Here is a 226,998-nt window from a genome sequence, read left to right on the forward strand (position 1 = left end):
ACCTGTCGAAGCGGGATGCCAAGGCGCGGGCCGCCGAACTGCTGGAGCAGTTCGAGCTGGTCGAGGCGGCCGACCGTTCGATCAGTACCTTCTCCGGGGGGATGCGCCGCAGGCTGGACCTGGCCGCGAGCCTGGTCGGCAGGCCGCAGGTGCTGTATCTGGACGAGCCGACCACCGGGCTGGACCCCCACGCCCGCCAGGAGGTCTGGCAGGTGGTCCGGCGACTGGTGGCGGACGGTTCCACGGTGCTCCTCACTACGCAGTACCTGGAGGAGGCCGACCAGCTCGCCGACCGGATCACCGTGTTCGACCACGGCCAGGTGGTCGCCGAGGGACGGCCCGACGAGCTCAAGCGGCGGATCGGCGGCCAGACGCTCCAGGTGCGCCCGACCGTGCCCGCCGATCTGCACGAGGTCGGCCGGATCCTGGCGGAACTGACCGGCGCCACCCCCGCGCACGATCTGAACACCGGCCTGCTCACCGCGCCCGTATCCGACCCGATGCTGATATCCGCACTGGTCAGAAGGCTCGACGGGGCCGGGATCACCGCCGACGAGCTGGGCATGCGCCTGCCCAGCCTGGACGAAGTCTTCCTGGCGCTGACCGGACAGCCCGCCCAGGAGTCCCCGCAGGACACCCTTGCCGAGAGGAACGTGGCATGAGCACGATCGCCAGCCCCCGCACCGTCGAGTCCCCCCGCACGGACGAGTCCCCCCGCACCGTCGAGTCCCCGCTGCGCATCGGCCCCGCCAAAGCCACCCGGCACGGGCTCTCCCTGGCCTGGCGGGGCATCATCAAGCTCCGCAAGTCTCCCGCCCAGCTCGTCGATGTCATCCTGACGCCGATCGTGTTCCTGCTGATGTTCGTCTACCTCTTCGGCGGCGCCATCGGCGGCGGGGACGTCGACGGCTACCTCCAGACCATCACGCCCGGAATCATGGTCATGACCATCTTCCAGGCCAGCATCGTCGTCGGCGTCTCCCTCAACGCCGACGCCGGCACGGGCGTCTTCGACCGGTTCCGCAGTATGCCCATCGCCCGGTCCGCACCGCTGGTCGGCGCGGTCCTCGCCGATGTCGTGCGGTATCTGGTCTGCCTCACCGTGCTGCTGGTGGTCGCCACGGTCATGGGCTACCGGGTGGAGACCAACCCCGCCGCCGCCCTGGCCGCGATCGCCCTGCTCATCGCGTTCGGACTGAGCTTCTGCTGGATGTCCGTCTACGTCGGCATGCTCGCCAAAACCCCCGGCTCGGTGCAGGGCCTGATGACGGTCCTGGTCATCCCGCTCACCTTCGCCAGCGACGTATTCGTCCCCTCCGGCACCATGCCCGGCTGGCTCCAGGCCTGGTCCGACGTCAACCCGGTCAGCCTGATGGCCAACACCCTGCGCGGCCTGATGAACGGCGGCGAAGTCGCCGGACCGCTGCTCGGCAGCCTTGCCTGGATGGCCGGTGTGGTCGCGGTGTTCTTCCCCCTGGCCATGCGCGCCTACCGCAAGCGCGCCGCCTGAGCCACCGTGCTCCGTGCCCGTGCCCCATGTCCCATGCCCCTTACGACGCCACCGGCTGGCCGGACTCCTCGGTCAGCCGGTTCAGCGCGTCCTCCCTCGGCAGCTCGGCGCCCAGGCGGTACGCCTCCTGGTAACCGGCCTCGCCGAGACGCCCGGTGAGCTCGGCGACCAGCTCGCGCAGCTGCGGGTCGCCCTTGTCGAACACGCCGCGGATGACCTGGCTCATCCCCAGCGCGGTGGCCGCGCCGCCCGGATCGCCCTCCAGCAGGAGCAGCCTGGCCAGCAGCTCCGCGCCCTGCGAGATATCCGCGATGTCGCCCAGGGCGAACAAGCAGCCAAGGGCCCTCGGCAGCAACGCGCGCGCCTGTGCCGCCGACCCGTCCGAGAGCCGGTTCGCCAACCGGGCGCTCGTGATCAGGTCCCGGGCAGTCTCCTCGGGATCCTCGGGATGGGGCAGCCGGTGAACGAGAGTTTCCAGCCGGTCCAGGGTCCGGTCGGCCTCCGCCAGGTCACCCGACCGACGGTGCAGGTCGGCGAGGCTCAACAGCGTTTCGGCCTCCATGCGCCGAAAGCCCCGCTCCTTGGCCTGCCGCTGCGCGGCGTGGATGTCCCGCAAGGCACCGTCCAGGTCGCCGCCGCGCATCCGCTCCGCCGCGAGCCTGGCCCGGCTGTGGAGGATGTCGTCCTCCGCGCCGAGCTCGGAACTGATCGCGACTCCCCGTTCGAAGACCGCGATGGCCTGGTCGTGCTCTCCTCGCCAGGAATGGTCCCGGCCGACGGCCAGCAGGGCCATCCCCAGGCCCCAGCGGTCGCCCACCGCCTCGAAGCCGCGCAACGCCTGAAGGCGTGAGTCGGCGCCGGCCGACTGTTCGCCCCTCCCGGTGAGGATGAAGTCCCGTACCGAGTGCGCACTGGCCCGTACCCAGGGATCCGGCCAGTTCAACGACCGCTGGAGCGCGCGTTCCCCCAGGTCGGAGTTGCCCGAGGAGAATGCCAGCAGCGGGATCCACAGCAACAGCGACGGGTGGAACTCCAACGCGCCGGCCGAGTCGCAGTCCTCGATCAGCGAACGCACCGGGCCGCCTTCGGGGACCGAGTTGCCCGCCATCAGCCGCACCACACTGAAGGCGGCTCGCACCTGGTCGGGCAGGGCGTCGCCGAACTGGAGCACGTCGGCCATGAACGTCTCGAACTGGGTGCTCATCCCCCGGATCCCCCAGTACCAGAACATCGCGCCGAGGAGCCGGGACGCCAGGACCGCCTCCCCCGCGTCCACGGCCGCCCGCAGCGCGGAGACCAGGTTGTCGTGCTCGGCATCGAAGAGCGCGAGCGCCCGCAGCTGCTCACCGGTACGCAACAACGGCTCGTGCTCCTCGGCCAGAGCGAGGAAGTACTCCGCGAAACGCGCCGATACGCCGTCACCGGCCCGTACGAGCCGCGAGGCCGCGTAAGCACGTACGGTCTCCAGCATCCGGTACCGCGGTTCGCCGTCGCCGGAAGCCGCCACCAGGGACTTCTCGACCAGGGAACCGAGGACGTACACCACGTCCTCGGCCGGCAGCGACTCGTCCGGACAGACCGACTCCAGAGCCGCGAGGGTCGCCCCGCCGGGGAACACCGACAGCCTGCGAGCCAGTACCCGCTCGGGCTCGTCCAGCAGATCCCAGCTCCACTCGACCACCGCGAGCAGCGTGCGCTGGCGCGGCAGCGCGGTTCTGCTCCCCGAGGTCAGCAACCGGAACCGGTCATCCAGCCGCTGCGCGATCTGGTCGACGCTCATCGAGCGCAGCTTGGCCGCGGCCAGCTCCAGGGCGAGCGGCATCCCGTCCAGCCGGCGGCAGATCTCCACCACCGCGCCGACCGTGGAATCGTCGAGTGCGAAGCCCGGCCGGACACCGGCGGCCCGGTCGATGAACAGGCGCACCGCGGCCGACTCGGCCGCCTCGGCGAAATCCGGTGTTCCCGTGGGCACGTCGAGCGGGCCGAGATGGCACAGTGCCTCCCCGGTGATCGCCAGCGGTTCCCTGCTGGTGGCGAGGACCCTCACCTGCGGCAGACGCTCCAGCAGCTGGTGCGTGAGCTCGGCGGCAGCTTCGACGAGATGCTCGCAGTTGTCCAGCACCAGCACCGCCTCGCCGGCGTCGAGCACTTCGGCCATCCGGTCGACCGGCGTGGCCTTGTGCGTCGCTCCTCCGCCGGAAAGCCGCAAGTCCCAGGAGGTGAGCGCGCCGAGCACCGCGTCGGCCAGCTGATCCGCCGCGCCCACTGAGGCCAGCGGTACGAACCACACCCGGCCGCGCCGGTACGCCTGATGCCGGGTCACCGCTTCGAGAGACAGCCTGGTCTTGCCCGCGCCTCCGGGCCCCACGAGGGTGACCAGCCGCGAAACGGCCATGAGCCCGGCGAGCTTGTCCAGCTCACCGTCCCGGCCGACGAAACTGGTCAGCCGCGCCGGAAGCCGGCTCGGTGCGGGCTCGGACCGCGCCGCCGGCCGGTCCAGCTCACCGCGGAGCAGAGCGAGATGGGTCTCCCGCAGCTCGGCCGAGGGATCGACGCCGAGCTCCTCGCCCAGTCTGCCGCGCATCTCCTCGTACACGGCCAGCGCGTCGGACTGGCGTCCCGCCGCGGACAGCGCGCGCATCCGCAGTACGGCCAACCGCTCGCTCAGCGGGCGTTCAGCACCCGCCGTATCGATATCGGCCAGCACGTCGGCGTGCCGGCCCAGTCGCAGCTCCGCGTCGAAGCGGTCCTCGGCGGCGGCGGCCCGTACCTCGTCCAGCCTCGCGGCCACGGCACGGGCGAACGGAGCCTCCAGCACATCGGCCAGCGCCGCGCCCTGCCACAGCCCGAGGGCCGTACCGAGCACCGAGGCCGCCTCTTCGAGCTGCCCCGCCGCCAGCGCGCGCCTGCCCTGGCCGGCCAGTTCCTCGAACCGATGCGCGTCCACGTCCTCGGCACGCACCGACAGCTGGTAGCCCCCCGCCACGGAGTCCAGCGTTCCCGCGCCGCGCAGGGCCTTGCGCAGCCGGGACACCAATGCCTGCAGCGCGTTGGCCGCTTCGGACGGCGGTTCTGCGCCCCATAGACCGTCGATGAGCGAGTCGACGGACACCGGGCGGCCCGCTTCGAGGGCGAGCCTGGCCAGCAGCATGCGCAGCCGGACACCGCCGATACTGACCGGCGTCGCGTCATCAGTGCAGGCCCGAACCGGACCGAGTACGCCAATTCTCACGACACCAGCCTCCCCCGGGCCACACCTCCCCGGTGGGGCCCACCGTGACGCCGCTTCGGCGGCCCGCACCGAGTATGACCGCTGCGCCGCACGCCGGTTCAGGTGACGCCTGCTTCCGCGCCTACTTCGCCGGGTCCACCTTGCCAGTCCGCCGACCCCGGGGCGGACCCGGTGTCCGACTGCTTCACCAAGTCGGTGGGCGGCACAACTGTCTATCTCACGCTGGAGAGCCCGGCCGAGGGAACCCTCCAGGTGGAGATCGTCGCCGACCACGCCGGTTCGGAGTGGTGCTGACCAACAACATGGCGCCCGGGCGGCGGCGAGACCGGGCACATACGCCAGACCGCTGCCCGAGCGGCGGGTACGGGGACGCCCCGGCAGCCGGGCGGACTGAGATCGGCCCGGAGGTCAGGCGCCCGCCTCGCCGCCCGTCCTGCGGGCGGTGAGCAGCAGGTACTCCCAGTCCATGGCCGTGGATCCGGTCCCGTGATCAAATCGCCGGGCGAGCTCGGCGAGGTCCCGGTCCAGGGCGGCTGTCCGGGCGGGGTCGTCGGAGATGGCCCGGTAGACGGCGATGGTGGGGCCGTAGCGCTCCTTGAAATACTCGCGGAACGCCTCGGGGGTCTTGAAGTAGTCGACCCGCACCGTCTGTTTGCGGGCCACAATGTCCGTCACCCGGTCGCCGAGCAGGGCTCGGACGTGGTCCTCGTCTCCCCACAGAGGCGGCGGCTGAGCTCCGGGCGGGGGCGGCGGCGCGTACGGCTTCATCGTGGCGAACATCTGGCCGATGAAACCCTCGGGCGTCCAGCTGAGCAGGCCGATCGTGCCACCCGGGCGGCAGACCCGGACCAGCTCGTCGGCACTGGCCTGGTGATGCGGGGCGAACATGACGCCGACGCAGGACAGCACCGTGTCGAACTCGCCGTCGGCGAACGGCAGGGCCTCGGCGTCCGCCTGTCTCCACTCCACCTCGGCGCCGCGCTGCGCGGCCAGCTGCCGCCCGGCCTCGAACAGCTCCGGAGTCAGGTCGCAGGCCACGACACTCGCCCCGGCCAGCGCCGCCGGAATCGCGGCGTTACCCGAACCGGCCGCGACATCCAGCACCCGCGCCTCGCCTGGTACGCCACGCCCCACCCCGCACGCCTCGACCAGGACCGTGCCCAAGTCGGAGATGATCTCGGCGGCCACGGCAGGGTAATCGCCCTGCGCCCACATGGCCCGGTGTCTGGCCTTCAGCGCGCGGTCGGCCTCGGCCGCGTCGATCGATTCGCTCATGACAACACTCCTTGGGCCCGGCTGGGATTCTGCTGTGATTCTCCGGACCGAGCGTAGGAACGGGTCTGCTCTCTTCCTAGTGCAGGATCTGTACCGGAGAGCGGCCGGGACCTACCCTGCACGGCATGGGGTCCTCGTACCGCCAGTTCTGCCCTGTCGCCAAGGCGATGGAGCTGCTCGACGAGCGCTGGACGCTGCTCATCATTCGCGAGCTCATCGTCGGCAGTCGCCATTTTAATGAGCTGCGCCGCGGTGTGCCGCGGATGTCTCCCACGCTGCTGTCCAAGCGGCTGCACCAGCTGACACGCGCCGGCGTTGTTGAAAAACGGACCGACGGCAAAGACGTGCGGTACGCCCTGACGGCGGCCGGACAGGAGCTGCGTCCGGTGGTCGAAGCACTCGGCGTCTGGGGCACCCGCTGGATCGGACAGATCGGCGACGAGGATCTCGACCCGAAGCTGTTGTTGTGGGACATCCACCGCAACATTGACCGTGCTGCCGTCCCGGACGGGCGGACGGTAGTCCGGTTCAGCTTCCCGGACGTGCCCGCGGATGTCGCCCGGGAGTGGTGGCTGATGATCACGCCCGACGGCGCGGACGTCTGCGACGCGGACCCCGGCTTCGCGGTGACGGTAACGGTGACCGCCAATCTGCGCCGCCTGATCGAAATCTGGCGAGGTGATGTGGCCTGGTCCGACGCCCTGCGTATCGGCACACTCAGGGTGGACGGCCCGGAGGCGGCGCGCAGAGCGGTGCCGTGGTGGTTCACGCTGTCGCCGTTCGCCTCGGTGCCCCGGCCTGTATAGGCCGGGGGTAGCGTCAGGACCGAGCAAGGGCAGCGGCACCCCTGAGGGCGTCCTCCGCATCCCGTACGGTCCTGCGGACGATCTCGCCCGCCGGCAGGATCTCGTGGCCGAGGGCCGTCGACTGTCCGGTGAAGGGCAGGTACTCGTCACCGGATCGCGAAGGGCCGGTCCGTCCGCCGCCGCAACTCGGCCCACTGCTCCCTGAGCTCGGGCACGGCCCGGGTGGCCGTGCCAAGACTCCCGAGGCCCCCCGCCTCACACACCGCTGCCGCGAGCGCCACCTCTTCCCAGGGGCCGAAGGCGGCGCAGAGGATGGGCACCTCGATGGAGAGCAGTTCGCAGACGGGCGTTGAAAGCATGTGCGCCTCCGGCAGCCTCGCGGAGCCGGTGGGGCTCTGCCATCATTTCCCGGGTGGCGGGAAACCGCACCCGGCTCGCTGGACGCGAGGCCGCCGAGCTGGTGCGACGGCACGGCTGGAACGTGAAGCCGGACAACCTGAGTCGGGCCAGAGCTACGTCTCGGGAGACGCACGCCATATTCGTTCATGTCACATCTTGCCGAGCTGCTCCGTCAGAGATGTGTAACCACCAACAACGACAAGGAGTGCACCATGGATGCTCGCTTGAACCTCTTCGGCAACCCGGTCGCAGCCAAGTTGCTGAGGCACATCAACTCGGCGAGCAAGGTGGTCTCGGACTCGACGCTGCCTGCCGCGACGCAGGAGCTGGTGAAGATCCGCGCCAGTCAGATCAACGGCTGCGGCTTCTGCACCGACATGCACACCAAAGACGCCACGCACGCCGGGGAGACCTCCACCCGCCTCAACCTGGTCGCGGCCTGGCGGGAGGCCAAGGTGTTCACGGATGCCGAGCGCGCTGCGCTGGAGCTGACGGAACAGGGCACCCGCATCGCCGACGCGGCCGGTGGCGTCACGGACGAGGCTTGGGCGAATGCCGCCAAGCACTATGACGAGGACCAGCTCGCCGCCCTGGTGTCCCTCATCGCCCTCATCAACGCCTACAACCGCGCGAACGTCATCGTCCAGCAGCCCGCCGGCGACTACCAGCCCGGCCAGTTCGGATGACGACAGCAGCACACTCCCCGGGCCCCTCGCGGGGGCCCGGGGCCGACCGGCTAGGGCTGTGGTGGCTCGTGGTTGCAGGGGCACGGTCCGTGTCTCCCGCCGAACATCCTGGCGGCGAGGCAGCGCTCGCAGGGCAGAAGGCCAGGCTGGGGGCCGATCAGAGCGTCGATCGCCGCCGCGAGCGCGGTGTGCAGCGGCTTGGGATCGGTGAGGTAGCAGGTGCGCGTGAGCGGCACGATCCAGCGCAGGCGGTGATACGTCTCCGTGCTCCACACGGGCGGCACCGCCACGTACGACGTCTTCCCGCGGATCTCCACGCACGGCTTCGGCAGCTCCCACGCGGCGGCGGCTCCGGGACGGATGAGCCAGTAGAGAAGCCCTCCCCACGTGTCCTCGATGACGGCGCCACTGTCGTCGCCCAGGCGGGCGAGGGCGGACAGGCCGATACCGGACGGCACGCGTACGGCATCCCACAATCGACCGGCCGCCATGAGCTCGACGTTGCCGCTGCTCGGCGGTAACCAGGCCTCGAAGTCGCGCATCATCGCGGCACCTCCAGGCTCTCCAGATGGTCCAGAAGCGCGTTCACGGAGCGGGCGAGGTGCTGCGCGTGCGCGATCTGAGCGGGCAGGCCCGCACCGGGGCGGAGGCCGAGGCGGATACGTCCCTCGCCGATGCACGCCATCGCGCAGGCGTGGGGCGCGTCGTCCTTGGAGAGCCCTTGGGCGGCCTTCTCGACTTCCGGGATCAGGAGCATGATGTTGCCCCGGTAGAGGAGCCTCAGTGTCTCCAGCTCGTCGTACGAAGGCGGCTCCGCGTCCGGAGCGAGCAACCGCGCGGTGGCAGTGCGCATCGTTTCCCGGTCGAGGGGGAGCGAGTCCGCATCTCCCCCGTCGCTCGCCTGGACGTCGAACTGCATGTGCCCAGCCATGCCGTTCGGTACGGCGGATTTGACGCGCGCGAGGCTAGGTGTGGTCTCCGGCCCCTGGGTCTCGGTCATCGGAGCACCTCCGGCGCAGCACCCGCAGGCAGGCACAGGGCCTGTTCGCGCTCGTCCTGCGAGAGGACGTAGAGGGGCACCAGTGTTCTCAGGTCACCCAGCCGCGCGGGCGGCTCGGTGGCCCTTGCCCATGCCGCCTGGCGAGCTCGGCCGAGCCGGCGACACGCCCCGCCCACCTCAGGCGAGGGCCGGTGCTGCGGGCGTTCGTCGGGAGCGGAAGGTACCGGGCAGGCAGGGCTCTGCCCGTCGGGCGTAGGCGGCCCGAGCAGCACCGCTTTAACCCATTCGAGTGCTCGTGATAGATAGTGCATGTCGGTCTGCTCCAGTCGGATCGGCCATTCCCCGGGGCCGTGACAGCGGTCGCCGGGGTCCTGGGTTGTGCTGGTCTCCATGCGCTGCCAGCGCTCAGCGGTCCGGGCCTCGCTGCGCGACTGCTATGCCCAGCGCTTCGGTCAAGTGCTCGTGCAGGTCCCTGCCGTGGAGCAGCGGGACCGGCTGGTGCGTCTGCTCGTGCCACGGCGGCGTGTCCCACCGGGTGCCGTGCGAGGGCGGCAGAGCCACCCACTGCCCTGGCCGTGAGCGCACCTCAACGTTCGTGCAGCCATCGCCCGGTAGCGCGTACCGGCCCGTCGCGGGTAGCACGAACAGCACCGCGTGGGATTCCTGGACGAGGCAGGGGACGACCGCGAAACGGTCAAGAGAGACCATCGCGGCCATGGCCTCCCATCGAGGCAGAACGATGGCGTCGAAGGGGAGCGTCTCCGCGATCAGCGCGGCACCGGGCGCCGCGTTCAGCTCTGCGGTCAGCCCTTCGGCGGGGCTCGGGTTGAGCGGTCCGGGCAGCGGGTGGGCACCGGGGGCGGGGCAGGTGCCGGGATCCCCGCAGGTGCACCCGCCGCGCGGCCGGTAGCGGCGGCCAGGGGCAATCGGCCACCTCAGGATGCCGGTGTACGCGGCGCCGCAGGACACGGCGTCTTGGGTATTGATCGGCCGAGACATTAGGTCCCTCGTTGTGATCTCTCGTTCACGGACGGTGAGAAATCAACCGTGGACCCCGGAACCGGGCGCGCCCCCTAGGTTTTCTAGGGGGCGCTCACAACGAGGGCTTACACGCTGGAACTTGACGGTCAGTGGACCAGTTCCATGTTGCGGATCAGTGAGGACAAGGCAGCTGCCTGCGACGGCACGCCGACCCGTGCCAAGTCGGACACCAGGGCCCTGGCCATCGGGTCCGCGTGGACGTAGTACGGAGCATCGGACGCCGCCTCCTTCAACGTGGACACGGCGGACGGCAGCCGGTTCATGCGCCGCAGAGCACGGGCTTTGTCGATCCGGTAGTGGGTGCGCCGCTCCTTGCTGGGCACGTCGTTGACCGACACGTTCCTCACCGTGGACAGCCCGGTGTCCGGCTCGCCCACTTCGACGCCGACCTCTGCGGCGTGAACGGCGACAGTGCCCCGGCCGAAGACCGTGTGGGCACCGAGGTCGTAGAAGGTCGGCCCGAGGCGGTCGGCATCTTCGAGCGCCGCGTTGATGCGTGACCAGGCGTCCGGCCCCTGGCTACCACGGGCGTGAGCGACAGCACACCGCAGATGCAGCGCCCCGCGCAGCGACAAGGCGTCCTCCGTCGGCCGACGGGCGGCGGCAAGGGGTTCAAGGTCGCGCAGTGCGGCTTCGGCTACCGCAATGGTCTCCGGCAGCGATGCCTGATGCAGAAGAGCACCGCAGCGGTCCCAGGCGACGGCGGCTTTCACGATCGGGTCGTCCAGTTGGGTGGCGGCCCCGGCGGCGACCTCGGCAGCCACCCAGGCGAGATCGGGGTAGCCGAGCTGGTTCAGGCACATCCTGGCCGTACGTGCGGCGTCGACCATGAATCTCAGGGCCCCGTCACGGGCTGCGCCCTCGTTGCCGAGAATCGCCGTGTTCAGATCTTCGATCATCGCGGGCAGCAGGGTGGCGACCTTGGGGAGGTTGGCCGACTGCCGTGCCTGGTTGGCCCTGGTGGAATTGATACGCATCGTCTGCGGGTCAACAGCCAGGCCTTGAGGTGCGAGGCCCGGGTGGCCGGAAAGGATAAGTCCGGCCCTGCGCAGGCCGGTGCGGAGGGCCGGGATGTGGGCGTGGGCGAGATTCCCGCCGTTGCGCTGGAGGCGGTAGGGCTGGCCAAGGAGCCACACCACGTCGACATCGCACCGCTCGGCGATGGCGGTGATCAGTGAGTAGCGGTCGAGGGGCATTCTCCCGGCCTCGACGTTGGCCATCCAGGATTCGGTGTGCGCGAGGAAATCAGCAAGTTCCTGCTGGGTGAGTCCCGCCGCGTTCCGGGCGATCTTCACTCGCGTACCGATGTGGTTGTCAGTGCTGCCGGGCATACGAACTCCGTTCTGACTCAACACCAGAACCGTACCGCCGGTCGCACCGCTGGGGATGTGAACCGTTGACCCCGCCGCTCTCAGGTGGGGCAGGACGCACGAACCGTGCCCCGTCGGTGCCGTGATGCAGGCCCCAGTGGTATGCGTGCGCCCGCGTCAGCGGCTCGGCCCCGTACGGCGACAGCTTGGCGAGCACCGCGCGCCCCGAGGTCCTGGAGAAGGCTGCCACGGCCTGACCCCGGGCTGTCACTCGGCGGGACTGGGCTGCGTGTAGTCGGTCACCCATCGCTGGAACTCATCCGACCGGGCCACGATCGCAGTCGCCGAGATCTCTGGGGTCTTCCACGGGTGGCGCTCCAGAAGGTGCGCCTCAAGCTGTGCGTACAGGTCCGCTCGGGTCTTCATGAGGATCTTCCACTCCTCTCCGGTCCCGAACTCGGAATCATGCCAGAAGGCCGAGATCACGGGGCCGATGATCTGAGCGCCGGCCGCCAAGTGGCTCTCCACCACTGACCGGGCCAGCGCTACCGCCTGCTCGCGGGTCGCCGTTGCTGTCGACACGTCAAGGAAGTCAGCCATGCGAGCGAGCCTATCCCGGGGGCGCCGGACGAACCCTCTGCCGCGAGTTCGGCTATGGGGCGGAGCGTGACGCCAACGGTCCGGATCGTCGGGTAGGTGCCCGCGGGCCCGGGTAGAGATCCGCTGCATGACACGCGGCTCTACAACTCCATGCCGTGATGGAGGCCAAGTGACTGGGCGCACGCGCCGCATCGACTACTGGCAGGATCCCAACGCGCCGGTGCCAACCAGCCGGAAGACCTCGGCATCGGTGTTCGTACGCGACGACCGGGGGCGTCTGCTGCTCCTCAAGTGTGTGGACAACAACCTCTGGACAATCCCGACGGGCGGGGTGAAGAAAGGGGAAACCGTCGGGCAGGCCGGGGCCCGGGAGTGCCAGGAGGAGACCGGCCTTGAGGTCAAAGTCTTCGGTCTCGTGGGGGTGTTAGCCACTCCGGACCATGTGATCGTCTACATGCACGGCGACAGGATTGATGAGGTACGCCAACCCATCAACATCTGCCTGCGGGCACGCGTAATCCGGCTAGCATCACGGGCTCGAGTTGGGCCAAAAAACTGGTGGAAGTGGGTTGTGATGCGTCCGCGTGTGGGTGTGGCTGTGCTGACGATGGGCAACCGGCCCGCCGAGCTGCTGGCGCTGCTGGAGTCGGTGGCCAAACAGGACGAGAGCGCGGTGCGGGTCGTCGTGGTCGGGAACGGGACAGGCTCGCTGCCGGTGCTGCCCGCAGGGGTGGACGGGGTGGAACTCGCACAGAACCGGGGGGTGTCCGGTGGGCGCAACGTCGCCTGGCACCGGCTGCGGGAGTGTGGCGATGTCGATGTCCTGGTCGATTTGGACGACGACGGACTGCTGGTCGACACCGATGTGATCCGGCGGGTCGCGGACCTGTACGCAGCCGATCCCCGGCTGGGGATCGTGTCGTTCCGGATCGCGGACGAACAGGGGCAGACGCAGCGCCGTCACGTGCCACGGCTGCGCGCCAAGGACCCGATGCGGGGCGGGGAGGTCACCACCTTCCTCGGCGGCGGGCACGGCCTGTCGATGCTGATGCTGGAAGAAATTGGCGGGTGGCCGGAGGAGTTCTTCTTCACGCACGAGGAGACCGACCTGGCCTGGCGTGCGCTCGACGGCGGGTGGACAGTGTGGTACGAGCCGCAGCTGCTGTTGCAGCACCCGAAGACCAGCCCGGCGAGGCACGCGGTGTACTACCGGATGACCGCCCGCAACCGGGTCTGGCTGGCGAAGCGGCATCTTCCTGCTCCTCTCGTCCCGGTCTACCTCGGGGTGTGGACCGTGCTCACAATCGCCCGCACCCGCTCCGTGACCGGACTGCGGGCGTGGTCGGGCGGGTTCATCGAGGGGGTACGCCGGCCGTGCGGACAGCGGCGGCCGATGCGCTGGTCGACGGTGTGGCGCATGACCCGCCTCGGCCGCCCCCCGGTCATCTGACCCTGCGCCGCGCCGACCGGGGGCCGAGGCAGCCGGTCGCCGGGCCTATGCGGTGCTGGTGGGGGCGGTCTGCGCGAACACCTGGTGTTACTCGGCTGGAGCTGCGAACAGCTGACTCGCGGGAGCCGCGGCTGATTGAACTGAAACGTCCGGCAATCCGTACAGATGGCGGACAACGGTGGCCACGCCACCACCGGGTTTTGCACGGAAGGACCTTCGGGTGCCGCTCTTCACGCGCTCTCGTCAGCTGCCGGATACGGAACAGGCCGCGGAGGAGAACCCGACGCCTGACGGTTCCCCCGACGACGCCACGGATGACGTCTCGGACGACACCGCGGGCAGCGGCCGGCGAGGCTGGCGGGCCAAGTACCCTGCCGCCGCCCAGGGCGTGGCCTGGGCAACCACCGGGCTGGCCGCCCTCCTGGTCCTCTTCGTCCTCCTCCTGCCGAACAAGCTCGTCCTCCTCACCCCCGACGCCTTCGCCCGCATCCCGGTAGAGGCCATCTTCGGCGTCGCCCTGCTGCTCGTCCTGAAGCCGAAGCCCCGGCTGGTGGCAGCGGTGGCAGCCGGAGTGGGTCTCGGCCTGCTGGCCCTCCTGAAACTCCTCGACATGGGCTTCTACTCCGCCTACGTCCGGCCCTTCGACCTGCGGCTCGACTGGATCCTGCTCGACGACGCCGTGTCGTTCTTCAGCGACTCGGCCGGCAGGAACGCCGCGATCGCTGTCGTGATCGGCGTCGTGGTCCTCGCCATCGCGCTGCCCCTCCTCACCACGCTGGCGGTCGTCCGGCTGAGCCGCCTCATGGCCCGGTACAGCGCCGAGGCGGCCCCTGCCACCCTGGTCGTCGGCACCGTCTGGGTCGCCTGCTCGGCGCTCGGTGTGCAGTCCCTCGGCACACAACCGGTCGCTTCCACGGACGCGGCCGACCTCGTCCACAACCGTGCGATCCAGGTGAGGGCGGGCATCAAGGAAGACCGCGCGCTCGCCAAGGAGGCCGCCGTCGACGCATTCGGTGACACCCCGGCCGACCAGCTGCTGACGGGGCTGCGCGGCAAGGACGTCATCTTCGCCTTCGTCGAGAGCTACGGCCGCACCGCGCTCGAATCCCCGGAGATGGGGCCGCAGGTCGGCGCCATGCTCGCGTCCGGGAACGACCGGCTGGAAGCGGCCGGGTTCTCCTCCCGGAGCGCCTTCCTCACCTCACCGACGGTCGGCGGCGGCAGCTGGCTGGCGCACTCCACCCTCGCGTCGGGCCTGTGGCTCAAGAACCAGCAGCGCTACGAAAACGTCACCGCGAGCGACCGCCTGTCCCTCACCGGCGCCTTCCAGCGCGCCGACGCATGGCGGACGGTCGGCATCATGCCGGGTGTGACGCGCGCCTGGCCGGAGGGAAAGTTCTACGGCTTCGACAAGATCTACAACTCCAAGCAACTCGGCTACCAAGGCCCCAAGTTCGCCTGGTCACCCGTGCCCGACCAGTACAGCATGGCCGCCTTCGAGCGCCTGGAGAACAGTAAGCCGGGCCGTGGGCCGCTGATGGCAGAGATCATCCTCGTCACCAGCCACAACCCCTGGGCGCCCCTCCCCAAGACCATCGGCTGGGACGAGATCGGCGACGGCTCCGTCTACGACTCCATCATCGAGGAGGGCGAGAGCACCGCAGAGGTCTGGAAGGACCCCGCCAAGGTGCGCAACGAATACCGGCGTTCCATCGAATACAGCGTGGGCACGCTGATCGATTACGTCGAGAAGTACGGCAACGACGACACGGTCCTCGTCTTCCTCGGCGACCACGAGCCCGTCCCGCTCGTCACCGAGAACAGCCCCAGCCGGGATGTACCGATCTCGATCGTCGCCCACGACCCGGCCGTGCTCGACCAGATCAAGGGCTGGAAGTGGGAGGAGGGTCTGAAGCCCAGTCCCACGGCCCCGGTCTTGCGGATGGACAAGTTCCGTGACCGCTTCCTCACCGCCTACGGTCCCCAGTCCGGGCCCGCCCCGGCTATCAAGCCCTGACGCGCCACAGCCACCCGATGTCACGGCCGAACGACCAGACCAGCAGCGCCAGCGCACCCAGAACCGCTGCCAACGCGGCCACCGACGGGACGATCCCGGCGGCCACCACCAGCAGGATGATCCCCTGCAGCGCGGCCACCGTCTTACGGGCCATGCTCGGCGGCAGCGACCCGTTCAGCCACGGCAGCGCGCGGGCCGCCGCCACGAACACGTAGCGCATCGCGCCGATCAGCAGCACCCACGGGCCGAGCCACATGGCGACGTACACGCTCAGCACCAGGATGAGGAAGGCGTCGACCTCCATGTCGAAGCGCGCCCCCAAGTCGGACACCGACCCGGTGCGCCGGGCGACCTGTCCGTCCACCGCGTCCAGCACCAGCGCGACCGCGGTGAGCGCGGCCAGGACCGCGACCGGCGGCCGGCTCGCGAAAGAGTCCGCGACCAGCGCGGTCACGCCGCCGACCAGCGTCGTACGCACCAGGGTCACGGCATTGGCCGGGCCGAAGGGCCTCGGCGGCCACGACCGGGACAGGGCCCGGGTGAGTACCGCCCAGGTGCCGATCGTGAACGTCAGACCCGTCAGCCAGCCCGCGGTGCCCAGGCCCGTCACCGTGTCGAGGAGGACCAGCAGGAGTACCTGTGCGCCCGCCCCCGCCGCCGTCTCCGGGCGGAGCAGCCTCGAATGGTAAAGATCGTTGTAAACGTTGTTGTACAGGTCGTCGTATAGGTCGCTCAGGGCCACCGTGCACTCTCCGGCTGTGTGACAGAGTCGATGAGTGCCGCGTACCGTGTGCGCGGCCTCGTGATTATCAGAACGTGAACCATCAGCCCAGCGTTCAGAAGGAGCTCGCCGATGCAGCGCGCCGCACGCGCCTTCTGGCTTCAGTCGCCAGGTCACGGCGAGATACGGAACGTACCGCTCCGCGAGCCAGGTCCCGACGATGTCGTGGTGCGCGCGCTCTGTTCCGGTGTCAGCCGCGGGACGGAGAGTCTCGTCTTCCGCGGCGGCGTACCGGAGAGCCAGCACACCGCGATGCGGGCGCCGTTCCAGGACGGCGACTTCCCCGGACCCGTCAAGTACGGCTATCTCAATGTCGGTCTGGTCGAGGAAGGACCTGCCCACCTCCTCGGCCGTACGGTCTTCTGCCTCTACCCGCACCAGAGCCGGTACGTCGTCCCCGCGAGCGCCGTGACGCCGGTGCCGGACTCCGTCCCCGCCGGGCGTGCCGTGCTGGCCGGGTCCGTCGAGACCGCGGTGAACGCCCTGTGGGACGCCGCGCCGCTGATCGGCGACCGGATCGCCGTCGTCGGAGCGGGCATGATCGGCTGCTCGGTCGCCGCTCTGCTCGCCCGCTACCCCGCCGTCCGCGTCCAGCTGGTCGACGCGGAGCCCGCCCGCGCCACCGTCGCCAAGGCGCTGGGCGTCGACTTCGCGCTCCCCAAGGACGCGCTGGGCGGCTGTGACCTCGTCGTACACGCCAGCGCCACGGAGGCGGGGCTCGCCCGCTCGCTGGAGCTGCTCGGACCGGAGGGCACCGTCCTGGAGCTGAGCTGGTACGGCGACCGGCAGATCCGCCTGCCGCTGGGCGAGGCTTTCCACTCCGGCCGGCTGGTCCTGCGCGGAAGCCAGGTGGGGGCGGTGTCGCCGGCCCGGCGCTCCAGCCGGACCTTCGCCGACCGGCTCGCGCTCTCGCTCGACCTGCTCGCCGACCCCGCCTTCGACGCGCTGATCACCGGCGAATGCGCCTTCGAGGAGCTGCCGTCGGTGCTGGGCCGCATCGCGGCCGGGGAACTTCCCGGGCTGTGCCACCGTGTGCTGTACGACGACCGTCCGATCGACCCGACCGGCGCTTGAACGAGCGGCACTTTCCGGCCGTACTGAAGGACGTGGCGGCCCGGCCGTGGGCCGACAGAGGCCAGGGGCCTCGGATCTGGAGGCATCCGTTGTTCAGCGTCACCGTCCGCGAGCACATCATGATCGCTCACAGCTTCCGCGGGGAGGTCTTCGGACCCGCGCAGCGGCTGCACGGAGCGACGTTCCTTGTGGACGCCACCTTCCGCCGTACCGACCTGGACGCCGACAACATCGTCGTGGACATGGGGCTTGCCTCCACTGAGCTCGGACAGGTGGTCGCCGAGTTCAGCTACCGCAATCTCGACGACGAACCCGAATTCGCCGGCGTCAACACGTCGACGGAGTTCCTGGCCAAGGTCATCGCCGACCGGCTGGCCGACCGGGTGCACGCCGGGAAGCTGGGCGAGGGCGCGCGCGGACTGACGGGTATCTCCGTCACCCTGCACGAATCGCATATCGCGTGGGCCAGTTACGAGCGGACCCTGTGAGCGACGTGAGCCAGGCCAGCCCGCGGTCGGTACGTGTGATCATGCCCGGTGGCGTCGACAACCCGGCAACGCCCAGCGGCGGCAACACCTACGACCGGCGCGTATGCCTGGACCTGCCCCGCCTCGGCTGGCAGGTCCACGAGCTCGCCGTCCCTGGGACCTGGCCGCAGCCCGACTCCGCCGCGCGCGCGGAACTGGCCCGGATACTGCGCGAGTCGGCGGACGGCTCCCTCGTACTCCTCGACGGAATCGTCGCCTGCGCCGTCCCCGACATCATCGTGCCCGAGGCCGAACGGCTGCGTCTGGCCGTCCTCGTACACCTGCCGCTGGGCGACGAGACCGGGCTCCCCTCAAGCCGGGCGGCGGTGCTGGACGCCATGGAGCGCACGACGCTGCGGGCCGTGTCCGCGGTCGTCGCGACCAGCGGCTGGGCGGCCGACCGGCTCGTGGACCACCACGGGCTCGTACCGGGGCGGGTCCATGTCGCCGCGCCCGGTGCCGACATCGCGCCCCTGGCCACCGGCACCACCAGCACCACCGGTGTACCGCGGTTGCTGTGCGTCGCCACCGTGACTCCGCGCAAAGGGCAGCGCCGGCTGGTGGAGTCCCTCGCGGCGGTCGCCGACCTGCCGTGGAGCCTGGTCTGCGCGGGCGGCCTCGACCAGGCCCCCGAGTACGTCGCCCGCCTCCGCAAGCTGATCGCCCAGCTCGGACTCACCGACCGCGTCCACCTCGCAGGACCGCGGACCGGGCCCGAGCTGGACGCCACCTACGCCGCCGCCGACCTCCTCGTCCTCACCTCGTACGCCGAGACGTACGGCATGGCCGTGACCGAGGCGCTCGCGCGCGGCGTTCCCGTCCTGGCGACGGCCGTCGGCGGACTCCCGGAGGCGGTCGGGCACGCGCCCGACGGCAGTGTGCCGGGGGTCCTCGTACCGCCGGACGACCCGGCGGCGCTGATCGCCGCGCTGCGCGGCTGGCTCGGCGAACCCGGCGTACGCGGTCGGCTGGCGGCAGCCGCGCGCGGGCGGCGCACCGCGCTGGCCGGGTGGGACACGACAACACGGAATCTGGCCGGTGCGCTGGAACAGCTCCGGCAGGAACAGCCACAGGTACAACCACAGCAACAACCACAGGTACAGCCGCAGGTACAGGTACAGGCGCAGGCACAGGAACCCCGGAGGACCGCGTGAGCATGACCGACGACGTGACTCGTTACTCGCCGGAGTGGCTGAAGCTGCGTGAGGGCGCCGACGCCGCCGCCCGCGCGACCGAACTCCTCGATCCGCTGCGGGCGTTCCTGTCGACGGTCACCGGGACGGTGGTGATCCGCGACCTCGGCTGCGGCACCGGCTCCATGGGGCGCTGGCTCGCCCCCCGGCTGGACGGTCCCCAGTACTGGGTCCTGCACGACCACGACCCCAATCTGCTCCACTGGGCCGTCGCGGGGACCCCCCGCGCTGCCGCCGACGGCAGCCGCGTCGCGGTCACGACGGAACGCGGTGACATCGCCCGCCTGACAATGGACGGCCTCTCCGGCACCTCGCTGGTGACGGCCTCCGCGCTGCTGGACCTCCTCACGCGCGAGGAGCTGGACGGGCTCGCGGCGGCCTGTGCCTGGGCCGGTTGCCCGGCGCTGCTGGCGCTGTCGGTGGCGGGGCGGGTCGAGCTCACCCCCGCCGATCCGCTGGACGCGGAGATCGCCGCCGCGTTCAACGCCCACCAGCGGCGGGTGGAGCACGACGGCCGGGCACTGCTCGGGCCCGACGCGGTCGCGGTGGCCTCGGAGGCCTTCGTACGCCATGGCCTGACCGTACGGGTGGAGTCCAGCCCGTGGCGGCTCGGACCGGACGAGTCCGCGCTGACGGCACAGTGGCTACGGGGCTGGGTCCACGCCGCCTGTGAGCAGCGGCCGGAGCTCGCGGCACGGGCGGAGGCGTATCTGGCGCGGCGGCTGGCGGAGTGCGAGGCGGGAGAGCTGCGGGTGGTGGTGCACCACAGCGATCTGCTGGCCCTGCCACCCATGGCGGGCATGTCGTGATCCGAGAGGCGGTCCAGCAGACGGTCCGGCGGGCGGTGCGGCAGGCGGTGCAGGCGGTGCGGGTGAGGCGGGCGTCCCTCGGGATGCTCGCCGGGGCCGCCATCCTCGCGGTGCTGCTGTGGCGGCTGGGCACCGGGCCCTTCCTGGACGGGGTGCGCCGGATCGACGGCGCCACCCTGCTGGCCGCTCTCGCCCTCGGCCTGCTCACCACCGTATGCAGCGCGTGGCGCTGGTGCCTGGTGGCCCGGGGCCTGGGCATCCGGCTGCCGCTGGGCCGGGCCGTCGCCGACTACTACCGCTCGCTGTTCCTGAACGCGGCGCTGCCGGGGGGCGTCCTCGGCGATGTGCACCGCGCGGTACGGCACGGGCAGAGCGCCGGTGACGTGGGCCGGGGCGTACGGGCGGTCGTCCTCGAACGGGTCGCGGGCCAGGTGGTCCTGGGCGCGCTCGGCGTCACGCTGCTGCTCGCCTATCCCTCCCTTCCCTCCCTCGTGACGCCGGGTGCCATGACTGCCCTCGCCGTCGTATGCGCGCTGGTGATCGCGGCGGCGGTCGCGGTCGCCGGCTGGCTCCGCGGGAAGCCGGGCGCCTCGCGCTCGCAGCGCGCGGTCCGCGCCACGCTCGCCGAAGCGCGCCGGGGACTGCTCGCCCGCGCGAGCTGGCCGGGCGTGCTCTTCTCGTCCGTGGTGGTGCTGGCCGGGCACCTCGGCGTGTTTCTGCTCGCCGCCCGCGCCGCCGGAGCCACGGCTCCGGCGGCCGAGCTGCTGCCGCTGATGGTGCTGGCGCTGCTGGCCATGGCGCTACCGCTGAACGTCGGCGGCTGGGGCCCCCGGGAGGGAGCCACCGCGTGGGCCTTCGGCGCCGCGGGCCTGGGCGCTGCCCAGGGACTGACCGTCGCCGTGGTGTACGGAGTGCTCACCTTCGCCGCGAGCCTGCCCGGCGTCGGCGTACTCCTCACCCAGTGGTACGCCGGGCTGCGGCACCGGCGTCCGCAGGTCGAGTTCGAAGAGGGTGTCCTCGCCGAGGGCGGCACAGCGCGTCGGCGGCCGGAGCGCGTCCCGCAGCAGGTCCGGGCCGGCGAAGCCGATCCCCGGGACGCCGTCGCCGATGAGGAGCGGCGCGACGGTGACGTAGAGCCGGTGCAGTACGCGCGCGTGGAGGAAGCGGGACACGGTGACGCCGCCGCCCTCGACGAGTACGCGGCCGAGTCCGCGGCGCGCGAGCTCGTGCACCAGGCGCCCGGGGGCGAACGCGGCACTGTCCGGCAGGATCAGCACATCGACTCCCGCGACTCCGTTGTACGCCGTGGAGTCCCCGGGCTCGTGCCGGCTGTCCGCCCCCACCACCCACAGGGTCGGCGCCGCCCCGTCGCTGAACACCCGGCTCCGCGGCGGTACGCGGCGGCGCGGATCGAGGACGACGCGCACCGGGTTGGCCCCCGGGCAGGCGCGGACCGTCAGCTGGGGATCGTCCGAAACGGCGGTACCGGCTCCGACGAGCACCGCGTCGGCGAGGGCCCGCAGCCGGTGCAGATGCTCGCGGTCCTCCTCGCCGGTGACGTAGTCGGCGTCGCCGGTACGGCTCGCGATGAACCCGTCGAGGCTCTGCCCCAGTTGCGCGAAGGTGACGTGCGGGCCGCCCAGGCAGAGCGGCAGATAACGGTCGGCGAGGAGCTGTGCGCCGGGCGTGGCGTCGGGCCACCGGAGGTGGCCGTCCGGGCCCGGGAGCAGCCCGGCGGCCTCGGCGTCCGCGTCGGATCGGATGCGCAGTAGCCGCTCCCAGGCTGCCGTTGCGTCGATCATGCCGACACTTCCTTGTCCGGTGCCAGGAGGGAGAAGTATTCGGCGAAGGAATCGACGAGGCCCGCCAGCAATTCCTTTCCCTTCTCTGCGGATGCCTTTGACGGGGAGCCGATCACGCCGGACTCCGTGTAGGCCCGCATACCGAGAGTGAGCAAATGCTCGCGGTCGTCGGCGAGGAAATCGGAGGCGTCATAACCGGGGCGGACCAGTTCGGGATTCTCGTGCAGCAGGATGGACGTCTCCAGTTCGCCCGCGTGCATATCGCTGCGCGACGACGTCCGTACACCGGCCTTGTCCCGGGCCGCGTCCCAGTCGGCGGGGCCGGGGAATAGCGCCATGCGCGTACCGCTTCCGGCGGACTCCTGAACCACGTTGCGCAGTACGTAATTTCCGCCGTGCGCGTTGATCAGAACGAGGTTGCGGATACCGGAGCGGCGGAGCGATTCGGCGATGTCACCTACGACGGCGTAGAGGGTCGCGGCGGAAATGCTGACGGTCCCCGGCCAGTCGGCGTGCTCGTGCGAGCAGGAAATCGTCACTGGTGGGAGGAGGTGCACCGGGTATGCGGCGGCGACCTCCCGGGCTATGGCGCAGGCTATGACCGTATCGGTAACCAGCGGGAGAAATGGCCCGTGTTGCTCAAAACTGCCGATGGGAAGGACGGCGACAGCGGCGCGCCGATCCCGCACCTCTTCTGTCGTGTCCAGCGGCAACAGATCACTCATATTTGTCCGGCCCTTTCTCTCTGCGTTCGGCTGGGTACAGGCTACGCGCAGCCGGTCGAACCGGTTGAAGGGACAGACTCGTTGAGACCTGAGCCCTTGATGGCTCTCGTCACTTTTGGGTACAACTCCGATGGTTAGCCGATATGATTCGGCCATGACAGATAGCGATGGCGTATACCGCGTCAGTGTTCCTTCATCGGGCGTCGAGCGCGTGGCGACTGTCCAACTGTCCACCCAGTACGGCGTCTTTCTCGCTGTCGGCTACCTGGACCGCAATCGCGGTGATGAACAAGTGGCTCTGGTTTACGGCGATATCGAGGGAGACGGTGCGCTTACCCGCGTGCATTCGGAGTGTCTGACCGGAGACGCCTTCGGGTCCAGGCACTGCGAGTGCGGCGACCAGCTGTCCGCCGCGCTGCGCGCCATCGTGAGCGAAGGACGCGGCGTCCTGATCTACCTCAGGGGCCACGAGGGCCGTGGCATAGGCCTGTTGGCCAAACTCCAGGCGATGCAGCTCCAGGCGGAGGGCCTGGACACGGTCGAGGCGAACCTCGCGCTCGGACTCCCGGCCGACGCCCGCGACTACCAGGTGGCGGCGGACATCCTGCACGACCTCGGCGCCCGGTCCGTACGCCTGCTGTCGAACAACCCGCTCAAGCGCGCGGCGCTGCTGCGGCACGGCATCAAGGTCGCCGAAGAGGTTCCGCTGCTGATACCGCCGAGCGAGGAGAACATCTCGTACCTGCGCACCAAGCGGGAACGCTTCGGCCACCATCTCCCGCATCTGGACCTGGAATTGGAGCTGGGGGTGGGCCGCACGGCCGAGCAGTCCTGAAGCCCTGAAACTGGCTGTCCGTGCTCAAACCGTTGACGGGCCCTCATGCGGCATCTACCTTCTGGTCGGATCACCGAACCTTGTTCGGAATATCGAACGTTCGACTTCGTGAAGGACCGGAACCGCACCGCCAGGAATGAGGCACCGCACCCATGGCACTGTCCTCCAACAGACGAGCCTTCCTCCGTATCGCAACGCTGGTCGCGGCGGCCCCCGCCGTCTCCTCGCTCGCCACCGGCCGGGCCACCGCCGCGCACCGGACCTTGGCCGGCGCCAGTGCCAATGCCAGTGCCACCGCCGCCGTCCCGCCCGCCCCCGCCGCGTGGGCGCTACGCCCCTTCGCCCTGAAGGACGTAGCCCTCGGCAAGGGCGTCTTCGCCGCCAAGCGCGACCTGATGCTCGACTACGGCCGCGGCTACGACGTCGACCGGCTGCTTCAGGTCTTCCGCGCCAACGCCGGGCTCTCCACCCGCGGCGCCGTCGCCCCCGGCGGCTGGGAAGGTCTCGACGGCGAGGCCAACGGAAACCTCCGCGGCCACTACACCGGCCACTTCCTCAGCATGCTCGCCCAGGCCTACGGCTCCACCGGCGAGCAGGCGTACGCCGACAAGATCCGCTACATGGTCGGGGCCCTGGCCGAGGTCCGTGACGCGCTGCGCAAGGACCCGGCCGTGCTGTCCACGGCGGGCAGGTTCTCCACCGCCGTGGAGAACCCGCGCGGCTCCAGCCAGTACGTCGACCTCCCCGCCACCGTCCTCGGCGGCGCGCCGGCCATCACCCTCTCCGCCTGGGTGAAGCCCACGCACGGTGCGAACTGGGCCCGCGTCTTCGACTTCGGCAACGACACCACCCGCTACCTCTACCTCGCGACCCGCAACGCCGACGGCGTCCCGCGCTTCGCCATCACCACCGGCGGACCCGGCCGCGAACAGGCCGTCAACGGCACCGCGCAGCTGCCGCTCAACCAGTGGAGCCACCTCGCGGTGACCATTGAGGGCACCACCGGCACCCTCTACGTCAACGGCACGGCGGTCGGCGCGAACACCGCGATGAACCTCAACCCCGCCGCCCTCGGCGCATTGAAGAACCACTGGCTCGGCCGGTCGAACTTCCCCGACCCCACCTACGCCGGCGCCTTCGACGAGGTCAACATCTGGTCCCGCGCCCTGACCGCCGCCGAGGTCGCGGCGCTGCGCGACACCCCCGCGTCCCAGACGCCCGCCGGCAACGGCGACCTCGCCTCGTACGCCTTCAACGAGACGACCGGCTCCGCCTTCGCCGACGCGTCGGGCCGCGCCCTGACCGCCACCCTGCGCCGCACCTGGGGAGCGCCGAGCCACCCCGGCTTCCTCGCCGCGTATCCCGAGACGCAGTTCATCACCCTGGAGTCGATGACCAGCGGCAACTACACGGTGGTGTGGGCGCCGTACTACACCGCGCACAAGATCCTGCGCGGCCTCCTCGACGCCTACCTCAACACCGATGACGAGCGGGCGCTGGACCTCGCCGCCGGGATGTGCGACTGGATGTACTTCCGGCTGTCCGCACTGCCCCAGGCCACCCGGCAGCGGATGTGGGGAATCTTCTCCAGCGGCGAGTTCGGTGGCATCGTGGAGGCGATCTGTGATCTGCACCAGATCACCGGCAAGGCCGAACACCTCGCGCTGGCCCGCCTCTTCGACCTCGACAAGCTCATCGACGCCTGCGCCGCGGGCACCGACATCCTCGACGGTCTGCACGCCAACCAGCACATACCGATCTTCACCGGTCTGGTCCGGCTGTACGACGCGACCGGCGAGGAGCGCTATCTCACCGCGGCCAAGAACTTCTGGGGCATGGTCGTCCCCACCCGTATGTACTCCATCGGCGGCACATCCACGCTGGAGTTCTGGAAGGCCCGCGGGGTGATCGCCGGCACCCTCAGCGACACCACCGCCGAGACCTGCTGCGCGCACAACATGCTCAAGCTCAGCCGGATGCTGTTCTTCCACGAGCAGGACCCGAAGTACATGGACTACTACGAGCGCGCCCTCTACAACCAGATCCTCGGCTCGAAGCAGGACAAGCCCGACGCGGAGAAGCCGCTCGTCACGTACTTCATCGGCCTGCTCCCCGGCAGTGTCCGCGACTACACGCCCAAGGCGGGGACGACGTGCTGCGAGGGCACGGGCATGGAGAGCGCCACCAAGTACCAGGACTCGGTGTACTTCAAGAAGGCCGACTCCACCGCCCTGTACGTCAACCTCTACAGCCCGTCCACCCTCACCTGGGCCGAGAAGGGCGTCACCGTCACCCAGACGACGGCCTACCCGGTCGAGCAGGGCTCCACGATCACCGTCAGGGGCAAGAAGGCCACCTTCGAGCTGCGCCTGCGGGTTCCGGCGTGGGCGGCGCGGGACGGCTTCAAGGTGACCGTCAACGGCAGGGCGGTGAGGGGAACCCCGGTCCCGGGAAGCTACTTCGCCGTCTCTCGGACCTGGTGCGACGGGGACACGGTCCGCGTCTCCATCCCGTTCCGGGTGCGGGTCGAGAAGGCACTCGACGCCCCGGCGACGCAGACCCTGTTCTACGGACCGGTCAACCTGGTGGCGCGCGACGCCCGGCGTACGTATCTGGAGTTCGGGCTGTACGGCAACGCCGCGCTCTCCGGCGATCTGCTGCCCGCACTGACTCCCGTGGCGGGCAAACCGCTCCACTTCACGCTCGGCGGTGTCGAACTGGCACCGTTCGCGGAGGGGACCGAGGACCCGACGCACGCCTACTTCCACCGGGTCGAGCCCGGGGTGGTCTTCGGGAACACCGACTCCGGGGTCGCCAACCCGGCCAGGGCCGCAGACGGCACGACGCTCCTCGATGAGGTCTGGGCCGCCGCTCCGTTCAAGAACAAGAGCGAGCTGGTGAAGAAGGCCGGGTCGGTGGTGGACGCCTGGGTGGCCGCGGGTCTGCTGAGCAGGGCGGACGGCCAGAAGGTGCTGACCACGGCGAAGAGCGCGTCGTACGTGTCCTGAGGGACACCAACTGATTGGCCGTCAGCCGTGCGGCCGGCGGCCAATCAGCGCGATTCAGCGATTCAGCGGAAGTTCACGTCGCTGCAGAAGAAGAACGTCTGGTCCATGTGCGAGGCCTGCCAGATCGTGTAGACGACATGGTGTCCGGTCAGCCCCGAGGTGGACAGGTTGACCTTGTACGTGTCGCCCGGGGCGTACCTGCCGGTCTTGGTGAGCAGTTGCATATCGCTCCAGCGCAGCGGCTGAGTGACGGGGTTGACACCCTGGCGGGAGACATAGACCAGCAGATAGTCAGCGCCGTGGCGCGCCTGGTCGTTCAGGTTCAGCGTGAAGTTGCTGCTGACGTCCTTCGTCTTCCAGGCGCCCACGGTGTCCATGGAGTTGTACCGGCCGCTCTCGGTCCGGCCGGCGCTGCACAGCTGCCCGTCCGGGACGACCGCCTGGAAGTTGCCCGCGGCGCCGTTGCGGTACAGCCCGTTCCAGTTCCACATGGCGTTCGGGTTGTGCTGCCACGCCTGCCAGCACATGGGGTCCTGCTGCTGCATGGCGGGATTCTGGAAGTCGCTCCCCCACCGCTGCCAGCAGCCGTAGTTACGGGACGCGGGGTCCACGACCGAGCCGTGGGCGGAGGCGGTTCCGGTCCAGGGGCTCAGGCAGAGCAGCGTCACGGCCAGCAGGCCCAGGCGCACCACCCAGCGGGGGAATTTCGAGCGGTTCTCGACGCGGTCATTGGCGTGATCATGCCAAGTCATTTTGCGGCTCCAGCCTTGGAGAGTGGGGGATTTCGGCGGCGTGGGAGCGCTCCCGCACCGCCGTCCGAGCCGTTCCCGGCGACACACGGCTGAAACATTTAACGCGTCGCTCCGACGCGACTGTTGGCGCATTCCGTTCCCCGCACCCGGGCTGCGTTCCTACCAGCGGCCCCGGAGGGACGCTGCGGCCGGATTCCGCTTGGGCTCAATTCAGCCTCACGCTCAAAGATTGAGCCTCAGGCAAGGTCCGTCTGCGCCGGGAGATCGCGGGCGCCGAGCCGCAAGTGCTCGATGTGGTAGACGGCCTCGTCCAGGAGCTGGGCGACATGGTTGTCGTACAGGCTGTAGACAATCCGCCGCCCCTGGCGCGCGCCGGTGACCAGCCCGAGCGCCCGCAACAGGCGCAGCTGATGGGAGACGGCGGACTGCTCCATCGCGACGGCCTCGGCCAGTTCCGTCACTCCGCAGGGCCCCTGCCTGAGCCGGGTGAGGATCATCAGCCGCGAGGGCGTGGCCAGAGCCTGAAGGGTCGCGGCGATGGTGGCCGCGGATTCCGGGTCGAGGCGCGCCGCGGGGGTGGTCCGTCCATCGGCTTCATCGACTCCATGTCCCATGCGGCCATCTTATCTGGGCAGACAATTGAAGAGCTCTTCATGTGTTCCGCTATGGTGAGCTTCGCACGTTCCCGCCGACCAAGCCGACCAAGCCGACCAAAAGGTGCGCCCCGATGACATCCGCGACATCCGCGACTTCCCTACCGGTGGACAACCGGCCGGCCCCCGCCGCCGGCCCACCCCCACCGGTACGGCCCCGCCGGACCCGGCTGTCGGCCCTGCCCGAAGTCCGCTGGGCGGCCCTGTCCACCGTCGCCTTCCTGCTCGCGTTCCCGCTGGACCTGGCCGGCGCCCCGGCGTGGGTGTGGGGTCCGCTCTACGTGCTCTGTTACGCGGCCGGGGGCTGGGAGCCCGGCTGGGCGGGGCTCCAGGAGCTGAAGGAGAGGAAGCTCGACGTCGACCTGCTGATGGTGGTCGCGGCGATCGGCGCGGCGGCCATCGGACAGTTCCTCGACGGCGGGCTGCTGATCGTCATCTTCGCCGTGTCCGGCGCGCTGGAGGCCCTCGCCACCAAGCGCACCGCCGACTCGGTCCTCGGCCTGCTCGATCTCGCGCCCGCCACCGCCGTACGTCTACTCCCCGGGGGCGGCGGAGGCGAGGAACAGGTCGCCGTGGCCGACCTGCGGGTCGGCGACACCGTCTTCGTACGGCCCGGTGAGCGGTTGCCCGCCGACGGCGCGGTGCTGGAGGGAACCAGCGACGTCGACCAGGCCACCATCACCGGCGAACCGCTGCCCGTGACCAAGGAGCCCGGCGACGAGGTGTTCGCGGGAACCCTCAACGGCACCGGCGCGCTGCGCGTACGAGTCGACCGCCACGCCTCGGCGTCCGTGATCGCCCGGATCGTGGCCATGGTCGAGGAGGCCAGCGAGACGAAGGCACCGACGCAGCTGTTCATCGAGAAGGTGGAGCAGCGCTACTCGGTCGGCGTGGTGGTCGCCACACTCGCGCTCTTCGCCGTCCCGCTCGCGTTCGGCGCGAACTTCACCGAGACCCTGCTGCGGGCCATGACGTTCATGATCGTGGCATCGCCGTGCGCGGTCGTGCTGGCCACGATGCCGCCGCTGCTGTCCGCGATCGCCAACGCCGGACGGCACGGCGTACTCGTCAAGTCGGCCGTGGTCATGGAGCGGCTGGGCGCGGTGAGCCTGGTCGCCCTGGACAAAACCGGCACCCTCACCGAGGGCTCGCCCCGGGTCGCGGCCGTACGGGCGCTGGCCGGCGCCGACGAGAGCGAGGCGCTTGCCCTGGCCGCGGCGGCGGAGCACCCGAGCGAGCACCCGCTCGGCCGGGCCGTGGTGGCGGCGGCGCGGGAGCGCGGGCTGCCGGTGGGGACGGCGCGGGAGTTCACCTCCGCGCCCGGACACGGCGTGCGCGCGCTCGTCGGGGGGCGGGCAGTCCAGGTGGGCAGCCCGTCCTATCTGCTCGGCGGCACGCCCGGATCCGTACGCGCTACGGCGGAAGCCCGTACGGCGGTGAGCGAGGCGGAGGAAGAGGGCCACACCGCCGTCGTGGTCCTGGCCGACGGGACACCGGTCACGGTCCTGGCCATCACGGACCGGCTGCGCGCCGGTGCCGCGGCGGCCGTCACCGCCCTCGCCGGGCTCACCGGCACCACCCCGGCGCTCCTGACCGGCGACAACAAGCGCTCCGCCGCGCGGCTGGCGGAGGAGGCGGGCATCACGGACGTACGGGCCGGGCTGCTGCCGCAGGACAAGGTCGCGGCCGTACGGGCCTGGGAGCGGGAGGGGCACAGGGTCCTCGTCGTCGGCGACGGCGTCAACGACGCCCCGGCGCTGGCCGCCGCCCACACCGGCATCGCCATGGGCCGCGCCGGATCGGATCTGGCGCTGGAGACGGCGGACGCCGTTGTCGTACGGGACGAGCTGGCCACCGTGCCCGCCGTCGTCGCGCTCTCCCGCCGGGCCAGGCGGCTGGTGGTGCAGAACCTCGTCATCGCGGGCGCGTGCATCAGCGCACTGGTGGTCTGGGACCTGGCGGGCCATCTGCCGCTGCCGCTCGGAGTCGCGGGCCACGAGGGCTCCACCGTCCTGGTCGGCCTCAATGGCCTGCGCCTGCTGCGCGAATCCGCGTGGCGGCGGGCGGCCGGACTTCCGTCCGCTACGGGGTGATACATCCCGATTGCTGGGGGCAGGGATGGAACCATGCCCCTGCTCGTCGGAACTTCAGGCTGGCAGTACAAGGACTGGCGCGGTGTGTTCTATCCGCCCGAGCTGCCGCAGCGGCTGTGGCTGGAGGAGTACGCCCGCCACTTCGCCACCGTCGAGAACAACAACGCCTTCTACCGGCTGCCCACCACGGAGGTCTTCGCCTCCTGGCGGGAGCGGACGCCGGAGGGGTTCGTCATGGCGGTCAAGGCCAGCCGCTATCTGACCCATCTGAAGCGGCTGCGCGACCCCGAGGAGCCGGTGGCCCGGCTGATGGACCGCGCCAAGGGCCTCGGCGACCGGCTGGGGCCCGTCCTGCTCCAGCTGCCTCCCCACTTCCGGGCGGACATCGGGGCCCTGGACGCCTGTCTGCGGTGTTTTCCGCGCACGGTCCGGGTGGCCGTCGAGTTCCGCGACCCGTCGTGGTGGGCGGCGGAACGGGAACTGCGGGCGGTGCTGGAGCGGCATGGCTCCGCGCTGTGCTGGGCGGACCGGGGGTCGCGGCCGGTGACACCGCTGTGGCGTACGGCGTCATGGGGGTACGTACGGTTCCACGGCGGGCTCGCCGCGCCGCCGCCGCGCTACGGCCGGCGCGCGCTGAAGGCCTGGGCCCGGCGCATCTGCGACGCCTGGCCGGCCGAGGAAGACGTATACGTGTACTTCAACAACGACCTGGGCGGCGCGGCCGTCGTGGACGCCGTCAATTTCGCGCGGGCGGCGGGGCTGCTGGGCCGGACGGTGAGCCGTACACAGCCGTGACACCTTCCGGATCACGCTCCGGAAGGTGTCACGGCCACCGTCTACTGCTTACTTCAGGGCCTCACGGCTTCAGGCCGAGGTCTTCGCAGGCTTCCTTGTAGTCCGGGGTGCAGATTTCCGTGGCGGTGTAAATGCCGTCCGCGATGACCGTTTCCTTGATGTTGTCCTTGGTCACCGCGATGACGGGGACGAGCACCGAGGGGATGGCCTTGGTGGTCGGGCTGTCGACGTCCGCCTGCGCCATCGAGTCGAGCGACAGGCCCCTCGCCAGCAGGATGGCCATCTCGGCCGCCGCGTTGGCCTCCGGCACGTTCGGCTTGTAGACGGTCATGAACTGCTCGCCCGCGACGATCCGCTGGATACCCGCCAGCTCGGCATCCTGGCCGGTGACCGGCGGCAGTGGGTCGATGTTGGCGTCCTTCAGGGCCTTGATGATGCCGCCCGCCATGCCGTCGTTGGCGGAGTAGACGCCGACGATCTCGTCCTCACCGAGGTCCGCCATCGCCGCCTTCATGTTGGCGGCGGCGTTCTCCGGCTTCCACGCCTTGGTGTCGTACTCCTTGCCGACGGTCGCCTTGCCGTCGAGCTCGGCGTGCGCGCCCGTCTTGAACTGCGCGGCGTTCGGGTCGGTGGAGGCGCCGTTCATCATCACGATCTTGCCGGTCTTGGCCTTGTTGCCAAGGGCGGCGATCAGTGCCTTGCCCTGCACATGGCCGACCTCTTCGTTGTCGAAGGAGGTGTACGCGTCGACTGGGCCCTGGGCCAGGCGGTCGAAGGCGACGACCGGTATACCGGCGTCCTTGGCCTTCTTGACCGCGTCCGCGATGAGCTTGGCGTCCACCGCGTCAATGATCAGGACGTCCACCTTGCTGTCGATCATGGTGTTGACCTGCTGCGCCTGGACAGTGGGGTCGGCCTTGGCGTTGGCGTAGAGGACCTTGCCCTTGTCGTTCGTCAGCTGAGCGATCTTCCGCTCGATGACAGGCTTGTCGAACTTCTCGTAACGAGCGGCCTCGGTCTCCGGAAGAAGCAGTCCGACCGTGATGTCGTCGCCCGTCCTTACGCCGGATCCCTGGTCGCTGACACAGGCAGCGAGCGAGACGGCCATCGCGGAAACGGCGACAGCAATGGTGGCGCGGCGCAGTTGTGCGTTCATCGGCAGTAATCAACTCCATGACAGGCCACGTGTTTGCGGCCGAGGTGGCTGGAAGTCAACCCCGCCTTCACAAAAGCGTCAAGAAGTACAAGGTAAACGAGATCACAACGGTGCGTACACGGATTGGTCGAATGAGTATCAATGACCCTTGCCCGCGGCGGACGGTGAGGCTGCCGCCGCGGGTGGGGTCGAGGACAAGGAGAGAGTACGCCCTGCGTCGAGCCGATCCCACAGGGTGAGCAAAGGCGTGGTCATTACGGTCGTCACCAGGGCCACCAGAACCAGGACGGTGAACATGGGCGCCGATACGATGCCCGCCGCGAGCCCGATGTTGATCGCGATGAGCTGCATGAGCCCGCGCGCGTTCATCAGCGTCCCCACCCGGATCGCGACCGCGGGGTCCTCACCGACGAGCCGCGCCGCCACCCAGCAGGCCCCGAGTTTGCCGATGACGGCGGCGACCACACAGCCGACGGCGAAGAACAGCAGCGGCCCGTCCGACAGCAGGCCGAAGTCGGTGTTGAGGCCGGAGTAGGTGAAGAACAGCGGCAGCAGGACGATCCGGCTGAAGGGCGTGATCCGTTCGACGGTGTGGTCCAGGGAAGCCGAGCGCGGCAGGCAGACACCCAGCGCGAAGGCCCCGAAGACCGCGTACAGGCCGATCCTGTCGGTGTACCAGGCGGCCAGGAACAGCAGGCCCGCCATGGCCAGCAGCAGATGGTCGGCGGAGAGCCGGTCGGCCAGGGCGGCGACGCGCTCACGGGCCCGGGCGAGGAAGGTCAGGACCACCGCGAGACCCACCGCGCCGCCGAGCGCGAGCACGAAGGGCCCAGCGCCGCCGCCCGCCAGGCTGAGCACGCCGGCGAGGAGCACCCAGGCCAGCGCGTCGTCGAGCGCGCCGGAGGCCAGCGAGATGGACCCGAAGCGGCTGCCGGTCAGGCCGCGTTCGGTGATGATGCGGGCCATCATCGGGAACGCCGTGACCGACAGGGTCACCCCGACGAAGAGCACGGTCACCGTGGGCGAGATGTCCTCGGGGAAGATGTCGATCGTGCCGTGCACAGCCCAGGCGAGCCCGGCGCCCAGCGCGAACGGCGCCAGAATCCCGGCGCCCGAGATCACCGCGGCCGGTCTGGCCACCTCCCGTATGCGGTCGGTACGGAACTCGTTCCCCGCCTGGAACATGAACACCACCAGGCCGATCTGACCCACGACGTACAGCACCGGCCGCAGCTCCGGCGGGAAAACGGTGTCCTCCATCCAGGGCGAGAGCGCGCCGAGCACGGACGGGCCGAGTACCACCCCGGCGACCATCTCGCCCACCACGGGCGGCTGGCCGAAGACCCGCAGGACCATGCCGGTGAGGCGGCAGACGATCAGGATGACGACGGCGGCGAGGAAGAAGGCAGGGCCGAGCTCAGTGGCGGTCATGGCGGAGCCTTTCGGGAAGGCGGGCAGCTCGGGTGGGGGCCGGGCCTTGTTCGTCAGCCATTCGTCAGCCGCCGTACGGACAGCCCTTGGCGCCCTCCGTACTGTTCGTACTCGCGGACAGCGGGCGGCCCTCGGTGTCGTGGACTGCGAAGTAGCGCGCGGCCGGCCGCCGACGGCGGGCGTCCAGCACCATCCAGGTGGAGAGCGCCAGTTGGACGGGGGCACGCCACACGTCCTCCCACCGGTCGCGGATCCGCAGGAAGGCGCGGACGGCGGCCACCCGGTACGCGGGCAGCGGGTGGTTCCTGCGTACGAGCAGACAGGGCCCGCGATTCGGCAGCGACCGGGTGTGCGCGACCGCCGAGTCCAGGGTGAAGCGGCGCAGCACCTCACGGGTGGCCGCGCGCATGACCAGCGGGGCCAGCCGCCAGGCGGGGCAGGGGCGGTTGGCGGCCATGCCGAACGGGATGTGGTGCGCGTCCCGGGCATGGACGCGGTCCCAGCGCCCCGGGTCGAAGACCGTCGGGTCGTCGTATCCGGTGGCGTGGTAGTCGGGGTAGCTGAAGAGCAGCACGGAGCCTCTCGGCAGCACCGTCCCGTCGTCCAGCGGGATTTCGTCGGTGGCGATCCGGTGCGCCACGCCGAACAGCGGGTACAGGCGCAGGGTTTCGTTCAGGACGTTGGAGAAGTAGCGGTCGTCGTCGGCGGCGGCGTCCGGGCCGACGGCCAGTCGGCGCTGTACGTCACGGTGTTCGGCGAGCGTCAGCAACAGGTGCGCCATGCCCTCGGACATCTGCACCACGGCGGTGTTGAAGAACGCGCCCTGGAGGTAGTACGCCTGCTCCTGGAGCGAGAGCCGGCCGGGGAGCTCGTGCGGTACGTGCCCGGCGGCGATCCGGCGGCGGAGGTAGCGGGTCAGCCGGTCGCGGCGGGCCATATGGCGCAGGCGGGTGCCCTTGAGGGCGCTGACCACGTCGTCGGCGTTGCCGGTGATGAGGCGGCGGGCGTGCTTGGGGCACTTCTCGCGGAAGACGAGTTCGTAGAAGAACTCGGCCCAGACGGGCATCATCAGATCGCGCAGTCTGACCAGGCTGACCGTGCGTCCGGCGAGGAGTTCGTCAAGGACCGCCGCGGTACAGCGGGCGGCGGCGGCCGAGAGGTCCTGGCTGGTCCCGGCGAGGATCGCCAGGGTCGTACGGGCGACTTCGTCGTAGCGCGGGCCGGGCTCCAGGTGCTCCTGGTGGACCTCGGGTCCGGGTGCGAGCCAGTACCAGAACAGGTCGGAGAGGGCGGCGCCGCGGCTGCGGCCGTTGGCGGCCGGGTGCGCGTACACCTTCTCGAAGCGTTCGGCATCCACGGCGTCGTCGGGAAAAGAGACGCCCTCGTCGCCGTTGATCCGGGCGAAGACGCGCCTGCGCAGGGCGACGATGGACGAGGGCAGCCAGTACGGCGTGGAGAGCACCACGCAGACGGCGGCGACGCGCTTGGCTCTTCCGGCTGTCGCCGCGCTCAGCATGGCGCACCTCCCGCCAACCCCAACCCTCTGGCCACCACCTGGTCCCGGCTCAGGTCGCCCGGCCGCCGGGCGCCGCACAGGGCCAGTGCGTGGTCCAGTTCCGCGCCGAGCGCGTCCAGCACCTGCCGTACGCCCGTCTCGCCCTCGGCGGCCAGACCCCAGACCACCGGCCTGCCGACCCCGACGGCGGCGGCCCCGAGGGCGAGCGCCAAGGCGGCGTCGGAACCCCGCCGTACTCCGCCGTCCAGCAGGACGGGCACGCGCCCGGCGACCGCCTCGACGATGCCGGGCAGCGCGTCGATGGTGGCGGGCGCGGCGTCGAGCTGTCGGCCGCCGTGGTTGGACACCATCACCGCGTCCGCTCCCTCCGCGACGGCGAGCCGGGCGTCGGCCGGGTGCAGGATGCCCTTGAGGACGAGGGGCAGAGCTGTGGCCTCGCGCAGCCGCCGTATGTCCTGCCAGGTCAGGGCCGTGGACATGGCGATGTCCAGGGTGTCTCCTGGTGGCGAGCCCGGCAGGTCGCGCATGTTCTCGGCGGCGAGCCCGGGCGGCAGATCGAGGAAGCCGTTGCGTTCGTCGCGCTCGCGGCGGCCGAAGACCGGCGAGTCCACGGTGACCACGAGCGCGGTGCAGCCGGCCTTCTCGGCCCGGTGGACGAGTTCGGTGGTGACGGCGTGGTCGGGCTGTAGGTAGAGCTGGAACCAGACCACCGCGTCGGGGCGCACGTCCCGCGCGGCGGCGGTGATCTCCGCGATCGGCATGGTCGAGGCCATGCTGGCGATGAGGACCGTGCCGGCCGCCGCGGTGGCGCGGGCGGTGGCGCGTTCGCCGACGGGGTGGGCGAGCCGGTGGAAGGCGGTGGGCGAGACGATCACCGGGCCGGCGGCACGATCGCCGAGCAGTGTGACGGCGGTGTCGCGGGTGTCGTTGCCGCACAACACCCGGGGCAGCAGGGCCAGTCGGCGGAAGGCGCGCTCGTTCTCGCCCATCGCGACCTCGTCGCCCGCGCCGCCGGCGAAGTAGTCGTAGTGGACGGGGTCCAGGAGCTGCCGGGCCCTGTCGTGAAGCAATGACAGGGCGGAGGTCATGGCTGGAGGTGACCGCTCAGGAATCGCAGGAGTGGCGAGCGGTGTACGTCCTCGCTGTCCCACTCGTTTTCGAGGTTCTCGGTGATGTGGTGTTCGCCGGCGGGTGCGCCGTCCTGGAACCGGCGTACGACGGGGTGGAGATAGCGGCTGTCGAGGCCGGTGGTGTCGTGCTGGGCGAGCCGGTCGACGGTGATGTCGAAGGGGTTGACCTGGTCGTGGTCGGCGCCGTATTCCAGCGTGACGGTGAAATAGCTGTCGGCCTTGCCGAAGGAGCCGTCCTCGATGGCCCGGTGCAGATGCGCGACCGGGACCTCCTCGTAGTAGCGGACGCTGCCGTCCTCGCCGACGACGACGGCGTCGCCGAGAAAGCCGAACTGCTGCCAGAGCGCGGAACTGCGGTTGACGCGCCCGATGACGGCGTCAGCGACAGCATCCCCGGCTTTCGGCAGCTCACGCGCCGGCCAGGACCGCTCGTGGTAACGCTGCTCAAGAATGCGATGCAATGCCCGTACGCCGTACCGGAAGCCGTGAATGAATCCGCTGGTGGACTTCTTGAAGTCGCGCACCTGGCTGAGAGTGCCCGCGAAGTACAGATCGGGGACATTGATCGATTCCCAGGTTTCGGTCTGTGCCGGAAATCTGTCGTTGATGGTCAGTTCCGGGCGGCATTCCTCGGCAAACACGGTGGCGTCGAAACGGAATCCGGTGGCCAGGATGACCCGGTCGTACCGTATTTCCTTGACGATGTCGTCCGCCCGGGAGAAGCTCACCGCGACCAGGTAGGAGGAGTCTTCCTGCCTGCGCACCGAGGCAATATGGCCGTCGAGGAGCGCATTCTGCGACTTCAGCTGGTAGGTGTCCAGGAAGTTGTTGTTGACCGCGCGGAGATGGCCGACGAAATGCGTCTGCCAGGCCATGCGCAGCGAGCCGGGGCCCGCGACATGGATGACCGAGGCGGTCTCGATGAGGTTGTCCGCGGTTTCGAACGCGGAATTGCCGCGGCCGATGATCAGCACCCGCTGCCCGGTGAAGTCGGCGGGGTCGACGGAGACGGTGCCGTAGGGCTCCGCCGTCTCGATGCCCTCGATGTCGGGGACGTACGGCTTGGACACCCCGGTCGCCATGATCACCCGCTTGGCCCGGAAGGCGTTGCCGTGCTGGTCACGGGCTACGAAGTCGCCGCCGTCGGGGCGGGTGATCTCGGCGATCGTGGTGTCGTGGCGCACGTTCAGCCGGTGGGCGGCGGCGAAGTCCGCCAGGTAGCGGACGAGGTCGTCGGCGTCCGGGAAGTAGCGCGGGGTGTAGCTGGTGAAGAGGGGCGCGCCCTCGTCGGACAGCAGGGAGTTCCAGTCGGTGCGCAGTTTGAGCTCGGGATCGTCCCAGCCGGTGTGCACCTTGTTGATGGATATGAGTTTGCGGTGTCTCGGGAATCGCGAGAAGAACGTTCCGGGGGTGTTTCCCGATTCCACGACGAGATAACTGCGACCGGTCTGCTCAAGAAAATACGCGGCCTGGAGCCCGGCAGGCCCGGCCCCTACCACAAGGTATTCGACCGAAAAATCATCCGAAACGTCACCGTGCATTTTACTCTCCCGCCTCTGACGAGTGGAGACATTCACGCTGATGGACGCTGCGAACACGCTACTTGACGCTTCAAGCGCCACAACAGCCCGCTCGTATGTGACGTGCGTCACAGGCGTTGAGGTCATCGGAAGCAAATCGGAAACATCATGATGCCGATAAACTCGCACAAGCGTCAGTCTTCCCGCTTCCCGCGCGACGTGCGGCCTGAATTCAACCCGCGGCGCTCCGGGACAACTCACCGAGAGTGGAGACGAAATGGGAAAATCGGCCGAGTCGCCTTTTCCGCATCCGCTGCTCAGCACGTTCCGTGACAACCCGGACGCCCCGGCCTTCGAATTCCGGTCACAGCCCGTCTCGCGCGGCGAGGTCCTGGACCTGACCGGCCGGTTCGCCGAAGGCCTGCGGGCGGCAGGCCTGGGCCCCGGCTCGTCGGTCGCGATGACCACCGCCGTCACCCCGGAGGGCTTCGCGGCGCAGCTGGCCGCCCATGTGCTGGGGTGCCGGGTGACGGGCCTGCGCCCGGGGCTGTCTGCGGCCCAGCTGCTCCACGTACTGTCGCGGGGCGTGGACGCGGTACTGGCCGACGAGTCCACCGCCGGCCCTGACCTCCTCGCCGCCGCGGGCGACACTCCGGTGCTCCACCTCCGTACGGACCTGCTGGAACCGCATCCGAAACCCGGCGAGCTGACGGTCTGCTCCCGCCCGGACGACATCGCCCTGATCCAACTGACCAGCGGCAGCACGGGCCACCCGAAGGGTTGCGTCCAGACGTACGGGGCGCTCAACGCGCACTGGGCCTGGCAGCCGGGCCACTGGACCGGCCAGACCAGCCGCCTCGCGCCCGCGTTCGGGCGCTATCTGCTGTTCGGGACGCTGACGAGCGCGGCGATCTTCGATCACCTCGGGCTGTGCCTGGCCGGCGGCGGCACGGCGGTCATCCCGGATCTCCCGCTGGAGTTCCCGCAGGTCTTCGAGAAGTACGGCATCACCGCCTGCCTGATGACGGTCCCGCGCCTGCACCAGGTGCTCGACCTGCTGCGCACGAGCGAGGTCGACGTCAGCAGCCTGCGGGCACTCACGGTGGCGGGTTCGCCTCTGGCGCCGCACCGGCTGGCGGAGGCGCGGGAGCGGTTCGGGCCGGTGGTGTACCAGGCGTACGGCCAGACCGAGACGGGCATCCTCACCAGGCTCAACCCCGACGAACCACTCGGCTCGGTGGGCCGCCCCTGCGAGGGCGTACGCATCGAAATCCGCGACACCGGGGACGCCCGGGACGCCCAGGACCCGCGGGACGCCCGGGACACCCGGAACGACCCGCTGCCCGCCGGGCGCAGGGGCGAGATCTGGGCCCGCACGGACTCCGCCTTCACGGGCTACTGGCAGGACGAGGACCAGACCCGGGAGATAGTCCGCGGCGGCTGGGTCCGCACCCAGGACCTCGGCCACCTGGACGCGGACGGCTACCTCCACCTCACAGGACGCGCGAGGGACATCATCATCGTCAACGCGATCGTCCACTACGCGGGCCCGATCGAACACGCCCTGTCCACACACCCCGAGGTCGACCAGGCATATGTGGTGGGCACCCCGGACGACGACACGGGCGAATCAGCCCACGCTTTCATCGTGCCCCGCACCCCCGGCCACGCCCCGGACCTGGACGCGCTGCGCGCCCGGGTGACGGCGGAACTGGGGGAGGCGGCGGTCCCCGCGACGATCACGGCCATCGACAGCATTCCCAGCGCCCCCAGCGGCAAGCCGGACAAACGCGCGCTCATCCCGCTCATCCCCCGCGACTGACGCCGAGCACCGACGCTGCCAGGAGCGTCCGAACTGCTGGGAGAACACGGACAGTTCGAGCCGGGAGACACCGTACCGAGTACGTTGCACTTCCGCTCCTGAACAGCCCACACAGATCCCGGCGAGGCCCCTCGATGGACATACCGCCCGACAGCACATCGGCTCAACAGCCCGTCTGGCGACTGCTGCTCCGCTACGCGCGCCCCTACCGCTGGGCACTGCGACGGTGGTGGACGACGTGGCGACCGGTGCGTACATCCGGGTTGGGTTCCAGCGTGGCGACATAACCAACTGCAGCGTGATGGTCACTATGAGCGAACAAGGATGGGAGAAACGGCAGTTCGGGCATCGCGCCCGACTGGCACTTTCCTCCGCCTGCTCGCTCAAGGCCGATGATCAGGCGCACGCCGCCCGCACGATGTGGAATCTTCTCCACGCGTGGTGGCAGATCATGCCGAAGGAGAAGCAAACGCTCCCAAATGCGGACGCCGCGATCCGCCAGGCGCGTAAGGACATCGACTTCCTTGCCGTGCTGTCCGCCCAGGCCGCGCGGGCCGTACTCAAGACGTACTTCCAGGCATGGAAGAACTGCTGGGGGGCCGGGCCGGCGCCCCGAACTTCAAGGGCCGGTTCCGCACGGTGATGTCCGTGGGCATCCCGCAGGGCCGGGACCTGAATATCACCCGCGTGCACCGCCGCTGGGGCAGGGCCAACATCCCCAAGGTGGGCCGCGTCCGCTTCCGATGGACCAAAGACCTCCCCGGCGACAACCGGATCACCGGGCACGGCTGGTCAAAAACCCGCTGGGCTGGCACATCGCCTTCCGCCTCCGGACCCTCGAAACCACACCCGAACCGCACACCAGTCCCCAGACCGGCATCGACATGGGCGTCACCGTGCCCATCGCCCTCTCCGACGGCGCAACGTACGACCACGGCGAGTGGCTGACCAAGCAGGAGCAGGCCGGCTCACTCCGCGACAACCTGCTCCTCGGCAACCCTGAAGCGGCCGACGACGAGGTGCGCAGGGTGCTCAGAACCACCCGTCCTGGACGGCATGGTCGCCGGACTCCCCAAGGGACTGGACACCCTCGTCGGCCACCGCGGCACGAAACTCTCCGGCGGCGAACGCCAGCGCGTCGCCATCGCCCGCGCACTGCTGCGCCGCCCCCGGCTGCTCCTCCTCGACGAGGCCACGAGCCGGCTCGACGCCGTCAACGAAGCGGCCCTGCGCGACACCGCCGATGTCGCCCGCACCACCACTGTGCTCGTTGTCGCCCACCGGCTGTCCACGGTCACCACGGCCGACCGCATCAGGTCGACGCCCAACTGGCGGCGCGGGACTGGTCAGCCCAGAAACCTCGACAGTGATCCTGGTGTACGCCTCACCGCGACACCCGAAAGGCACCGAGTAGCTTCCGTCGCTCCAAGTGGCTGCAAGGCGGGGTGCGGGCCGCACCCGCTGTCTCATGGGCGTCATGGCACTGTGTACCAGCGGGGTGGAGCTCGTGCAGGCCGAGGTCAACGGCGGACCGGCACTGCGGGGGATCGTCGGCGGCCTGCCGGCGGGAGTGCTGGAGGCGGCGGCGGACGGGCGGATCACCGCGCTGCGGATCATGTGCAACCTTGCGGAGGGAACAGAACATGGACTCGACAATCCTGGTCACCGGGGCCACCGGAACTCTCGGCCGCCGTGTCGTGGAGCGGTTGCTCGCCGACGGAGCGCGGGTACGGGTGATGAGCCGCCGCCCGCGTCCCGAAGGCGACGACCGGCCATACGAATGGGCGCCCTGCGATCTCGCCAAGGAGAAGGGACTGGACGCGGCCGTCCAGAGCGTCTCCACCATCGTGCACTGCGCCACGGACGGGCGGAACGACGTGGAGGGGACTCGGCGGCTGGTCAAGGCGGCGCGGGGGGCGGGCAATCCGCATCTGGTCTACATCTCGATCGTTGGTATCGAGAAGGTGCCGTTCTTCTACTACAACGCCAAGCTCGCGGCGGAGCGGCTCGTCATGGACTCCGGCCTGCCCTGGACGATCCTGCGGGCCACCCAGTTCCACGATCTGATGGCCACGATGACCACAGCACAGCGTCGACTGCCGGTGGTGCTGGTGCCCAGCGGCCTTCGCTTCCAGCCCATCGAGGTGACGGAGGTCGCCGAGCGGCTGGCCGAGCTCGCCCAGGGCGCCCCGGCCGGCCGCGTCCCGGACCTGGCCGGCCCCGAGGTGCGCCATGCCCGCGCCCTCGCCGACGCCACGCTGCGCGCGGCGGGCCGACACCGTCTCCTCGTCCCGCTGCGCTTGCCGGGCAAGACATTCCGGGGCTTTCGCTCCGGCGGCCACCTGGCCCCCGACCGGGCCGTCGGCAAAGTCACGTACGAGCAGTATCTCGCCGCACGGGCGCGAGCGGGGCGGCTGTAGCCATGCGCCTTGTCTGGCTCCGCACGGGCCTGATCCTCCTCACCGCCGTACAGGGCGGGCTGGGCCTTTGGACGCAGTTCTTCCCGCGCTCCTTCTACGACGACGTCCCGACCGTGGACGCCTATCCGCCGTTCAGTGAGCATGTGCTCCGCGACTTCGGCGGCGCGACGTTGGGGATCGCGGTGGCGCTCGGCGCGGCCGCGATCTACCTGGAGCGCAGGCTGGTCGTCACGGCGCTGCTCGGCTATCTCGCCTTCGCCGTGCCGCATTTGGTCTTCCATCTCGGGCATCTGGACCATATGCCAACGGGTGACGCGCTCTTCCTTGCTGTCTCACTCGTCGTCATGACCGTGCTCCCGCTCCCTCTGTTGCTTCTCGCGCGGCGTAGCACCGCGCACGGGAAGAGAAATCCCGTCGGCGGGCAAGCCCACGGCGCACCGTGATGGCGACGGCTGCCGGCGTGCCGCCTCGTCAGCGCGCCGCGTCGTAGAGGACGACGAACGGGCCGCGGCTCTCCTCGCCGTCCGGTGAGCGCCAGCCGGCGGTGACGCATCCCCGGGCCCCGCTGGTCCGGCCCGGCCGGAGGACACGCACCACGTTCATGGTCAGGCGTCCCGACGACTCGCTGGGTGGCTCGGCCTCTGCCGTGGTTTCCACCACAACATCGGTGCCGTGCTGCCCGCTGTCCACCGCCGTCGACGCGACCACGGTCGAGAAGCCGGCTCCGGTGAAGTAACTGGTGACGGAGGGGTCGGGCATGTTGGTCTCACTCTGGGCCTGCGGTTCGGCGCGGCCCTGGAGGAGCGCGAGCAGTTGCGCGACAACAACCGGGTCGCGCGTCCCGTCGTACATCCACCGCCGTCCCAGCACCCCGTGCTCGGACGTGCCGATGAGTGCCTGTTCGGCTCCGTCGAGCGGTTCCCCGCGGTAACTGACTGGTACGCGGTACGAGATCGGCCGGTCGCCGGACCCGTCCGTGACCACCATGAACTCGATTCCTACCTCACCCTGCGGGTCATCGAGCCGGAAGCCGCCGGCCTTGGTCAGTTCCGGCACACCCGCCGTGCCGATGTACCACGACCGCGTGGGAAGCCAGGCGGCGAGAAGCTCCAGCTTGCCGGGCGTCATGGTGGTTCTGTGGATGACAGCCATACCTCGTGAACCTCTTCCCTCGGCGTGTGGTTCCCCTGCTGCCGTCCATCCGGCGCAGGGCTGGACGAATGAGTCCAACGTCAGAGACTCAGCAGCGGTCGTTACCTTGCCTTGCCGGCCACGGTGCCTCACACATGGCAGTGCACGTTGACGAGCAGGGTGTCGACGGCCAGCCCCGTCAGGTAGGCGTCGACGGCGGCCTGGCCTTTGCCGACGCCCGGCTCGTGCGGGCACTGGGCGGGACTGTGGCATGCGCCGTGCAGGAGCGCCCATCCGACCTCGTGCCACCAGCCGCCGAGGGTGAGCACATTGCGCCCGTCCAGCACCGCCGCGGGGAAGTCGAGCAGCTCCCGCGGCCCGCCCGCACACATCCCGGTCCGGCCGGGCTCCGGGGTGCCGTCGTGCCGCGGTCGTGGAGGATCCGCGGGTCGGCCTCGTGGTCCGGCAGCACCGGGAAGCCCGAGCCATGGGCCCCGCCGGAGATGCGGGCATAGTCCCAGATGTCTAGTTCCTCGCCCTGGGTGTGGTCCAGTTCGAACGGGGCCATCGCTTCTGCGACTGCCTCGTCCACCCGCCCGGCCGCCGTGCCGGGCAGGCACACAGTGATCGACATTCCCGCCATGCCGCGATCATGTCGTACGACAACCCCGAGAGACAGGGAATTACGGCGTAGCCACCTGCGATGTCCATGGGTCAGGCTGAAGCGCCTGGCGTATCCGAGACGGGTGTCGTCGGCAGGATCCCGGCCGCGAACGCCGCCAGATGTTCTCTCATCCGCTCTCGGGACATGCCCTCCTGACCGGCCAGGTGTTCTACGAGGTCGGCCCGGGTCGCGGCCAGCAGCGCGTGCGCGGTGAAGCCGCTGTCGGCCGCCCCAGGCAGCTGTTGCAGCGTGTGCTCAAGAGTGGTGTGCCACCACGTGTAGTGGCCCGCCTGGTAAGGGCTGCCGCTACCGGCTTCCTCCAGGGCCAGGGCCAGATGGCGGTTGTCGAGCTTGAACAGCAGGACCGCGTCGAGCAGGGCCAGTACTCGTTCGCGCGGCTCAGCAGTGGGGCCGAGCGGCGCCGGTCCCGCCTCGACCGCCTGGCGCAGCGGTTCGATCCTGCTCTCGACCAGGGCGCGAATCAGGCCCGTACGGTCGCCGAAACGGCGGAACAGGGTGCCTTTACCGACACCGGCCGCCGCCGCGACGTCGTCCATGGACACACTTCGCGGGCTCTCGCTGCGGGCGAAGAGGTCGTCGGCTGCGGTCAGGACGGCTTCGCGGTTGCGTGCCGCGTCCGCTCGCTCCTTGCGGGGGGTCATGGCCTCTCCATTTGCATAATCGGACCGTCAGTCCGTATTCTAAGTGGACTCACGGTCCGATTGTAAAGGATGGAGAACCCGGGATGACTGCCGCCAAGACACCCACGGCTCCCATGGCACCTGCGGATTTGTACCGCCACAGCCTGCGCCTGTTGCTCGACAAGGACATCGACGGCTGGGTGGCGCTGTGCGACGAGAACGTCGTCTTCGAGTTTCCCTTCGCCCCGGAAGGCTTTCCCGCGAGGCTGGAGGGCCGGGCGGCCGTCGCCGAGTACATGCGGGGCTACCCCGACCACGTCGACTTCCGCGAGATCCTTTCCATGGAGATCCACCAGACCACCAACCCGGAAACGATCGTGGCCGAGTGGCGTGGCGCCGGTCGCATCGTGGCCATCGACGCGCCCTACGACATGCCCTACGTCGCCGTGGTAACGGTCAGCAACGGCCGTATCACCCATTACCGCGACTACTGGAACCCGGCCGCCATCCCGGGCTCCGCGGACAATGCCAAGTTCTTCCCCGACGCGCGATGAAGGAGACAGAGATGTCTGACCGCACCATCCTGGTCACCGGAGCCACTGGCAATACCGGCAGGCGCGTCGTGTCCCAGCTCGCCGCACTCGGCCACCTGGTCACCGCGGCCAATCGCAGCCCCGCCGCACGGGACAGCGCCGCCGGCGGGTCCGCGGCCGTGCGCTTCGACTGGTACGACCCCGCCACCTACGCGGACGCTCTGCGCGACGCCGATCGGGTATATCTCGTTCCTCCCATCGGCGAACCACACCCGGCCGCCGTCATGCTCCCCTTCCTCCAGCAGGCCCGTGCGGCCGGAGTCCAGCGGGCGGTGCTGCTCAGCTCCTCAGGCATCCCGGCAGGGGGGCCAGGGGTCGGCCAGGTGCACGGCATGCTCGCCGAGCTGTTCGGTGAGTGGGCGGTACTGCGGCCGTCCTGGTTCATGCAGAACTTCACGGATCAGCACCTGCACGCGGACAGCATCCGCGACGACGGCGTCATCATGTCCGCGACCGGCAACGGCCGGGTCGGTTTCGTCGACGCCGACGACATCGCGGCGGTCGCCGTCCGCGCTCTGCTCGACGATCCCGCGCCCAACACCGACCTGATCATCACTGGGCCCCAGGCGCTGAGTTACGAGGACATCGCGGCCGTTATCACCGAAGTCGGCGGCAGGCCGGTCTCCCATCGGCCTGTCACCTATGAGCAGCTGCGCGATCGCCTGGCCACCGACATACCCGAGGAGTTCGCCGCGCTGCTGGCGGGCCTGGACCACGCCATCTCCCAAGGGGCAGAAGACCGCGTTACGGATACCGTCGAACGCCTCACAGGTCGCCCGGCCCGCAGCTTCCGCGCGTACTGCGAAGAGGTGACGCGTCTTCAGGTTGCTGAGTAGCGGCGCCATGCGGAGGCGAAGACCGTCACCAGTGCTGGCGACGGCCTTCGCCCGGGAGCCCCGTAGGCGAGCGCCGTGTGGTTGTCAGGGCCGCATCGCGCTCACTGGGCGCTGGAGTCCACCCCGCGAGTGAGAAACCACGGCGAGGGCGCGCGAAACACACGGGGAGGACGTATTGGGCCCCCGGTACGCCCCCGGCACCAGGCCCACGGAGTCCCTCGCTCAAAGGCCAGACACCCACTCCGTTGTGATGCCGTTGGTCGGCGGTTGTACGCAACAGTCCCCGCGGCCACCCGTCACGATGGGCGCTATCCACCGGTTTATAGGCCCGCTTTGTACGGCCAGTCGCACAACACACCTCGCCTATTGACGCTGTGCCACGCACCGGCCGACACTCTCGAAACCCGACGCCACAGCGCCGTAACACCAGCCGTAACATCAGAGGAAAAGCCGATGCCGAGCCGCTTTGCCATGCCCAGAAGACGCCCGCGCCCAAGACGCCGGGCACGCCCGCTCGCCGCCCTGGTCCTCGCCTCGTTGAGCCTGACCCTGCTGTCACCACGAGCAGACGCGGCGGAAGCGGTGGCCGACATCACCGAGGGGCTGGCCCTCCAGTACAAGCTGGACGCGGCCTCCGGACAGGTCGCGGTCGACTCCTCCGGGCAAGGCAACAACGGTACGGTGCACGGCGCGGCGTCCTGGAGCGGAGAGGCGGGCCAGGGGCTCGGCTTCAACGGGGCCGACACCTACATCAAGGTGCCGGACAACATCATGCGCGGGATGAGCGCGATCACCGTCTCGATGGACGTGCTGATCGACTCCGCCCAGGCCGACCCGTACTTCATCTACGGCTTCGGCAACACCAGCGGAACCAGCGGCAACGGCTACCTGTTCACCACCGGCAACCACTTCCGGACCACCCTCGCCACCGGGAACTGGTCGACCGAGCAGACCACCCGCACCCCCACCTCGCGCAACCTCCAGCGCTCGGTGTGGAAGCACGTCTCCTACACCCAGTCGGGCACCACCGGCATCCTCTACGAGGACGGGGTGGAGGTGGGCCGGAACACAGCGGTCACCATCACCCCCGGTGCCATCGGCGCCGGCACCACCACCGCCAACCACATCGGCAAGTCCGTCTACCCGGGCGACAAACTGTTCAAGGGCAAGATCCGCGACTTCCGCGTGTACAACCGCGCATTGGCCGGTGAAGAGGTCGGGCAACTGGCCCTGCCCGTCGCCCGCGAAGGGCTCGCCAAGGACCTGGCCGCCCTCACCCTCGGCGACACCAGTGCCGTTCTCTCCGACCTGACCCTGCCGGCCACCGGCACCGCGGGCGGTTCCACGATCAGCTGGGCCAGCGACGCGCCCTCCGTGGTGTCGGCCACCGGCAAGGTCACCCGCCCCGCAGCCGGCGAACCCGACGGCCACGCCACACTCACGGCGACGCTGAAGAAGGGAACGGTGACCGACACCAGGACCTTCGACATCACCGTCCTCGCCGAATTCGACGACGCGAAGACGGCGCAGCAGGCCGCCGCCGCCCTGGTGGTCCACAACATCGACGACGTACGCGGCAACCTCACCCTGCCGAAGACCGGTGCCGACGGAACCACCGTCAGCTGGTCCTCCGCGAAGCCGGCTGTCATCTCCGCCGGCGGTGTGGTGCACCGCCCCGCCACGGGCGACGGCTCCACCACGGTAGAGCTGACCGCGACCGTCACCCGTAACGCCGCAACCGCGACCCGCGTCTTCACCGCCAAGGTGCCGGAACTGCCCGTCCAGGAAGCCCTCAAGGGCTATATGTTCAGCTACTTCACCGGCGAGGGCACCTCGGACGGTGAGCAGCTCTACGCGGCCCTCAGCCAGGGCAACGACCCGCTGAACTGGCGCGAGCTGAACGACGGCAAGCCCGTCCTCACCTCCACGCTCGGTGAGAAGGGCCTGCGCGACCCGTTCATCATCCGCTCCCCCGAGGGCGACAAGTTCTACCAGATAGCCACTGACCTGCGGATCTACGGCAACGGCAACTGGGACGCCTCGCAGCGCACCGGCTCCAAGTCGATCATGGTGTGGGAGTCCACCGACCTGGTGAACTGGACAGACCAGCGCCTGGTCAAGGTCTCGCCCGACGCGGCCGGCAACACCTGGGCTCCCGAGGCGTACTACGACGAGACCCTCGGCGAGTACGTCGTCTTCTGGGCCTCCAAGCTGTACGACAACCCCGCGCACACCGGCGACACGTACAACCGCATGATGTACGCCACCACCCGTGACTTCCGCACCTTCAGCGAGCCCAAGGTCTGGATCGACCGCGGCTACTCGGTCATCGACTCCACGATGATCAAGCACGACGGCACGTACCACCGCCTGTCCAAGGACGAGCGGAACAACACCTCCTCCACCCCCAACAGCAAGTTCATCTTCCACGAGAAGAGCGACTCGATCCTCGACCTCTCCTACGACGCCGTCGCCGAGGGCATCGGCAAGGGCGTGATGAGCGCCGCCGAGGGGCCGCTGGTCTTCAAGTCCAACACCGAGGAGAAGTGGTACGCGTTCCTCGACGAGTTCGGAGGCCGCGGCTACATCCCCTTCGAGACGACAGACCTCGCCTCCGGCGCCTGGACCCCGTCCACCGGCTACAGCCTGCCCGCCAAGCCCCGCCACGGCACGGTCCTCCCGGTCACCCAGGCCGAGTACGACCGGCTGCTGCGCACCTACAACCAGAACCAGCTGGTGGAGAGCGTCGAGGACGTGTCGGTGACCACCGGCATCGGCAAGGCCCCGGTCCTGCCTGCCACTGTCATCGCCGACTACGCCGACGGCACCACCCGCCCCGTCTCCGTCGCCTGGGACGCCGTCCCCGCCTCGGCGTACGCACAGGCCGGCACCTTCACCGTGACGGGCAGCCTGCCCGACGGAGCCGGGCTCAAGGCCCACGCCCAGGTCACCGTCTCGGCCGACGGCGGCTCACAGGTGCCCGCCGATCTGGTGGTGCGCTACGACTTCGACGAGACCGGCGGCAGCATCGCCCGTGACTCCAGCGGTCGCGGCAACCACGGCACCTACGTTCGCACCCCCGCGTTCTCCACCGGTGTGAAGGGCGGCTCGTTCGCGATGTCCGGCGGCCCGAGTACCTCCACCACCGCGCCGTACGTCAAGATCCCCAACGGCGTCCTGAAGGACACCGACAGCGTCACCGTCTCCACGTACGCCAAGTGGAACGCCTCGACGCCGAACAACCAGTGGCTCTTCGGTCTGGGCCCCGACAGCAACAAGTACCTCTTCGCCTCACCGTCCAACGGCGGCTCCAAGCTGTTCTCGGCGGTCACCACCGGCAGCTGGCAGGGCGAGTCGCAGATGACGGCGGGCTCCCAGCTCGCCACCGGCGAGTGGAAACACATCACGGTCACCCTGAATGGCGCGACCGGCACCGCCGTGCTCTACCTGGACGGTGCGGAGGCGGCGCGCGCGACCGGCGTCACCGTCAAACCGGGCGACCTCTACAACGCCTCGAAGGACTACTCCGGCTACATCGGCAAGTCCCTCTACGCCCCCGACCCGTACTTCGGTGGCCAGGTCGACGACTTCCGCGTCTACGACCGGGCGCTGTCGGCGAACGAGGTTCTGGAGCTCAGCGGGAACACCACCGGCATCGCCGGGGCGACGCTCCCCGAGCTGAAGGTCGACGCGATCGTCAGCGACGCCTCCAGCAAGATCACCCTGCCGGTGAAGGCGGGCAGCGACCTCACCGCCCTCGCCCCCGAATTCACCCTGGCGAACGGCGCGGCCATCAGCCCCGCATCCGGCACCACCCGCGACTTCACCGGCCCCGTCACGTACAAAGTCACCGGCTCGGACGGCAAGACCCGCACCTGGACCGTGCAGGCCATGGAGCTGAAGAGCCCGGTGCTCCCGGGGCTGAACGCGGACCCGGACATCGCGGTCTTCGGCGACACCTTCTACATCTATCCGACCACCGACGGCTTCCCGGGCTGGAGCGGTACGCAGTTCAAGGCCTACTCCTCCACCGACCTGGTGCACTGGAAGGACCACGGCGTCATCCTCGATCTCGGCCCGGACGTGTCCTGGGCCCAGAGCCGGGCCTGGGCCCCGGCGATCGCGGAGCGCAACGGCAAGTACTACTTCTACTTCTGCGCGGAAGCGCAGATCGGCGTCGCAGTCTCCGACTCGCCCACCGGCCCGTTCAAGGACGCGCTGGGCAAGCCACTGATCCCCAACGGCCAGTTCAGGGGCCAGATGATCGACCCGGCGGTCTTCACCGACGACGACGGCAAGCAGTATCTGTACTTCGGCAACGGCGGCGCGTACGTGGTGCCGCTGAATGACGACATGGTCTCCTTCGACGCGTCGAAGGTCGCCACCATCACCCCCGCCGGCTACAACGAGGGCTCGTTCGTCATCAAGCGCAACGGCACCTACTACTTCATGTGGTCGGAGAACGACACCCGCGACGAGAACTACCGCGTGGCCTACGCCACCGGCTCCTCGCCGCTGGGCCCCTGGACCAAGCGGGGCGTGATCCTGGAGAAGAACCTGGAGCTGGGCATCAAGGGCCCCGGCCACCACTCGGTGGTCCAGGTGCCGAACAGCGACGACTGGTACATCGCCTACCACCGCTTCGCCATCCCCGGCGGCGACGGCACCCACCGCGAAACCACCATCGACAAGATGGAGTTCGACTCCGCCGGTCTGATCAAGCCCGTCGTTCCCACCCTGACGAGCATCGCCCCGGTCACCGTCGTCCGCGCCGGAGCGGACGCCTCGGGCACGGAAGGTGCGCGCATCCCGCTCAAGGGCACGCTCTCCGGAGCGGGCGGGCCGAACTGGACAGTGGCCTCCGGCGCTCCTTGCGCGGTGTCCGCCGCCGACACCCTCACCCCCGAGGTCACCTGCACCGACAACGGTACGTACGAGGTGACCCTGACCGGTGGCCGCAGCAGCGACACCGTCAAGGTGACCGTCGACAACGCGCCCCCGGTGATCACGGCCGCCACCGGGCCGGCCACCGCCGTATCGGCCGGTACGCCGCTCACCCTCACCGTCCGCTTCGCCGACCCGGGCGCCAAGGACACCCACACCTGCACCGTGGACTGGGACGACTCCACCGCCCCGGTCGCGTGCTCGGTGGCCCACGCCTACACCGCCGCGGGCATCCACCACCCGACGGTCACGGTCACCGACGACGACGGCGGTACGGCCTCGCGGACCCTCTCGGACCTGGTGGTCTACGACCGTAAGGCCGGCTCGACCGCCGGCGGGGGCATCGTCACCTCCCCGCCCGGTGCGTACGCCGCGAACCCGGCCCTGACCGGAAAGGCGACGTTCGCCTTCGCCGCCACGTACCTGAAGGGCGCCACGAAGCCCACCGGCACCGCCGCCTTCGACTTCAAGGCGGCCAACCTGAAGTTCCGCGCCTCGGCGTCCGACTGGCTGGTGGTCTCGGGCGCGCAAGCCGACTACCAGGGCAGCGGCACGGTGAACGGCACGAAGGGCTTCGCCTTCCGGATCACTGCCACCGACCACCCGGACAGCTTCCGGATCAAGATCTGGAACACGGCCACCGGCCAGACCGTCTACGAGAGCGGCCAGATCAAGGTGCTCCTCGGAATCACCGTCGGCTGAGGCATATGGGTGAATTACCGCGGCCCGGCCCCTTTCTCCCGGGGCCGGGCCGTAAGTATGGGGGCCGGAAAACCGCGTAGGGAGACGCAATGAGCAAGGCATACACGGAAGTTGTCGACATTCTGGTGGACAAGTTCCAGTTCACCGAGGACGAGCTGTCGCCCGGCGCCACACTGGAAGACGTGGATCTGGACTCCCTCGGCCGGGTCGAGTTCGTCCTCACCCTGCGGGACCGGACCGGGGTGCCGTTCAGCGAGGACGAGGTCACCCTGGACACCACGCTGGGCGAGATCGCCACCGCCATCGAGACCTCGTGGGACACCGGTACGGCGGTGGCCTCCCGGTGACCCGCGCCGGTATCGCCGATATCGCCGTCACCGGACTGGGCGCGGTCACCCCCGCCGGAATCGGCGTCGAGGAGACCTGGCGGCGCGTCTGCCGCGGTGACTCCACGGCCTCCCGCGACGCCGGTCTCGCGGGCCTGGCCGTCGACTTCAGCTGCCGCGTCCCCGCGTTCGACATCACCGACCGCGCGCGCCGGCGGCAGCTGTGGCGGCAGGACCGCTTCACACAGATCGCGCTGGTGGCGGCCGGTGAAGCCCTGAAAGACGCGTGCCTCGACCCGAAGAACCCGATGGCATGGGACGGTGCGCGGGTCGGGGTCGCCATCGGCTGCGGGCTCGGCGGCAGCCACACCTGGGAGGCCGGGTGTGAGCGGCTGCGCCAGGAGGGACCCGACGCCGTGTCCCCCGCGGTCATCCCGATGCTGCTGCCCAACATGGCGGCGGGCGAGGTCGCGCTCGCCTTCGGCGCGCGCGGGCCGAGTCTGGCCCCCTCCACCGCCTGCGCCTCGGGCGCCAGCGCGCTGGCCGTCGCCCGGGACTGGCTGGTGTCGGGCCAGTGCGATGTGGTGATCGCGGGCGGTACGGACGCGGCGATCACGCCCCTGGTGGTGACCGCGTTCCAGCGGCTGGGGGCGCTGTCCGGACGTACGGACGAACCGGAGGCCGCCTCACGCCCCTTCGCCGACGACAACGACGGCTTCGTCATGGCCGAGGCCGCCGGGATCCTCGTACTCGAACGGGCGCGTGACGCCGAGGCGCGTGGCGTCCGCCGGCGCGCCCTGCTCGCGGGGTGCGGGGCGAGCACCGACGCGCTGCACCCCACCGCGCCGCATCCCGAGGGCCGGATCGCCGAGGCGGCGGTGTCCGCGGCGCTGGCCGACGCGGGCATCGGCGCCCGCGACATCGACCATGTCAACGCCCATGCCACCTCCACCCCACTGGGTGATGCCGCCGAAGCGAGCCTCATCAGCCGGGTGTTCGAACACGGGCCGAGCGTGACCTCCGCCAAGGGTGCTCTGGGGCACTCGCTCGGCGCGGCGGGCGCGGTCGAGGCCGTGCTCACGGTGCTGAGCATCGAGCGGTCCGCCGTACCGCCGACGGCCAACGTCGACGCGCCCTCGACACGCTTCGACATCGACCTCGTCACCAAGATCGTGCGGGAGCAGCGGGTACGCGCCGCCCTGAGCAACTCCTTCGGGTTCGGCGGCCACAACGTATCCCTGGTCTTCCGCGGCGCCCAGTAACTCCTACGTGGGGCGCAGGGCGTCGGTGAGACCCGTGGGCCAGACGACCGCGGCGGTGAAGCCCAGCTCGCGCGCCGCCTGTTCGGTGGTGCACGTCCAGGCGGCGCGGCAGAGCTCGCGGATCTTGTCCCTGGCGAACATGGACGGCCGGTCCCGTACCCGCGCCGCGAGCTCCGCGCTCCACGCCGCCGCCATCATCGCCCCGCGCGGCACCGGGACGATGCGCGGCGGCCTGCGGCCCACCCACGCCGCCACAGCCGCCCCGATGTCCTCGTAACGGTGATGGACGCCGTCACTGACGTGGTAGACCCCGCGCGGCGAAGGGGAACGCTGGACCGTGGCCCCGCGTTCGGCGGCGGCGAGCAGCGCGTGGCAGAGGTCGTCCACATGGATCAGCGAGTACTGGCGCGGCCCGGTGCCGCAGGTGAGCAGCGCGCCGCCGCGGACCATAGCGAGCACGGTGGGCAGGAACTGCGTATCCCCGGGGCCGTAGACGATCGGCGGGCGGACGATGACGCCGGGCACCCGGTCGGCCATGGCGTGCAGCGCCCGCTCACCGGCGAGTTTGCTGCGTCCGTACGCCGACACGGGCCTCGGCGGGTCGGTCTCGCGGCGGGGTCTGCCGGGCAGCGACGGTCCGGCGGCGGCCAGGGAGGAGCAGTACACCAGGCGGGGCGGTGTCTCCAGCTCCGCCAGGGCCTCGCACAGCAGACGGGTGCCATGCGCGTTGACCGGGGCGTAGCCGTCCGGGCGGGTGGCCATGACCGTTCCGGCCAGATGGAGCACGCAGTCGGTGCCGGACGCCTCGTCGACGGCCGCGCGCAGACCGTGTCCGGTGGCGAGGTCGCCGTACAGCACGCGGACGGCGGGCGGGGTTCGTGCCGGTCCCTGTTGGTCCCGTACGAGCGCGGCGACCGTGTGGCCGCGCTCCAGCAGATGGCGTACGAGATGGAGTCCGACGAACCCGGTGGCGCCGGTGACGAGGTACTTCATCGGCGGGCCGCGGGCACACGCGCGGGGTCGAGTGCGCGCTCGTAGAGGCGGTGGGTACGGAAGTGGACGCCGCCGAAGGCCTGGACGTAGCGGTTGGCGTCGTGGTTGTCCTCCAGGATCCACGAGAACTCGGTCTCGGTGTGGCCGAGGCGCAGAGCGGCCCGCTGGCCCTCGGTGACCAGTGCCGCGCCAAGACCGGTCGAGCGGTACGCCTTCTTGATGCCGGAGGCAATAGCGCGGGTGCGGTTGATGCGCCGGGCGGCCCTGGCGATGCGCAGCTGGCCGATGGGCAGCCCGAGGGTCGTGAGGCGGCCGTCGGCGGCGCGCAGCGCCTGGTTGGCGTCCGGCAGCCAGAGGGTGAAGGCGACGGGCTCGCCGTGCACCTCGGCGAAGTGGAGCAACTCGGGCTGGATGAGCGGCTTCAGCCTGGCGATCGTATGGCTGAATTCACGGTCGGTCATGGGTACGGAGGCGTAGTTCTCGGCCCACGCGTCGGTGTAGATGTCCTTGAGCGCGGCCAGGTCGGCGTCGAAGCGGGCGGGGTCGAGCGGGCGTACCCGTACGCCGGGCGCGTTCAGGGCGCGCTCGGCCACGCGGCGGAAGGCGGCCGGGGGTTCGCCGTCCGGTGGCATCGGGACCCGCCAGGAGTACAGGTCCTTCGCCTTGGTGAAGCCGCACGCGGTGTACAGGGCCGGGTAGTACGCGGGGTTGTGCGGCATCAGCAGGGTGGGCGGGGAGTCGAAGCCGTCGACGAGCACCCCGCACTCGTCGTTGGTGGAGAAGTTGAGCGGGCCGAGCATCGCGCGCAGGCCGCGCTCGCGGAGCCAGGCGGCGGCGGTGTCGAAGAGGGCGGTCGCCACGGCGGGGTCGTCCACGCACTCGAAGAGCCCGAACTGACCGCAGCGCGCGTCGTGCCGCGCCTGGTAGCGGGGGTCGATGACGGCGGCGATGCGGCCCACCGCCCGCCGGCCCCGGCGGGCGAGGAACAGTTCGGCCGTGCCGGTCTCGAAGAAGGGGTTGCGCCGCCGGTCGATCAGGGCGCGCTGCTCACCGATCAGGGGGGCGACCCAGTGGGGGTCGTCTCGGTAGAGGGAGCGCGGCAGGGTGACGAAGGCGGTGGTCTCGGCACGGCTGCGTACGCGGCTGACGGTGACGGGGGCTGTGGCGGGGACTGGGGGCATTGTGGCCGGGAGGGTCATTCGCTCACCGCCCCCACCGCTACGGGCTGCCGGAGCCGGAGGTCGGCTGTCAGGCCGAGTCGGCGGCCCACCGCGGCGAACGCGTCGAGGATCCGGGTGATGTGCTCGTCGGTGTGCACGGCCTGCGGGGTCACCCGGATCAGCGCCCGGTTCCTCGGTACGGCCGGGGTCATCACGGCGTTGGTGAACACCCCCGCGTCGAGCAGCTCCTGCCACACCCGTACGCACAGCGCCGTATCACCGATGTACACCGGCACGACGGGGGTGGTCGAGCGGCCCGTGTCGTACCCCAGGGACCGCAGGCCGCGCAGCAGCCGCTGGGCGTGGCCGTGCACCCGCGCCCGGCGCTCGGGCTCGGCCTCGATGATGTCGAGGGAGGCCAGCGCGGCGGCGGCCGAGGCCGGTGGCATCGCCGCGGAGAAGAGGACCGACCGGGCGCTGTAGCGCAGATGCTCGATGACGGCGGCGGGGCCGACGAGCATGCCGCCGACCGAGCCGAAGCACTTCGAGAGCGTTCCGGTGAACAGGTCGACGTCACCCAGCAGACCGAAGTGCTCGGCCACACCGCGGCCGTGGGCCCCGAGCAGGCCGATGTCGTGGGCTCCGTCGACCACCAGCCGGGCGCCGTGGCGGCGGGCGAGGTCCACGATCCCGGGGAGCCGGCACAGGTCGCCCTCCATCGAGAACAGGCCGTCGGTGACGATGAGCCGCGCGGACGCGGGGTCGGAGGCGGCCAGCAGCCGTTCGAGGTGGCCGAGGTCGGAGTGCCGGTACCGGCAGTGGGTGGCGGCGGCGCTCAGTCCGACGGCGTCCACCAGCGAGGCGTGGTTGGACATGTCCGCGAAGACGACGGTGTCCCGGCCCAGCAGCGCCGCGAGCGCGAGGTTGGCCTGGAAGCCGGTGGTGGTCACGAGCGCCGCCTCACCGCCCATGAACGCGGCGAGCCTGCTCTCCAGCTCCTCGTGCAGGGTGAGCGTGCCGTTGAGTACGCGCGCGCCCGAGCAGGAGGCGCCGAAGCGGCGCAGCGCCTGGGCGGCGGCCTCGATCACGCGAGGGTCGGTCGAAAGACCGAGGTAGTCATTGCACCCTGCCATGACGACCGTACGGCCGTCGACCTCGCATTCGACCTCCGCTCCACGCGCCGCGAAAGTCCGATAATAGGGTCGGAATGCGCTGTCCGTCGCCGCTCGATGCAGCTCCGATGGATATGTGTCAAAGACATCCGCCATGCCATTCCCCGGGCTTTCTGTCGACTGTCTCCACACAGAATCGGAAAAAGCGTGGATCCGCAACTCGCGTACGATTCAGCGGACTCTGTCGCACGGAAAGCGATTATATAAATGGAAAATAGTATTGTCTTGACACCCCTGGCACCGGTTGATGAGTTTCTCTCAGGCATGCGCGGAGTTCCCGAGACCATTGGAATGGCGGCGCTGTTCACCGGAGAACCGCCGCCGCTCGGCGCGCTGCGCGAGAGGGTCGCCGAGCGCTGGGGTGAGCTGCCCCGGCTGCGCCAGGTGCTCTGCCCGCCCGCTCCTTCTCCGTGGCTGCGACGCCGCCACCGGTGGCAGGTGCTCGACCGCTTCGATGCCCGCCACCATGTCTTCGCGGCCGACGACGGTACGGAGCTGTCCGACCTGCTCGGCCGGCTCGTGGCCCGGCCCCTGCCCGCCAAGGCTCCGCCCTGGCAGCTGCGGACCGTACGTACGGGCGAGGGGTTCGCCATCGTGCTGACCGCCCATCACGCGCTGCTGGACGGACGGTCCCTGGAGCGCCTGCTGACCCGGCTCTTCGACGGCGACCCGGGGCGCGGCTCCGGGACGAGCAGCGGCGTATCGGCCGTACGGACGCTCCGCGCCCGCACCGCGGTACCGGCGCCCCGGCTGCGCTCCGCGATGGGCCCCGGCCGGGGTCTCCCGGTGCCGGTGCCCCGGCCGTCGCGGCCCCAGCAGCCTCAGCGGCTGGACCTCGCCTGGACGGAGGTGGACGCGCGCGCCATGAAAGCCGCCCGCAGGTCCCTGCCCGGGATGGGCGCGAGCCTCAATGAACTGCTGCTGGCCGGGGCGGCGGGCGCCCTGCGTACCGTCCACGGCGAACCCGCCCGGTGGCCCGGCGCACCGCGCCCGCTGTACGCCGCGTTCGCGGTGGACCTGCGTACCCCACAGGAGAACGAGGTGCTCGGCAACCGCATCTCGGTGGTGCGGGTACCGCTCCCGGTGACCGCCGGCGATGCCGGCGAGCGGCTGGCGGCCTGCCAGGGCCTGCTGGCCGCCTACGGACCCGTAGCTGGCCCCGACATGGCCGGCGGCATCGTCAACACAGCCGCGCGGCTGGGCCCTTGGGCGCTGCGGGCGCTGACCGCGCGGGTCACCTCGCCCCGGTACGTGGCGGTGGCCGGAGCGGTCATGAAGTGGCCGCGCGGTACGTGGTCCCTGGACGGCAGGCCGCTGGAGCGGGTGGTTCCGCTGCCTCCCGTACCGGTGGCGGGGACGGTCGGTCTCGCCCTGACCGACTGCGGGGGCGCCTTCACCCTCTGCGCGGTCAGCCACACCTTTCCGGGCCACGCCCGGCTGCTGGCCGACGCCTTCATCCGCGAACTGCCGGCCCTCGGCCTCACGGCCCGTCCGGCGGCAGGTCGGTCGTAAGGTCCGCCCACACCTGCTTGCCGCCGCTGAGCGGCACGGAGCCGCACGACGCCGACACCGACTCCACGAGCAGGATGCCCCGGCCGCCCGTCGCCTCCCAGTTCACGATCGTCGGTTTGACCGGTGTACGCGGCGAGGAGTCGCTCACCGCGACGCGCAGCCGCTCCCCGGCGAGTGTGAGGTCGAGGCGCACCGGCCCCTGGGTGTGCACCAGGGCATTGGTGACCAGTTCGGAGACGATGAGCAGAGTCTCGTCGGACTGCTCGGTCACGCGCCACGCGCGTAGCGTGCGGGAAGTGAACCGGCGGGCGTGCGCGACGGCGTCGGGCAGCCGCCACACCGTCCACCCCGCCCGCTGCGGCAGGACGCCTATCCCGTCGTAACGGAGCAGCAGCAGCGCCACATCGTCGTCGCGCCGGTTGGCCCCGCCGAGCAGCTGGTCCGCCATCCGCCCGGCATCGGACGGGTCGGCGGTGGACAGTACGTCGCACACGCGGCGCAGGCCCTCCTCCAGGTGCAGGGTCGACGATTCGACCAGGCCGTCCGTCAGCAGGGTAAGGACCGCGCCGGGGGCCAGAGCGGCCGAGGACATCGGATACTCCGCCTCGGCGAGCACGCCCAGCGGAGGGCCGCCCTCGATCGTCACCTCCCGGGTGGTGCCGTCCGGGTCGCGCAGCAGCGGCGGCAGATGGCCCGCCCGTACGCACCAGGCGGTGCCCTCCTCCATGTCGATGGCGACATAACAGCAGGTGGCGAAGAGGTCGGTCTCCATTCCGACGAGCAGGCGGTTGGCGCGGGAGACGACCACGTCGGGCGGGTGGCCCTCCACGGCGTACGCCCTGATCGCGGTACGCATCTGGCCCATGATGGTCGCGGCCGCGGCGCTGTGGCCCTGTACGTCGCCGACGACCAGCGCGACATGGTTCTCGGAGAGCGGGATCACGTCGTACCAGTCGCCGCCCACTTCCAGTCCCACCGTCGCGGGCAGATAGCGGGCGACGGCCACCCCGCCGGGCAGCTTCGGAAGATGGCGCGGCAGCAGGCTGCGCTGGAGCATCGTGGCGAGCTCGTGCTCGGCGTCGAAGGCGTGGGCGCGCACCAGGGCTTGGCCGACCAGCCCGGCGGTCGCGGTGAGCAGAGACCTTTCCTCGGGGCCGAAATCGTGGGGCCCGTCCCAGCCGACCAGGCACGCGCCGGCGAAGGTTCCCGCGGCGGGGAGCGGCAGGACCGCGAGACCGCCGGGGCCGACGCCCGCGAGGCCTGGTTCAAGGGTGGAGCCCGCCGTCCACAGGCTCGTACGGCCCTCGCGCAGGGCGGATTCCAGGGTCGGCAGGGCGTCGGCTGGCGGGTCGGGCCACTCGGAGCGCCATTCGGAGCGCCAGAGGTCCGGCCAGGCTTCGGGTTCCGGCGGGTCGAGGACGGTGACCACCAGCCGGTCGCCCTCGCGTTCCATGAGCGCCACCCGGTCGGCTCCCAGCGGGGCGCGCAGGGCGGCGACAACCGTCCTGCTGACGTCGTGGACGGTCGTCGCGCCGGCCAGGGCGGCGGCGAGCCGCTGCACCCGGGAGACCTCGTCGGCGCTGGGCCGCAGATGCGAGGCGTCGGCGAGCACGCCGAGCACCCGGGTGGGCCTGCCCTCGGCGTCCGTGAGCACCCGGCAGCGCAGGCGGAGCCAGCGCAGCTCGCCGGTGGGGCGGCGGATGCGGAACTCCAGCTCCCGGCCGCGGGAGGCCGTACGGGCCGGTTCGACGATGGACATGAGCGCGGGCAGGTCGTCGGGGACGGTGTGCGCGAGCAGGGTCTCCACGCGTCCGTCGAACTCCTCCGGAGGTATGTCGACAAGGTCGAGGACGCGGCGGTCCGCGTCGATCCGGCCGGTGCGGAGGGTCAGGGTGAACGAGCCGACGCTGAGGCGGTCCAGGGCGGGGCCGAGGACAGGGAGGGGCCCGGCGCGGTCGATGGCGTGGGTGCCGATATGGGTGTAGGAGTGCCCGGCGAGGGCGCGGGCCTGCGCGCCGGTCTGGGTGCTCGCTTCGGCTCCCGCTTCGAGCCAGGCGGTGATCTGGTCGGCGTAGAGCTCCAGAAAGTTGCGCCGTTCCGCGTCGAAACCGTCGTCCACGTCGTCCACGACGATCAGGCAGCCCAGCGGAGCGCCGCCGCCGTTCGCACCGAGCGGCAGCGCGCCCAGCGAGATGTTGGCGGGCAGGGTCTCCGGGGGATTCTCGCCGTAGGCCGCGAGCCCCGCCGCGTTCAGCCACAGCGGGCGGCCGGTCTGGAAGGCGTCCACCACGGGCGTACGGCCGGACAGGGGATAGCTGGGCGACAGTCCGTACAGCGCGCCGGAGCCTCCGGCCGACTCCGCGAGCCGCAGGCTGTCGTGCCGCTTGTTGAGCACGTAGACGGCTGCCAGGACGGCCCCGCCGAATACCCTGATCTGCTCTCTCACTGCCCGCCGTGCCTCCGTAGCCGGGAGGGCCGGTCACTTCCGGCCATATCCAGCGACTTCCAGCCTAGGGAAGGTGGGTCACGTGTGCGGCCTTCTGGTCGGGTTCTTTCCTTCCGGTCCGCACTCCGGGGGAGCCCGGAACCCGCCCGCCGCCCGCCGCCCGCCGCCCGCCGCCCGCCGCCCGCCGCCCGCCGCTGGAAGGTATCTTGAAAGAGTCGCAATTATGTATTAGTCGGCTTTTATCCGACGGTGGTGATGAGCGCCGATGGATCGATCCGCCGCCGCTCCGCGTCAGGATGAGGGGGGAGCCTTCGTACCCCCCGCAGTGGCGGTCTCGGCTGCCGTGAACGCGCGGGGAACCATTACGGCGTGGAGCCCGGGTTCCACACACCTGCTCGGCCACACGGCCGAGGAGGCCATCGGCCGCCGGGCGGCCGAGCTCCTCGCCGAACCCGAAGAGACCGCGGCGGAAGTGGCAGACGTCGCCGCGACGGCCCGGCGGTGCCTGGCCGAGCGATCGGGCTGGTCCGGCGAGCTCGCCCTGCGCCACCGGGACGGCGGCGTACTGCGGATGACAGTGCGGGCCCTCCCCGCCGTGGACGCGGCGGGCGCATGGCAGTGGCTGCTGACGGCGGCCCCGGACGACGCCCACGCGCAGCTCGTGGAGTGGGCCTTCGACGACTCCCCACTCCTCCTCGCCGTCTACGGCCTCGACGGCCGCATTCTGCGGATGAACGCCGCGACCCGGCGCGTGCTCCATCTGGCCGATGAGCCGGTCGTCGGGCGGTTCCTGGAGGAGGTGTACCCGGAGGCCGAGCAGGCCGTGACAGCCGTGAAGACCGCCGTGACAGCCATGGAGACCGGCGAACCGTCCCCTGTCGTCTTCTCGTCCGTCGTGCGCGGGGTCGGGGAGAGCGGTGTGCCCGTCCTGTACGAGATGTCCGACGCTACGCCGGGCCATCCGCCCGAGAGCGCCTGGGCCGTCAACCTGTCCCCCGTACGGGACCGGGCCGGTCGCGTACGGGCGGTGTTCACCGCCGGATTCAACATCACGAAGCAGTATCTGGCCCGGCAGCGGCTGGCCCTCCTGAACGAGGCGAGCAACCGTATCGGCACCACTCTGGATGTCACATGGACCGCGCAGGAGCTGGCGGACATGGTGGTGCCCCGGCTCGCCGACTTCGTCACCGTGGATCTGCTGGCGCCGGTGCTGGAAGGCGGCGAACCGTCGCCGTTCCCCCCGACCGGCCTTCAGCCGCTGCGCCGCGCCGCGCATCAGTCGGTCGTCGCGGGCATCCCGGAGGCGGTCGTCGCCCCCGGTGAGGTGGACCTGTATCCGGACTACGCCCCCGCCATCCGCTCCCTGGCCTCCGGCGAACCCCTGCTGATCGGGCTCGGCGATCCCGGCTTCGCCCGCTGGCTGAGCGAGGACCCGCTACGGAAGGAGCGGTTCCGTACGTACGGATTCCACTCGGTGATCGCGGTGCCGCTGCGCGCCCGCGGCACCACCCTGGGAGTGGCCGTACTGCTCCGGCACCGGCCGGAGCCCTTCGTACAGGACGATCTCGTGCTCGCCACGGAACTCGCGGCGCGCGCGGCGGTCTGTGTGGACAACGCCCGGCGCTACACCCGGGAGCGCAGCACCGCCCTGGCGTTGCAGCGCAGCCTCCTTCCGCAGCAGCTCTACGGGCAGGCGGCCGTCGACGCGGCCTCCCGCTATCTGCCGGCGGGTATCCAGGCGGGCATCGGCGGCGACTGGTTCGACGTCATCCCGCTGTCCGGGACGCGCGTCGCGCTGGTCGTGGGCGATGTGGTCGGGCACGGCATCCACGCGTCGGCCACGATGGGCCGGCTGCGCACCGCCGTACGCACGCTCGCCGACGTCGATCTGCAGCCGGACGAGCTGCTGACCCACCTGGATGATCTCGTGGCTGCCTTCACCGATCACCACGACGCGTTCGCGCCTGCTGCCGAGTCCGCAGCCGAGCCGACCGGCGCGTCGGCCGCCGCGTCCGCATCGGTCGGCGTGTCCGTCGGCGCGTCCCCGGCCGCCGGCGAGATCGGGGCGACATGCCTGTACGCGATCTACGACCCGGTCTCGCGCCGCTGCCTGCTCGCCAGCGCGGGGCATCCGCTGCCCGCGATCGTCGCCCCGGACGGCTCGGTCACCTTCGTCAAGGCGTCCGTGGGGCCTCCGCTGGGCGTGGGCGGCCTGCCCTTCGAGGCCACGGAGGTGGAGCTGGCCGAGGGCAGTCTGATCGCCCTCTACACCGACGGCCTCGTCGAGTCGCGCGACCGTGACTTCGACGAAGGGCTCGGCATACTGCGGACGGAGCTGGCCCGGTCGGCGCCGTCGCTGGAGGAGACCTGCGACCAGGTCATGCGGGCGCTGCTGCCCGAGCGGCCCATGGACGACGCGGCCCTGCTGATCGCCCGGACCCGGGCGCTGGACTCGGAGCACGTCGCCACCTGGACCCTGGACGCCGATCCGGCACTGGTCTCCTCCGCCCGCAAGACGGTGTCCGACCAGCTGACCGCGTGGGGCCTGGAGGAGGCGGGTTTCGTCACCGAGCTCGTGGTCAGCGAGCTGGTCACCAACGCGATCCGGTACGCCCGGCCGCCCATCTCGCTGCGGCTGATCCGCGGGGAGTCGTCGCTCATCTGCGAGGTGTCGGACGCCAGCTCCACGGCTCCGCACATGCGGCGGGCGCGCGCGTTCGACGAGGGCGGGCGGGGCCTGCTGCTCGTCGCCCAGCTCACTCAGCACTGGGGCACGCGCCAGACGGCGACGGGCAAGACGATCTGGGCGGAGCAGGATCTGACGCCGGATGCCGGGACGCTGTTCGCGGGGGTGGCGGACGCGGAGTGGTAGGCGGGTGGTGGGCGGAGGGTAGGCGGAGGGCTGGTCCGTTTGGCTGTCGTACGACATGCGGGGTGCCGCGAGGGCCGTTAAAACTGGAGTCATGGCCACCAAACACCCAGTCAAGGCAGTCCTTGAGGGCGGCCCGGACGATCTGCCCGAGCGCATCGTCCCGATCACCCCTCCCGGACAGGAGCTGAAGATCCCGCACCGCGGCGGATACGAGCACTTCAAGACGACGCCGCGGCATCAGGACACTCCGGAGGGGCGACTGCCTGTCTACGAGTGGTGGGAGCGTACCGAGATCGCCGAATAGGCCGTGCCGTGCAATCTCGGGGCGAGCGCGCTGGACGAACCGTTCCCTGGAGACTGAGCGGGAGTGAGTCCTGTTGCCAGAGCCCATGCTCAGCCGTGTGTCCCGAACGGTGTTGGGCACACTGGTCTCCCGCTTTCGCTCCACTGCCGGGCGGCACGCATCTCGTGCGTGGTCCGGGAATGTGGGGGCGGGTTTCCTCACGCCCTGGCGTGCCCGGTCGGGCCTGGACGGTCCGATGCCCGTAACGATCGCTCTGGTCGTTACGGGGCGGTGTCGTCCGTCGCCTGATCGGGTGCCCCAGGGCGCGCCGTGCGATCGCCACGGCTGCCGCGTCGTGTCGAGTGGTCTTCCTGGTGGGGGTGGTGAGGGGTTTTTGCCAGTGCTGGGCGCCCCAGCGGCTGGTGTAGGCCGGGTCGACCGCGACAATCGCGATGTCTTGTTCGGCGGCCATCGATACCAGCCGGGCCTTGAGCTTGGCGGTCGGGAAGCGGGAGAGCAAACGCCGGAAGCGCTTGTTGCGGCCGTGCCGCTCCCGGCACCTTCCGTCGGCGAAGTCGAGGTCCTCGATCGCGATCGCCGCCGCGCCGCCGCGGCGAGCGTGGTGCAGCAGCCTGGTCAACGCGTGGCGGATCTGTGCGTCGCGGTGGGCTGTGGTGCCGGACAGGTCGTAGAAGAAGCGCTGCGGCTCGCCGACCGGGTTGCCGTGCACATCCAGACGCCAGGCGGCAAGGTGATCGTCATTCATGTCCACCCCCACCACACCTTGGGTCAGCGCCGCCTGAAGGGGCAGCACCGGGATGGCGGCGCGCTGCCAGGAGGCGGTCACATACCAACGGTCCCGCACCGTGTCGTGGTGGATGCGGTAGGCCACCGCCCGATTCGCCATGATCCGATCACGCCACTCCCCACCCCGGTGCTGGAAGGCCACGGTCGCGTCCAGCACGTACCGGCCGTGTGGTGCATTGGCCAGATGGGCCGGCGGAGCAGGGAGTTTGAGGCAGACCTGTCCGGTGTCGGTGATGCGGATCGTTTCATTGCCGAACCGCTTGCCGGACTCCCCGTCCGCGGACAAGAACATCCGCGCCGCCTGCCACCACTCCCGCCACGCCTCCTCGCTGAGCTGCGCCTGGTCCAGGTGATGGCGGGTGCGGGCGAGCTGCTTGCCGCCGCGCACCACCCGGACCCGGCCCGCCGCCCAGTCCGCCTCCACCCGCTCCAGCCGCGCCTTCAGGGCGTGCAGGCGGCGGGACTTGGCATGCCACTCCACCCGCGAGCCGTAGCCGCGTACCAGCCCGACCCGCCGATCGGCCTTCGCGCCCAGCGGGCGCGCCAGCCGGGCCTCGATCGACGCGATCTGCCCCCGCAGCCACACCTCGTGGGCGGCCTGGCCGCGCCGGGCCAGCGCCCACTGATCATGCGTCGCCTTGGTGATACTGCCTGCCCACCGCGCCGACGAGCTCCCGGTCAGTGTCCGCTTACGCACCGCCCATCCGGCCGCGTCATGCGCCAGCCCCTGGCGGGACCGGGCGGCAAGATCACCACAGGCCGGCGACCCGAGGAACACACCCACCTCAGCCAGCACCACCGCATCCGCCTGCGACACGCGTAGCCGGTCCCGGATCGCCATCCCCGACGGGCCGGGCACCACAAACGACGCCGCCACCTCACGGACCACCTCATCACCAGTGGCGTGGACATGTTCCTGAGCCACTACGGCACGGAGACCACGGAGACCACGGAGGCAGGTGGGGTTGCGTAGAAATAGCTGGGTACGCGGTGTACGAGGTCTACGGGGTTTACGTGGCCTCTGTCTCCCCGTCTCCCTGACTTGGGGGTGAACCACCGTGCAGTTCACCAATCGCGATGACGCGGGACGGCGTCTCGCCGAGGCCCTCCGGCGCTACGAGAAACACGATCCTGTCGTCCTGGGCCTGCCCCGGGGCGGAGTCCCGGTGGCCTTCCATGTGGCACAGGCGCTCGACGCCCCCCTCGACGTGATCGTCGTCCGCAAACTCGGCGTCCCGTACCACCGTGAGCTGGCGTTCGGCGCCATCGGGGAAGGCGGCGTACGCGTGATCAGCGACGATGTCGTCCGGCGCGGCGGGATCGGCCAGGCGGATGTGCTGTCCGTCGAACAGACCGAGGAGGAGGAACTCGCCCGGCAGGCACGGCGCTTCCGCAAAGGCAGGCCGCGGACCCCGCTGGACAGCCGCACGGTGATCCTCATCGACGACGGGATCGCCACCGGGGCCACGGCGGAGGCCGCGTGTGAAGTCGTACGAGCGCAGGGCGCGGCCCGCGTCGTACTGGCGGTACCGGTTGCCCCGCCGGACGCGATCAACCGGCTGGGCGCCGTCGCGGACGACGTGGTGTGCCTCTACACGCCGCCCGTGTTCGCGGCCGTCGGCGAGTGGTACCAGGACTTCTCCCAGACGACCGACGACGAAGTCGTCTCCCTCCTCGCACAGGCCTCGGCCATGGCCTCGCCCACAGCCGCGGGCGAGGCCATGCCCCCGCCCATCCGCGAGGTCACGGACATCGGCGAGATAGAGGTGGAGGTCGACGCGGCCGGAATCCCGCTGCCCGGAGACCTCACGCTGCCCGAGGACACCGAGGCGATAGTGATGTTCGCCCACGGCTCGGGCAGCAGCCGCCGCAGCCCGCGCAACCGTCTGGTGGCGGAGGCCCTGAACGAGGTGGGCCTGGGCACCCTGCTCTTCGACCTGCTCTCGCCGGTGGAGGAGGCCGACCGGGCGAACGTCTTCGACATCGAGACCCTGGCCCAGCGGCTGACCGACGCCACCGAGTGGCTGCGGCGGCGCGAGTCCGTCCCGATCGGCTACTTCGGGGCGAGCACCGGAGCCGCGGCGGCGCTGCGGGCGGCGGCGGCACCCCAGGCGGACATCGGCGCCGTGGTCTCCCGCGGCGGCCGGCCCGACCTGGCGGGTCCGCTGCTCGGCGACGTACGGGCGCCCACGCTGCTCATCGTCGGCGGCGACGATGCGACGGTGCTCGACCTCAACCGTCAGGCGCAGTCCGAGCTGCGCTGCGTGAACCAGCTGGAGGTCGTCCCGGGCGCGACGCACCTCTTCCAGGAGCCGGGCGCTCTGGAGGAGGTCGCCGACCTCGCGAAGAACTGGTTCACCAGGCACTTGATGCCGACGCGCTCCCGTTGACCGCTCACGTCACCGCGATCAACAGGCCCAGTGTCACCACGGCGACGACACCGCCGCACAGCGCCAGCGTTGCGGACCGCGCCTGGGCGGACGGGTCCGTGCTGCCGACGCGGGACAGGCCGAGGGCAGAGGTCAGGAGCAGGGCGAGGGCTGCCGCGGAGAAGGCGGCGATCAACGAATCAATCACGCGGCGACAATCTCACGGACCGTCAGGTGTCGCACTCCGGAGACACGCGGTCGGGGGATCCGCACGGCGTGCCGTCCCCGAACGCGCGCAGCGCGTCGGTGAGCCACTTCGTCCAGAAGGTCTCCAGCTCGATACCTCCGCGCAGCACCAGATGACGCAGCCGGTCCTGTCCCGTCAGCAGCCGCGCGACCGGGAAGTCGCGCTCCTCGATCTCCTCGTACTCGGCCAACTGTCGCCGGTGGAGCTCCAGATGACGCCTCAGCTCCGCACCGAGGCCTTCCCCGCCGACCACTCCCGCCGCGCGCAGCCGCAGCAGCAGCGGGTCGCGGACGGGCTTGGGGTCCTCGGGCCTGGCGACCCACTCCGCCAGGTCCTCGCGGCCCGCTGGCAGGACTTCGTACTCCTTCTTCTGCCCACGGGTCGGCTGCACGGACGGCAGGGCGCGGATCTTCCCCGCCTGCTCCAGTTTCCCCAGCTCGCGGTAGATCTGCTGATGGGTCGCCGACCAGAAGTAGCCGATCGACTTGTCGAAACGGCGCGTCAGCTCCAGCCCGGAGGAGGGCTTTTCGAGCAGGGCGGTGAGGATGGCGTGCGGGAGGGACATGCCGTCGATCCTAGGGAGGGGTCTCAGAGGCTCGCGGCGAGCCGTGTGCCCTGCTCGATGGCGCGCTTCGCGTCGAGTTCGGCGGCCACGTCCGCCCCGCCGATGAGGTGTACGGAGTGCCCCGCGGCGCTCAGCTCCTCGTACAGCGCGCGCCGCGGCTCCTGCCCGGCGCACAGGACGACCGTGTCGACGGGCAGGACGCTGCGCACGCCGTCGACGGTCAGGTGCAGCCCCTCGTCGTCGATCCGCTCGTACGTCGCCCCCGCCGTCATCGTGACCCCGCGGTGCTTGAGCTCCGTACGGTGGATCCAGCCCGTCGTCTTGCCGAGACCGGCGCCCACCTTGCCCGCCTTGCGCTGGAGCAGGTGCACGGAACGCGGCGGCTTCGGGCGTTCGGGGGCGGTCAGTCCGCCCGGCGCGCTGTAGTCGGTGTCCACGCCCCACTGGCGGAAGTACGTCCCGGCGTCCAGGCTCGCGCCCTCGCCGCCGTCGGTCAGGAACTCGGCGACGTCGAAGCCGATGCCGCCCGCGCCGACGACCGCGACGCGCTGCCCGACCTGCGCGCCGTCGCGTAGGACGTCGAGGTAGCCGAGGACGGAGGGGTGGTCGACGCCGGGTATCTCGGGGATCCGCGGTGTGACCCCGGTGGCGACGACGATCTCGTCGTACGCGTCGGCGCCGAACGTCGCCACGTCGACCCGGGCCCCCAGCCGGACCTCCACACCGCGCAGTTCGAGCTGCGTACAGAAGTAGCGCAGGGTCTCGTTGAACTCTTCCTTGCCGGGGATCCGTTTGGCGACGTTCAGCTGGCCGCCGATCTCCTTCGCCGCGTCGAAGAGCGTGACCTCGTGGCCGCGCTCGGCCGCCGAGACCGCGCAGGCGAGCCCGGCGGGTCCCGCGCCGACCACGGCGACGCGCTTACGGCGGCGGGTCGGGGTCAGCATCAGCCCGGTCTCGGTCTCGTGGCAGGCACGCGGATTGACCAGGCAGGAGGTGATCTTCCCGCTGAAGGTGTGGTCCAGGCAGGCCTGGTTGCAGCCGATGCAGGTGTTGATGGTCTCCGCGCGGTCCGCCGCCGCCTTGGCGACGAACTCGGGGTCGGCGAGGAAGGGGCGGGCCATCGACACCATGTCCGCGCGTCCCTCGGCGAGCAGCCGCTCGGCGACCTCAGGCGTGTTGATGCGGTTGCTGGTCACCAGCGGGATGGAGACGGACCCCATGAGCTTCCGCGTCACCCAGGTATACGCGCCGCGCGGCACGGAGGTCGCGATGGTGGGGATACGGGCCTCGTGCCAGCCGATCCCGGTGTTGATGATCGTCGCCCCGGCGGCCTCGATCTCCTGGGCGAGCGTGATCACCTCTTGGAGGGTCGATCCGCCGGGCACCAGGTCGAGCATGGAGAGCCGGTAGATGAGGATGAAGTCCTGACCGACGCGCTCACGGGTACGGCGGACGATTTCGAGCGGGAGGCGGATCCTGTTCTCGTACGAGCCGCCCCAGCGGTCGGTGCGGTGGTTGGTGGCGCTCGCGATGAACTCGTTGATGAGGTAGCCCTCGGAGCCCATGATCTCGACGCCGTCGTACCCGGCGGACCGCGCCAGCTCCGCCGCCCGTACGAAGTCCTCGATGGTCTCCTCGACCTCGGCGTCCGTGAGGGCGTGCGGGAGGTACGGGCTGATGGGGGCCTGAAGGGCGCTCGGCGCGACGAGGTCGGCGTGGTACGCGTACCGGCCGAAGTGGAGGATCTGCATCGCGATCCGGCCGCCCTCGGCGTGCACGGCGGCGGTGACGGTGCGGTGGCCCGCGGCCTCGGCGTCGTTGGTGAGCTTGGCGCCGCCCTCGTAGGGACGGCCCCGGTCGTTGGGGGCGATGCCGCCGGTGACGATGAGGCCGACGCCGCCGCGGGCACGGGCGGCGTAGAAGGCGGCCATGCGCTCGAAACCGTGGTCCGCCTCTTCGAGGCCGATGTGCATCGAGCCCATGAGCACCCGGTTGGGGAGGGTCGTGAACCCGAGGTCGAGGGGGTTCAGGAGATGCGGGTAGGGGGTGGGGCTCGGGCTCATCGGGCGCCTCCTTGGGCGGGTTCGTGAGCCCAGTTCTAGCGTCCGCGAGAGGTTTATGCAACAAAGTGCAAAACCTTGCCCACACACACTGCGACAATCGTGCGAATAAGCCGTTCGAGTGACGATGGCGACTTTCCCGGCCGGGTGCCCCATTGGGCTCATAGCGTCTTCGCTGTGGTGGGATGGCAGCAGCTGAGCGCACTGGGGATCGCGGCGATCATTGGCTCGCAGGGGGCGGGGGTGGGAGTCGGCCCTTCGCCACCGGGCGTGCCTGACGTATCGGTCTCGGTGTCGGCACCGGTGTCGGTCTCGGTCTCGGTGTCGATCTACTTCGAGGACTGCAAGCGTCCTCCCTGGCCTCCGACGCCTCCGGCACCTCCCACGCCTCCGACGCCTCCGGCACCTCCGCCACCGGCGCCGAGTCCGTCCGTACCGACTCCGCCCGCTCCGAGTCCTCCTCCCGAGCCCCGGCCGTCGCCACCGGCTGAACGCCCATCGCAGCAGCCCGCCGAGCCGGAGGAGCCGCGCGTACCCCCGAAGCCCCCGGAGCCCCCGGAACCCCGGGAGAGTCAGGGACCCGCGCCCGCTCCCGCTCCCGCTCCCGCCCCGCCCGCGAAACCCGCGTCGCCGCCCAGCGCCCAGGCCCTACGCGACTACCGCCCCGCAACCGGGAAGCCGGCCGACTCCGGGCCGTCCCTGGTGGCCCTGATGCTGCTGGTCACCACCCCCGCCGTGCTCGCGGCGGCCCTGCTCCGGCCCCGCTCACGCTCCGCCGGCTCGCGCCGCGGCTCCTCCTGATTCGGAGAAACCCTCATGTCGGAATGGCTGGTCCTGTCCATCGCGATGGCCGCCGCGTGCGCCGTCGTCCTGGTACTGGCGGTCCTCAGGCAGCGCAGGCTGAACAGAGCGGCCGGAGCCGGGGAGGAGGAAGACCCCGACGAGACCCCGGACGTCCTTGAGTACATGACGATGATGGTCGGCGTCGTGTACGCGATCGTGCTCGGGCTCGCCATCGCCGGGGTCTGGGAGGCCCGCAGCGCCGCGCAGGACGGCGTACGCCGCGAGGCGCAGGCGCTGTACGAGATCACCCAGCGGGCGGAGGTGTACCCCGACGGCGTACGGGATCGCATTCGCACGGACATCGACCGGTACGTGGAGCACGTCGTCCACAAGGAGTGGCCGCGGATGCTGGCCCACAACGAGCTGTCGGACAGGGGTGCGGAACTGCTCGGCGCGGTACGCGCGGACATCGCGGAGCGCAAGCCCGCCAACGAGCTGGAGGCCCAGGCCTATCAGCCGCTGGTCGACCAGGTCGCCACGGCGGACGACGCGCGCAACGCGCGTGCGCAGAACGCGGAGGCGACGCTGCCGGGGGTCGTGTGGTTCGGGCTGATCATCGGGGCGCTGGTCACCGTCGGCCTGATTTTCGCCCTGCAGATCGGCCACTCACGCAGAGAGGTGATGGTCGCCGGGTTGTTCAGCGCGCTGATCGCGTTTCTGCTCTTCCTGGTCTGGGACTTCGACGCGCCGTTCGGGCGATCGGGCACGGAGTCCGCGGACGCGTTTCACCAGTTGTTCGCGAATGCGGTTCGGGGGAGCGGGGTTTCGGGCTGACAGCTCCGCGCGGGTTCCTTGTACCCTAGGGCGTACGTAGGGCGTTGGGGCGATGCGGCGCAAATCTGCCGCACGGGTGTGGGGGCACCGCCCCACAGGCGGCCAGGGGCCCGTACGCTCCGCGGCGGAGCCGCAGGAGCGGACGGCGTGAGGCGTGAGCCCCCAGGTCTGCCGCGACGCGAAGCTGCCGCACGGGCTGCGGAGCGCAGCCCGCACACGATCCGGGCCCTTCGCGGCGAAGCCGCCGGAGCACCGGGGTGGTGTGGGGCGTCAGCCCGCACGTCTGCCACGGCGCGAAGCTGCCGCCGGGGTGCGGGGCGCAGCCCGCATACGATCGAAGCCGCCGGAGCACAGGGATGTGGAGCGTGAGCCCGCGTCTCCTCCGGCCCCTCCGCGGCGAAGCCGCTGGAGCACGGGGCGTGGGGCGTCAGCCCCAGGACTGCTGCCGCGGCGCGAAGCTGCCGCACGGGCTGCGGGGGCAACCCGCACACGATCCAGCCCTCCGCGGCGAAGCCGCCGGAGCACCGGGGGTGTGGGGGCGTCAGCCCCCGCGAACCCTCCCCTCCCCGCCAGGGGGTCTGGGGGCGCAGCCCCCAGTTAAGGGAAGGGGCGGGGTGGGGGAAACAACCCCGGTCACCCCACCCCGTTACTTCGGCGCATGCTCCCCCACATAAAACAGCAGCCACACAAACCCCGCGAAAATATGCGTCACGAACACATACACAAAGACCCGCAGCGCGACCCCCCGCTCCTTCCAGCCCTCGCTCTCGCTCACCGCAGCCTCCCGCCGGTCCGGCTCCCAGGAGCGCATCCCCCAGGTCCCCGACCCAGCGTACGAGAGCGCACCCGTTCAACCGTTCAACGGTTCAACCACTCACCACGCCCCGTTGCCTGACTTTGCGTAGGCTTGAGCTATACGCCCGGAGGTGGTGGCTATGGCAGACACGGGCAGGATCGTCGTCGGCGTGGACGGCTCCGAGCCGTCCACCAGGGCCCTGCGCTGGGCCGCACGGCAGGCCGCGCTCACCGGGGACACGGTGGAGGCCGTGATCAGCTGGGAGTACCCGGCCGCCGGATGGGCCGCGCTGGTGCCGGGGCTGCCCACCGACTTCGACCCCGAGAAACTCGCCGGTCAGATCCTCAGCGGCTCCGTGGAGGAGACCCTCGGAGCCGAGGCCGCAGCCACCGTCACCCAGAAGGTGATGATCGGCAACGCCGCGCAGGCCCTGTTGGAGCGGGCCGACGGCGCCTCGCTGCTGGTCGTCGGCAACCACGGCTACAGCGGCTTCCGCGCGACACTCCTCGGGTCGGTCGGACTGCACCTCACCCAGCACGCCCCGTGCCCCGTGGTCGTCGTACGCGGCAACGTCGGCGGCACCGTCGAGTGAGCCGGAGACCCGGACACGCTCACTTCCGGTTGTACAGCCGCATCGTCACCGAGCCGAACACCACCACCAGCAGCACCCCCCACCCCAGCGACCACGCGATGTCCGCCGCCGGCCAGTTCCCCTCCATCAGCTCCCGTACCGCCGTCGCCACATGCGTGACCGGGTTGTTGTTCACAAACGCCTGCAGCCACCCCGGCATCGTCTTCGGGTCGACGAAAACATTGCTCAGGAACGTCAGCGGGAAAATCACCATCATCGAGACGCCCATCACCGACTTCTCGGTCCGCAGCAGCAGCCCGAACATCGTCCACACCCACGAGAACGCGAACGAGAAGACCAGCAGCAGCGCCACCCCGAGCACCACGCCGACCGGCCCGCCGTGCGGCCGGTAGCCGATGATCACGCCGACCGTCAGCATGACCGCCGACGCGAGCAGATAGCGGACCACATCGCCCAGCAGATAGCCCACCATCGGCGCGGGCCGCCAGATCGGCAGCGTACGGAAGCGGTCGAAGACGCCCTTCGTGATGTCCGTGTTGACCGCGACACCCGTGTACATCGTGATCATCACGACGCTCATCACCAGGATGCCGGGCAGCAGAAACTGGATGTACGCCGAGACCGACCCGGCCAGCGCCCCGCCGAAGAGGTACGTGTACATCAGCACCATCATGATCGGGAACGCCGTCACATCGAACAGCTGCTCCGGCACATGCTTGATCTTGAGCATGGCCCGCCAGCCGAAGGTGAGCGACGCGGACAGTGCGCTCGGCCGCGGCGGCCGAGTGCCCGTCACCAGCAGGGCGGCGAGATCGTCCGCCTTCGGGGCTTCGAGTGCGAGATCGAGGTCCTTGGAGGTGGTCGCGGTGCTCATGCCGCCGTCCCCTTCTGGTCGGTCAGGGCGAGGAAGACCTCGTCCAGGCTGGGCTGTCCCAGCGCGAAGTTGTCCACGGTGATTCCGGCGCGGGCCAGCTCGGACAGCGCCCGCGCGGCCTGTTCCGCCGCCCCCTGCTGCGTGCCGTGGCCGTTGATCCGGGCGGTCAGCGCCACCGGATCGGGGTCCAGCACCACTTCCGCGGCGAGGGCCGCGGCCAGGATCCGTTCGGCCTCCGGCCGCTGCTCCGCGTCACGCAGCCGCAGATGTACGGCGCCGGAACCGACCGAGGCCTTCAGCTCGCCCTTCGTACCCTCCGCGATCACCTTGCCGTGGTCGATCACGGCGATACGGGACGCCAGGTGGTCCGCCTCGTCCAGATACTGCGTGGTCAGCAGCACGGTCGTGCCCTGGGCGACGACCGCCCGCACGATGTCCCAGACCTGGTTGCGGCTGCGCGGGTCGAGCCCGGTGGTCGGCTCGTCCAGGAACAGCAGGTCCGGCACGTTCAGGATGGACGCGGCGATGTCGATACGGCGCCGCATGCCGCCCGAGTAGTTCTTCACCTGCTTCTCTGCCGCCTCGGACAGCCCGAACGCGTCCAGCAGCTGCGCGGCCCGCTCCCGCGCGGCTGGCTTGGAGTGGCCGAGCAGCCGGCCCAGGAGCACCAGGTTCTCCGTACCGGTGAGGTCCTCGTCGACCGAGGCGTACTGGCCGGTGAGGCTGACCCTGCCGCGTACGGCGTCGGCGTCCTTCTGCACGTCCTTGCCGAAGACGCGGGCCTCGCCCCCGTCCGGCCGCAGCAGGGTGGCGAGCATGCGTACGGCGGTCGTCTTGCCCGCGCCGTTCGGGCCGAGGAGACCGTAGACGGTGCCCGCGGCCACGCGCAGGTCGACACCGTCAACGGCCCGGTTCTGGCCGAACACCTTCACCAGGCCGTTTGTCTCGATTGCCAGATCAGTACTCATCGTCGGCAGTTCCCTCCTGTCGTGTCATGAGGAGAGACTCCGGCCGTCGGCATAACTCATCGCACAACTCATCCCCTCCTTGGCTACTCCCGCGTGTAGAAGATGTAGAAGCTCACGACGCCGGGCAGCACACCCGCCGCCACCCCCAGGCCTGCCGCCCTGAGCACACTCGACCCGCCCAGGCTGACCAGGAACCCGACGGCCATGGCGAACACCGCCCCGTACGCCAGCGCGCGCACCTCGCGCGGCAGCGTGTACTGCACCCGGCCCAGTGCGAACGCGAGCGCCGCGAAGACGGCGCCGGAGACCACGCCGAGTACGACGTTCCCACCCGTGACGGAGCCGCCGTCGCGTTCGATGAACGCCACGTAGAAGCCGTAGATCACGCCTAGGGCGATGGGCAGCGCCCAGGCGAGAGAACCGTGGTGATGCCGTGTGGGCACCGCTGCGTGTGCGGCCATGGCGGGAAGCTCCTTCCCTCTCGATGTGCGATCCGCGTGCTCCCTTTAGGGCACACCAACGCACCTCGGCAGGCAAGTCATGCCGGTCGGCCCCACCCTGAAGGGGTGCGTACGCTGCTTCTCGTGCTCGTGGCCCTCCTGACGCCGCTGAGCGCACTCTCCGTCTGGGTCGACCAGGAAGTCGACAACACCGACAGCTACGTCGCAGCGATGGAACCGCTCGCCTCGGATCCCGACGTGCACAACGCCATCTCCGTCCGTGTCAGCGCCGAGGTCATGAAGAGAGTCGACCCCCGTACGTTCCAGCAGCACGGTGTCCACAACCTGGTCCAGGAGGCGGTCGTCTCCTTCGCGGGCACCACCGCCTTCAAGACCGCCTGGACCACCGTTCACCGGGCCGCGCACACCGCCGTCGACCAGGCCCTGACCAACGGCGGGAACAACGCCGTCACCATCGACCTCGCACCCGTCACCGAGCAGGTGAAGCAGCAGCTCGGCCATGACGGCGAAGGGATGCCGTTCGTGGACCGCATCCCTGTCGAGGAGACCCGCATCACCATCCTGGAGTCCGGCCGGCTCGGCACACTGCGCGATGTCTTCCACGGGCTCCGGATCGCGGGGGTGTGGCTGCCGCCGGTGACTCTGGTGCTCGCGGCGTGCGCGGTGCTCCCCGCCGTACGCACCACGGGGCGCGTACGCCGTGCCCTGGTCGGCCTCGGCCTCGCCCTCACAGCGGGCGCCGTCCTGCTGCACACCGCCATCCGGGCGGGCCGGAGGCTCGTCCTCGCGGACCTGCCGCCGGACATGGACCGTCCGGCGGCAGGCGCGGTGTACGAGGCACTGACGGCGACACTGCGTACGACAGCGTGGTGGGTCCTGGCGGCGGGGCTCGCCCTGGCCCTGGCGGCTGTCGTGCTCACAGATCGCGGCGGTGTACGACGGACACGGCCACGACCGCCGCGACCAGCGGCCACAGCGCGAACACCACCCACGCCTCGGTGATCGTCTCCGGGTACTTGCCCGGCAGCGGGTATGTCCGCGCCGGGTTGCTGACCAGCGCCTCCCACGCGGTGAGCGGCATCGCGTTGCCGATTTCCTTCACCCACCGGTAGGTCTCGCCCTGGAAGAGCGCGGGGAGCAGGAGCAGCACCCCGACGACGGCGACGACGGTGCCCGTGGCGTGCCGGACGACGGCGCCGAGCGCCATGCCGACGAGCGCGCACACCGGCGCGAGCAGCGCGCTTCCCGCGACGGCGCGCAGCGCGCCGGGGTCGCCGATCGACATACCGTTCTTGCCGAGGATCGCCTGGGTGACGCCGAACGAGGTCGCCGAGACGACCGTGCCGAGTGCGAGCATCACCGCCGTGATGACGGCCACCTTGGCCGCCACCACCGGGCGGCGGGCCGGAACGGCCGCGAACGTCGTACGGATCAGTCCGCTGCTGTACTCGCCGAAGACGGCTATCGCGCCGACGCTCGCTGCGATGATCATGAGGATCTGAAAGGCGGGATCGACGAACGCGCTGCTCATCGGATCGAAGACGAAGTCGGGATTCAGGGGGTCGGCGGCCGGCTGATGGCGCAGGCGCTCGGCGTTGGACTGAGCGGAGTTCACATTGATCCCAATGACGACCAGCGCGCCGACGCCGAGGACCCAGTACGTCGACCGCAGCGACCACAGCTTGATCCACTCGGCGGCGACGAGGTCGCGGAAGCGTGATTCGTTCATCGTGCTTCTCCCGCGGGGTATTCGACGCTGTCGGCGGTGAGCTCCATGAAGGCATCTTCCAGCGATGCGGCGCGTGCGCTGAGTTCGTTGAGCATGATGCGGTGCTGGAAGGCGAGTTCGCCGATACGGGCCGCGTCCAGGCCGGTGACCGCGCACAGCCCGTCGCCGTCCACCTCCACCGAGGCGCCTTCCGCAGTCAGTACGGCCGTCAGCGCGGCTGGGTCAGGCGTGCGCACGGTCACGCTCAGCCGAGTGCCGCGCGCCGCGAACTCCGTCAGGCTCTCCGCCGCGATCAGCTCGCCCCGCCCGATGACGACGAGCTGGTCGGCGGTGGACTCCACCTCGCCCATCTGGTGGCTGGAGACGAAGACCGTACGGCCTTCGGCGGCCAGCCGCCGGAACAGGCCGCGCACCCACAGCACCCCCTCCGGGTCAAGACCGTTGAGCGGCTCGTCGAAGAGCAGTACGGGCGGCTCGCCGAGCAGCGCCGCGGCGATGCCGAGCCGCTGCTTCATGCCGAGCGAGAACCCGCCGACGCGGCGGCGCGCCACATCGGCGAGCCCCACCTCCTGAAGGACCTCGTCCACCCGGCCGCGCGGGATGCGGTTGCTACGCGCCAGCGCGGACAGGTGCGCGGCAGCGGAGCGCCCGCCGTGGACGTCGTGGGCGTCGAGCAGCGCGCCGACGTGCCGCAGCCCGCGCGGCCGGTCCCGGAAGGGGTGGCCGTCGATGGTGGCGGTGCCGCTGGTGGGGTCGTTGAGGCCGAGAAGCATCCGCAGCGTGGTGGTCTTGCCCGCGCCGTTCGGGCCGAGGAACCCGGTGACGTGCCCGGGGCGCACCGTAAAGCTCAGGCCGTTCACGGCGGTGGTCGGCCCGTAGCGCTTGGTGAGTTCGTTGACTTCTATCACCCGGCCCACGGTGGCGTGGGCAACACCCGTACGGCATCGGCCCGTCGATCACTTTCGCGGGGCGGCGGTAGCCCGTGGGCGTACGTCCGCGGGCCAATGCCCGGACAGGGCCGCCGCATTACGATCGGTCCATGCCCGCCATACGCCGTCCGTCGCTGCTGCTCAAGCATGTGCCGCCAGGCGTATGGATGGTGCTCATCTGGTGTGCGGTCACCGCGTACACGCTCGCAACGAGCGCATGGCCGGGCCAGCCCCGGTGGGTGTGGTTCCTGTCGGCCACGGACGGGGCCGGGGGCGGCCTGCCACGCTGGCCGCAGCTCGCCGTGGCCTTTGTGATGGTGGTGTGCGCGGGGCTGCCACGCCGACAACCGCTGACAGCGCTTGCCCTGCTGCTCGGCGGGACGATCGTCTCGGCCATCACGCTGAGCGTGAAGGACATCCCGCTGCTGCAGTTTCTGGCGGTCGACATCGCCCTCTGCTTCATCGCGGCCACGCGTCCGCGCCGTACGTCGGTCACCGCCGCCGTCATGGCGCTCGGCGTGCTCCTCGGTTACGCGGTCGCGCGGGTGCTGCTGGGAATGCCCATCGAGCCGTCGACGGTCTTGATCGTCATCCTGACGACCGTGATGGTGTGGCTGATCGGCAATTCGATCCACCAGAGCCACGTCCACGCCGAGGCGCTGCGCGCCCAGGCCGCCGCCCAGGCGGTCACCGCGGAACGGCTCCGGATCGCGCGCGAGCTGCACGACATGGTGGCGCACAGCATCGGCATCATCGCCATTCAGGCGGGGGTGGGCAGCCGGGTCATCGATACGCAGCCGGGGGAGGCCCGCAATGCGCTGCGCGCCATCGAGACCACGAGCCGGGAGACGCTGTCGGGGCTGCGGCGCATGCTCGGCGCGCTGCGCCGGTCCGGGCCCGGCGGCGGCATGGAGGGTCTCATGGAGGGTCTCGCGGACCTCGAACGGCTGACCGCGAGGACGACGGACGCGGGGGTCCGGGTGGACGTGGAGTGGCGCGGGGAGCGGCGCCCGCTGCCCGCGGAGATCGACCTGTCGGCCTTCCGTATCGTGCAGGAGGCCGTCACCAATGTGGTGCGCCACGCGGGCGCGGAGCGGTGCCGGGTCTCGATCGAGCAGGGTGACGGGGAGCTGACCATCGAGGTCGTCGATGAGGGAAACGGTAGCCCGGTGGCGGGCACCGGTCCGGGCTATGGCATCGCGGGCATGCGCGAACGGGTCGGCCTGCTGCACGGCCAGTTCACCGCGGGCCCGCGCCCCGAAGGCGGCTTCCGCGTCGCGGCCCGCCTGCCGGTACCCGCACCGGTGGAGGTCCGATGACGGCGGCGGTCCGCGTCGTACTCGCCGACGATCAACCGCTGATCCGCGCCGGTCTGCGCGTGCTCATGGCCGACACCCCCGACCTCGGTGTTGTGGGGGAGGCGGCGACCGGCGCGCAGGCGGTCCAACTGGTCCGCGACCTGTGTCCCGACGTGGTCGTGATGGACATCCGTATGCCCGGCGTGGACGGCATCGAGGCCACCCGGATGATCAGCGAGGGCCCCGGGACGACCCGCGTTGTCGTCCTCACCACCTTTGACGACGACGACTACGTGTACGCCGCGCTCCGCGCGGGCGCGAGCGGCTTCCTCGTCAAGGACATGGCGCTGGAGGACATCCTCGCGGCCATCCGCGTCGTCGCCGCCGGGGACGCTCTGATCGCGCCGAGCGTGACGCGCCGCCTGATCGAGGAGTTCGCGGCACGCCCCGAGCCCGTACCCGCATCCGTACGACGGCCTGCCATCGGCGTCACCGACCGGGAGCGCGAGGTGCTGACCCTCGTCGGACGCGGCAGGTCCAACGGCGAGATCGCCGTCGACCTCCGCATCAGCGGGGCCACCGTAAAGGCGCATGTGGCGCGGCTGTTCACAAAACTGGACGCGCGGGACCGGGTCCACCTCGTGATCATCGCGTACGAGACGGGACTGGTGGGTCCCCCCAAGTGATGGGGGAACGATCTCGCCGGCCCCGGCGTCCTCACTCCTGACGTACATTCCTCGCACTCATCGCACTCATCGCACCCTCGCACTCCTCGCACTCCTCGGCTCGGAGGCCGGTTTGGACAGTGCCGCCGTCACGCCGGACGCCCCCTTCCGCCCCTCCGGCACCCGCCGCGCCGCCGCCGGGCTCTGCGGGCTGCTGCTCCTCGTCCCGAGCCTGGTCGCCGCCTGCCGCGCCGCCGACACCGACGGCATCACCCCCGTCCCCCAGCTCCTGGCCTTCCTGCCCTGGCTCCTGCTGCCCGCCGGGGCGGCCCTGCTGCTGGCCGTCCTCGGCCGGTGGCGCACCGGCATCGTGTGGGCGATCGCCGTGCTCGCCGTCACCGGCTGGTACGTCAGGCCGTACGACACCGGGCTTACCGACAATCCGCCGGGACCCGTCGTCGCCCGCCTCACCGTGCTCACCTCGAACGTCGAGTTCGGGAACGCCACCGGGGAACTGCTGGCCGCCATCCGCCGCGAAGAGCCCGACCTCGTCTTCGTCCAGGAATGCGACCCCGCCTGCTCGGCCGCGCTCGCCGCGGAGCTGTCCCGTACCGACTATCCGCACCGCAACATCGTCGAGGGCGACGCGGCCAGCGGCTCGGCCATCCTCAGCAAGCACCCGCTGCGCCCCGCCCCGGGGATCCCCACCACGCTCGCCATGCCGGGCTCGGTCGCCGTCCTCGGCGGCCGCGAGGACCGCGCGATCAACCTCCAGCTCGCCCACCCGCTGCCGCCCGTCCCCAACGGTGTGGACGACTGGCAGCAGGACCTGCAGCAGGTGCGTACGTACGCGGAAGGGGCGGCCACCACGGACCGGCCGACGCTCATCGCCGGTGACTTCAACGCCACCCAGGACCACGCCGCCTTCCGCCGCATCCTCGACGCGGGCGGGCTGCGCGACAGCGCCACGCTGGTCGGGGCGGCCCACACCCCGACCTGGCCGACCTCCGTCCGCAGGCCGCTCGGCACGCAGATCGACCATGTGCTGATCAGTAAGGAGTTCTCGGTACGCAAGGTCCGCTTCCTGGAGCTGGAGAACACCGATCACCGGTCGCTGCTGGTCGAACTCGAACTGCACGACGCTCGCTGAGTTGCGCCGACCGCGCCTTTCAGGGTCTTTTGATCCCCATGGGTGAAGAAAAGGGCGGACCGCCGCCTGGGACGCGAGCGGGACTGCTGACCCCTCCGGAGTGGCTGCTCAAAACCCTGCGCCCGCAGGCGGCACCCATCCCCTGGCCCGCCGTCGCCCGCGCCTCCGTGGGACTCGCCACGCCCCTCGCGGCCGGGCTCGCCGCCGGACAGCCCATGTACGGCGCGCTGGCGTCGATGGGCGCGCTGTCGGGCGTCATCAGCGACACCGCCGAGGCGTACCGGATGCGGATCTTCCATATCGCTGTCCCGCAGCTCTTCGGCGCGATCGGCGTCACGCTCGGCACGCTCGTGTACGGCCATGGCTGGATCGCGGTCGCCTCGCTGACCTTCGTCGCGCTGGTCTCCGGAATGATCTCCTCGATCGGCGCGCTGGCGTCCGTGTCCGGGCTGCTGCTCCTACTGAACTCGGTGGTGGGCTCGGGCCTGCCGATGCCCGGCCCGTGGTGGAAGGCCCCGATACTGCTCGCGCTCGGCGGGCTGTTCGTCCTCGTCCTGTCGCTGCTCGCCTGGCCGGTACGCGGGCGGCTCCCGGAGCGGGAGGCGGTCGCCGCCGCGTACCGCGCGGTCGCCGAACTGCTCGCGGCGGCGGGCACGGCGGCGTACGAGGACAAGCGCCACGACGTGACCCAGGCGCTCAACACCTCGTACGACCTGATCCTCGCCCGGCGGGCCCGCGACCACGGGCGGCGCAGCCCGCTGGTGCGGCTGCTCTCCCAGCTCAATGTGCTGATCCCGCTGGTCGAGGCGGCAGCGGCGGCGCATCTGCACGGCCGGGCGTCACGGCGTCCGGAAATCGCTGCGGCGGTGCGGTTCTTGGCGGACGCGGTCGAGGAGAGCCACGGCGCGCGGCCGGGGTTCGTGGAGCCGGACCTGGTACTGCCCGAGCCTGAGGGGCCCGCCGACCGCGCGGTCAACGCCGCGCTGCGCCATGCGGCCGGCGTCGTACACAAGGCGGACCCCGATCCGTACAACGTGGACGACCGGCTCGGCCGCCCCGCCGCGCTGGGCGTCCGCGTCCGGCGCACGGCCCGCGAGATGCTGCTGTCCAAGCCGTCCTGGCGGTACGGGCTGCGGCTCGCGCTCTGCATCGGGCTCGCGCAGGCGTTCGTGTCGCTGGTGGCGGTGGAGCGTTCGTACTGGGTGGCGCTCACCGTCACCTTCGTACTGAAGCCGGACTTCGGGTCGGTCTTCTCGCGGGCGGTGCTGCGCGCGCTGGGCACGGCGGCGGGCCTGCTCGTCGCGGCGGCGGTGCTCTCGCAGGTGCAGCGCGGATGGTGGGACGTACCGGTGATGCTGGTCCTCGCGGCGCTCATCCCGGCCTTCACCGCGAAGGGGTACGCCTTCCAGACGGCGGCCATCACACCGGTGATCCTGCTGCTGTCGGATGTCCTCAACCACCAGGGCTTCCATCTGGTCCTGCCGCGCCTGGTGGACAGCCTGATCGGCTGCGCGATCGCGCTGCTCGTGGGCTATCTGCTGTGGCCGGAGAGCTGGCACAGCCGGATCGGCGACCGGCTGGCGGAGGCGGTGGAGGAGACGGCGCGGTATGTGGCGTACGCGTTCGCGGCGGCGGAGGACGCGGACCAGGGGGAGCGGGTGCGCAGGCGCCGCCGGATCTACCGCGATCTGTCGTCCGTACGGTCGGAGTTCCAGCGGGCCCTGACGGAGCCGCCACCGATGGGGACGCGGGCGGCGGCGTGGTGGCCGCTGGTGGTCGCGGTCGAGCGGGTCGTGGACGCGACGACGGCGGCCCGGGTCCGGGTCAACCACGGGGCTCCGCCACCGGCGGGGGCGGAGGTGGCGGAGATCGAACGGCAGCTGCGGGAGCTGGCGGACGGCCTGCGGTCGAGCGAGGTGCTGGTGGAGGTACGGGCGGAGCTGGAGGGCGATGAAACGGGGGTGCTGGGACCGCTCCGGCAGGAGGTAAAGGCGGCACGAGCGATCGCGTCCCCGGGCACTTCCAGCCCCGCCGGCGATTGAGGAGCACATCCAGCCCCGCCGGCGTTTGAGACGCACATCCAGCCTCGCCGGCGTTTGAGGCGCTGGGGGTACCTCCCACGCCGCTAGGCGTAGGGGGAGGGTTCGGGGGCAGCGCCCCCGACAAGGGCCCGAGCCTCGCAAGCAGCAGCCGCGCCTACGGCTGGCCGCCGCCACCACCCTGAAGGCGTTCCATCTCTCGGCGGTCCCGCTTCGTCGGACGCCCCGCGCCCCTCTCCCGTACCGCCACCGGCGCCACGAACTCCTTCGGCGGGGGCGGCGGGCTGTTGTCCACGTAGCACGTGGTCGCCACCGGCGGGCCCACCCGCTTCCGGACGATCTTCGAGACGACCACGATCCGCTCACGCCCCGCGTGGAAGACCCGCACCTGGTCCCCCGCCCGCAACGCGTGCGCCGGTTTGACCCGTTCCCCGCCCACCCGCACATGACCCGCCCGGCAGGCCGCCGCCGCCTGCGAGCGGGTCTTGGTGAGCCGCACCGACCAGATCCAGGTGTCGACCCGTACGGTCCCCTCGTCCGAACCCTCAGAAGCCATGCCAGAAGCCATGCCCCCGAGAGTAGGACTATTCCGCCCGCGCCGCCCGCACCGGCTGGACCTTCAGTGCCCGCCACGCCGGAATCAGCGTCGCCGACAGCGTCAGCGTCAGCGCCGTGGCCACCACCGTGCCGTAGATCCACAGGGGGCCCGACGGCAGTCGGCTGTCGGTCGCCGCGTGGGCGAACGGCAGCAGCGTCGTCGCCGCTGCCGCCGTGCCGAGCAGCACCCCGATCGCCGCGACGACCAGACCCTCGACCGTCACCATCCGCATGACCTGCGCCTTCGTCGCGCCCGTCAGCCGCTGGAGGCCGAACTCGCGGCGCCGCCCGCCCGTCGCCGTCGCCAGGCTGTTGACCACCGAGACCGCGGTGTACGCGACGATCATGCCGATCAGCAGATAGTTGACCCACGCCTGCGTCTCGGTGTCCTGCGAGTGCGCCGCGATCAGCGCGTCGCGGTCGGCGACGGCCAGCCCCGGCTTGTCCTCCACCAGTTCGCGCAGCGCCGCCGTGACATCCGCGCCCGCCACGCCCGGCTCCGTCCGTACGAGTATCTGCTGCGGCAGACCACCGCTCGTGTGCGGAGCGAGCAGCTCCGCGGGCAGCAGCGCCGCCTCCCCGCCCGCCTTCGGGCGGTACGTCGCGACGACCCGCACCCGCGCCGTGCCGTTGTCGCCGAAGCGCAGGCTGATCGTCTCGCCGACCTCATGGCCCGCGCCCTCGGGCAGCGCGACCGTGTCGCCGCGCAGTTCGCCGAGGCTGCCCGCGGTGACGGAGACCGCGCTCGTTCCCGCCGCGCCCGCCGCGCTGACGCCCTGCAGCGTCAGTCCGTCGTCGCCGGTCTCCGCGCCCCGGCCGTCGGACCGCTCGATGAACCCGGTGCTCGTGACGTACGCACTGGCCGCGGCTACCCCGGGCAGAGCACTGACCTGGTCCACCAGGGAGGGCGCGACCGTCCCCGAAGCGGAGACGAGGACCGCGTCCGCGCGCAGGTTCTCGGTGAAGGCGCGCTCAGTGAGGTCGGACTGCGTGGTCAGCAGGTACATATTGGCGGTGGCGACGGCGACCGCCAGCATCACCGGGCTGACGGACGCGGCGACCTGGACCGTACGGGCCCGGGAGTTGACCATCGCCAGGTCCCCGGCCATGCCGGTCAGCGCGCTGACCGGCCGGTGCAGCAGCGCCGCGCACACCTTGGTCAGGCCGGGCGCGATCAGGGCCAGGCCGATCGCCGCGCAGATGACGGTGGGGCCTGCCGTACTCGCCGCGATGGGCCCGTGCATCACGGTCCACGTCACGATCGCGAGCGCCGCCGCGCCGCCCAGGAAGATCACCGCGAACAGCAGCCGGATCTTGGAGAACCAGCGCTGCTGGAGCGCCGCCTCGGCGAGCGCCTCGGTCGGCCGGGTCCGCACCGCGTGGCGGGACCCGATCAGGCCCGCGCCGACGGCCGTGATCAGGACCGCGCCGCCCGCCGCGACCAGCGGTATCCAGCCCTGGCTGAACTCGACGGCGGGCGCGGTTACCCCGGCCGCCGCGAGCTGCTCGAACAGCGCCTCGCCCAGCCACCGGCCGGGCAGCCAGGCCAGCAGCGCGGCGGCGACGGCGATCAGGAGCGTCTCGGCGACCAGCATCCGGCGGAGCTGGCGCGGGGTCGCGCCGATGGCCCGCATCAGGGCGAGCTCGCGGCGGCGCTGGGCTGCGGAGATGGACATGGTGCCCGCGGTGACGAAGAGGGCGACCATGACGGCCATGCCGCCGAAGACGCCGGCGAGGGAGATGAGATCCTCGCGCCGGTCCATGGCGGCGGGGTACTCGGCGAGCCCGCGGTCGTCACCGGAGAGAACCGTGGCCTGGGCATCGGCGCCGGCCAGGGCCTCGGAGACAGCGGCTTTGACCTGGGAGACAGGGACCCCGGACCGTACGACGACTGCGAGGGCATCGAAGTGGGCCGCGCCCGACGCGCCCGCCGCATCCGCCGCACCGGGAACGGAACCGCCCGCCCCTGCCCCCGCCCCCGCCAGCCGCAGCGCCTCCCCCTCCGCGAAGAACATCGCCCGCTGCCCCACCGCGCCCCGCGCCCGCGCGACCCCGCTCACCTTGTACGACGCCGTCTCACCGCGCGCCGCGACCCGTACCGAATCCCCCACGCCCACCCCGGACGCCGCCGCCGTCGCCGCGTCCAGGACCAGCTGCCCGGCGTTGCCCGGCGCGGTCCCCCGCTCCAGCTCGTACGGCGTGAGCGAGGCCGAGCCCCACCCATGGCCCTGGGCCCGTATCTGCGTGCCACCGTCCACGACCGTCGCCGCGAAGGTCACGTCCCCGACCACCCGCTCGACCCCGGCGACGCCCCGCACCCGCCCCGCCAGCGCGGCGTCCAGCGGTACGCCCTCCGCCAGGACCACCTGCTCGCTGTCGTCCTCGTTGCCCGGGTGGAGCTCGTACGACCGGTCCCCCGTCACCACCAGCGCCGCGCCCGCGAACCGCTCCGGCGGGACGTTGTTGCGGATGCCCGTCTCCAGCAGTCCGCCGCAAGCCAGGACGATCGCCGTACCGAAGAACAGCGCGACGAAGGTGGCCAGGAAGCCGCCCTTCCGGAACCGCAGAGTACGTAGCGCCAAGCCCGTCATGTTCATGGACTTGACGCTACGGAGGGCCAGGACGCGGGCCCATGACGTCACCCAGCGTCTTGGGGGTGGGGTCAACCCCACCCCCCACCTCCTGGCGCGACTTACGCGACTTACACGCCGATGCCACGGCCGTCCTTGCGCCAGACCGAGACGACCGACGGACGGACGATCTTCCCCGCGCCGTCCGGCCACACGCTCTTGGGCGTCTCGACGGACGCGCCGTCGAGCTCGCCCGGGTGCTGGACCGCGACCAGGACGCGGCGGTCCTGGATGATCGGCCCACAGGTCTCGGCGCCGGCCGGAACGGTCAGGAACTGCTTGACCTCACCGCGCCGCTCGCCCTGCGTGGCCACGCCGAACAGCCCGTCGTGCGAACCGAGCTGGTTGCCGTCCGTGGAGATCCACAGGTTGCCGTGCGGGTCGAAGGTGACATTGTCCGGGCAGGAGATGGGGCTGACCTTCTCCTTGGGGAAGCCGGCGAAGTACGTCGACGGGTCGTTCGGGTCGCCCGCGACGAGGAAGAGCCGCCAGGCGAAGCCGTCGCCCGTCGGGTCGTCCCAGTGCTCGGCGAGCTCCAGGATCTGGCCGTGCTTGTTGAGGTTGCGCGGGTTGGCCTCGTCGGCACCCGCCTTGCCCGCCTTGCCGCGGTCGCTGTTGTTGGTCAGCGCGACGTATACGCGGCCGGTGCGGGGGGACGGCTCGACGTCCTCGGGGCGGTCCATCTTCGTCGCGCCGACCTTGTCACCGGCGAGGCGGGTGAAGACGTACACCTCCTCGGCACTCATGCCGGGGACGTGGGACTTGTCGCCGGTGGCGAGCGGGATCCACTGGCCGCTGCCGTCGAACTCGCCGTCGTTGGGGAGCTTGCCGGTGCCGTCGATCTCGGCGGCCGGGCTGTCGCCGGTGAGCTTGGCGACGTACAGGGTGCCCTCGTCCAGGAGCGTGCGGTTGTACTCGCGGGCGGAACGCGAGTTCCCCTTCTTCATCCGCTTCGACGACACGAACTTGTAGAAGTAGTCGAAGCGCTCGTCGTCGCCCATGTAGACGACGGGGCGGCCGTCGGCGGTCAGCCGCGGCTCGGCGGCCTCGTGCTTGAAGCGGCCCAGGGCGGTGCGCTTACGGGGCGCGTAGTCCGGGTCGTACGGGTCGAGTTCCACGACCCAGCCGAAGCGGTGGACCTCGTTGGGCTCCTGCGCCAGGTCGAAGCGCTTGTCGAACCGCTCCCACTTGCGCTCGGTCGCGGCGGTGCCGATGCCGTAGCGCTTGTCGGTGGTGCTGGAGCCGTTGGCGAAGTACTGGTTGAAGTTCTCCTCGCCGCTGAGGATGGTGCCCCAGGGGGTGGTGCCGCCGGCGCAGTTGTTGAGCGTGCCGAGGACCTTGGTGCCGGTCGGGTCGACGCTCGTACGGAGCAGGGCACTGCCGGCGGCCGGGCCCGTGACCCTGAACTCGCTGGTCGCGGTGATACGGCGGTTGAGGGGGTGGCGGGTGACGGGGGTGAGCTTGCCGCTGCGGTTCTCTTCCTGGACGACCACGACGGACAGGCCGTGCGCGGCCCAGGCGATCTCGACCTGCTCGCGGGTCGGGTTCGCCGCGTCGTACCCCCGGAACATCAGGATCTCGTCGGTGTACTCGTGGTTGGCGACGAGGACCTGGCGGCCTCGCTCGCCGGGGAGGGGGACGAGGGAGAGGAAGTCGTTGTTGTAACCGAACTGGCCTGCCTGCGCCTTGGCGGTCTGCTTGTCTGCGTCGAAGGCGGGCGCGCCGCGGAGGATGGGCTCGCCCCAGCGGATGACGACGTTGTGGGAGTAGCCGTCGGGGACGGTGACCTTGTCGTCCTTGTTGGGGGCGACGGGCGCGAAGCGCAGCCCGCGGGCGCCGTCCGGTGTCTTGCCGTATCCGGGTTTGCCGTGGCGGTCACCGGAGAGCGCGGGGGCGGCGTCGGCCTGGGTTCCGCCCTGGCCGACGACGGTCGCGGTGCCCGCGGCGGTGGCGACGGTCACGATGGCGGCGGCGCGCATCATCGAACGTCTCGACAGCGCACTGGCGATCACGTCACCGACGTACTCGTTGTCGCTGGTGTTGGGCACTTCGTGGAAACAGGCGTCGCCGCAGCGGTAGCGGCAGGTGAGAGCGGAACGTCCGCCCGCGTGGGCGTTCGTGTTCAAAAGCGGCAGCAGTCTGCGCACTTCGTCCTCCATCCGGCGCAGCCTGCGCCGACATTGTGTCGGAAAGGTTCCGGCCATGACGCTAGGCGCGTATACGTGCGGGGTGGGGGACCTGAAATGAACTACGGATGAACCCGGCGCGACCGGGGCGCGGTTGGCGGCGCCGACCCGATCGGCGCGGCGCCGGTGGGCGCGGTCGCCCGCCCCTGCCGGGGATCGGCTCCGGGGGCGGCTAACCTTACGTGTCCGCCCTGGCCAGGACACTCCACTGGATCCCCGGCGCAAGCGCGGACATTCACCGCACTCATCTCATGACTCTTGACTCATGCGAAAGGCCTCGCCCATGGGCATTCGGAGCTTGCTGCGCAAGGTGTTTGGACGCGACGGTTCGGAGCGTAACGAGCCGTCGGCAGCCTCCGTCCCGCCCCAGACGGAGCGCACGGAGCGCACAGAACCGGCCACGGAGGCGGTGCAGAACCCGTCGCAGTCGCCGGCAGAGCGGGCGGCGGCGGACCTGGTCTCGGCGGCGTTCGACAACCCGACGCCGGGGAGCAGGACGGCTACGGTCCCGGCGCAGGCGTCGGGTCCGGCGCGGGTCGAGCCGGAGGCGGCGGCGATCGTGCCCGAGGCCGTCGAGCCGGCGGCTGCGGCTCCGGCTCCGGCTCCGGCAGCCGAGCCGGAAGCGGAGCCGGCGGTTGCGGCTGACGAACCGGCTGGGAGCGGGGAAGCCACGCTCACCGAGACCGCAGAGGCGGAGGTTGCTCCGGCGGAGCCGGTCGCAACGACGGAAGCGGTCGCCGAACCGGAGGCGGCGGCGGCTGAGCCGATCACGGTGACCGAGCCCGTGGCGGCGGCAGCCGCCGAGCCCAAGGCGGAGCCGGAGGCTGCTCCGGCAGAGCCGGTCGCGGCAACGGAACCGGCTGCCGAGCCGGAGGCCGCGACAGAGCCGGTGACCGAGCCGGTCACAGCAACCGAGCCCACGATGGCGGCAGCCGCCGAGCCCGAGGCGGAGCCGGTCACGGTGACCCAGCCCACGGCGGCAGCCGACGAGGCACCGAGTGAGCCGGTCACGGCGCCCGAGACCGAGCCGGTCACGGCGCCCGAGCCCGTGACGGCGGCAGCCGCTGAGCCGGAGCCGGAGGCTGCTCCGGCAGAGCCGGTCGCGGCAACGGAACCGGAAGCCGCCGAGCCCGAGCCGGAGTCGGCGGCAGCCGACAAGGCGCCGGCCGAGCCGGTCACCGCACCCGAGCCCGCAGTGGCTGCGCAGGCGGCGGCCGAGCCCGAGGCTGCCACCGAGCCGGCACCCGAGCCGGTGACCGAGCCGGTGACCGAGCCGGTCACGGCACCCGAGCCGGTCACGGCACCCGAGCCGGTAGCGGCAGCAGCCGCCGCCGAGCCCGAGCCGGAGGCCGACGTCCCCGCCGAGGAGGCCGTCACCCCGGTCGCCGCGCAGGCCGCCCCCGCCCCCGAGCCGGTACCCAGCGAGCCCCAAGCACAGGACCCCATCAGCGACCGCGCCCCCGGGCTGCTCGCCCCCTACCAGGCCGCCGCCACCGCCCTCGCGGGACGTGAGCTCAGCAAGGCCCGCGCCCGGGTGTACCTCGTACTCGACAGATCCGGGTCCATGCGCCCGTACTACAAGGACGGCAGCGCCCAGCTGCTCGGCGAGCAGGCTCTCGCGCTCGCCGCGCACCTCGCCGAGGACGGGACCGACCCCACCCTCAACGTCGTCTTCTTCTCCACCGAGGTCGACGGCACCGGCGAGCTCACCCTTGACGCCTACGAGGGCCGCATCGACGAGCTCCACGGCTCCCTCGGCCGGATGGGACGTACGAACTACCACCTCGCCGTGGCAGAGGTGCTGGCCCTGCACGCCAAGGCGGACACGGACGCCCCCGCGTTCGTGATCTTCCAGACCGACGGCGCTCCCGAGTCGAAGACCGCCGCCACCGCCGCGCTCACCGAGGCCGCCGACAAGCCCGTCTTCTGGCAGTTCGTCGCGTTCGGCGAGCACGAGGCGAAGGCCTTCGACTACCTCCGTAAGCTCACGGCCGACGGCGCCGACGGCGCGGCCAACATCGGCTTCTTCCACGCCGGGCCCGCCCCCCGCGAGCTCCCCGACACCGAGGTATTCGAGGGGCTGCTCGCCACCTGGCGCGCGTAACCCGGCTACGACGACGTCGTAGGCAGAGTCACGGTGACGGCCGAGCCACCCTCAGGGCCCGGCTCGGCCGTCACCCCCCGTGGGCTTCAGCTGTCGACCGTACGATCGACAGCCCGAGCCCCGCCCCCGGCCCGCCGCAGCCCGGTGGCGACCAACTCGGCCAGGACCTCCTCGTCCTCGGCGACCAGCACCCGATCCATGTTTCGCAAACGTCTCCGCCGGTTTATCCGGGTGAGTGCACTCCCCGCAGGCGGATAGGATTTCGACCATGGCGGCCACTGAATCTGAAAACCTGTACTACGTCACGACGCCGATTTACTACGTCAACGACGCCCCGCACCTCGGTCACGCCTACACGACCGTCGCGGGCGACGTGCTCTCACGCTGGCACCGTCAGCGCGGCGAGAAGGTGTGGTACCTCACCGGCACGGACGAGCACGGTCAGAAGATCATGCGCACTGCCGAAGCGAACAACGTCACACCGCAGGAGTGGTGCGACAAACTCGTGGAAGAGGCCTGGAAGCCTCTCTGGGAGCACCTGAACATCGCGAACGACGACTTCATCCGTACGACGGAGAAGCGGCACACGGACCGTGTGCAGGAGTTTGTGCAGGACCTGTACGACAAGGACGAGATCTACAAGGGCGGGTACGAAGGCCCGTACTGCGTGGGCTGCGAGGAGTACAAGATCCCCGCGGATCTGCTCGACGGCGAGGCCGGGGGCGAATTCGCGGGGCAGAAGCTCTGCCCGGTCCACAAGAGGCCGGTGGAGATCCTCAAGGAGGAGAACTACTTCTTCAAGCTCAGCGCGTACGGACCGAAGCTGCTGGAGTTCTACGAGGCCAATCCCGGCTTCATCCAGCCGGAGTCCGCGCGCAACGAGGTGGTGAACTTCGTCAAGCAGGGCTTGCAGGATCTGTCGATCTCGCGCTCGACCTTCGACTGGGGCGTCCCGGTGCCGTGGGACGAGAAGCACGTGATCTACGTATGGATCGACGCGCTCCTCAATTACGCGACGGCCGTCGGGTACAACGAGAACCCGGCGAAGTTCGCGGAGACGTTCCCGGCGAACGTGCACCTGGTCGGCAAGGACATCCTGCGCTTCCACGCGATCATCTGGCCCGCGATGCTGCTGGCGAACGGACTGCCGGTGCCGGGTCGCGTGGCCGCGAACGGCTGGCTGATGGTCGGCGGCGAGAAGATGTCGAAGTCGAACCTGACGGGCATCAAGCCGCAGGACCTGACCTCGCACTTCGGCGTGGACGCGTACCGCTGGTACTTCCTGCGCGCGATCGCGTTCGGCCAGGACGGCTCGTTCTCATGGGAGGACTTCACCGCCCGGTACACCTCCGAGCTGGCGAACGACTACGGGAACCTCGCTTCGCGCGTGGCGGCCATGGTCGGCAAGTACTACGGGGGTGCGCTGCCGGAGGCGACGGCCGCGGGTGACGCGGAGCAGGCGGTCCGGGACGGGCTGACCAGGGCGGTCGCGGAGGCCAACCGGAAGATCGGCGACGAGCTGGACTTCCAGGGCGGAATCCTCGCGGTCTTCGAGTTCGTGAAGCGGGTCAACGGCTACATCACGGAGCAGGAGCCGTGGAAGGTCGCGAAGGACGAGTCGCCGGAGGGCCGGGCACGGCTGGCGACGATCCTCTACACGGCGGCGGAGTCGCTGCGCGCGGTGGCGGTGCTGCTCAACCCGGTGATGCCGGAGACGTCGCAGAAGCTGTGGGACTCGCTGGGCGCGGACGCCTCGCTGGGCGCCATCGCCGACCAGCGCATCCAGGACGCGGCGGAGTGGGGCAGGCTCCCGGCGGGCACGACGGTGACGAAGGGGGCGGTGCTGTTCCCGCGCCTGGAGGAGAAGCCGGCGGCGTAGTCGACGCAGCACAGGGCCCGGGCCCTTGGGAACGTACGGTCGTACGGTTCCCAGGGGCCCTGGTCGTATCAGTCGCTCAGCGGCCCAGCGCCGTCACGTCCCCCATCACCACCACCGGCCGCTTCGCCGGGTCCAGCCACCGCAGCAGCTCCTTCATCCGCCCCTTCGGCAGGGAGACGCAGCCCTGCGTCGGCCCGGCGTGGTCGACGTGGATCCAGATGCCGCCGCCCTTGCCCGCGCCGAGCGGACGCGTCCAGTCCAGGGGGGTGGTGCCGGGCTTGCGGTTGTAGTTGATGGCCACCACGTAGTCGAAGGACCCGGCGAGCGGTTCGCCCTCGAAGCCGGTGCCGCGCGCGGTGAAGGCGGGCCCCCGGTCGTACGGGAGTTTCGTGCCCGGATCGGGCAGCCGGCCGCCCGCGTCGGTGAGGCCGTACACCCCGATCGGCGAGCGGCGGTCGCCCTGGCGGTGGTCGTCGGTCCAGCCGCGCAGGCCGTTGTGCGCGGGCCAGGGGTCGGAGACGGACTGCCAGCCCCGGACGGGATCGCGCTCGTACAGCATGGCGGTGGCCTGGTTGGAGTCCGAGACGTCGCCGGTCACCACGACGGCCTGGGTCGTCGCGGCGGCGATCTGCGCGCGGGTCTTGGGGCCGAGGGCGGGGATCTCCTTCGCCTGGATGGTCTGCGGCCGGGGCGCGGACCGTATGGTGCCCGCGCCGGCGGCCTTGGCCTCGGCGCCGGTCGCGGTCGCGGTCGCTGCGTTGTCGGTGCCGCCCGCGCAGCCGGCGAGCAGCAGACCTGCGGCGATCAGTGCGACGGCGCCCGGGAGCGGGCGTGTGCGGAGGGACATGTACGGCCCTTCAGTTCGAGAGGTCGAAAGCTGTGTGGGTGGGGGAAGAGGCGGGAGTGGGCGCGAACGAAGCCGTCCGGTCGTCGAAGCTGGCGTCGGCGATCATCTGCTGGGCCTCGGCCACCGCCCGCGACGCGCCGCCGGAGGCGCAGAGGTCGGCGTTGATCGCGGAGTCGCGGTCCGGGAGGCCGCCGAGCAGCACGTTGTACTCCTGCCTGCCGCCGATCGCCCGGCAGGAGGGGGAGACCGTGTGCAGCTCGTTCAGCACGGCCGGGTTCTGCGTCTTCGAGTCCAGGCGGGGGCCCGATTCCAGCCGCAGGGTGAGCAACGCGCCTCCGAACCGCAGTTTGCGCAGCGGCAGCGGGCAGGTGTCCTGGCCGTCCTCCGCGCAGGGCGACTCGTACGCGATGAGCTCCTGCGTCCCGGCGAAACCCCTGAACGGAACCTTGCGCAGGGGTTCGCTCGGTATGGCGAGCGAATGCCAGGAGGCGGGCAGCCGCAGGGTGAGGCCCCCCAGCTCCGGGTAGCGCACGGCGGTGTTCGGCGCGGTGACGGAGGGCGCGGGCGCGGCGGGCGGCACCGGCTCGGAGCCGCCGCGCAGGGTGCCCGGGAGCAGGGTGCCGGGCAGGAGCGTTCCGGCGAGTACCAGCACGCTCACCCCGGCAGCGGCGGCGACGACTGTGCGCCGCCTGCGCCGGTGACGGACGACGCGCTCGCGCACCCGGCGCAGTCGGCCCTCGGGGGCGGGCAGCCAGGGCACGGCTTTCTCCAGCAGGACGCGCAGCTCATCTTCCCCGTACTCGTACTCGTACTCAGGCACAACGGTCACCACCTTCCACGGGCGCGGGCAGGGCGGCCCGCAGGGTGCGCAGCGCCTTCGCCGACTGGCTCTTGACGGTGCCGGGGGCGCAGCCGAGGGTGGCCGCGGTGTCCTCGACGCTCAGGTCCTCGAAGTACCGCAGGACGACGACGGCCCGCTGCCGCACGGGCAGCCGCCGGATCGCGGCGGAGAGGGACTGCTCCAGATCGACGCCCTCGTACGCGTCGAAGGAGGCGGCCAGATCGGGCAGTTCGCCGTGCGGCACCTCGCCCCGCCAGCGTCTGCGCCACCAGGAGGCGTGCGTATGGATGAGGGCTTTGCGTACGTACGCCTCGGGGTGCTCCTCGGCGACCTTGCGCCACTTGGGCCACACCTTGGCCAGTACGGTCTGGAGCAGGTCCTCGGCGAGGTGCGCGTCGCCGGTGAGCAGCCAGGCCATCCGCAACAGCCGCGGCCCGCGAGCGGCGACGAATGCCGCGAAGTCGTCGCCGTCGGCCGGGTCCATCGTGCCGCCCTCGCCATGTCGTTGGGTCTTCCACACCTGTGGAACGCGGTGGGGGGCGGCTCGGGTTGCCCGCGTCGGGCAAGATCCTGCGCCTGGACCAACGAGGGCCTGGCATTCGCGCTCGAAGTCGCGGCACTGGTCGCGCTCGGCTACTGGGGCTTCAGATAATGGTCAAGGCGCTGGTGTTCGGGGCGGCGACGGTGGCGCTGTACGGGACCGGGCACCACGGCCTCGCGACCGTGTTCGCGGTTCTGGTGGTGGGCAACACGATCGTGGTCACGGTCGCCCGGAGCTGAGCGCCTTCACCTCGCGGAGGAGCGCGGCAAGCCCGGCGGGGGTGGTGAACAGTACGTGCGACGGCTCGTCGCTCTCACGGAGCAGAATGCCCTTACCGACGGCCGTGAGTTCAACGCAGTTGGACGAATCGCCGCCGCCGGAGAACGAAGACTGGTCGCAGTCGCGCGGCTCGGCCCTGGCACTCGCGACAACGGCGTCATCTCTGACGAGGCCGACGATCGCGAAGGCCCGTATCAGCATCAGCGCCCTTTCAGGCGCCGGTTCTCCCCTTCGTCGCCCTCTTCCTCGCTCTGCTTCTCGACCCCCGCCAGAGGCTCCCCGTCGCCGGTGCCTCCCTTCTGATAGCCCTCGCGAGCACTCGCCGTGCCGGGTATGACACGGTCCCGCGCCTGGCTCTCCGAGCCCGAGTGGGCTCCCGGTTCATCCTCATCGCGCGCCCGCGCGTACTTGTCCGGCCGCGGGGCGTCCGGTGTCGGCCCGTTCATCTCGCTTCCTTTCCGCCTGGCCGGGAAGTGCCTGGACTTCCGCAAGTGCCCCGCGAGGAAGCCCGGAAACAAGGCACCGGAAAACGCGCCGCGCGCGTCACCGGGCTGACCATGACCCACTGCCTGATCACGAGGTTTGGGCCCGGAACCACTGGCGATTCCGGGCCCAGCCGACTGCTACGCGTACGTCACGAGCCGGCCGAAGTCGAGGCCGAGGCCCCCGGCTGCACCTCGCCGCCCGTGCCCTCGTTCGTCAGGTCCGGGTCGACGCCCAGCGTCAGCGACGCGTGGACGCCCCTGGCGATCTGGCCCTTCTTGTACTTCAGGGTGAGCAGGCCGCCTTCCGCGCCGTTGCCCGGATAGATCGTGTCCTCGTCCAGAGTCGTCCGTACCGTGGTCTCCGTGTTGTACGGCGCGACCTTCGCGGAGTCCAGCACCGCCGTCTCGGCGAAGAAGAGCTGGCCGGTGTGGCAGGCGTGGCCGCCCTCGTAGCCGGTGTCCGTCAGCTTGCCCTCGACGTGCACCTTGGTGTGGATGTGCACGCAACGGCCCTGGTACCAGCCCGGGAAGATCGTCTTGAACTCCACGAAACCGCTCTTGTCGGTGACCTGGGTGCCGCGCAGGTAGCGCTTGTCGTCGGTCGGCTCCTGGTGGCCGCCTCCGCCACCGCCTGGCGGCGGGGAACCGGTCGGGGCTCCCGACGGCATGTCCGACGGGGTGCCGGTCGGCGGAGTGCCTCCGCCGCCACCGCCACCGCCGCTCAAGTCCTCGTACCCGGAGTAGAGGCCCAGCGCGTCGCAGTGCCAGATGTCGACGGCCGCGTTCCGCAGCGGCTTGCAGGTGTCCGAGTCGATCACCTTCAGGCGGAGGGTCATCGGGATGCCCTCCTTGCCCTCGGTGATGTCCTTGCGGATCTTGTCCGCGTCGATGTAGTACGGGCCCTCGGTGGTCTCCGAGGCGAGCCGGTAACACACCTCGCCGGAAGCACCGGCCGCCGCAGGGGTCTTCCCCGCACTCTGGCCCGCCGAGGCCGTACTGACCACCGCGCCGCCGGCGCCGATCGCCGCTGCTGCCGCCCCGCCTGCGACGATGAGCCGACGCCGCGTCATGTTCTTTTTGTGAGCAGGCCCTTGGGGTCCCTGTCCTTGGGTTTCTGTCATGTCCAGGACGCTAGGTGCCGAACCTGGCAGGGAGCTGAGAGGAGTCTGTGGGCTGCTGTTGAATGAGCCCGTAGATTTCGGCGCGGGCCTGGGCGATTTCCTCCTCGGTGAACGCGCCGTACTCCCGCTCGTGCCGCTCCAGCTCCTGGTCGACCAGCTCGCCCCGCAAACACTGGGCCACGGCCTCCGCTTCCACTTGGCCAGTCGGAAGCGTGATGGTCACTGGTGATGTATCACCACCCACAGCGTGAAGAATAGAGAAGGCCCTCGTACCGCGCGGCAGCTGCCGAACCGTACGAGGGCCCTCCCCCGATCACTACCCGTACTACTACTCGCCCGACTTCGCGACCGGCTTCCGCAGCGCGATGTTCAGCTCCCGCAGCCGCGACTCGTCCAGCTCGCTCGGCGCGTTCATCATCAGGTCCTGCGCGTTGCCGTTCAGCGGGAAGGCGATCGTCTCCCGGATGTTCGGCTCGTCCGCCAGCAGCATCACGATCCGGTCCACGCCCGGCGCGATGCCGCCGTGCGGCGGGGCGCCCAGGCGGAACGCCTTCAGCATGCCCGCGAACTCGTGCTCCACCGTCTCGCGCTCGTACCCGGCGATCTCGAACGCCTTGATCATCAGCTCGGGCTCGTGGTTACGGATCGCGCCCGACGACAGCTCGATGCCGTTGCAGACGATGTCGTACTGCCAGGCGAGGATGTCCAGCGGGTCCTTCGTCTCCAGGTCCGCCATCCCGCCCTGCGGCATCGAGAACGGGTTGTGCGAGAAGTCGATCTTGCCGGTCTCCGCGTCCGCCTCGTACATCGGGAAGTCGACGATCCAGCAGAAGCGGAAGACGCCGTCCTCGAAGTGGCCCGCCCGGCGAGCCGCCTCGACGCGGACCGCCGCCATGATCTTCGAAACCTCTTCGAACTCGCCCGCGCCGAAGAAGATCGCGTGGCCGGGAGCCAGCGAGAGCCGCTCCGTCAGGACCTTGACGTTCTCCTCGGTGAGGAACTTGGCGATCGGCCCCGTAAGTGCTCCCTCCGGGCCGACGCGCACCCAGGCCAGGCCCTTCGCGCCGTGCTCGACGGCGAAGTCGCCGAGCCCGTCGAAGAACTTCCGCGACTGGCCCGCCGTGTCCGGCACCGGCAGCGCCCGTACGTGCTTGCCCGCGAAGGCCTTGAACTCCGAGCCCTCGAAGACGTCCGAGATGTCGACGAGCTCCAGCTGCGCGCGCAGGTCCGGCTTGTCGGTGCCGTACTTCACGATCGCCTCACGGAACGGGATCCGCGTGAAGGGCGAGGTGACGTGGCGGCCACCGCCGAACTCCTCGAAGAGTTCCGTCATCAGCTGCTCGATCGGCCGGAAGACGTCCTCCTGCTCGACAAAGCTCATCTCGACGTCGAGCTGGTAGAACTCGCCCGGCGAGCGGTCGGCGCGCGCGTCCTCGTCGCGGAAGCAGGGCGCGATCTGGAAGTACCGGTCGAAGCCCGAGACCATCAGCAGCTGCTTGAACTGCTGCGGAGCCTGCGGCAGCGCGTAGAACTTGCCGGGGTTCAGCCGGGAGGGGACCACGAAGTCACGTGCGCCCTCCGGCGAGGTCGCCGTCAGAATCGGCGTGGCCATCTCGTTGAAGCCCAGCGCCGTCATCTTGTGCCGCATCGCCGAGATCACGGCCGTACGCAGCATGATGTTGCGGTGCATGCGCTCGCGGCGCAGGTCGAGGAAGCGGTACTCCAGCCGCCGCTCCTCGTTCACCCCGTCCTCGGTGTTGACGGTGAAGGGCAGCGGTCCCGCCGCGCCCAGCACCTCGACCTCGGAGACCTCGATCTCGATCTCGCCCGTCGGCAGGTCCGGGTTGACGTTCTCCGCGCCGCGCGCCGAGACCTGGCCGTCGACCCGTACGACGGTCTCCTTGGTCAGTTTGGAGAGCGCCTCGTTGGCGGGGGTGCCGGGGCGGGCGACCAGCTGCGTGATGCCGTAGTGGTCGCGCAGATCGATGAAGAGGATGCCGCCCAGGTCTCGCCGATTGTGCAGCCAGCCGCTCAGCCGGACGTCGGTGGAGACGTCAGAGGCGCGGAGCTCGCCGCAGGTGTGGGACCTGTACCGATGCATCGTCGTTCATCCAGTCTTAGCGATTCGGGGGTGGGCAGAGGAGCACAACGCTTGCAAGGTTACCGCCCGGCCCATGTTTGACTTATTGACATATGCATGCCATCGCCATTCACTGCCGTTCACCGGCATCGCACCTTCGGTTTGGCAGGCAGCGGCGCGGAAGACCGGAATAAAGTAAGGCAATGCGCACCGAGGACATCCTGGCAGCGATCGCGACCGGCCTGTGGCGGTGGGACAACGCAACCGGGACGGTCACGCTCGACGCGGAGGCCACCCGGCTGCTCGACCTCCCCTTCGACCCGCCCCTCGCCAACGGGGAGGCCGAGTTCCACGAATCCACCGTGCGCTCCCGTTTCCACCCGGTCGACTGGAACGAGATAAACGGAATCGTCACCCTCGCGACCGCGGAAGGGACCGTCGCCGAGGTCCGGCTGCGGGTCGTCGACGAGGCCGGGCACGTCCTGCGTACCGTACGCAGCCGCTCCAAACCGTCCATCCGCAATGGCGACTATGTACTCGTCGGCATGATCCAGGAGGTCGCCGAGCCCCAGCCGGGCACGACCACCGGCCAGAGCCACATCACCGGCGACTGGCGCCGCTCCCGCGAGGCGTTCCTGCTCGACGCCGGCCGGGCCCTGGCCGAGGCACGCTCCACCTCGGAGGTGCTGCGGGTCGCCGCGTCCCTGTCCATGCCCGGTTTCTCGCCGGACGGCCTCGCCGTCTTCGGCGTGTCGGGCGACCGGCTCACGATCATCGGCCACCACGGCCACAGCGCGGGCGACGACGGCCCCTTCACGGACATGCGGCTGGACGCGGACTATCCGGCCGCCGAGGTCGTACGCACCGGACGGGCGTGCTACCTGCCGAGCCCGGCGGAGTACCGCCGCCGCTACCCCGGCACCTGGCCGCTCGCGCAGCGCTTCGGCCGCCAGTCCTGGGCCTTCCTGCCGCTGGTCGTCGCCGGGCGCACGATGGGCGCGTGGCTGGCGGCGTTCAAGCACCCGGTCGGCTTCACCCCGGACGAACGGTCCGTCCTGACGACGGTCGCCCGGATGCTGGCGCAGGCGCTCGCGCGCGCCGGGACCGCCGAGTCGGAGCGCGAGCTCTCGCTCGGCCTGCAGCGCTCGATGATGCCGACCCTCGGCCCGGAGATTCCGGGGATGTCGGTGGCCGCGCGGTACATCCCGACCGGCGGCGGGCTTCAGGTCGGCGGCGACTGGTACGACATGATCCCGCTGCCCGGGAGAGACAGATTCGCCCTGGTCATCGGCGACGTGCAGGGCCACGATGTGCGTGCCGCCGGGCTCATGGGGCAGCTGCGGATCGCTCTGCGCGCGTACGCCTCCGAGGGGCACCGGCCGGACGCGGTGCTCTCCCGCGCCTCGCGCTTTCTGCACGGCATCACCGATACGTACGAGGAAGGCGACCACACCAGCCCGCGCTTCGCGACCTGCCTCTACCTGGAGGTCGAACCGGCCACCGGACAGGTCGAGCTCGCGCGGGCGGGCCACCCGGAGCCGGCGGTGCGAATGTCCGACGGCACGGTGCTGCTGCGGCCCACGGCGGGCGGGCTGCCGCTGGGCATCGAAGCGGACACGGACTACCCGACGACCCGGTTCGTGCTGGAGCCCGGCGAGACGATGATGATCTGCACGGACGGGCTGCTGGAGACCGGCGGCCACGATCTCGACACGGGCTGGGCGCGGCTGCGGACGGTCCTCGAAGAGTACGTGGAGGAGGAGTACGCAGAGGAGGACGGCGCTGAGTACGGCGCGGAGTACGGCCAGTATGCGGAAGGCACCCAGGGCCGCCTGGAGGAGCTCGCCGACACGCTCGTACAGGCCGTGCACGGTCCCCGTTCGCACTACACCACCGGCCCGCTCGTGGACCGGCGCGAGGACGACATCGCGGTACTGCTGCTCCGCCGGGACGGGATGCCCACGCGCGAGGCCCCGCGGCGTACGGCGATAAGCGTGGCGCAGGCCGAGCCGGAGCGGGTCGCGTCCACCCGGCAGCAGGTGCGGGAGCTGCTGCACGACTGGACCGACGAGGAGAAGGTCTACTCGGCGGTGCTGCTGGTCTCCGAGATGGTCACCAATGTGCTGGTCCACACGGACGGCGACGCGCTGCTGGTGGCCGAGGTGAGCCAGGTGAAGGACGAAGCTGTGCGGCATCGGCTGCGCGTCGAGGTCACGGACGCGAGCGACGAGCTGCCGCACACGCGGCGGCCCGGCGAGATGGCGTCGTCGGGGCGGGGGCTGATGCTGATGGAAATACTGGCGGACGCGTGGGGGGTGGATCCGCGGGGCCAGGGGAAGTCGATCTGGTTCGAGCTCTACGAGTCGGACGGGGACGGGGACGGGGAGGTGGAAGCCGAAGTCGTCGCGGAGTAGCGCGTCCGCAGCTCGCCGAGCACGCCGAAAGCCGCAGCCGTGAGCGGTACGGCGAGGAGCATCCCGAGAATCCCCGCCACCCCCGCCCCCGCCGTGATCGCCAGCATCACGACGACGGGGTGCATCTGCACCGTACGGCTCTGGATCACGGGCTGGAGCACATGCCCCTCCAGCACCTGCACGGCCAGCACCACCCCCAGCGCCCAGAGCGCGATCACGAAGCCGCGGTCGGCGAGCGCGACGAGGATGGCGACGGTGCCGGAGATGAAGGCGCCGAGGTACGGGATGTACGCCCCGACGAAGACGAGCGCGCCGAGCCCGACGGCGCCGGGGACGCGCAGGATCAGCAGCCCGGCGGTGATGCAGATGGCGTCGATGAGCGCGATGAAGGTGGTCCCGCGCATGAACCCCTCGACCGCCTCGAAGGCGCGCCGCCCCACGGCCTCGACGGCGTCTCCGGTCGCGGGGGGCGCGAGGGAGCGGAGGGCGCCGACGGCCTTGTGCGAGTCCCGCAGGAAGAAAAAGATGAGCAGCAGCGCCAGCACGGCGGTGGCGAGCATCTCGCCCACCACGCTCAACCCGCTGACCACCCCGGACGCGGCGGTCCCGCCGAACCTGCCGAGCAGTTCCTTCGCATTGGCCGCGATGTCGTCCAGCGAGGTCCCGGCGGCCCCGAACCGTCGGGAGAGATCCCTGGCGGCCTGCCGTACGGAGGCGACGATCTGATCGCCGGTCTCGATCAGCGCGCTGACGACGATGTACGTGGCCCCGCCCGCGACGGCCAGGACGGCGACGCAGGTGAGCCCGGCGGCGAGCGACCGGTGCATCTTCATCCGTACGAGCCGCCGGTGCAGGGGCCCGAGGAGGGCCGTCCCCAGGATCGCGAGGAGTACGGGCGTAACGGCGGTCCTGAAGACGCCACAGAGCCAGATCCCAATGGCGACCACGCCCGCGACAAGCAGCACGACGCCGCACCAGGCGGCGATCCGCCGGGCGACGAGGGGAAGGAGCGGCAGCTCGGAACTCTGCACGGTCCCACGGGACCACGGTGGTGGGCGGGCGGCCTGCTGGGATACCCCAGCCGGGTGTCCCGGCCCGGGGGCGCTGCCCTCGGGCCCTTGTCGGGGCTCCGCCCCGAACCCCGCGCCTCAATCGCCGGCGAGGCTTGAATTGCCCGGCAATTCAAGCCCGTCTGGGGGTCCCCCCACGCCCTCAGGGCGTAGGGGGAGATTGAGGACACCGCCCGAAGGGCGGTACGGGGGTCCAGGGGGTCCAGGGGGCGAAGCCCCTTGGACCCTCAGGCGCGGTCCGCCGGAACCGTTCCCAGGCGCCCCGCCTGAAAGTCGTCAAACGCCTGCTGCAACTCCGCGCGACTGTTCATCACAAATGGCCCATAGTGCGCCATCGGCTCCCGGATCGGCCGTCCGCCCAGCAGCACGACCTCCAGATCCGGGGTGTTCGAGTCCTGGGACTCGTCCGCCCGCACCGTCAGCGAACCGCCCGCGCCGAACACCACGGTCTGACCCGTGCCGACCGGACGGCGCTCCGCACCGACCGCGCCGCGCCCCGCCATGACGTACGCCAGGCCGTTGAAGTCCTCGCGCCACGGCAGCGTGACCTCCGCCCCCGGCCGCAGCGTCGCGTGGATCATCGTGATCGGGGTGTGCGTGACGCCGGGGCCCTCGTGTCCGCCGAGGCCACCCGCGATGACGCGCAGCAGCGCGCCGCCGTCGGGCGAGGTCAGCAGCTGGACCTCGCCGCCGCGGATGTCCTGGTAGCGGGGGGCCATCATCTTGTCGCTCGCGGGCAGGTTCACCCACAGCTGGAGCCCGTGGAAGAGCCCGCCGGACACGACGAGCGACTCCGGCGGCGCCTCGATGTGCAGCAGCCCGGAGCCCGCCGTCATCCACTGGGTGTCGCCGTTGCGGATGGTTCCGCCGCCGCCGTTGCTGTCCTGGTGGACGAAGGTTCCGTCGATCAGGTACGTGACGGTCTCGAAGCCCCGGTGCGGATGCCACGGGGTGCCCTTCGGCTCGCCCGGCGCGTACTCCACCTCGCCCATCTGGTCCATCATGATGAACGGGTCGAGGTACTGGTAGTTGATCCCGGCGAACGCGCGGCGCACCGGGAATCCTTCCCCCTCGAAGCCTCCCTGTGCCGTACTCACGGCGAGCACGGGGCGCGGCACCGCCTCGGCCGGCGCGGAGACGCGCGGCAGAGTGAGCGGGTTCTCGACAGTCACTGCGGGCATTACGTACCTCCTGGTGCGGCACAGTTTAGTTGAATACTGAACTTCACGCCACCCGCACAACAGAAGGAACCCGGAGGACATTCCCTCCGGGTTCCGCACCTGAGCCGCCCAGCGGCCGTCAGTCGGCCATCAGCCGTACATGCGCCGCATCGCGAAGTCGACCATCTGCTCCACGGCCTTCGCGTCGAAGACCATCCGGTGGTCGCCCTCCATGTCGAGGACGAAGCCGTACCCGGTCGGCAGCAGGTCGATCACCTCGGCCCCGGTGATCACGAAGTACTTGGACTCCTTGCCCGCGTATCTGCGCAGTTCCTTGAGCGAGGTGAACATCGGGATCACCGGCTGCTGGGTGTTGTGCAACGCCAGGAAGCCGGGGTTGTCACCGCGCGGGCAGTAGACCTTCGAGGTCGCGAAGATCTGCTGGAAGTCCTCCGCGGACAGCGACCCGGTGGTGAAGGCCCGCACCGCGTCCGCGAGCGAGGGAGGCGACGGCTCGGGGTACAGCGGCTGCTCCCCGTACGAGGGCTGCTGCGGTACATACTGCTGCTGCTGTTGCTGAGCGCCCGGATTCTGGTCGTAGCCGTACATGCCCGCAAGAGTACTGAGTCACAGATGACCCATTAGGGGTTGCATCTTATTACCGACGGGTAGCATCATCGGAGCTACTTACTGGTATATGGATGAACAATCCCCTCCCGATCCTTACGGAGCCGTCGCCATGGGGCACTACAAGTCCAATCTCCGCGACATCGAGTTCAACCTCTTCGAGGTCCTCGGACGCGACAAGCTGTACGGCACCGGCCCGTTCGCGGAGATGGACGCCGACACCGCCAGGACCATCCTCGCCGAGGTCGCCCGCCTCGCCGAGAACGAGCTCGCCGAGTCCTACGCGGACACCGACCGCAACCCCCCGGTCTTCGATCCGGCCACCCACACCGCCCCTGTGCCCGCGTCCTTCAAGAAGAGCTACGACGCCTTCATGGACTCCGAGTACTGGCGGCTCGGCCTGCCCGAGGAGATCGGCGGCACGACTTCCCCGCGCTCCCTGATCTGGGGTTACGCGGAGCTGCTGCTCGGCGCCAACCCGGCCATCTGGATGTACTCCTCGGGCCCGGCCTTCGCCGGCCTCCTCTTCGAGGAGGGCAATGAGGTCCAGAAGAAGATCGCCGAGATCGCCGTGGAGAAGCAGTGGGGCTCCACCATGGTCCTCACCGAGCCGGACGCCGGTTCGGACGTCGGCGCGGGCCGCTCCAAGGCCGTCCAGCAGGACGACGGCTCCTGGCACATCGAGGGCGTGAAGCGCTTCATCACCTCCGGTGAGCACGACCTCTCCGAGAACATCCTTCATTACGTACTGGCCCGCCCCGAGGGCCACGGCCCCGGCACCAAGGGCCTGTCGCTCTTCCTCGTACCGAAGTTCCACTTCGACTGGGAGACCGGCGAGCTGGGCGAGCGCAACGGCGTCTACGCCACGAACGTCGAGCACAAGATGGGGCTCAAGGCCTCCAACACCTGCGAGCTGACCTTCGGCGACCAGGGCCCCGCCAAGGGCTGGCTGATCGGCGACAAGCACGACGGCATCCGCCAGATGTTCATGATCATCGAGTTCGCCCGGATGATGGTCGGCACCAAGGCGATAGCCGCCCTCTCCACCGGCTACCTCAACGCCCTGGAGTACGCCAAGGAGCGCGTCCAGGGCCAGGACCTGGTGAACTTCGCGGACAAGACCGCGCCGAAGGTCACCATCACCCACCACCCCGACGTACGCCGCTCGCTGATGACGCAGAAGGCGTACGTGGAGGGCATGCGCGCCCTCGTCCTCTACACCGCCTCCGTCCAGGACGACATCGCCGTCAAGGAGGCCGAGGGCGAGGACACCAAGGCGCTCGTCGCGCTGAACGACCTGCTGCTCCCGATCGTGAAGGGCTACGGCTCCGAGAAGTCGTACGAGCTGCTCGCCCAGTCGCTCCAGACGCTCGGCGGCTCCGGCTATCTGCAGGAGTACCCGATCGAGCAGTACATCCGGGACGCCAAGATCGACACCCTGTACGAGGGGACGACGGCGATCCAGGGACAGGACTACTTCTTCCGGAAGATCGTCCGCGACCAGGGCCAGGCGCTCAACACCCTCTCCGAGGAAATCAAGAAGTTCCTGGCGGTCTCCACGGGCGGCGAGGAGCTGGCCCCGGCCCGCGACGCGCTGGCCAAGGCGGCGGTGGACCTGGAGGCGATCGTCGGCACGATGACGAACGACCTCATCGCCACCGGCGAGGACGTCAAGAACATCTACAAGGTGGGCCTCAACACCACCCGCCTGCTGATGGCCTCGGGCGATGTGGTCGTCGGCTACCTGCTGCTGCGCGGCGCGGCCGTCGCGGCGGAGAAGCTGGAGGCGGCGTCCGCCAAGGCGGTGCCCGCCAAGGATGTGCCGTTCTACCAGGGCAAGATCGCGGCGGCGAAGTTCTTCGCCGCGAATGTGCTGCCGGGCGTCTCGGCGGCGCGCGCGCTCGCCGAGACCGTCGACGCCTCGCTGATGGACCTGGACGAGGCGGCGTTCTAGCAACCCTGCCTTGAGTGCTGGTCTGCGGCCCGCCCCTTGCCGGGGCGGGCCGCTGCCGTCCGTCTCGTTAAAGTGAACCCATGAGCAGCGATACGGCCGCCGCACGCTTCGATCGCGGCCACACCGACGACCTGATGTCCTTCCTGGCGGCCGGCCCGTCCCCGTACCACGCGGTGGCCGCCGCCGCCGAACGGCTGGAGAAGGCCGGTTTCCGGCAGGTGCAGGAGACGGACGCCTGGGAGGGGACGACCGGCGGCAGATATGTGCTGCGCGGCGGCGCGATCGTCGCCTGGTACGTGCCCGAGGGCACCCAGCCCCATACGCCGTTCCGGATCGTCGGCGCGCACACCGACTCGCCGAATCTGCGGGTGAAGCCGCTGCCGGACACCGGTTCGTACGGCTGGCGGCAGATCGCCGTCGAGGTGTACGGCGGGACGCTGCTCAACACCTGGCTCGACCGCGATCTGGGGCTGGCCGGGCGGCTTTCCCTGCGCGACGGCTCGCACCGGCTGGTGAACGTGGACCGGCCGCTGCTGCGCGTACCGCAGCTGGCGATCCACCTCGACCGGCAGGCCAACGACGGGCTGAAGCTCGACCGCCAGAAGCACATGCAGCCGATCTGGGGACTCGGCGAGGTCGCGGAGGGCGATCTGATCCGCTTCCTGGAGCAGGAGTCGGGGATCGAGGAGGGCGAGGTCACCGGCTGGGACCTGATGGTGCACGCCATCGAGCCGCCCGCCTATCTGGGCCGGGACAGGGAGCTCCTGGCCGGGCCCCGGATGGACAATCTGCTGTCCGTCCACGCGGCGACGGCGGCGCTCGCGGCGGTGGCGGTCGCCGACGGGGACCCGGACCGGAATCTTCCGTACATCCCGGTGCTCGCCGCCTTCGACCACGAGGAGAACGGCTCCCAGTCGGACACCGGCGCGGACGGGCCGCTGCTCGGCTCGGTGCTGGAGCGGTCGGTGTACGCGCGCGGCGGCTCCTTCGAGGACCGGGCGCGCGCCTTCGCCGGGACGGTCTGCCTGTCCTCCGACACCGGCCACGCCGTGCACCCCAACTACGGTGAGCGGCACGACCCCACGCACCACCCGCGGGCGAACGGCGGCCCGATCCTCAAGGTCAATGTGAACCAGCGGTACGCGACCGACGGCAGCGGCCGGGCGGTGTTCGCGGCGGCCTGCGAGCGGGCCGGGGTGCCGTGGCAGACGTTCGTGTCGAACAACGCGATGCCGTGCGGCACGACGATCGGCCCGATCACCGCCGCGCGGCACGGCATCCAGACGGTCGACATCGGGGTCGCGATCCTGTCGATGCACAGCGCGCGCGAGCTGTGCGGCGCGGACGACCCGTATCTGCTGGCGAACGCGCTGGTGGCGTTCCTGGAGGGCTGAGCCCGACACTTTCAGCCCCTCCGGCGATTGAGGAGCTGGGGGTCCCCCCACGCCCGCCAGGGCGTAGGGGGAGGGTGAGGGGGCAGCGCCCCCGACACGGGCCCGGGCCCAGCTACCGGAGCTCGCGGCTACGCGTCCATCCCGGCCAGTACGAGCGGCAGCCTCGCCACTCCGCCCTCGCTCACGCGTACCGGAACTCCCCAGTCCTGCTGGTGCACATGGCAGGCCGGGTACTCGTTCGCGGGATCGTCGTCGCAGGACGCCGCCATCGCCGAGACATGCAGGACGCCCTCCGCCACCGCCGGGTCGAACTCCAGCACACGCGAAAGGCCGGTGCCCGCCCCCTCGCCCCCGATCAGCAGCCCGGGCGGCGTCGAGGAGACCAGCAGCCGCGTCGAGGGCCCGTACCGGGTGTCGAGCTTCTGGCCCGCCGGGGCCTGGAAGACCACGTCCAGCTGGAGCTTCCCCGGCGCGACTTCGGTGGCTGCGCGCTGCGTGCGGTGGGCGACCGCCTCGACGCGCACAGCCTCCTCCGGCAGCCGCAGCCACGTCAGCCGGTGCCTGGCCGACTCCACCACCACGATGTCGTCCCCGACCAGCACCGCCCCGCTCGGCTCCCGCAGATCGGTGGCCAGCGTGGTCACTTCGCCGCTCGCCGGGTCGTAGCGGCGCAGGGCGTGGTTGTACGTGTCGCTGATGGCGACCGAACCGTCCGGCAGCGCGGTGACCCCCAGCGGATGCTGCAGCAGGGCCTGCCCGGCGGGGCCGTCCCGGTGCCCGAAGTCGAAGAGCCCCGCGCCCACGGCCGTATGCACCACCAGGTCACGGTCGATCCAGCGCACCGAGGAGGTCTCCGAATCGGCGATCCACAGCCGGTCCTCGGTCGCGGCGAGCCCGGAGGGCTGCGCGAACCACGCCTCGGCCGCGGGCCCGTCGACAAGCCCTTCATTCGTGGTCCCGGCCGCGGCCTCGACCGTCCCGCTCGCCGGGTCGTACGTCCACAGCTGGTGTACGCCGGCCATCGCGATCCACAGCTTGTCACCCCACCAGGCCACGTCCCACGGCGAGGAGAGGGCCACATCGAGCGCGGGACCGCTCGTGGGCGCGCCCTGCCACCACTGCTTTCCGGTGCCCGCGAGCGTCTCCAGGGCGCCGGTCCCAGGGTCGTACGCACGGATGGCGTGGTTCACGGTGTCGGCGACCGCCACCCGCCCGTCGGGCAGCAGCGCGAGCCCCTGCGGCTCGTTGAGTATTCCTTCACCTGTACGTCGTACGACGGCGGCGCCGTCCGGCTCCAGCTCGACCAGCTGATCGCGGGTGGAGTCGGAGACGAGGAAGTTCCCGGAGGGCAGCAGGACGGCCTTGCCGGGGAAGCGCAGATCGGTCGCGACAGGCTCGGGCGCGACATACGGCCCGTCGCCGCGCCGCAGGGTGCCCTTCGCGCCGTGCTCGGCCTCCAGCTCCTCGACCAGCTTCTCGATGGCGTGAGCATGCCCCTCGCCCGCGTGCTGGGCGACGATATAACCCTCGGGGTCGATGACGACGAGCGTGGGCCAGGCCCGTACGGCGTACTGCTTCCAGGTGACGAGCTCGGGGTCGTCCAGCACCGGGTGGTGCACCTGATAGCGCTCGACGGCGTCGACGACGGCCCGGTGGTCCGCTTCGTGCACGAACTTCGGCGAGTGGACCCCGATGATCACCACCGTGTCGCGGTGCTTCTCCTCAAGCTCTCGCAGCTCGTCCAGGACATGCAGACAGTTCACACAACAAAATGTCCAAAAATCGAGGACGACGATCCGTCCTCGCAGGTCAGCAAGGGTGTATTGGGTATCGCCTGTATTGATCCAGCCGCCCTTGCCGATCAGCTCGGGGGCCCGAACGCGTGCACGTGTAGCCATACCTCCATCCAACCGCACCCATGCGGGTACGCATTCCACCATGAAATACCTCGTACGCGACAAGCTCTTCTCGATCGGTGACGATTACTGGATCGAGGACGAGCGCGGGCAGCACGCCTTCCTGGTCGACGGCAAGGCGCTGCGCCTGCGCGACACCCTGGAGCTCAAGGATCCGGCCGGCCGGGTGCTGATCACCCTGCGCAAGAAGCTGTTCAGTCTGCGGGACGCGATGACCATCGAGCGGGACGGCGAGACGCTGGCCACGATCCGCAAGAAGCGGCTGTCGCTGCTGCGCAATCACTACCGCGTGACGCTTGTCGAGGGCACGGAGCTCGATGTCAGCGGCCGGATCCTGGACCGGGAGTTCACGGTCGAGTACGACGGGGAGCTGCTGGCGCACATCTCCCGGCAGTGGTTCCGGGTGCGGGAGACGTACGCCGTGAATGTCGTACGGGAGGACGCGGACGCGGCACTCCTGATCGCGATCGCGGTCTGTGTGATCCGGATGGCGGAGAAGGAACGCGAGGGCACAGTCGAGGGCGACGGCGACTGAGCGACCGGGGGTCCGGAACCCCGCGGTTCCGGACCCCCGCGCGTATTGCTTGGCTTACTTGGTTACTTGGCTTACTTGGCCGTGGTGCCGGAGGCGGTGAGCACACCGGCGCCGGTGCTGCTCGCCAGCTCCGTCGGCAGTTTCGCCGCCGAGGTCTGGAGCCCGGCGGTGTTGACGGGCGTCCAGTTGACGGTCGTCTTCATCTTCTTCGAGTTCGCGGCGTTGTACGCGGCCACCAGGTCGGTCGCCGTCCCGTTGACGACGTTCCCGGCGCCCGCGACCGAGCCCGTGCCGTCACCACTCAGCAGCTGCGCGACCTTGCGGTCGGACGACAGCTTCCAGTAGTTGTGCTCCGCCACCACCTGGGCCTTCGCGCGGGAGTCGATGGTGTACTTGGCCGCGTAGCCGTTGAGCGGCGTCGTGTCGAAGTAGTTGTTGTAGATGTGGACCTGGCCGATCCGGGCCAGCGGCACGCGCTGGGTGATGCCCTTCCACACGTTGTGGTGGATCGAGACACGCAGCTTGCCGACGCTGTCGGTGTCGGTGTCGCTGGCGCCGATCAGCATCGTCTTGTCGTGACTGCTGAACAGGTTGCGCTCGACGGTCACCAGGTCGGAGCCCTTGGTGATGTCGAGGGCGCCGTCGTGGACCTGGTACGGGCGGCCGAAGTACGTCTTGCCGCCGCTGTCGAACGCCGGGGCGTCGCTGAAGGTGTTGTGGTCCGCCCACACATGGGTCGCGCCACGCAGACCCACGGAGTCGTACGCGGAGTTCCAGTTGCCGGTGGAACCGTCGGTCGGGTCCCACTGCGGGAAGCAGTCCTCGGTCGCGCTCAGGTTCAGATTGCGGATGATGACGTTGTTCACGTCCTGGACCAGCAGATTGCCGCCGATGATCCCGGCGTTACTGCCCGGCACACCCACGATGGTGGTGTTCGAGCCCACCCGGAACTGGATGTTCTTCTGCTGCTTCGCCTTGGCGGCGTCGCGGGCCTGCTCCTGCGTGCCCGACGGCAGCTTCTTGCCCCAGGTCGCGGGGTCGTACGCCTTGAGGTAGGCGCTCAGGGAGTAACCGGTGCCGGCGGCGTAGTCCGCGCAGGTCACCTTCTTCCCGGCGTCGTTCGTATTGGCGTCGATCGTCCCCGAGATCTGAATGATCTTCGGCGTCGAGTCGGTGTCCGCGCCGAGCGCCTTCATCAACGCCGCCCGGGTGGAGACGGTGAAAACGTGCGCGGAGTCCGCCTTCGAACCGCCGGTGGTGCCGGAGCCGTCGGCCGCCCAGCCGTCCTTCGCGGGGAGGACCTGGTGGGACAGATCGACGGCCGCGCTCGCGTTCATGGCGAGCAGGCCCGCACCGAGACCTGCGGCGGCCACGGTGGCGGCCGAGATCAGGACGGTGCGCCGTCGGCGTGTCGACCGACGGTGAGTGGTGGGGGATGCCACGGATGTGTCCTTACATCGTTCGAATGCAGCACGTGATGCGGAGGAAGCCCCGGGGAACCAGGGCTTCCGCCTGCCTCTATGTGGCCGCTGCGAACGGAAAGGTTGCCCACCGAGAAGTAGTACTAGGGCGTGTTGCGAAAGTAGCGCCGTCCGCCCGAAGGGCGGGGCCTGCGGCGTCCGGTGCGTGCAATCGCAAGGCGGAGGATCATCCTCGTACTGGACGTACTTGGGTGATTCCGACAACGCAGCGAGTGTGCGTGCCGGGCGTCGCGGGCCAGGCGGGACTTTCGCAACACGCCCTAGGGGCGAGAGGGCGTCGCGATGCCCAGCAGGCGGTCCTTGAGCACCGGGAACTGCTCCCGCACCGCCGGCACCTTCGCCGGGTCCAGTTCGACGCTCAGCACCTCTTCGTCCGGGCCCGCCTCGGCGATGACCTCGCCCCAGGGGTCCACCACGATGCTGTGTCCGGCCTGCTCGACCCCGGCGTGCGTGCCGCTCGTGCCACAGGCCAGGACGTACGCCTGGTTCTCCACGGCGCGGGCGCGCGCCAGCAGCGTCCAGTGCTCGCCGCGGCGGGCGGGCCAGCCCGCGGAGATGACGAACAGCTGCGCGCCGGCGTCCACCAGGCCCCGGAACAGCTCGGGGAAGCGCAGGTCGTAGCAGGTGGCAAGACCCAGAGTGAGTCCGGGCGACTCCCCCGTCCCGGGCAGCGGGACCGTCACCAGCCGGTCGCCCGCGCCCATCATCACCGCCTCGCCCTTGTCGAAGCCGAAGCGGTGGATCTTCCGGTACGTGGCGACCAGATCGCCCGTGGGGGAGAGGACAAGGGAGGTGTTGTAGAGGGTGGAGTCGGCGTCCCTCTCCACGATGGAGCCCGCGTGCAGCCAGACCCCGGCGTCGCTCGCGGCCTTCGCCATCACCTCGTACGTACGTCCGGTGGGCGACTCCGCCTCCTCGGCGAACGACTCGTAGGCGAAGGCCCCGACCGGCCACAGTTCGGGGAGTACCACCAGATCGGCCCCCCGCTGCGCCCGTACCAGCGCGGCGGCGCGCTGCCTGCGGGAGTCAACCGATTCGTCCGGGTCTACTGCGATCTGGATGAGTGAGGCGCGCACACTACCACCGTCCTGGCAATCGAGCCGTCAACACGGGCCTACGATCGTCGTAGAAAGCCCTGCCGGGGTGCCTCTGGGCAGCGTAACTTAGCTGCCGAGCCTCCCACGCAGCCCAGCAGTCAGCCGCCGCCAGCCCGCGTACCGCAGAACCGCCGAGGGGTCCCGTGACCGTCCATCCCAGCCTCCAGACCTACGCCGACGCCTGGACCCACTCCGTCGAATCAATAACAGAACTGGTGCAGCCTCTCGCCGAAGGCGAGTGGAACCGTCCCACGCCGTGCCCGGGCTGGTCCGTGCGCGACATTGTTTCGCACGTCATCGGCCTGGACTGCGAGATGCTGGGCGATCCACGGCCCATCCACACGCTGCCGCGCGATCTCTATCACGTACAGAGTGAGTTCGCCCGCTACATGGAGATGCAGGTCGATGTGCGCCGACACCACACGGCGCCCGAGATGACCTCCGAGCTGGAGTACACGATCATCCGCCGGAACCGTCAGCTGCGCAACGAGACCCGCGGACCCGACACCATGGTCCGGGCCCCGCTCGGCGCCGAGGAGACCCTGGAAGCCGCCATGCGGAGGCGCGCCTTCGACATCTGGGTCCATGAGCAGGACCTGCGGATGGCCCTGAACAAGCCGGGCAACCTCGACTCTCCCGGTGCGTACGTCGCGCGCGACGTTCTCCTGGACGCCATGCCCAAGGTGGTCGCCAAGGACGCGGGCGCTCCGGCGAGTTCGGCTGTCGTCATTGACGTGCACGGCCCGGTCGAGTTTCTCCGTACGGTGCGGGTGAACGCGGACGGCCGCGGTTCGGTCGACGGCGCGCCGTCCCTGGGTCCGCTGGTCACGCTCGCCATGGACTGGGAGACCTTCTACCGGCTGGCCTGCGGGCGGGTACGGGCCACCGCGGTACCGGACCGGCTCAAGGTGGACGGCGATCCCGAACTGGCCGCGGCGATCCTGCGCGCGTTCGCGGTCACACCCTGAGCGTCGTACGGCAACGTCGTACGGCAACGTAATACGGCACCGGCAACGTCATACCGGAACGTGCACGGCCTCCACCCGGCTGGCCACCAGCCGCTCCCGCTCCCGCCGCACCGTGCGCTTCCGCAGCCGCAGGATCTGCGCGACCCCCAGCGCCTCCAGCACGAACACCGACGAGAAGGCGATCCGGTAGTTGCCGCCGGTCGCGTCCAGCAGCAGCCCGACCGCCAGCAGCGTCACCATCGACGCCGTAAAACCACCTATATTGACGATTCCCGACGCCGTCCCCTGCCGCCGGGGCGGATTGGCAGGCCGGGCGAAGTCGAACCCGATCATCGACCCGGGCCCGCACGAGCCGAGCACCACACAGAGGCTGACCAGCAGCCACATCGGAGCCCGGTCGCCCGGATACGCGACGACAGCCGCCCAGAGCAGCGCCGTCGCCCCGACCGTACCGAGGGCGAGCGGCACCCGGGCCGTGTGGTGCCGGGCGATGACCTGCCCGTACACCAGCCCCACCACCATGTTGGAGAGCACCACCAGCGTCAGCAGCCCGCCCGCGGTCTCCCGGGACAGTCCCTGCGCCTCGATGAGGAAGGGCATGCCCCACAGCAGCAGGAACATCATGGCGGGGAACTGCGTGGTGAAGTGCACCCACATCCCGAACCGGGTACCGGGCTCCCGCCAGGATTCGGCGATCTGCTTCCGTACGAAACCGGAGCCGGCGTGGTGGGCGGGCGGCGGCTCGTGCCCCTCCGGATGGTCCTTCAGGAACAGCCACACCAGTATCAGCACGACCAGACCGGCCGCCGAGCTGCCCGCGAAGGTCGCGGTCCAGCCCACGCCGTGCAGCATCCGCGCGATGACGAGGGTCGACACGAGGTTGCCCGCCACTCCGAAGAGCGCGGCGACCTGCCCGATGAGCGGCACGCGCCGGGCGGGGAACCAGCGGGAGCCGAGCCGCAGCACGCTGATGAAGGTCATCGCGTCGCCGCAGCCGAGCAGCGCGCGGGAGGCGAGCGCCGTCTCGTACGAGGGGGAGAGCGCGAAGCCCAGCTGTCCCACGGTGAACAGGACTATGCCGAAGGTGAGGACCTTCTTCGTGCCCAGGCGGTCGACCATCAGGCCGACGGGTATCTGCATCCCGGCGTAGACGAGCAGTTGGAGGATGGAGAACGTGGAGAGGGCGGAGGCGTTGATGTCGAAGCGGTCGGCGGCGTCGAGTCCGGCCACGCCCAGTGACGTACGGAAGATGACGGCGACGAAGTAGACGGCGACGCCGATGCCCCAGACCGCGGCGGCGCGGCGGCCACCGGGCGGATCCCCGGGCAGGGATATGGCGGAGGCCTTGGGGGCGCTCATCGGACCTCGCCCCGCGCCAGGTTGCTGAACCAGCCGACGTGGCGGTGGACGAGGGCGGCTGCCGCCTCCGGGTCCCCGGCGCGCAGGGCTTCGAGGATCTCGCTGTGCTCGGCGACGTTCTTGGTGATGCGGTCGGGGTGGGAGTACATGACGGCGACGCCCATCCGCAACTGCCGGTCGCGCAGCTGGTCGTAGAGGCGGGAGAGGATTTCGTTGCCGCCGCTGCGCACGATCTCGGCGTGGAAACAGCGGTCGGTGACGGCGACCGCGGCCAGGTCTCCCGCCTCGCCCTGCCGCTTCTGCTGCTCCAGCAGTTCCGCGAGCCGGTCGAGCAGGCGCGGCGAGGCCGGCACGGCCTTGCGGGCGGCGTGCTCCTCGACCAGCAGCCGGGTCTCGACGACATCGGCGATTTCCTGCGCGGACACGGCGAGGACGAGCGCGCCCTTCTTCGGGTAAAGCTTGATCAGCCCTTCGACCTCAAGTTTGAGCAGCGCCTCGCGGACGGGGGTGCGGGATACGCCGACGGCTTCCGCCAGTTCGCCTTCGGTGAGGAGGGTGCCGCCCTCGTAACGGCGGTCGAGGACGCCTTGCTTGATATGGGTGTAGACGCGTTCGGCGGCGGGAGCGGTGGGAGCGGCGGCAGGCATGCGCACAGCTTAGATACAAGACAAGTGCATCAGAAGGCCGCGTCCACGATGCAGGACACCGCCCCCGGACACGGGACGTCTGTGGAGACGGGTTCACAATTTCTTCGCTCTTCCGTACATCCCTTTGGCGCGCTCAACGGTCTTGTGTCGGGACCTCGTTATCGCGAACGGTCCCCATCGGTCCCTTTCCGACGCATTCGATGCATTCGCGAACTCGAACTCGGAGCGTTTCTCTTGATATCCAGCCTCCCGGGCGTGCGTAAAGCCGCCGTGGTCGCCCTCTCCACCGGCGCGCTGCTGACCCTCTCACCGCTGGCCACCCCGGCCCAGGCGGCCGTCCCCGTGCCGCCGATCGCGAGCAAGGGCGCTGTACTGCTCAACAGCTCGGGCACCGCGGTCTACACCAAGACCCCGGACACCCGGCGCCAGATGGCCAGCACAACGAAGATCATGACGGCCGCGGTGGTGGTCACCACCAAGGGCATCAACCTGAACCACGTGGTGACCGTCAAGCAGGCCTATCGCGACTACGTCGTCAAGAACGGCGCGAGCACCGCGGACCTGAAGACCGGCGACAAGGTGACTGTCCGTCAGCTGCTGTACGGCACCATGCTGCCGTCCGGCTGTGACGCGTCGTACGCTCTCGCCGAGCTTCTCGGCAAGGGCACCACCCCCGCCGCGCGCGTCAAGTCGTTCATCGGGAAGATGAACGCGAAGGCCACCCAGCTCGGCCTGAAGAACACCAAGTTCGACTCCTTCGACGGCATCTCGGCGGCGGGCCAGAACTACACGTCGCCGCGCGACCTGGCGAAGATCACCCAGTACGCCATGACGAACGTCAACTTCCGTACGGTCGTCGCCGCGCCGAAGTACGTGACCACGGCGACGACCAGCAAGGGCACCAAGCGCACGTACACCTGGTACAACACGAACCAGCTGCTGGGCTCGTACAAGGGCGCCATCGGCATCAAGACCGGCACCGGCACCACGGCGGGCCCCTGCCTGGTCTTCGCGGCGACTCGTAACGGCAAGACGTTCGTCGGGGTCACCCTGAACGGCGCCGCCCGCTACACGGACGCGGCGAAGCTGCTCGACTTCGGGTTCGGTTCGACCACCGCGAAGACGATGCAGCTGCGGAGCCTGCCCGCGGGCGCCGAGCAGGACTGATCGCGAGACTGACCCGACCCGCCCTGTCCACGATGTGCGTGGACAGGGCGGTCTGTCGTTGAGCGGGTGGCCGGCCGGCGATGATTCCGCGCGGCGGCGAGAGTCTGTCTTCTGACAGCACACTCGCTCGCTCGCTCGCTCGTGAAGGCGGAGCCGATGAACAATCTGCACGACACTCTGAAGGCGCACGTCAGCAATGGATCGGTGCCCGGAGCGGTGGCTCTGGTGGCTCGCGGCGACCGGGTCGAGGTGCAGGCCGTCGGCTCCGCGGACGTCGAAGGCACCGCCCCGATGGCCAGAGATTCGATTTTCCGCATCGCCTCGGTCACCAAACCGATCGTCGCCGCGGCGGTCATGATGCTGGTCGAGGACGGCCGTATCGCGCTGGACGACCCGGTCGCGCCATGGCTGCCGGAGCTGGCGTCGCCGGTGGTCGTCCGCACACCGGCCAGTCCCGTCGAGGACGTGGTCCCGGCCGCCCGGCCGATCACCGTGTTCGATCTGCAGACCTCCTGCGCCGGGTACGGCTTCCCGTCCGACTTCTCGCTGCCGGCGCTCCAGCCGTTGCTCAGCGAGCTGAGGCAGGGACCGCCGCAGCCGCGGCTCGTCCCGCCGCCGGACGCGTGGATGGCGGCGCTGTCCCGCATTCCGCTGTTGCGTCAGCCGGGCGAGGCCTGGCTGTACAACACCTGCTCCGACATCCTCGGCGTACTGATCGCCAGGGTCTCGGGACAGTCGCTGCCGGAGTTTCTGGCGGAGCGGCTGTTCGAGCCGCTCTCCATGGCCGACACCGGATTCGACGTACCGGCCGGCAAGCGCGGCCGGTTCACGAGCTACTACCGGTCCGATGCGGCGGGCCGTATCGAGCCGGCCGACGCCCCCGACGGGCAGTGGAGCAGCCTGCCCGCGTTCCCGTCCGGTGCGGGCGGGCTGGTCTCGACGGTGGACGACCTGCACTCCTTCGCCCGAATACTGCTGGCCGAGGGGAGCGTCGAGGGCCGCCCGCTGTTGTCGCCCGCGTCGGTGCGGCAGCTGACCAGCGATCAGCTGACCCGGTCGCAGAGGGAGGGCAGCGGGTTGTTCCTGGAGGGCCAGAGCTGGGGTTTCGGCGGCTCGGTCGACATCGAGACCGTCCATCCGTGGAATGTGCCGGGACGCTACGGCTGGATCGGCGGCACCGGAACGACGGCGTACCTCACCCCGTCCACCGGGGTGGTGACCATCCTGCTCAGCCAGCGGGAAATGACCGGACCGTCCGCGCCCGCGCTGATGCAAGACGTCTGGCGGTACGCGGCGGACGCCGCCTGAGCCGTCAGCCATCAGCCGTCAGTCGGTGAGCGCGGCGGCGGTGATCGCGCGGTTCTTGAGGCTGCTGGAGTAGACGACGGTGGTGGTGAGGGAGCCGAGCCCGGCGATGCGCCCCGCGGTCTGCTCCAGGTGCCGCATCGAGCGGGCGACGACCTTCAGGATGAAGCAGTCCTCGCCGGTCACATGGTGTGCCTCGATGATCTCCGGGGTCGCGGCGACGAGGTCATGGAAGGGCTTGTAGTTGCTGGTCGGATAGCGGAGCCGGACGAAGGCGAGGATGTCCAGGCCGAGGCGTTCGGGGTCGACGACGGCTGCGTAGCCGGTGATCACGCCTCGTTCCTCAAGGCGGCGCACGCGTTCGGTGAGGGCGCTGGGAGACATGGAGATGGTGCGGGCCAGTTCGGCGTAGGTGGCGCGTCCGTCGTGTTGGAGGGCCTCCAGGATGCGCATATCGATGTCGTCCGTGGAATGAGTGGTCATGGGAGATGAATACCGGGGGATCACCGGCGGATCAAGCTATTTGTAGGCGATCGTCAGTTCAGGGGCTCGCCTTCGCGCCCTAGCGTTATGGCCATGACGACCACTCACTCCAGCGCGGCGCTTCGCGTGCCGCCCGCTGCCCCGGCCGATGCCGTTGCGTTCTTCACCGGCCGCCTGACCTTCCAGGCGGACGTTTCCGATGTCCGCGCGTCCCTGGACTCCGGTGACCTGGGCTTCGTCCTGGTCGACTCGCGGGGTGCCGAGGGCTGGCAGCAGGGCCACGTCCCGGGGGCACTGCACCTGCCGACACCGGATATCGCCGCCCGCGCGGCGACCCTGCTGGACCCGGCGGTCACGGTCATTACGTACTGCTGGGGACCCGGCTGCGACGGAGCGACCCGCGCGGCGCTCGCGTTTGCCCAGCTGGGCTACCGCGTCAAGGAAATGATCGGCGGCATCGAGTACTGGATCCGCGAGGGTTTCCCGGTCGAGACGGCGACCGGCACCGAACAGCGTCCGGTGGACCCGCTGACGTCACCGATCGGCTCGGTCACCTGCGCCTGCTGAGCGACGGACAACGACGGACAACAGGGCCCCGCCGCGGATGCTTGGTTTCAGCATTCGCGGTGGGGCCCTCTTGGTGTGTCGGGTCGGTCAGGCCCAGGTCATCAGGCGCTTGGGCTGTTCCAGGATCGCGGCGGTGTCCGCCAGCACCCTGGAGCCCAGCTCTCCGTCGACCAGGCGGTGGTCGAAGGAGAGCGCCAGCGTGGTGACCTGGCGGGGCTTGACCTTGCCCTTGTGGACCCACGGCTGGAGTTTGATCGCGCCGACCGCCAGGATCGCCGACTCGCCCGGGTTGAGGATCGGCGTGCCGGTGTCGACGCCGAAGACGCCGACGTTCGTGATCGTCACCGTGCCGCCCTGCATCGCCGCAGGGGTCGTTCTGCCCTCGCGGGCCGTGGCGACCAGCTCACCGAGGGACCGCGCCAGTTCCGGCAGGGTCTTGGCGTGCGCGTCCCTGATGTTCGGGACGATCAGACCGCGCGGGGTGGCCGCGGCGATGCCCAGGTTGACGTAGTGCTTGACCACGATCTCCTGATTCGCCTCGTCCCAACTGGCGTTGACCTGCGGGTTGCGCTTGATGGCGACCAGCAGGGCCTTGGCGACCAGCAGCAGCGGGTTGACCCGCAGCCCCGCCATGTCCTTGTCGGACTTCAGCTCCTCGACCAGCTTCATCGTCCGCGTCACGTCGACCGTGATGAACTCCGTGACATGCGGCGCGGTGAACGCGCTGCCGATCATCGCCGCGGCGGTGGCCTTCCGTACGCCCTTGATGGGGATACGGGTCTCCCGCGCACCGGCGGTGACCGGCGCGGGCGCTTCGACTGCGGGTTCTGGCTGTACGGGCGCGGGCGCCGGTGCCGGGGCAGCCGCCGCGTAGACGTCCTCCCGGGTGATGATGCCGTCGGGCCCGGTCGGGGTGACCGTCGCCAGGTCGACGCCCAGGTCCTTGGCGAGCTTACGGACCGGGGGCTTGGCGAGCGGGCGCGGAGCCGTGACCACGCCACCGCCGCGGCCGTTGAGCTCGGTCTGCAGCGCCGCCGCGGCGGCCTGCGGCGATCCCGTCGGCTGGGCCGGAACGGACTGCCCGGCAGGGGCCTTCCCGGCGGCAGGCTTGCGGGCACGGCGCTTGGTGGACGCCTCGGAGACGCCGTAGCCGACAAGCACCGGCTGGCGGCCCTTCGGCTTGGCCTCCTCGGCGGGCATCTGAGGCTCCGCGACGGATGCGGCGGATGCGGCGGGGGTCTCGGGGGCCTTGGAGGCCTCAGGTGCGGCCGCCCCGTCCGGGGCCACGTCGACCATGATGATCGACATGCCGACGTCGACCGTCGTGCCCTCTTCGAAGCGCAGCTCGTGCACCACTCCGTCGTACGGAATCGGCAGCTCGACGGCCGCCTTCGCCGTCTCCACCTCGCACACCACCTGGCCGTCCGTCACCCTGTCGCCAGGTTTGACGTACCACTTGAGGATCTCGGCCTCCGTGAGTCCCTCGCCCACATCGGGCATCTTGAACTCACGAAACCGCGTAGAAGCAGTCATGTTCACGGGACTCCTCAGTACGCGAGCGAGCGGTCGACAGCGTCAAGCACCCGGTCAAGTCCCGGGAGGTACTCCTCTTCGAGCCGGGCCGGCGGGTACGGCGAGTGGAACCCGCCCACCCTCAGCACCGGAGCCTCCAGCTGATAGAAGCACCGCTCCGTGATGCGAGCGGCGATCTCCGCGCCGGAGCCGTAGAAGACCGGCGCCTCGTGGACCACCACGAGCCGCCCCGTCTTCTCCACCGACGCCTGCACGGTGTCGAAGTCCATCGGCGAGATCGAGCGCAGGTCCAGGACCTCCACCGATTTGCCCTCCTCGGCCGCGGCGGCCGCCGCCTCGACGCAGACCTTCACCATCGGACCGTACGCGGCGAGCGTGATGTCGGAGCCCGCCCGGCTGACGCGGGCCTTGTGCAGCGGGCCCGGGATGGCCTCGGTATCGACCTCGCCCTTGTCCCAGTAACGCCGCTTCGGCTCGAAGAAGATGACCGGGTCGTCGCTCTGGATGGCCTGCTGAAGCATCCAGTAACCGTCGGAGGAGTTGGACGGCGAGACCACCTTCAGCCCCGCGACATGCGCGAAGAGCGCCTCGGGGGACTCGCTGTGGTGCTCCACCGCGCCGATCCCGCCGCCGTACGGAATGCGGATGACGACCGGCATCTTGATCTTGCCCAGCGCCCGCGCGTGCATCTTCGCGAGCTGCGTGACGATCTGGTCGTACGCCGGGAAGACGAACCCGTCGAACTGGATCTCCACGACCGGCCGGTACCCGCGCAGGGCCAGCCCGATCGCCGTACCGACGATCCCCGACTCGGCGAGCGGGGTGTCAATGATCCGGTCCTCGCCGAAGTCCTTCTGCAGCCCGTCCGTCACGCGGAAGACGCCGCCGAGCTTGCCGACGTCCTCGCCCATGATCAGGACCTTGGGGTCGGTTTCGAGCGCTTTGCGCAGCGAGTTGTTGAGCGCTTTCGCGAGGGGAAGCTTCTCTACGGCCATGGCTAGTTGCCCTCCTCGGCGAAGGACGCCTGGTACGCGGCGAACTGCGCCCGCTCCTCATCGACGAGCGCGTGCCCGTCGGCGTAGACATTCTCGAAGATGGCCATATGGTCCGGGTCGGGCATCGCTCGCACCGCTTCCCGCACCCGCTTGGCCAGCCCGTCGCTCTCCGTCTCCAGCTCGCTGAAGAACGCCTCGTCGGCGTGGCCCTGGTTCTCCAGGTGCCTGCGGAGCCGCAGGATCGGGTCCTTCGCCTCCCACGCCACCCGCTCGTCGTCGTGCCGGTACTTCGTCGGATCGTCCGAGGTGGTGTGCGCGCCCATCCGGTAGGTGAACGCCTCCACCAGGGTCGGGCCCTCGCCCCTGCGGGCCCGCTCCAGCGCGGAGCGGGTCACGGCCAGGCAGGCCAGTACGTCATTGCCGTCCACCCGGACGCCCGGGAAGCCGAAACCCTGCGCGCGCTGGTACAGCGGCACGCGGGTCTGCCGCTCCGTCGGCTCGGAAATCGCCCACTGGTTGTTCTGGCAGAAGAACACCACGGGGGCGTTGTAGACCGCCGCGAAGGTAAACGCTTCGGCGACATCGCCCTGGCTGGACGCGCCGTCGCCGAAGTAGGCGATGACCGCGGAGTCGGCGCCGTCCTTGGCCACGCCCATCGCGTAACCGGTGGCGTGCAGCGTCTGCGAGCCGATGACGATCGTGTAGAGGTGGAAGTTGTTGGTCTTCGGGTCCCAGCCACCGTGGTTCACGCCGCGGAACATGCCGAGCAGGTTCGTCGGGTCGACGCCGCGGCACCAGGCGACGCCGTGCTCGCGGTACGTCGGGAAGACGTAGTCGTCGTCGCGGAGCGCGCGGCCGGAGCCGATCTGCGCCGCCTCCTGGCCCAGCAGCGACGCCCACAGTCCGAGCTCGCCCTGCCGCTGAAGGGCGGTGGCCTCGGCGTCGAAGCGGCGGGTCAGGACCATGTCGCGGTAGAGGCCGCGCAGGTCGTCCGGGGTGATGTCGGAAACGTAGCTCTCGTACTCGGGATGGGCGACGCGCTCACCCTCGGGCGTCAGCAGCTGTACGAGCTGGGGCTCGGCGTCGCTCTGCGGGCCCTGCGCGGTCTGCGCGGTCTGCGACTTTTTCGCGGCGCTCACGCGCTTGCTGCTGCGTCGCGGCTGGCGCGCGGCAGTGCTCTCCACGGTCACGTGCGTGCTCCTCCGTCTGTCCGGCCCCCGGGTTCGCCGGAGAGCCAGTTGCGGCTCGCCTGTCCCGATACCCGCGCACGGGGTGGGTACGACTCGGCCGGGATCAGGCGTGACAGGTGCCCCGGCGAGTGCCTGCCAAAGGCACGTTACCCAGTGGTGCGCATTACTGCGTAACCCCATTTGACCTGCAATTTTGCTTGGATTTCCAAGTAAAACGAGAAATAGGGGAACAACCACTGGTCACAGCCCCGCGGGCCGCCGGAACACGGGCACGTTATCCCGCCGACCCTGGGTGCGGGAAGAGTGAATGTGTCAGCGCGCCCTTTTGTCCGGAGCAGTAGGAAAAGTCGTCGTATTGGGGTTGGCGGACCGTAAGGTTCCGGGTTCATGGTGGTTCACATAGCTGAACGAACTCGAAGTGGCGTCAATTCGCCACGCTGCGTGATCTAACATCTGGCGCGTGCCGCGCTCATCTGCAACTGCCCCGCCCGTAGGTCCACTACTCAGCCGCTACCGGAACACCGGCGAACCGCTCTCCTGCGAGCCCGTCACTCAGGGCCTTCTCAACCGCGGCTACCGGCTCGCCACCACCCGCGGCGCCTACTTCCTCAAGCATCACCTCGACGGCGACCACGAGGCCATCGCCCGGCAGCACCGCGCCACGCAGCGGCTCCAGACACTCGGCGTACCGGTCGCGCCGCCCGTCGAGGACGCGTACGGCGACACGGTCGCGGTGATCGGCGGACGGTGTTACGCCCTGCACCCCTGGGTGGACGGACTGCACCGCGACGGGGCGCAGCTGACGGCCGCCCAGTCGCGGCGGCTCGGCTCGCTCCTGGGGCTCGTACACACCTGCCTGGAGCGGGTCATGGAGGTGGACGCCACCGAGCGGCGGGAGTACGAGAGCGCCGACCCCCGGGAGACCTGCGCGCTCATCGACGAGCTGGTGGGCCTGGCGCGCGGGGCCCGGCCCCGGGCCGCCTTCGACGTGCTGGCCGAGCACCGGCTCCTTGAGCGGCGGGCGCTGCTGGAGCGCCACGCCGACCGCAGGCCGCAGCCGCCGCCGGCGTCCGCGGGCGGCTGGGTGCACGGCGACTTCCACCCGCTGAATCTGCTCTACCGGGGAGCCGAGCCCGCCGCGATCGTCGACTGGGACCGGCTCGGGGTGCAGCCGCGCGCCGAGGAGGCGGTACGGGCGGCGGCGATCTTCTTCGTACAGCCTGTCGGGGAGCTGGAGCTGCCGAAGGTACGGGCGTACGCGCGCGCCTACCGGCGGGCGGCCGGGGCGGACGCGGCGGAGCTGGCGGCGGCGGTGCACCGGGTGTGGTGGGAGCGGCTCAACGACTTCTGGATACTGCGCTGGCGCTACCAGCTCCGCGACCGGAGGGCCGACCCGCAGTTTCCTGCGGCGTCGGCCCTGGCGGTGTGGTGGACACGGGAGTACGAGGCGGTGCGCGAGGCCTTCACGGGGTGAGGCCTTGCTCGGATGCGGCCTCACGGGATGAGGTCTGACTGATGAGGTCTGACCGGATGAGGCCCTGTCCGGATGAGGCCCTGTCCGGATGAGGTCTGACTGATGAGGTCTGACCGGATGAGGCAGGTCAGCGGTTGCCGGTGCCCCCCGGTACGTCCGGGCTGCCCGATGTACCGCCGCCCCCCGGGTCGTCCGGTGACTCGGTGGGCGTCGGATCGCCCGACGGCTCCGAAGAGTTGTCGCTCGGCTCTGAGATGGTCGGTGAGGGATCGTCCGACGGCGTCTGCGAACGGCTCGCCGAGAACGACGGCGTGTACGAGGGCGTGTAGTACGACTCCTCGGTTTCTTTCGAGGGGGGCGGCTCCTCGGACTCCTCCTCGGACTCCTCCGGGGTCGGAGTCGGCGAGGTCTCCTGCGTCGTCGACGACTGGGTGACCGGCTTCTCGTCCTTCTTGGTGCCGCTGTCCTGGTTCGCCCTGTCCAGCGCGAAGGCGATGCCCGCGACGATCGCGACCACCGCGAGCACGACGAACAGCACCACCTTCCCGCGACCGCTGCCCTTCCCGCCCTGACCGCCGCGCCCGCCGGGGCCGCCGCCCCGGCCACTGCCGTAGCCGCCGTACCCGCCGTCGTCGGGGTTCATCGGCGGCAGTATCGGGCTCTGCGAAGTCTCCCCGTGCGTGGGGTGCGCGGGGCGGCCCGTCGCCGTCGGCGCGGTCATCCCCATCGCCGGGGTGCCGTCGTGCATCCCGACCGGCCCGGTGTTCCAGGTGCCGGTGTGGCTCCCCTGCTGCTGGAGCATCTGCAGCGCGAACTGGACCAGACCGCGCATCTCCTCGGCGCTCTGGAACCGGTCGTCCGGGTCCTTCGCGAGCGAGCGCATGACCAGTCCGTCGAGCTCCGGCGGCACCGCGTCCGAGGCCTCTGACGGCGGCAACGGGATGTCCTGGACGTGCTGGTAGACCACCGAGAGGGGGGTCTCACCGGTGAACGGGGGCCGCAGCGCCAGCAGTTCGTAGAGCAGACAGCCCGTGGCGTACAGATCGGAACGGTGGTCGACAGCCTTGCCCAGCGCCTGCTCCGGGGAGAGGTACTGCGGCGTACCCATGACCATGCCGGTCTGAGTCATCGTCGACTGCGCACCGTGCAGGGCGCGCGCGATGCCGAAGTCCATCACCTTCACCGCGCCGGAGTGCGTGATGATGACGTTCGCGGGCTTGATGTCACGGTGCACGATGCCGTGCTGATGGGAGTACGCGAGCGCTTCGAGCACGCCGGAGACGATGATGAGCGCCTGCTCGGGCGGCGGGGCCTCGGCGCTGAGCAGCAGTTCGCGGATGGTGCGGCCCTCGACCAGCTCCATCACGATGTACGGGACGGTCTGGCCGCCCACGACGTCCTCGCCGGAGTCGTACACCGCCACCACCGCATGGTGGTTGAGGCCCGCGACGGACTGCGCCTCGCGCGTGAAACGCGCCTTGGAGACCGGGTCCTCGGCGAGGTCCGAGCGGAGCAGCTTGATGGCGACGGTGCGGCCGAGCCGTACATCCTCCGCCGCGAACACCTCGGCCATGCCACCTCGGCCGAGACGGTGCGTCATGCGGTAGCGGCCGTCGCCGACCAGACCGTCTACGCCCCAGGAGTCCGCCGCATCCGGCCCTCCGCCGCCGCCTGCTTCGGATTCGGGTGCCATCAGTCCTCGCCGTCGTATCTGTCCGCTTGCCTACTGCGCGTGCGGGGTAGCTGTCATCCTCGGGGTGCTGTGCCACGTCACGCTACAGGCTTCGCGAGGCGGGGCTGCGCAGAGCTGGACCGACCATCAAAGCCCCAGGCCGTGAGGCTATGCAAATTCCGTGGGTTTCCTGTAACGCTTCCGAGACGCTTCTTGTGCGTACGGTCACGGAACGGGCACCTGGCTTGACGTGTCGGACCCCTCGGGCAGACTTGCCCCGTAATACGGATCACGAGTGCGCATGGCTCACCGGTACACGACTACACGAGTAAACAGATCACGTAAACAGATCACGGTTCAGCGGATCGCGGATCGCGGATCAGCGCGCCGAGGGGGAGCACAGTCATGAGCCAGGACGGCGCAGGCGCACAGGGTCGCTATGCGGGGGGTTCCGTAGCGGGCGGCCGGTATCGGCTCCGCGACCTGCTCGGTGAGGGCGGCATGGCCTCCGTCTATCTGGCGTACGACTCCGCGCTGGACCGGCAGGTCGCCATCAAGACGCTGCATACGGAGCTGGGGCGCGAGCAGTCGTTCCGCGAGCGGTTCCGGCGCGAGGCGCAGGCAGTCGCCAAGCTGTCGCACCCCAACATCGTGTCGGTCTTCGACACCGGCGAGGACGAGCTGGACGGCTCGATGATGCCGTACATCGTCATGGAGTACGTCGAGGGCCAGCCGCTGGGCTCCGTACTGCAGGCGGACATTCAGCGGTACGGCGCGATGCCCGCCGACAAGGCGCTGAAGGTGACGGCCGATGTACTGGCCGCGCTGGAGACCAGCCATGAAATGGGCCTGGTCCACCGGGACATCAAGCCCGGCAATGTGATGATGACCAAGCGCGGCGTCGTCAAGGTGATGGACTTCGGCATCGCGCGCGCCATGCAGTCGGGCGTCACCTCGATGACGCAGACCGGCATGGTCGTCGGCACGCCGCAGTATCTGTCGCCGGAGCAGGCGCTGGGACGCGGTGTCGACGCGCGGTCCGACCTGTACTCGGTCGGCATCATGCTCTTCCAGCTGCTGACGGGGCGGATCCCGTTCGACGCGGATTCGGCGCTGGCGATCGCGTACGCCCATGTACAGGAAGAGCCGGTCGCGCCGTCCTCGGTCAACCGCTCCGTCACGCAGGCGATGGACGCGCTGGTCGCGCGGGCGCTGAAGAAGAACCCGAACGAACGTTTCCCGTCCGCCGCCGCGATGCGCGACGAGTGCGCGCGGGTGGCGAGCGCGGGGCAGACGGGCGCGCCTGTGATCATCGGTGGCGCGCCCTCGACGAGCGGGGCGGGGGTCGCCGCCGCGGTGTTCCCGCCGCTGGACCAGTCGGGTCAGGCACCGCAGGGCGTGCAGGGCGTGCAGACGCCGTATCAGCCCACTCCGTACGGTCCGCCGACCCCGAGTCCGTACGGCCCGCCGACTCCGGCTCCTGCTCCGGCTCCTGCCGCGACTCCGGCACCGGCGCCGCATTCGCATTACGGGTACCCGCAGACGGCCTCGCCGTCGTCGGGCTACCAGGCGCCTGCCCCGGTGTCCTCGACGCCGCCTCCGTACACCATCGCGCCGCAGCAGGCTCCGAGCGGTGGCGGTGGCGGTGGCGGCAGGCGGAACATGCCGGTCATCGTGGGCGCGATCGTGGTGGCGCTGCTGGCGATCGGCGGCCTGATCGTTGCGCTCTCCATGAACAAGGAAGACCCGAGCGACAACACCGGCACCGACGACCCGACGGCGAGCGAGTCGGCGCAGGCCGAAGGAGCCAAGGGCCCGGACCGGAGCCGGACGATCGACCCCACGAAGTGCACGGATGCCTTGGAGGACGGCACGGACCCGGCAAAGGTCCAGGCGCCCGACCTGCTCTACAAGGACCTCATCTCGGTCAAGGACTGCCTGCGGGCGGCGGGCTGGACCTGGAAGGTGGTGGAAGTGGACAACCCTCAGTACCCGCAGGACGCCGTGGTCACTCAGTACCCCGGTCAGGGCCAGCCCGTCGTGCCGAAGAGCCAGGAGTTCGAGCTCACGGTCTCCACCGGCAAGCCGGCGTAACCCTCCGTACCTCCCCTGCCTTCGCCCGAGATGCCGGATGCGTCACGACATGTGACGCTGAGTCCGGTATCTCGGCAGCTCGGCACGGGAGGGGGTCACCCGGTGACTCCAAGGCTCCGCACACAGTGCGCGATCACGGTCGCGCCGCTCCTGCTGCTGGCCACGCCCCGCGCATACGCCGCGGGCACGGGGTCCGCGGCGCCCGACCCCACTCCGGTGGTCAGACCCAGCGCCGCGGAGTCACTCGCGGGGCGGCAGGCCGGTGAGGGCCGTCCGCGGCCCGGACGGTCACCGGCGAGTACGGCTCCGAGCGCCGGCGAAAGCCAGAGCCAAAGCCAGGACACCGTCCCGAGCCGCAGCCCGAGCCGCAGCCCGGGCCCGAGCCGGTCCGAGGCGACGAGTCCCGGCCCTACGCCATCCACCGCAGCCCCCTCTTCCGCCTCGGCGTCCCCTTCCGCCTCGGCCTCGGCCCCGGCCTCTGTCTCGGCCTCTGTCTCGGCCTCTGTCTCGGCCTCTGTCTCGGCGTCCGCGCCCTCCGCCGCCGCCTCCTCCGCCGCCTCCTCCGCGTCCCCTTCCGCGTCCGATTCCGGGTCTGCCGCCGATTCGGCCGCTCCCTCCCGTACGCGACGGTCCGAGCCGAAGCCCCCTCCTACGGAGGACGAGGGACTCCAGACGGACCAGCCGGAGGAGACGCAAAAAAGGGATGAGGAACTGGAGGAGGTCGAGATCCTTCCGGCGCCCACCCAGACCCACAGCGCGCCCGCCGCCGCACGTCAGCAGGCACCGCAGGCCATCCCCGAGGCCATCAGACACCAGATCTCCCCGCTGTCGCTGGGGGCCGGAATCATGCTCATGGGGCTCGGAATCGGCTTCCTGGGGATCCGGCTGCGGCGCCGTTGATCCGGCCGTCCCCCTCAAGACGGACCCGCGCGCTCCGTCTATCGATGGTTGCCGTCACCGGCATACCCGGTATACATACTGAGTATGTCCATTCGCCACGGGCTTCTCGCCCTCCTGGAGCACGGCCCTCGATACGGTTCTCAGCTCCGTACCGAGTTCGAGTCGCGCACCGGTGCCACCTGGCCGCTGAACGTCGGCCAGGTCTATACGACCCTCAACCGCCTGGAGCGCGACGGCATGGTCGCCCAGAGCGGCGAGGACGAGGCCGGTCACGCGCTGTACATCATCACCGAGGCCGGGCACGCGGAGCTGAAGACCTGGTTCGAGACGCCGGTGGACCGCAGCAGCCCGCCCCGTGACGAACTGGCCATCAAGCTCGCCATGGCGGTCGGCGCGACCGGCGTGGACATCCGTGCCGTCATCCAGTCGCAGCGCCACCACACCGTGAAGGCGATGCAGGACTACACCCGGCTCAAGGCGCAGGCCCTGGCCGCCATCGAAAGCGGAGGTTCACAGGAGCGGGACGACGTGGCCTGGCTGCTGGTCCTGGAGCAGCTGATCTTCCAGACCGAGGCCGAGGCGCGCTGGCTCGACCACTGCGAGGTGCGGCTCATCCGCCTCGCGAACGCGGCCGGGCGGGCAGCCGCCGGGCCGCCGACGGCCCCCGCGGTCCCGGCAGCCCCGGCGCGACCTACGTCCACGTCCACATCCACGTCCACTGCGTAGCCCCGGCTTCCCGCCGACCTCGCCGTACTTCGTACTTCCCCACCTCCGTACGTCCGCTCGTACGTACACACGCATGCACACCCATCCGCTCAAGGGGGACCCTTCCCATGTCCGACCGCCCGTCACAGCAGCCCGTGCTGCAACTCCAGGAACTGACCCGTGTCCACGGCAGTGGCGCCACCGAGGTACATGCCCTGCGCGGCATCAACCTCGATGTCTTCCCCGGCGAACTCGTCGCCGTCATGGGCCCGTCGGGCTCCGGAAAGTCCACGCTGCTCACCATCGCGGGCGGGCTCGACATCCCCACCTCGGGACGGGTGATCGTCGAGAACACCGACATCACCACCGCGGACCGCAAGACGCTCGCCGCCCTGCGCCGCCGCAGCATCGGCTACGTCTTCCAGGACTACAACCTCATACCGGCCCTCACCGCCGCCGAGAACGTCGCCCTGCCCCGTGAACTCGACGGCATGTCCGCGCGCAAGGCCCATGCCGAGGCGGTCGCCTCGCTGGAGGAGATGGACCTCGGTCAGCTCGCCGACCGCTTCCCCGACGAGATGTCGGGCGGCCAGCAGCAGCGCGTCGCCATCGCGCGCGCCCTGGTCGGCGATCGCCGTCTCGTACTGGCCGACGAGCCGACCGGCGCCCTCGACTCCGAGACCGGCGAGTCCGTACTCGCCCTGCTGCGCGCGCGCTGCGACGCCGGGGCGGCGGGCGTTCTCGTCACCCACGAGCCCCGCTTCGCGGCGTGGGCCGACCGGGTGGTCTTCCTGCGCGACGGAGCGGTCGTCGACCAGACTCTCCGCAGCCAGGCCGACTCGCTGCTCTCCGGCCAGGCGGCCGAACTGTGAAGAGCTGGTATCACTCCTGGGTGGCCGCGATCCGGATCGCCCGCCGCGACGCCTGGCGCTTCAAGGGACGCAGCTTCCTCGTCCTCGCGATGATCGCCCTGCCCATCCTCGGCGTCAGCGCCGCGGACCTGACGCTGCGCAGCGCGGAGCTCTCCACCGAGGAGAGCCTTGAGCGCAAGCTGGGGGCGGCAGACGCCCGGGTCTCCGATCCCGGCATGGGCGGTACGCCCATCCACCAGGTCCCGGACGGCGAAAACTACGCCCCGGTCAAGAACTTCGACAACGAGCCGTGGCCCGATGGCTCGACCGACGTCAAGAAGGCCCTGCCCGCAGGCGCCAAGTCCCTGACGGACTCGACGGGCGCCGGCAAGCTGCACACCGCACACGGACTGCTGAACACCGAAATCCGCGAGCTGAACTCCTCGGACCCGATGGCCAAGGGCATCATGGTCGTGGACCGCGGCCACCTTCCGCGCAAGGCCGATGAAGTCGCCGCGACCACCCACTTCTTGGAGACCAGCGGGCTGAAGGTGGGCTCCACCCTCATGGCGCGCGGGCTCGACCTGAAGTACACAATCGTCGGCGCGTACGAGCTCCCCGACTCCCTCAAAACCGACCAGGTCCACGCGCTCCCGGGCGCTCTGCTCGCACCCCTCGACAAAGCCCTCGAAGCGGCGGACCTGCCCGGCACGGAGACATCCAGCACGTATCTGGTGGACGTCAGCGATGGTTTCACGTGGAACATGGTCAAGGAGACCAACGCCAAGGGCGTGATAGTCGTTTCACGCGCTGTCATGCTGGACCCGCCGGCCAAATCCGAGATTCCGCTCTACCAGCAAGACGGCTGGGGCACTTTCGAGGACAGCCCGGCCGCCAAGGCCGGCGCGCTCGCGGCGGCAGGGACCGTCGTCGGCCTCGCCATGCTGGAGATCTGCCTGCTGGCAGGGCCCGCCTTCGCGGTCGGCGCCCGGCGCTCGGCCCGCCAGCTCGGTCTGGTCGGCGCCAACGGCGGCGACCGCCGTCATATCCGCGCCATCGTGCTCGCCGGCGGTCTGGTGATCGGTGTCGCCGCGGCCGTGGTCGGCACGATCCTCGGTGTGGCCCTCACTTTCGCGCTGCGGCCCGTGCTCGAGGAGTCCTTCGGCAAGCGCTTCGGCAGCTTCGATGTACGGCCGCTGGAACTGCTCGGCATCGGGCTGCTGGCTGTTCTCACGGGCCTGCTGGCCGCGATCGTGCCGGCCATCACCTCCTCCCGGCAGACCGTGCTGGCCTGCCTCACGGGCCGTCGCGGCGTACGCAGGAGCAGCCGCGTGCTGCCGGTGATCGGGCTGATAGCGGTGGCGCTGGGCGCCGCGATCGCGCTCTACGGATCGCTGATGACCGACCAGTTCATTGTCGTCGCGGGCGGCAGCGCCATTGCCGAACTGGGTGTGGTCGCGCTGACCCCCGCCCTGGTGGGGCTGTTCGGCCGGATCGGCTCCATCCTGCCGCTCTCTCCGCGGCTCGCGCTGCGTGACGCGGTACGCAACCGGGGCCGTACGGCTCCTGCTGTCGCGGCGGTGCTGGCCGCCGTCGCGGGCACAGTCGCCGTGGCAACGTACGCCGCGAGCCAGGACGCCCAGAGCAGGGCCGCGTACGAGGCCTCGCTGCCGCACGGCGCGGTCTCTGTGACGCTGGAGGCGGACGGCCGGCGGGAAGTCCCGGCGGTGCGGGCCACCGTGCAGAAGATGCTGCCCATCGACGTACGGGCCGATGTGGACCGGGTCTCCGTGGGGAAGGCCAGCTGCTCGATGTACGACAGCGGGGAGGGCTGCGGGCGCTACGAAGTCGTCGTGCCGGTGGCCAACCAGTGCCCGATGTGGGTGTCCGACCCGGCCAAACCGGACCAGGACCCGGCGGAGAGGTTCACCACGGCCGAGCGGCGCAAGCTCGCCGACGACTGGCGCTGCAAGAAGGACGGGAACGGCGAGCTGCTGATCGGCGACGCGAAGCTGCTGAAGGTCCTCGGGATCGAGGACCCGGCCGCCGAGAAGGCCCTGGCAGAGGGTCAGATCGTGTCGTTCGACAAGGCCTACATCGACAAGGGAGGAAAGGTCGGCATCCTCCTGATCACCGACAACGAGGCGGCCGACGAGGCCGCGAACCTGGGCAAGAAAATACCGGGCGAGACGAAGACGTTCACCGCGCACCAAGTCGCCGGTGAGCCCAAGTCGTACGGCGTCGGATTGATCATGTCACCTGAGGCCGCCAAGGCCGGGGGCCTGACCACGGTCCCGCTCGGCGCGTACTACTCCACCGACAAGATGCCGAGCAGCGAGCAGCGCCAGCGGCTGGACAGTGAGCTCGACAAGACCGGCAGCTACATCATGCTCACTGTCGAGGACGGCTACACCAGCGAGAACAGCATCATCCTGCTGGCGCTGACCGTCTTCGCCGGGCTGATCACCATCGGTGCTGCGGGTATCGCCACGGGCCTCGCCCAGGCCGATGCCGAGGCCGATCTGAAGACGCTCGCCGCGGTGGGCGCGCCGCCGCGGGTGCGCAGGACGCTCAGCGGGTTCCAGTGCGGTGTGGTGGCCGCGATGGGTGTGGTGCTCGGCTCGGCGGCGGGTGTGCTGCCCGCGATCGGGCTGCGGCTCACCGAGCGGCGTGAGCAGATGGGGTTCTACCAGAAGGCGTTGGACCAGGGCTGGGGCGGCGCGAATTCAGTCCCGCACGTACCGATCCTGGTGCCCTGGGGAACGCTGGCCGCGCTGCTCATCGCGGTTCCGATCGGCGCGGCGATCCTCGCGGCGCTGGTCACCCGCTCCCGCGGGTCGCTCTCGCGACGCGCGGCGATCTGACCGGCAAGCCGGAGCTGACAGGCGTAACCAGCGGGTTTGTGCCTCCGTACAAGGGTGGATCACTCTTGTACGGGGGCACACCGTGTGGTGACGAGCATGTGCGAGAGAATGGCGGCATGGAGATGCCGAGGAATGAACGGTCGCAGGAGAGCCCCCACGTCCTTGTCGTGGGACAGGACGGAATGGCACTCGGCGGCGGTAACGCTGACGACGAGTCGCGCGAGGTCCCGGTGACGGAGATGGTCGAACAGCCTGCCAAGGTCATGCGTATCGGCAGCATGATCAAGCAACTGCTGGAGGAAGTAAGGGCAGCCCCTCTGGACGAGGCGAGCCGGGTCCGGCTCAAGGAGATTCACTCCAGCTCGGTGAAGGAGCTGGAGGACGGCCTCGCGCCCGAGCTGGTGGAGGAGCTGGATCGCCTCAGCCTTCCCTTCACCGACGAGGCGATCCCCTCCGAGGCCGAACTGCGCATTGCGCAGGCCCAATTGGTGGGCTGGCTGGAGGGTCTCTTCCACGGGATCCAGACCGCCCTGTTCGCCCAGCAGATGGCGGCGCGCGCCCAACTGGAACAGATGCGCCGCGCCCTCCCGCCCGGCGCTTCCCACGAGGACGACGAAGAACCGCAGCACGGCGCGCTCCGCTCCGGCCCGTACCTGTAAGCCTGTAAGCCGTACAGGCTCCCGTACGTCCGTACTGCTGAAGCCCGGCCCGCCGTTGGCGGTCCGGGCTTACGCCTGTCCGGCGGCAGCCGCGGGTGAGAGGAGGAGCACCTTGCCGACATTCGCGCCGGATTCCAGCACCCGATGCCCCTCCGCCGCCTCCGCCAGCGGCACCGTGCGGCCCACGACCGGGCGGATCCGGCCGCCTCCGATCAGCGGCCAGACATGCTCCCGTACGGCCGCGACGATCGCCGCCTTCTCACCGAGCGGGCGCGCGCGCAACGACGTCGCCGTGATGGCCGCACGCTTGCCGAGCAGCGTCGCCAGGTTCAACTCACCTTTGAGGCCGCCCTGCAGGCCGATCACGGCCAGGCGGCCGTTGACCGCGAGCGCACGCACATTCCGGTCCAGATACTTCGCTCCGACGATGTCGAGGATGACGTCCGCACCCGCCCCGTTCGTCGCCTTGCCGATCTCCTCGACGAAGTCCTGCTCGCGGTAGTCGATCAGGATGTCCGCGCCCAGCTCCGCACAGCGCGCCAGCTTCTCGGGCCCGCCCGCGGTGACCGCCACCCGCGCGCCGACCGCCTTCGCGAGCTGGATCGCCATCGTGCCGATGCCGCTCGCACCGCCGTGGACCAGCAAGGTCTCGCCCGGCCGCAAGTGCGCGATCATGAATACGTTCGACCACACGGTCGAGGTCACCTCAGGCAGTGCCGCGGCCGTGGCCAGGTCCAGGCCGTCCGGCACAGGCAGCAGCTGCCCCGCAGGCACCGCGACCTTCTCCGCGTAACCGCCGCCCGCGAGCAGCGCGCACACTTCGTCACCCACGCTCCACCCGGACACACCGGGCGCCAGCGCGGCGATCCGGCCCGAGCATTCCAGCCCGGGGTACGGCGACGCACCGGGCGGCGGGTCGTAGAAACCCTGCCGCTGGAGCAGATCGGCGCGGTTCACGGCGCTGGCCACGACCTCGACGAGGACTTCCCCCTCGCCGGGTACGGGATCGGGCACCTCGGCCCAGACAAGCGCCTCGGGACCACCGGGCTCGGGAATCGTGATCGCATACATGGCGGCGAGGCTACTCCGGGGTGAGGCTACTGAGGGGAGTTGAGGGCCGTTGCCCTGGCCATGGGGTCATGGGTCATGGGGTCATGGCCAGGATGTTTCACGTGAAACATCCTTCCCCGGCACCTGGAGGCGTCCAAGGGAGGTCCAGGACTTCCAGCTCGTCACCGGCGCGTGCGCCGCCGGGCGGGACGACGGCGAGAGCGTCGGCGGCGGCGATGCCGCGCAGCATGGCCGGTCCGTTGTAGTGGAGCGGGAGGAGCCCGTCTGTGCGGTGGGCGACCGGCACAAGGCGGGTGTCGTAGGGGTGGCCGTGCACCTCCTCGCGTACAGGCATCCGGTACGGGGCGCGGGCGGGGTGCCCCGCCAGTGCGCGCAGTAGCGGCTCGGCGAGAGTGAGAAGCCCGGAGACGGCGGCGAGGGGATTGCCGGGCAGCCCCACCAGGTATCTGTCGTGTCCGCCGTCGAGCCGGGCCAGGAGCATTGGATGGCCTGGGCGTACGGCGACTCCGTCGACCAGCAGCTCAGCGCCCGTCTTCCGCAGGACCGGGTGCACATGGTCGACGGGTCCTGCGGCCGTGCCGCCCGTGGTCAGGAGCAGGTCGGCGTCGGAGGTGGTGACGGCCCGGTGGAGGGCTTCGGCGTCGTCGCCGAGCCGGCGCGTGGCGAGAACCTCGACGCCGAGGGTGCTCAGCCAGGGGCCGACCATCGGCCCGAGCGCATCGCGAATCAGGCCGTCGTGGGGGAGTCCGGCGTTGAGCAGTTCGTCGCCGAGGACGAGGATTTCGACGCGCGGCCGGGCGACGGTGCGCAGTTCGTCATAGCCGGCCGCGGCGGCAAGGCCGAAGACCGCGGGGGTCACCAGGGACGCCGGGGGCAGGAGCTGGTCGCCGGAGCGGCACTCCTGACCCCGTGGCCGGATGTCCTGGCCGGGGGCCACCTCGCGCTCGGCGTAGAGCAGTCGCTTGTCCGCGTCGGTGCGGGCATGTTCGCTGCGGATCACCGCGGTGACTTCGCGCGGGATACGGGCGCCGGTGGCAATCCGTACGGCCGTGCCGTCGGGCAGCGGCGGCGCGTCGCCGTGCCCGGCGAGGATCGAGCCGTCCCCCCGGATCCTCCATGGACCCGGGCCCGCGACGGCCCAGCCGTCCATGGCGGAGGTGTCGAAGGACGGCAGATCGCAGAGCGCGGTGAGCGGCTCGGCGAGCACTTGGCCCAGGGCCTGGTCGAGGGGCACGTGCCGGGTACGGGGCGGGGCGGCGCGCCCGAGGCTCGCGGCGAGAGCACGGGCGTCGGGCCATGCGGTGGCGCGATGCCGGGCCGTGCCGGAGGCCGGGACAGGGGCAGGGATGGTGCCGGGGGGCGGCTGCTGTCGCGTCCGGCGGCCGTCGACGGCGAGCGCGAGGGCTTCGTCGACGCCGTCCACCTCGGGCTCGTTCACGGCGTCGTTCACGGCGTCGTCCACAGCCTCGTCCACGGCGTCGGGCTCTTGGTCCTGACCGGTCATCCGGCGTCGGCCTCATCCGTCTTGGCGGCCTCGTCCGTCTTGCCTGCCTTGGCGGACTGGTCCGCCTCGGCGGTCTCGGCGGCCCAGCGTGCGGCGAGAGCGGCGGCCTTACGGGAGGCCTCCGCGACCGCCTCCGGGCCGCCACCTCCCGCCGTGGCCGCCGCATAGCCCACCAGGAAGGTGGTGAGCGGCGCGGCGGGGCGGGCGACGCCGTGCGCCGCGTCCCGGGCAAGGTCGAGCAGGACGCCGATGTCGACGTCGAGTTCGATACCGAGTTCGTCCTTGACTGCGGTGATCCATTCGTCCAGCACGTTCCCATGCTCCCTGATATGGGCCCGGGCTGCGGAGATGTCCTCCCAGGTGTCGCAGTCGAAGGAGGCCAGTGGCTCCGCGTCGACCCGGGCGAGGTCCAGTTCCTGTGTCAGCAGACGCAGCGGCAGGCCGCTCAGACTGCCGTGCTCAGTGGCGAGGAGGGCGAGTTCACGGCGCAGCGGTTCGGTGCGGTACGCCGCGACGAGAGGCTGGTCGCGGCCACCGGGATCGGTGAGGAGAGCCGCCTCCCGCCCGCTCGTGCCAAGGGCGCCGATGAGCTGCCGTACCGTCCGTTCCCCCAGGAACGGCAGGTCGGCCGAGAGCACCAGGACGGCCTGCGCCTCGACCTGCCGCACCCCGGCGTCCAGCGCGGCCAGCGGCCCGCCGCCCGGGGGCTCCTCACGCGCCCAGACCACGGGGCGCGCGGTGGCCCGGCGTCCCCCGACGACAATGGTGCGTCCTGCGTCGCGGCACACTCCGAGCACCCGGTTGAGCAGGGGCCGCCCGCCCACGCTCACCGCGGGCTTGTCGGACCCGCCCAGCCGCTTCGCTCCGCCTCCGGCGAGCACGATGGCGTCATACGCGGTCATCCCTGAAGTATGGGCCGTGATCGCGCGGGCGGGGAGTCCCGAGGGGATCTCTCTTCCTGTGTAGGCGGATGTGTACGCGTACGTGTACGCGCCTACAGAGTGCGCAGCAACACCTCCGGACGCTCCACGCAGTCGGCCACATACCGCAGGAAGCCGCCCGCCGTGCCGCCGTCGCAGACCCGGTGGTCGAAGGTCAGCGACAGCTGAACGACCTGCCGGACCGCCAGCTCGCCCTGGTGCACCCACGGCTTCGGCACGATCCGGCCGACGCCGAGCATGGCCGCCTCCGGGTGGTTGATGATCGGCGTGGACCCGTCGACGCCGAACACCCCGTAGTTGTTCAGTGTGAATGTCCCGCCGGTCAGGTCCGCCGGAGTCAGTCTCCCCTCCCTGGCCACCTCCGTCAGACGCGCGAACTCCGCGGTCAGCGACTCGGCCGAGCGGGTGTGCGCGTTCCGTACGACGGGGACGACAAGCCCCCGCTCGGTCTGCGCGGCGAACCCGAGATGCACCTCCGGCAGGCGCACGATCTCCCTGGCTTCCATGTCGACCCTGGAGTTGAGCTCCGGGTGACGGGCGAGCGCGGCCGTACAGATCCGGGCGAGCAGCGCGAGGAGCGAGATCTTCGGGCCGCCGACGTCGTTCATGGAAGCTCGGGCGGCCATCAGCCCGGTCGCGTCCGCGTCGACCCAGCAGGTCGCGTCGGGGATCTCGCGCCGGCTGCGCGACAGCTTGTCGGCCACGGCGCCGCGCACGCCGCGCAGCGGTATGCGCTCACCGCTTGCCCCGGCGGCGGCCGGAGCCGACGGCTCGCTGGTCGTCTGAGCGGTCGTCTCCGCGGTCATCTCGGTTCCACGCAGGGCGGACTCGACGTCCGCCCGCAGGATCAGACCGTCCGGTCCTGACCCGGTCAGTCGACGCAGGTCGACGCTGTGTTCACGTGCCAGCCTGCGCACGAGCGGCGAGATGACCGGCACGGGTCCCGGCGCCGCAGCCGGTACCAGTGTCGCGGCAGGCATCGCAGCGGGTGACCCCGGGCGGAGACGACGCCTGCGGGCCGCGGGCGCCCCCGTCCCGTACCCGACCAGCACATTGCCGGACGATTCAGAGGACTCAGACGACGCAGACGCCTTGGAGACTTCAGAGGACGCAGAGGACGCAGAGGATGCAGAGGCCTCGTGGGCAGAACGCGAGCCGTTCGCGCCCCCCACCAGTTCCGCCGCACCCACGGCGACCGTCAGCAGAGGTGCCCCGACCGGCAGTTCCGTGCCCTCCTCACCGAAACGCGCGGTCACCACACCCCCGTACGGGCACGGCACCTCCACCATCGCCTTGGCCGTCTCGACCTCGACGACCGGCTGATCGATCGCGACAACATCGCCCACGGCCACCAGCCAGCGCACGATCTCCGCCTCGGTCAGCCCCTCCCCGAGGTCCGGGAGTTTGAATTCGAGCACCTGGGCCATCAGCTCTCCGCCTCCCACTGCAACCGCGCCACCGCGTCCAGCACCCGGTCCACTCCCGGCAGATGGTGCCGCTCCAGCATCGGCGGCGGATACGGAATGTCGAACCCGGCGACCCGCAGCACCGGCGCCTCCAGATGGTGGAAGCAGCGCTCCGTCACCCGCGCTGCGATCTCCCCTCCGGGGCCGCCGAATCCCGCGGACTCATGGACGACGACCGCCCGGCCCGTGCGCCGCACGGACGCGCAGACCGTCTCGTCGTCGAACGGCACCAGCGAGCGCAGATCGACGACTTCGAGGTCCCAGCCCTCGGCTGCGGCAGCCTGCGCCGCCTCCATGCAGACCGGCACGGATGGCCCGTACGTGATGAGGGTGGCGCTGCGCCCGGAGCGCCGCACGACGGCCCGGCCTATCGGCTCGACCGCGGACGGCGCGTCCGGCGACCACTGAGCCTTCGACCAGTACAGCCGCTTCGGCTCCAGGAAGACCACCGGGTCATCGGAGGCGATCGCGGCCCGCAGCAGCCCGTACGCGTCGTCGACGGTCGCGGGCGTGACGACATGGAGCCCCGGAGTCGCCATGTAGTACGCCTCGGACGAGTCGCTGTGGTGCTCGACGCCGCCGATCCCGCCGCCGTACGGCACGCGCACGGTGATCGGCAGCGGCATCCCGCCCCGCGTGCGGTTCCGCATCCGCGACACATGGCTTATCAGCTGCTCGAACGCCGGATAGGCGAAGGCGTCGAACTGCATCTCGACAACAGGCCGCAGCCCGTACATCGCCATGCCGACGGCCGTGCCGAGGATGCCCGCTTCCGCCAGCGGTGTGTCCGTACAGCGGTCTTCGCCGAACTCCTTGGCGAGCCCGTCCGTGACCCGGAAGACCCCGCCGAGCGCGCCGACGTCCTCCCCCAGCACATGCACGGCCGGGTCCTCGGCCATCGCGTCGCGCATCGCGCGCTGCAGGGCCTGCGCCATCGAAGCGGGTTTCACCGCGGCCGTGGTCATTGCGCCTCTCCCGCCGCGTCCAGTTCGGCGCGCAGCTGTGCCGCCTGCTCCCGCAACTGGCTGGTCTGCCCGGCGTAGACATGCGCGAACAGATCCATCGGGTCCAGGACCGGGTCGGCGTTCATCCGCTCGCGCAGATCGGCGGCCATGGTTTCGGCCGCGTCGGCCGCCGCCCGTATGCCGCTCTCGTCGAGCAGCCCGCGCTCCGTCAGCTCACGCTCCAGCAGCTTGATCGGATCGTGCGCACGCCAGGTCTCGACCTCACTCTCGGCCCGGTAGCGGGTCGCGTCGTCGGCGTTCGTATGGGCCTCTATGCGGTACGTGACGGCCTCGATCAGTGTCGGACCGCCACCGCGCCTGGCCCGCGCCATGGCCTCGCCGAGCACCTGGTGCACCGCGACCACGTCGTTTCCGTCCACGAGCCGGCCCGGCATTCCGTACCCCACGGCCTTGTGGGCCAGCGAAGGGGCGGCGGTCTGCTTGGCCAGCGGCACCGAGATCGCGAAGCCGTTGTTCTGGACGAGGAAGACGACGGGGGCGCGCCACACCGCGGCGAAGTTCAGCGCCTCGTGGAAGTCGCCCTCGCTGGTGCCGCCGTCGCCGACCATGGCGAGCGCCACGACATCGTCGCCCTTGAGCCGGGCCGCGTGCGCCAGCCCCACGGCATGCGGCAGCTGGGTGGCGAGCGGGGTGCACAGCGGGGCCGTGCGGTGCTCACGCGGGTCGTAGCCGGTGTGCCAGTCGCCGCGCAGCAACGCCAGCGCCTGTACGGGGTCGAGGCCCCGCGCCACGGCCGCGAGAGTGTCGCGGTAACTGGGGAAGAGCCAGTCCCGCTCCTCCAGCGCCAGCGCCGCCGCCACCTCGCACGCCTCCTGCCCGGTGCTCGACGGGTAGACGGCGAGGCGGCCCTGCCTGGTCAGCGCGGTCGCCTGGGTGTTGTAGCGGCGGCCGCGCACCAGCTCCCCGTACAGCCGCAGCAGCAGCTCGGGGTCGGCTCCGGCTGCGGCGTCCGTGCCCAGCACGCGGTACGGCTCGGGGTCCGGGAGCAGTGGTGCGGGGTCTGTGCGGGGAGTCCACGCCGGGGGCGGGGTGGGCCGGTAGGCGACAGCGGCGCCGGGGGGCTCTTGGACCGTCATGCTGCTTTTTCTCAACGCGAGCACCTCCTCGTGGGAGCGACGACGACAGCGACGACAGAAGCGACGATGTGCGCGACGACGACGATGGGGCGAGGCGGCACGAGTGCGGCGCGCCTCACCTACCGATTGTTCGGTCGTGAGCGCATTTTGGCTACAGGCACCTCCAGCCTGTGGACAAACGGTTCTCCACAGCCTGGTATAGAGACAGGACGTCCATGGTAGAGAGGCGGGGGGACATGGCAGCTGAACAAATGGCCGAGGGCGGGGACCGGGCGGAGCAGGTTCCTCCGCCGCGCCCGCTCGATGCCATCGACCGCGACATCCTGCGCATCCTCCAGGCGGACGGCCGCGCCTCGATCCGCTCGGTGGCCGACCGGGTCCATGTCTCCCGCGCCAATGCGTACGCCCGCATCAACCGGCTCATCGACGACGGGGTGATCCGTGGCTTCACCGCGCGCGTGAACCACGAACGTGCAGGTCACGGCGCGTCCGCCTACATCACGCTCAAGATCGTGCAGAACTCCTGGCGCACCGTGCGCGAGCAGCTGCAGGCGCTGCCGGGGGCCGCGCACATCGCGCTGGTCAGTGGTGACTTCGACGTGCTGCTGCTGGTGCACACCCCGGACAACCGCACGCTGCGCGAGCTCGTCCTGACCAGGCTCCAGTCGATTCCGGAGGTGCTGTCCACCCGCACGCTGCTGGTGTTCGAGGAGACGGACCTCGACATCGGCCCGGGGCAGATATCCGGACCGCCCCGGGACAGCGAGCCGACCCCGTAGCGCTCACTGCGACCGGATTACGTGCGACTGGAGTACCAGGGCTCACCGCGACTGGAGTACTAGGACCACTAGGACTACTAGGGCTGGATACGCGGCCCGTCGTCCGTGCGCAGACCGTCGAAGGCCAGCCGTACGACGGCCTCGGCGACCTGATCGCCGTCGTAGCCGCCCGCCGCGTGCGGCCGGTACCACTCCACCAGGGAGTTCACCATGCCGAAGAGCAGCCGGGTCGCCAGCCGGATGTCCATGTCCGCCCGCAGGTCGCCGTCCGCCGCGGCTGCCTTCAGCAGATCGGCGACCCGCTGGTCGAACTCGCGGCGCCGCTCCAGCGCCCACCGCTCGGTCTTGGTGTTGCCCCGTACGCGCAGCAGCAGCGTCACATAGGGCAGCTCGGCCATCAGCACCTCGACCGTGCGCCGGGTCACGTACTCGACCCGCTCGATGGCCCGCCCCCGTACGGCCGACGGCTCCTCCAGGATGGCGAAGAGCGAGTCGAGCGCCCGGCTGACAGCACGCCGCAACAGCTCCTCCTTGCCCGCGACATGGTGGTAGATCGAGGACTTGGATATGCCCGCCGCCTTGGAGAGGTGCTCCATGGAGGTGCCGTCGTATCCGCGCTCGTTGAATATCCGGACGGCGACGGTCAGCAGCGTCTCCGGGGTGTACGTGTCGCGCTTGGCGGTGGTCATGAGCCGTCCTCCTGGGGGGCCGCGTACGACCACTGATGCAGCGCGAGGGATCGTGCGTAGCGTCCGGTCGGCACACTCTCATGGAGGTTGCCGAGCAGTTCCCACGCCCAGTCGCGCCCCAGTTTCTCATTCCATTCGAGGGGCCCCAGGGGGTAGCTGACCCCCAGGCGCATCGCCGTGTCGATGTCCTGCCTGGTCGCGGCCCTCTTGGCGGCCGCATCCAGCGCCAGGTCCACGAGCATCGCGACGGTACGGGCCACAATCATGCCCGGCACGTCGCCGATGACGCTGACCTGCTTGCCGAGCGCCTGGAAGAGGCCGGTGGCCTCCTTGAGCGTCCGCTCCTCGACGTGCTGCGCGGCGCCGAGGGCGATCCGGGTGGCGGACTGGTAGTCCAGTGCCAGGTCGAAATAGACCACATCGCGGAATTCAGCGGATGTCTGGCCGTCGGCGAGCGCCAGCTGACCGCCGCTGGGCAGCAGCAGCCGCGTTCCCTTGTCCTCGTCCTCCTGGCGCACCGTGATGCCCGCTTCCCGGATCATCCCGATCAGCGCCCCGGCGGGCCCGAGGTCACCCTCGACCACGACGTACTCGGGGGCGTCCGCCCGCTCCGCGGTGTGCGGCGCCGGCTTGGTCTCCCCTTCGGCGTACGAGAACCAGCCGCGGCCGGACTTGCGGCCCAGGCGGCGCGATTCGACCAGCCTGCGCTGCGCGAGGGAGGGGATGAATTTGGGGCTGTGGAAGAAGGCCTCCCAGACGGAGCGGGTGACGGCCTCGTTGACGTCCTGGCCGATCAGGTCCGTGAGCTCGAAGGGGCCCATGGCGAAGCCGCCGGACTCCTTGAGGATCGCGTCGATGGTGGCGGGATCGGTGCCGTGCTCCTCGTGGACCGCGAAGGCTTCCGCGTAGAAAGGGCGGGCGACGCGGTTGACGATGAAGCCGGGTGTGTCCGCGCAGCGCACGGGGGTCTTCCCCCAGGCCGCGGCCGTCGCCCGCGCGCGCGTGGCCGTCGTTTCGTCCGTCGCGTGGCCGCTGACGACCTCGACGAGCGGGAGCAGCGGCGCCGGATTGAAAAAGTGCAGCCCGACAAAGCGGCCAGGGTGGATCAGCGCGCCTGCGATGGCCGTGACGGAGAGGGAGGAGGTGTTGGTGGCGAGGAGGCAGTCGTCCGCGACGATGCCCTCCAGCGCCGTGAACAGCTCCTGCTTGACCGTGAGCTGTTCAAGGACCGCTTCGATGACGAGCGCGGCGTCGGCGAGCTCGGTCAGAGCGGCGGCCGGGCGCAGCCTGCCGCGGGCGGCGTCACGCTCGGCGGCCGCCATCCGGCCCTTCTCGACCAGCCGGTCCAGGCGCACCCTGATGGCGTCCGCGGCCTCGGCCGCCCGTCCGGGAAGCGCGTCGTAGAGGCGTACGGGGTGCCCGGCGACCAGGGCGACCTGGGCGATGCCCTGCCCCATGGTTCCGGTGCCGACGACGGCGACGGTACGGCTCCGACCGATGGGGTCGACGGGAGTATCAATGGGGTCGACGGGGTTCATGGGAGCGATCCTCCCCGATGAGTTGTCCACAGGTTTGCCGGGCCCCCTTGTACCGACCGATCGTTCGGTTACTCTAACTCTGTCATTCCTTCCCTGCCCAGCTCGACGAGGAGTTGGTCCTTCATGCAGCTGACCGAGACCCACCGGCCGACGCTCGATCAGGCCCTCGAAGCGATCCGGACGCGCGCCTACTGGTCCCCGCATCCCGAGCACCCCAAGGCGTACGGCGAGAGCGCGCCGGCCGCAGGGCTCACGGCCTTCGAGGCCCTGCGCGGCTCCCGGTTCGAACTGGACCAGCCGGGCACTGACGGCTGGACAGGCGGCGAGGTCTCGCCGTACGGACCGGAGCTGGGCATCGAGTATCCGCATCCGGATGTGGACGTCCTGCTGCCCGCGATGCGCGCGGGCATGGGCGCCTGGCGCGAGGCCGGTCCCGAGACGCGGGCGCTGGTCTGCGTGGAGATCCTTTCCCGGATCAACGCCCGCACCCATGAGTTCGCGCACGCCGTGATGCACACCAGCGGCCAGGCCTTCATGATGGCGTTCCAGGCGGGCGGCCCGCACGCCCAGGACCGCGGCCTGGAGGCCGTCGCGTACGCCTACGAGGAGCAGACGCGCACGCCCGCCGCCGCCGACTGGTCCAAGCCGCAGGGCAAGCGCGATCCCCTGCGGTTGCGGAAAACCTTCACCGCCGCGGGGCGCGGCATCTCCCTGCTGATCGGCTGCAACACCTTCCCGACGTGGAACGGCTATCCGGGGCTTTTCGCCTCCCTGGCCACCGGAAATCCGGTCCTGGTCAAGCCGCACCCGCGCGCGGTGCTGCCGCTCGCGCTCACTGTGCGGGTGGCCCGTGAGGTCCTCGCCGAGGCGGGGTTCGATCCGAATCTGGTCTGCCTGGCCGCCGAACGGCCGGGCGAGGGAATCGCCAAGACCCTCGCGGTACGTCCGGAGATCAAGATCATCGACTACACGGGCTCCACGGCCTTCGGCGACTGGCTGGAGGCCAACGCCCGCCAGGCGCAGGTCTACACCGAGAAGGCCGGCGTCAACGCCGTCGTCATCGACTCCACCGACAACTACAAGGGGATGCTGTCCAACCTGGCCTTCTCGCTGTCGCTGTACAGCGGCCAGATGTGCACCACCCCGCAGAACCTCCTCATCCCGAGGGACGGCATCCCGACGGACGCCGGACCCAAGTCGTACGACGAGGTGGTCGCCGACATCGCGGCCTCGGTGGGCGGCCTGCTCGGCGACGACGCACGGGCGAACGCCCTGTTGGGCGCGTTGGTCAACCCGGATGTGAAGGCACGCCTGGAGGCGGCGTCCGGACTGGGTGAGGTGGCCCTGCCGTCGCGGAAGATCGCCAACCCCGAGTTCCCGGACGCTGTCGTGCGTACGCCGGTCGTCGTCAAGCTCGACGGGGCACGGAAGTTCTGGGAGGGGGCGGACGCCGAGGCGGCGTATCTGTCGGAGTGCTTCGGCCCGGTGTCCTTCGCGGTCGCCGTGGACTCGACGGCGGACGGGCTGGAGCTGCTGCGGCGCACGGTCCGTGACAAGGGCGCGATGACGGTCGGCGCGTACACCACCTCCCAGGAGACGGAGGGCGCGATCGAGGACCTCTGCCTGGAGGAGTCGGCGCAGCTCTCCCTGAACCTGACGGGCGGGGTGTACGTCAACCAGACCGCGGCGTTCTCCGACTTCCACGGCTCGGGTGGCAACCCGGCCGCGAACGCGGCGCTGTGCGACGGGGCGTTTGTCTCGAACCGCTTCCGGATGGTGGAGGTCCGCCGCCAGGCGTGACGACCGGACGGGTTGAGGGACCGGCTGGGGGACGGCTTACGGGACCGGTTACGGAATCGGCCGGGCAACCGGTTCCGGGCCGCCCGTCCCCGCGCCCTGGCCGGGCACGGGGAGCGCCGGGATCTCCGCGTACCGCTGCACCCACGCGTGCATGGCGATCGCCGCCGCCGCGCCCGCGTTGATCGAGCGCGTCGAGCCGAACTGCGCGATCGAGCACACCATCGCCGCGTGCTTGCGCGCCTCCTCCGTCAGCCCTGGCCCCTCCTGACCGAACAGCAGTACACACCGCCTCGGCAGCTCCGTCCGCTCCAGCGGCACCGCACCCGGCAGATTGTCGATACCGATGATCGGCAGATCCTCCGCCGCCGCCCACGCGGTCAGCGACACCGTGTCCGGGTGGTGCCGTACATGCTGGTATCTGTCGGTGACCATGGCCCCGCGCCGGTTCCAGCGCCGCCGGCCCACGATGTGGATCTCTCTGGCCAGGAAGGCGTTGGCCGTACGCACCACGGAACCGATGTTGAAGTCGTGACCCCAGTTCTCGACGGCCACATGGAAACCGTGCCGCCGTGTGTCCAGGTCGGCGATGATCGCCTCGCGCGTCCAGTACCGGTACTGGTCGACGACATTGCGCCGGTCGCCCTCGGCCAGCAGCTCGGCGTCGTAGCGCTCGCCCAACGGCCATGGCCGCGGATGGGGGCCGACGCCGACCTCGCCGGGGCCGTAGCCCTCGTCGTACTGAATCGGTTCTTCCTGCATCGGATCTTCGCGGAACGCTTCTTCGGTGGTGCTCACCCGACGAGCGTACGTGGCTGTTCCGGGCTCCCCCGCCGCTGCTCCGGCACCCCGGCCCCCCGCGAGAACAACCGGCTCCGCCCCCGGGCGGCTCGCCCGCCCAGCCAGAGCAGGAAGACGGTCGGCAGAAACACCGCATCGGCGGCGATCATCGCGAGCGAGAAGAACGGCAGGCCGAGCAGTACGGCGATGGCCGCGTGCTCCGCCATCATCACGGCCAGCAGGACGTTCTTGACCCGGCGGTTGAAGAGCGTGAAGGGGAAGGCGACCTGCACGATGACCGTGCCGTAGGTCAGCACCATCACCACCACTCCGCCGGAGGCGAGCAGGTCGGAGAGGGCGGGCCAGGGCGTGAAGTAGTCGAGCTTGAGCGGGTAGTAGAGCGCGGTGCCGTCCTGCCAGCGCGAACCCTGGATCTTGTACCAGCCGGCGGTGGCGTAGATCAGACAGACCTCGGCGGTGATCACGAAGAGGGCGGCGTTGTGCGAGAGGTTGGCGAGAACGTCCAGCAGCGTGCGCGGCTCGCTGTCCGGGGCGTACCGGTCCGCCATCCACCACAGACCCTGCCCGACCCACAGCACCCACAGGAGAAGCAGAATGAACCAGCCGGTCTGGTTCAGAAAAGTGGCGCTGACCAGGCCGAACCCCAGCACGACCCAGAGCGCGGGGCCGACCCGGTCGCGGGGCGGCACGCCCGGCCCGCCTGGTACCGCTCGTGCCGCACGCCGCGCATCCAGGGACCAGACCTGCCCGCAGCGGGTCAGGACCAGATAGATCGCCATCAGGTGGATGACGTTGTCGCCGCCGTCGCCGATGAAGATGGAGCGATTCTGCAGCGACAGAACGCCGATCATGAAAAGTACGGACATGGTGCGGGTCCGCCAGCCGAGCATCAACAGCACGCTGGAGAGCACAGCGATGGTGTAGGTGATCTCGAACCAGAAGGTGTGGTCCGACCACATGAGCGCGGTGAAGGCGTCATTGCCCGATATGAGCTGCCGCGCCATGTCCCAGCTCCACGGGCCGTCTGGCCCATACATTTCATGGCGGTGGGGCAGCTCACGCAGGAGGAAGAGCAGCCAGCCGGCGGCGAAGCCGATCCGGATAACGGCGCTCTGGTATGGGCCGAGGGCGGTGGAGGTGACGCGCTGGAGAGCGCGGGCGGCCTTGCTGCCGAGGGGTTCCTTCACCGGCTCGCCTCCGGACGGCCGTTGCGGACTCCCCCGGGCAGATCCGCGGTGGTGACCGTCCACCAGGGGAGGACCCGGTGGAAGGGGCGGGTGTCTGTCTTCTCGTCGCTCCACTCCGGGGCCTTGACCGCGCGGGTCGCGGACCTGAGCTGAATGCGCTCGACAGGGCCGCCCAGGTCGTGCGCTTCGAGGCGCAGCATCACGATGCGGCGGATGTAGCTCTCGGAGAGCCGGCCACGCCGGCCGTTGGGGCGGTCCTCGTTGTCGTGCGAGTTGAGGTAGAAGTCCCAGCCCCGGCGGAGCTCGTTCTGCTGGACGTGGCTGGGGAGCAGGTTGCCGCGGATCGCCTCGCCGTCCTCGGCGGTGAGATCGATCCAGTCGGTGTTCCTGCGACTGCCGTCGGGGCGGCTGACCTCGGCCCTGACCTGCACGGCGACATTCTGCTGGAGCGGGTTGGGGGCGAAGAGCTTCCAGTTCTGCTCGAACTCGGGATAAATCCAGCCGTCGACCGCCTTGCCGTGCTGCTTGGTCACGGTGTTGGAGGGGGCGACATGCAGGAACACCATGCCGAGGTGGACGCACGCGAGGGCTCCGACGATCGCGAGCGAGAGGGCGGCGGCCACCTGGTAGGGGAGGGAGAGCGCGGATATGCCGCCGGTGGGGCGTGGCTCGGGCGGGGCGGGCGGAGCCGCTGGAGGCGGCGGGAGCTGGCGGTAGTGCGGGGGCTCGGGCTCAGGCTCGGGCTCGGTCCGGGACTGCGGCGGAAGCGACAGCGGCAGCTGCGTCTGGGGCTGGGTCCGGGTCCGGGTCTGGAGGTGAGGCTCGGGCTGGGATCCGGGCCGGGAGTCCTGCCCGGATTCAGACCAGGGCTCCGGCCCCGATTCGGGCTGTGACTCGGCTTCGGGCTGGTCGGGGCCCACGAGGGCGTGGCCTGGCGGCGGCCCGGAGCTCAGGCTCCTGGCGCGTTTGGCGTCCTCGTCCTCGTGGGAGTCCATCCCGCCCCGATCCCCATCGGTCCAGCCCAGTTATCCACAGGGTTGACACCCTACGGGCCGCCGTCCCACCATTGAAGCCGACGAACCGAACGATCGGTCGGTAGGGAGCCCGGATGACGGCAGTGACTTTGGATACGCGCGAGGCTGTTTTTGACGCCGCCGTGGCCGCCGACGAGCGCATCGAGCCGCGCGACTGGATGCCGGATGCCTACCGGGCGACGCTGATCCGCCAGATGGCGCAGCACGCCCACTCCGAGATCATCGGCATGCTGCCCGAGGCGAACTGGATCACGCGCGCGCCCTCGCTGCGCCGCAAGGCGATCCTGATCGCCAAGGTGCAGGACGAAGCGGGCCATGGCCTGTATCTGTACAGCGCCGCCGAGACCCTGGGCACCAGCCGCGACGAACTGCTCGACAAGCTCCACGCCGGTCGCCAGAGGTACTCGTCGATCTTCAACTACCCGACGCTGACCTGGGCCGATGTCGGCGCGATCGGCTGGCTGGTGGACGGCGCGGCGATCACCAACCAGGTGCCGCTCTGCCGCTGCTCCTACGGGCCGTATGCCCGCGCGATGGTCCGGATCTGCAAGGAGGAGTCCTTCCACCAGCGGCAGGGGTACGAGCTGCTGCTGGCCCTCTCCCGTGGGACGCCCGCGCAGCACGCGATGGCCCAGGACGCGGTGGACCGCTGGTGGTGGCCGTCGCTGATGATGTTCGGTCCGCCGGACGACGAGTCGGCACACTCCGCGCAGTCCATGGCCTGGAAGATCAAGCGCCATTCCAATGACGAGCTGCGCCAGCGCTTCGTCGACATATGCGTCCCCCAGGCCGAAGCCCTGGGTCTCACCCTTCCCGATCCCGACCTGCGGTGGAACGAGGAGCGGGGCCACCACGACTTCGGGGCGATCGACTGGGCGGAGTTCGCGGCAGTCCTCAAGGGCAACGGCCCCTGCAACGAGCAGCGGATCACCCAGCGTCGTCAGGCGCATGAAGAGGGCGCCTGGGTCCGGGACGCCGCCGCGGCGTACGCCACGAAGCGTCAAGCGCTCCGCCCGACACCCGTGCGGCAGGCACCGCCTGCACAGGAGGCACCGCCCGTACAGCAGGAAGCGCCCACACTGCCTGTGAAGCCCGAGGAGGCGACGGCATGAGCAGCTCCACCGACTGGCCGCTGTGGGAGGTCTTTGTGCGCTCGCGCCGCGGGCTGTCCCACACCCACGCGGGAAGCCTGCACGCCCCGGACCCGGAGATGGCCCTGCGCAACGCCCGCGACCTCTACACCCGGCGGAACGAAGGCGTCTCGATCTGGGTGGTGCCGTCCACGGCGATCACCGCGTCCTCGCCCGACGAGAAGGACTCGTTCTTCGAGCCGGCCGGCGACAAGCCCTACCGTCACCCGACGTTCTACGAGATCCCGGAAGGGGTGAAGCACCTATGACTGCGACGACCACCACGACCGCCACGGTGAACGCCGCGGCGCTGGCCCTCGGTGACGACGCTCTGGTGCTCTCACACCGGCTGGGGGAGTGGGCTGGCCGGGCGCCCGTGCTGGAGGAGGAGGTCGCCCTCGCCAATATCGCGCTGGACCTGCTGGGCCAGGCGCGGCTGCTGCTCTCCCTGGTCGGCGACGAGGACGAGCTCGCGTATCTGCGCGAGGAGCGGGCCTTCCGCAATCTCCAGCTGGTCGAGCAGCCGAACGGCGACTTCGCGCACACCATCGCCCGCCAGCTCTACTTCTCCGTCTGCCAGCGGCTGCTGTACGTCCGGTTGGCGGCCACGGAAGGTGAGTTCGCCGGACTCGCGGCGAAGGCGGTCAAGGAGGTCGCGTACCACCAGGACCACGCCGAGCGCTGGACCGAGCGGCTCGGCGACGGCACCGCCGAGAGCCATGCGCGGATGCAGCGGGCGTGCGACGCGCTGTGGCGGTTCACCGGCGAGATGTTCCAGCCGGTCGACGGGCTGGACATCGACTGGCAGGAGCTGCAGAGCAGTTGGCTGGAGTCGGTCACCACGGTCCTGGAGCGGGCGACGCTGACCGTGCCCACCGGGCCGCGGTCCAGCGGATGGGCGGCGGGGGCGGGACGGCAGGGGCTGCACACCGAGCCCTTCGGGCGGATGCTGGCCGAGATGCAGCATCTGCACCGCAGTCACCCGGGGGCGTCATGGTGACCACTGCGAACGAGGCCGAGACGCGGTTGGAGGCGGAGCTGCGCAGGCTCGCCGGCTCCGTGCCCGACCCGGAACTCCCGGTGCTGACGCTGGGAGAGCTCGGCGTGCTGCGCGGGGTGGAGGTCCTCGGGCCCGGCCGGGTCAGGGTCGAGCTCACTCCGACCTACACCGGCTGCCCGGCGATCGAGGCCATGACCTCGGACATCGAGCAAGTGCTGCACGATCACGGCATACCGGATGTCTCGGTCGTCAAGGTCCTCGCCCCGGCCTGGTCGACCGACGACATCAGCGCGGAGGGGCGGCGCAAGCTCGCCCGGTTCGGGATAGCCCCGCCCCGCCCGCAGACGACGGCACACGGGCCGGTGCCGCTCACGCTCTCCGTGCGCTGTCCGCAGTGCGGCTCCACCGACACCGAACTGCTGAGCAGGTTCTCCTCCACCGCCTGCAAGGCGCTGCGCCGCTGCGTCGCCTGCCGTGAACCATTCGACCACTTCAAGGAGTTGTAGATGTTCCATCCGCTCCGGGTCAGCGAGGTCGAACAGCTCACGGACGACTCGGTGGCCGTCACCTTCCAGGTGCCGCCAGAGCTGCGGGAGACCTTCCGCCACACCCCCGGCCAGCACCTGGCCCTGCGCCGCTTCGCGGGTGGCCAGGAAATCCGCCGTACGTACTCGATCTGCGCCCCGGCACCTTCCGCCGACGGTGACCGGGTCCTGCGTGTGGGCATCCGGCTGGTCGACGGCGGCGAGTTCTCGACGTACGCGCTCAAGGAGCTCGCCGTCGGCGAAACCGTCGAGGTGATGCCTCCGATGGGCCGGTTCCTCCTTCAGCCGCGCCCCGGGCATTTCGCGGCGATCGTCGGCGGCAGCGGCATCACCCCCGTGCTGTCCATGGCGGCGACGCTGCTGGCGCGGGAGCCGGAGGCCCGGTTCTGTCTGATACGGAGCGACCGGACCGCGGCGTCCACGATGTTCCTGGACGAGGTCGCCGACCTCAAGGACCGCTTCCCGGACCGCTTCCAGCTGGTCACCGCGCTCTCCCGGGAGGAGCAGCAGGCCGGTCTGCCGTCGGGCAGGCTCGATGAGGAACGGCTGACCGGGCTGATACCTGCCCTGCTTCCGGTGGCGGACGTGGACGGCTGGTACCTGTGCGGCCCCTTCGGTCTGGTCCAGGGCGCCGAGCGGGCGCTGCGGAGGCTCGGGGTGGGCCGGAGCCGTATCCACCAGGAGATCTTCCACGTCGACGACGGCTCGGCGACCGCCTCCGTCCCAGTGGCCACCCCGGCCCATGCCTCCCTCACCGCGACGCTCGACGGCCGGTCCGGGAAATGGCCGGTGCGGGAAGGGGAATCGCTGCTGGAGACGGTGCTGCGAAGCCGCTCCGACGCGCCGTACGCGTGCAAGGGCGGGGTCTGCGGGACGTGCAGAGCGTTCCTGGTCTCCGGCGAGGTGCGCATGGAGCGGAACTTCGCGCTGGAGCCGGAGGAGACCGAGGCGGGCTATGTGCTGGCCTGTCAGTCCCATCCGGCCACTCCGGAAGTGGAGTTGGACTTCGACCGGTGACTTCCCCCGCGCCGTCGGACCCCGGCCCTTACCGCGCTGTGTTCTTTTTCAGGAACCTGTTCTATCTTGACGCTGGTTTGACGATCCGTCAGATCCTAGTCGCGGCGGGATTCGGGCAGCGCCGGTGCGTGGGAGGACAGGGCAGTGGACTTCACCTTCACCGAGGAGCAGCAGGCGGCCGTCGAGGCCGCGAAGGCGGTCTTCTCGGGCGTCGCGCCCGATGGAGTGCAGAGCCCCGCGCGCACGCCCGGCGCGGTGGCCGATGAGTTCGACCGGCCGCTGTGGGCCAGGCTCGCCGGCTCCGATCTGCTGAGCCTGGTCCTGTCGCCGGACCACGGCGGGGCGGGCCTCGACCCCGTCGCGCTCTGCCTGGTGCTGCGGGAGTCCGCGCGGGTGCTGGCGCGGGTGCCGCTGCTGGAGACGAGCGCGGTCGCCATGGCCGTAGAGCGTTACGGCAGCGCCGAGCTGAGCGACGAGATCCTCCCCCGGGTCGGCCGGGGCGAGCTGACGCTCACCGTCGGCGCCAATGGCCGCACCGGCCACGACCCCGCCGAGCTCGCGGTGACAGCCCGCCGGGACAGCCAGGGCGGAATGGGCTGGGTGCTCGACGGGGTGCAGACGGGCGTGCCGTGGGCCCAGTCCGCGGACCGTATCGCCGTGGCGGCGCACACCGACGAGGGCCGTGCCGTGTTCGCCCTGGTCCCGCGGCAGCAGAAAGGCCTCGCTCTCGCCGAGCAGATCTCCACCAACGGCGAGCGCTTCGCCGAGGTCACGCTGAATTCCGTACGCATCGACAGCCACGAACTGATCGACACCGAGGGCGCCTGGGAGTGGCTGCGCCAGCTCCTCGCCACCGGGACCTGCGCGCTCGCGCTCGGGCTCGGCGAGGCCGTGCTCTCCATGACCGGCGAATACACCGGCAAGCGCGAGCAGTTCGGCTTTCCGGTCGCGACCTTCCAGGCCGTCGCGGTCCAGGCCGCCGACCGCTATATCGATCTGCGTGCGATGGAGGTGACCCTCTGGCAGGCGGCCTGGCGGCTCTCGCCCTCACCCGAAGGCCCCGGTGTCGGCGGGCCCCTGCCCGTCTCGGGCGATGTCGCGGTGGCGAAGATCTGGGCCTCGGAGGGCGTACGCCGCGTCGTCCAGACCGCTCAGCACCTGCACGGCGGCTTCGGCGCGGACACCGACTACCCGCTGCACCGCTATCACGCCTGGGCCAAACAGCTGGAGCTCTCGCTCGGCCCGGCCGCGGCCCACGAAGAAGCCCTGGGCGACCTGCTGGCCGCCCATCCCCTCGGCTGACGAGTCAGCGGGTCAGCCTCGGTAGCGGGTCAGTCTCAGTAGCGGCTCAGCTCCACGCGGCCTCACAAGCTCAGAAGCTCACAAGACGGAAGCCGGGCCGCCGTTGTCGGCGACCATCGGGCGCCCCGCGCCATCCCAGGCGAGCATGCCGCCGTCGACGTTCACGGCCTCGATGCCCTGCTGCACGAGGTACTGGGTGACCTGCGCGGACCGGCCGCCGACCCGGCACATCACATAGGCCCGGCGCCCGTCGCCCAGCGCCTCGGTCACCTCACCGAAGCGGGCGACGAAGTCGCTCATCGGAACGTGCAGCGCGCCCTCGACGTGCCCGGCCGCCCACTCGTCGTCCTCGCGGACGTCCAGCACCAGGCCGTCGGACGGTACCGCCGCGACGTCCACCGTGGGCAGTGGGGCGAAGTTCATGGGGCATGCCTTCTCTCGTACGTACGCGACGGAGGTGCTCGGGCTTCCGGGGAGTCCTGGAGCGTCCTGAGACCCTCAGGAAAACCTACTGCACGAGGCCGGACAGTTCCCTCTCACGCTCGGCGACCTGCGCGAGCAGCTGCTCGGCGATCTCCTCCAGCAGCCGGTCCGGGTCCTCGGGAGCCATCCGCAGCATCGCGCCGATCGCGCTCTCCTCCAGCTCCCGGGCAACCGCTGTCAGCAGCTCCTTGCGCCGCGACAGCCACTCCAGCCGGGCGTAGAGCTCGTCGCTCTCGCTGAGCCGCTGCTCGGCGGGCACCGGTCCGGCCGCCCACTCCTCGGCCAGCTCCCGCAGCATCACCGCGTCCCCGAGCCCGTACGCGGCGTTCACGCGGGTGATGAACTCATCACGGCGCGCCCGCTCCGTATCGTCCTGGGCCAGATCCGGATGCGCCTTGCGGGCCAGCTCGCGGTAGAGCTTGCGCGCCTCCTCGCTCGGCCGCACCCGCTTCGGCGCCTGCACGGGCCTGCCATTGAGCATCGCGGCGGCCTCGGGGGACAGGCCGTCGGAGTCCATCCAGTCATGGAAAAGCTCCTCGACGCCGGGCATCGGCATCACCAGGGACCGCGCCTCCTGCGCCTTGCGCAGATCCTCCGGGTCATCGCTGGCGGCGGCCCGGGCCTCGGCGATCTCGGCATCGAGCTCATCGAGGCGCGCGTACATCGGGCCGAGCTTCTGATGGTGCAGCCGGGAGAAGTTCTCCACCTCCACCCGGAACGTCTCCAGCGCGATCTCGAACTCGATCAGTGCCTGCTCGGCCGCGCGCACCGCCTTCTCCAGCCGGGCCTCGGGCCGGGCCTCCGGCTGCGTCCGCGCGTCCTGCTCTTCGTCGTTCCGGGTCTTCGGCCCACCGGGTGCGTCCTGGGTCACCCGTCCAGCCTACGGGCGCGGCGGGGCAAGCCGTCACACCCCCAGCTCAGCGGCTATCCGTCCGCTCTTGACCGCCGTCAGGAGCTGCTGGTGATCCGCCTCCGTACGGTCCGCGTAGACCACGGCGAACCCGGCCATTGCCTCATCCAGCTCCTCGCTCTTGCCGCAGTAACCGGCGATCAGCCGCGGGTCGGCGCTGTGCGCATGCGCCCTGGCCAGCAGTGCTCCCGTCATCCGTCCGTAGTCGTCCATCTGGTCGGGGGCGAGCGCCGCGGGATCCACACTTCCCTTGCGGTTCCTGAACTGCCGTACCTGGAAAGGCCGTCCGTCGACCGTCGTCCAGCCCAGCAGAATGTCGCTGACCACCTGCATCCGCTTCTGGCCGAGCACCACCCGGCGCCCCTCGTGCTCCACCGCGCCCGCCGGGAACCCGGCCGCCGACAGATACGGCAGCAGCGCCGAGGCCCGCGCCTCCTTGACCTGGAGCACCAGCGGATCGCCCCGGTGATCCAGCAGCAGCACCACGTACGACCGCGTCCCGACGCTCCCGGTTCCCACCACCCGGAACGCCACATCGTGGATCGTGTAGCGCGCGAGCAGCGGCAGCCGGTCCTGCGACACCGTGCCCAGGTACTCCGCGAGCGACGAGGCCACGGCCGCCGCCTCCGCGTCCGCCACCCGCCGCAGCACCGGCGGCGCGTCCACGAAGCGCCGTCCGCCGCCGCCGTAGCCGCCGCCGCCCGCGGAGTCACTGCCGGAGTCGCTGCCGGACACGGCCTCCGTGGCCTTGGCGGCGAAGCGCGCGCTCGTGTTGTTACGTGCCTTCGCCGAGACCCGCTCCAGCGTGCCGACGAGGTCACGGGCGTCCGTGTGGGAGACGAGCTCCTCGTCGGCGATCGCGTTCCACGCTTCCAGCGACGGCAGCTTCGCCAGCAGCCGCATGGTGCGCCGGTACGCGCCCACCGCGTCGAAAGCGGCGGCCCGGCAGACGGCCTCGTCCGCACCCGCCGCACGCCCTGCCAGCACCAGCGAGGCCGCGAGCCGCTTGACGTCCCACTCCCACGGGCCGACGACCGTCTCGTCGAAGTCGTTCAGGTCGATGACGAGGCGGCCCTGCGCGTCGCCGTACAGCCCGAAGTTCGCCGCGTGCGCATCACCGCAGATCTGCGCTCCCACGCCGGTGACCGGCGTGCCCGCCAGGTCGTGGGCCATCAGCCCGGCGGAGCCGCGCAGGAAAGCGAAGGGCGAGGCGGCCATCCGGCCCACCCGTATCGGTGTGAGCTCCGGCACCCGGCCGCGGCTGGACTCCTCGACGGCCCGGACCGCCTCGGGCCGGTCCACCGCGAGCACCAGCGAGCCGTGCGACGACCGCGGTATACGCTCGCGCAGCGCCTTACCCGCGACCTTCGGCGAGGTCGCGGCATCCCCCGCACGCCGCGCGAAGCCGGGCACCGCCGGAATGCGCCCGCCGCCGCCCCCGCCCCCGGCTCCGGTCCCAACCCCGCCTACGCCGTCAGAATCCGGTCGCCGCACCGGCGCCGCCGTCTCGGACACGCTCATGACGCGCTGCCTCTTCCGTCGCCGTTCAACATCAACTGGCCACGACCGTACCGCTGCCGCCCGACAGTCGTCTCCCCCTGTGGATAACTACCGCGCGCGGCCGCGAGCCCCGTCAGCAGACGCCCTTGCCGTCCTCCCCCAGATACGTCTCCGCCCACAGCGCCAGCTCCTTCAGCGCCGGCTCCATCGCCGCTCCCGCCTCGGTCAGCCGGTACGCGACCCGCAGCGGCGGCCCCTCATCGACCTCCCGCACCACCAGCTCGGCCGCCCCCAGCTCGGCCAGCCGGTCGGAGAGCATGCGCTCGCTGATGCCGGGAATGGCCCGCCGCAACTCAGCGAAGTGGATCGGGCGCTGCATCAGTACAGAGACGATCGGCCCGGTCCAGCGTTTGCCGAGCAGCTCGAAGACGCTCGTGATGCCGCGATCGACCTTCCGACACGCCTCTTCGCTGTGTTCAGCCATGGCACCAGGGTACTGCCGCAACGACAGGGACTTACTAAAAATAAGTACCTATGTTATTACTGGGTACTTACGAAATTTTAGCCCCTTTCATCCTCCCCTTGGAGCACCTCGTGGCCACGCTGCTGCACATCGACTCCGCCGTCTTCCCCCAGGGGTCGGCCTCCCGCGACATCACCGCCGCCTTCGTCCAGACATGGCGGGAGCAGCACCCCGCGGGCGAGGTCGTCTACCGCGATCTGGCCGCCGACCCGCTGCCCCACCTGGACATCGCCGCCGTCTCCGCGGGCGCCGACAACGCGCTGCGCGCCGAACTCGCCGCCGAGCTCGAAGCCGCGGACGCCGTGCTGATAGGCGCGCCGATGTACAACTTCACGATCGCCTCCACCCTCAAGGCGTGGCTGGACCAGGTGATCATCGTCGGCCACAACGCGGGCGTCCCCGACGGCCCAGTGGCCGGAACCCCGGTCACCGTCGTGGCCAGCCGCGGCGGCTCATACGCCCCCGGCACTCCGCGCGAGGGCTTCGAGTTCGTCCAGAACTACCTGGAGAAGGTGCTCACCGGCATGCTCGGCGCCTCGGTCGACTTCATCGTCCCCGAGCTGACCCTGGCCCACGTCAAGCCGGAAATGGCGGAGCTCATCCCGCTCGCCGACGCCTCCCGCGCCAAGGCGCTGGACGAAGCCGCCCAGAAGGCCAAGACCCTGGCCGCGCGCTTCGCCGCCTGAACACACGCCCGGACCCGCCCAGACGCGCCCAGGCACCCACCGCGTCCACCACGTTCTCCATGTCCACAACGCCCGCGGAACAGCAGCCTCCGCGGGCGTTCCACGTGAAACATCGCACTGTCACGCATCCCACACGACAAAACGCACCCAGGCACGCAGAAGCCCCGTAGGTCGTTGACCTACGGGGCTTCCGTACTGCTCTGGTACTGCTCTTATCTTGTGCGCGAGGGGGGAGTTGAACCCCCACGCCCTTTCGGGCACTGGAACCTGAATCCAGCGCGTCTGCCTATTCCGCCACCCGCGCATTGGGTGTTGCTGTCGAGTGTCACACCTTGCTCGGCGTGACCCCCTGGCGACTTCCAGAAGATTAGCACGGGGCACACGGTGGAATCACATCCGATTGTTCCGGCGACCGGACCCGTGAACAGGGAACGGAAGACGGCCGCCCCCACTCCTCCAGAGCGCACCCCGGGTGCGGGACACTGTGAGGAGCTCACCTCTACGATCCGTGTGAGAGGTGACACTCATCGATGGGGCAGACAAGGGGAACCAGCCGATTTCCCGACGCGTGGATACGATCAGTAAGCAGTACCAGGGCGACAACGACGGAGGAGGTGCCCCATGGGAGTCATGAAGCGTTTCGAGCAGCGTCTCGAAGGTCTGGTCAACGGCACCTTCGCCAAGGTCTTCAAGTCCGAGGTCCAGCCGGTCGAGATCGCGGGCGCCCTCCAGCGGGAGTGCGACAACAACGCGACGATCTGGAATCGTGAGCGGACAGTCGTCCCCAACGATTTCATCGTCGAGCTCAGCGCGCCCGACTTCGAGCGCCTGAGCCCGTACTCCGGCCAGCTCGGCGACGAGCTCTCCGGGCTGGTGCGTGACTACGCCAAGCAGCAGCGCTACGCCTTCATGGGCCCCATCAAGGTCCACCTGGAGAAGGCCGACGACCTCGACACCGGTCTGTACCGGGTGCGCAGCCGCACTCTCGCGTCGAGTACGTCGCAGACCCCGGAGCGGGCGCCCGACCGGGCCCCCGCGCCTCCCCACGCCGCACCCGGCCCCGCGGCCCCCCAGGGCCGCGGCGGCTACGGCTACCCGCCCAGCAGCCCACCCCCCATGCCGGCCGCGCCCCCTCCGGGCGCCGGCCGACCCGGTCCCGCGCCCGCCGCGGACCGGCGCCTGGCAGCAGGTCCCGGACCGATGCCGAGCACCCAGGTACGACGTTGGATCGAGATCAATGGCACGCGCCATCAGATCTCCCGCCCGACGCTGGTGCTGGGCCGCAGCACCGACGCCGATGTGCGGATCGACGACCCCGGCGTATCGCGCCGGCACTGTGAGATCCGGACCGGAACGCCCCCGACGATCCAGGATCTCGGGTCTACCAACGGCATCGTGGTAGACGGGCAGCACACCACCCGCGCTACGCTCCGCGACGGCTCGCGGATCGTCGTGGGTAGTACCACCATCGTTTACCGGCAAGCCGAAGGGTGAAGCGGGGGCAATGTCAGAGCTGACCCTGACGGTCATGCGGCTAGGTTTCCTAGCCGTTCTGTGGCTGTTCGTGATCGTGGCCGTACAGGTCATTCGAAGCGATCTGTTCGGAACGCGTGTCACGCAGCGCGGCTCACGCCGCAACGCCGACACGCGTCCGCAGCAGGCGCGCCAGACCGCCGCACCACCGCCCCAGCGCCAGCAGGCCGCCGGTGGCGGCCGACAGCGCCGTGGGGCGCCCACCAAACTGGTCGTGTCCGAAGGCACCCTCACCGGAACCACGGTGGCGTTGCAGGGCCAGACCATCACCCTGGGCCGGGCGCACGACTCCACAATCGTGCTGGACGACGACTACGCGTCCAGCAGGCATGCCAGGATCTACCCGGACCGTGACGGCCAGTGGATCGTCGAGGACCTCGGGTCCACGAATGGCACCTATCTCGACCGGACCCGGCTCACCACGCCGACACCGATTCCGCTGGGCGCGCCGATCCGCATCGGCAAGACCGTCATCGAGCTGCGGAAGTAGTACGACAATGAGCGAGCGGAGCGAGCGAGCCGCAGCGGTCCCGACAGCGGACCGGGACGGGCTCCCGACCGGAGGGTGGGCAGTGTGGCTCGAGACCGGCTGTACCCCGAGCCGACGGGCGAGGTGCGCATGACTCTGTCGCTGCGCTTCGCCGCCGGATCACACAAAGGCATGATCCGGGAGGGCAACGAGGACTCCGGCTACGCCGGCCCCCGCCTGCTGGCCATCGCCGACGGCATGGGCGGTCAGGCCGCCGGTGAGGTCGCCTCTTCGGAGGTCATCTCCACGCTCGTCACGCTGGACGACGACGTACCCGGCTCGGACATCCTCACCTCGCTCGGTACGGCGGTGCAGCGCGCCAACGACCAGTTGCGGCTGATGGTCGAGGAGGACCCCCAGCTGGAGGGCATGGGCACCACGCTCACCGCCCTGCTCTGGACCGGCCAGCGCCTCGGCCTCGTGCACGTCGGCGACTCCCGCGCCTATCTGCTCCGCGACGGCGTGCTGACCCAGATCACCCAGGACCACACCTGGGTGCAGCGGCTGGTGGACGAGGGCCGGATCACCGAGGAGGAAGCCACCACCCACCCGCAGCGCTCCCTGCTGATGCGCGCGCTGGGCAGCGGCGACCATGTCGAGCCCGACCTCTCTATCCGGGAGGTCCGCGCCGGCGACCGGTATCTGATCTGCTCCGACGGCCTGTCCGGCGTCGTCTCCCACCAGACGATGGAGGAGACCCTCGCCGACTACCAGGGACCGCAGGAGACGGTGCAGGCGCTCATCCAGCTCGCGCTGCGCGGCGGCGGCCCCGACAACATCACCTGCATCGTCGCGGACGTCCTCGACACCGACTCCAACGACACCCTGGCCGCGCAGCTCAACGACACCCCGGTCGTCGTCGGCGCGGTCGCCGAGAACCAGCAGTTCAACGCCGCCGAGAACGCGGCCGCCATGCAGACCCCGGCGGGACGCGCGGCCGGCCTCGGCCGCCCCGTACCCCCGCAGGCCTCCGGCGGCTTCGGCCCGCCCGGCAGCGGCGACGGCATGGGCTACAGCGGGATGCCGCCCGAGGGCGGCTTCGGCGCGTACACCGACGAGGACTTCACCAAGCCCCGCGGCGGGCGCAAGTGGCTCAAGAGATCCCTGTACATCGCGCTCATGCTGGGGATCGTCGGCGGCGGCCTGTACGGCGGCTACCGCTGGACCCAGACCCAGTACTTCGTCGCCTCCAACAATGAGCACATCGCCCTCTACCAGGGCATCAGCCAGGATCTGGCCTGGGTCTCGCTCTCCAAGGTCGAGAAGGACCACCCCGAGATCGAACTCAAGTACCTCCCGCCCTACCAGCGCAAGCAGGTCGAGGCGACGATCACCGAGAGCAGCCTGCCGAGGGCGCGCGCGAAGATCGAGGAGCTTGCCGACCAGGCGTCCGCCTGCAAGAAGGACGCGCAGCGCCGCGAGGCCGCAGAGGCGGCGAGCGCGGCGCCGCCCGGCGAGGGCGAGGCCGGCGGCACCACCGGCACGTCTCCCCCCGCCACGCCTACCGGCACGCCCAGCGCCACGCCCACCTCTCTGAGCGCCAAGACCAAACCGACCGCAGCCACTCCCACTCCGATTCCCACCCTCTCGGAGGAGGAGCAGAAGCTGGCCTCGAACTGCGGAAAGCAGTAATCAGCCGTAGGGGGCCTTCTCCACCATGAGCGTTGTCACCAACACGACCACGATCGGCGCGATCGAAGCACCGAGCCGCCGCAACACCGAGCTGATGCTGCTCGCCTTCGCCGTCGCCATCCCTGTGTTCGCGTACCTGAACGTGGGCCTCGCCCTCGACGGCGAGGTGCCCACCGGATTGCTCGGCTACGGGCTCGGCCTCGGCCTGCTCGCCGGGGTCGCCCACCTCGTGGTGCGCAAGTTCGCCAAGTACGCCGACCCGCTGCTCCTGCCGCTGGCGACCCTTCTCAACGGCCTCGGTCTGGTGCTGATCTGGCGGCTGGACCAGTCGCCGCGGCTCATCAAGCGGGCCACTCTCAACTACGGCGCGTTCTCCCCCGACGCCCCCAAGCAGCTGCTGTACTCGGCGATCGGCATCGCCCTCTTCGTCGCCGTGCTGGTGATACTCAAGGACCACCGGATCCTGCAGCGCTACACCTACATCTCCATGGTGGTGGCGCTGGTCCTGCTGATCCTGCCGATGTTCTTCCCCGCCCGTAACGGCGCGAAGATCTGGATCAGCCTCGGCCCCTTCTCCATCCAGCCCGGCGAGTTCGCGAAGATCCTCATCGCGATCTTCTTCTCCGGTTACCTGATGGTGAAGCGGGACGCCCTGGCGCTGGCCAGCCGCCGCTTCATGGGCCTGTATCTTCCGCGCGGCCGCGACCTGGGCCCCATCATCGCCGTCTGGGCGATCTCGATTCTCATCCTGGTCTTCGAGACCGACCTGGGTACCTCGCTGCTGTTCTTCGGCCTCTTCGTGATCATGCTGTACGTCGCCACCGAGCGGACCAGCTGGATCGTCTTCGGTCTGCTGATGTCCGCCGTCGGAGCGGTCGGTGTGGCCACGTTCGAGCCGCACGTCCAGGAACGGGTCCAGGCCTGGCTCGACCCGTTCTCCGAGGAGACGTGGGCACAGAGCAGCGACCAGGTGGCCCAGGCCCTGATGTCCTTCGGCTCCGGCGGCACACTGGGCACCGGCCTCGGCCAGGGCAACTCCGACCTCATCGGCTTCGCCGCCAACTCCGACTTCATCCTCTCCACCGTCGGCGAGGAGTTCGGGCTAGCCGGGATGATGGCGATCCTGCTGATCTACGGCCTGATCGCGGAGCGCGGCGTACGCACCGCCCTCGCCGCCCGCGACCCGTTCGGCAAGCTCCTCGCGGTCGGCCTGTCCGGCGCCTTCGCCATCCAGGTCTTCGTCGTCGCCGGCGGTGTCATGGGGCTCATCCCGCTGACCGGTATGACCATGCCGTTCGTCGCGGCCGGCGGTTCCTCCGTGATCGCCAACTGGGCCCTGATCGCCATCCTCATCCGTATCAGCGATACCGCGCGCCGCCCGGCGCCCGCCCCCGCTCCGTCCCCCGACGCCGAGATGACCCAGGTGGTCCGACCGTGAACAAGCCTCTGCGCCGTATCGCGATTTTCTGCGGACTCCTGGTTCTCGCGCTGCTGGTACGCACCAACTACCTGCAGTACGTCGAGGCCGAGGACCTCAACACGCACGAGAAGAACCGCCGCGTTCTGATAGAGCGCTACAGCAACGAACGCGGCAACATCATCGTCGACGGCAAGCCCATCACCGGCTCCGCGAAAACGGACGACACGGACTTCAAGTACAAGCGCACCTACGTCGACGGCCCCATGTGGGCGCCCGTCACCGGGTACGCCTCCCAGGCCTTCGACGCCAACCAGATCGAGAAGCTCGAGGACGGCATCCTCACCGGCAACGACGACCAGCTCTTCTTCGACCGCACGATGGCGATGTTCACCGGCGACAAGAAGCGCGGCGGCAATGTCGTCACCACCCTCAGCGGCGCCGCCCAGAAGGCCGCCTACAAGGGCCTCGGCTCCAAGAAGGGCGCCGTAGCGGCGATCGACCCCAAGACCGGCAGGATCCTCGCGCTGGCCTCCACTCCCTCGTACGACCCGAGCTCCTTCGCCGGCTACGGCGCGTCGGACGAGAAGGCGTGGAACGCGCTGGAGAAGGACAAGGACAAGCCGACGCTCAACCGCGCGCTGCGCGAGGTCTACCCGCCCGGCTCCACCTTCAAGGTGATCACGGCCGCCGCGGCGCTGGAGCACGGCGTCGTCGACGACATCAACGCGGCGACGGACACCCCTGATCCGTACATCCTGCCCAACACCCGCACGCCGATGGTCAACCACGCCAGCGGCTGCGAGAAGGCCAGCCTGAACGACGCGCTCAAGGTCTCCTGCAACTCCGTCTTCGCCAACCTCGGTGACAAGGTCGGTCTGGAGAAGATGCTGGAGACGTCGAACAAGTTCGGCTTCAACAACCCCAAGATCGACACCCCGGTGCGGGCCGCCGCCTCCGTCTACAACGACCAGATGGACCGCTCCAGCAACGCGCTCTCCTCCATCGGCCAGTTCGACACCCGCACCACCCCCCTCCAGATGGCCATGGCCACCGGCGCGATCGCCAACGACGGCAAGATGATGAAGCCGTACATGATCGACCGCCTGGAATCGCCCGGCCTGGAGGTCATCAAGAAAAACGAGCCGCAGGAGATGAGCCGCCCGCTCTCCCAAAAGAACGCGCAGCTCGTCCAGGAGATGATGGAGACCGTTGTCGAGGAGGGCACCGGCACGAAGGCGAAGCTCAACATGGACGGGGTCACGGTCGGCGGCAAGACCGGCACCGCTCAGCACGGCGTCGGCAACGCGAAGCGCCCCTACGCCTGGTTCATCTCGTACGCGAAGACCGCCGACGGATCGCCGGTCGCCGTCGCGGTCGTCGTCGAGGACTCCAGCGGCACCGCCCGTGACGACATCTCCGGTGGCGGTCTCGCCGCCCCGATCGCCCGGGATGTGATGAAGGCGGTACTGGACAGTAAGAAGTGACGCGGGTCACGTCTTGCGTCCATACCTGCACATTGCGATACCGGTCGCGTATCAGCTGACGACAGCGGGCCGAAGAGGTACGGCGTGCCCGGTAGCGTATGCGCGAACAGCACACCGCCGGACCACACCCTGGTGCGGTCGGGACTGACGGAGAGGGCTGGAACAGTTATGGAAGAGCCGCGTCGCCTCGGCGGCCGGTACGAACTGGGCTCGGTGCTCGGCCGTGGTGGCATGGCGGAGGTCTTCCTCGCCCACGACACCCGGCTCGGCCGCACCGTCGCCGTGAAGACGCTGCGGGCCGACCTTGCCCGTGACCCGTCCTTCCAGGCCCGGTTCCGCCGTGAGGCCCAGTCTGCCGCCTCGCTCAACCACCCTGCGATCGTCGCGGTCTACGACACGGGTGAGGACTACGTCGACGGGGTCTCGATCCCGTACATCGTCATGGAGTACGTCGACGGCTCCACGCTCAGAGAGCTGCTGCACTCCGGGCGCAGGCTGCTGCCCGAGCGCACGCTGGAGATGACCATCGGCATCCTCCAGGCGCTGGAGTACTCGCACCGCGCCCAGATCGTCCACCGCGACATCAAACCGGCGAACGTCATGCTGACGCGCACCGGCCAGGTCAAGGTCATGGACTTCGGCATCGCGCGCGCCATGGGCGACTCCGGCATGACGATGACGCAGACCGCGGCCGTCATCGGCACCGCCCAGTACCTCTCCCCGGAGCAGGCGAAGGGCGAGCAGGTCGACGCGCGCTCCGACCTCTACTCCGCCGGCTGTCTGCTGTACGAGCTGCTCGCCGTCCGTCCGCCGTTCGTGGGCGACTCCCCGGTGGCGGTGGCGTATCAGCATGTACGCGAAGAGCCGCAGCCGCCGAGCAACTTCGACCCCGAGATCACGCCCGAGATGGACGCCATCGTCCTCAAGGCACTGGTCAAGGACCCGGACTACCGTTACCAGTCGGCCGACGAGATGCGCGCGGACATCGAGGCCTGCCTCGACGGCCAGCCGGTCGCGGCGACGGCGGCGATGGGCTCCGTCGGCTACGGCGGCTACGCCGCGAACGACCAGCCGACCACAGCGATGCGCCCGATGGAACCGGCGGGCCAGACCTCGATGCTCCCGCCGATGAACCCGGACGACGGCGGCTACCCCGGTTACGACGACCGCCCGGACCGCCGCCGCCAGAAGAAGTCGAATACATCGACGATCCTTTTGGTCCTGGCGGGCGTCCTGGTGCTGATCGGCGCGGTGCTGATCGGCAAGTCGGTCTTCGGCGGCACGGAAGGCACGGGCGAGGTACCGGCACCCACGCTGGTGGGCAAGACGCTCGATGAGGCGCAGATTCTCGCGAAGAACGCGCGCGTGAAGATCACCCAGTCCGGCACCGAGCGGTGCGAGGTGCCCTCGGTAGCCACGGGTGCCATTTGCCGCCAGACGCCGGTCGCGGGCACCAAGATGAAGGAGGGCGCGACCGTCCAGGTCGTGGTCTCCGAGGGCGCCCCCAAGATCGAGGTTCCTGACGTCGAGGACAAGCCGCTGGCCGATGCGACAAGGATCCTGGAGGGCAAGGTCTTCAAGGTCACCGTCGTGGAGGAGGAGTCCAGCGAGAAGCCGGGCACGGTCCTGAAGCAGAGTCCAGTGGGCGGCGCTCAGGCCGAGAAGAACTCCACGGTCACTCTGACGGTCGCCAAGCAGGAGAGGCGTGACGTGCCCCCCGTGGTGGACAAGCAGTTCGCCGACGCCAAGGCACAGCTTGAAGGCCTTGAGTTCAAGGTCGAACGGATCGACGTGGACTCGGAGCAGCCGAAGGACCAGGTCATCGAGCAGAACCCTTCGGGCGGCCAGAAGGCCCCCGTCGGCTCGACGGTCACGCTGAAGGTCTCCAAGGGCCCGCAGCAGGCACCACAGGTCCAGGTTCCCCAGATCCAGGGCAGGACGGTCGCCGAGGCCAGGCAGCTGCTGAACCAGAACGGATTCACGAACATCCAGTTCGAGCAAGGAAGCTCACAGGACGACAACGCCCTGGTCATCAACTCCGACCCGGCGCCCGGCACTCTGGTCGACCCGGCCACCACGACGGTCACTCTCCGGACCCTCGGCGGCGGGGGCAACAACGGCGGCGGCCAGAACGGCGGCGGAATCATCGCCGGCGGCGACGGCGACGGCGACAACGAGTAACGCCGCCCCGCACACGCCACACAGGACGCTCGGCCGGGATTCCCAGCCGAGCGTTCCTGCGTCGGCTAGTTGTTGAGGGCGCCTCGGTCGAAGCCGCAAGCGCAAGTTGCGGCTTCGGGCCCGATTCGGTCGTATGGCTAGCGCAGCTCCGCCGGTGGCGTACGGTCCTTGTCGACCTTCTCCGTGCGCTCCAGCTCGCCCCACACGATGTAGCGGTAGGTGGAGGTGTAAATGGGTGTGCACGTCGTCAGCGTGATGTAGCGGCCCGCCTTCGTCTTCCCCGATGCCTTCGGGATCGGGGCGAGCACATCCACGTTGTACTTCGAGGTCTGCGGGAGCTCCTTGTACACCTTGTAGACGTACCAGGTGTCCCGCGTCTCAAAGACGATCGCGTCGCCGTTCTTCACCTTGTGGATGTTGTGGAACTTCGCTCCGTGCCCGTCCCGGTGCGCGGCCAGCGTGAAGTTCCCCTTGGCATCCCAGGGGAGCGCCGATTTGATCGGCTCCGTGTAGTAGCCCGCGATGCCGTTGTTGAGGCTCTTGGACTCCGTGCCCTTCTTCACCAGCACCTCGCCACTGCTCATGGCGGGTACGTGGAGGAAGCCGATGCCGTCCATCGTGTCGAGCGCGCCGGGACCGCCGGGACCGCTGTCCGCCCAGCCGTCGCGCATCTGGTCGCTCTGCTTGGCGGCCTCGCGGTCGGCGAGAACGTTCGTCCACCACAGCGAGTAGGCGACGAAGAGCCCCAGCACCACGCCCGCCGTGATCAGCAGTTCGCCGAGGACACTGATGACGCCGGCGATCCGGCTGCGCGCACGTGACACCGCACCTGTTCCCGTCTTGAAGTCTCAGACTGTTCAGCGGTTTCAGCCGACGAGCGCGTCGGGTTTGCCCTTGCTGCGCGGCCGTTCCTCGACCATCTTGCCCCACACGATCATTCGATAGGTACTCGTGAATTCGGGCGTACACGTGGTCAGCGTGATGTACCGGCCCGGCTCGGTGAATCCGGAGCCGGGCGGGACCGGACCGATCACGCCCACGTTCGACGGCGACGTCTGGGGGAGGATGCTCGCCATCTTGTACGTGTAGTACGCGTCCTGCGTCTCGACGACGATCGGGTCTCCGGGCTGGAGGCGGTTGATGTACCGGAAGGGCTCGCCGTGGGTGTTGCGGTGGCCGGCGACCGCGAAGTTGCCCGTCCTGTCCGCGGGCATCGCGGTCTTGAGCTTGCCCTCGCCGTAGTGGCCGACCATGCCGCGGTCGAGGACCTTGGGCTTGCTGATGCCCTCGGCGACCGGGACGACCACGTCCAGTTTGGGGATGTGCATGATGGCGAAGCCCTGGCCGGGCTCGAAGGCCTCCTCGGCCGGGCCGCCCTTGGCCCAGTCGTTCTGGATCTTGTTCGTCGCCTGGTCCGCCTGCTGCCCGGCGCGGATGTTCGTCCACCACAGCTGGTAGGTGACGAACAGCAGCAGCAGCACGCCGAAGGAGATGAAGAGTTCACCGATGGCGCGGCTGGCGATGACCGCCGGGCTGTCCTTCTGGGCACGCGCGGCGCGGCGCGCCTCGACCCGTGAGAGGGGCTTGGCGGGCCCGGAGGCGGCCGAGGCGGGGGCGGAGGCGGCAAAGGCCGCGGCAGGGGCGGCAGCGGCGGGCTCGGGGCGTCTGCGGCCCTTGCCCTTGGCCGCCTTGCGGCGCTCGGCGCGGCCGGGGCCCGTGGGGGTCTCCACGGCGCGACGGGTGTCCGCCGTACGCAGGGCTACGGTCTCGTCGTCCCGTAGTACGGGTATCGGGGGGGCGGGCACAGGAGCCGGAGCCGGAGTCGGAGTCGGCACCGGGGCCGGCACCGGAGCTGGAGCCGGTTGGGACGACACCTGGTGGGGTATCCGCTTCAGCTCGGGCTTGGGCTCGCCGTACCAGTCCCGCTGATAGCTCTCAGGGGCGTACCACTCCTCGGGCTCTTCAGCCCCTGCTGCCCCTACAGCCTCTGCTGCCTCTTCCGTGACATCCGGATCCTCCTGAGCGTCCGCCGCCTGGAACCACGGCGAACCGCCCTCCCCCCGCGGCAGCGGATCCGTCAGCGGGTCGTACTCGTCCCCGGCGCGCGGGGCACTCACGTCATGGCCTTGCCCACCACCGGCGCGAGCCCCACCGAACGGCCGATCGCCCCGGTGTCGCCGCACTGCTCCAGCCAATTGGCGAGCATCAGGTGGCCGTGCTCCGTGAGGACCGACTCGGGATGGAACTGCACGCCTTCGACGGGCAGTTCACGGTGGCGCAGCCCCATGATGATGCCGTCCGCCGTCCACGCCGTGACCTCCAGCTCGTCCGGCAGCACGGACGGCTCCGCGGCCAACGAGTGGTAGCGGGTCGCGGTGAAGGGCGAAGGCAGCCCCGCGAAGACGCCCTTGCCCTCGTGCGTGACCAGCGAGGTCTTGCCGTGCAGCAGCTCGGGGGCGCGGTCCACCACACCGCCGTACGCGACCGCCATCGACTGCAGCCCCAGGCAGACGCCGAAGACCGGAACCCCGGTGTCCGCGCAGTGCCGGACCATCTCGACGCACACACCGGCCTGCTCGGGCGTTCCGGGCCCGGGGGACAGCAGGACGCCGTCGAAGCCGTCCTGCGCGTGCGCGAGTTCGACCTCGTCGTTGCGCCGGACCTCGCACTCGGCGCCGAGCTGGTACAGGTACTGGACGAGGTTGAAGACGAAGCTGTCGTAGTTGTCGACAACAAGAACGCGTGCGCTCATCGGGCCGCCGCCCCCTCTCCGTCAACCGTCACATCGTTGAACGGAAGAAGCGGTTCCGCCCACGGGAACACGTACTGGAACAGCACGTAGACGACCGCGAGGACGAGCACGAGCGAGATGAACGCCCGCACCCATGCGTTGCCCGGCAGATGCCGCCAGATCCAGCCGTACATGCTGTCCCTCTCCGTTTGGTACGGCACCAGACTAAAGGGCGGCAGAGGCGCGTGGGTCAGCCGAGCAAAGCTTCCGGTTCGCCCTCGGTCACAGGCTGGGTCGCAGCCAGCCGCGCCCAGGCGATCAGCCGGTGGCTGCTGCCCCACTCCGGGTCGCAGGTGGTCAGCGTCAGGTATCGCCCCGGCCCGTCGAATCCGGCCGCGTCCCGCTTCAGCGGCCTGGGTACGGGGTCGATGACTCCGACATCGCCCGGCACGGTCCGGTACGGCTTCCTGGTGACGCGATACGTGAACCAGGTCGTCCCGTCCGTCAGTACGACCGCGTCTCCGCGGCGGAGGGCCGGGAAGTCCTTGAAGGGGTCTCCGTACGTACGGCGATGGCCGGCGACCGAGAAGTTTCCGCCGCCGCCGAGCGGGGCGGTGGCGGCGTAGTGGCCGAGGCCCTTCTTGAGGGTGCGTGCCTCGGTGCCCTCCAGGACCGGCCAGTCCCAGCCGCCGCCGAAGCGGGGGATGTACATGACGGCGAACGGCTTGCCGTCCTGGTACGGCTCCGGGACGGCCGTCTCAGGCGGAGCCGGCGGCTCGGGTGCCGCAGGCGTCCACTGGGGCGCGGGGGCCGCGACCGGGCCCTGGGACCACTCGTCCTGGAGCCGGTCGATCTGGCCGTCCGTGGCGCTGTCGGCCTTGATGCCGGTCCAGAACAGCACGTACACCACAAACAGCACAATCAGGGTGCCGACAGTGATGCACAGCTCGCTGAAAGTCCTGACAATCAGACGCACCGACATCATCACCGGCACCGCTCCCCTGCACTACCCCACGGGCTTCGCGTAGTGGAGATCCACTGTGCCCGAGTAGCCGGGGAGAGTCACCGCCTCGCGCTCGTCGACTTTCCAGCCGAGGCCGTACGCCTTCACATACAGCTGATAGTTCTGAATCGCCGGGGAGGCGGTCATCGCCTTCTCGAGCGCGCCCTGGTCTCCGACAGCGGTGATCTTGTACGGCGGGGAGTAGACGCGCCCCTGGAGGATCAGCGTGTTCCCCACGCACCGCACGGCGCTGGTGGAGATCAGCCGTTGGTCCATGACCTGGATGCCCTTGGCGCCGCCCTTCCACAGGGCATTGACGACCGCCTGGAGGTCCTGCTGGTGGATGACCAGGTCATTGGCGCGCGGCTCGGGGTAGCCCGGGGCGGCCTGGGCGTTCGGCGGGGCGTCGTTGAGGGTGACGGTGAGGGCGTCGCCGCTGAGCTTCTCGGTGCCCGCGGCCTGCTCCAGGGCGCTCAGCCTCGCGTCCTCGGCCTTCGTCGAGCCGTCGTCGCGCTGGGCGAGAGCGTCGACGTCCTCGCGTACCGCCGCGGTGGAGTCGCCGAGGGCGCCATTCTTGGCGCTGCGCTGCTGGATCAGGTCGGAGAGCTTCAGCAGGGAGTCGTCCGTCCGCAGGTTGGTGCCCTTGGCGGTGTTGAAACTGGTCACGAAGATCAGCCCGGCGAGGGCGAACACCGCGGCCGTCAGCAGCCGGACAGGCCGCCATCGGGAGTGGTGATCCCGGCCCGGGAGAGGTCCTTGGAGAGGTCCTTGGAGGGACCCTTCAGGAGAGTCGGCAGAATTGCTCAACGTACCCTTATCTCCTTAGGTGCCACGGAAGCACTACGCTAACGGACGCCTGGGGACGGCAGTGGCCCCCCTCACTTCAGCCCCGGCGCCCCAGCCACAGATCCCTGCGCGGTAACGCAGCGCATCGACAGGAGAGTCCCTCGTGCCGAAGTCACGTATCCGCAAGAAGGCCGATTTCACGCCGCCGTCGGCGTCAGCGAAGCAGGCCACGAGCATCAAGCTGACCAATCGCAGCTGGGTCGCACCGGTGATGCTCGCGCTGTTCCTGATCGGGCTCGCCTGGATCGTTCTGTTCTATGTGACCGAGGGCGATCTGCCCATCAAGAGCCTCGGGAACTGGAACATCGTCGCGGGATTCGGCTTCATCGCCGCCGGATTCGGCGTCTCGACCCAGTGGAAGTAGCCGGTCCGGGGCCGGCGGTAGCCGATCCACAGCAGGCCGGTCAAGCTCTGCCCTGAAGTTATCCACAGGGTTGTCCACACGGTGGGGAAAGAATCTGACGATCTGTGGATAACCCCTCGCGGGGTTGACGCCGATGTGACCGCGTCCGCCACGCCGATGAAACGTCCCGCCCCTTGTCTCTGCTGGGAAAGCCCAGGTCAGAGGCCAGGGATGGGGCAGTTCCCCACAGCCCGCACAAGATCCGGCACGGACTGTGGACAACCTTGGGGAAAGGTTCCCTCAGGTGCTCAGGTGAGGGCCGTGGTCCTGGCCAGGACCATTAGGACAGTCGCCAGCAGGGTCAGCGCACAGGTCGTGTACTGGACCAGGTTCCGCCGCTCGCGCGGTGCGTAGACGAGGCCGATCGTGACGAGCGCGCCGACGACGAGACCTCCGACGTGCCCCTCCCAGGAGATGCCCTCGCGGGTAAAGGTCAGCAGCAGGCTCAGCCCGAGCAGCGCGATGACCGGCCGCATGTCGAAGTTCTGCCGGCGCGCGAGCACGGCCAGCGCGCCCATCAAGCCGAAGATGGCGCCCGACGCGCCCAGCGAGGGCTGGTTCGGAGCGGCGACCAGATAGGCGAGCGTGGAGCCGCCGAGGCCTGAGAGCAGATAGACCGCGAGGAAGCGGCCCCGGCCCAGAGTGGGCTCCACCATCCTGCCCAGCACCCAGAGAGTCACCAGGTTGAACAGGATGTGCGTCAGGTCCTGGTGCAGGAACGTCGCCGTGAGCAGCCGGTACCACTCGCCGTCCGCCACACCGACGACTCCGCCGAGCTGCGGGCTGAAGGCGAGCCCGATCAGTTCGGTCTCGGCGACGAACCGGTCACCGAGCGCGAGGACGATGACGAAGACCGCGACGTTGAGCGCCACAAGGATCTTCGTGATCAGGAAGGTGTCGCTCACGACGGTGCCGCCCGCGACCGTACGCGGCCGGTTCGCGGACGGGGAGTGCCCCGTACCGGAACCGGTGCGTACGCATTCCGGGCATTGGAATCCGACCGAGGCGCTGACCATGCAGTCGGGGCAGATGGGCCGCTCACAGCGGGTGCAGGTGATACCGGTCTCGCGGCCCGGATGGCGGTAGCAGCTGGGCGCCGCCTGCGCGTCCTGCGGCTCCTGTGGACTGCCTGGTGCCTGGTCCATGGGGTCCCCTCAGTCTCTGCGGCTCAACACACCGCCCCGTCCATCCTTACGGACGGGCGGGGCGAAATGGTTCCCTCTGGCGATCACAACCGGGAATCAACCGGGAATCAAACCCTGGAGACGGGAGCCGGGGACCAGCACGGGGGCATGGCTCGCGATCAGGCCTTGCGGGTCTCGACAACGACCGACTCAATGACGACCTCGTCGACCGGGCGATCCGTACGCGGGTTGGTCTTCGTACCCACGATGGCGTCCACGACCTTCTTGCCCGCCGCGTCGGCGACCTCGCCGAAGATGGTGTGCTTGCGCGTCAGCCAGGAGGTGGGCGACACGGTGATGAAGAACTGGGAGCCGTTGGTGCCCGGACCGGCGTTGGCCATGGCGAGCAGGTACGGCTTGTCGAAGGCCAGGTCGGGGTGGAACTCGTCCTGGAATTCGTAGCCCGGGCCGCCGGTGCCGTTGCCCAGCGGGTCGCCGCCCTGGATCATGAAGCCGCCGATCACGCGGTGGAAGACCGTGCCGTCGTACAGCCTGTCCATCGTCTTCTTGCCGGTCGCCGGGTGGGTCCATTCGCGCTCGCCCTGAGCGAGCTCGACAAAGTTCTTGACCGTCTTGGGCGCGTGGTTCGGCAGGAGCCTGATCTCGATGTCGCCGCGATTGGTCTTCAGGGTGGCGTAAAGCTGCTCGGCCACGTCGTGCCTTCCGTAAGTCTTCTCTGAACGTCTCCCGATCCTCGCACGGAAGATCCGACTACGGATAAAGGGTGCCGAGTCGTCGCCGGAGCGGCGCGCGCGGCGGCGAACCGTGACATCGTCGTCCGGGAAGCTTCCCCCATGACCCGGATGCCCGCCCCCGCATGCCGATGCCGCACCCGGCAGGCATGATTTTCAAACGGGCGGAAAGGCGAAACTGTGCCCAACTGGTGATAAACCCAGGCCCACCAGAACGCCACCGAGGAGGAGGACCCCGTGACCCGCATGGACAGCGTGCGCGCCGCGACCGGTACGGCGAAGGAGAGCGTGCTGCACGCCGCGGAAGTGGTGGCGCCCTACGCCGACACGGCAAAGGACCAGGCCGCGCGATATGCGCACCAGGCACGCGTACGAATCGCGCCGAAAGTCTCGAAGGCCGCTACTCAGGCCCGTGTTCAGTACGACGCGCGCGTCGCGTCGCATGTGCCGCCGAAGATGGACAAGGCCGCGCACCGAGCCGCTACCCAGGCGCGGAAGGCCGCGCGTCAGGCGGCGGATTACACCGCTCCGCGGGTGGAGCACGCGAAGGCCGTCGCTCAGCCCGTACGGGAAGAGGCCGCAGCCCGCTCCGCTGCCGCACTGGCAGCGCTGCGTGGACAGGTGACGGCGAAGGAGATTCAGAAGCTGGCGAGGAGGCACGAACGACGGGCCAGGAACGGGCGTCGCGCAAAGCGCCTGGTGATCATCGGCGTACTGGCCGGTGGAGCTGTGGCCACCTGGAAGTGGTGGGACAAGCAGGCCAACCCCGATTGGCTGGTGGAACCGCCCGCCGCCACGGAGGTCTCCGACCAGCAGCCGCTGGCGTCCGTCGACGGCAGTCCGGAGACTCTGGACCCTGAGGTGCGGGCGAAGCAGAAGCAGGACGAAGCGGAAACCGGGGATCGCGACGACCGCCGCTGATCGCATACCGCCCTGGTGGCCACCCCTGTGGCCGCCGGTGCGGCCGCCCGTGTGGCGAGTGGCGCCGGGAGACGATCGGGCTCCCGGCGCCTCATGCCGCGACGAGCGCCGGGATCGCTGAACCGCCGGCGCGCGGTGAACCGTCGGCACGGGCGGCACTGTCGGCACGGTCGGCGCTTTCGTCACCGATGGCGGGCAGGTGCCGGGTGGCGGGCGAGGAGCCATGCGCTTCGGCACGGATGCGCTGCTTGATCGTGGGCGGCAGCGACCTGTCGCGTGCCGCCGGGCTCCACCGCCTGCCGGGCGCTGTCACGCTCACCCGGACGGCTTCCCTACGCGCCTGCGTACGGGTGGCCTGGCTGGGCAGGACCGGTCGACGGCCGACGGTCCGCGAGGCAGGAGCGGCGGCGGCGGTCATCGTGGTCGTCGTGGTGGTGGTCAGCCCCACGGAGGCAAGCAGCGCAGAGAGCGCGGTGAGAAACGCGGTCCACAGATTCCTGACCCACAGATTCTTGATCTCGAAGGCGGCCATGACCCCTCACTTTCGGGTTGGGCGGTCTATATACCTTCCTCATGATGTGTACGCACTTCGAGAAGTGGGGGAGCGACGCCGCCCCTGCGCCGTTCTTCGGATGAACACCACCCGGACGGCCCACTGAGGGTCACAAATCCTCGGTTCCCACGGTCCTGTTCTCCCTGGCGAGGTCAGTGACCGTGTCCACAAAGGCCCTGACCAGGGGATTGGTCCGGCCGTGGGGCCAGGCGATCGCGATGCGCAGCGGCTCGATGTCCGCAACGCGGCGCCAGGTCAGTTCGGGATGGGTGTAGTAGCCCGCCATCGACTCCGCACCGAGGCAGACAGCCTCGGCGGTGGCGACGTGTTCCAGCATCTCCTCGACGTTGTCGTTCTCCGGGCCCCAGAGGGGCGTCGATCCGTCCGGCCGGGGATTGACTGCCCACCAGTCCACCCACTCCCGGGGGGCCTTACGGGTCCACATCAGGGGCTCGTCCCGCAGGTCCATGATGCTCACGGCGTCACCGCCGGCGGCGGCCAGCGGGTGCGTAACGGGCATGGCCACCCACCGGGACTCCGTCGCGACGACTTGCGCGTGCAGCCCGGACAGGTCCGTCGGCAGCCATACGAAGGCGGCGTCGGCCAGCCCCTGCCGTAGCGCCTCCGCCTCGCCGCCCCAGTCGAACCGCTTCGGCTCCACCGTGATCTCCGGGTGGTCGGTGGCGAACACGGCGCGCGCCCGCCTGCCCAGCGGCCCGGCGCCGGTCGCCACGAATCCGATTCTCAGCAGCTGTTTGCGTGCGGCTTCCGACGTGCGGACCTCGCGCACGGCCTGCCGCCAGTCGTCGACGATCCGGTGGGCCGCGGGCAGCAGGCTCTCGCCGGCCGCCGTGAGCCGTACGGCCTGCCTGCCGCCGGACCGTACGAACAGCCGCACCCCCAAATCGCTCTCCAGCCGCTGGATCTGCCGGCTCAAGGACGGCTGGGAGAGGAACAGTTCCTGTGCGGCCCGGGTGAAGCTCAGGTGTTCGGCGACGGCCACGTAGTAGCGCAGAACCCTGATGTCGGCATCCGTGGTCGGAGTATCCATGCCTCAAACGTATGGATGCGGGATGCGGGCATTGAGCCGCATCGGAACCGGCTGATTCCGTGGAAATGCGCGAATCGCGAGGGACATCCACGAGGGACATCCGCGAAGGGCCAAGGGGGAGAGGCATACCGGTGGACGGGTCTTTGAGCAGGGGAAGTGTGCTGCGGGGCACGGGAATTGGTGCGGTAGGTCTGGCAGCCACCATGGTGGGGGCGCAGACCGCCCATGCCGCGACGCCCGGGCCGGGACAGCACGGAGAGCACGCGGAGCACCCCCCATGTGCGGCTGATCCGCCGCTACTACGAGAGGCTTCTTCGCCCCGCTCCGTGCGTCACGGAGCCGGTTGGCGTTCCGCAAGTCTGCATCTGCACCGGAGTTCCCTCCTGACCTCTTGCCGCATCTATCGAGTATCGATAGATTTCCATCGCGACTCGATAGAAGGAGAGATGATGGGAAAGCTGACAGTGCTTGCACTACGCGCCGTGCTCGTAGTGCTGCTCGCCGGCTCGGTGTTCGTACAGACAGTGATGGTGGCGCTGCTGGCCACTGACCTGGAGGAGAGCGGCGGGGACCTCGCGGACCTGCGCACCCCGATCCTCGTGATCACGGTCCTGGGCGTCGTGACGGTCCAGGTCGTCCTGGCGTGCGTGTGGCGGCTGGTGACGATGGTGCGACGCGGAACGGTGTTCTCCGACGCCGCCTTCCGGTACGTGCACGTCGTGATCGGCGCGATGGTGGCGGCCGCCCTCCTGGTGTTCGCGCTCGGGGTCATCCTTGCGCCGGGCGAGGCCGTCGCCCCGGGCGTGATCCTCCTGATGGGCGGGGCCGTCATCGCGGTCCTGGGGGTCGCGCTCATCGTGCTCGTACTGCGGATGCTGCTCGCTCAGGCGGTCGCGCGCGACGTCGAGGCAGCGCAGATGCAGGCCGAACTGGACGAGGTGATCTGATGCCGATCGCCGTAGACATCGACGTGATGCTGGCCAAGCGGAAGATGTCCGTGGGCGAGCTCGCGGAACGCGTCGGGATCACCCCCGCCAACCTGGCGGTGCTCAAGAACGGCCGCGCCAAGGCGGTGCGCTTCGCGACGCTGGCCGCGCTCTGCGAAGCGCTCGAGTGCCAGCCGGGAGACCTGCTGCGCTGGGAGGCGAAGGACGCCGCGGACGAGTGACGCTTGCTTGAAGGAGTGCGGCCTGGCACGCTTCGGCGTCGCGCGGCTCCTCTGGCCAGGCATGGATCCGAACGGTCACTGACAGACGGCGCCGAAGCCGACCAGGCCCGGGATTCGCGCAGACCCTGAACGGCGAAACCTTCCCGCATCGCACCTCCCGCCTTCAAGACCCGTGAACAGCAGCTCGTCGGGGCCGAGAGCGGTGACCTCACCCACCCGCCCGCCGGTCTCGGCAAAGGTCTCCGCGATGTCCATCGCGTCCTCGGCCATGCACTCGTGGAGCTGGTCCCACTCTTCGCGTTCGATAAAGACCATCTCGTCCTCGACCTCCTCGACCTCCTCGACCTCGTCGCCGTCAAGCCTGGGAAGGCGCGTGTGCGCGCACGGGTTCGTAGCCCGGAGCGCGGGTTCGGCATCTACAGCGGCCTGCTTGAACCACGGCGACAGATTCTGCTCGAACATCTCATCCGGGCTGCGCAAGTTTGAGACGAACCCCTGGCTACGTATCCAGCCAGGCGGCCACTGCCGACCGTGACCGTTCACCATGTCTCGGAAACGCTCCGCGGCCTCTGGGTCCTCGAAGAACTCGGACTCCTGCCTGCCACCGCGCGCCCCGCAGGCTCGCCACAACACGGCGAAACGCACCGCAGCGTCGCTTTTCTCCTGATTCCTGGTGCACGCCATGCCGAGCACCGTAATCAAAACCGTGCTGACACAGTGCTGATGCTACAAACACAGAGAGCCCTCCCGACCAACGTTTCCGCAGGTCAGAAGGGTTCTGGGGTTGTGGAGCCTAGGGGAGTCGAACCCCTGACATCTGCCATGCAAAGACAGCGCTCTACCAACTGAGCTAAGGCCCCAGAGAGGTGGGTACGGCCGAGCAGAGACATGTCTCCGACCGACCACCGCAGACCAGAGTACCGGGTTATCGCCCGGATCCCACAAATGATGGGGCTCCCGGCGGGCAACCACGCTCCGTAAGATGCACGTCGAGGTTCGCAGCAGCGAAGCCGCTTGGGGAAGCGATGGGGAGACTCGATGGATGCCGCTCAGCAGGAAACGACCGCAAGAGCCAGAGAGCTGCAGCGGAGCTGGTACGGAGAGCCGCTGGGGGCGCTCTTCCGTCGGCTCATCGATGACCTCGGCCTGAACCAGGCCCGGCTTGCGGCGGTGCTCGGGTTGTCGGCTCCGATGCTCTCTCAGCTGATGAGCGGCCAGCGCGCCAAGATCGGCAACCCGGCGGTGGTCCAACGCGTGCAGGCGCTCCAGGAGTTGGCGAGCCAGGTCGCCGACGGCAGTGTCAGCGCGGTCGAGGCCACCGAGCGGATGGAAGAGGTCAAGAAGTCGCAGGGCGGCTCCGTACTGACCGCGACAACTCAGAGCACCAGCAGCTCGGGAGCGCCGACGGTGCGCCGGGTCGTACGCGAGATCCAGTCGCTGCTGCGCTCGGTCGCGGCGGCGGGCGACATCATTGACGCGGCTGACGCCCTCGCCCCGAGCCACCCCGAACTGGCAGAGTTCCTCCGGGTGTACGGAGCCGGGCGCACCGCGGACGCGCTCGCCCACTACGAGTCGCACCAGAGCTGACGGAGGCTGGACGTCGCCTCGCCGGAGACAGCGAACTCAGCGACGACAGCAACGACAGCGACCACGGCGACCACAGGGAACAAGGCGCACCAGGGAATCGGGGAGCAGGCGCAGCGCAATGGGTGAGATCTTCGCTGGTCGGTACGAGCTGATCGACCCGATCGGACGTGGTGGTGTCGGCGCCGTATGGCGGGCCTGGGACCACCGGCGCCGTCGTTATGTGGCGGCCAAGGTCCTGCAGCAGAGCGACGCGCACACGCTGCTGCGCTTCGTCCGCGAACAGGCTCTTCGGATCGATCATCCCCATGTCCTCGCCCCGGCCAGCTGGGCCGCGGACGACGACAAGGTGCTGTTCACCATGGAGTTGGTGAGCGGCGGATCGCTGGCGCATCTCATCGGCGACTACGGTCCGCTGCCGTCCCGCTTCGTCTGCACCCTGCTCGATCAGCTGCTGTCCGGCTTGGCCGCGGTGCACGCGGAGGGAGTCGTGCACCGCGACATCAAGCCGGCCAACATACTGCTGGAGGCCACCGGGACCGGACGGCCGCATCTGCGGCTGTCCGACTTTGGGATCTCCATGCGCAAGGGCGAGCCCCGGCTGACCGAGACCAACTATGTGGTGGGCACGCCCGGTTACTTCGCGCCCGAACAGATGCTGGGAGCGGAGCCGGACTTCACGGCCGATCTCTTCGCGGTCGGTCTGGTCGCCCTCTATCTCCTCCAGGGGCAGAAACCCGACTCCAGAGCCCTGGTCGAGCACTTCGCCAACCACGGCACTCCGGGCGCTCCCCAGGGCATCCCTGAGCCGCTGTGGCAGGTGCTGGCCGGTTTGCTGCAGCCGGACCCGCAAGCGCGGTTCCGCACCGCCACGGGGGCGCGCAAGGCGCTGACAACGGCCGTCGAGACGCTTCCGGAAGCCGAAGCCGACGACGATCCGGTCGAGGTCTTCGACCAGATCGGCCCGCTCCCCGCCGGTTTCGGCCCCACCGGTCCGGTAACGGCCCCTCAGACGACCCCCGACCCACCCCAGCAGGCACCTCAGCAAGCACCCCAGCAGGTGGTCCAGCAGGGCACGCAGGCGCCCGTGAGACAGCCGCTCCCGCCCTCGCAGACGGACGGCTTCCACCTCGCCCCGCCCCAGCACCAGCACCAGCCGCAGCACCACCAGCCCGTACAGCCCCCGCAGCACCCTCAGTCCCCCCAGTACCCTCCCCCCGTGCCGATGACCGCCGAGCCGACGCCGACGCCGACACCCACGCCCACGCCGCACCCCATGCCCTCCCCCACACCCGTACCGGCGCACAGCGCCACCCCCTCCTACGACTCAGCACCTGAGTGGCCGTCACGGTCCCCAACAGCTCCCGTGCAGTACGAACCAGCCCCTACTCGTGCTTACACCGCTCAGGGCCCGCAGGTTCCACTCCCGTACGCGCCAATTCGGCACGCGGCTCCCAAGCGGCCGGGACCGCCCCCGAAGGTCGCGGTCCCGGTGCTGCTCGTCGCGCTGCTCTGTTTCGCCGTGGGCATCTGGGCGCTCACCCAGTCCTGAACGAACGCCCCCTCCGAGCTATCTGGCCGGCGGCGGCCCGTACTGCCCGGGGCCCGGCATCACAGCATCGGCACCAGCGGCAGCATCCGCAGCACCGGCAGCGGCCCGCCGCCGCGCGACCAGCGTCCACACCCCCAGCCCCAGCACCAGCACGGTCCCGGCGCCGATCCCCGCCGCGGCTACCAGTTCCATCGTGTCGCTCTTCGCCGCCTCCGGCGCGCTCTTCCCGCTGCCGGCCGCGTCCCGGTCGTCCTGCGTGACCTCGAAGTCCCCCGCGGGCCCCGCGTACGCCGGAGCACCCTTCGCCCGGCCCTCGATGTTCACCCGCAGGGTCAGCAGGAGCGCCGCCTCCCCGAACCCCTCGGCGACCTTCGGGTTGAGCGAGACAGACAGGTAGTACCAGCCGGCGAACCGCATGGCTTCGACGGCGTCGCCGGACCCGTACCGGTTCTCGTACGCCACCGGAGGAAGCGGATCCAGCGCGGTCGACTCCTGCTTGCCGTCGTAGTACACGCTCGAACCGTCCCCGACGTACCCACGGGCCGGGTTGTGCAGCGTCAGCTGCATGGCGTTGCTGCCGCTGCCCCGGCCGTCGGGCGCCCTGCTCACCGTGCTGGTGCCGAGATCGGCGCTGGCGAAGATCTGCTGTCCCCAGTCCACCGGCACCCGGTAGAAGAGCGTCTGGCCCGGCGCGATCTCGTCCTGCCACTCGCCCTGCTCAATGCTGGTGGCGTCGTTGAAGCTCGTGCCGCCATGACGCTTCTCCGGGCTTCCCGCGGGCGGCGCGGGGGAGGCGGAGGGCCAGTTCTCGGGCGCGGCGGTCGGAGCGGACTGTGTCAGTCCGGGCTCGGACGCGAAGCGGATCTCGACATCCCACGGATCCTGCGAGGACGTGTCCGGACCGGACCGCTCCAGAAGTACGAAGTACGGGCCCGCCTCCTGACAGGTGCGGCTGTTTTCGTCGATCGTGCGGTCGGCGTACGCGGCGACCGGCCTGGAGTACGCGCCGGAGCCGAACCGAGCGTCGTCGTTACCGCACCGGGAGCCCGAGCGGTCCTCGATGGTCACCTCGAGCTCGTCCGCGTACGCGAGCTTGGCATCCAGTCCCGGAACAGCCACCGCCGAGATGTACGCATGGGTCTCGGCGTCGAGATTCACACGGTAGTAGCGCTTCTCGCCCGGCTTGATCGAGTCCTTGTACGCCGATCCGGCGTTCAGGGTCGGCCCGGCGCTGTTGACCGCCGCACCCTCAACGGGCTTTACCGCGCTGTCGAATTCGTACGGATGGGGCTCACCGGCTGCCCACGCCTGCCCGGGCAGCGCCGCCACCGCACACATCGCCGCCAGGCAGGCCGCCGCCACCTGGCCCACCCAGCCCCTGTCGCGCCCCCTCGTCACGCGCTTCTCCTTGTTGAGTACGTAGTTGCTGAGTACGTAGGTGCAGCCGTAGCCGTGTCCGCTCATGATGTCGGTCCATCCTGCCCCGGCACTCACTCCGCTGTCTGCGCGGCGGTGCCCTTCCCGTACTTCGCCACACGCGGTTGCTATAGCAACTTGTTTATTTGCGGGGGCGAACTCACAACCGGAATTATCGCGGCCTGGCAGCTGCGAAACCGGGAAATAAGAATCACCGGCTCGGGGCATCACGAAGCCCCGGCCGCTTCAGCGACCGGGGCTCATGACAAGAACTGCTGCGTCTCACACACCCGAACCTGCGGGCACGGAGTCGGTCGCCTCCGTCCACAGATCCTGCTCGGCGCGATCCGCCTGGATCTGGCGGTACACGAGGAGCCCGCCGATGGCGGCCAGTGCGACCAGGAGAAGCTTCTTCACCGCGCGACCTCGTCTTTCCTTGACGTTCGAGGACTTCTGGCGCCCGACTATACACACCGACCGATACCGATCGGTGACCTGCGCGGGCACTGACTCCCGGCGGACTCGGGGCGGACTCCGGGCGGACTCGGCGCCACCTACGAGCCAACTCCGGGCCCGATAAAGCGTTCGGCCCGGACAGAGAATCCCTGTCCGGGCCGAACAACCACAACTGTGGGGCTAACAGGATTTGAACCTGTGGCCTCATCCTTATCAGGGATGCGCTCTAACCAACTGAGCTATAGCCCCGCCGCGCTTGTGCGCTGACTCATGAAGATTAGCGCACGTCGGGGCCAGTCCCAAAATCGGTTGTCCGCCCCGCCCGCGCCTCACTCCTGCCTCACCCGCAACTCACTCGCAACTCACTCGTCTTCCGCCAGCGTGAGCTCGACGCCGCCCACAAATCCGGCGGAGAGGTTGTAGATGAAGGCGCCGAGCGTCGCCAGCGCCGTGGCCAGCACCACATCGATCACCGCGATGACCGACGTGAAGACCAGCACCCGCGGCAGCGAAAGGAACGACTGAAGATCGAAGCCATTGCTCTCATTGGAGCCGGTCGCCTCGCTGATCGTCCCGCCGACTGTGGAGAAGACCCCCATCGCGTCCATGACCATCCACAGCACCGCCGCCGCGATCACCGTGCAGATGCCCAGCGCGATGGAGAGCAGGAAACTGACCTTCATCACCGACCACGGGTCGGCCTTGGCCACCCGCAGCCGTGCCTTGCGCGTGCGCGGCGTCGTACTCGCCCCTGTCCGCGGTCTGCGCACAGCAGCAGCCGCAGCCGCCTGCTGTCCGCCACCCTGCGCAGCGCCCACGCCCTGCGGCGATGGATACGCCTGAGGCGGATGGTACGGCTGCGCGCTCGGCTGCTGCGGCGCCGGCTGCGCGCCGCCATACGTCTCGTACGGGGGCTTGGGCCCCCGGGTGTCCGTCACCGTAACCCCCTGGGAGTCCGCGGCAGGGCCACGGGCACCGTTCGCTTCGGAAGCGGCCGATTCGGCGCCCGTGGCTCCACTCACGCTCTTACTCCTCGTGCTCCCCGGCCGAGGACTGACTGCCCTCGACTGCCGTCTCAGCCGTCTCTACGCCGGCTTCGTCGGTCCCATTGCCCTCTTCGGTCCGCACGACCTGAGCGGCCTCGCCAACCTCTGAGATCTCTGAAACCTCTGAGGTCTCGTTGGCCTCTTCGGTTGCCTCGATCTCTTCGGTTCCTTCGACCTCTTCGGCCTCGCGACCGGCCTCGGCGTTACGAGCGATACCGACGACGGCATCGCGCTTGCCCAGGTTGATCAGTTGAACGCCCATGGTGTCACGGCCAGTCTCCCTGACTTCATTGACTCGCGTACGAATCACACCACCACCGAGAGTGATGGCAAGGATCTCATCCGTCTTCTCGACCACCAGAGCACCCACCAGCGAACCGCGGTCTTCCACGATCTTGGCAGCCTTGATGCCAAGACCACCACGACCCTGGACGCGATATTCATCCACAGCGGTCCGCTTCGCGTACCCACCATCCGTAGCCGTGAACACGAACGTACCCGGCCGGACGACATTCATCGAGAGGAGTTCGTCTCCCTCACGGAAACTCATCCCCTTCACACCCGACGTCGCACGCCCCATCGGCCTCAGCGCGTCGTCCGTCGCGGTGAACCTGATCGACTGCGCCTTCCTGCTGATGAGCAGCAGATCATCCTCCGCCGACACCAGCTCCGCGCCGATCAGCTCGTCCGCGGCGCCCTCGACGCCGCCTTCGGCGTCACCATCGGTCTCCCGGAGGTTGATCGCGATGACACCACCCGACCGCGGCGAGTCATAGTCCTTCAGCGCGGTCTTCTTCACCAGACCGCCCTTGGTGGCGAGCACCAGGTACGGAGCGGCGTCGTAGTCGCGGATCGCCAGAATCTCGGCGATCTCCTCGTCCGGCTGGAAGGCCAGCAGGTTGGCGACGTGCTGACCGCGCGCGTCCCGCCCGGCGTCGGGCAGCTCGTACGCCTTCGCCCGGTAGACCCGGCCCTTGTTGGTGAAGAACAGCAGCCAGTGGTGCGTCGTGGAGACGAAGAAGTGGTCGACGATGTCGTCTTCCTTCAGCTTCGTACCGCGTACGCCCTTCCCGCCGCGCTTCTGCGAGCGGTAGTCGTCCGTCTTCGTACGCTTCACATAGCCGCCACGCGTGATGGTGACGACGATGTCCTCCTCGGCGATCAGGTCCTCCATGGACATGTCGCCGTCGAAGGGCACCAACTTGGAACGCCGGTCGTCGCCGAACTTCTCGACGATCACCGCCAGTTCCTCGCCGACGATCTGCCGCTGCCTCTCGGGAGAGGCAAGGATGATGTTGTACTCGTTGATCTTGGCCTGCAGTTCGTCGTGCTCGGCGACGATCTTCTGGCGCTCCAGGGCCGCCAGCCGGCGCAGCTGCATCTCCAGGATCGCGTTGGCCTGGATCTCGTCGATCGAGAGCAGACCCATCAGGCCCTCGCGCGCGATCTCGACCGTGTCACTGCGCCTGATCAGCGCGATGACCTCGTCGATCGAGTCCAGCGCCTTGAGCAGACCGCGCAGAATGTGCGCCCGCTCCTCCGCCTTGCGCAGGCGGAACTTCGTACGCCGGACGATGACCTCGATCTGGTGCGTCACCCAGTGCCGGATGAACGCGTCGATCGAGAGCGTGCGCGGCACACCGTCGACCAGCGCCAACATGTTCGCGCCAAAGTTTGTCTGCAAATCGGTGTGCTTGTAGAGGTTGTTCAGCACGACCTTGGCGACCGCGTCCCGCTTCAGCACGATGACGAGCCGCTGCCCGGTCCGAGAGCTCGTCTCGTCCCGTACGTCCGCGATTCCGCCGATCTTGCCGTCCTTCACCAGGTCGGCAATCTTCTGTGCGAGATTGTCGGGGTTCGTCTGGTACGGCAGTTCCGTGACCACCAGGCACTGGCGGTTCTGGATCTCCTCGACCTCGACCACCGCGCGCATCGTGATCGAGCCACGACCGGTGCGGTACGCCTCCTCGATGCCCTTGCGGCCCACGACCAGCGCGCCGCTCGGGAAGTCGGGGCCCTTGATCCGCTCCATGAGGGCGTCGAGCAGCTCCTCATGAGTGGCCTCGGGGTGCTCCAGCGCCCACTGCGCGCCGGCCGCGACCTCGCGCAGGTTGTGCGGCGGGATGTTGGTCGCCATGCCGACCGCGATGCCCGCCGAGCCATTGACCATCAGGTTCGGGAAGCGCGCCGGCAGGACCGTCGGCTCCTGGTTGCGGCCGTCGTAGTTGTCCTGGAAGTCGACGGTCTCCTCGTCGATGTCCCGGAGCATCTCCATGGAGAGCGGCTTCAGCTTGCACTCGGTGTAGCGCATGGCCGCGGCGGGGTCGTTCCCCGGGGAGCCGAAGTTTCCGTTGGAGTCCACCAGCGGCATACGCATCGACCACGGCTGCGCCAGACGGACGAGCGCGTCGTAGATCGAGGAGTCACCGTGCGGGTGGTACGTGCCCATAACGTCACCGACGACGCGGGCGCACTTGTAGAAGCCCTTCTCGGGCCGGTAGCCCCCGTCGTACATCGCGTAGAGCACGCGCCGGTGGACGGGCTTGAGGCCGTCCCGTACGTCGGGCAGCGCACGCGAGACGATGACGGACATCGCGTAGTCGAGATACGAGCGCTGCATCTCGGTTTCGAGCCCGACCGGCTCGATCCGCAGCGCCCGCTCCTCCTCCTGCGTGAGAGCGGGAGTGCCAGGAGTGACGGGGGTGGCGGGGATGCCAGGTACGGCGGGGGTGTTCTCGTCGGCCATTGCTGGTCAAAATCCTTTCGAAGCGGTCAGCGACGGACCGACTCAGATGTCGAGGAAGCGGACGTCCTTGGCATTGCGCTGGATGAACGAGCGCCGCGCCTCGACGTCCTCGCCCATCAGCACCGAGAAGAGGTCGTCGGCCTGCGCCGCGTCGTCCAGGGTGACCTGGCCGAGAACGCGGTGATCAACGTCCATCGTGGTGATGCGCAGCTCTTCGGCGTTCATCTCGCCAAGACCCTTGAAGCGCTGGATCGCGTCATCCCTGACCCGCTTGCCGTGCTGCTTGCCCAGTTCGATCAGGGCGTCGCGCTCCCGGTCCGAGTACGCGTACTCGAAGTCCTCGCGGCCCCACTTGATCTTGTACAGAGGCGGGCGCGAGAGGTAGACGTGCCCCGCCTCGACCAGCGGCCGCATAAAGCGGAAGAGGAAGGTCAGCAACAGGGTGTTGATGTGCTGGCCGTCGACGTCGGCGTCCGCCATCAGAATGATCTTGTGATAGCGGAGCTTCTCGATGCCGAAGTCCTCGTGGACTCCGGTGCCGAAGGCCGAGATCAGCGCCTGGACCTCGGTGTTCTGGAGGATCTTGTCGATCCGGGCCTTCTCGACGTTCAGGATCTTGCCGCGGATGGGCAGGATCGCCTGGTACATCGGGTTACGGCCGGACTTCGCCGAGCCGCCGGCGGAGTCACCCTCGACGATGAAGATCTCGCACATCGTCGGGTCGTTCGACTGGCAGTCGCTGAGCTTGCCCGGCAGTGAAGCCGACTCCAGCAGGCCCTTGCGCCGGGTCAGGTCACGCGCCTTGCGGGCCGCGACACGTGCCGTCTGTGCCTGGATGGCCTTGCGGATGATGTCCGCGGCCTCCGTGGGGTTGCGGTCGAACCAGTCGTTGAGGTGCTCGTGCACGACCTTCTGGACGAAGGTCTTCGCCTCGGTGTTGCCCAGCTTGGTCTTGGTCTGGCCCTCGAACTGCGGCTCGCCCAGCTTGATGGAGATGATCGCCGTCAGACCCTCGCGAATGTCCTCGCCGGCCAGGTTGTCGTCCTTCTCGCGCAGGAACTTCTTCTCGCGCGCGTACCGGTTGACCAGGCCCGTCATCGCCGCACGGAAGCCCTCCTCGTGCGTACCGCCCTCATGCGTGTGGATGGTGTTCGCGAAGGAGTACACGCCCTCGGTGTACTGCGAGTTCCACTGCATCGCGATCTGGACCGAGAGCATCCGCTCCTTGTCCTCGGCCTCGACGTCGATGACCGTCGGGTGGATCAGCTCACCCTTGCGCGAGTTCAGGTACTTGACGAAGTCGACAATGCCGCCTTCGTAGAAGTACTTGACGGTACGGACCACCTGGTCCTCGGGGACCTCCTCGGCGGTGTCCGCGCCCGCGGTGGCCTTGGCCGACTCGCGCTCGTCCGTCAACGTCAGGGTCAGGCCCTTGTTGAGGAAGGCCATCTCCTGGAAACGGCGGGAGAGCGTCTCGAAGGAGTACTCGGTCGTCTCGAAGATGTCCGCGTCGGCCCAGAACGTCACGGTGGTGCCGGTCTCATCCGTGGGCTCGTTACGGGCGAGCGGCGCGGTCGGGACGCCGAGCTTGTAGTCCTGCGTCCAGCGGTAGCCGTCGCGCTTGACCTCGACCGCGACCTTGGACGACAGGGCGTTGACGACGGATACGCCGACACCGTGCAGACCACCGGAGACGGCGTAGCCGCCGCCGCCGAACTTGCCGCCGGCGTGCAGAACGGTGAGCACGACCTCGATGGCGGGCTTGTTCTCGGACGGGACGATGTCCACCGGGATGCCACGACCGTTGTCGACCACGCGTACGCCGCCGTCGGCCAGGATGGTGACGTCGATGGTGGTCGCATGCCCGGCGAGGGCCTCGTCGACGGAGTTGTCGACGACCTCGTACACAAGGTGATGGAGTCCACGCTCACCGGTCGAGCCGATGTACATGCCGGGGCGCTTGCGGACCGCGTCCAGACCCTCGAGGACGGTGATCGCGCTGGCGTTGTACGAGGCTGTGACCTCGCCGTGCCCGCCGGCAGAAGTGGACGGAATGTTCTCGTTGGGGTTGCCGGAATCGGCCACGAAGCGCCCTTTCTGGCACAGCACAAGCCGTTCTCCGGGCAGGCGGGAGCGGCTGCGTCTTCGACATGTTCCGCGAGTGGGCGGGATTGTCTGCCAGTCTACCGGTACGGCCGACCCGAATGGGGGTTTGCCGGTAGCTGAGTCCGCATGTGCCGCCCTCAACCCTGATGGTTCGACTCCCCATATCCGGGATGGGGCTTCAAGGGGCTCACGCGGGCGTTGAGCGCTTCGGCCTGTCAAGCACTGGCTACCGTGAGGGACACCTCATGTGTCACGCGCGTTTTTGCCTGGCTCGTCCTGCTCAGAGGGAGGCACGCAGGGCGGTGCTCAGGGGGTGCGCGTGGGGCGAGGCGTCCATGTCCAGCGGCGCGAAGGCGCGTGCGGGGGCGCAGCGGCGCGGGCGCAGCAGACGAACCGGAGGACGCAGGGGAACCCGGAACCCGGAACCGGAGCTCGGGGGCGAACCCCTGGGGGCCCGGAACCCGGGGGAACCCGGGCGCCCTCGGGGGAACCCGGGGAACCACGCCTCAGCCGTACGTGTCCCCCGGGCCCACGCTCCCCGGCGCCCGCAGCCGCCCATAGCTGGGCCGCGGCCCACCCGGCCCGAACACCTTGATCAGCTTTACGGTCCCCTGCCCCAGGTCCTCGTTCAGCCGCGCCACCAGCCGCGGCGCCAGCAGCCGCAACTGCGTCGCCCACGCTGTCGAGTCGCAGAGCACCGTCAGCACGCGCTCGTCCTCGTCGTACTTCTCCGGCATGCAGTGGTTCGCCAGATCGGGGCCGACGATCTGCGGCCAGCGCCCCATCACCCCGCCCACGGCCGCGGGCGTCTCCCAGCCGCGCTCCGTGATCAGCCGGTTGATCGCCGCACCCAGCGGCAGCGGATCGCGTCCGTCCGCCCCGGACCCCGAGCGCAGCCCGCCACCCCGCCGGGCCTGCTTCTTCTGCTGGACCGCCGCGCCGCGCGCCTTCGCCTGTTCCTTCGCCGCGCGCAGTGCGACGCGCGCCAGGTCGACCCCCGAGGACTCGGGCGCCTTCACCGGCTCCGCCGGCCCGGACCCGGAGGTTCCCTCCGGCTTCTCGCTGCTCATACCCGCTCCACCTCTCCGGCGGCCACCGAGTACCGCGTCCCCGCCAGCACCCTTGGCACATCGTCCTCGACCGCCGCCGTCACCAGCACCTGCTCGCCCGGAGCCACCAGCTCCGCCAGCCGCTCGCGCCGCCGTACGTCCAGCTCGGCGAAGACATCGTCCAGGACCAGCACCGGCTCATTGCCCTCGGCCCGCAGCAGGTCGTACGAGGCGAGGCGCAGCGCCAGTGCGTACGACCAGGACTCGCCATGGCTGGCGTATCCCTTCGCAGGCATCGGCCCCAGCCGCAGCACCAGGTCGTCGCGGTGCGGCCCGACCAGCGTCACGCCCCGCTCGATCTCCTGCTTGCGCACCTCCGCGAACGCGCCCATCAGCTGGGCGTACAGCTCCTCGCGTCCATGCGCGGAGACCGCGCCCAGATCCATATCGCCGGCATCCCCGGCCCCGTCCCCCACTGCGGAAGAGGAGGAGGAACGGTACTCCAGAGAGACGGGACCGCCCCCGGGCGCCAGCTGCTCGTACGCCTTGTCCGCCAGCGGCTGCAACGCCGCGATCAGGTCCAGCCGCTGCGCCAGCAGCTCCGCCCCCACCCGCGCCAGATGCTGATCCCACACGTCCAGCGTGGACAGATCCGCCCCGCCGGTCTTCGTCCCGGAAGCTCCCGCCGCGCGCGCGCCGTGACGCCGCGCCATCGCGGCGGACTTCAGCAGGGTGTTGCGCTGCTTGAGCACGCGGTCGTAGTCCGACCGCACCCCCGCCATCCTCGGCGACCGCGCGGTGATCAGCTCGTCGAGGAACCGCCGCCGCTCGCCCGGATCGCCCTTCACCAGCGCCAGATCCTCCGGCGCGAACATCACCGAGCGCACTATCCCCAGCACATCACGGGGTCTGACCTGCGAAGATCTATTGATGCGGGCCCGGTTCGCCTTCCCCGGGTTGAGTTCGAGCTCGATCAGCTGGGAGCGTTCGCCCTGGGTGACGGCGGCGCGGATGACGGCCCGCTCCGCCCCCATCCGTACGAGCGGGGCGTCCGACGAGACCCGGTGGCTGGCCAGCGTCGCGAGATAGCCGACAGCCTCGACCAGATTGGTCTTGCCCTGCCCGTTCGCCCCCACGAACACGGTGACGCCCGGATCGAGAGGGACCTCGACCCGGGCGTACGAGCGGAAGTCGGCCAGCGACAAATGCGTGACGTGCATGGTTGTACGCAGACCTCCCCCGGATCGGAGCTACTTCGTGTTCTCGACCGCGTGGCCGCCGAACTGGTTGCGCAGCGCGGCGATCATCTTCATCTGCGGGGAGTCGTCCTGGCGGGACGTGAACCGCGCGAACAGCGACGCGGTGATCGCGGGCAGCGGCACGGCGTGGTCGATGGCCGCTTCCACGGTCCACCGGCCCTCGCCGGAGTCCTCCGCGTAACCGCGCAGCTTCTTCAGGTCCTCGTCCTCGTCCAGGGCGTTGACCGCCAGGTCGAGCAGCCAGGAACGGATGACCGTGCCCTCCTGCCAGGAGCGGAAGACCTCGCGCACATCGGTGACGGAGTCGACCTTCTGCAGAAGCTCCCAGCCCTCGGCGTAGGCCTGCATCATGGCGTACTCGATGCCGTTGTGGACCATCTTCGCGAAGTGGCCGGCGCCGACCTTGCCCGCGTGGACCGAGCCGAAGTCGCCCTCGGGCTTGAGCGCGTCCAATATGGGCTGGACCTTGGCGACGTTCTCGGCGTCACCGCCGTACATCAGCGCATAGCCGTTCTCCAGGCCCCATACGCCGCCGGAGACGCCGCAGTCGACAAAGCCTATGCCCTTGATGCCGAGCTCCACCGCGTGCTTCTCGTCGTCCGTCCAGCGGGAATTCCCGCCGTCGACCACCACGTCGCCCGGCTGGAGCAGCTCGGCGAGCTCGTCAACGGTGGCCTGGGTCGCGGCGCCGGCCGGGACCATCACCCACACGACCCGCGGGCCCTTCAGCTTGTCCACAAGCTCCGACAGGTTGTGGACATCGGCGAGGTCCGGGTTGCGGTCGTAGCCGATGACGGTGTGGCCTGCGCGGCGGATGCGCTCACGCATATTGCCGCCCATCTTGCCGAGGCCGACGAGACCGAGCTCCATCACAATTTCCTTAAGCGTTGTATGCCGATTCGTACCCGGCTTCGAGCCTACGCCGGGCCGGTTACGTACGGCGCGACGGGCCTGTTCGGGCCTGCTCTTCCTGCTCGGGCGTGAGCAGTGAAGAGCAGGCCGTCGATCAGCCCGTCGGTTGTCCGGGCTCAGCCGGACAGGCGCACCGGCATGATCAGGTACTTGTACGCCTCGTCCGCCTCGGCATCCGCCGCCGCCCTGCCGCTCAGCAGCGCGGGCTTGGTGGAGGTCGTGAAGGACAGCTGGGCGACCGGCGAATCGATGGCGCTCAGGCCGTCGAGCAGGAACGTCGGGTTGAAGGCGATCGAGATGTCGTCGCCCTCCAGGTTCGCGTCGACGCGCTCCACAGCCTGTGCGTCGTCGCTGGAACCGGCCTCCAGGATCAGCACGCCCTGCTCGAAGCTGAGCCGCACCGGTGTGTTCCGCTCGGCGACGAGGGCCACGCGCTTGACGGCCTCGACGAACGGCGCGGTCTCGATGACGGCGATCGAGTTGAACTCGGTGGGGAACAGCGTGCGGTACTTCGGCAGATCACCTTCGAGCAGCCGGGTCGTCGTCCGCCGCCCAGCCCCCTCGAAACCGATCAGGCCCTCGCCCTTACCCGAGCCGGAGAGCGCAATCGTGACCGTGTCACCGCTGGTCAGCGCCTTGGCAGTGTCCAGCAGCGTCTTGGCGGGCACCAGCGCCACAGCGGAGATGCCCGGCTCTTCCGGCTTCCACAGAAACTCGCGGACCGCGAAGCGGTAGCGGTCGGTGGACGCCAGGGTGACGGAGTCGCCCTCGATCTCGATGCGTACGCCGGTGAGGACGGGGAGCGTGTCGTCGCGGCCCGCGGCGATGGCGACCTGCGCGGCGGCGGCGGCGAAGATCTCGCCGGGCACGGTGCCGGTCGCGGTCGGCATCTCCGGCAGCGCCGGGTACTCCTCCACAGGCAGCGTGTGGAGTGTGAAGCGCGAGGAGCCGCAGACCACGGTCGCTCGCACACCGTCTGTGGAAATCTCCACCGGCCGGTTGGGCAGGGCACGGCAGATATCGGCGAGCAGGCGGCCGGAAACGAGAACGGTGCCGTCCTCGTCCACGTCCGCCTCGACCGAGACGCGTGCCGAGACCTCGTAGTCGAAGCTCGAGAAGCTGAGGGCGCCGTCCTCCGCCTTCAGAAGAAGGCCCGCAAGTACGGGCGCCGGCGGTCGGGCCGGGAGGCTGCGGGCCACCCAGGCCACCGCCTCAGCGAGTACATCGCGCTCCACCCGGATCTTCACCGGAACCGCCTCCTGCTGTTGCTGGCTTGCCCTGCTGGCCTTCGTCGTCGGCTGTGTCGCCGGTGACCAGTCTGACGTACGCCGCCGACAGTCGGTGCGAGTCGGGTCAAGTCGAGGCAAGAGGCGATCGGAGCCGCGGAGCCGAGTTGTGCACAGGACCCACTTCTAAGCGAATTTCCCGGTAACTCTAAGTGGGAGTAGTAGTAGGGCCTGTGGAAACGGTGGATAACGTCATATTCGCAGGTCAGGCCCGGTTTTTTGTCCACTGGGCCTGTGGGCGCAGCCGGTGGACAACCGGTGCGTTCTGTGGACGCCGGAAAGTTCTGCACACCCCATGCACAGCTTGAGGGCACTTCTCCCCAGGGCTGTCCCCAGCTTTACCCGGGTTCCCCACAGCCCAACCGGCCTCATTGGTGTGACGCCTTTCACTCGACCCAGTGAGCTCAGGTGTTTCGTTGCCGAACAGTGGACAGGGCTGTGGAGAAGCTGTGGGCAACGTGGCTCCGCCTGTGGGGCGGCGGTGGACAACCTTGATCACGCCTTGTGGACGGTTTCTCTGTCCACAGCCTGTGGAGGAAGCTTGGCCACAAATCCACAAGCGGCTGACCTGGTGTGATCAAGTCTCGGCAATCGCATCTGTGGACACTATCTGGACAACTTCGCAGTCCCCAGGCTGTGGACGGGAGATCGGCCGCGCAACTGTGGAGAACACCTCCCTGCCGACGCGTATTCGAACACCGGTGGGCATACGGCGCGGTACGGAACGACGAAGGGCGCCCCGGGACGGTGTCCCGGGGCGCCCTCGAAGGCTTCTTCGTCGGCCGTATCGGCCGTGTCAGCCGTTCTTGATGCGGTTGGTGAGCTCGGTGACCTGGTTGTAGATGGAGCGCCGCTCGGCCATCAGCGCGCGGATCTTGCGGTCCGCGTGCATCACGGTCGTATGGTCCCGGCCGCCGAACTGCGCACCGATCTTCGGCAGCGACAGGTCGGTGAGCTCACGGCACAGGTACATGGCGATCTGGCGTGCCGTCACCAGCACCCGGCTCCGTGAGGAGCCGCAGAGGTCCTCCACCGTCAGTCCGAAGTAGTCGGCGGTCGCCGCCATGATGGCGCTGGCGGTGATCTCGGGAGCCGAGTCCTCGCCGCCCGGAATCAGGTCCTTCAGCACGATCTCGGTGAGGCCGAGATCCACCGGCTGCCGGTTCAGACTCGCGAAGGCAGTGACCCGGATCAGCGCCCCCTCCAGTTCGCGGATGTTGCGCGAGATCCGGGACGCGATGAACTCCAGCACCTCCGGCGGGGCGTTGAGCTGCTCCTGCACCGCCTTCTTGCGGAGGATCGCGATCCGCGTCTCCAGCTCCGGCGGCTGTACGTCGGTGGTCAGACCCCACTCGAAGCGGTTGCGCAGCCGGTCCTCCAGCGTCACCAGCTGCTTGGGCGGCCGGTCCGAGGACAGCACGATCTGCTTGTTGGCGTTGTGGAGCGTATTGAAGGTGTGGAAGAACTCCTCCTGGGTCGACTCCTTGCTCGCCAGGAACTGGATGTCGTCGACCAGCAGGATGTCCACATCCCGGTAGCGCTTGCGGAACGTGTCTCCCTTGCCGTCGCGGATGGAGTTGATGAACTCGTTGGTGAACTCCTCCGAGCTCACATACCGCACCCGCGTGCCGGGGTACAGGCTGCGCGCGTAGTGCCCGATGGCATGCAGCAGGTGGGTCTTGCCGAGCCCCGACTCCCCGTAGATGAACAGCGGGTTGTACGCCTTGGCGGGAGCCTCGGCGACCGCGACGGCCGCGGCGTGCGCGAACCGGTTTGACGCGCCGATGACGAAGGTGTCGAAGAGGTACTTCGGGTTGAGGCGGGCCTGTGGCTCCCCGGGGCCGGGCGCCGGCGAGGGCCGCGCGCCCAGCGGGCCGGGAGCGCCTCCGGCGACCCTGCGGTGCTGGGGCTGACGGTCGTCGGGAAGGTCGTGGCGCTCCGGCCGGCGCTGCTCGTACTGCTGGCGTTCGGGCGGTTGCGGCTGCCGGTAGTCGTGCTGCTGCTGGTGCGGCCGGGAGGTGCCGTAGGGCTCGCGCCACTGGTCAGCGGACTGATCGCGGTCCTGGAAACCACCGAGCCGCTGCTGCTGCCAGGACAGGTCCTCCTGGGAGCGCGGCCAGGCGCCGGGTTCGGGTCGCTGCTGCTGATGCTGCTGGTATTCGGGGTAGGCAGGGCGGGCCGTCGGCAGTCCGTCGTCGCCGGGCCGGTGTCCGTACGTCTCGTAGCGGTCGCGGTCGTCCTGCCGCTGCTCGTCGTGGAGCGGGCCCTGATAGCGGGGGGCCTGCGACTGCTGCCCGGCGGACGGCGGCTGCGAGGAGGCGGGCTCACCCACGGAATCGTCGACGGTGATCGCGATCCGGATCGTGCGGCCGCACTCACGGCTGAGGGTCTCGCTGATCAGGGGCGCGAGCCTGCCCTCCAGGACGCGCTTGCCCCATTCGTTGGGGACGGCGAGCAGAGCGGTGTCGGCCACCAGTGCGAGTGGCTGGCAGCGCTCGATCCACTGCTTGTCCTTCGGCTCGACGCCCTGCTGGCCCTCCGTGAGGAGATGCTCCAGAACTCGTGGCCACACTGCGGCAAGATCGGCAGGTACATCAGCCACAAGGCACGCTCTCTCACAGGTCCCGTCCCACGAAGGTGTGGTTCTCGGGAAGGGATGGGAAGACAGGCAGAAAAGCAAAATCGGAGTTCAGCCACGGTAGTCAGGCCGACCGCCGTGGTTCAAGTTGTTGTCCACAGCCTGTGCATAGTGGACCTTGTCACCGGTCTGGCCACCGGTCTGGTTTGACCGGATGGCCCAGCCGCGCGTACCGTGACCAGGTCGAGTTGTCGATGGCTGCTGCCGCCTGCCTCCGATGGGCAATGATCACGGTCTGTGGTCGTGAAGCGGTGCACTCGGGCGTATACGCGAGCTTCTCGTGGGCGCACGGTGACAGCCAGGCGATGTGCCCGCCATCTACGAATCATTTCTGGAGCCCCCGAGTGAGCAAGCGCACCTTTCAGCCGAACAACCGTCGTCGCGCCAAGACCCACGGCTTCCGGCTGCGTATGCGGACCCGTGCCGGCCGCGCGATCCTGGCGACCCGCCGTGGCAAGGGTCGCTCCCGTCTGTCCGCCTGATCGTTACAGGTCATGACGTGCTGCCTACCGAGAATCGGCTGAGGCGGCGCGAGGACTTCGCTACCGCGGTACGCCGAGGACGCAGGGCTGGTCGCCCGCTACTCGTCGTCCATCTACGCAGCGGTGCAACGGACCCGCACGCGCCTGGGGAGAGCGCTCCCCCGACGTGTGCGGGTTTCGTTGTAAGCAAGGCCGTGGGCGGAGCGGTCATACGCACCAAGGTCAAGCGAAGACTCCGCCACCTCATACGCGACCGGCTCGCCGCGCTGCCCCCCGGTAGCCTGGTGGTCGTACGGGCGCTGCCCGGCGCGGGCGACGCCGACTATGCACAGCTGGCCCGAGACCTGGACGCCGCTCTGCAGCGGCTGCTGGGAGGGGGCGCGCGATGAAGTACCCGCTGCTGGCTCTGATCAAGCTGTATCAGTGGACGATCAGCCCACTGCTGGGCCCTGTCTGCAGGTACTACCCGTCGTGTTCGCACTACGGATTCACGGCCATCGACCGACATGGCGCGGTGAAGGGCACTGCTCTGACCGCCTGGCGCATCCTGCGGTGCAATCCGTGGTCGCCGGGCGGTGTCGACCATGTGCCCGCGCGCAAGCGCCCGCGATGGCACGAAATGCTGCGCGACGCCTTGCGCGGCAGCAAGGGCGGTTACTCCGCCGCTGATGTGCCGTTCGGGGCGTCGGCTCCCGAACCCCCGAGCCCGGCCGCAGAGACTTCGCCCAATGCTCAAGGAGCCTGATTAGTGGACACGATTGCCAGTCTCTTCAGCTTTATCACCACACCTGTGTCGTGGGTCATCGTCCAGTTCCACTCGCTGTACGGAGCTGTTTTCGGCGCCAACAGTGGCTGGGCATGGGGACTGTCCATCGTGTCGCTGGTGGTCCTGATCCGGATCTGCCTGATCCCGCTCTTTGTGAAGCAGATCAAGTCGACACGGAACATGCAGGCGCTCCAGCCGAAGATGAAGGCGATCCAGGAGCGCTACAAGAGCGACAAGCAGCGTCAGTCCGAAGAGATGATGAAGCTGTACAAGGAGACGGGCACCAACCCGCTCTCCTCGTGCCTTCCGATCCTCGCGCAGTCACCGTTCTTCTTCGCGCTCTACCACGTGCTCTCCAGCATCGCGAGCAACAAGGAAGTCGGTGTAATCGACCAGTCGCTGCTGAACAGCGCGCGTGAGGCGCACATCTTCGGCGCTCCGCTGGCCGCGAAGTTCATGGACAGCGCTGAGAAGGTCGGAGGCCTCGATGCCTCGCTGACCGATGTGCGCATCGTCACCGCGATCATGATCATCATGATGTCGGCGTCGCAGTTCTACACGCAGCGCCAGCTGATGCAGAAGAACGTCGACCTGACGGTCAAGACGCCGTACATGCAGCAGCAGAAGATGCTGATGTACATCTTCCCGGTGATCTTCGCCGTGATGGGCATCAACTTCCCCGTCGGTGTCCTCGTCTACTGGCTGACCACCAACGTGTGGACCATGGGCCAGCAGATGTACGTGATCAGCCAGAACCCCACCCCGGGCAGCAAGGCCCAGGACAGCTACCTCCAGCGGCTGCTGAAGACCGTCACCGCCCGCGGCGAGGTGCGTTCGCGCCGTAAGCGCGCTGTCATCCAGTCGATTGTCGCCAAGGGCACGGACCGCAACGACAATGAGCGCAAGTTCATCACCGGTCTGGCCAAGGCGGGTCTCGCGGCCCAGGAGGACGGCACAGTGGCCAAGAGTGACACCGCTGTCGCGGAGGCGGAGGGCGGCGCCGGGCAGAAGCGGCAGCAGCCCAGGCGTCAGACCAAGGCGAAGCGTCAGTCCGCCAGTGCCCATCCGGGTGGAACCAAGAGCCACGAGGCCACCGACTCCGAGGCGAAGAAGCCCTCGCTGAGCAAGGAAGAACCCGCCGGGGGCTCCGGGGCGGACGACAAGTCCCAGCCCGCGGGCAAGCCCGCCTCCGGGTCTGCCCGCCAGCAGCCCAAGAAGTCCGGACAGCGCAAGGGCCCACAGCGGCCCAAGCACCCGTCGTCCAAGAAGTAAGCGTTCAAAGAAGTCAAGAAGGAGTCCATCCGTGACGGAAGGCACCACCTCCGCCGCCGCCGAGCCCGGCGACACCCTGACCCGCCTTGAGCAGGAAGGGGAGATCGCCGCCGACTACCTTGAAGGCCTGCTCGACATCGCCGATCTCGACGGCGACATCGACATGGACGTCGAGGCCGACCGGGCTGCGGTCTCGATCATCAGCGAGGGGGCCGGCGGGGATCTGCAGAAGCTTGTGGGCCGCGACGGCGAGGTCCTGGAGGCCCTCCAGGAGCTGACGCGGCTCGCAGTGCACCGGGAGACCGGGGACCGCAGTCGGCTGATGCTGGACATCGCCGGATTCCGGGCCAGGAAGCGTACAGAGCTCGCCGAGCTCGGAGCCAAGGCCGCCAATGAGGTGAAGAGCACCGGCGAGCCGGTGAAGATGGACCCCATGACGCCTTTCGAGCGCAAGGTCGTGCATGACGCGGTCGCAGCCGCAGGTCTGCGCAGTGAGTCCGAGGGCGAGGAGCCGCAGCGCTTCGTCGTCGTACTCCCTGCCTGACCCCCATCGATTCTCGGCCCCGTCTGTTCACAGACGGGGCCGATCTTCGTCAGCCTGATGGTCGGTCCGAACGGTCGGCCACCACAGTCCACATTGCGTAAGTGCGTACGGAAGGACGGTTCCCGTGACGGAGGCAGCAGAGCTTCCCCCAGCGCCCGATGAGGCCCGGACGGTATTTGGAGAGTTCCTTCCGGAGGCCGTGCGGTACGCGGAGCTGCTCGCTGACGCGGGGGTCAAGCGCGGCCTGATCGGTCCCCGTGAGGTGCCTCGGCTGTGGGAGCGGCATCTGCTGAACTGCGCCGTGCTCTCCGAGGTCGTGCCCGAGGGTGTCACGGTCTGCGATGTGGGCTCAGGAGCCGGTCTCCCCGGCATCCCGTTGGCGCTGGTACGCCCGGACCTGAAGATCACGCTCCTTGAGCCGCTGCTGCGGCGGACGAACTTCCTCCAGGAAGTGGTCGAGCTGTTGGGTCTGGACCATGTGACCGTGGTCCGGAGCCGGGCCGAAGAAGTGCTCGGGAAGCTGCCGCCGGTGCATGTCGTGACGGCACGCGCCGTGGCGCCGCTGGACCGGCTGGCGGGCTGGGGAGTGCCGCTGCTGCGGCCCTACGGAGAGATGCTGGCACTGAAGGGCGACACCGCCGAGGAGGAGCTTCAGGGAGCGCGTGCCGCGCTGAGCAAGCTCGGTGTGGTGGAGACCTCAGTGCTGCATGTCGGCGAGGGGATTGTCGACCCACTGGCCACGGTGGTGCGTGTGGAGGTCGGGGAGAGCCCCGGAGGGGTGCGCTTCGCGGCCAAGCGAGCCAAGGCGGCCAGGACCAGCCGTACCCGTCGCCGACGCTGATCCGTACTGCCTATCAGCGACGCTCCATACAAGCTGCCATACGTATGCATCGCGGAGTGTCGTGCGGCGGTAGTCCTGGACCCCATGCATCGTGTTTCACGTGAAACGTCGCTCACTGCTGCATGGAATCATCAGTCGCGGCCGTGCTGCCGCCCCGACGCGGGACCGTAAGCCACTCGCGAGGGCTACGGGATTGTCCACAGAGGTGGATTCGTCCACAGAACCACGGGCCTCGGTGGTTCACGACCCCGAAAGCATGGCAGGCTCTGTTCATTGCGAGCCTGAAGCCGAGGAGAGTGAATCCTTGCGGTCCGACGCCGAGATCGCGGGACCGATGACCGATCCGGTCCCCGGTCCCCGTACCGAGCCCTTGGGAGAGGATGTTTCACGTGAAACACCGCCCCCGATGGACGACACCCCCATTGGCCGTGCTGCCCAGCTGGCCGTGGAGGCGCTGGGGCGGGCCGGCGAGGGGCTGCCCCGGCCTGAGCAGACACGCATCATGGTCGTCGCCAACCAGAAGGGCGGCGTGGGCAAAACCACAACCACAGTGAACCTCGCGGCCTCGCTCGCGCTGCACGGCGCGCGGGTTCTGGTGGTCGACCTCGATCCACAGGGCAATGCCTCGACGGCGCTGGGTATCGATCACCACGCCGAAGTTCCCTCGATCTATGACGTCCTGGTGGAGAGCAGGCCGCTCTCCGAGGTGGTCCAGCCTGTCCCGGACGTCGAAGGTCTCTTCTGCGCCCCCGCCACCATCGATCTCGCCGGTGCGGAGATCGAGCTGGTGTCGCTGGTGGCGCGGGAGAGTCGACTCCAGCGGGCGATTCAGGCCTATGAGCAGCCGCTGGACTACATCCTCATCGACTGCCCGCCGTCGCTCGGTCTGCTGACCGTCAACGCGCTGGTCGCTGGGGCGGAGGTGCTGATCCCCATCCAGTGCGAGTACTACGCGCTGGAGGGATTGGGCCAACTGCTGCGGAACGTGGACCTGGTGCGCGGGCATCTCAACCCCACGCTGCATGTGTCCACGATTCTGCTCACCATGTACGACGGCCGGACCAGGCTCGCCTCGCAGGTGGCGGACGAGGTGCGCAGCCACTTCGGTGAGGAAGTGCTGCGGACGAACATCCCCCGCTCGGTGCGTATTTCGGAGGCGCCGAGCTATGGACAGACGGTACTGACCTACGATCCGGGTTCCAGCGGATCCCTGTCGTATCTTGAGGCGGCCCGCGAGATCGCGCTGCGCGGGGTCGGGGTTCACTACGACCCGCTCCATGCCCCCAGGGGCAGCCAGAACAGTCAGCAGAACATGTCGGAGGGGACCCAGTGAGTGAGCGACGCAGAGGATTGGGACGTGGGCTCGGTGCGCTGATCCCTGCTGCTCCCCAGGAGAAGACGGCGCCTTCAGCCGGGCCTTCGACCTCCCCGGGAGCGATTCCGGTACTGACCGCGGAACGCGGTGTGGCGGCGGCCAAGGTGGCGCTGCTGCCAGCGACGCCCGTCGGGTCCGAGGCGATCACGCCCGTGCCGGTGCCTGAGGCGGAACCACAGCCCCCGGAGTCGGCCAGCGCGTACTTCGCCGAGTTGCCGCTCGATGCCATCACGCCCAACCCGCGCCAGCCACGTGAGGTGTTCGACGAGGACGCCCTCGCGGAGCTGGTCACGTCCATCCAGGAAGTGGGGCTTCTCCAGCCCGTCGTCGTACGGCGGATGGGGACCGAGCGGTACGAGCTCATCATGGGCGAGCGCCGCTGGCGGGCCTGCCGTGAGGCCGGTCTGGAGCGGATTCCCGCGATCGTGCGGGATACGGACGACGAGAAGCTCCTTCTGGACGCGCTGCTGGAGAACCTGCACCGCGCTCAGCTGAACCCGCTGGAAGAAGCTGCCGCCTACGACCAGCTGCTCAAGGACTTCAACTGCACCCATGATCAGCTGGCCGACCGGATCGGGCGCTCGCGTCCGCAGGTGTCCAACACACTCCGGCTGCTGCGCCTCTCGCCGAAGGTTCAGCGCAGAGTTGCCGCCGGGGTCCTGTCGGCGGGTCATGCACGGGCGCTGCTCTCCGTGGAGGACTCCGAGGAGCAGAACCGGCTTGCGCACAAGATTGTCGCCGAAGGACTGTCGGTGCGAGCGATCGAAGAGATCGTGACCCTGATCAACGCGAACCCCAAGAGCGCGTCCAAGCCGAAGAGTCCACGGGCCGGCGCCCGGCTGGCGCCGGCGCTCACCGATCTGGCCTCGCGACTTTCGGACCGGTTCGAGACCCGGGTGAAGGTCGACCTCGGCCAGAAGAAGGGAAAGATCGTCGTCGAGTTCGCTTCGATGGACGACCTGGAGCGGATCCTCGGCACCCTCGCCCCTGGTGAAGGGCGGGTTCTGGAAACGGGATTGGGCGAAGAGCACTCAGAGGACGACGAAGGCTGAGGCCTTCCGTAATTGCCGCCAGGGGTGGGTCGTGTCCGGTGACTGCCGGAATACGGTCCGCCCTTTGGCGTTGTGCGCTACCCGTGCCGGGGCTGTGTGGATACGATGCGTTCTGGTACGGCGCATCCACCTTGATCCACCTCAGAGAGAGGGCGAGGGCCATGCGATCGGTGAGCCGCAGTCAGCTGGTGACAGCTGGCTTGGGCCTGGGGGCAGTGGGCGGTTTTGTCAGCAGCCTGCTCCGGGAGCGGAGCGCGCTGACGGCTGCTCGTAACGCGGCAGGCGAAGGAAGCGAGGAAGAGCTTTCATGGGGCGTCGGCTTGCACCGCTCACGCTGGACAACGTTTCGGACCTTCCCAAGCGCTGTCGCACGTGTGTCTTCTGGGAACTTGATCCGGTCAGCGGAGAAGCCGCGGTAAAAGCGGGCACGCCGGAACTGGAGAAGGAAGCCTGGATTTCTGCTGTGCTGCTGGAGTGGGGCTCCTGTGGCCGGGTCGTCTATGTCGACGAGGTGCCGGTCGGCTTCGTTCTCTATGCGCCTCCGGCATACGTGCCGCGCTCCACCGCTTTTCCGACGAGCCCTGTGTCTGCGGATGCCGTGCAGCTGATGACCGCTTGGATCGTTCCGGGCTATCAGGGGCAGGGGCTCGGCCGGGTGATCGTCCAGACGGTTGCCAAGGATCTGCTGCGGCGGGGATTCCGGGCGATCGAGGCCTTCGGTGACGCCCGCTGGAAGGAACCGGCTTGTGTGCTGCCTGCCGACCATCTGCTGGCTGTGGGCTTCAAGACCGTGCGCCCGCATCCGACGCACCCCCGGCTGAGGCTGGAGTTGCGGACCACGCTGTCGTGGAAGGAAGACGTGGAGCTGGCGCTGGACCGGCTGCTCGGGGCCGTGCAGAAGGAGCCGGCGCTGCGGCCACTGTGAGGCCTGACGCGAGAATGAGCTCATCCCTGACAAGGATGAGCTCATTCATGTTTCACGTGAAACGGTGGAGCGGTGAGTGTGGGGTGACTACTCGCCGATGAAGCCCTCGAGGTCGCGGATGAGCGCGGCCTTCGGCTTGGCGCCGACGATGGTCTTGGCGACCTCGCCGTGGTGGTAGACGTTCAGCGTCGGGATGGACATGACGCCGTACTTGGCTGCGGTAGCCGGGTTCTCGTCGATGTTGAGCTTCACGACCTCGATATTGTCGCCGTACTCGGCCGCGATGGCCTCCAGGGACGGCGCGATCTGGCGGCACGGACCGCACCAAGCGGCCCAGAAGTCGACCAGCACGGGCTTGTCGCTCTTGAGGACATCCTCTTCGAAGGTGTCGTCAGTAACGTTCTTCAGGGCGCCGGCCACGGCGGCCTCCTTACTTCTCTGCGGGATGGGGGGAGGGGGAGGGTGGAGTTCAGACCACGGGGGTCTTCTCCGGCTCTGCGGCCTTCTCCCGGTCGGCGAGGGCGGCGAGGTAGCGCTCGGAGTCGAGGGCGGCGGAGCAGCCGGTGCCTGCGGCGGTGATGGCCTGGCGGTAAGTGTGGTCAACGACGTCGCCCGCAGCGAAGACACCGGTCAGATTGGTCTGAGTGGACGGCGCGGCGACCTGTACGTAGCCCTCGTCATCCAGGTCGAGCTGACCCTTGAAGAGCTCGGTGCGCGGGTCGTGGCCCACAGCGATGAACAGGCCGGTCACCGGGAGCGCCGACGTCTCGCCCGTCTTGGTGTTGCGCAGGGTGAGACCGGTGAGCTTCTGCTCGCCGTGGATCGCGGCGACCTCGCTGTCCCACACAAAGGAAATCTTCGGGTCGGCGAAGGCGCGGTCCTGCATGGCCTTGGAGGCGCGCAGGGTATCGCGGCGGTGGACGATCGTGACGGTCTTCGCGAAGCGGGAGAGGAAGGTGGCCTCCTCCATTGCGGTGTCGCCGCCGCCGATTACAGCGATGTCCTGGTCCTTGAAGAAGAAGCCGTCACAGGTCGCGCACCAGGAGACGCCGCGCCCGGAGAGCGCGTCCTCGTTCGGCAGTCCCAGCTTCCGGTGCTGTGAGCCGGTGGTGACGATCACGGCCTTGGCGCGGTGAACAGTGCCCGCCGTGTCGGTGACCGTCTTGATCTCACCCGTGAGGTCGACGGAGATGACGTCGTCCGGGATCAGCTCGGCGCCGAAGCGCTCCGCCTGGGCCCGCATGTTGTCCATAAGGTCCGGCCCCATGATCCCGTCGCGGAACCCGGGGAAGTTTTCCACCTCAGTGGTGTTCATGAGCGCACCGCCTGCGGTGACGGCGCCCTCGAACACCAGCGGCTGCAAAGATGCGCGTGCGGTATAGAGCGCGGCCGTGTAGCCGGCGGGCCCGGACCCGATGATGATCACGTTACGGACGTCGCTCACGGGTTTTTTCCTCGTCTCTGCGGACTGCCTGCTTGTCTACTGGGGCCCAGTCAATGACTCTCACCCCACCCAACGGATCCTACGGGGCTTGCATTCCCGGTACGTCCGAGCGGCACAGAGACGTGTGTCAGGGGCGAGGGTAAGCAGTCGTCTGCAGGAGCTTTCCCGCGGTCGCGGGGGAAGTCTCGACGCAGCCCGCGTCGATCACATACGCCTGCACCTGCTTCGCGTCCGTGGAGTGCGGCAGCACGACGAGGTAGGCGCTCTGGCCCTTGTACTGTCCCTCCTCGACGGCGATCGGGGTCTCGGTCCGGCCGGTCCCCTTCTGGATACAGGGCGGCGCCGTCGCTTGCGGTGTGGCCGCGCCCTCAACGCGTGCGTCCCCGTCGTCCTTGGACCCCTCGAACAGGCGATCCGATGGCCCTCCGTTGGCGACGAGCGTCTGCACACGGTTCTGGAGGCCGGGCCCGGAGAGATCCTGCTTATCGCTGTCGAGGGCGGTGACGCCCGCTTCCTTCTGAGCGGAGCTGTCACTGGCGCTGTAGGTGGACGGCAGAGACTGAAAGAGCAGGACGCTGACGCCGACTGCGGCGGCACCGAAGACGGCTCCAAGGACGGCGCGGCGGCGACGTGTCTGCCGGCTGCGGCCGGGACCGGTAGCGGCGCGGGGGTGGCCACTCGGCCGGTCGGCCGGTGCAGTGTCCGTCTGCGGGATGGCGGGCGTTGTTTCACGTGAAACATGCATCTGTTCTTCCGGCGCGGTGGCATCCAGAAGAGCCTCGGCGGCCAGGGCGGCGTCGATGCGACCGGCGATGTCGGCGGGCATCCGAGAGGCGCCGGGGAGCGTACCGAGCAGTCCGCGGATCTCCTCGAGGGACGCACGTACCTCCGCGCACAGGGCGCAGGCGTCGAGGTGCTGCCGGACATCGGCGGTGCGTGTCGGCGAGAGGAGGCCCTCGGCGAGGTCGGAGATTTCCGAGACGTCCGGGTGCCGAGTTGTGTCGGTCCTGTCGGTCGTGGATGTCACGCGCGCCCACCTCCGCCCTTCACCGCAGCAGGGTCATGTGGCCCTGTGTCTCTTTGTCCCGACCCCGGTGGGACGGATGTCTCCGGCGTCCGGTTCCTTCCCATGCTGACCTCGGTGTTATCCCCGTTGTCCACGGCATTGGCGCGAAGGTGTGTGAGCATCGGCAACAGCCGTGCCCGTCCGCGAGCACAGCGGCTCTTGACGGTTCCCACCGGTACTTCGAGGACGCGGGCAGCCTCCGCCACGGGGTAGCCCTGCATATCCACCAGCACCAGCGCGGCACGCTGATCGACGGGGAGTTTCCTCAACGCCGTCAGGAGCTCCCGGTGGAGGTCCTGACGCTCGGCCGGAGCCGCTGCCGACTCGTGAGGCTCCAGGAGCTGCTCCAGCCGCTCGGTGTCGTCGACCGGGGAAGTCTTGCGCGAGGCAGCCTTGCGCGCCCGGTCGAGACAGGCGTTCACCGTAATGCGATGGAGCCACGTGGTGACGGCGGACTGGCCACGGAAGGTATGAGCCGCCCGGAAGGCGGACACCAGAGCGTCCTGGACAGCGTCCGCAGCTTCCTCGCGGTCTCCCAGGGTGCGCAGGGCGACAGCCCAGAGCCTGTCACGGTGGCGCCGAACGAGCTCACCGAAGGCGTCCGGGTCTCCTGCGACATGACTGGCCAGAAGATCTTGGTCGCTTGTGTCGCCGAGTGTCGCGTCGTCCAACGGTGAGCCCCCCTCCCCTGTGCCATCAGCTGGTGATCTTGATCTCCGAGACCTTGCCCCGGTAGTAGATACCGTCGGCCTTCGGCAGCTTGGTCAGCCAGACCAGAACGTACCGTGCCTTCACGGGTTTGCCGGGTTTGAGGGACACTTTCGAACCGGACCCTTCGGAGACCTTCGTGAAGCCGTCGAGGGTGGTCGGCTCCGCCGTGGCATCCGCGGACGCGGTCCGCAGTTCGACGGATGTCTCTCCGCCGAGGAAGGAGACGTCCACGGTGGAGATCTGCTGGGCCTCGCCGAGGTCCAGAACGATGCCAACGCCCGGCTTCAGACCGCCGAGGTTCGCGCTCTTGTAGCCGTCGGTGTTCCAGAACGACGCCGGGTCGCCGTCGTAGCTGTTCTTTATCCCGGCGGGTTTCTCGGAGCCGTCGGGCCCCAGAGGGTCGAAGTCATGGGCGGCGACAATGGTGGCCGGTTTGGCGGGCTCGGGTGCGGGCGTGGGGTTCTTTTCGTCGGTACCCGTCTGAGAGGTGTCCGGACTGACCGGGTCCTTGCCGCGGTCGATCAGTTTGTCCGCGACCTGCCAGCTACCTAGTCCCAGTGCGGCGATCAGCAGCGCGGCCACCGCCCACTTGAGGACTTTGCCGGTGCGGCTCTGGAGCGGTGCGGGCGGTGCGGCCACCGGCTGGGTGACCGCCGTTCCCTGACGGGCCGCAGAGCGGCCGTAGGTGCCCTGCTGGTAAGTGGTGCGCTGGTACTCCGGCGGGGAGGTGAACGCGGGCTCCGGCGGGCGGATGCGCGGCATGGCCGCTACGGCCTTGGCCAGTTCGTCGGGCGTGGTGCAGGGCGGCTCCTGACGGGAGGCCGTGGCTCCGTCGTTGACCAGGGCGCGCATGGCGAGCTCGGAGAGCCGGCGGTGGACACCGGCCCGCACCTGGTCCGGGGCGATGAGCCCGACTCCCTTAGGCAGCCCGGAGAGGCCGTACGCATCACTTTCGTACGGCCACCGCTGCGTCAGCGCCGCGTAGAGCAGCGCACCGATCGCCTCGGTGTCCGTCCGTTGCGGGCCGTCGGCGGTGATCCCGCGCAGCGCGGCGTTGACCGCCAGGCCGCGGATCCGGTACTGCCCGCTCGAGGTGCGCAGGACCGCGCCAGGAGTGAGCCGGAGATGGGCCAGGCCCTCACGGTGAGCCGCTGCCATGGCCTGGGAGAGCTGGTCGACGAGCTGGTAGGCGTCGTGCGGCTCCATGGGTCCCATGGCGAGCAGCGCGGTGAGCTCGGTCGCGTCCGGAAGCCACTCATGAACGACGTACACGAGGTCGTTCTCCTCGACGGCGTCGAGGACTTGCACGAAACGCGGATCTCCGAGCAGCGCGGACGAACGAGCCGCCGCGAGTACCGAACGCGCTCGCGGGTGATCGGCGGGGAGCAGATGCACCCCGACGGCGCGGCGCAACTTTTCGTCGACCGCGCGCCAACTGCTGAAACCGTCCAGACGGGTGACGCACTCCTCAAGTCGGTAGCGTCTGGCGAGCTTGTGTCCACTGTGCAGTTGGGGCGTGGCGATGGAGGGTTCGATGCCCTGCTGTTCGCTGCCCGTGTCTGATGCGGTCTTCTCCGCCGAGTCCTGGGATTCCGCCGCCCCGTCGGTCGTGGCCTTGCCCGCCTGGGCGTTCAGCGGATCGTCTCCGCTGTCGTGGGCCACGTCGACGGCAGCCGTGCTACGTTCCGCCACCGTCGTTCCTGCCTCCCCATCCGTTGCGCCGTATCCAACAGCCATGCCAATTGTGCCCACAGTTGGTCGCTATGCACGACACACAGCGGCCGCCGATGGTTGTGCGAGAGTGTGCGCCCCTAGCGCCCGAGGCGCCCGCGCACCATGCCGACCAGGGAGTTGAGCTCCTCGATGCGCATCCGCTTCGCGGCGACGAAGAAGACGCCCAGCAAGACGATCCCACCACCGGCCAGCGCGGCGAGCGATGCGGCAGCGCCACTGCCGAGTGCCCTGAGAACCATGAAGGCGACTCCGCCACCGGCAACCGCGGCCGGGACCGAAGCCATGCTGAGCCTGGCATACGTACGCAGGACGTGGGAACTGTCCAGGTCGCCGCCGAGGCGGCTCTTGAGACGGCGCCAGGCGATGCCCACTCCGACGGCGTACGCGAGACCGTACGAGGCGGCCATGCCGACGACCACCCAGCGGGCGGGCAGCACCAGGAAACAGACCCCGGCGGCAGCCGCGTTGACGATGGCGACGATGACGGTGTTGTAGAAGGGCGTGCGGGTGTCCTCGTACGCGTAGAACCCGCGCAGCACGACGTACTGCACGGAGTACGGAATGAGGCCCAAGCCGAAGGCCATGAGTACGAAGCCGATGCTGCGGGCGCCTTCCGCGCCGGATCCGGCGTACAGCAGCGTGGCAATCGGCACCCCGAGCGCGAGGAAGGCGAAGGCGCACGGCACGATCGCGACGGCCGAGGTGCGAAGCCCGTACGAGATGTCATCGCGCACCGCGGCGGCGTCGCCGTCGTGGGCCGAGCGGGAGATCCTGGGCAGGACCGCGGTCATCACGGACACCGTGATGATGGCCTGCGGCATCTGCCACAGGAGCAGCGCGTAGTTGTACGCGGTGATGCCCGTGCCGGTATAGCCCGCCTTCTCGGCGACCGAGCCGGCTGACGTGGCGAGCTGGGTAACAACGATCATGCCGAGCTGGTTGGCGAGGACGAAGAAGAAGGTCCACTTGGCGAGCCCGGCGGCCTTGCCCAGGCCGTGGCCCTTCCAGTCGAAGCGCAGCCGCATCTTGAACCCCGCATCACGCAGATACGGGAACATCGCCAGCGCCTGGACGGTGAGACCGAGAAGCGTGCCGAGGCCCAGCAGCCGAACGCCTTCCGGGGTGATGGTCTCGGCCTTGACCCCGGATTCGGTGAAGCTGCCGAAGGCCCAGATGAAGGCGCCGAAGGTCGCGATGATCACGATGTTGTTCAGGACCGGGGTCCACATCATCGCGCCGAACTTCCCTCGCGCATTGAGAATCTGGCCGAGCACCACATGAAGACCCATGAAAAACATGGTGGGCAGGCAGTAACGGGCGAAGGCGACCGTCACTTCCATCCGCTGCGGGTCGGAGGCGATCGTCGGCGACATCATGCGCACGAGAAGCGGGGCCGCCAGGATGCAGAGTGCCGTGACGGCGGCGAGCAGCGACACGACGAGCGTGAGTAGCCGGTTGGCGTAGGCCTCGCCACCGTCGTCGTCGTTCTTCATGGCCCGTACGAGCTGCGGGATGAACACGGCGTTCAGAGCACCGCCGCCGACCAGGACATAGATCATTGTCGGCAGGACGTTGGCGACCTGGTAGGAGTCGTTGAGCGTGCCGACGCCGATCGCCGCGGCCATGACGAGAGTGCGCATAAAGCCCGTGAGGCGGGACACGATGGTGCCCGCCGCCATCACCGCGCTGGACTTGAGGATGCTGGAGGCGCGCCCGCCCGACTTGTTGGGAACGGGTGTCGCAGGGATCGGCTCCGGAGGCGGTGTAGGCCGCCCCGAGGCCTGCTGGTCCCGGAAGAGGTGCGCGAAGGCGTCGGGCTCCCGCTCCTCTGTGCCGGCCCGGGTGACCAGGTCGTCCACGCCCGTGAACTGGGTGTTCCTGGGATCGTCCCCGTACGGCAGATGACGCGAGAGGCCGGCCGGCTCGGGCGGCGGGGTCTGCGCCCAGATGCGGGGGTCCGGGGCATGCGGCGGAGCCGACGGCTGCTGGTACAGCGGCTGAGGCTCCTGGTAGAAGCCCGGGGGCGGCGGCGGGTGCGAGGCGCGGTCGTAAAGAGCTTCGGCCACCGGGTCCTGGGCGGACAGGTCCTGTGCCTGGTAAGGGTCCTGGACATAGGCGTCCTGGACATAGGCGTCCTGGACATAGGCGTCCTGGAGGTAGGGGTCCTGGACGTAGGGGGTCTGAGCAGGCGGAGCTTGGGCGTAAGGGTCCTGTGCGTAGGCGTCCTGGGCGTAAGGGGCAGGGTCTGGCTGTGGCGCCGGCGGAACCTGACCCGGCACGGGGGGTTCGGAGGGCTGCCCCCGGGACGGCACAGATCCGCCCGCGCCCTGACCGCGGTCACCGTCGTACGGCGCGTTCATCGCTACCCCACCTCATTGTCCCCGGCCGACCGGCCACGACATCGCTCAACGGTCCACTTTCTCACCCGTACCCGACGCCTTGCCGTTTTCCGGTCCGGTGTCCGGTGCCGGGTCACCCGGGTGCCCGGGATCAGGGCTGTCGATGTCACCTTCTGCCGGCTCAGAGTCCTCGGGGCCCTCACAGCCATCGGAGCCTGCAGAGCTCGCCAAGGCGTCTGAGCCGTCTTGCTGCCGGGCAGCCGCGCGCTTGCGCTGGCTGTACATCCTGACGCCTGCGAGGACGAGCAGCAGGACACCGCCCGCGATGACAAGCATCACGGTCGGAGTGATCTCCGAGACTTTTACCGTGAACTGCATCTCCGCGCCGTACGGCTTGCCGTCTTCGGTGTAGAGCTGGGCCCTCATCAGGACCGGGCCGTTGGCGTTGGCCGAGGTGGCGAACTTCACCGACTGGCTGTGCCCCCCATCGACCTTGATCGGCTGCTCGGCGACACCCTTGTCGTCGTCGAGACTGAGGCGGGTGGAGTTGTCCGAACTCAGTCGCAGCACCAGGTTGTCGATGCCCTGGAGCAGCTTGTTCTGCACGGTGACCGGGATCGTCGCGCTGCGTCCCGAGAGAGTCACCTGCGACTTCTCGATCAGCCGCACCTCTTCGGTGAGGCTCTGAAGATAGAACCGCACGCCGTCGCGGTACTGCTGGGCGCCCACGGGGTTGCCGCGCCAGAACGTGGACATCTCCCGGTCGATCGACCTGCCGAAGGGGGTCACCACCCTGTCCTGCGCGGTGAGGATGACCTTGAAGTTGTCGAGGGTGTTCTGGGTGGCCCTGATGTCGTGGAACGCCTGAACCGGCAGCTCCTGCTTGCTCAGCTCGTCTGGGTAGCGGGAAGAGCTGGGCACCTTGGTCGTTGCTTTGGCATCGGGCTTGGCGTCCGCGGCGGCGATCAGGTCGAGCGGCTGCGTCCAGCGCTGAGCGTCCAGGGCGTGCAGGGCGCGAGCCATGGACTGCGCCTGGGAGGCGGTCGGCATCCGCTGCGGAGCGACGACGATGCTCCGCTGCTTGCCGGGATTCTGGAGAGTCACCGCCAGCGTCTGGGCGAGGAACTCCTGGACCGCGAGTGTGGAGTCGCCAGTGTGGATCATGTCGCCCTGGAAGGCGGTGGAGAGCCGGGCATCGGCGACCACGGCTGTCGTCCCGCCGCCGATGGGCCGCGCCGAGTTCGGTGTGTACGACAGGTCGTCCCGCAGGCTGTCGCTACGGGCGATCACCTTGTGGGCGCCCGCAGACGTGGCGACATCGACGATCGAAGAGTCGATCGCGCCGTCGACCGGCCAGGCGAAGTCGATGGACGGCTTCACATGGATGATCGTCTCCACCGTCGTCTCGGCGACCGCAGTGGCCGACTGCAGATGGCTCAGGGAGCCAGAGACCTTCTTGCCACGGTGTGCCAGAGACGCGAGATCAGGGTCGGCGAACGGCAGCGCGACCACCTTGCGGCCCTTTACCGCAGCCTCCACGGAGCTCAGCCACCGCTTGGCCAAGGCCTGGTTCTTGCCTGCGACGGTGGTGGTCCCATTCTTGACCCGGTAGTTTCCCGTCATCGCATCGACAGTGGCGAGAAGATCCGGATCGATGACCCAGGTGACGGGCAGCTCACTGCCGATGGAGACCAGCTGCTCAAGCCGTCCGCCCGGGGAGAGCTCCGCTGCCAGCGTCTCGTCCTCGAAAACCGGAGTCTGCTGCTCGTCGGAGCCCGTCTCCGAGGTGAGGTGAACCGAGGAGATCAGCGGCCAGAGATAGGTGAGCTGGGTTTTCTTCTCCGTGGCCTCGGGCTGCCAGGGCAGGAACGTCCGCTCGATGCCCAGGACCTGCTTCACCGGCTCACTCGTGGTCTGCCCGGACAGGGACACACCGAGCTGATAGACGCCGTCGCCGTCGAGCTCAAGCTCGCTGACCGGGACGGAGAGCGTGAATTCCCTACTGATGTGCGAACCGAGCGGCGGAATCTCGGCGGTGTACTTGTCGTCGATCGGCGAAGGGTCGACGCCGTAAGCGAAACCGGTCCGCTCGGCGGCGCTGTCGATGGAGGACCGGCTGGACAGCGTCGGGCCCACCCGCAGATCGACCTGGGCGTTGGTGACGGTCTGCCCGCCCTTGTTGTACACCGTGCCCGAGATGGTGAGCGTGTCGCTCTCTCCCGGAGCGAGGGGAGTCAGGGCGTTGAGCGACACATCGACCGTGCGGGAGACGTTGGCCTCCCCGGAGGCATGCGCGGAAGAGGCGGTCGGACCGCACACCAGTCCGGCCGCGAGCGGGACGCCGGCGATCAGGGCTGCTGTCCGGCGCAGCCACCGGCGGGCAGGAGAGGGATTCATCCCCTGGAAGTCTGCCGCCTCGGCCACGCGCTCGCCCGTCCCTTGTCCGTCGTCTGCTGCCGCTGGTGGTGGTTTCTCGGTTCTTGCGTCCACGCATGGTAACGATGTGCGCCGTGCCGAAGTGCCGCGGAGTGCCCTACATGATCAGAAGAGACTCCGAGGCCGCACATTGAAGCCCATTGAAAACCCATGAAGACCCCTGGAGACCCATGAAGATCTCCGGGGCGCTGTAAATAGGAACCTTCCGGTCGGCCCGGGCACGTACCCTTTTCTGTTGTGCCGAACGCCAATGAAGACAACCTCAATGCCCTGAGCCAGGTGCAACGCCGCGCGGTGAGTGAACTGCTGCGGGTGTCCCCTGTCGCCGACGACCTCGCCCGCCGTTTCCAGGAGGCCGGGTTCCGTCTCGCCCTGGTCGGGGGCTCGGTCCGGGATGCGCTGCTCGGCCGACTCGGCAATGACCTGGACTTTACGACGGACGCCCGGCCCGAGGACGTACTGAAGATCATCCGTCCGTGGGCGGACTCGGTGTGGGAGGTCGGGATCGCCTTCGGCACGGTCGGGGCCCAGAAGAGTGGGCGGGCCGCGGACGCGAATCAGCACTTTCAGATCGAGGTCACCACGTACCGCTCGGAGGCGTACGACCGGACTTCCCGCAAGCCTGAGGTGTCTTACGGCGACTCGATCGAGGAAGACCTCGTCCGTCGGGACTTCACCGTGAACGCGATGGCCGTGGCCCTGCCCGAGAAGGAGTTCATCGACCCGCACGGCGGTCTGGAGGACCTCGCCGCACGCGTCCTGCGAACCCCCGGTACGCCTCAGGAGTCCTTCTCCGATGACCCGCTGCGCATGATGCGGGCCGCCCGGTTCGCCGCGCAGCTGGACTTCGAGGTGGCGGCCGAGGTGGTTGCCGCGATGAAGGAGATGGCGGATCGCATCGAGATCGTCTCCGCCGAACGGGTGCGGGATGAGCTGAACAAGCTGATCCTGTCGGCCCAGCCGCGCCAGGGTCTGGCGCTGCTCGTCGACTCCGGTCTCGCCGCACATGTGCTGCCCGAACTGCCGGCGCTGCGTCTGGAGAGCGACGAGCACCACCGGCACAAGGATGTGTACGAGCACTCCCTGACGGTTCTGGAGCAGGCCATCGATCTGGAGGAGGCTGGCCCGGACCTCGTGCTGCGGCTGGCGGCGCTGCTCCATGACATCGGAAAGCCGCGGACGAGGCGCTTCGAGAAGGACGGCGGAGTCTCGTTCCACCACCACGAGGTGGTGGGTGCGAAGATGACCAAGAAGCGGATGACCACGCTCAAGTACTCCAATGACCTGGTCAAGGACGTCTCGCGGCTTGTGGAGCTGCATCTGCGGTTCCACGGATACGGAACCGGGGAGTGGACCGACTCGGCGGTACGGCGGTATGTGCGCGACGCCGGGCCGATGCTGAGCCGACTGCACAAGCTGACGCGCTCGGACTGCACCACGCGTAATCAGCGCAAGGCGAATGCGCTCTCCCGGGCCTACGACGGGCTGGAGGAGCGCATCGCGCAGTTGCAGGAGCAGGAGGAGCTGGACGCCATCCGGCCCGATCTGGACGGCAATCAGATCCAGGAAGTCCTCGGAGTGGGCCCCGGTCCGGCGATCGGCAAGGCATACGCGTTCCTGCTGGAGCTGCGGCTGGAGAACGGGCCGATGGAGCACGATGCGGCCGTGGCCGCGCTCAAGGGATGGTGGGCGCAGCAAGGGGGAGCGTGAAACGCCGCGATGTTTCACGTGAAACATCGCGGCGAGTTCAGAGGGTGAGGGGCAAGGTGGGTGTGGGGCGATGTTTCACGTGAAACATCGCCCCACACCCATGACGGCTCTAAGGCGCTGCTGTTACACGGCTCCACCGGGCCATGGCCACGGCGACCGCCGTATAGATGACCGCGACCACGACGACCAGGGGAACCGACCGGCCGTCGGGCGGCAGCATCAGTGCGGCGACTCCTGCGGCTCCCACGAAGGCGACGTTGAACAGCACGTCGTACAGGGAGAAGACCCTGCCGCGATACGCGTCGTCCACCGTTGTCTGCACCACTGTGTCCGTGGAAATCTTCGCCCCCTGGGTGACGAACCCCAGGATGAAGGCGGCGATCAGGGTCGGCGCGGGTGCGAACCACAGTCCCAGAGCCAGTTCGAGCACGGCTGCCGTCGCCGCGCACGCCGCTATCCATCTGTACTGACCGAGCCGGCCGACGGCCCACGGCGTGAGCACGGCCGCCGCGAAAAACCCCGCGCCCGATACGCCGACGGCAACCCCGAGTAGGGCCAGGCCTTCCGACTCCTTCTCGGCCCAGGCATACCGGCTGAGCATCAGCACCATCACCGTCAGCGCGCCGTAGCAGAAACGCAGCAGGGTCATCGCGCCCAGCGCGTAGCTCGCCGCCCGCCGCTGGGCCAGATGGCGCAGTCCGTCCGCCAGCCCGCGCGCCGTGGAGGTCAGCGCCGCAGCCAGCCGGGGCTGCACCAGTTCCTGGTCCGGCCCGAGCAGCTCTCGCGCGATCCGCAGTGAGGAAAGTCCCGCGCAGAGATAGAGCGCCGCGCCGAGCAGCACCACCGTGGCATCCGAGTCCGCGGCGACCAGCCGCACCGCGAAGGCGAGCCCGCCGCCCGCTGTCGCGGCGAGCGTGCCGGCCGTCGGCGAGAGGGAGTTCGCCAGTACGAGCCGGTCGGCGTCGACCACACGGGGCAGCGCGGCGGAGAGCCCGGCCAGCACAAAGCGGTTGACGGCTGTGACCGACAGGGCCGAGACGTAGAAGAGCCAGTCGGGCACCGACGCGATGATCAGCAGGGCCGTGCAGCAGGCCAGGAGGGCCCGCAGGAGATTCCCGTACAGGAAGACCTGCCGACGCCGCCAGCGGTCCAGCAGGACGCCGGCGAAGGGGCCGATCAGGGAGTACGGCAGGAGAAGCACGGCCATGGCGGAGGCCACCGCGGCAGGCGAGGTCTGCCTCTCCGGCGAGAAGACCACGTACGTGGCGAGCGCCACCTGATAGACGCCGTCAGCCGACTGGGAGAGCAGCCGGACCGCAAGCAGCCGGCGGAAGTCGGGCAGACGCAGGAGTACGCGCAGATCACGTACGACAGACATGCGAGCAAGGGTCACATACGAGGAGGGTCCCCGGGTGGATTGCCCGGGGACCCTCCTCGTGGGAGCAGAACCAGTGCTTAGCGTTCTACCTCGCCCCTGATGAACTTCTCGACGTTCTCGCGGGCCTCGTCGTCGTAGTACTGGACCGGCGGCGACTTCATGAAGTAAGAGGACGCGGAGAGGATGGGGCCGCCAATGCCGCGGTCCTGGGCGATCTTCGCGGCGCGAACGGCGTCGATGATGATGCCCGCGGAGTTGGGGGAGTCCCACACCTCCAGCTTGTACTCGAGGTTCAGGGGCACCTCGCCGAAGGCGCGGCCTTCGAGGCGGACGTAGGCCCACTTGCGGTCGTCGAGCCAGGCGACGTAGTCGGACGGGCCGATGTGGACGTTGTCGGCGCCCATCTCGCGGTCGCGGATCTGGGAGGTGACGGCCTGAGTCTTGGAGATCTTCTTGGATTCCAGGCGCTCACGCTCAAGCATGTTCTTGAAGTCCATGTTGCCGCCGACGTTCAGCTGCATGGTGCGGTCCAGGATGACACCGCGGTCTTCGAAGAGCTTGGCCATGACGCGGTGGGTGATCGTGGCGCCCACCTGCGACTTGATGTCGTCGCCGACGATCGGGACACCGGCGGCGGTGAACTTGTCGGCCCACTCCTTGGTGCCGGCGATGAAGACGGGCAGGGCGTTGACGAACGCGACCTTGGCGTCGATGGCGCACTGGGCGTAGTACTTGGCGGCGGCATCGGAGCCGACGGGCAGGTAGCAGACCAGGACGTCGACCTGCTTGTCCTTGAGGGTCTGGACCATGTCCGCGGGGGTCTCGGCGGACTCCTCGATGGTCTCGCGGTAGTACTTGCCGAGGCCGTCGAGGGTGTGGCCGCGCTGGACCGTCACACCCGAGTGGGGCACGTCGCAGATCTTGATGGTGTTGTTCTCGCTGGCGCCGATGGCGTCCGCGAGGTCGAGGCCGACCTTCTTGGCGTCCACGTCGAAGGCGGCCACGAACTCGATGTCGGAGACGTGGTAGTCGCCGAACTGGACGTGCATCAGACCCGGCACCCGGGCCTTGGGGTCAGCGTCCTTGTAGAACTCGACGCCCTGCACCAGTGAGGCGGCGCAGTTGCCCACGCCGACGATGGCTACGCGAACGGAACCCATTCCGGTTGCTCCCTGTTTGATCTCTGTATTCCGGATGAAACCCTGCGGACCGCAGGGCCTCACTTGGCTGTGTCGTCGGACGGATCCGGCGGGGTGGAGGGCCTCGGGGAGGTTCCCCCGGAAGACTCAGCACCCCTGTGCCGGGGCAGGCCGCCCGTCTCTCCAGATGTGTTGTCGTGCTGAGCGGAGCTCTCGGGGGAGGACTGTCGCCGGTCCCGCCCCGCGCGCTCGCTCTCGATGAGCTCGTTCAGCCAGCGCACTTCGCGCTCCACGGACTCCATGCCGTGTCGCTGGAGCTCAAGCGTGTAGTCGTCGAGGCGCTCGCGAGTACGTGCCAGGGAGGCGCGCATCTTCTCCAGACGCTCTTCCAGCCGGCTGCGACGGCCCTCGAGCACTCGCATCCGTACCTCGCGCTCCGTCTGCCCGAAGAAGGCGAAACGGGCCGCGAAGTGCTCGTCCTCCCAGGAGTCCGGGCCGGTGTGCGAGAGCAGTTCCTCGAAGTGCTCCTTACCTTCTGCCGTCAATCGATAGACGATCTTGGCGCGGCGCCCCGCGAGTGAAGCGGCGAGGGCGTCCTCGGGAGCACTGCCCGGTTCCTCGATCAACCAGCCGTTGGCGACCAGCGTCTTGAGGCATGGGTAGAGGGTCCCGTAGCTGAAGGCCCGGAAGATTCCCAATGAGGTGTTGAGCCGTTTCCGCAGCTCATAGCCGTGCATCGGGGCTTCTCGGAGCAGGCCGAGCACGGCGAACTCGAGGATGCCGGAGCGTCTGCTCATCGTCGCCTCCCTCGCCGTGCCAGGTCTCTTATGCCGTGCTGATGTATCGGCTCGATACATCAGCACGATAGAACGACGTTCCCGTTGCGACAAGAGGGACCGAGGTGAACGGCGTCACATCCGCAATTCATAGGGAGCGAGTTGCCGGATTTGAGGCGAACTTCGGCGCTAGGTGGGTTTTGACCGTGCGTAGTCTGTGCGGCATGCAGACTGCCGTGACCCATGTGACGCCATGGCGTCGTCGGCGTGGATGCGCAGCGGATGAGTTCTTTGCGGAGCTGATCCGTATTCATTTCGGGGGGACCGGAACACAACTGCCGCTTCAGGCGTCTCGCCTGCCCGAGGAGTAGTCGTTCGATGAGCGAGCACCGTCGTAAACCGCCGCAGCAGCAAGGTGGCGGGCGGGCCGAGGTCAGGCGCGCCGCCCAGCCATCCGCTGGCCGCCGCGCAGCCCCGTCCCGGGGTAGTACCACTGCCTCTCCTTCCGCCTCGTACGGGGAGGAGCTTCCGTATGCCGGCAGGGCTCAGACCCGCCGTGCCTCCCAGCGCACCGGTGGTGGTCGCCGGCGCGGGGACGAAGGCGCGGGCGGCGGCCACGGCGGTGGAGGTGGCGGCCGACGCGGCGGTGGTGGCGGGGGCCACGACGGCCCCGGCCGCGGGCCCAATAAGAAACGGCTGATCGACTATCCGCGCCACAACAAGTACGGATGGCGGCGCTGGGTGCCGTCCTGGAAGCTCGTCACTGGGCTGTGCCTGGGCTTCGTCGGCAGCTTGATGGCTGCCGCGACCATCGCGTACGCCATGGTCGAGGTCCCGGACCCGCAGAAGGCCGCCAAGGCGCAGAACAACGTCTACTACTGGGACGACGGCACCCAGATGGCCGCGACCGGCGGCGAGATCAACCGGCAGATTGTCGGGATCGACCAGATCCCCGAGGCCATGCAGAACGCGGTGATCTCGGCCGAGAACAAGACTTTCTGGGATGACTCGGGAATCGACCCCAAGGGCATCAGCCGCGCCCTGCTGAACATGGCCAAGGGCGGGCAGACCCAGGGTGGCTCCACCATCACCCAGCAGTACGTGAAGAACGCCCACCTGGGCGACCAGAGCCAGACGATGAGCCGTAAGTTCAAGGAGCTGTTCATCTCCATAAGGGTCGGCACCGATGTGGATAAAGCGGACATCATGGCTGGTTATCTGAATACGTCGTACTACGGTCGTGGCGCCTACGGCATCCAGGCCGCGGCCCGTACGTACTACGGAAAGGACGCCAAGAAGCTGAGCGCCAGCGAGTGTGCCTTCCTCGCCTCGCTACTCAAGGGCGCGACCTACTTCGACCCGGCCGGCTCCGTGGACATCGACCCCAAGGGGGCGACGCCGGAGGCCAACACGAAGCGTGCCACCGAGCGCACGAACTGGATCCTCGACGAGATGGTCAAGGACAAGCACCTCGCCGCCGCCGAGCGAGCCAAGCTCAAGTTCGAGATGCCGAAAAAGCCCGTCAAGAACGCAGCGCTGAGCGGCCAGGTCGGTTATCTGGTGGCCCTCGCCAAGTCGTACGTCATCAACAACACCGGCGAGGGCATCGACGAAAAAAAGCTCGCGCAGGGCGGCTACGAGATCCACACGACCTTCAACAAGAAGAAGGTCGATCAGCTCGCGGCTGCGGTCAAGAAGGTCCAGGACAAGAACATTGACCCGAAGAAGCGTCCGACACTGGACACCTTCGTTCAGTTCGGCGGCGCATCCGTGGAGCCGAAGACTGGCAAGATCGTCGCCATCTACGGTGGCGAGGACGCCACCAAGCACTTCACCAACAACGCCGACCAGACCGGTGCCCAGGTTGGATCAACCTTCAAGCCGTTCGTCCTGGCCGCAGCGATGCGGGACGGAGTGCGTGACCCCGAGCAGGGCGAGGAGCAGGGGGCGGACACGCGCACCACGATCGACCCCGACAAGACGGTGTACAACGCCCAGAACAAGCTGACGATCAAGAAATACGACGGCAGCGTGTGGAAGGACGAGAAGGGAAAGGAGTGGCGCCAGCCCAACGACGGTGATCAGTCATACAAGGACATCACCCTGCGCGAGGCCATGATGCACTCCGCCAACTCGCCCTTCGTGCAGTTGGGCATGGACGTCGGCATCCCGAAGGTCAGGAAGGCGGCCATGGACGCCGGTCTGCTGGAGTCCTCCCTTTCCGAGGCGAATGTGCCGGCCTTCTCGCTCGGCATCTCCGACCCCAGCGCCATCCGCATGGCCAGCTCCTATGGCACCTTCGCGGCCAATGGTGAGCAGCGCGACCCGTACTCCGTCAGCAAGATCGACCAAGGTGGCGAGAACCGCTTTACGCACGAGGACGCTGCCAAGCAGCCGTTCACCACGCAGGTCGCGAGCAATGTGACGGACGTGCTCAAGTCGGTCGTCCAAGAGGACGAAGGCACCGGTAACAACGCCCGGTTGCCCAATCGGCAGGTCGCGGGCAAAACCGGTACGACCGACGGCAACAGGTCCGCCTGGTTCGTGGGCTACACGCCGCAGCTGTCGACCGCCATCGACATGTACCGCCTGGACGACAACGAGAAGAGCGGCAAGCCGCGCGAGTTCCAGAAGATGTTCGGAACCGGTGGCCAGAAGAAGATCCACGGTGCGTCGTTCCCCTCCGAGATCTGGCAGACGTACATGAGCGAGGCGCTCAAGGACTTGCCGATCCAGAACTTCCCGAAGGCCGAGCCCCTCGACGCTGATCCCTACTTCGGCGGCGGCGCCTCCGCCAGCCCGAAGCCGACGCAGAGCGAAACGGAGCCGGCCGAGGACCTTCCGTCCTCGACGCCCTCCATCACGCCGTCCCTCACGCCTTCCAAGAGTCCCAAGCCGAGCGAGTCCTGCAATCCGCTGGAGGACTGGAGCTGCAACGTCAACGGTGGGGGCAACAATGGGGGCGGTGATTCGGGCGGTACCGACAACGGTGGTACCGACAGCGGAGGAACAACCGGCGGGGTGACTGCCAGCCCGTCGTCGTCCGACACAAACGGCAACGGCGAGAATGGCAACGGAGGCATCATCGGAGGCCCGGACAACTAGCGACCTTCGGGTCCGGCTCTCCAGCACCCCAGCACCAGCTACCGCTCCACCGACACCGACAGCGACGCCATGAGGGCCGCCGTTCCCGGTACGCACAGGACCTGTGCGCTCCGGTACGGCGGCTCTCGCCGTGTCTCCGGTCGCCCCGTACGGCAGGATGTGCAGCATGCCCAGCGCAGAAGAGAGAAGCGTGTACCAGGACCGGCCCGACGTACGCCCCACGCGGCGGGACTCCGTAGCCGCGTCCGGCAGCGAGCTGATCGGCGGTCCGTCCGGCCGCTGGGCCCGGCGCGGCGGCAGTGGCCTGCTCACTCCCGTACGAGTCGTCGCACTGGTGGCGATCGGGATGTTCGCGCTCGGCATGGCGCAGAAGATGCCCTGTTACAACTGGGCCTGGTTCAGGGGCACCAGTTCGCAGTACACGCACGCCTGCTACTCCGACATTCCGCACCTCTATCTGGGACGCGGCTTCTCGGAAGGCCTCCTTCCGTACTTCGACCGGCTGCCCGGCGACATGGAGTACCTCGAATACCCCGTCCTGACGGGCTTGTTCATGCAGGTCGCGTCCTGGCTCAATCTGTCCGACGGCTCCATGCAGGATCAGGAGCGCATGTACTGGATGGTCAACGCGGCCATGCTGATGATCTGCACCGCGGTCATCGCCGTCTGTGTGGCTCGTACGCACCGCCGTCGCCCCTGGGACGCGCTCCTCGTGGCTCTGGCGCCCGCCCTGGCGCTCACCGCCACCATCAACTGGGACCTGCTGGCCGTCGCACTCACCGCCGCCGCAATGCTGATGTGGTCGCGTGGCCGGCCGATGGCCTTCGGCATCCTCGTCGGGCTCGCGACCGCCGCGAAGCTCTATCCCGTATTCCTGCTCGGTCCGCTGTTCCTGCTGTGCTGGCGCGCTGGCAAATGGCGGGAGTTCGCCACTGCGGTGCTCGGTGCGGCAGGAGCGTGGCTGGTGGTGAACCTGCCCGTCATGCTGTTCGCGCCGGAGGGGTGGAAGAAGTTTTACACCTTCAGTCAGGAGAGGACGGTCGACTTCGGCTCGTTCTGGCTGATCATCACGCAGCGTACGGGCGAGCCGCTGGAAGTCGAGTCGGTGAACACGTACGCGACGCTGCTGATGCTCCTCGCGTGCGCGGGCCTGGCGGCGCTGACGCTCTGCGCGCCGCGGCGGCCCCGTTTCGCACAGCTCGTCTTTCTGGTCGTCGCCGCGTTCATCCTCACCAACAAGGTCTACTCACCGCAGTACGTACTGTGGCTCATTCCGCTCGCCGCGCTGGCCAGGCCGCGCTGGCGGGACTTCCTGATCTGGCAGGCCTGCGAGGTCATGTACTTCCTCGGGATCTGGATGTACCTCGCGTACACGACCAGTGAGAAGCACCAGGGGCTGCCGACCGAGGGCTACCAGGCAGCGATCGCCGTGCATCTGCTGGGGACGCTGTACCTGTGCGGGGTGGTGGTGCGGGACATCCTGATGCCGGAACGGGACGGCGTACGGCAGGACGGGTCGGACGACCCGTCGGGCGGTGTGCTCGACGGGGCCGCAGATGTCTTCGTACTGGGGAGGGCAGCGCATCCGGCAGGGACTGCGGCGCAGGCTGTGGAGGGACCGCGGGTGGAGTGGGGGACGCCGCAGTCCCAGGGGTCCGGTACGGGGCCCCAGGCGTCCGCCTAGCCCGAGGAGCGGGGTTCCTGGGCCGGGCTCGTGCGACTCCTCCCAGGCGCGTCCAGGGCGTGTATGAGGAGTTCGCCCCTGGACGTCGTCCGGTTGAGGGCTCCCCCGGCGAAACCAGCGGGAGGACCACCAGCCTCGCGACGCCTGGTAGGCACTCCCCCAGCTGCCTCCCCCGGGCAAAGCCGGGGAAGTGCCGCCACGCGATGTTGTCGGGCCGGAGTCGCCCGAGTACTCCTCCAGAGCGTCGCCTGGGTGGGGCCCCGGCGAAGCGCCGGGGGAACCCTCACCGCCTTGCGACTGCACGCACCAGACGCCGCAGGGCCCGCCTACGGGCGGACTGGGTTCCCCCCGGACAAGTTCCAGGGGGAACCACTTCAAACACGCGCTAGCGGTCGACCAGGCGGTCGAACTGCGTCGTCGTGTGGCGCAGATGAGCCACCAGCTCATTGCCGACCTTCGGCTCCTGAGCGTCCGACGGTACGAACAGGATCGAGACCTGCATATGCGGCGGTTCGGCGAACCAGCGCTGCTTGCCCGCCCAGACGAACGGCGAGAGGTTGCGGTTGACCGTTGCCAGGCCGGCGCGGGCGACACCCTTGGCGCGCGGCATCACACCGTGCAGCGCCTTCGGGGCCTCCAGACCCACGCCGTGCGACGTACCGCCGGCGACGACCACCAGCCAGCCGTCGGAGGCGGCCTTCTGCTGGCGGTAGCCGAAGCGGTCCCCCTTGGCGACGCGCGTGACGTCGAGGACGGCGCCGCGGTACTCGGTCGCCTCGTGGTCGCCGAGCCACAGCCGCGTACCCATGCGGGCGCGGAAGCCGGTCTGCGGGAACTGCTGGCGCAGCCGGGCCAGTTCCGCGGCGCGCAGATGGCTGACGAACATGGTGTGCAGCGGCAGCCGGGCCGCGCGCAGCCGGTCCATCCAGCCGATGACCTCCTCGACCGCGTCCGAGCCGTCCGTACGGTCGAGGGGGAGGTGCAGCGCGAAGCCTTCGAGGCGTACGTCCTCGATCGCGGCGTGCAGCAGGCCGAGCTCCTGCTCGTTCACGCCATGGCGCTTCATGGAGCTCATGCATTCGATGACGACGCGCGCGCCCACCAGGGCGTGCACACCGTCGACCGACGAGACGGAACGGATGACGCGATCGGGCAGCGGAACGGGTTCCTCGCCCCGCCGGAAGGGCGTGAGGACGAGGAGATCGCCGCTGAACCAGTCCTTGATCCGGGCCGCTTCGTAGGTGGTGCCGACGGCCAGCATGTCGGAGCCGAAGCGCGAGGCCTCGTCGGCGAGCCGCTCATGGCCGAAGCCGTAGCCATTTCCCTTGCAGACCGGTACAAGTCCGGGGAACTGGTCGATCACGGACTTCTGGTGCGCCCGCCAGCGCGCAGTGTCGACGTAGAGGGAGAGCGCCATGGCCGGCCCGGAACCTTTCTGGTGGCTGCGGTGTATCAGAGACATGTACGAGTTGTGTGAGATTTACGAGACTACGGCCTTGCCCGCGACTGCGGGCCCGTCCGCGGCGTCGTCAGCGGCGCGACATGTAGATGTCGAGCGCCTTGTGGAGCAGCTTGTTGAGTGGGAAGTCCCACTCGCCGACGTACTCCACGGCCTCGCCACCGGTGCCGACCTTGAACTGGATGAGGCCGAAGAGGTGGTCGGTCTCGTCCAGCGAGTCGCTGATGCCGCGCAGGTCATAGACGGTCGCGCCCATCGCGTAGGCGTCGCGCAGCATCCGCCACTGCATGGCATTCGAGGGCCGGACCTCGCGCTTGTGATTGGCGGACGCGCCGTAGGAGTACCAGACATGGCCGCCGACGATCAGCATGGTCGCGGCTGCCACGTTCTCGCCCTCGTGGCGGGCGAAGTAGAGCCGCATCCGGTTGGGGTCCTCGGTGTTCAGGACGGACCACATGCGCTGGAAGTACGAGAGCGGGCGCGGCCTGAAGTGGTCGCGCTCGGCGGTGATTTCGTACAGGCGCTGCCACTCGGCGAGCTCGTCATAGCCGCCTTGGACGACCTCGACACCGGCCTTCTCGGCCTTCTTGATGTTACGCCGCCACAGCTGGTTGAAGCCCTTGAGGACATCGTCCAACGAGCGGTTGGCCAGCGGCACCTGAAAGACATAGCGCGGCTGTACGTCACCGAAGCCGGCGCCGCCGTCCTCGGCCTGCTGCCAGCCCATCTTGCGCAGCCGGTCGGAGACTTCGAAGGCCCGCGGCTCGATGAGCGTCGCTTCGACATCGCGCAGGCGCTTGACGTCCGGATCCTGGATGCCGGACTTGATGGCCGCCGCGTCCCAGCGGCGGATGACCACCGGCGGGCCCATCTTCACGGAGAAGGCGCCCTGTTGCTTGAGGTGCGCGAGCATCGGCTGCAGCCAGTCGGCCAGGTTCGGCGCGTGCCAGTTGATCACCGGGCCTTCGGGCAGATACGCGAGGTAACGCTTGATCTTGGGCAGCTGGCGGTACAACACCAGGCCCGCGCCCACCAGTTCACCGTTCTTGTCGAACCAGCCAAGGTTCTCCGAGCGCCATTCTGTCTTCACGTCAGCCCACGCCGGGACCTGGCAGTGACTTGCCGCGGGCATGCTCTGGATATAGGCCAGATGCTGCTCGCGGCTGATGGTCCTCAGGGTCAGGCTCATGCGGGGGGCTCCTCGGCAGGTGTGTCCCCATGGATACAGGGGCTCCGGCTCTCGCGCCGAAGCCTACTGCGCTGGGGGAGCGCCCCGGATGGCCGAAGGGGAGAGCGCCCCTGTGACGCGCCCTTCCTGGCTGTTCTCTGCCCCCTGCCTGTTCTCTGCCCTAGCCCAGGACCCCGCCGAAGAGTCCGCCGTGCGCCATGCCGAGGAAGAAGCCGACCGCGGCAGCCCCGAGGCCGATGATCAGCACGAAGCGCTCCCGGGTCGTCACCGAGATGTACTGCCCGTACGCGCCGGTGAGGATCCCCACCAGCCCGGCCCATGAACTGAGCAGATGGAGGTCGTGGAACATCGCCGAGATGAAGGAGAGAGCTCCCAGCACCAGCGTCACCGCCATCAGGGTGTCCTGAAGGGGGTGGGGCTGGCCGTCCGTGGCGAAGAGGGAGCCGGAGGACCGACGTCGCATTGCTTGTGCCATAGGGCACCTCCTGCGTACTGGAGCGCGGCGCACCGTAGTGCCGCGCACACCCGATGTGTACAGATTGCGGCTGCTGGGCACTGGATTTCAACCGGGAGGCACTCTGCGGGTAGTCTGTACGGTCTGCGCCGGTTGTCTGCCCATGCCACACACATTCCCCCGGGATTGTCAGTGGCGGCCAGTACCGTCGCTCACGCATCACGACCCTCCTGCCACGGAACGACCGTGGCCGCTGAGTCCAAAGGAGGTGGGTTCCACATGCGTCACTACGAAATGATGGTCATCCTCGACCCCGATCTCGAGGAGCGCGCTGTCTCCCCGCTGATCGAGAACTTCCTCTCCGTCGTCCGTGAGGGCAACGGCAAGGTGGAGAAGGTCGACACCTGGGGCCGTCGTCGTCTCGCTTACGAGATCAAGAAGAAGCCCGAGGGCATCTACTCGGTCATCGACCTGCAGGCCGAGCCTGCGGTCGTCAAGGAGCTCGACCGCCAGATGAACCTGAACGAGTCGGTCCTCCGGACCAAGGTCCTCCGTCCCGAGACCCACTGAGCTTCTAGCTCACAGGTCATCGGGATCGAGTAGCAAGCAGCCAGAAGCAATCCCCGCCGAGAGGTTCACCCATGGCAGGCGAGACCGTCATCACGGTCGTCGGCAATCTCGTCGACGACCCCGAGCTGCGCTTCACCCCCTCCGGTGCGGCGGTCGCGAAGTTCCGTGTCGCGTCCACTCCCCGCATCTTCGACCGTCAGACCAATGAGTGGAAGGACGGCGAAGGCCTGTTCCTCACCTGCTCGGTCTGGCGTCAGGCGGCGGAGAACGTCGCGGAGTCGCTCACGCGAGGCATGCGCGTCGTCGTGCAGGGCCGGCTGAAGCAGCGGTCCTACGAAGACCGCGAGGGCGTCAAGCGCACGGTCTATGAGCTGGACGTCGAGGAAGTCGGCCCCAGCCTCAAGAACGCCACGGCCAAGGTCACGAAGACCACCGGTCGCGGCGGCCAGCAGGGCGGCGGCGGCGGTGGCGGCGGCTGGGGCGGCGGCCCCAGCGGTGGTGGCCAGCAGCAGGGCGGCGGCAGTGCACCTGCCGACGACCCCTGGGCCACCAGCGCGCCGGCCGGCGGCGGTCAGCAGCAGGGCGGCGGGGGTGGCTGGGGCGGAAGCTCCGGCGGCTCTGGCGGCTCCGGCGGTTCTGGTGGTTCTGGCGGCGGCTACTCGGACGAGCCTCCCTTCTAAGGGCAGCTCGTACCCACACTTCTTGATCACACAGGAGACACACCATGGCGAAGCCGCCTGTGCGCAAGCCGAAGAAGAAGGTCTGCGCATTCTGCAAGGACAAGACCGTGTACGTGGACTACAAGGACACGAACATGCTGCGGAAGTTCATTTCCGACCGCGGCAAGATCCGTGCCCGCCGCGTTACCGGCAACTGCACGCAGCATCAGCGTGACGTCGCCACGGCCGTCAAGAACAGCCGTGAGATGGCGCTGCTGCCCTACACGTCCACCGCGCGATAAGGGAAGGGTGACCGACCAATGAAGATCATCCTTACCCACGAGGTCACTGGCCTCGGCACTGCCGGCGACGTCGTTGACGTCAAGGACGGCTACGCTCGCAACTACCTGGTCCCGCGTGGTTTCGCGATCCGCTGGACCAAGGGTGGCGAGAAGGACGTGGCGCAGATCCGCCGCGCCCGCAAGATCCACGAGATCGCGACCATCGAGCAGGCCAATGAGATCAAGGCCAGGCTCGAAGGCGTGAAGGTGCGTCTGGCTGTTCGCTCCGGCGAAGCCGGCCGTCTCTTCGGCTCCGTCACCCCGGCCGACGTCGCCTCGGCGATCAAGGCTGCCGGTGGTCCGGACGTCGACAAGCGTCGCGTGGAGCTCGGTTCGCCGATCAAGACCCTGGGCTCGCACCAGGTGTCTGTGCGTCTGCACCCCGAGGTTGCCGCGAAGCTGGGCGTCGAGGTCATCGCCGCCTAAGCGTTGCGCTTACGCCCGGCAGAGCAGTCTGCTCCGGCTGGGCAGTGTGAAGGGCCGCATCCCTGGGGTGCGGCCCTTCGCTTTGCCCTGTTTCACGTGAAACATCGCCGAATCCGAGAGGCGGCCGCAGTCAGCGCGTCGCGCCGGTGACGATCCAGCGGCCCGAGCGCATGCGCAGCCAGAGCGTCACCATGCGGACCGCCATCATCAGCGTCATCGCGCACCACAGGGCCGTCAGTCCGCCGCCGAAGGCGGGGACGAGCAGGGCGACAGGCGCGAAGACCGCCAGCGTCACCAGCATCGCCCCGGCCAGATAGGGGCCGTCGCCCGCTCCCATCAGTACGCCGTCGAGTATGAACACCACGCCTGCGATCGGCTGGGATATGGCGACCACGAGCAGCGCCGGTAGCAGGGTGTCCCGGACCGCCTGGTCGCTGGTGAACAGCGGGATGAAGAGCGGCCGGAGGGCCACGATGAGGATGCCGAGCACCACGCCGGACGCGATCCCCCACTGCACCATGCGACGGCATGCTTCCCGAGCGCCCTTGGCGTCGTTCGCCCCCAGGTAGCGGCCGATGATCGCCTGCCCGGCGATGGCGATCGCGTCGAGAGCGAAGGCCATCAGGCTCCACAGGGAGAGAACGATCTGGTGGGCGGCGATATTGGTGTCGCCGAGGCGTGCAGCGACGGCCGTGGCGATCATCAGGACGGCGCGCAGCGAGAGCGTACGGACCAGAAGCGGAACACCAGCCTGGGCGCTTGCCCGTATACCCGCGGCGTCGGGGCGCAGGGAGGCGCCGTGAAGACGAGCGCCGCGGATGACCACGACCAGATAGGCGACAGCCATGGCGAACTGGGCGATGACGGTGCCCCAGGCTGAGCCGGCGATGCCGAGGCCCGCGCCGTACACGAGGCCGACGTTGAGCCCCGCGTTCGCGGTGAAGCCGCCGATGGCGACGTAAAGGGGGGTCCTTGTGTCCTGGAGGCCGCGCAG

At 69.5% G+C, this 226,998-nt stretch carries 198 protein-coding genes, 3 tRNA genes and 7 pseudogenes (2 of these 208 cut by a window edge); 93 read left to right on the forward strand and 115 right to left on the reverse strand.

Annotated elements, in window-relative coordinates:
• Both ACIHCQ_RS01920 and ACIHCQ_RS01925 read left to right on the forward strand, forming a co-directional pair.
• A protein-coding gene (locus tag ACIHCQ_RS01920; RefSeq protein ID WP_399656804.1) for an ATP-binding cassette domain-containing protein crosses the window boundary here: on the forward strand, positions 1-662 show its 3' portion. Its footprint begins 316 nt before the window's first position; 662 of the gene's 978 nt are visible here — the last part of the coding sequence; the start codon falls outside the window, past its left edge; it ends in the stop codon at positions 660-662.
• Complete coding sequence (locus ACIHCQ_RS01925) at positions 659-1,510, forward strand: ABC transporter permease (RefSeq protein WP_399656806.1); 852 nt, start codon at positions 659-661, stop codon at positions 1,508-1,510. Before ACIHCQ_RS01920 ends, ACIHCQ_RS01925 begins: the two co-directional genes overlap by 4 nt.
• A 40-nt stretch (positions 1,511-1,550) precedes the next feature.
• On the opposite strand, the gene ACIHCQ_RS01930 is transcribed toward ACIHCQ_RS01925, so the two are convergent.
• A complete protein-coding gene (locus ACIHCQ_RS01930) occupies positions 1,551-4,742 on the reverse strand; it encodes a BTAD domain-containing putative transcriptional regulator (RefSeq protein WP_399656808.1) in 3,192 nt (1,063 codons plus the stop codon).
• A 171-nt stretch (positions 4,743-4,913) separates the two neighbouring features.
• On the opposite strand from ACIHCQ_RS01930, the gene ACIHCQ_RS01935 reads away from it, so the two are divergent.
• Positions 4,914-5,036 carry a hypothetical protein gene (locus tag ACIHCQ_RS01935; RefSeq protein ID WP_399656810.1) on the forward strand — a complete coding sequence of 41 codons (123 nt, stop codon included), beginning with the start codon at positions 4,914-4,916 and terminating at the stop codon, positions 5,034-5,036.
• A gap of 114 nt (positions 5,037-5,150) precedes the next feature.
• Here the strand turns inward: ACIHCQ_RS01935 and ACIHCQ_RS01940 are convergent, their stop codons facing one another.
• Complete coding sequence (locus ACIHCQ_RS01940; protein WP_399656812.1) at positions 5,151-6,017, reverse strand: class I SAM-dependent methyltransferase; 867 nt, start codon at positions 6,015-6,017, stop codon at positions 5,151-5,153.
• A 125-nt stretch (positions 6,018-6,142) separates the two neighbouring features.
• Between ACIHCQ_RS01940 and ACIHCQ_RS01945 the strand changes: the two genes are divergently transcribed.
• Complete coding sequence (locus ACIHCQ_RS01945) at positions 6,143-6,823, forward strand: winged helix-turn-helix transcriptional regulator (RefSeq protein WP_399656814.1); 681 nt, start codon at positions 6,143-6,145, stop codon at positions 6,821-6,823.
• 146 nt (positions 6,824-6,969) lie between these two features.
• Here the strand turns inward: ACIHCQ_RS01945 and ACIHCQ_RS01950 are convergent, their stop codons facing one another.
• Positions 6,970-7,182 carry a nitronate monooxygenase gene (locus tag ACIHCQ_RS01950; protein WP_399656816.1) on the reverse strand — a complete coding sequence of 71 codons (213 nt, stop codon included), beginning with the start codon at positions 7,180-7,182 and terminating at the stop codon, positions 6,970-6,972.
• 252 nt (positions 7,183-7,434) lie between these two features.
• Between ACIHCQ_RS01950 and ACIHCQ_RS01955 the strand changes: the two genes are divergently transcribed.
• The gene (locus tag ACIHCQ_RS01955) at positions 7,435-7,908 is read left to right on the forward strand and encodes a carboxymuconolactone decarboxylase family protein (RefSeq protein WP_399656818.1); all 474 of its coding nucleotides are present in this window, start codon (positions 7,435-7,437) and stop codon (positions 7,906-7,908) included.
• A 50-nt stretch (positions 7,909-7,958) separates the two neighbouring features.
• On the opposite strand, the gene ACIHCQ_RS01960 is transcribed toward ACIHCQ_RS01955, so the two are convergent.
• The 5 genes from ACIHCQ_RS01960 to cutA form a co-directional block, all read right to left on the reverse strand.
• Entirely contained in the window at positions 7,959-8,453 is a 495-nt protein-coding gene (locus ACIHCQ_RS01960; protein ID WP_399656820.1) for a hypothetical protein, read from the reverse strand.
• The gene (locus ACIHCQ_RS01965) at positions 8,450-8,908 is read right to left on the reverse strand and encodes a DUF6415 family natural product biosynthesis protein (RefSeq protein ID WP_399656822.1); all 459 of its coding nucleotides are present in this window, start codon (positions 8,906-8,908) and stop codon (positions 8,450-8,452) included. The genes ACIHCQ_RS01960 and ACIHCQ_RS01965 overlap by 4 nt, the downstream gene beginning before the upstream one ends.
• Before the next feature lie 405 nt (positions 8,909-9,313).
• Positions 9,314-9,877, reverse strand: coding sequence for a hypothetical protein (locus tag ACIHCQ_RS01970; RefSeq protein ID WP_399656824.1), 564 nt, complete (start codon positions 9,875-9,877; stop codon positions 9,314-9,316).
• Positions 9,878-10,035: 158 nt separating this feature from the next.
• Complete coding sequence (locus ACIHCQ_RS01975; RefSeq protein WP_399656825.1) at positions 10,036-11,280, reverse strand: helix-turn-helix domain-containing protein; 1,245 nt, start codon at positions 11,278-11,280, stop codon at positions 10,036-10,038.
• A gap of 246 nt (positions 11,281-11,526) precedes the next feature.
• Positions 11,527-11,859, reverse strand: a complete 333-nt coding sequence (cutA, locus tag ACIHCQ_RS01980) for a divalent-cation tolerance protein CutA (RefSeq protein ID WP_399656827.1) — start codon at positions 11,857-11,859, stop codon at positions 11,527-11,529.
• A gap of 127 nt (positions 11,860-11,986) precedes the next feature.
• On the opposite strand from cutA, the pseudogene ACIHCQ_RS01985 reads away from it, so the two are divergent.
• From ACIHCQ_RS01985 to ACIHCQ_RS01995, 3 genes and pseudogenes are all read left to right on the forward strand, one after another.
• A pseudogene (locus tag ACIHCQ_RS01985) lies at positions 11,987-12,274 on the forward strand (NUDIX hydrolase); the annotation flags it as partial.
• 159 nt (positions 12,275-12,433) lie between these two features.
• Positions 12,434-13,309, forward strand: coding sequence for a glycosyltransferase family 2 protein (locus ACIHCQ_RS01990; protein ID WP_399657562.1), 876 nt, complete (start codon positions 12,434-12,436; stop codon positions 13,307-13,309).
• Between the two features lie 220 nt (positions 13,310-13,529).
• On the forward strand, positions 13,530-15,326 hold the full coding sequence (locus ACIHCQ_RS01995; RefSeq protein ID WP_399656829.1) for a sulfatase: 1,797 nt from the start codon (positions 13,530-13,532) through the stop codon (positions 15,324-15,326).
• Here ACIHCQ_RS01995 and ACIHCQ_RS02000 read toward each other — a convergent pair.
• Positions 15,316-16,062: a CDP-alcohol phosphatidyltransferase family protein gene (locus ACIHCQ_RS02000; protein ID WP_399657565.1), complete on the reverse strand. Its 747-nt coding sequence runs from the start codon at positions 16,060-16,062 to the stop codon at positions 15,316-15,318. The two genes, ACIHCQ_RS01995 and ACIHCQ_RS02000, sit on opposite strands and share 11 nt — an antisense overlap.
• Before the next feature lie 117 nt (positions 16,063-16,179).
• Here ACIHCQ_RS02000 and ACIHCQ_RS02005 point away from each other — a divergent pair, with 117 nt between their 5' ends.
• The 5 genes and pseudogenes from ACIHCQ_RS02005 to ACIHCQ_RS02025 form a co-directional block, all read left to right on the forward strand.
• A complete protein-coding gene (locus ACIHCQ_RS02005) occupies positions 16,180-17,181 on the forward strand; it encodes a zinc-binding alcohol dehydrogenase (RefSeq protein WP_399656831.1) in 1,002 nt (333 codons plus the stop codon).
• Between the two features lie 89 nt (positions 17,182-17,270).
• Positions 17,271-17,669 (forward strand): 6-pyruvoyl trahydropterin synthase family protein, encoded by a 399-nt coding sequence (locus tag ACIHCQ_RS02010; protein ID WP_399656833.1) that lies wholly within the window; start codon positions 17,271-17,273, stop codon positions 17,667-17,669.
• Positions 17,670-17,710: 41 nt separating this feature from the next.
• Entirely contained in the window at positions 17,711-18,862 is a 1,152-nt protein-coding gene (locus ACIHCQ_RS02015) for a glycosyltransferase family 4 protein (protein WP_399657568.1), read from the forward strand.
• 2 nt (positions 18,863-18,864) lie between these two features.
• Positions 18,865-19,710: a class I SAM-dependent methyltransferase gene (locus ACIHCQ_RS02020; RefSeq protein ID WP_399656835.1), complete on the forward strand. Its 846-nt coding sequence runs from the start codon at positions 18,865-18,867 to the stop codon at positions 19,708-19,710.
• 83 nt (positions 19,711-19,793) lie between these two features.
• Positions 19,794-20,699, forward strand: a pseudogene (locus tag ACIHCQ_RS02025) (lysylphosphatidylglycerol synthase transmembrane domain-containing protein); the annotation flags it as partial.
• Positions 20,700-20,861: 162 nt separating this feature from the next.
• Here ACIHCQ_RS02025 and ACIHCQ_RS02030 read toward each other — a convergent pair.
• Together ACIHCQ_RS02030 and ACIHCQ_RS02035 are read right to left on the reverse strand one after the other, a co-directional pair.
• Positions 20,862-21,512: pseudogene (locus tag ACIHCQ_RS02030) on the reverse strand (RibD family protein); the annotation flags it as partial.
• Positions 21,509-22,237, reverse strand: a complete 729-nt coding sequence (locus tag ACIHCQ_RS02035) for a creatininase family protein (RefSeq protein ID WP_399656837.1) — start codon at positions 22,235-22,237, stop codon at positions 21,509-21,511. The pseudogene ACIHCQ_RS02030 and the gene ACIHCQ_RS02035, both read right to left, overlap by 4 nt.
• A gap of 154 nt (positions 22,238-22,391) precedes the next feature.
• On the opposite strand from ACIHCQ_RS02035, the gene ribA reads away from it, so the two are divergent.
• Positions 22,392-23,072 (forward strand): GTP cyclohydrolase II, encoded by a 681-nt coding sequence (gene ribA / locus ACIHCQ_RS02040; protein ID WP_399656839.1) that lies wholly within the window; start codon positions 22,392-22,394, stop codon positions 23,070-23,072.
• Between the two features lie 152 nt (positions 23,073-23,224).
• On the forward strand, positions 23,225-26,080 hold the full coding sequence (locus ACIHCQ_RS02045) for a beta-L-arabinofuranosidase domain-containing protein (protein WP_399656841.1): 2,856 nt from the start codon (positions 23,225-23,227) through the stop codon (positions 26,078-26,080).
• A 62-nt stretch (positions 26,081-26,142) separates the two neighbouring features.
• Here the strand turns inward: ACIHCQ_RS02045 and ACIHCQ_RS02050 are convergent, their stop codons facing one another.
• Entirely contained in the window at positions 26,143-26,832 is a 690-nt protein-coding gene (locus tag ACIHCQ_RS02050) for a lytic polysaccharide monooxygenase (protein ID WP_399656843.1), read from the reverse strand.
• A 236-nt stretch (positions 26,833-27,068) separates the two neighbouring features.
• Positions 27,069-27,446: an ArsR/SmtB family transcription factor gene (locus ACIHCQ_RS02055; RefSeq protein ID WP_399656845.1), complete on the reverse strand. Its 378-nt coding sequence runs from the start codon at positions 27,444-27,446 to the stop codon at positions 27,069-27,071.
• A gap of 113 nt (positions 27,447-27,559) precedes the next feature.
• Here ACIHCQ_RS02055 and ACIHCQ_RS02060 point away from each other — a divergent pair, with 113 nt between their 5' ends.
• Together ACIHCQ_RS02060 and ACIHCQ_RS02065 are read left to right on the forward strand one after the other, a co-directional pair.
• Entirely contained in the window at positions 27,560-29,578 is a 2,019-nt protein-coding gene (locus tag ACIHCQ_RS02060) for a heavy metal translocating P-type ATPase (RefSeq protein WP_399656847.1), read from the forward strand.
• Positions 29,579-29,611: 33 nt separating this feature from the next.
• Entirely contained in the window at positions 29,612-30,373 is a 762-nt protein-coding gene (locus ACIHCQ_RS02065) for a DUF72 domain-containing protein (protein WP_399656849.1), read from the forward strand.
• Between the two features lie 61 nt (positions 30,374-30,434).
• On the opposite strand, the gene ACIHCQ_RS02070 is transcribed toward ACIHCQ_RS02065, so the two are convergent.
• From ACIHCQ_RS02070 to ACIHCQ_RS02090, 5 genes are all read right to left on the reverse strand, one after another.
• On the reverse strand, positions 30,435-31,529 hold the full coding sequence (locus ACIHCQ_RS02070; protein WP_399656851.1) for a sugar ABC transporter substrate-binding protein: 1,095 nt from the start codon (positions 31,527-31,529) through the stop codon (positions 30,435-30,437).
• Between the two features lie 138 nt (positions 31,530-31,667).
• On the reverse strand, positions 31,668-32,960 hold the full coding sequence (locus ACIHCQ_RS02075) for a cation:proton antiporter (RefSeq protein WP_399656853.1): 1,293 nt from the start codon (positions 32,958-32,960) through the stop codon (positions 31,668-31,670).
• Positions 32,961-33,024: 64 nt separating this feature from the next.
• Entirely contained in the window at positions 33,025-34,476 is a 1,452-nt protein-coding gene (locus tag ACIHCQ_RS02080) for a cytochrome P450 (protein WP_399656855.1), read from the reverse strand.
• Positions 34,470-35,564 carry an alpha-hydroxy acid oxidase gene (locus tag ACIHCQ_RS02085; protein ID WP_399656857.1) on the reverse strand — a complete coding sequence of 365 codons (1,095 nt, stop codon included), beginning with the start codon at positions 35,562-35,564 and terminating at the stop codon, positions 34,470-34,472. Before ACIHCQ_RS02085 ends, ACIHCQ_RS02080 begins: the two co-directional genes overlap by 7 nt.
• Positions 35,561-37,147: an NAD(P)-binding domain-containing protein gene (locus ACIHCQ_RS02090; RefSeq protein WP_399656859.1), complete on the reverse strand. Its 1,587-nt coding sequence runs from the start codon at positions 37,145-37,147 to the stop codon at positions 35,561-35,563. The genes ACIHCQ_RS02085 and ACIHCQ_RS02090 overlap by 4 nt, the downstream gene beginning before the upstream one ends.
• A gap of 256 nt (positions 37,148-37,403) precedes the next feature.
• Here ACIHCQ_RS02090 and ACIHCQ_RS02095 point away from each other — a divergent pair, with 256 nt between their 5' ends.
• From ACIHCQ_RS02095 to ACIHCQ_RS02115, 5 genes and pseudogenes are all read left to right on the forward strand, one after another.
• Positions 37,404-38,948 (forward strand): class I adenylate-forming enzyme family protein, encoded by a 1,545-nt coding sequence (locus tag ACIHCQ_RS02095; protein WP_399656861.1) that lies wholly within the window; start codon positions 37,404-37,406, stop codon positions 38,946-38,948.
• 310 nt (positions 38,949-39,258) lie between these two features.
• Positions 39,259-39,913: pseudogene (locus ACIHCQ_RS02100) on the forward strand (RNA-guided endonuclease TnpB family protein); the annotation flags it as partial.
• Positions 39,911-40,262, forward strand: a pseudogene (locus tag ACIHCQ_RS02105) (ATP-binding cassette domain-containing protein); the annotation flags it as partial. The pseudogenes ACIHCQ_RS02100 and ACIHCQ_RS02105, both read left to right, overlap by 3 nt.
• A gap of 329 nt (positions 40,263-40,591) precedes the next feature.
• Positions 40,592-41,368, forward strand: a complete 777-nt coding sequence (locus ACIHCQ_RS02110; protein WP_399656863.1) for an SDR family oxidoreductase — start codon at positions 40,592-40,594, stop codon at positions 41,366-41,368.
• A 2-nt stretch (positions 41,369-41,370) separates the two neighbouring features.
• Complete coding sequence (locus tag ACIHCQ_RS02115) at positions 41,371-41,811, forward strand: hypothetical protein (RefSeq protein WP_399656865.1); 441 nt, start codon at positions 41,371-41,373, stop codon at positions 41,809-41,811.
• A 28-nt stretch (positions 41,812-41,839) separates the two neighbouring features.
• Here the strand turns inward: ACIHCQ_RS02115 and ACIHCQ_RS02120 are convergent, their stop codons facing one another.
• The 3 genes from ACIHCQ_RS02120 to ACIHCQ_RS02130 form a co-directional block, all read right to left on the reverse strand.
• Positions 41,840-42,520: a 1,4-alpha-glucan branching protein gene (locus ACIHCQ_RS02120; RefSeq protein WP_399656867.1), complete on the reverse strand. Its 681-nt coding sequence runs from the start codon at positions 42,518-42,520 to the stop codon at positions 41,840-41,842.
• A gap of 128 nt (positions 42,521-42,648) precedes the next feature.
• Positions 42,649-42,891, reverse strand: coding sequence for a hypothetical protein (locus tag ACIHCQ_RS02125; RefSeq protein WP_399656868.1), 243 nt, complete (start codon positions 42,889-42,891; stop codon positions 42,649-42,651).
• A 322-nt stretch (positions 42,892-43,213) separates the two neighbouring features.
• Positions 43,214-43,825, reverse strand: coding sequence for a TetR family transcriptional regulator (locus ACIHCQ_RS02130; RefSeq protein WP_399656870.1), 612 nt, complete (start codon positions 43,823-43,825; stop codon positions 43,214-43,216).
• 83 nt (positions 43,826-43,908) lie between these two features.
• Between ACIHCQ_RS02130 and ACIHCQ_RS02135 the strand changes: the two genes are divergently transcribed.
• From ACIHCQ_RS02135 to ACIHCQ_RS02155, 5 genes are all read left to right on the forward strand, one after another.
• Positions 43,909-44,358: a nuclear transport factor 2 family protein gene (locus ACIHCQ_RS02135; protein WP_399656872.1), complete on the forward strand. Its 450-nt coding sequence runs from the start codon at positions 43,909-43,911 to the stop codon at positions 44,356-44,358.
• An 11-nt stretch (positions 44,359-44,369) separates the two neighbouring features.
• Positions 44,370-45,233: an NAD(P)H-binding protein gene (locus ACIHCQ_RS02140; protein WP_399656874.1), complete on the forward strand. Its 864-nt coding sequence runs from the start codon at positions 44,370-44,372 to the stop codon at positions 45,231-45,233.
• Between the two features lie 453 nt (positions 45,234-45,686).
• On the forward strand, positions 45,687-50,879 hold the full coding sequence (locus tag ACIHCQ_RS02145; protein ID WP_399656876.1) for a family 43 glycosylhydrolase: 5,193 nt from the start codon (positions 45,687-45,689) through the stop codon (positions 50,877-50,879).
• Between the two features lie 89 nt (positions 50,880-50,968).
• The gene (locus ACIHCQ_RS02150; RefSeq protein WP_399656878.1) at positions 50,969-51,226 is read left to right on the forward strand and encodes an acyl carrier protein; all 258 of its coding nucleotides are present in this window, start codon (positions 50,969-50,971) and stop codon (positions 51,224-51,226) included.
• Positions 51,223-52,467, forward strand: coding sequence for a beta-ketoacyl-[acyl-carrier-protein] synthase family protein (locus ACIHCQ_RS02155; protein ID WP_399656880.1), 1,245 nt, complete (start codon positions 51,223-51,225; stop codon positions 52,465-52,467). Before ACIHCQ_RS02150 ends, ACIHCQ_RS02155 begins: the two co-directional genes overlap by 4 nt.
• 3 nt (positions 52,468-52,470) lie before the next feature.
• Here the strand turns inward: ACIHCQ_RS02155 and ACIHCQ_RS02160 are convergent, their stop codons facing one another.
• The 3 genes from ACIHCQ_RS02160 to ACIHCQ_RS02170 are packed head-to-tail and all read right to left on the reverse strand — an operon-like array spanning position 52,471 to position 55,753.
• Entirely contained in the window at positions 52,471-53,460 is a 990-nt protein-coding gene (locus ACIHCQ_RS02160) for an NAD-dependent epimerase/dehydratase family protein (protein WP_399656882.1), read from the reverse strand.
• Positions 53,457-54,641 carry an N-acetyltransferase gene (locus tag ACIHCQ_RS02165; protein WP_399656883.1) on the reverse strand — a complete coding sequence of 395 codons (1,185 nt, stop codon included), beginning with the start codon at positions 54,639-54,641 and terminating at the stop codon, positions 53,457-53,459. Before ACIHCQ_RS02165 ends, ACIHCQ_RS02160 begins: the two co-directional genes overlap by 4 nt.
• 14 nt (positions 54,642-54,655) lie before the next feature.
• On the reverse strand, positions 54,656-55,753 hold the full coding sequence (locus ACIHCQ_RS02170; RefSeq protein WP_399656885.1) for an aminotransferase class I/II-fold pyridoxal phosphate-dependent enzyme: 1,098 nt from the start codon (positions 55,751-55,753) through the stop codon (positions 54,656-54,658).
• A gap of 303 nt (positions 55,754-56,056) precedes the next feature.
• On the opposite strand from ACIHCQ_RS02170, the gene ACIHCQ_RS02175 reads away from it, so the two are divergent.
• On the forward strand, positions 56,057-57,304 hold the full coding sequence (locus tag ACIHCQ_RS02175) for a wax ester/triacylglycerol synthase domain-containing protein (RefSeq protein ID WP_399656887.1): 1,248 nt from the start codon (positions 56,057-56,059) through the stop codon (positions 57,302-57,304).
• Here the strand turns inward: ACIHCQ_RS02175 and ACIHCQ_RS02180 are convergent.
• Positions 57,273-59,750: a SpoIIE family protein phosphatase gene (locus tag ACIHCQ_RS02180; protein ID WP_399656889.1), complete on the reverse strand. Its 2,478-nt coding sequence runs from the start codon at positions 59,748-59,750 to the stop codon at positions 57,273-57,275. The two genes, ACIHCQ_RS02175 and ACIHCQ_RS02180, sit on opposite strands and share 32 nt — an antisense overlap.
• A gap of 265 nt (positions 59,751-60,015) precedes the next feature.
• On the opposite strand from ACIHCQ_RS02180, the gene ACIHCQ_RS02185 reads away from it, so the two are divergent.
• Together ACIHCQ_RS02185 and ACIHCQ_RS02190 are read left to right on the forward strand one after the other, a co-directional pair.
• Positions 60,016-62,622 (forward strand): SpoIIE family protein phosphatase, encoded by a 2,607-nt coding sequence (locus ACIHCQ_RS02185; RefSeq protein ID WP_399656891.1) that lies wholly within the window; start codon positions 60,016-60,018, stop codon positions 62,620-62,622.
• A gap of 91 nt (positions 62,623-62,713) precedes the next feature.
• Positions 62,714-62,926, forward strand: coding sequence for a DUF5988 family protein (locus ACIHCQ_RS02190; RefSeq protein WP_399656893.1), 213 nt, complete (start codon positions 62,714-62,716; stop codon positions 62,924-62,926).
• On the opposite strand, the gene ACIHCQ_RS02195 is transcribed toward ACIHCQ_RS02190, so the two are convergent.
• Positions 62,841-64,553: an IS200/IS605 family accessory protein TnpB-related protein gene (locus ACIHCQ_RS02195; protein ID WP_399657570.1), complete on the reverse strand. Its 1,713-nt coding sequence runs from the start codon at positions 64,551-64,553 to the stop codon at positions 62,841-62,843. The genes ACIHCQ_RS02190 and ACIHCQ_RS02195 overlap by 86 nt on opposite strands.
• 217 nt (positions 64,554-64,770) lie before the next feature.
• Here ACIHCQ_RS02195 and ACIHCQ_RS02200 point away from each other — a divergent pair, with 217 nt between their 5' ends.
• The gene (locus tag ACIHCQ_RS02200; protein ID WP_399656895.1) at positions 64,771-66,102 is read left to right on the forward strand and encodes a phosphoribosyltransferase family protein; all 1,332 of its coding nucleotides are present in this window, start codon (positions 64,771-64,773) and stop codon (positions 66,100-66,102) included.
• 4 nt (positions 66,103-66,106) lie between these two features.
• Here ACIHCQ_RS02200 and ACIHCQ_RS02205 read toward each other — a convergent pair whose 3' ends face one another.
• The 3 genes from ACIHCQ_RS02205 to ACIHCQ_RS02215 are packed head-to-tail and all read right to left on the reverse strand — an operon-like array spanning position 66,107 to position 68,956.
• A complete protein-coding gene (locus tag ACIHCQ_RS02205) occupies positions 66,107-66,289 on the reverse strand; it encodes a hypothetical protein (RefSeq protein WP_399656897.1) in 183 nt (60 codons plus the stop codon).
• Between the two features lie 22 nt (positions 66,290-66,311).
• The gene (locus ACIHCQ_RS02210; protein WP_399656899.1) at positions 66,312-66,893 is read right to left on the reverse strand and encodes a PadR family transcriptional regulator; all 582 of its coding nucleotides are present in this window, start codon (positions 66,891-66,893) and stop codon (positions 66,312-66,314) included.
• Positions 66,894-66,916: 23 nt separating this feature from the next.
• A complete protein-coding gene (locus ACIHCQ_RS02215) occupies positions 66,917-68,956 on the reverse strand; it encodes an FAD-dependent oxidoreductase (protein WP_399656901.1) in 2,040 nt (679 codons plus the stop codon).
• Between the two features lie 813 nt (positions 68,957-69,769).
• On the opposite strand from ACIHCQ_RS02215, the gene ACIHCQ_RS02220 reads away from it, so the two are divergent.
• Positions 69,770-70,570 carry a hypothetical protein gene (locus ACIHCQ_RS02220; RefSeq protein WP_399656903.1) on the forward strand — a complete coding sequence of 267 codons (801 nt, stop codon included), beginning with the start codon at positions 69,770-69,772 and terminating at the stop codon, positions 70,568-70,570.
• 646 nt (positions 70,571-71,216) lie between these two features.
• Here the strand turns inward: ACIHCQ_RS02220 and ACIHCQ_RS02225 are convergent.
• The gene (locus tag ACIHCQ_RS02225) at positions 71,217-71,381 is read right to left on the reverse strand and encodes a DUF6126 family protein (protein WP_399656905.1); all 165 of its coding nucleotides are present in this window, start codon (positions 71,379-71,381) and stop codon (positions 71,217-71,219) included.
• 124 nt (positions 71,382-71,505) lie between these two features.
• Here ACIHCQ_RS02225 and ACIHCQ_RS02230 point away from each other — a divergent pair, with 124 nt between their 5' ends.
• Entirely contained in the window at positions 71,506-71,958 is a 453-nt protein-coding gene (locus ACIHCQ_RS02230; RefSeq protein WP_399656907.1) for a universal stress protein, read from the forward strand.
• 19 nt (positions 71,959-71,977) lie between these two features.
• On the opposite strand, the gene ACIHCQ_RS02235 is transcribed toward ACIHCQ_RS02230, so the two are convergent.
• The 3 genes from ACIHCQ_RS02235 to ACIHCQ_RS02245 form a co-directional block, all read right to left on the reverse strand.
• Positions 71,978-72,832, reverse strand: coding sequence for an ABC transporter permease (locus ACIHCQ_RS02235; RefSeq protein ID WP_399656909.1), 855 nt, complete (start codon positions 72,830-72,832; stop codon positions 71,978-71,980).
• On the reverse strand, positions 72,829-73,800 hold the full coding sequence (locus ACIHCQ_RS02240; protein WP_399656911.1) for an ATP-binding cassette domain-containing protein: 972 nt from the start codon (positions 73,798-73,800) through the stop codon (positions 72,829-72,831). Before ACIHCQ_RS02240 ends, ACIHCQ_RS02235 begins: the two co-directional genes overlap by 4 nt.
• Positions 73,801-73,883: 83 nt before the next feature.
• A complete protein-coding gene (locus ACIHCQ_RS02245; protein ID WP_399656913.1) occupies positions 73,884-74,261 on the reverse strand; it encodes a hypothetical protein in 378 nt (125 codons plus the stop codon).
• Positions 74,262-74,366: 105 nt separating this feature from the next.
• On the opposite strand from ACIHCQ_RS02245, the gene ACIHCQ_RS02250 reads away from it, so the two are divergent.
• Positions 74,367-75,263 carry a hypothetical protein gene (locus ACIHCQ_RS02250; protein WP_399656915.1) on the forward strand — a complete coding sequence of 299 codons (897 nt, stop codon included), beginning with the start codon at positions 74,367-74,369 and terminating at the stop codon, positions 75,261-75,263.
• Here ACIHCQ_RS02250 and ACIHCQ_RS02255 read toward each other — a convergent pair.
• A complete protein-coding gene (locus ACIHCQ_RS02255; RefSeq protein ID WP_399656917.1) occupies positions 75,178-75,990 on the reverse strand; it encodes an ABC transporter permease in 813 nt (270 codons plus the stop codon). The two genes, ACIHCQ_RS02250 and ACIHCQ_RS02255, sit on opposite strands and share 86 nt — an antisense overlap.
• On the reverse strand, positions 75,987-76,898 hold the full coding sequence (locus ACIHCQ_RS02260) for an ATP-binding cassette domain-containing protein (protein WP_399656919.1): 912 nt from the start codon (positions 76,896-76,898) through the stop codon (positions 75,987-75,989). Before ACIHCQ_RS02260 ends, ACIHCQ_RS02255 begins: the two co-directional genes overlap by 4 nt.
• 131 nt (positions 76,899-77,029) lie before the next feature.
• Between ACIHCQ_RS02260 and ACIHCQ_RS02265 the strand changes: the two genes are divergently transcribed.
• The 4 genes from ACIHCQ_RS02265 to ACIHCQ_RS02280 all read left to right on the forward strand — a co-directional run bounded on the left by ACIHCQ_RS02265 (position 77,030) and on the right by ACIHCQ_RS02280 (position 82,074).
• On the forward strand, positions 77,030-78,238 hold the full coding sequence (locus ACIHCQ_RS02265) for a sensor histidine kinase (protein WP_399656921.1): 1,209 nt from the start codon (positions 77,030-77,032) through the stop codon (positions 78,236-78,238).
• On the forward strand, positions 78,235-78,903 hold the full coding sequence (locus ACIHCQ_RS02270) for a response regulator (RefSeq protein ID WP_399656923.1): 669 nt from the start codon (positions 78,235-78,237) through the stop codon (positions 78,901-78,903). The genes ACIHCQ_RS02265 and ACIHCQ_RS02270 overlap by 4 nt, the downstream gene beginning before the upstream one ends.
• A 112-nt stretch (positions 78,904-79,015) precedes the next feature.
• Positions 79,016-80,032, forward strand: coding sequence for an endonuclease/exonuclease/phosphatase family protein (locus ACIHCQ_RS02275; RefSeq protein WP_399656925.1), 1,017 nt, complete (start codon positions 79,016-79,018; stop codon positions 80,030-80,032).
• Positions 80,033-80,070: 38 nt separating this feature from the next.
• On the forward strand, positions 80,071-82,074 hold the full coding sequence (locus ACIHCQ_RS02280; protein WP_399656927.1) for an FUSC family protein: 2,004 nt from the start codon (positions 80,071-80,073) through the stop codon (positions 82,072-82,074).
• Positions 82,075-82,228: 154 nt separating this feature from the next.
• On the opposite strand, the gene ACIHCQ_RS02285 is transcribed toward ACIHCQ_RS02280, so the two are convergent.
• From ACIHCQ_RS02285 to ACIHCQ_RS02295, 3 genes are all read right to left on the reverse strand, one after another.
• On the reverse strand, positions 82,229-82,639 hold the full coding sequence (locus ACIHCQ_RS02285; RefSeq protein WP_399656929.1) for an RNA-binding S4 domain-containing protein: 411 nt from the start codon (positions 82,637-82,639) through the stop codon (positions 82,229-82,231).
• A 16-nt stretch (positions 82,640-82,655) separates the two neighbouring features.
• A complete protein-coding gene (locus ACIHCQ_RS02290; RefSeq protein ID WP_399656931.1) occupies positions 82,656-85,265 on the reverse strand; it encodes an FtsX-like permease family protein in 2,610 nt (869 codons plus the stop codon).
• 104 nt (positions 85,266-85,369) lie between these two features.
• Entirely contained in the window at positions 85,370-87,445 is a 2,076-nt protein-coding gene (locus ACIHCQ_RS02295) for a PhoX family protein (RefSeq protein ID WP_399657572.1), read from the reverse strand.
• A gap of 322 nt (positions 87,446-87,767) precedes the next feature.
• Here ACIHCQ_RS02295 and ACIHCQ_RS02300 point away from each other — a divergent pair, with 322 nt between their 5' ends.
• On the forward strand, positions 87,768-89,588 hold the full coding sequence (locus ACIHCQ_RS02300; RefSeq protein ID WP_399656933.1) for a VWA domain-containing protein: 1,821 nt from the start codon (positions 87,768-87,770) through the stop codon (positions 89,586-89,588).
• Between the two features lie 5 nt (positions 89,589-89,593).
• On the opposite strand, the pseudogene ACIHCQ_RS02305 reads toward ACIHCQ_RS02300, so the two are convergent.
• Positions 89,594-89,721: pseudogene (locus ACIHCQ_RS02305) on the reverse strand (ATP-binding protein); the annotation flags it as partial.
• A pseudogene (locus tag ACIHCQ_RS02310) lies at positions 89,714-89,788 on the reverse strand (response regulator transcription factor); the annotation flags it as partial. The pseudogenes ACIHCQ_RS02305 and ACIHCQ_RS02310, both read right to left, overlap by 8 nt.
• Positions 89,789-89,856: 68 nt before the next feature.
• Here ACIHCQ_RS02310 and metG point away from each other — a divergent pair.
• On the forward strand, positions 89,857-91,467 hold the full coding sequence (gene metG / locus ACIHCQ_RS02315; RefSeq protein WP_399656935.1) for a methionine--tRNA ligase: 1,611 nt from the start codon (positions 89,857-89,859) through the stop codon (positions 91,465-91,467).
• Between the two features lie 76 nt (positions 91,468-91,543).
• Here metG and ACIHCQ_RS02320 read toward each other — a convergent pair whose 3' ends face one another.
• Genes ACIHCQ_RS02320 through ACIHCQ_RS02330 form a run of 3 tightly spaced genes read right to left on the reverse strand, consistent with a single transcriptional unit; the run spans position 91,544 to position 93,639 of the window.
• Positions 91,544-92,314, reverse strand: coding sequence for a L,D-transpeptidase family protein (locus ACIHCQ_RS02320; RefSeq protein ID WP_399656937.1), 771 nt, complete (start codon positions 92,312-92,314; stop codon positions 91,544-91,546).
• 10 nt (positions 92,315-92,324) lie between these two features.
• On the reverse strand, positions 92,325-93,143 hold the full coding sequence (locus ACIHCQ_RS02325; RefSeq protein WP_399656939.1) for a hypothetical protein: 819 nt from the start codon (positions 93,141-93,143) through the stop codon (positions 92,325-92,327).
• Entirely contained in the window at positions 93,127-93,639 is a 513-nt protein-coding gene (locus ACIHCQ_RS02330; protein ID WP_399657575.1) for a SigE family RNA polymerase sigma factor, read from the reverse strand. The genes ACIHCQ_RS02325 and ACIHCQ_RS02330 overlap by 17 nt, the downstream gene beginning before the upstream one ends.
• Before the next feature lie 167 nt (positions 93,640-93,806).
• On the opposite strand from ACIHCQ_RS02330, the gene ACIHCQ_RS02335 reads away from it, so the two are divergent.
• On the forward strand, positions 93,807-93,935 hold the full coding sequence (locus tag ACIHCQ_RS02335; protein WP_399656941.1) for a hypothetical protein: 129 nt from the start codon (positions 93,807-93,809) through the stop codon (positions 93,933-93,935).
• Here the strand turns inward: ACIHCQ_RS02335 and ACIHCQ_RS02340 are convergent.
• From ACIHCQ_RS02340 to aspS, 5 genes are all read right to left on the reverse strand, one after another.
• The gene (locus tag ACIHCQ_RS02340; protein WP_399656943.1) at positions 93,916-94,176 is read right to left on the reverse strand and encodes a DUF397 domain-containing protein; all 261 of its coding nucleotides are present in this window, start codon (positions 94,174-94,176) and stop codon (positions 93,916-93,918) included. The genes ACIHCQ_RS02335 and ACIHCQ_RS02340 overlap by 20 nt on opposite strands.
• Positions 94,176-94,421: a hypothetical protein gene (locus ACIHCQ_RS02345; RefSeq protein WP_399656945.1), complete on the reverse strand. Its 246-nt coding sequence runs from the start codon at positions 94,419-94,421 to the stop codon at positions 94,176-94,178. The genes ACIHCQ_RS02340 and ACIHCQ_RS02345 overlap by 1 nt, the downstream gene beginning before the upstream one ends.
• Before the next feature lie 188 nt (positions 94,422-94,609).
• Positions 94,610-95,530: an intradiol ring-cleavage dioxygenase gene (locus tag ACIHCQ_RS02350; protein WP_399656947.1), complete on the reverse strand. Its 921-nt coding sequence runs from the start codon at positions 95,528-95,530 to the stop codon at positions 94,610-94,612.
• A gap of 61 nt (positions 95,531-95,591) precedes the next feature.
• Positions 95,592-95,762, reverse strand: coding sequence for a hypothetical protein (locus tag ACIHCQ_RS02355; RefSeq protein WP_399656949.1), 171 nt, complete (start codon positions 95,760-95,762; stop codon positions 95,592-95,594).
• 147 nt (positions 95,763-95,909) lie between these two features.
• The gene (gene aspS / locus ACIHCQ_RS02360) at positions 95,910-97,682 is read right to left on the reverse strand and encodes an aspartate--tRNA ligase (protein ID WP_399656951.1); all 1,773 of its coding nucleotides are present in this window, start codon (positions 97,680-97,682) and stop codon (positions 95,910-95,912) included.
• A 182-nt stretch (positions 97,683-97,864) separates the two neighbouring features.
• On the opposite strand from aspS, the gene ACIHCQ_RS02365 reads away from it, so the two are divergent.
• Positions 97,865-100,075, forward strand: coding sequence for a SpoIIE family protein phosphatase (locus tag ACIHCQ_RS02365; protein ID WP_399656953.1), 2,211 nt, complete (start codon positions 97,865-97,867; stop codon positions 100,073-100,075).
• On the opposite strand, the gene ACIHCQ_RS02370 is transcribed toward ACIHCQ_RS02365, so the two are convergent.
• From ACIHCQ_RS02370 to ACIHCQ_RS02380, 3 genes are all read right to left on the reverse strand, one after another.
• The gene (locus ACIHCQ_RS02370) at positions 100,018-101,091 is read right to left on the reverse strand and encodes an AI-2E family transporter (RefSeq protein WP_399657578.1); all 1,074 of its coding nucleotides are present in this window, start codon (positions 101,089-101,091) and stop codon (positions 100,018-100,020) included. The genes ACIHCQ_RS02365 and ACIHCQ_RS02370 overlap by 58 nt on opposite strands.
• A 281-nt stretch (positions 101,092-101,372) precedes the next feature.
• On the reverse strand, positions 101,373-102,326 hold the full coding sequence (locus tag ACIHCQ_RS02375; protein WP_399656955.1) for a pirin family protein: 954 nt from the start codon (positions 102,324-102,326) through the stop codon (positions 101,373-101,375).
• Positions 102,327-102,455: 129 nt separating this feature from the next.
• Positions 102,456-102,914 carry an SseB family protein gene (locus ACIHCQ_RS02380; protein WP_399656957.1) on the reverse strand — a complete coding sequence of 153 codons (459 nt, stop codon included), beginning with the start codon at positions 102,912-102,914 and terminating at the stop codon, positions 102,456-102,458.
• Between the two features lie 130 nt (positions 102,915-103,044).
• On the opposite strand from ACIHCQ_RS02380, the gene ACIHCQ_RS02385 reads away from it, so the two are divergent.
• Entirely contained in the window at positions 103,045-104,886 is a 1,842-nt protein-coding gene (locus ACIHCQ_RS02385; protein WP_399656959.1) for an acyl-CoA dehydrogenase, read from the forward strand.
• 80 nt (positions 104,887-104,966) lie between these two features.
• Positions 104,967-106,280 carry a M18 family aminopeptidase gene (locus ACIHCQ_RS02390; protein ID WP_399656961.1) on the forward strand — a complete coding sequence of 438 codons (1,314 nt, stop codon included), beginning with the start codon at positions 104,967-104,969 and terminating at the stop codon, positions 106,278-106,280.
• A 128-nt stretch (positions 106,281-106,408) separates the two neighbouring features.
• Here the strand turns inward: ACIHCQ_RS02390 and ACIHCQ_RS02395 are convergent, their stop codons facing one another.
• On the reverse strand, positions 106,409-108,178 hold the full coding sequence (locus ACIHCQ_RS02395; RefSeq protein ID WP_399656963.1) for an NHL domain-containing thioredoxin family protein: 1,770 nt from the start codon (positions 108,176-108,178) through the stop codon (positions 106,409-106,411).
• A 40-nt stretch (positions 108,179-108,218) separates the two neighbouring features.
• On the opposite strand from ACIHCQ_RS02395, the gene ACIHCQ_RS02400 reads away from it, so the two are divergent.
• Complete coding sequence (locus ACIHCQ_RS02400; protein ID WP_399656965.1) at positions 108,219-108,731, forward strand: LURP-one-related/scramblase family protein; 513 nt, start codon at positions 108,219-108,221, stop codon at positions 108,729-108,731.
• A gap of 71 nt (positions 108,732-108,802) precedes the next feature.
• Here ACIHCQ_RS02400 and ACIHCQ_RS02405 read toward each other — a convergent pair whose 3' ends face one another.
• Positions 108,803-110,173 (reverse strand): polysaccharide lyase family 1 protein, encoded by a 1,371-nt coding sequence (locus ACIHCQ_RS02405; protein ID WP_399656967.1) that lies wholly within the window; start codon positions 110,171-110,173, stop codon positions 108,803-108,805.
• 299 nt (positions 110,174-110,472) lie between these two features.
• Complete coding sequence (locus ACIHCQ_RS02410; protein ID WP_399656969.1) at positions 110,473-111,288, reverse strand: carbon-nitrogen family hydrolase; 816 nt, start codon at positions 111,286-111,288, stop codon at positions 110,473-110,475.
• A gap of 164 nt (positions 111,289-111,452) precedes the next feature.
• Between ACIHCQ_RS02410 and ACIHCQ_RS02415 the strand changes: the two genes are divergently transcribed.
• On the forward strand, positions 111,453-112,277 hold the full coding sequence (locus ACIHCQ_RS02415; RefSeq protein ID WP_399656971.1) for a maleylpyruvate isomerase family mycothiol-dependent enzyme: 825 nt from the start codon (positions 111,453-111,455) through the stop codon (positions 112,275-112,277).
• Positions 112,278-112,325: 48 nt separating this feature from the next.
• On the opposite strand, the gene ACIHCQ_RS02420 is transcribed toward ACIHCQ_RS02415, so the two are convergent.
• Positions 112,326-113,636, reverse strand: coding sequence for a nitrate/nitrite transporter (locus ACIHCQ_RS02420; protein WP_399656973.1), 1,311 nt, complete (start codon positions 113,634-113,636; stop codon positions 112,326-112,328).
• Positions 113,633-114,283 carry a GntR family transcriptional regulator gene (locus ACIHCQ_RS02425; RefSeq protein WP_399656975.1) on the reverse strand — a complete coding sequence of 217 codons (651 nt, stop codon included), beginning with the start codon at positions 114,281-114,283 and terminating at the stop codon, positions 113,633-113,635. The genes ACIHCQ_RS02420 and ACIHCQ_RS02425 overlap by 4 nt, the downstream gene beginning before the upstream one ends.
• Positions 114,284-114,538: 255 nt before the next feature.
• Here ACIHCQ_RS02425 and ACIHCQ_RS02430 point away from each other — a divergent pair, with 255 nt between their 5' ends.
• A complete protein-coding gene (locus ACIHCQ_RS02430) occupies positions 114,539-115,450 on the forward strand; it encodes a D-alanyl-D-alanine carboxypeptidase family protein (protein WP_399656977.1) in 912 nt (303 codons plus the stop codon).
• A 156-nt stretch (positions 115,451-115,606) separates the two neighbouring features.
• Positions 115,607-116,758: a serine hydrolase domain-containing protein gene (locus tag ACIHCQ_RS02435; RefSeq protein WP_399656980.1), complete on the forward strand. Its 1,152-nt coding sequence runs from the start codon at positions 115,607-115,609 to the stop codon at positions 116,756-116,758.
• Between the two features lie 18 nt (positions 116,759-116,776).
• Here the strand turns inward: ACIHCQ_RS02435 and ACIHCQ_RS02440 are convergent, their stop codons facing one another.
• Positions 116,777-117,238, reverse strand: a complete 462-nt coding sequence (locus tag ACIHCQ_RS02440; protein WP_399656982.1) for an Lrp/AsnC family transcriptional regulator — start codon at positions 117,236-117,238, stop codon at positions 116,777-116,779.
• A 93-nt stretch (positions 117,239-117,331) separates the two neighbouring features.
• On the opposite strand from ACIHCQ_RS02440, the gene ACIHCQ_RS02445 reads away from it, so the two are divergent.
• Entirely contained in the window at positions 117,332-117,805 is a 474-nt protein-coding gene (locus ACIHCQ_RS02445) for a rhodanese-like domain-containing protein (RefSeq protein WP_399656984.1), read from the forward strand.
• An 87-nt stretch (positions 117,806-117,892) separates the two neighbouring features.
• On the opposite strand, the gene ACIHCQ_RS02450 is transcribed toward ACIHCQ_RS02445, so the two are convergent.
• Genes ACIHCQ_RS02450 through pdhA (ACIHCQ_RS02460) form a run of 3 tightly spaced genes read right to left on the reverse strand, consistent with a single transcriptional unit; the run spans position 117,893 to position 121,523 of the window.
• Positions 117,893-119,338, reverse strand: a complete 1,446-nt coding sequence (locus ACIHCQ_RS02450) for a dihydrolipoamide acetyltransferase family protein (protein ID WP_399656986.1) — start codon at positions 119,336-119,338, stop codon at positions 117,893-117,895.
• Between the two features lie 14 nt (positions 119,339-119,352).
• On the reverse strand, positions 119,353-120,333 hold the full coding sequence (locus ACIHCQ_RS02455; RefSeq protein ID WP_399656988.1) for an alpha-ketoacid dehydrogenase subunit beta: 981 nt from the start codon (positions 120,331-120,333) through the stop codon (positions 119,353-119,355).
• Between the two features lie 2 nt (positions 120,334-120,335).
• A complete protein-coding gene (gene pdhA, locus ACIHCQ_RS02460; protein ID WP_399656989.1) occupies positions 120,336-121,523 on the reverse strand; it encodes a pyruvate dehydrogenase (acetyl-transferring) E1 component subunit alpha in 1,188 nt (395 codons plus the stop codon).
• Positions 121,524-121,983: 460 nt separating this feature from the next.
• Between pdhA (ACIHCQ_RS02460) and ACIHCQ_RS02465 the strand changes: the two genes are divergently transcribed.
• The gene (locus tag ACIHCQ_RS02465) at positions 121,984-122,997 is read left to right on the forward strand and encodes a phosphotransferase (RefSeq protein ID WP_399656991.1); all 1,014 of its coding nucleotides are present in this window, start codon (positions 121,984-121,986) and stop codon (positions 122,995-122,997) included.
• Positions 122,998-123,124: 127 nt separating this feature from the next.
• Here the strand turns inward: ACIHCQ_RS02465 and ACIHCQ_RS02470 are convergent, their stop codons facing one another.
• The gene (locus ACIHCQ_RS02470; RefSeq protein WP_399656993.1) at positions 123,125-124,690 is read right to left on the reverse strand and encodes a protein kinase; all 1,566 of its coding nucleotides are present in this window, start codon (positions 124,688-124,690) and stop codon (positions 123,125-123,127) included.
• 384 nt (positions 124,691-125,074) lie between these two features.
• Between ACIHCQ_RS02470 and ACIHCQ_RS02475 the strand changes: the two genes are divergently transcribed.
• Positions 125,075-126,763 carry a protein kinase gene (locus ACIHCQ_RS02475; RefSeq protein ID WP_399656995.1) on the forward strand — a complete coding sequence of 563 codons (1,689 nt, stop codon included), beginning with the start codon at positions 125,075-125,077 and terminating at the stop codon, positions 126,761-126,763.
• Positions 126,764-126,858: 95 nt separating this feature from the next.
• On the opposite strand, the gene ACIHCQ_RS02480 is transcribed toward ACIHCQ_RS02475, so the two are convergent.
• On the reverse strand, positions 126,859-127,506 hold the full coding sequence (locus ACIHCQ_RS02480; protein ID WP_399656997.1) for a hypothetical protein: 648 nt from the start codon (positions 127,504-127,506) through the stop codon (positions 126,859-126,861).
• A gap of 241 nt (positions 127,507-127,747) precedes the next feature.
• Between ACIHCQ_RS02480 and ACIHCQ_RS02485 the strand changes: the two genes are divergently transcribed.
• The 4 genes from ACIHCQ_RS02485 to ACIHCQ_RS02500 all read left to right on the forward strand — a co-directional run bounded on the left by ACIHCQ_RS02485 (position 127,748) and on the right by ACIHCQ_RS02500 (position 132,742).
• Entirely contained in the window at positions 127,748-128,389 is a 642-nt protein-coding gene (locus ACIHCQ_RS02485) for a PadR family transcriptional regulator (protein ID WP_399657000.1), read from the forward strand.
• A gap of 107 nt (positions 128,390-128,496) precedes the next feature.
• Positions 128,497-129,240 carry an ABC transporter ATP-binding protein gene (locus ACIHCQ_RS02490; RefSeq protein ID WP_399657002.1) on the forward strand — a complete coding sequence of 248 codons (744 nt, stop codon included), beginning with the start codon at positions 128,497-128,499 and terminating at the stop codon, positions 129,238-129,240.
• On the forward strand, positions 129,237-132,083 hold the full coding sequence (locus ACIHCQ_RS02495; RefSeq protein WP_399657004.1) for an FtsX-like permease family protein: 2,847 nt from the start codon (positions 129,237-129,239) through the stop codon (positions 132,081-132,083). The genes ACIHCQ_RS02490 and ACIHCQ_RS02495 overlap by 4 nt, the downstream gene beginning before the upstream one ends.
• Before the next feature lie 116 nt (positions 132,084-132,199).
• Positions 132,200-132,742 (forward strand): bacterial proteasome activator family protein, encoded by a 543-nt coding sequence (locus ACIHCQ_RS02500; RefSeq protein WP_399657006.1) that lies wholly within the window; start codon positions 132,200-132,202, stop codon positions 132,740-132,742.
• 69 nt (positions 132,743-132,811) lie between these two features.
• Here the strand turns inward: ACIHCQ_RS02500 and ACIHCQ_RS02505 are convergent, their stop codons facing one another.
• From ACIHCQ_RS02505 to pdhA (ACIHCQ_RS02530), 6 genes are all read right to left on the reverse strand, one after another.
• Complete coding sequence (locus tag ACIHCQ_RS02505) at positions 132,812-133,813, reverse strand: NAD(P)H-quinone oxidoreductase (protein WP_399657008.1); 1,002 nt, start codon at positions 133,811-133,813, stop codon at positions 132,812-132,814.
• Between the two features lie 97 nt (positions 133,814-133,910).
• Positions 133,911-135,317 carry a molybdopterin molybdotransferase MoeA gene (locus ACIHCQ_RS02510; RefSeq protein WP_399657010.1) on the reverse strand — a complete coding sequence of 469 codons (1,407 nt, stop codon included), beginning with the start codon at positions 135,315-135,317 and terminating at the stop codon, positions 133,911-133,913.
• On the reverse strand, positions 135,314-136,219 hold the full coding sequence (locus tag ACIHCQ_RS02515) for an NTP transferase domain-containing protein (RefSeq protein WP_399657012.1): 906 nt from the start codon (positions 136,217-136,219) through the stop codon (positions 135,314-135,316). Before ACIHCQ_RS02515 ends, ACIHCQ_RS02510 begins: the two co-directional genes overlap by 4 nt.
• A 92-nt stretch (positions 136,220-136,311) precedes the next feature.
• On the reverse strand, positions 136,312-137,685 hold the full coding sequence (locus ACIHCQ_RS02520; protein WP_399657014.1) for a dihydrolipoamide acetyltransferase family protein: 1,374 nt from the start codon (positions 137,683-137,685) through the stop codon (positions 136,312-136,314).
• A complete protein-coding gene (locus ACIHCQ_RS02525; protein WP_399657016.1) occupies positions 137,685-138,689 on the reverse strand; it encodes an alpha-ketoacid dehydrogenase subunit beta in 1,005 nt (334 codons plus the stop codon). The genes ACIHCQ_RS02520 and ACIHCQ_RS02525 overlap by 1 nt, the downstream gene beginning before the upstream one ends.
• Positions 138,686-139,825 carry a pyruvate dehydrogenase (acetyl-transferring) E1 component subunit alpha gene (gene pdhA / locus ACIHCQ_RS02530; protein ID WP_399657018.1) on the reverse strand — a complete coding sequence of 380 codons (1,140 nt, stop codon included), beginning with the start codon at positions 139,823-139,825 and terminating at the stop codon, positions 138,686-138,688. Before pdhA (ACIHCQ_RS02530) ends, ACIHCQ_RS02525 begins: the two co-directional genes overlap by 4 nt.
• 251 nt (positions 139,826-140,076) lie before the next feature.
• On the opposite strand from pdhA (ACIHCQ_RS02530), the gene ACIHCQ_RS02535 reads away from it, so the two are divergent.
• Entirely contained in the window at positions 140,077-140,604 is a 528-nt protein-coding gene (locus ACIHCQ_RS02535) for an Lrp/AsnC family transcriptional regulator (RefSeq protein WP_399657580.1), read from the forward strand.
• A gap of 77 nt (positions 140,605-140,681) precedes the next feature.
• Here ACIHCQ_RS02535 and ACIHCQ_RS02540 read toward each other — a convergent pair whose 3' ends face one another.
• Together ACIHCQ_RS02540 and ACIHCQ_RS02545 are read right to left on the reverse strand one after the other, a co-directional pair.
• Entirely contained in the window at positions 140,682-141,293 is a 612-nt protein-coding gene (locus ACIHCQ_RS02540; RefSeq protein ID WP_399657020.1) for a TetR/AcrR family transcriptional regulator, read from the reverse strand.
• Positions 141,290-142,831 (reverse strand): 3-hydroxyacyl-CoA dehydrogenase, encoded by a 1,542-nt coding sequence (locus ACIHCQ_RS02545; protein WP_399657022.1) that lies wholly within the window; start codon positions 142,829-142,831, stop codon positions 141,290-141,292. Before ACIHCQ_RS02545 ends, ACIHCQ_RS02540 begins: the two co-directional genes overlap by 4 nt.
• A gap of 123 nt (positions 142,832-142,954) precedes the next feature.
• On the opposite strand from ACIHCQ_RS02545, the gene paaN reads away from it, so the two are divergent.
• The gene (gene paaN / locus ACIHCQ_RS02550) at positions 142,955-144,631 is read left to right on the forward strand and encodes a phenylacetic acid degradation protein PaaN (protein WP_399657024.1); all 1,677 of its coding nucleotides are present in this window, start codon (positions 142,955-142,957) and stop codon (positions 144,629-144,631) included.
• Positions 144,632-144,679: 48 nt separating this feature from the next.
• Here the strand turns inward: paaN and ACIHCQ_RS02555 are convergent, their stop codons facing one another.
• The 3 genes from ACIHCQ_RS02555 to ACIHCQ_RS02565 are packed head-to-tail and all read right to left on the reverse strand — an operon-like array spanning position 144,680 to position 147,611.
• Positions 144,680-145,390 carry a TrmH family RNA methyltransferase gene (locus ACIHCQ_RS02555; protein ID WP_399657582.1) on the reverse strand — a complete coding sequence of 237 codons (711 nt, stop codon included), beginning with the start codon at positions 145,388-145,390 and terminating at the stop codon, positions 144,680-144,682.
• Between the two features lie 32 nt (positions 145,391-145,422).
• Positions 145,423-146,616, reverse strand: coding sequence for an HTTM domain-containing protein (locus ACIHCQ_RS02560; RefSeq protein ID WP_399657027.1), 1,194 nt, complete (start codon positions 146,614-146,616; stop codon positions 145,423-145,425).
• A complete protein-coding gene (locus ACIHCQ_RS02565) occupies positions 146,613-147,611 on the reverse strand; it encodes a DUF5819 family protein (RefSeq protein ID WP_399657029.1) in 999 nt (332 codons plus the stop codon). Before ACIHCQ_RS02565 ends, ACIHCQ_RS02560 begins: the two co-directional genes overlap by 4 nt.
• A 113-nt stretch (positions 147,612-147,724) precedes the next feature.
• On the opposite strand from ACIHCQ_RS02565, the gene paaA reads away from it, so the two are divergent.
• The 6 genes from paaA to ACIHCQ_RS02595 all read left to right on the forward strand — a co-directional run bounded on the left by paaA (position 147,725) and on the right by ACIHCQ_RS02595 (position 152,644).
• A complete protein-coding gene (gene paaA / locus ACIHCQ_RS02570; protein WP_399657031.1) occupies positions 147,725-148,762 on the forward strand; it encodes a 1,2-phenylacetyl-CoA epoxidase subunit PaaA in 1,038 nt (345 codons plus the stop codon).
• Positions 148,759-149,049, forward strand: coding sequence for a 1,2-phenylacetyl-CoA epoxidase subunit PaaB (gene paaB / locus ACIHCQ_RS02575; RefSeq protein ID WP_399657033.1), 291 nt, complete (start codon positions 148,759-148,761; stop codon positions 149,047-149,049). Before paaA ends, paaB begins: the two co-directional genes overlap by 4 nt.
• Positions 149,046-149,780 (forward strand): 1,2-phenylacetyl-CoA epoxidase subunit PaaC, encoded by a 735-nt coding sequence (gene paaC / locus ACIHCQ_RS02580; protein ID WP_399657035.1) that lies wholly within the window; start codon positions 149,046-149,048, stop codon positions 149,778-149,780. Before paaB ends, paaC begins: the two co-directional genes overlap by 4 nt.
• The gene (gene paaD, locus ACIHCQ_RS02585; RefSeq protein ID WP_399657038.1) at positions 149,774-150,286 is read left to right on the forward strand and encodes a 1,2-phenylacetyl-CoA epoxidase subunit PaaD; all 513 of its coding nucleotides are present in this window, start codon (positions 149,774-149,776) and stop codon (positions 150,284-150,286) included. The genes paaC and paaD overlap by 7 nt, the downstream gene beginning before the upstream one ends.
• A complete protein-coding gene (locus ACIHCQ_RS02590; RefSeq protein WP_399657040.1) occupies positions 150,287-151,342 on the forward strand; it encodes a 2Fe-2S iron-sulfur cluster-binding protein in 1,056 nt (351 codons plus the stop codon).
• A gap of 144 nt (positions 151,343-151,486) precedes the next feature.
• Positions 151,487-152,644 (forward strand): acyl-CoA dehydrogenase family protein, encoded by a 1,158-nt coding sequence (locus tag ACIHCQ_RS02595; RefSeq protein ID WP_399657042.1) that lies wholly within the window; start codon positions 151,487-151,489, stop codon positions 152,642-152,644.
• 78 nt (positions 152,645-152,722) lie between these two features.
• On the opposite strand, the gene ACIHCQ_RS02600 is transcribed toward ACIHCQ_RS02595, so the two are convergent.
• From ACIHCQ_RS02600 to ACIHCQ_RS02615, 4 genes are all read right to left on the reverse strand, one after another.
• A complete protein-coding gene (locus ACIHCQ_RS02600) occupies positions 152,723-153,067 on the reverse strand; it encodes a rhodanese-like domain-containing protein (protein ID WP_399657044.1) in 345 nt (114 codons plus the stop codon).
• 85 nt (positions 153,068-153,152) lie between these two features.
• Positions 153,153-153,998, reverse strand: coding sequence for a J domain-containing protein (locus ACIHCQ_RS02605; RefSeq protein ID WP_399657046.1), 846 nt, complete (start codon positions 153,996-153,998; stop codon positions 153,153-153,155).
• 33 nt (positions 153,999-154,031) lie between these two features.
• The gene (locus tag ACIHCQ_RS02610) at positions 154,032-155,558 is read right to left on the reverse strand and encodes a DUF2252 domain-containing protein (protein ID WP_399657048.1); all 1,527 of its coding nucleotides are present in this window, start codon (positions 155,556-155,558) and stop codon (positions 154,032-154,034) included.
• A gap of 112 nt (positions 155,559-155,670) precedes the next feature.
• On the reverse strand, positions 155,671-156,021 hold the full coding sequence (locus ACIHCQ_RS02615; protein WP_399657050.1) for a winged helix-turn-helix transcriptional regulator: 351 nt from the start codon (positions 156,019-156,021) through the stop codon (positions 155,671-155,673).
• Positions 156,022-156,131: 110 nt separating this feature from the next.
• Here ACIHCQ_RS02615 and ACIHCQ_RS02620 point away from each other — a divergent pair, with 110 nt between their 5' ends.
• Positions 156,132-156,746, forward strand: coding sequence for an FMN-dependent NADH-azoreductase (locus ACIHCQ_RS02620; RefSeq protein ID WP_399657584.1), 615 nt, complete (start codon positions 156,132-156,134; stop codon positions 156,744-156,746).
• Between the two features lie 220 nt (positions 156,747-156,966).
• Here ACIHCQ_RS02620 and ACIHCQ_RS02625 read toward each other — a convergent pair.
• Positions 156,967-157,050 (reverse strand) — tRNA-Leu (locus ACIHCQ_RS02625).
• A 317-nt stretch (positions 157,051-157,367) separates the two neighbouring features.
• Between ACIHCQ_RS02625 and ACIHCQ_RS02630 the strand changes: the two genes are divergently transcribed.
• The 6 genes from ACIHCQ_RS02630 (at position 157,368) to pknB (ending at position 165,525) form a co-directional block, all read left to right on the forward strand.
• Positions 157,368-158,240 carry an FhaA domain-containing protein gene (locus tag ACIHCQ_RS02630; RefSeq protein ID WP_399657052.1) on the forward strand — a complete coding sequence of 291 codons (873 nt, stop codon included), beginning with the start codon at positions 157,368-157,370 and terminating at the stop codon, positions 158,238-158,240.
• 10 nt (positions 158,241-158,250) lie between these two features.
• The gene (locus tag ACIHCQ_RS02635; protein ID WP_399657054.1) at positions 158,251-158,769 is read left to right on the forward strand and encodes an FHA domain-containing protein; all 519 of its coding nucleotides are present in this window, start codon (positions 158,251-158,253) and stop codon (positions 158,767-158,769) included.
• Between the two features lie 129 nt (positions 158,770-158,898).
• The gene (locus ACIHCQ_RS02640) at positions 158,899-160,440 is read left to right on the forward strand and encodes a PP2C family protein-serine/threonine phosphatase (protein WP_399657587.1); all 1,542 of its coding nucleotides are present in this window, start codon (positions 158,899-158,901) and stop codon (positions 160,438-160,440) included.
• A 25-nt stretch (positions 160,441-160,465) separates the two neighbouring features.
• Complete coding sequence (locus ACIHCQ_RS02645; protein WP_399657056.1) at positions 160,466-161,878, forward strand: FtsW/RodA/SpoVE family cell cycle protein; 1,413 nt, start codon at positions 160,466-160,468, stop codon at positions 161,876-161,878.
• Positions 161,875-163,344: a peptidoglycan D,D-transpeptidase FtsI family protein gene (locus ACIHCQ_RS02650; RefSeq protein WP_399657058.1), complete on the forward strand. Its 1,470-nt coding sequence runs from the start codon at positions 161,875-161,877 to the stop codon at positions 163,342-163,344. Before ACIHCQ_RS02645 ends, ACIHCQ_RS02650 begins: the two co-directional genes overlap by 4 nt.
• Before the next feature lie 168 nt (positions 163,345-163,512).
• Complete coding sequence (pknB, locus tag ACIHCQ_RS02655; protein WP_399657060.1) at positions 163,513-165,525, forward strand: Stk1 family PASTA domain-containing Ser/Thr kinase; 2,013 nt, start codon at positions 163,513-163,515, stop codon at positions 165,523-165,525.
• Between the two features lie 137 nt (positions 165,526-165,662).
• Here the strand turns inward: pknB and ACIHCQ_RS02660 are convergent, their stop codons facing one another.
• Genes ACIHCQ_RS02660 through ACIHCQ_RS02685 form a run of 6 tightly spaced genes read right to left on the reverse strand, consistent with a single transcriptional unit; the run spans position 165,663 to position 170,066 of the window.
• Positions 165,663-166,349 carry a class E sortase gene (locus ACIHCQ_RS02660; RefSeq protein ID WP_399657062.1) on the reverse strand — a complete coding sequence of 229 codons (687 nt, stop codon included), beginning with the start codon at positions 166,347-166,349 and terminating at the stop codon, positions 165,663-165,665.
• A 42-nt stretch (positions 166,350-166,391) separates the two neighbouring features.
• The gene (locus ACIHCQ_RS02665) at positions 166,392-167,642 is read right to left on the reverse strand and encodes a class E sortase (RefSeq protein WP_399657064.1); all 1,251 of its coding nucleotides are present in this window, start codon (positions 167,640-167,642) and stop codon (positions 166,392-166,394) included.
• The gene (locus tag ACIHCQ_RS02670; RefSeq protein WP_399657066.1) at positions 167,639-168,277 is read right to left on the reverse strand and encodes an aminodeoxychorismate/anthranilate synthase component II; all 639 of its coding nucleotides are present in this window, start codon (positions 168,275-168,277) and stop codon (positions 167,639-167,641) included. The genes ACIHCQ_RS02665 and ACIHCQ_RS02670 overlap by 4 nt, the downstream gene beginning before the upstream one ends.
• The gene (locus ACIHCQ_RS02675) at positions 168,274-168,450 is read right to left on the reverse strand and encodes a hypothetical protein (RefSeq protein ID WP_399657068.1); all 177 of its coding nucleotides are present in this window, start codon (positions 168,448-168,450) and stop codon (positions 168,274-168,276) included. The genes ACIHCQ_RS02670 and ACIHCQ_RS02675 overlap by 4 nt, the downstream gene beginning before the upstream one ends.
• Positions 168,451-168,506: 56 nt before the next feature.
• Positions 168,507-169,238 carry a class E sortase gene (locus tag ACIHCQ_RS02680; RefSeq protein ID WP_399657590.1) on the reverse strand — a complete coding sequence of 244 codons (732 nt, stop codon included), beginning with the start codon at positions 169,236-169,238 and terminating at the stop codon, positions 168,507-168,509.
• 24 nt (positions 169,239-169,262) lie between these two features.
• Entirely contained in the window at positions 169,263-170,066 is an 804-nt protein-coding gene (locus ACIHCQ_RS02685) for a DUF881 domain-containing protein (protein WP_399657070.1), read from the reverse strand.
• Positions 170,067-170,208: 142 nt separating this feature from the next.
• Here ACIHCQ_RS02685 and crgA point away from each other — a divergent pair, with 142 nt between their 5' ends.
• The gene (crgA, locus tag ACIHCQ_RS02690) at positions 170,209-170,469 is read left to right on the forward strand and encodes a cell division protein CrgA (RefSeq protein WP_399657072.1); all 261 of its coding nucleotides are present in this window, start codon (positions 170,209-170,211) and stop codon (positions 170,467-170,469) included.
• A 287-nt stretch (positions 170,470-170,756) separates the two neighbouring features.
• On the opposite strand, the gene ACIHCQ_RS02695 is transcribed toward crgA, so the two are convergent.
• Entirely contained in the window at positions 170,757-171,653 is an 897-nt protein-coding gene (locus tag ACIHCQ_RS02695; protein ID WP_399657074.1) for a rhomboid family intramembrane serine protease, read from the reverse strand.
• A 158-nt stretch (positions 171,654-171,811) separates the two neighbouring features.
• Positions 171,812-172,345, reverse strand: coding sequence for a peptidylprolyl isomerase (locus ACIHCQ_RS02700; RefSeq protein ID WP_399657076.1), 534 nt, complete (start codon positions 172,343-172,345; stop codon positions 171,812-171,814).
• Between the two features lie 276 nt (positions 172,346-172,621).
• Here ACIHCQ_RS02700 and ACIHCQ_RS02705 point away from each other — a divergent pair, with 276 nt between their 5' ends.
• On the forward strand, positions 172,622-173,305 hold the full coding sequence (locus ACIHCQ_RS02705) for a DUF5324 family protein (protein ID WP_399657078.1): 684 nt from the start codon (positions 172,622-172,624) through the stop codon (positions 173,303-173,305).
• Between the two features lie 91 nt (positions 173,306-173,396).
• Here ACIHCQ_RS02705 and ACIHCQ_RS02710 read toward each other — a convergent pair whose 3' ends face one another.
• Together ACIHCQ_RS02710 and ACIHCQ_RS02715 are read right to left on the reverse strand one after the other, a co-directional pair.
• Positions 173,397-173,837, reverse strand: coding sequence for a DUF6344 domain-containing protein (locus tag ACIHCQ_RS02710; RefSeq protein ID WP_399657080.1), 441 nt, complete (start codon positions 173,835-173,837; stop codon positions 173,397-173,399).
• Between the two features lie 130 nt (positions 173,838-173,967).
• A complete protein-coding gene (locus ACIHCQ_RS02715; protein ID WP_399657082.1) occupies positions 173,968-174,909 on the reverse strand; it encodes a LysR family transcriptional regulator in 942 nt (313 codons plus the stop codon).
• Positions 174,910-175,358: 449 nt separating this feature from the next.
• Here ACIHCQ_RS02715 and ACIHCQ_RS02720 point away from each other — a divergent pair, with 449 nt between their 5' ends.
• Positions 175,359-175,856, forward strand: a complete 498-nt coding sequence (locus tag ACIHCQ_RS02720) for a DUF2975 domain-containing protein (protein WP_399657084.1) — start codon at positions 175,359-175,361, stop codon at positions 175,854-175,856.
• A complete protein-coding gene (locus ACIHCQ_RS02725) occupies positions 175,856-176,077 on the forward strand; it encodes a helix-turn-helix domain-containing protein (RefSeq protein ID WP_399657086.1) in 222 nt (73 codons plus the stop codon). Before ACIHCQ_RS02720 ends, ACIHCQ_RS02725 begins: the two co-directional genes overlap by 1 nt.
• A 75-nt stretch (positions 176,078-176,152) precedes the next feature.
• Here ACIHCQ_RS02725 and ACIHCQ_RS02730 read toward each other — a convergent pair whose 3' ends face one another.
• Both ACIHCQ_RS02730 and ACIHCQ_RS02735 read right to left on the reverse strand, forming a co-directional pair.
• Positions 176,153-176,761 carry a hypothetical protein gene (locus ACIHCQ_RS02730; protein ID WP_399657088.1) on the reverse strand — a complete coding sequence of 203 codons (609 nt, stop codon included), beginning with the start codon at positions 176,759-176,761 and terminating at the stop codon, positions 176,153-176,155.
• Positions 176,762-176,864: 103 nt separating this feature from the next.
• Positions 176,865-176,937 (reverse strand) — tRNA-Ala (locus ACIHCQ_RS02735).
• Between the two features lie 178 nt (positions 176,938-177,115).
• On the opposite strand from ACIHCQ_RS02735, the gene ACIHCQ_RS02740 reads away from it, so the two are divergent.
• Together ACIHCQ_RS02740 and ACIHCQ_RS02745 are read left to right on the forward strand one after the other, a co-directional pair.
• Positions 177,116-177,664, forward strand: a complete 549-nt coding sequence (locus ACIHCQ_RS02740) for a helix-turn-helix domain-containing protein (RefSeq protein WP_399657090.1) — start codon at positions 177,116-177,118, stop codon at positions 177,662-177,664.
• Positions 177,665-177,782: 118 nt separating this feature from the next.
• On the forward strand, positions 177,783-179,213 hold the full coding sequence (locus ACIHCQ_RS02745; protein WP_399657092.1) for a serine/threonine-protein kinase: 1,431 nt from the start codon (positions 177,783-177,785) through the stop codon (positions 179,211-179,213).
• 18 nt (positions 179,214-179,231) lie between these two features.
• Here ACIHCQ_RS02745 and ACIHCQ_RS02750 read toward each other — a convergent pair whose 3' ends face one another.
• The 11 genes from ACIHCQ_RS02750 to dnaA all read right to left on the reverse strand — a co-directional run bounded on the left by ACIHCQ_RS02750 (position 179,232) and on the right by dnaA (position 194,091).
• Positions 179,232-180,677, reverse strand: a complete 1,446-nt coding sequence (locus ACIHCQ_RS02750; protein WP_399657094.1) for a hypothetical protein — start codon at positions 180,675-180,677, stop codon at positions 179,232-179,234.
• Positions 180,678-180,911: 234 nt separating this feature from the next.
• Entirely contained in the window at positions 180,912-181,046 is a 135-nt protein-coding gene (locus tag ACIHCQ_RS02755) for a DLW-39 family protein (RefSeq protein WP_003958712.1), read from the reverse strand.
• Positions 181,047-181,260: 214 nt separating this feature from the next.
• A tRNA-Ile gene (locus ACIHCQ_RS02760) sits at positions 181,261-181,334 on the reverse strand.
• Between the two features lie 113 nt (positions 181,335-181,447).
• Positions 181,448-182,023: a DUF3566 domain-containing protein gene (locus tag ACIHCQ_RS02765; RefSeq protein ID WP_399657593.1), complete on the reverse strand. Its 576-nt coding sequence runs from the start codon at positions 182,021-182,023 to the stop codon at positions 181,448-181,450.
• Between the two features lie 88 nt (positions 182,024-182,111).
• Positions 182,112-184,877, reverse strand: coding sequence for a DNA gyrase subunit A (gyrA, locus tag ACIHCQ_RS02770; RefSeq protein ID WP_399657096.1), 2,766 nt, complete (start codon positions 184,875-184,877; stop codon positions 182,112-182,114).
• Between the two features lie 42 nt (positions 184,878-184,919).
• Entirely contained in the window at positions 184,920-186,986 is a 2,067-nt protein-coding gene (gyrB, locus tag ACIHCQ_RS02775; RefSeq protein WP_399657098.1) for a DNA topoisomerase (ATP-hydrolyzing) subunit B, read from the reverse strand.
• Positions 186,987-187,489: 503 nt separating this feature from the next.
• Positions 187,490-188,053: a DUF721 domain-containing protein gene (locus ACIHCQ_RS02780; protein WP_399657100.1), complete on the reverse strand. Its 564-nt coding sequence runs from the start codon at positions 188,051-188,053 to the stop codon at positions 187,490-187,492.
• Complete coding sequence (recF, locus tag ACIHCQ_RS02785) at positions 188,050-189,252, reverse strand: DNA replication/repair protein RecF (RefSeq protein ID WP_399657102.1); 1,203 nt, start codon at positions 189,250-189,252, stop codon at positions 188,050-188,052. Before recF ends, ACIHCQ_RS02780 begins: the two co-directional genes overlap by 4 nt.
• A gap of 30 nt (positions 189,253-189,282) precedes the next feature.
• Positions 189,283-190,161, reverse strand: coding sequence for a phosphogluconate dehydrogenase (NAD(+)-dependent, decarboxylating) (gene gnd / locus ACIHCQ_RS02790; protein WP_399657104.1), 879 nt, complete (start codon positions 190,159-190,161; stop codon positions 189,283-189,285).
• 158 nt (positions 190,162-190,319) lie between these two features.
• Positions 190,320-191,450, reverse strand: coding sequence for a DNA polymerase III subunit beta (dnaN, locus tag ACIHCQ_RS02795; protein ID WP_399657107.1), 1,131 nt, complete (start codon positions 191,448-191,450; stop codon positions 190,320-190,322).
• An 835-nt stretch (positions 191,451-192,285) separates the two neighbouring features.
• Positions 192,286-194,091 (reverse strand): chromosomal replication initiator protein DnaA, encoded by a 1,806-nt coding sequence (dnaA, locus tag ACIHCQ_RS02800; RefSeq protein ID WP_399657109.1) that lies wholly within the window; start codon positions 194,089-194,091, stop codon positions 192,286-192,288.
• 380 nt (positions 194,092-194,471) lie between these two features.
• Between dnaA and rpmH the strand changes: the two genes are divergently transcribed.
• The 9 genes from rpmH (at position 194,472) to ACIHCQ_RS02845 (ending at position 201,384) form a co-directional block, all read left to right on the forward strand.
• Positions 194,472-194,609 (forward strand): 50S ribosomal protein L34, encoded by a 138-nt coding sequence (rpmH, locus tag ACIHCQ_RS02805; RefSeq protein WP_030990579.1) that lies wholly within the window; start codon positions 194,472-194,474, stop codon positions 194,607-194,609.
• A gap of 17 nt (positions 194,610-194,626) precedes the next feature.
• Entirely contained in the window at positions 194,627-194,998 is a 372-nt protein-coding gene (gene rnpA, locus ACIHCQ_RS02810) for a ribonuclease P protein component (protein ID WP_399657111.1), read from the forward strand.
• On the forward strand, positions 194,995-195,354 hold the full coding sequence (gene yidD / locus ACIHCQ_RS02815) for a membrane protein insertion efficiency factor YidD (RefSeq protein ID WP_399657113.1): 360 nt from the start codon (positions 194,995-194,997) through the stop codon (positions 195,352-195,354). Before rnpA ends, yidD begins: the two co-directional genes overlap by 4 nt.
• Positions 195,355-195,357: 3 nt before the next feature.
• The gene (yidC, locus tag ACIHCQ_RS02820; RefSeq protein ID WP_399657115.1) at positions 195,358-196,647 is read left to right on the forward strand and encodes a membrane protein insertase YidC; all 1,290 of its coding nucleotides are present in this window, start codon (positions 195,358-195,360) and stop codon (positions 196,645-196,647) included.
• Between the two features lie 31 nt (positions 196,648-196,678).
• Positions 196,679-197,191, forward strand: a complete 513-nt coding sequence (locus tag ACIHCQ_RS02825) for a protein jag (protein WP_399657117.1) — start codon at positions 196,679-196,681, stop codon at positions 197,189-197,191.
• 124 nt (positions 197,192-197,315) lie between these two features.
• Positions 197,316-198,032, forward strand: coding sequence for a 16S rRNA (guanine(527)-N(7))-methyltransferase RsmG (gene rsmG / locus ACIHCQ_RS02830; protein ID WP_399657119.1), 717 nt, complete (start codon positions 197,316-197,318; stop codon positions 198,030-198,032).
• A gap of 256 nt (positions 198,033-198,288) precedes the next feature.
• Complete coding sequence (locus ACIHCQ_RS02835; protein ID WP_399657121.1) at positions 198,289-199,365, forward strand: AAA family ATPase; 1,077 nt, start codon at positions 198,289-198,291, stop codon at positions 199,363-199,365.
• On the forward strand, positions 199,362-200,459 hold the full coding sequence (locus ACIHCQ_RS02840; protein WP_399657123.1) for a ParB/RepB/Spo0J family partition protein: 1,098 nt from the start codon (positions 199,362-199,364) through the stop codon (positions 200,457-200,459). The genes ACIHCQ_RS02835 and ACIHCQ_RS02840 overlap by 4 nt, the downstream gene beginning before the upstream one ends.
• A 307-nt stretch (positions 200,460-200,766) precedes the next feature.
• Complete coding sequence (locus tag ACIHCQ_RS02845; RefSeq protein ID WP_399657125.1) at positions 200,767-201,384, forward strand: GNAT family N-acetyltransferase; 618 nt, start codon at positions 200,767-200,769, stop codon at positions 201,382-201,384.
• Between the two features lie 87 nt (positions 201,385-201,471).
• Here ACIHCQ_RS02845 and trxA read toward each other — a convergent pair whose 3' ends face one another.
• From trxA to ACIHCQ_RS02880, 7 genes are all read right to left on the reverse strand, one after another.
• Positions 201,472-201,804 carry a thioredoxin gene (gene trxA, locus ACIHCQ_RS02850; protein ID WP_399657127.1) on the reverse strand — a complete coding sequence of 111 codons (333 nt, stop codon included), beginning with the start codon at positions 201,802-201,804 and terminating at the stop codon, positions 201,472-201,474.
• A gap of 49 nt (positions 201,805-201,853) precedes the next feature.
• Entirely contained in the window at positions 201,854-202,828 is a 975-nt protein-coding gene (trxB, locus tag ACIHCQ_RS02855; RefSeq protein WP_399657129.1) for a thioredoxin-disulfide reductase, read from the reverse strand.
• Positions 202,829-202,955: 127 nt separating this feature from the next.
• Entirely contained in the window at positions 202,956-203,855 is a 900-nt protein-coding gene (locus tag ACIHCQ_RS02860; RefSeq protein ID WP_399657131.1) for an anti-sigma factor family protein, read from the reverse strand.
• Positions 203,852-204,565: an RNA polymerase sigma factor SigM gene (gene sigM, locus ACIHCQ_RS02865; RefSeq protein WP_399657133.1), complete on the reverse strand. Its 714-nt coding sequence runs from the start codon at positions 204,563-204,565 to the stop codon at positions 203,852-203,854. The genes ACIHCQ_RS02860 and sigM overlap by 4 nt, the downstream gene beginning before the upstream one ends.
• 25 nt (positions 204,566-204,590) lie before the next feature.
• Positions 204,591-206,297 (reverse strand): protein kinase family protein, encoded by a 1,707-nt coding sequence (locus ACIHCQ_RS02870; RefSeq protein WP_399657134.1) that lies wholly within the window; start codon positions 206,295-206,297, stop codon positions 204,591-204,593.
• A 119-nt stretch (positions 206,298-206,416) separates the two neighbouring features.
• Positions 206,417-208,699, reverse strand: coding sequence for a murein biosynthesis integral membrane protein MurJ (gene murJ / locus ACIHCQ_RS02875; protein ID WP_399657136.1), 2,283 nt, complete (start codon positions 208,697-208,699; stop codon positions 206,417-206,419).
• 45 nt (positions 208,700-208,744) lie between these two features.
• Complete coding sequence (locus ACIHCQ_RS02880; protein WP_399657138.1) at positions 208,745-211,102, reverse strand: DUF6049 family protein; 2,358 nt, start codon at positions 211,100-211,102, stop codon at positions 208,745-208,747.
• 249 nt (positions 211,103-211,351) lie between these two features.
• Between ACIHCQ_RS02880 and ACIHCQ_RS02885 the strand changes: the two genes are divergently transcribed.
• Positions 211,352-212,824, forward strand: a complete 1,473-nt coding sequence (locus ACIHCQ_RS02885) for a CCA tRNA nucleotidyltransferase (RefSeq protein ID WP_399657140.1) — start codon at positions 211,352-211,354, stop codon at positions 212,822-212,824.
• A 109-nt stretch (positions 212,825-212,933) separates the two neighbouring features.
• On the opposite strand, the gene ACIHCQ_RS02890 is transcribed toward ACIHCQ_RS02885, so the two are convergent.
• The 3 genes from ACIHCQ_RS02890 to ACIHCQ_RS02900 all read right to left on the reverse strand — a co-directional run bounded on the left by ACIHCQ_RS02890 (position 212,934) and on the right by ACIHCQ_RS02900 (position 216,138).
• Complete coding sequence (locus ACIHCQ_RS02890; protein ID WP_399657142.1) at positions 212,934-214,202, reverse strand: MFS transporter; 1,269 nt, start codon at positions 214,200-214,202, stop codon at positions 212,934-212,936.
• Between the two features lie 77 nt (positions 214,203-214,279).
• Entirely contained in the window at positions 214,280-215,362 is a 1,083-nt protein-coding gene (locus ACIHCQ_RS02895) for an inositol-3-phosphate synthase (protein WP_399657144.1), read from the reverse strand.
• Between the two features lie 59 nt (positions 215,363-215,421).
• Positions 215,422-216,138, reverse strand: coding sequence for a helix-turn-helix transcriptional regulator (locus tag ACIHCQ_RS02900; RefSeq protein ID WP_399657146.1), 717 nt, complete (start codon positions 216,136-216,138; stop codon positions 215,422-215,424).
• 511 nt (positions 216,139-216,649) lie between these two features.
• Between ACIHCQ_RS02900 and ACIHCQ_RS02905 the strand changes: the two genes are divergently transcribed.
• The 3 genes from ACIHCQ_RS02905 to ACIHCQ_RS02915 all read left to right on the forward strand — a co-directional run bounded on the left by ACIHCQ_RS02905 (position 216,650) and on the right by ACIHCQ_RS02915 (position 220,906).
• Positions 216,650-216,817, forward strand: a complete 168-nt coding sequence (locus ACIHCQ_RS02905) for a hypothetical protein (protein WP_399657641.1) — start codon at positions 216,650-216,652, stop codon at positions 216,815-216,817.
• The gene (locus ACIHCQ_RS02910; RefSeq protein ID WP_399657595.1) at positions 216,814-219,222 is read left to right on the forward strand and encodes a transglycosylase domain-containing protein; all 2,409 of its coding nucleotides are present in this window, start codon (positions 216,814-216,816) and stop codon (positions 219,220-219,222) included. The genes ACIHCQ_RS02905 and ACIHCQ_RS02910 overlap by 4 nt, the downstream gene beginning before the upstream one ends.
• 166 nt (positions 219,223-219,388) lie before the next feature.
• Entirely contained in the window at positions 219,389-220,906 is a 1,518-nt protein-coding gene (locus ACIHCQ_RS02915) for a glycosyltransferase family 87 protein (RefSeq protein ID WP_399657148.1), read from the forward strand.
• A gap of 385 nt (positions 220,907-221,291) precedes the next feature.
• Here ACIHCQ_RS02915 and ACIHCQ_RS02920 read toward each other — a convergent pair whose 3' ends face one another.
• The 3 genes from ACIHCQ_RS02920 to ACIHCQ_RS02930 all read right to left on the reverse strand — a co-directional run bounded on the left by ACIHCQ_RS02920 (position 221,292) and on the right by ACIHCQ_RS02930 (position 224,029).
• A complete protein-coding gene (locus tag ACIHCQ_RS02920) occupies positions 221,292-222,323 on the reverse strand; it encodes an alanine racemase (RefSeq protein WP_399657597.1) in 1,032 nt (343 codons plus the stop codon).
• A gap of 112 nt (positions 222,324-222,435) precedes the next feature.
• Entirely contained in the window at positions 222,436-223,554 is a 1,119-nt protein-coding gene (locus ACIHCQ_RS02925; protein ID WP_399657150.1) for a lipid II:glycine glycyltransferase FemX, read from the reverse strand.
• Between the two features lie 160 nt (positions 223,555-223,714).
• A complete protein-coding gene (locus tag ACIHCQ_RS02930; RefSeq protein WP_399657152.1) occupies positions 223,715-224,029 on the reverse strand; it encodes a hypothetical protein in 315 nt (104 codons plus the stop codon).
• Positions 224,030-224,287: 258 nt separating this feature from the next.
• Here ACIHCQ_RS02930 and rpsF point away from each other — a divergent pair, with 258 nt between their 5' ends.
• The 4 genes from rpsF to rplI all read left to right on the forward strand — a co-directional run bounded on the left by rpsF (position 224,288) and on the right by rplI (position 226,004).
• Positions 224,288-224,578 (forward strand): 30S ribosomal protein S6, encoded by a 291-nt coding sequence (rpsF, locus tag ACIHCQ_RS02935; RefSeq protein WP_159689873.1) that lies wholly within the window; start codon positions 224,288-224,290, stop codon positions 224,576-224,578.
• 71 nt (positions 224,579-224,649) lie between these two features.
• A complete protein-coding gene (locus ACIHCQ_RS02940; protein WP_399657155.1) occupies positions 224,650-225,258 on the forward strand; it encodes a single-stranded DNA-binding protein in 609 nt (202 codons plus the stop codon).
• 44 nt (positions 225,259-225,302) lie between these two features.
• Complete coding sequence (gene rpsR, locus ACIHCQ_RS02945; RefSeq protein WP_003956534.1) at positions 225,303-225,539, forward strand: 30S ribosomal protein S18; 237 nt, start codon at positions 225,303-225,305, stop codon at positions 225,537-225,539.
• 18 nt (positions 225,540-225,557) lie between these two features.
• Positions 225,558-226,004, forward strand: a complete 447-nt coding sequence (gene rplI / locus ACIHCQ_RS02950) for a 50S ribosomal protein L9 (RefSeq protein WP_399657157.1) — start codon at positions 225,558-225,560, stop codon at positions 226,002-226,004.
• A 130-nt stretch (positions 226,005-226,134) separates the two neighbouring features.
• Here rplI and ACIHCQ_RS02955 read toward each other — a convergent pair whose 3' ends face one another.
• Positions 226,135-226,998 carry the 3' portion of an MATE family efflux transporter gene (locus ACIHCQ_RS02955; RefSeq protein ID WP_399657159.1) on the reverse strand. It continues 474 nt past the right edge of the window, so only the last 864 of its 1,338 coding nucleotides appear in the window; the start codon falls outside the window, past its right edge; the stop codon is at positions 226,135-226,137.

It is taken from the genome of Streptomyces sp. NPDC052236 (assembly GCF_044548015.1).
Taxonomy (GTDB): domain Bacteria; phylum Actinomycetota; class Actinomycetes; order Streptomycetales; family Streptomycetaceae; genus Streptomyces.

Excerpts from the sequence above, each read along its gene's own strand:
- ACIHCQ_RS01925 (WP_399656806.1), top strand. The coding sequence starts at position 659 with ATGAGCACGATCGCCAGCCCCCGCACCGTCGAGTCCCCCCGCACGGAC.
- ACIHCQ_RS01940 (WP_399656812.1), bottom strand. The coding sequence starts at position 6,017 with ATGAGCGAATCGATCGACGCGGCCGAGGCCGACCGCGCGCTGAAGGCC.
- ACIHCQ_RS01945 (WP_399656814.1), top strand. The coding sequence starts at position 6,143 with ATGGGGTCCTCGTACCGCCAGTTCTGCCCTGTCGCCAAGGCGATGGAG.
- ACIHCQ_RS01950 (WP_399656816.1), bottom strand. The coding sequence starts at position 7,182 with ATGCTTTCAACGCCCGTCTGCGAACTGCTCTCCATCGAGGTGCCCATC.
- ACIHCQ_RS01955 (WP_399656818.1), top strand. The coding sequence starts at position 7,435 with ATGGATGCTCGCTTGAACCTCTTCGGCAACCCGGTCGCAGCCAAGTTG.
- ACIHCQ_RS01960 (WP_399656820.1), bottom strand. The coding sequence starts at position 8,453 with ATGATGCGCGACTTCGAGGCCTGGTTACCGCCGAGCAGCGGCAACGTC.
- ACIHCQ_RS01965 (WP_399656822.1), bottom strand. The coding sequence starts at position 8,908 with ATGACCGAGACCCAGGGGCCGGAGACCACACCTAGCCTCGCGCGCGTC.
- ACIHCQ_RS01975 (WP_399656825.1), bottom strand. The coding sequence starts at position 11,280 with ATGCCCGGCAGCACTGACAACCACATCGGTACGCGAGTGAAGATCGCC.
- cutA (WP_399656827.1), bottom strand. The coding sequence starts at position 11,859 with ATGGCTGACTTCCTTGACGTGTCGACAGCAACGGCGACCCGCGAGCAG.
- ACIHCQ_RS01990 (WP_399657562.1), top strand. The coding sequence starts at position 12,434 with ATGCGTCCGCGTGTGGGTGTGGCTGTGCTGACGATGGGCAACCGGCCC.
- ACIHCQ_RS02005 (WP_399656831.1), top strand. The coding sequence starts at position 16,180 with ATGCAGCGCGCCGCACGCGCCTTCTGGCTTCAGTCGCCAGGTCACGGC.
- ACIHCQ_RS02015 (WP_399657568.1), top strand. The coding sequence starts at position 17,711 with ATGCCCGGTGGCGTCGACAACCCGGCAACGCCCAGCGGCGGCAACACC.
- ACIHCQ_RS02020 (WP_399656835.1), top strand. The coding sequence starts at position 18,865 with ATGACCGACGACGTGACTCGTTACTCGCCGGAGTGGCTGAAGCTGCGT.
- ACIHCQ_RS02035 (WP_399656837.1), bottom strand. The coding sequence starts at position 22,237 with ATGAGTGATCTGTTGCCGCTGGACACGACAGAAGAGGTGCGGGATCGG.
- ribA (WP_399656839.1), top strand. The coding sequence starts at position 22,392 with ATGACAGATAGCGATGGCGTATACCGCGTCAGTGTTCCTTCATCGGGC.
- ACIHCQ_RS02045 (WP_399656841.1), top strand. The coding sequence starts at position 23,225 with ATGGCACTGTCCTCCAACAGACGAGCCTTCCTCCGTATCGCAACGCTG.
- ACIHCQ_RS02050 (WP_399656843.1), bottom strand. The coding sequence starts at position 26,832 with ATGACTTGGCATGATCACGCCAATGACCGCGTCGAGAACCGCTCGAAA.
- ACIHCQ_RS02055 (WP_399656845.1), bottom strand. The coding sequence starts at position 27,446 with ATGGGACATGGAGTCGATGAAGCCGATGGACGGACCACCCCCGCGGCG.
- ACIHCQ_RS02060 (WP_399656847.1), top strand. The coding sequence starts at position 27,560 with ATGACATCCGCGACATCCGCGACTTCCCTACCGGTGGACAACCGGCCG.
- ACIHCQ_RS02065 (WP_399656849.1), top strand. The coding sequence starts at position 29,612 with ATGCCCCTGCTCGTCGGAACTTCAGGCTGGCAGTACAAGGACTGGCGC.
- ACIHCQ_RS02070 (WP_399656851.1), bottom strand. The coding sequence starts at position 31,529 with ATGAACGCACAACTGCGCCGCGCCACCATTGCTGTCGCCGTTTCCGCG.
- ACIHCQ_RS02075 (WP_399656853.1), bottom strand. The coding sequence starts at position 32,960 with ATGACCGCCACTGAGCTCGGCCCTGCCTTCTTCCTCGCCGCCGTCGTC.
- ACIHCQ_RS02080 (WP_399656855.1), bottom strand. The coding sequence starts at position 34,476 with ATGCTGAGCGCGGCGACAGCCGGAAGAGCCAAGCGCGTCGCCGCCGTC.
- ACIHCQ_RS02085 (WP_399656857.1), bottom strand. The coding sequence starts at position 35,564 with ATGACCTCCGCCCTGTCATTGCTTCACGACAGGGCCCGGCAGCTCCTG.
- ACIHCQ_RS02090 (WP_399656859.1), bottom strand. The coding sequence starts at position 37,147 with ATGCACGGTGACGTTTCGGATGATTTTTCGGTCGAATACCTTGTGGTA.
- ACIHCQ_RS02095 (WP_399656861.1), top strand. The coding sequence starts at position 37,404 with ATGGGAAAATCGGCCGAGTCGCCTTTTCCGCATCCGCTGCTCAGCACG.
- ACIHCQ_RS02110 (WP_399656863.1), top strand. The coding sequence starts at position 40,592 with ATGGACTCGACAATCCTGGTCACCGGGGCCACCGGAACTCTCGGCCGC.
- ACIHCQ_RS02115 (WP_399656865.1), top strand. The coding sequence starts at position 41,371 with ATGCGCCTTGTCTGGCTCCGCACGGGCCTGATCCTCCTCACCGCCGTA.
- ACIHCQ_RS02120 (WP_399656867.1), bottom strand. The coding sequence starts at position 42,520 with ATGGCTGTCATCCACAGAACCACCATGACGCCCGGCAAGCTGGAGCTT.
- ACIHCQ_RS02125 (WP_399656868.1), bottom strand. The coding sequence starts at position 42,891 with ATGTGTGCGGGCGGGCCGCGGGAGCTGCTCGACTTCCCCGCGGCGGTG.
- ACIHCQ_RS02130 (WP_399656870.1), bottom strand. The coding sequence starts at position 43,825 with ATGACCCCCCGCAAGGAGCGAGCGGACGCGGCACGCAACCGCGAAGCC.
- ACIHCQ_RS02135 (WP_399656872.1), top strand. The coding sequence starts at position 43,909 with ATGACTGCCGCCAAGACACCCACGGCTCCCATGGCACCTGCGGATTTG.
- ACIHCQ_RS02140 (WP_399656874.1), top strand. The coding sequence starts at position 44,370 with ATGTCTGACCGCACCATCCTGGTCACCGGAGCCACTGGCAATACCGGC.
- ACIHCQ_RS02145 (WP_399656876.1), top strand. The coding sequence starts at position 45,687 with ATGCCGAGCCGCTTTGCCATGCCCAGAAGACGCCCGCGCCCAAGACGC.
- ACIHCQ_RS02150 (WP_399656878.1), top strand. The coding sequence starts at position 50,969 with ATGAGCAAGGCATACACGGAAGTTGTCGACATTCTGGTGGACAAGTTC.
- ACIHCQ_RS02160 (WP_399656882.1), bottom strand. The coding sequence starts at position 53,460 with ATGAAGTACCTCGTCACCGGCGCCACCGGGTTCGTCGGACTCCATCTC.
- ACIHCQ_RS02165 (WP_399656883.1), bottom strand. The coding sequence starts at position 54,641 with ATGCCCCCAGTCCCCGCCACAGCCCCCGTCACCGTCAGCCGCGTACGC.
- ACIHCQ_RS02170 (WP_399656885.1), bottom strand. The coding sequence starts at position 55,753 with ATGGCAGGGTGCAATGACTACCTCGGTCTTTCGACCGACCCTCGCGTG.
- ACIHCQ_RS02175 (WP_399656887.1), top strand. The coding sequence starts at position 56,057 with ATGCGCGGAGTTCCCGAGACCATTGGAATGGCGGCGCTGTTCACCGGA.
- ACIHCQ_RS02185 (WP_399656891.1), top strand. The coding sequence starts at position 60,016 with ATGGATCGATCCGCCGCCGCTCCGCGTCAGGATGAGGGGGGAGCCTTC.
- ACIHCQ_RS02190 (WP_399656893.1), top strand. The coding sequence starts at position 62,714 with ATGGCCACCAAACACCCAGTCAAGGCAGTCCTTGAGGGCGGCCCGGAC.
- ACIHCQ_RS02195 (WP_399657570.1), bottom strand. The coding sequence starts at position 64,553 with ATGGCGATCCGGGACCGGCTACGCGTGTCGCAGGCGGATGCGGTGGTG.
- ACIHCQ_RS02210 (WP_399656899.1), bottom strand. The coding sequence starts at position 66,893 with ATGTCCCTCCCGCACGCCATCCTCACCGCCCTGCTCGAAAAGCCCTCC.
- ACIHCQ_RS02215 (WP_399656901.1), bottom strand. The coding sequence starts at position 68,956 with ATGAGCCCGAGCCCCACCCCCTACCCGCATCTCCTGAACCCCCTCGAC.
- ACIHCQ_RS02220 (WP_399656903.1), top strand. The coding sequence starts at position 69,770 with ATGTCGGAATGGCTGGTCCTGTCCATCGCGATGGCCGCCGCGTGCGCC.
- ACIHCQ_RS02225 (WP_399656905.1), bottom strand. The coding sequence starts at position 71,381 with ATGCGCTCCTGGGAGCCGGACCGGCGGGAGGCTGCGGTGAGCGAGAGC.
- ACIHCQ_RS02230 (WP_399656907.1), top strand. The coding sequence starts at position 71,506 with ATGGCAGACACGGGCAGGATCGTCGTCGGCGTGGACGGCTCCGAGCCG.
- ACIHCQ_RS02235 (WP_399656909.1), bottom strand. The coding sequence starts at position 72,832 with ATGAGCACCGCGACCACCTCCAAGGACCTCGATCTCGCACTCGAAGCC.
- ACIHCQ_RS02240 (WP_399656911.1), bottom strand. The coding sequence starts at position 73,800 with ATGAGTACTGATCTGGCAATCGAGACAAACGGCCTGGTGAAGGTGTTC.
- ACIHCQ_RS02245 (WP_399656913.1), bottom strand. The coding sequence starts at position 74,261 with ATGGCCGCACACGCAGCGGTGCCCACACGGCATCACCACGGTTCTCTC.
- ACIHCQ_RS02255 (WP_399656917.1), bottom strand. The coding sequence starts at position 75,990 with ATGAACGAATCACGCTTCCGCGACCTCGTCGCCGCCGAGTGGATCAAG.
- ACIHCQ_RS02265 (WP_399656921.1), top strand. The coding sequence starts at position 77,030 with ATGCCCGCCATACGCCGTCCGTCGCTGCTGCTCAAGCATGTGCCGCCA.
- ACIHCQ_RS02270 (WP_399656923.1), top strand. The coding sequence starts at position 78,235 with ATGACGGCGGCGGTCCGCGTCGTACTCGCCGACGATCAACCGCTGATC.
- ACIHCQ_RS02280 (WP_399656927.1), top strand. The coding sequence starts at position 80,071 with ATGGGTGAAGAAAAGGGCGGACCGCCGCCTGGGACGCGAGCGGGACTG.
- ACIHCQ_RS02285 (WP_399656929.1), bottom strand. The coding sequence starts at position 82,639 with ATGGCTTCTGGCATGGCTTCTGAGGGTTCGGACGAGGGGACCGTACGG.
- ACIHCQ_RS02290 (WP_399656931.1), bottom strand. The coding sequence starts at position 85,265 with ATGAACATGACGGGCTTGGCGCTACGTACTCTGCGGTTCCGGAAGGGC.
- ACIHCQ_RS02300 (WP_399656933.1), top strand. The coding sequence starts at position 87,768 with ATGGGCATTCGGAGCTTGCTGCGCAAGGTGTTTGGACGCGACGGTTCG.
- metG (WP_399656935.1), top strand. The coding sequence starts at position 89,857 with ATGGCGGCCACTGAATCTGAAAACCTGTACTACGTCACGACGCCGATT.
- ACIHCQ_RS02320 (WP_399656937.1), bottom strand. The coding sequence starts at position 92,314 with ATGTCCCTCCGCACACGCCCGCTCCCGGGCGCCGTCGCACTGATCGCC.
- ACIHCQ_RS02330 (WP_399657575.1), bottom strand. The coding sequence starts at position 93,639 with ATGGACCCGGCCGACGGCGACGACTTCGCGGCATTCGTCGCCGCTCGC.
- ACIHCQ_RS02335 (WP_399656941.1), top strand. The coding sequence starts at position 93,807 with ATGGTCAAGGCGCTGGTGTTCGGGGCGGCGACGGTGGCGCTGTACGGG.
- ACIHCQ_RS02340 (WP_399656943.1), bottom strand. The coding sequence starts at position 94,176 with ATGCTGATACGGGCCTTCGCGATCGTCGGCCTCGTCAGAGATGACGCC.
- ACIHCQ_RS02345 (WP_399656945.1), bottom strand. The coding sequence starts at position 94,421 with ATGAACGGGCCGACACCGGACGCCCCGCGGCCGGACAAGTACGCGCGG.
- ACIHCQ_RS02350 (WP_399656947.1), bottom strand. The coding sequence starts at position 95,530 with ATGACGCGGCGTCGGCTCATCGTCGCAGGCGGGGCGGCAGCAGCGGCG.
- aspS (WP_399656951.1), bottom strand. The coding sequence starts at position 97,682 with ATGCATCGGTACAGGTCCCACACCTGCGGCGAGCTCCGCGCCTCTGAC.
- ACIHCQ_RS02365 (WP_399656953.1), top strand. The coding sequence starts at position 97,865 with ATGCGCACCGAGGACATCCTGGCAGCGATCGCGACCGGCCTGTGGCGG.
- ACIHCQ_RS02375 (WP_399656955.1), bottom strand. The coding sequence starts at position 102,326 with ATGCCCGCAGTGACTGTCGAGAACCCGCTCACTCTGCCGCGCGTCTCC.
- ACIHCQ_RS02380 (WP_399656957.1), bottom strand. The coding sequence starts at position 102,914 with ATGTACGGCTACGACCAGAATCCGGGCGCTCAGCAACAGCAGCAGCAG.
- ACIHCQ_RS02385 (WP_399656959.1), top strand. The coding sequence starts at position 103,045 with ATGGGGCACTACAAGTCCAATCTCCGCGACATCGAGTTCAACCTCTTC.
- ACIHCQ_RS02390 (WP_399656961.1), top strand. The coding sequence starts at position 104,967 with ATGAGCAGCGATACGGCCGCCGCACGCTTCGATCGCGGCCACACCGAC.
- ACIHCQ_RS02395 (WP_399656963.1), bottom strand. The coding sequence starts at position 108,178 with ATGGCTACACGTGCACGCGTTCGGGCCCCCGAGCTGATCGGCAAGGGC.
- ACIHCQ_RS02400 (WP_399656965.1), top strand. The coding sequence starts at position 108,219 with ATGAAATACCTCGTACGCGACAAGCTCTTCTCGATCGGTGACGATTAC.
- ACIHCQ_RS02420 (WP_399656973.1), bottom strand. The coding sequence starts at position 113,636 with ATGAGCGCCCCCAAGGCCTCCGCCATATCCCTGCCCGGGGATCCGCCC.
- ACIHCQ_RS02425 (WP_399656975.1), bottom strand. The coding sequence starts at position 114,283 with ATGCCTGCCGCCGCTCCCACCGCTCCCGCCGCCGAACGCGTCTACACC.
- ACIHCQ_RS02435 (WP_399656980.1), top strand. The coding sequence starts at position 115,607 with ATGAACAATCTGCACGACACTCTGAAGGCGCACGTCAGCAATGGATCG.
- ACIHCQ_RS02440 (WP_399656982.1), bottom strand. The coding sequence starts at position 117,238 with ATGACCACTCATTCCACGGACGACATCGATATGCGCATCCTGGAGGCC.
- ACIHCQ_RS02445 (WP_399656984.1), top strand. The coding sequence starts at position 117,332 with ATGACGACCACTCACTCCAGCGCGGCGCTTCGCGTGCCGCCCGCTGCC.
- ACIHCQ_RS02450 (WP_399656986.1), bottom strand. The coding sequence starts at position 119,338 with ATGACTGCTTCTACGCGGTTTCGTGAGTTCAAGATGCCCGATGTGGGC.
- ACIHCQ_RS02455 (WP_399656988.1), bottom strand. The coding sequence starts at position 120,333 with ATGGCCGTAGAGAAGCTTCCCCTCGCGAAAGCGCTCAACAACTCGCTG.
- ACIHCQ_RS02470 (WP_399656993.1), bottom strand. The coding sequence starts at position 124,690 with ATGGCACCCGAATCCGAAGCAGGCGGCGGCGGAGGGCCGGATGCGGCG.
- ACIHCQ_RS02475 (WP_399656995.1), top strand. The coding sequence starts at position 125,075 with ATGAGCCAGGACGGCGCAGGCGCACAGGGTCGCTATGCGGGGGGTTCC.
- ACIHCQ_RS02485 (WP_399657000.1), top strand. The coding sequence starts at position 127,748 with ATGTCCATTCGCCACGGGCTTCTCGCCCTCCTGGAGCACGGCCCTCGA.
- ACIHCQ_RS02490 (WP_399657002.1), top strand. The coding sequence starts at position 128,497 with ATGTCCGACCGCCCGTCACAGCAGCCCGTGCTGCAACTCCAGGAACTG.
- ACIHCQ_RS02500 (WP_399657006.1), top strand. The coding sequence starts at position 132,200 with ATGGAGATGCCGAGGAATGAACGGTCGCAGGAGAGCCCCCACGTCCTT.
- ACIHCQ_RS02505 (WP_399657008.1), bottom strand. The coding sequence starts at position 133,813 with ATGTATGCGATCACGATTCCCGAGCCCGGTGGTCCCGAGGCGCTTGTC.
- ACIHCQ_RS02510 (WP_399657010.1), bottom strand. The coding sequence starts at position 135,317 with ATGACCGGTCAGGACCAAGAGCCCGACGCCGTGGACGAGGCTGTGGAC.
- ACIHCQ_RS02515 (WP_399657012.1), bottom strand. The coding sequence starts at position 136,219 with ATGACCGCGTATGACGCCATCGTGCTCGCCGGAGGCGGAGCGAAGCGG.
- ACIHCQ_RS02520 (WP_399657014.1), bottom strand. The coding sequence starts at position 137,685 with ATGGCCCAGGTGCTCGAATTCAAACTCCCGGACCTCGGGGAGGGGCTG.
- ACIHCQ_RS02525 (WP_399657016.1), bottom strand. The coding sequence starts at position 138,689 with ATGACCACGGCCGCGGTGAAACCCGCTTCGATGGCGCAGGCCCTGCAG.
- pdhA (WP_399657018.1), bottom strand. The coding sequence starts at position 139,825 with ATGACGGTCCAAGAGCCCCCCGGCGCCGCTGTCGCCTACCGGCCCACC.
- ACIHCQ_RS02535 (WP_399657580.1), top strand. The coding sequence starts at position 140,077 with ATGGCCGAGGGCGGGGACCGGGCGGAGCAGGTTCCTCCGCCGCGCCCG.
- ACIHCQ_RS02540 (WP_399657020.1), bottom strand. The coding sequence starts at position 141,293 with ATGACCACCGCCAAGCGCGACACGTACACCCCGGAGACGCTGCTGACC.
- ACIHCQ_RS02545 (WP_399657022.1), bottom strand. The coding sequence starts at position 142,831 with ATGAACCCCGTCGACCCCATTGATACTCCCGTCGACCCCATCGGTCGG.
- paaN (WP_399657024.1), top strand. The coding sequence starts at position 142,955 with ATGCAGCTGACCGAGACCCACCGGCCGACGCTCGATCAGGCCCTCGAA.
- ACIHCQ_RS02555 (WP_399657582.1), bottom strand. The coding sequence starts at position 145,390 with ATGCAGGAAGAACCGATTCAGTACGACGAGGGCTACGGCCCCGGCGAG.
- ACIHCQ_RS02565 (WP_399657029.1), bottom strand. The coding sequence starts at position 147,611 with ATGGACTCCCACGAGGACGAGGACGCCAAACGCGCCAGGAGCCTGAGC.
- paaA (WP_399657031.1), top strand. The coding sequence starts at position 147,725 with ATGACGGCAGTGACTTTGGATACGCGCGAGGCTGTTTTTGACGCCGCC.
- paaB (WP_399657033.1), top strand. The coding sequence starts at position 148,759 with ATGAGCAGCTCCACCGACTGGCCGCTGTGGGAGGTCTTTGTGCGCTCG.
- paaC (WP_399657035.1), top strand. The coding sequence starts at position 149,046 with ATGACTGCGACGACCACCACGACCGCCACGGTGAACGCCGCGGCGCTG.
- paaD (WP_399657038.1), top strand. The coding sequence starts at position 149,774 with ATGGTGACCACTGCGAACGAGGCCGAGACGCGGTTGGAGGCGGAGCTG.
- ACIHCQ_RS02590 (WP_399657040.1), top strand. The coding sequence starts at position 150,287 with ATGTTCCATCCGCTCCGGGTCAGCGAGGTCGAACAGCTCACGGACGAC.
- ACIHCQ_RS02600 (WP_399657044.1), bottom strand. The coding sequence starts at position 153,067 with ATGAACTTCGCCCCACTGCCCACGGTGGACGTCGCGGCGGTACCGTCC.
- ACIHCQ_RS02610 (WP_399657048.1), bottom strand. The coding sequence starts at position 155,558 with ATGAGCGTGTCCGAGACGGCGGCGCCGGTGCGGCGACCGGATTCTGAC.
- ACIHCQ_RS02615 (WP_399657050.1), bottom strand. The coding sequence starts at position 156,021 with ATGGCTGAACACAGCGAAGAGGCGTGTCGGAAGGTCGATCGCGGCATC.
- ACIHCQ_RS02630 (WP_399657052.1), top strand. The coding sequence starts at position 157,368 with ATGGGAGTCATGAAGCGTTTCGAGCAGCGTCTCGAAGGTCTGGTCAAC.
- ACIHCQ_RS02635 (WP_399657054.1), top strand. The coding sequence starts at position 158,251 with ATGTCAGAGCTGACCCTGACGGTCATGCGGCTAGGTTTCCTAGCCGTT.
- ACIHCQ_RS02640 (WP_399657587.1), top strand. The coding sequence starts at position 158,899 with ATGACTCTGTCGCTGCGCTTCGCCGCCGGATCACACAAAGGCATGATC.
- ACIHCQ_RS02645 (WP_399657056.1), top strand. The coding sequence starts at position 160,466 with ATGAGCGTTGTCACCAACACGACCACGATCGGCGCGATCGAAGCACCG.
- pknB (WP_399657060.1), top strand. The coding sequence starts at position 163,513 with ATGGAAGAGCCGCGTCGCCTCGGCGGCCGGTACGAACTGGGCTCGGTG.
- ACIHCQ_RS02670 (WP_399657066.1), bottom strand. The coding sequence starts at position 168,277 with ATGAGCGCACGCGTTCTTGTTGTCGACAACTACGACAGCTTCGTCTTC.
- ACIHCQ_RS02675 (WP_399657068.1), bottom strand. The coding sequence starts at position 168,450 with ATGTACGGCTGGATCTGGCGGCATCTGCCGGGCAACGCATGGGTGCGG.
- ACIHCQ_RS02680 (WP_399657590.1), bottom strand. The coding sequence starts at position 169,238 with ATGTCGGTGCGTCTGATTGTCAGGACTTTCAGCGAGCTGTGCATCACT.
- ACIHCQ_RS02695 (WP_399657074.1), bottom strand. The coding sequence starts at position 171,653 with ATGGACCAGGCACCAGGCAGTCCACAGGAGCCGCAGGACGCGCAGGCG.
- ACIHCQ_RS02710 (WP_399657080.1), bottom strand. The coding sequence starts at position 173,837 with ATGGCCGCCTTCGAGATCAAGAATCTGTGGGTCAGGAATCTGTGGACC.
- ACIHCQ_RS02715 (WP_399657082.1), bottom strand. The coding sequence starts at position 174,909 with ATGGATACTCCGACCACGGATGCCGACATCAGGGTTCTGCGCTACTAC.
- ACIHCQ_RS02720 (WP_399657084.1), top strand. The coding sequence starts at position 175,359 with ATGGGAAAGCTGACAGTGCTTGCACTACGCGCCGTGCTCGTAGTGCTG.
- ACIHCQ_RS02725 (WP_399657086.1), top strand. The coding sequence starts at position 175,856 with ATGCCGATCGCCGTAGACATCGACGTGATGCTGGCCAAGCGGAAGATG.
- ACIHCQ_RS02730 (WP_399657088.1), bottom strand. The coding sequence starts at position 176,761 with ATGGCGTGCACCAGGAATCAGGAGAAAAGCGACGCTGCGGTGCGTTTC.
- ACIHCQ_RS02740 (WP_399657090.1), top strand. The coding sequence starts at position 177,116 with ATGGATGCCGCTCAGCAGGAAACGACCGCAAGAGCCAGAGAGCTGCAG.
- ACIHCQ_RS02745 (WP_399657092.1), top strand. The coding sequence starts at position 177,783 with ATGGGTGAGATCTTCGCTGGTCGGTACGAGCTGATCGACCCGATCGGA.
- ACIHCQ_RS02750 (WP_399657094.1), bottom strand. The coding sequence starts at position 180,677 with ATGAGCGGACACGGCTACGGCTGCACCTACGTACTCAGCAACTACGTA.
- gyrA (WP_399657096.1), bottom strand. The coding sequence starts at position 184,877 with ATGGCCGACGAGAACACCCCCGCCGTACCTGGCATCCCCGCCACCCCC.
- ACIHCQ_RS02780 (WP_399657100.1), bottom strand. The coding sequence starts at position 188,053 with ATGAGCAGCGAGAAGCCGGAGGGAACCTCCGGGTCCGGGCCGGCGGAG.
- recF (WP_399657102.1), bottom strand. The coding sequence starts at position 189,252 with ATGCACGTCACGCATTTGTCGCTGGCCGACTTCCGCTCGTACGCCCGG.
- gnd (WP_399657104.1), bottom strand. The coding sequence starts at position 190,161 with ATGGAGCTCGGTCTCGTCGGCCTCGGCAAGATGGGCGGCAATATGCGT.
- yidD (WP_399657113.1), top strand. The coding sequence starts at position 194,995 with ATGAAGTACCCGCTGCTGGCTCTGATCAAGCTGTATCAGTGGACGATC.
- ACIHCQ_RS02835 (WP_399657121.1), top strand. The coding sequence starts at position 198,289 with ATGGCAGGCTCTGTTCATTGCGAGCCTGAAGCCGAGGAGAGTGAATCC.
- ACIHCQ_RS02845 (WP_399657125.1), top strand. The coding sequence starts at position 200,767 with ATGGGGCGTCGGCTTGCACCGCTCACGCTGGACAACGTTTCGGACCTT.
- murJ (WP_399657136.1), bottom strand. The coding sequence starts at position 208,699 with ATGAACGCGCCGTACGACGGTGACCGCGGTCAGGGCGCGGGCGGATCT.
- ACIHCQ_RS02890 (WP_399657142.1), bottom strand. The coding sequence starts at position 214,202 with ATGTCTGTCGTACGTGATCTGCGCGTACTCCTGCGTCTGCCCGACTTC.
- ACIHCQ_RS02895 (WP_399657144.1), bottom strand. The coding sequence starts at position 215,362 with ATGGGTTCCGTTCGCGTAGCCATCGTCGGCGTGGGCAACTGCGCCGCC.
- ACIHCQ_RS02900 (WP_399657146.1), bottom strand. The coding sequence starts at position 216,138 with ATGAGCAGACGCTCCGGCATCCTCGAGTTCGCCGTGCTCGGCCTGCTC.
- ACIHCQ_RS02905 (WP_399657641.1), top strand. The coding sequence starts at position 216,650 with ATGCCGGCAGGGCTCAGACCCGCCGTGCCTCCCAGCGCACCGGTGGTG.
- ACIHCQ_RS02915 (WP_399657148.1), top strand. The coding sequence starts at position 219,389 with ATGCCCAGCGCAGAAGAGAGAAGCGTGTACCAGGACCGGCCCGACGTA.
- ACIHCQ_RS02920 (WP_399657597.1), bottom strand. The coding sequence starts at position 222,323 with ATGGCGCTCTCCCTCTACGTCGACACTGCGCGCTGGCGGGCGCACCAG.
- ACIHCQ_RS02925 (WP_399657150.1), bottom strand. The coding sequence starts at position 223,554 with ATGAGCCTGACCCTGAGGACCATCAGCCGCGAGCAGCATCTGGCCTAT.
- ACIHCQ_RS02930 (WP_399657152.1), bottom strand. The coding sequence starts at position 224,029 with ATGGCACAAGCAATGCGACGTCGGTCCTCCGGCTCCCTCTTCGCCACG.
- rpsF (WP_159689873.1), top strand. The coding sequence starts at position 224,288 with ATGCGTCACTACGAAATGATGGTCATCCTCGACCCCGATCTCGAGGAG.
- ACIHCQ_RS02940 (WP_399657155.1), top strand. The coding sequence starts at position 224,650 with ATGGCAGGCGAGACCGTCATCACGGTCGTCGGCAATCTCGTCGACGAC.
- rpsR (WP_003956534.1), top strand. The coding sequence starts at position 225,303 with ATGGCGAAGCCGCCTGTGCGCAAGCCGAAGAAGAAGGTCTGCGCATTC.
- rplI (WP_399657157.1), top strand. The coding sequence starts at position 225,558 with ATGAAGATCATCCTTACCCACGAGGTCACTGGCCTCGGCACTGCCGGC.